Here is a 227720-nt window from a genome sequence, read left to right on the forward strand (position 1 = left end):
TTGATGGTGATCGGCTGTCCTTGGACCAGGGTCGCCGTGAATGTCGGGATCATTCCGCGTTCGAGGCCAGGCCCGTACACCGAGGCTAGGCGCAGGCTGGCAGTCTGAAGCTTGCCCGTCCGATCGAAGTGGTCGGCCCAGACCTCTGCGCAGAGTTTGCTCATCATGTAATAAGGAGCATGCACCGACGGGTACGTGGGGGCCTCCTCAGTGACCGCGTCAGTCCCGTGGCGATACACGTTACTCGAGAAGACGATTACCTTCCTGACGGGGTTGCGAACGCAGGCCTCGAGGACGGCTAGCGTCCCCAGGGCATTCACCTCCAGGAGCTTCCGTGTCTCTCCCGGGTCCGCATACGAGGCGGGCAGATACGCGGCAGCGTGGATTACGGCATCGACACCTGCAAGTGCTTCGTCGAGCGGCCCGGTGAAGGAGAGGTCGATCGCCCGCGTTTCGTCGGACTCGGGCGCCGTCGAAAGATCCCGAACGAGCGAACGAACGGCGTGGCCATGCGCACGCAGACTGCAAACGAGATGGCGTCCAATGAACCCGGAGGCACCGGTAACGGCGACTTTCACGAAAGCTCCTCTCCGGTAGGCACGACGGTCTCCGTGAAGTGCCGCAAGATCGTCATCGGGCGAATGGCTGGCTGCGTGATCGGTTCGCCGCAAAGGATGCGCCTGAGAACCATTTCGACCTCATTGAAGCCGGCACGCATGCGAAACGGAGTCGTACCGCTGAACCGCCCGTTGATCTCGAAGACCTTCGCTCGCCCCTGCGCATCGAGGCGGAATTGGAAGTTCGTCGGACCGTGCGAGCCGAGCGCCTCGGCCATGTGGCGCACCTCGAGGTTGAGCCCGGGAAACGCTTCGACATAGGCGCGATACGTATTTCCATCGCGCAGATCGCGCCGCATCACGATGCTCGCTTCACACCGGCCTTCGAACGTGAGCGTGCCTGCCGTGTATTCTGCACGTTCCGTCGCGACGCACTCCTGAATCATGAGTCCGTCTCCGGTGGCGAGAGCGCGTGCGAGCTCAATGCGGGTCTGTACCTTCACGACACCGACGGAGCGTGCACCCACGCGAGGTTTGACGACGAGCGGGAAGCCGACGCGCTCGATGAGGGCGGACTCGTCGCCTGGGAGGCACGAGTCGGGTGTCGCGAACCCGTGATCACGGAAGAAGCAATAGGTCAGGTACTTGTCATTGGCGATCCGCACGACATTCGGATCGCTGACGACGACGCGGGTTCCGAATCTCCGCTCCCAGCGCGCACGGTTGTCGGCGAAAAGGAGCAGCTCGAAATCCGTGCCGGGAATGATCGCGTCGGGGCGCTCGTCGTCGAGGATGTTCTCGAGCGCCTGCACGTACGCCGGATCGCTCGCCATAGGGACGAGGTGGCGGTGACGTGTCCAGTAGAGGCCCGCCGAGAGAGGGCTCGGATCGGCGGCCACGATGACGGGCGACAGCGACGACTCCATCAAGGATCGGATGATTCCCTGACCAACCAAGGCTCCCGCCCCGGTGACGAGTACTTTCACGATGGCGCCTGCGGTGCACGTTTAGCCGCCGCCCATGTCGCCTGGCGCACGGCCATAGGAGGGAGATTGGGCATCGTTGCGTGCCCGGCTTGAGCGATGCCTTCGCGCGCGAGGACGATGCGCACGGTGAGGGCAAGAATCTTGACATCGACGAGCAGACTCCAATGGTCGACGTACCAAACATCGAGCGCCAATCGCTCATCCCAGTCCACTGCGTTCCGGCCATGGACAATCGCCCATCCTGTCATTCCCGGCAGGACGTCGTGCCGCCTGCGCTCTTCCTTCGTGTATCGCTCCAGGTACGTCGGCAGGAGTGGCCGTGGCCCAACCAGGCTCAAGTCGCCCCGAACGACATTCAGGAGTTGCGGCAATTCGTCAATGCTTGTGGTGCGAAGGAATTGGCCGAGACGTGTCAATCGGTGCTCGTCGGGAAGAAACTCGCCGTCTGGCCCACGGTCGTCGTTCATCGTTCTCAGCTTGATGACCTCGAACGTCTTTTCGTGAAGGCCGACCCGTGTCTGACGAAAGAATGCGGGGCGACCCATCAATAAGCGCACGGCTGCGGCGGCGACGCCAAGAACGGGGGCCATCGCCACCAAGAGGCCCGCAGCGACGGTCCGATCGACCACCTTCTTCACGATGAGACGCCAGCCGGCCTGCTTCATCGTTTTGACCTCGGATATCCGAGCCGAGCATGACACCAAGGTGGTATGGCATCAACGTTCGCGCTCCTCTTGCCGGGACTCCGGCCAAAAGCCATGAGGATTCCAGCGCAAGGCAGCCTCGCTGCCGCCGCCAGGCCCACGAACTTCAGGCTGATCGCCGAAATGGGGTGGCAGCCGTCTACGGACGCAGGTAGGGTGGCGCCAATGGATTGACCCGTTCAATGCTCCTGATCGCCTCTAAGTCGTTCCGGAGGGGCCAATGCGACAGTTGCAAGAGAACGCAGTCAGTGCGCCGCGCATCGCAGTCGCCGGCTGCGGCTACTGGGGTATCAATCTGGTCCGCAATTTTGCTGCACTCGGGGCCTTGGCGGCGGTGATCGATCCGCGCCGGGGCGTCGCCGCGGAGTTTTCTGCAAAGTACCAGGTAGCGGCTCCGGAATGGCCCCAGACGCTGGCCGATCCGGCAATCGAGGCCGTAGCGATCGCGGCGCCGGCCGAACAGCACGCCCGGATGGTCACGGAGGCGCTCGAGGCCGGCAAGCACGTCTTCGTGGAGAAGCCGCTCGCCCTGCGCCACGCGGAGGGTGCCCGGCTTGTCGAAGAGGCGGAGAAACGCGGTCTCGTGCTCATGGTCGGGCATCTCCTCCAGTACCATGCCGCCTTCATCAAGATGCGTGCCCTGGTGCGCGAGGGCGTCTTGGGCCGACTGCGGTACGTCTATTCCAATCGCCTGAATTTCGGCAAGGTGCGGCGCGAGGAGAACATCCTCTGGAGCTTTGCCCCGCACGACATCTCCATGATCCTGGCCTTGGCCGGCGAATCACCGGTGAGCGTGCATACTGAGGGTTCATTTTACCTTCATCCGTCGATTGCCGACACGACCACGATGCATTTGCGCTTCGCCAACGGCGTCAATGCCCATGTCTATGTGTCCTGGCTGCATCCGTTCAAGGAACAGAAACTGGTCGTCATCGGCGAGAAGGCGATGGCGGTGTTCGATGACGGCTTGCCGTGGCAGCAGAAGCTGACGCTTTTCCCGCATTCCATCGATTGGATCGATGGCCAACCCGAGCCGCGCAAGGCTGCCGGTCAGCCGGTCGAACTGACGGAGTCCGAACCACTACGCGACGAATGCCGGCACTTCCTCGAGTCGGTTGCGGCTGGCAGGAGCGCCCGTACCGACGGCCGGGAGGGCTTGGCCGTTCTGGCCGTGCTCGAGGCCGGGCAGCGCTCCCTCGAAAGCCGGTCCAGCGTGCATCTCCTGGATGTCGCGGTGCCTCTAAAGGCGCCCGACCGCTTTTTTGTCCATCCCCTGGCCGCGATCGACGACGGCGTCGAGATCGGCAAAGGCACGCGCATCTGGCATTTCAGTCACGTGCTGAAGAACTCCCGTATCGGCAAAAACTGCGTGATCGGCCAGAACGTCTGCATTGGCCCCGATGTGACGATCGGCGATCGCTGCAAGATCCAGAACAACGTCAGCGTCTACCCCGGCGTGACCCTGGAGGATGGCGTTTTCTGCGGGCCGTCCTGTGTCTTTACCAACGTCATGAACCCACGCGCCGAGATCGAGCGCAAGAACGAGTTCCGACCGACCCTGGTGAAGCGCGGTGCCACGATCGGAGCCAACGCCACCATCGTCTGCGGTAGAAGGCTCGGCGAATACTGCTTCATCGCCGCCGGAGCCGTAGTGACGAAGGACGTTCCACCCTTCGCTTTGATGGCTGGCGTGCCGGCCCGACGCATCGGCTGGGTCGGTCATTCCGGCGAGCGACTGGGCAAGGACCTCGTCTGCCCACGCGAAGGGCGACGCTATCGCCTGGCCGGCCCGGACCGGCTCGAAGAGATATCTTCGAGGGAAAAGGAGACCGTGGCGTGACTCCGCCGATCGCCTTCATCGATCTTGCTGCTCAGCGCCGGCGCATCGCGCGCGAGATCGATGCGGCGATCGCGAAGGTGCTCGACCATGGTATTTTCATATCAGGGCCGGAGGTTGCCGCCTTCGAGGCGAAGCTGGCGGCATTCTGTGGCGCGCGCTTTGCGGTTGCTTGCGGCAACGGTACCGACGCCTTGCAACTTGCCCTGATGGCCAACGGCGTCGGCCGGGGCGACGCGGTGATCGTGCCCGACTTCACCTTCACCGCGACCGCGGAGGCGGTTGCGCTGGTCGGCGGGACGCCGGTGTTCGTCGATGTCCAGGCCGCCGACTTCAATATCGACGTCGGCCAGCTCGAGGCCGGGCTGCGCGCTGCAAAGGATGGGGGCCTGACGCCGCGCGCCTTGATTGCCGTCGACCTGTTCGGGCTGGCGGCGGACTACGAGGCCCTCAATGCGTTCTGCGACGCCAACGGCCTGCTGTTGATCGCCGACGCCGCCCAGAGCTTCGGCGCCGCCTCGCGCGGCCGCAAGGTCGGCACCCTGGCGCCGATCACCACCACCAGCTTCTTCCCGGCCAAGCCGCTCGGCTGCTACGGCGATGGCGGCGCCATCCTGACCGACGACGCGGATCTGGTTGCAATCCTGAAGTCGCTGCGCGTGCACGGGCAGGGGACCGACAAGTACGATAACGTGCGCGTCGGCGTGAACAGCCGGCTGGACACGATCCAGGCAGCAATCCTGATGTGCAAACTCGACGTCTTCGCCGACGAGATCGAGGCCCGGCAGGCCGTAGCGGCCGGCTACACCCAGGCGCTGGCCAACCACGTCGTCACTCCGACTGTCCCGGACGATGCGGTATCTGTGTGGGCGCAATACACCGTTCGCATTCCAGGCGGCCGGCGCAACGAGGTCGCGGCGAAGCTCAAGATGGCTGGCGTGCCGACGGCCATCTACTATCCCAAGCCGTTGCACCATCAGACCGCCTACCGTCATTTTCCCGCGGTTGGCTCGTTGGCGATATCGGAGCGCCTCTCGGAAGAAGTCCTAAGCCTGCCCATGCACCCCTATTTGGAAGGCGCAACCCAGGAGAGGATTGTCACAGCCGTCATCGACGCGGCCTGAGAAGGAGATTCAAGGCTTGCTGTGGGTGGCCGCGACTGCGAACAAGTAATCCCTGAAGTCACCATACACCGACTCGGCCCTAAACCGCTCCTGATAGAGGGTGCGAGCGGCTTTTTTCCGCCTCTCCAGGGTCGGCCGGTCAGCCAGAATTTCAAGCAGCAGGTCACGGTACGCGGACGAACTCTGGTCAGCGTAGTGGTAACCACAGTCGTAATCACGAATGAGCTGCCGCACCTTGCCGTCCAGGCCGGTGGTGAGGGCGACGCCTCCGGCCAGATATTCGATCGTCTTGTTCGAAAGGGAATTCTGGAAGTCGAGCGTATTGCGGTATGGAATGACCCCCAGATCCGAGCGCTCCATCAGCGCGATCATTTTCGGCTGATCGACCCATCCGGCGTACACGATCGCAGGATCGTTCGCGTATTTCGCCGGCGCCTGTCGCAAGTCGGCTCCGCAGATGACCAGCTGGACACGGACCTTTGCTTCCGGCGGAAGGAGCCGTATCGCTTCGATCACGTGGTCGTGGCCGGTCCGCTCGCCTATCCTGCCAATCAGGCAAAGGCGAAGCGCGGGCGGAGGCTTGCCGTTCTCGAGCAGCTCGTCCCAGAACCGATCGGCAAGGCCGATCGTCTCCGGTGTCATGGTGGGCAGGCTGTACCCGAAGGGAAAGGCGCGGTCGAATGGGCGAGCCTTCCGTCCTGCGCGCGCCAGACCCCACGCCACGAATTCGTCGGTTATGCCGGTGATGGCCGTGACCGACGCCAGGGAGGAGCGCGATAGCGCGAAGTACGGAGACAGAAGCAGCTTTGCGACAGATCTTGTCGCGGCTGGTGCGGCATCGAGCCAGATATCGGGCCAGAGATCGCGGATATCGGCGATCGTTGGAACCGAATGGCGGCGACCGTAGGCGGCTACTTCGGACACCACTTCGATGGGGGGATACGATGTCAGGATAAGGTCGGGTTTGGGTTCCAGCGCCGCCAGCCGGAAGATTTGCCGTGAAGTCCGAAAATTGAAGATCAGCCGACGCGGCGACACGTTGTGTTTGTAACCCGCTGCGGTGGTGAGAATGATCTCGTAGCGCGGCCCGACGCTGTATCTTACGCCCCTAGGTGTGACGATGCGCTTGCGGGTGTGGTCGAACGCGGTACTCCACCAGGTTACCTCACCGCCTGCGCGTACAATCTCATCTGCCAGAAGGCTCATGCGAAGGGCCCGCCCGGGCGGATCCATGCTTGAATTCGGCCGCTCTCCGACGCTGGCTAGCCAGATGCGCACAGTTCGCTCCGGCGGTGACGCGAGGACATCGTGAAAGCGCTATAATTCATATGATCCAAGGAGATTCCAAAATCAGAAGCCAATGGCTTCGGGCAGATTCTGACTGACACTGGACCGGGATCCAGTCCACCTCCAGCGAACCCAATATGGAGAAAAGCCCAAGACCGCTTTGAATTGACGCAAGCCGGCACTGGCGCCAAGCCAAGTGTCGTACATCAGCCACTTCGGGTTGCCCGCTGTTCTGGCGAGCTCGAATTTTTCTTCGACGACCCGGGTCATCAGCAAATACATGACTCCCGATTTCAAATGGTCGCCGTGACCGAGAACGTAATCGAACGTCCATAGATCTCCGAGATTCGGCACAAGGGCATAAGCTACGATTCTTCCCGCTGGACATTTCACAACGTGCGCCGTGCCGATCTCTCCAAGTATCGTCTCAAATTTCGATCGACTGAAGTACAGCGGGTCCATAGGCCGCCCGCTGCGTTCAGGACGGGATCCGTTGATGTCCATGATTTGATCGATGGCCGGGACCGCATCGATCTGTGCGTACGAATATTTGAGCCGCTTCGCCGAGTTCAGCTTTCTCTTTGCGAGGCGCCCCAATTTGCTCAGCCGATAGTCGGCGTAGTTTCCCTGAAGATTTATCATGGCAGCACCGAGCGATTTCCTTGGGATGAGAGGAAATCGTGGATGACGGGAGGAGAAATATCCAAATCTCTCCCGTGCATATTCGTTGCCGTAGAGGCCGACGGTCACGATGTCGGCCCGGATTGTCTCGTTTAAGGCCGTCCACGACAGGTAGTTCCGGTTAAAGGCCACGGCGTGCCTCCTCATTCCATCCGGGGTGGTCGTGCTCCGCCCTGAAGCGGACCATTTCGAGGGCGGAATCCAGCCGCTTTGGCCGGCCTGCGGGCTGACCGGAGCGAAGCGTAGGCAGGCGACGGGCCGGCGGCAAGATGGCCTCCGGCACGGCTGATCGATTTCGGCGGCCCTAGTTGGCTCGAACTCCAACCCAACCCGATGCTCCGGGGCAGGCCACCCACCTCGGCTGGTGGACGTGGTTCGGCCGAGGTAAAATTGGAGCATGGACTGGGAGAAATACTGGTCGGACAAGTCCGACGACAGGCGCCCGGACATGACGCCCGAAGGGGTCGCCAGAGAAGGGCGCGAGAAGCTTCTTCATCTCGGAAGCGGTGACAGGCTTCTCGACGTCGGTTGCGGGACCGGCAAGCTGCTCTCCCACTACGCCCCGAACTTCCGCGAGTGCGTCGGCGTCGAACGTTCGCCCTCGATGCTTGCCGAGGCTCGAATGAACCTTAGGGACAGGAATATCGTCCTCCTTCACGGATCCGCCGAGGACGTGTGGGAAATAGTGGACGGCGATTTCGATGTCATCACCATGGGCGGCGTCGCTCAATATCTGACCCCTAACGAGATCGCTGCATTCGTCATGCGGGCCACCAAGCGGCTCAAGCCCGCGGGCCGAATTGCGATCCTCGACATCATCCATAGCCGCAAGGGCGTGCTGCGGATGATGGGCCTCGGGCGCCATAAGGAAGTGCCTTCTGGCCTCGAGATCGTGATGCGCTTCGGTGTGGTCTTCGCGCGCTGGGCCGCTTGGCCGGTGATCGCCAAAGGAAGGACATTCCATCCCGACGGGCATATGTACGCGCCCGAGTTCTTCGCTGCCATTGCCAAGGAAAACGGGATGAAGATCGATATGCCGATGTCGATGTATTACGACTATCGGTTTCACGCGATTATGGAAGCCGCCCGTTAGTGCGCAACATGCTCGGGCCGCGCTATCGCGATTTGATCGATGCAATCAAACGATATGTCGGCGCAGCGAGCGGCCAGAAGCCCATTTCTCTATTTTCAGTCATATTCGTCGGCGGCGGTGGCGTGGCAATGCGCGGCCTCGGCATGGTGCTCATGTTTGCCGCGCATCTGGCGATGGCATGGTTCAGCACACCCTCCGATCTGGGAAACTATTTCCTTCTCATTGGAGTGACCAATATCGTCGCCAACACGGCCTCTCTGGGATTGGGGCCGGCCGCCGTACGCTTCATCCCATCATTTGCCACGCAGCAAGGGAGGGAGCTCCAGGCCGGATATATTCATGCGGCGCTCAAGGTGACGGTTGTCGTTACCCTGCTGTTCTCGGGGGTGGCATGCCTTGTGGCCGCCGTCTTCCGCGACGACCTGACGCGTGAGCTGCACGTTGGACTTTTCCTGTTCGCGATCCTGTTGCCCTTGACGACACTGCAGTTCGTATCGCTCGACCTGTTGAGGGCCTTCGGGCTTCCTCTGCAGGGACAGACAGTAACTTCCTTCATGCCGCCCTTTCTCATCGTTGGCGGGGCAATAGTCGCGTCACAGTTTGGGCGCCTGTCATTCCTGGAGATCGGCTCGATCGCATGTGTTTCAGCGGCGCTGACCACTGTCGTTCAATTGGACTCGCTTCGGCGATTGATCTTCCGGCAGCTGGTTGGCGTTGCACCTCGTGGCGAATTGTTCGAATGGCTGCGGGCATCGTTGCCGATAATGGTGTCGAACCTGGTGTACGTCAGTTCTCTGTCCATAGACTGGCTTATCGTGGCTTCGCTGACCAGCGTGGCGCAATCCGCCGTCTACCGTGTCGACCTGTATCTGCTTTCGATCCAAGGAGTATTGGACGCCACCTTTTACGCTGTCGTCGGGACCTATGTCTCGCGCAACTATCACCAGCAGAGTAAAGAGGACTATCAGGCATTTGTCCGCAAATTGAATGCCGTGCAGACGTCGGCGACTTTCGTTGTCTTCCTGGTGCTGTTTTGTGGGGCAGGGCCAATACTCCGCATTTACGGCCCTGACTTCGTCTCTGGTGCCCTCAGCCTGCAGATCCTGTCTGTGACATGGCTGCTACGGAGTTCGCTTGGCCCGCAGGAGATGTTGCTCAATATAGCTGGCCGTGAACGTGTCGTGACGATGGCCCATGTGCTGGCGGTCGCCCTGTCCATGGTCTTCTCGCTGGCATTGGTTCCCGTGTACGGAATGACCGGAGCGGCAATAGCGCACGCAATTGCCTGGGGCAGCACGGGCGTGCTGCTATATCAGATAGTTGTCCGCAAACTCGGTTTGCGCGTCGCCTTTCACCATCTCTTAAGTGCGTGGCTGCGCAAGAGGATAGGCTATGGGAATATCGCGATACGGCCGTCCGTTGCGAAGTCGATGAATCGACGCCCGGACCGTCCGATGACTCGGGAATCGGCGGAATATGCTCTCCAGGAGATCCTGTTTGCCGCCCGGTTCATCGCCACGAAAAAGGGGCTTCGCTTGCTGCACGATAGCCGGATCAGGGTGGTGCCGGGCGAAAGCGTGCGTGATGCGCGCGGACCAGAAATCGTACTGCCGGCAGATATTTCGCCGCCGTTGATTCCGCACGAACCAAGGCAGATTCCGTTCAATGGCACATCCCTGACCCTGTTCAATCCACTGCCTCGACCTGGCAGCGAGTGGCACGCCTTGCCGGATGAGGTGACTCCGGCTTGGTGGCGTCATCCGACGGGCGCGCTGACGCCTGCCTGGAATATGCTTGGCAACGTATACGATCTGTTGACCTTTCGAGAGGACGCAGAGATTGCCGTGCGAGATCGACATGGTCGATTGCCGATTGCTGCAAGCGCCCGAACCTCTGTCGGCATCGGCAAGGTACCGGTTGTCAATGAGGCGCTTGCTCTCTTGCTCGATGCAGCTGGTGCCATGGAACAGGGCGTGGCGCCCACCTTCCGGCTGGATGGCCTCATCGAGGCACCAGCGCTCGTGCTGTCGCACGACTGCGACTTGCTGCGCGGCAACGACATACTCACCCAGGCCATCAGGGTCTTTCGGATCTTTCAACCCTGCTTTCATGGAAGACCACCGCGACTGGGGCTCTTAGGAAAAATCTTCGCCAACTATCGTCATCCTTACCGGTATTTTCTCGATGATCTGATCGAGATGTTGGCAGTGGAACGCCGCTTAGGGTACCGCTCGATCATGTATGTGCTGAATGGCACGGGCGGCCGCTTTGGTGCGCGAAGTGGCTTGGAGACTGTTCGCAAGCTCTTGGAACGGGCGCCAACCGGCTGGGAAATCGGCATCCATTACAATTACGATACATTCCACCAGCGCGCGCGGTTTGCATCACAAAAGGCCGAGATCGAGGCTCTTGCCGGGAAAGCGGTGACAGCGGGTCGCGCCCATTATCTGCGCTACGATCCAAGGAAGAGCCCGGCATTCGTGGCGGAGCAGGGGATCCGCTTCGACGAAAGCATCGGTTGGTCCTCTCAAAACGGCTACAAAGCGGGAATCGCGGCGCCATTCCGTCCGTTGGACGAGGCCGGTGGCGCGCGACTGGACGTGATTGAGTTGCCGCTCGTGTTCATGGACGCAAGTCTTGCCGAGGGAGAGGATGGCTTTGTGAGTTTCAAGACTCTCTTCGGGCATTTGGAGAAGATCGGCGGCGTCATGAGTCTGCTGTTCCATCCCGGGACATTCGCGAATCCCGAAAAGCCCAATCTGGAAGGCCTGTACATGCGGATCCTCGAGTTCGCCCACGAAGCTCGTGCGCGGAATTTGATGCCTTCCGACATCATCCGGATTGCTGCGGAAGTCCCTCGGATGCAAAAGACCTAAGCATGGTCCGAGAGGCTGCGTACGATCTCAATGACACGGTCCTGGTCGAGCTGGCTCATATTCGAACCGGACGGCAGGCAGAGACCCCGGGCGTAGAAGCTGTCCGCGACGGCGCCTCCGATTGTCCTTGCACCCTTGAACACCGGTTGGCGGTGCATCGGCTTCCAGACCGGCCGGCTCTCGATATTGTGCCCCTCGAGTGTCCGCCGAATAGTTTCGAAATCGGCGCCGAACCGAGCAGCGTCTATTATGGTTACACTGAGCCAGCGGCTGTGACGGCCGTACGAGGCTTCCGGCATGAAACTGATACCCGGCAGGTCGCCAAGTCCATCGACATAGCGCTGAAAGATCTGCCGCCGGCGGGCGACCCTGTCGGCGAGAACGCTCAGTTGGGCCCTGCCAATAGCGGCAAGAATATTCGACAGGCGATAGTTGTAGCCGACCTCCAGGTGTTCATAGTGGACCACGGGTTCTCTGGCGTGCGTTGAAAGATAGCGCGCGCGTTCGATCAGCTTTTCATCGCCACTCGCCAGGGCGCCACCACTCGATGTCGTAATGATCTTGTTGCCGTTGAAGGAATATGCGGCCATCAACGCTCCGCAACCGGCCTTTCGACCGCGGTAGAGCGTCCCCATTGCTTCCGCAGAGTCGCAGATTACGGGAATTCCGTATCTTCCTGAGGTCTCGACGATAGCATCGAGGTCGCAGGACTGACCGTAAAGGTCGGTCGGCAATATGACCTTGGGCAATTCGTTTCTTCTGGCCGCCGCACCCAGCGCCTCCGACAAGAGAGCGGGATCGAGCGTCCACGTCTCGGGGTCGGCATCAATGAATACCGGTCGCGCTCGTTCGTACACGATAGGGGCAACGGAACCGATGAACGTCAAGGTTGATGCCCAGATCTCATCTCCTGGCTGAATGCCGAGGCATCGCAGCGCGAGGTGAATGGCGGCAGTCCCGGAGGCGGTCGACAGTACACGGGACACTTTCAGTTCGTCGGCCAATTCGCGTTCAAACGCTTCGACCATCGGGCCCACTGCCGCGATATAGTTCGACTCAAAGGCTTGCCGTATGAATTCCAGCTCCTTGCCACTCATGTGCGGCGGAGAAAGGAACAGTCGGGCTGTTCGTTCGTGCCGGCTGTCTGCCAGTGGCTCAGTGACGGGTTGCATTGATCTGTCTTTCGTCTGCCGCCGAGCTGCATGATGTCATACCGACCGAACCGAGATCCCGTCTTCTATGGCCGATAACCGATGCCTGAAGACTCCGATTCCCAGCAGACGATATCGTGAGAACACCAAGGATGAACATCAAGCAAGAATCGTAGAGGTCGCCGCTGAACAAGGCACGTCCAAATGGCCGTGGTTGCGTTATCCGACGGTGTGGGCGGCCGTCGCCCTCGAAACCGCGGCGCGCTCCTTCTGTTCGGCCTTTGTCGCCGCCAATCCGTCGACCACTTGACGGCTCGATCGACAGCGCCAAACTGAACGCCGGGTCGTTTCTCTGTATCGGATATGGAGAATTTAAGTGCGTGTTTGGATCGTGAGCGTCGGTGAGCGGCCGATATCAAGCACGAACTTGCCGGGCCGGTCGGGGCGAATGGATTTGCTGGTAGAGCAGCTTTGCGCACGCGGCGCTCGGGCCACGTGGTGGAGCTCGGTATTCGATCACAGGTCCAAGACCGATTCGACGCCGCACGGTATGCGATACAGCGCCCGTCCAGGCTACGAGATCGTGCTGATGAAGGGACATTCCTATCAACGAAATGTTTCGTTCCCGCGGCTTCTTTTCAATTATTCGATGGAGCGCGAATTCAGGCGTCTGACGAAGACGGAGCGGCCGCCCGACGTGATCCTTGCCGCCTATCCGCCGATCGAGCTCGCGGGCGCCGCAGGCCGCTACGGGCACGAGCATGGCGTTCCCACGATCGGCGATGTTCGCGATCTGTGGCCCGACATTTGGGCCGAGGCGGTGCCGAGGTTCCTGCGGAGGCCCGCCCATGTCGGCCTCGCACCCTACTTCCTGTCGTCGCGCCGTGCACTGGCGTCCATGACGTCGATCACCGGGATCACCGAGGAGTTCGTCGACTGGGGCGCACGCCGGGCCGGACGGCGGCGCCAGCCAACCGACCGGGCGTTTCCATTCGGGTACAAGCTGCCGGAACTGTCGCCGTCCGAGCGCGCCGAGGCGAATGATTTCTGGCAGGGGCTGCTGCACCGCCCGGCCGGCGATCGTTCACCAGCATTGCGCATGTGCTTCATGGGCAACATCGGAGCGAGGACTGGAATTCATCACGTGATCGAGGCGGTAGCTGGCCTGCCCTCCGATCTCGGCAAGCGCGTTCAGCTCGTCATATGCGGCGATGGCGACTTGGCGCAGATCAAGCAGCGCATTGGCAGTCATCCATCGGTGGTGTTTGCGGGCTGGGTCGATCACGCCAAGCTGCTCGTGCTGATGAGCATGTCCGATCTGGGCGTGGCGCCCTATCACAACACCCCCGATTTTCAGAATTCACTTTCCAACAAGATGATCGAATATCTGGCGGGGGGGCTTGCGATAATCACCGGCCTCGAAGGTAAGCTGAGAAGGCTGATTCACGATGCCGGATGCGGCTACACGTACGCCAGCCAGGATGTCGAGGATCTGAAGAGAGTGATCGGCAACATCGTGTCCCAGCCTGCCGAGCTCGAGCGCCGCAAGGCGGCGGCGCGCTCGATCTATGAACGGGAATTCCGGGCGGAGACGGTCTACGGCGCGTTCGCCGACCACGTCGCCCATGTTGCGACCCTGGGATCCCGCAAGCCCTCGCGAACCGCCGCCTGAGGCTCGGCGACCGAGCCACCCGGCCCGGTGAGAGCCGGATTCGGCTACTCGTAGGATGTCATCGTGAATGCCACCCCCCTTAGGAGGGCAACGGTGAAGTCGCATCCGCCGGGTTGATGAACTGCATGCCGCCAGCCCGTTCGCGTCGGCGGTGCAGCGTCAGCGCGTCGAGCTCGTCCATCGACGAGCGCGAGAGCGACCAGCCAAGAGCGCCGATCGCGTCGACGACGTTCTTCGAACTTTTCATGCCCACCAGCGCCACCGAGCCGGGCAAGCGATCAAGAATCCAGCGCAGGGCGATCGAGGCGCACGGCCGCTCCAGGACACTGGAGAGAGCGGCGATGCGGCCAAGGATGTGCCGGTTTTCCTCGAACCGTTGGCCGACGAAATTCCGGTACCGATGCCGTCGATCGTCGGCGCGCAGGTCCAGTCCAGGTGCGAACTTGCCGGTCAGCAAACCTTCCGCGAGACTTCCCCACGACAGGAACGTCAGGCCATCGCGCTGGATCACACTCTCGATGATGCCCTCGAAGTGCCGGTCGAGGAGATTGTACTGCAGCGTGAACGCCGCCATATGCGGCTTCAGTTCGGCCGGGATATATTCGAGCATGGCATTGGGATTGGCATTGGAAAAGCCATAGGCGCGGATTTTTCCGGCTTGGCGCGCTTCCTCGAGCGTGCTGAAGACCAGATCGAGCGGCGTCCGCTCATCCCAATAGTGCATCAGATAGACATCGATGAAGTCCGTCCTCAGGCGGCGGAGGCTCGCTTCCAGGGCATTCCTGATCCATGCTACGGAAGTGTCATAAAACGTGCCGCGGCCTTCCTCCACCCGGACACCGAATTTCGATACGATGACGGCGCGCGACCGCTCCCCGACAAGCGCCTCGCCCAAAGTCGTTTCGGCCCGGCCGAGGCCGTAAACATCCGAAATGTCGAAAAGGTTGACGCCCGAATCTAGCGCCACGTGGATGGCAGACACCATCGCCGATCGGTCCGATGCGCCCCATCCGTGTTCGCCGAGAGGACTGCAGCCGAAGCCGATCCGCCCGACCTTCGTGGCGAGCGAGTTGACCTCTACTTCCTCCATCGATCGAGTTGCCCGACTTTGATTGAGAATGGCGAGCAGATTATTATAGTTACGACAGAACGATACACAGGCTGGGATATGGGGTAAAGGTAGTGCTTGATCGCACTGCCGCGGCATTGGCCATCGTCGTCCTTATGCCCGTCATTGCGCTCGCGCTCGCGGTCACATGGGCGGTGGACCGCCGCAACCCCGTGTACGTCAGCCTGCGGGCGGGACGGAACGGCATCCCTTTCCGTATGTTGAAGATCCGGACGATGATCGTAACCGATGGTCGGTCAGGTCAGATGACGACGGCCGCTGACGACCCGCGGCTGACGTGGCTCGGTCGATTACTGCGCGGATGCAAGATCGACGAGCTGTTGCAGCTCGTGAATATCATGCGGGGAGAGATGAGCGTGGTTGGTCCGAGGCCGCAGGTCCTCCCCGAAGTCGCCACGTATACCGAGGAGGAGCGCGGCTTGTTGGACGTGACGCCCGGTCTCACCGATTTCTCCTCCATCATATTCTGGGATCTGGCCGAAATCGTGCGGGCGAAACCGGATGCGCACCTGGCTTATCAACAGCTGGTAAGGCCATGGAAGAGCAGGCTGGGGCTGTTCTATGTCCGGCACAGCTCCGTGCCGCTGGACATGCTCATTGTGGTGGCGACGCTTTGCACTATGGTGCACCGGCCAGCCGGCCTCGCACTCGTCGTCTGGACCTTGCGCGCCTGGGGGGCACAGCAGGACCTGATTGCCGTGGCGCGTCGGAGCGAACCACTGAAGCCGACACCGCCGCCCGGCGCAACGCGGGTGGTGGGGACCTGAGCCGGGCGTCGGGCAGCGTTGGCCTGTGTGGCGCCGGGGGAGGGCACGACAATTGCTCACTCAACCAAATACCCTTGACACCGTCGGGCTGGCGAAGCGGATCCGGTTGCATGCGTTGCGCATGACAAGCCTCGGAGGCACCTCGCACATCGGGTCGGTGTTTTCCATGGCGGATTTGCTGGCTGTGCTCTATGGCCGGATTCTCCAAGTCGAGGCCGCGAATCCTCAATGGCCGAATCGGGACCGCTTCATTCTGTCGAAGGGGCACGCCGGAGCCGGCGTATACGCGGCCGTGGCGGAATGTGGCTTCTTCGAGGTGTCCGTGCTGGACAGCCATGGCCAGAACGGCTCGAAGCTGTCCGGGCACGTGTCACACAAGGGGGTGCCCGGCGTCGAACTGTCGACGGGTTCGCTCGGTCATGGCCTGCCCGTCTCGACGGGGATGGCGCTCGCGGCAAAGCGCGCAGGGCGGCTGCACCGGGTGTTTTGTCTCATGAGCGATGGCGAATGCGACGAAGGGTCCAATTGGGAAGCCATCCTGTTCGCGGCGCACCATCGGCTGGATAACCTGATCGCGATCGTCGACTACAACAAGCTGCAGAGCCTCGAACGGGTCGAAGACACGCTGCGATTGGAGCCGTTCGTCGAAAAATGGCGCAGCTTCGGATGGGCAGTGTGCGAGGTCGACGGCCACGACCACGAAGAGATCGCTCGTTGCCTCGAGGCGGTGCCGTTCACGCCCGGACGGCCGAGTTGCCTGATCGCGCATACGATCAAGGGGAAAGGGGTGTCCTTTATGGAAAATTCCGTTCTGTGGCACTACCGGACGGCGCGCGGCGAGGAGTACGAGGCCGCTAAACGCGAGCTCGAGGGTAGCCCGTGAGAGACGCTTTCATCCGGCAGCTCGCCGGCCTAGCCAAGGACGACGCACGTATCGTGCTCCTGACCGGCGACCTGGGCTTCGGAGTGTTCGACGAGTATCGCAGGATACTGCCGGAGCAATTCATTAACGTCGGCGTGGCCGAGCAGAATCTTGCCGCGGTCGCCACCGGCATGGCCCTGGAAGGCCACATCGCCTTCACCTACTCGATCGCGAACTTCCCGACGCTGCGCTGTCTCGAGCAGCTGCGCAACGATGCCTGCTATCACGGCGCCAACGTCAAGACGGTGGCGATTGGTGGCGGGTTTTCCTACGGCAATCTGGGCTTCAGTCATCACGCCACCGAGGATCTCGCGATCCTGCGGTCGTTGCCCGGCATGACCGTGGTTGCGCCCGCCGATCTCTGGGAGGTCGAGCAGGCGACCATCGCGCTGACCTTGGCCAGCGGGTCCGCGTACCTGCGCCTCGACAAGTCGAATGCCGGCCGAACCGATCGCCCGGGCGAGCGGTTCGAGCTCGGCAAGGCGAGATGCCTGCGCGAGGGCGACGCGATGACGCTCGTCGGATGCGGCGGCATCGTGGCCGAACTCCTCGCAGCCTCGACTGCGCTGAGCCGCGAAGGCATCGAATGCAAGGTCATCAGTCATCACACGATCAGCCAGGTCGATCATGAAGCGATCGCGAGCGCGGCCGCTGGAACTGGCGGGATCGTGACGGTGGAGGAGCACACCGTGACCGGGGGCCTGGGCGGCGCAATCGCCGAGTGGTGCCTCGAAAGCGGCGTACTGCCGCGACGATTTCGCCGGATTGGCTTGCGCGACGAATTTGCGACGGTCGTTGGCAGCCAGGATTACCTGCGGAAGCGCTATGCGATGGGAGCGGACGCCATCGCGAACACGGTCCGCGCCATGCTCGGGGCCACAATATTGAGTCAAAGGCTTACCGTATGAATTCCTGCTCCTTGCCACTGATGTACGGTGGAGAAGGAAGAGCCGGGTCGTTCGTTCATCTCGGCGGACTGCTCGTGGCTCGCTGCGGCAGTCGGTTGCATGTTCATCTATCTTTCGTCTGCCGCCGGGCTGCCTGCTGTCATACCGATCAGGCCCAGCTCGCGATCCTCATGTTCCCTGGAGGCTCCGATGTCAGCGGATGATATCGTGAGAACACCAAAAATGAACATCAAGCGGGAATCGTAGAAGTCGCCGCTGAAAGAGGCACACCCGAAGATTAACGCCGTCATCGACAGGCCGATTTCGGTGTACTGGTTTCGCCCGTGCCACGATTTTAGGATAACGTGCACGATCCAGGCGAGCAGCAGCAACACAGCTATTATTCCACCCTCCTGGGCCATTTCCATGAGCAGATTGTGCGGATAGCGGTCCAGTCCGAACGTGTAGTAGTCGAAGGAATCCAGGCCGCCGCCAAAGACGGGACGCTCCAGCCACAACTTGTAGGCCCATGCAAGCAGCACATTCCGCTCGGAGAGGTAGCCCTCCTGGAGAGTCGTTACCAACCAGCGTTCTTCGACGTACTGGAGCCTGTTCGGATTCAAGATCACCTTGAACAGGTACCCGAACGAGAGGACGACGGTCGCGCCGATGCCGATCAGTTTCACGTTCATTCTGCGGACGACAAGCAAGGTAAGCAGACCGACCATCAAACCGACAAAGGCGCCTCTCGAGCCCGTTTCCAGTAGCAATATGAGCGCTACCGCCGCCACGACGACACGCCAGGCTGCACTCCAGTGCAGGCCCGCACCTTGCCTCAAGCTCTGCGCGACCATCATCAAGCACAACATCCCGAGGAACCGGCCCATGATATTGGGCCCTCCACCCAGGACCGAAAGCCGACCCGGCAGACCCGAGGAGGTGGCCGCCGTGAACAGCGCCAACGCACCAATGGCGAAGAGCAGCAGTTCCAACCAAAGCCAGAACGTTTCGACAAAACCTTCATGTCTCGCGGCGCGTTCAACCACGAGTAAAGTAACCAGCACCAGGCATATATCGACGACCGCGGGAAACGGATCGTCGTTGGGGGTCCAGGCGATAGTCACCACCAGGTAGAGGGCAAGAACGAAGAAGATGCGGACACTGGTGCGCGCTTTCAGGTGGGCGGAGTGGATCTGCGAATGGCTGGAAGGGTCCAGCTCCATAAGACCCAGCAAAATCACGCCGGCAATGACCAGCCACAGTCTCGGTTCGATCAGGACGGTGGCGACGCTTCGCTCGACGAAATCAAAATTGATCGCATCGAGATTGATTACAAGGCGCTGCAGATTCCAACGACCTACGAGAAACAATACCGTGAGGACAATTGCCAGAAGGGTGCGCAGGGACATCTTGCGTCCTCACCGTTCGACCGTTCTGCGGTCCTATTTTGGCAACGGCGCTTTGGCGACAAGCGTGCCCCAAGGACCGAGCACAAAGTGCGCCTTGTTCAGCGAGTCCGGCTGTATTGGAGAGATGATCATGGACCAGGTCGGCTCGTTGACCGGCAGGCCCTTTAGAGACCCTGAAATCTCCTTGCCGGTGGAATTGGCCAGCAGCACGTAGACGGCACCGCGATGACGTATCGCTCGCACTCCGACGGCCGGTACCAAGGTGGTTTTTCCGAACGCCTCGATCGACAAATCCTTGATCCCAGAGGAAAGATCTGTAACCGCAGCAGGTATATGCTCACCGAGAAGCAAGGCCTGCCCCAGTTCTCGGGCGCCGCAGAGGACTGGAGTTATCATCTGGTAAGCAAAGAAATATGCTTCGTAGTCTTCGAAGTTGGCTCGACGCGCGAAGGAGAAAATGAGCAGGCCCTTGGCTCCTTCGATAAGCCCACGAACGACATCGTGCCTTACCCAGCGTCCTATCTGGTCGCTCCGTCCCCCTGGCGCATTCTGAAACATCTCGGGTATCAGCAGGGGGGTAAGCTTGCGGGGCGCCTTCCTTGCCGCCTCGACTTCCTGCTGTATCGAAGCTGCGAGCCAGGCGCGCCGATCGACATGGCCCGAATAGTTCACGTAGGATCCCTTGGCGGCGAAGTCCAAGTATAGGCCGGTCAGTGCCATTTCCGCACTCGAGCGATGTCCTGCGTCGTACATCAATATCGGTCGACGCAAAGGATCTGCCTTGCGGATAGCCTCCGTTGTCCTTTCCAGATAAAGCATTTCATCGCGGCGCCAGGTACGAAGTTCTTCCTGGGCGAGGTACCACCATGCAATCGTGCGATCCGAGGAGACCTTGCTGACCTGGGCCATAACGTCGGCGGCAAGTTCGTCGATGCTCTTTGGGAGGCCCTTCTCCTTCAGGAAATCGACGTCGGCCCCAACGGTGTAGATTGCACGCAAGCCGTAGGCCTTGGCGTCCTGCAAGACTGTCGCGTTGAGCCCGTATTGCGGCCCAAGCAGATTGAAACCACTTGCGCGAAATCTCAGGAGATCGGCACGGGCCTGGGAGACATTGCCGCCGCTTCCCACGGAATAGGCCGCGCAAGGAAAGAGAGAACCTCGAGGAAAGAGTTCATCTGCCCCGCTGCTTTGCGCACGACATACATCGCCTGCGAACTGCAGTGCAGCCAACATCAAGCCTAGCTGGAGTGCTTGCCGTTTCACCGATGCCGGGACCGTCCAGATATACTTCGAGACGAAGCTAGCGGCGTGACCGTTCGCGGAAAAGGAATTTGGACCACCATCGGCCATTCGAACGGAGTGATCAACTGTTATGAGGCGGCATCGCCAGCATGGCGGTAGCCAGCATGCCCGTAGAACGCCAGCGCGCATCTTCCGTCGACAGTCGATAGGAGCATGAACGCGGGCGCCTGAGTCCGGCATCCCCAAGGATGCCATCGAAACTCATCGAACGAAGTCATCTCGGCGACTGCTTCGCTCACTGCGTCTCGCCCATCCGAAGAACAGAAGATCGAGGATGTCAGTCTCCGCAGCTCGGACTTTCCTATACGGCGCTACTACGGCGCTACCGGGATTGCCACGAGCTACCTTCGGTGCTGCATCCTGGGGTTTGCCCGGCGGTGCATTTTGGGGATCGCGCCCCTCGCCGACCACCACACTTTGGGTGCGGCCGTCGCCTGCCAGCAGTCTCCTCGTCGGCAAGTGCCTCGTACGAAGTCTCATTCTCAAAGAAGCCATCGCTGCGATCGTCGGTTGCCCGAGTTAAACCATCAGCTTATGCTGCCGATCGGTGGGTTGTTTCCCGCGCCAAGCATGCGTGTGCTGCGGCGCGGGTGTGTCGCGTGGGTTTCATCCAGTCACTGCAAGCACGGCGCCATAGAAGGGGAATCTATGGTTATGGCTGGCATCGCCAACGTGAAGCACATGCGGCTGACGGCTCTTGCCTATGACATGGTCATGGCTGGGCTGGCGATGTATGGGGCGCTGATCCTCCGCCTTGGCACTTTTCAGGGACCTGACAACTACAGGCTCGTTGGCGCTTTCAAGGGGCTAGACGACTACAATCTCGTTTTTGGCGCGATCATTCCCTTCGTCGCGGCGGCCGGGGTCAGCCTGCTGATCCTGGGGACCTATCGGACGAGCTGGCGTCACGCGTCGACCGCGGACCTGAACAACATCGTCAAGGCGGTGACCCTGGCGGTCCTGATCTACATGCCAATCTGCTTCATCGCGAACCGTCTGTATCTCATTCCGAGGACCTCGATCGTCCTCGTCTGGATGGTGTTGCTGCTATTGATGGCGGGCTCGCGGATCGGTTACCGGCTGTTCCGCGAGGGCCATCTGATCTTTGTGCGTCGACCCATGGCGCCGGGACAGGTTCCGATCCTGATCGTTGGCGGCGGCGTCGATGCCAAGATCCTGCTCCTGAGCCTAGATCGAACTTCCGAGTACTATCCTGTCGGCGTGCTCGATGACGGCGTGGACGGCGGCCTTCTGGGCGGCGTGCGAGTCCTCGGCGGGATCGCCGACGTGGAGCAGGTGGTCGAGAAATTCAAGGACGCAGGCGACCGGCCTCGCAAGCTTGTCGTGGTCGACCGAACGCTCCCCTCCGCTCAGCTCAGTGCGCTCGTCGCGAGCGCAAACCGGCTGGGCCTGACGGTGGCGCGGGCGCCGGATCCGACCCGATTCCGACCAGGCACCGCTGACACGCCCGAACTGCAGCCGATCTCGGTCGAGGACCTGCTCGGGCGGCCGCAGATCGTGCTCGATTCAAGGCCCGTGCATCGGCTTATCGCCGGCCATCGCGTGCTGGTGACTGGCGCCGGCGGATCGATCGGCTCGGAGATCGTGCGGCAGGTATGCTCCATCGGTCCGGCAGCCATCTGCCTTGTCGACGCTTCCGAATTCAATCTCTACGCGATCGATACCGAAATTGCAGAGCAGTGGCCGGCAATCGAACGGGCGGCCCGCGTTATCGACGTACGGCATCGCCTCCTGGTCGAGGGTTGCTTCGCATCCTTCAGGCCCGACATCGTGTTCCATGCCGCGGCGCTGAAGCATGTCCCGCTGGCCGAGAGCAATCCGGTTGTGGCCATCTGGACCAACGCGATCGGCACGCGCCGCGTCTGCGACGCAGCTGTCGCGGTCGGTTGTCGGGCGATGGTGCTGATCTCGACCGACAAGGCGGTCAACCCCACGAACGTAATGGGCGCCAGCAAGCGGTGCGCTGAAGGCTATTGCCAGGCAATGGCGCTCGCGCATGCCGGGCGGTCCGCGGCAACGCGCCTCGTAGTGGTGCGGTTTGGCAACGTCCTGGGTTCGAGTGGCTCGGTCGTTCCCTTGTTCGAGCGGCAGTTGAACGCGGGCGGTCCGCTTACGGTGACACATCCCGACATCGAACGCTACTTCATGACTATCCGGGAAGCAGTCCAACTCGTGCTGCAGGCTTCGGCACTGGGGGTCGTGGACACCGCCCCGGTGGGGCAGGTGTTCGTCCTCGACATGGGCAGCCCTGTGAAGATCGCTGACCTCGCACGCCAGATGATCCGACTGGCCGGCCTTGAGCCGGGCAAGGATGTGGCGATCAAGTTCACGGGTTTGCGGCCGGGTGAAAAGCTATTCGAGGAACTGTTCCATGCCGGGGAACGGATCGAGCCCACCGCCGTACCGCGCGTCAATGTTGCCAGTCCACGGGCGCCTCTTGATTTGCCGGCATTTTTCTTGGTCTTCGATGCGCTGGAACAGGCATGCTTCTGCGGACAGGAAGGCGACGCCCTCAGGATTCTGCGGAGAGTTGTGCCAGAATATGTGGCGCCTTCACGGCCGTCGCCCCCAACGCTTCCATCGGCAGCACCAGCGGCGGCAATGGCTTCTTTGGCCGCTCAACAGGCGTTGGCGGCTCTGTCGGGTCGTTTCAGCGGTACCTTCGGCGGGGCCGAGCGATCGAATCGCCGTGCCGTTCAGGAGGAGCTGCCGTTTTGGACGGGATTGGCCGGAACCCTCGGTCGTCCTCACGTTTCGGAAGCGCGTGCCCATGGAGACGCGGCTCCTTCGGAGCAGCATTAGGACTTGCAAGTCCTTGGGCCGAGGATGTTGAATTGGTCACTCTTTCTGTCGGCCGTTGAACAAGCGGGGACTCTTGCCGCGTGACCTGTCATCCAGCAGGGTCGGGACCTCCGGTAGTGACAGGCCGGGCGTGCCGCCGCGGACGCCCAGCTACGATGATGTGCGCGCGCTCCTGCACCTGCTCAATCGGCGGAAGTGGCATCTTGCGGGCGTGACGGCGCTGGTCTGTCTGTTGGCTGGCCTGGTTCTGGCGCAGCTAACGCCGCAGTATCGCGCGACGGCCCTCGTCATGCTCGATATCCGTAAGGAAAAGGTCACGAACACGCCTGACGTGGTCAGTGCTCTCACGTTGGATATCCCAATAGTGGAGACCGAGATCGAGGTCCTGCGCTCGACCAGTCTGCTCGGTCGCGTCGTCGACAAGCTGAGACTGGACCAGGACCCCGAGTACGGTGCCCAACCGGTGAGCGTTCTCGGTCTCGTTTTAGGGAAGGCGCGCGCGATCTATGAACGCTGGCTCGGTTTCAATGCCGACACAGGGCATGTCGCGCAGACGATCGACCACAGCCCGAGAGCGCGCGCCATCGAGTCGTTGGAGTCAAAGATCCGGGTCGGGGTACGCGGCCGTTCTTATGTCATCACCGTGTCGCTCGATTCCGCGGTCCCGGCCAAGGCACAACAGATCGTCAAAACGATCACGGATTTTTACGTCGTCGATCAGCTCCAGGCCAAGCTGGATGCGAACACACGGGCGACGGAATTCTTCAACGACCGTCTGGAGGATCTGAAGCGGAAGGTGGAAGCGGCGGAGCGGGCGGTGGCGGCGTATCGCGAGAAATCTGGATTGACGATCGGCAAGGACTCGACCGTCGTTTCGCAATCGCTTTCAGAGCTGAACACGCAGCTGATCCAGGCGCGCGCCTATCGAGCCGACCGAGAGTCGCGACTCGTAGCCCTTCAGCAGGCGGCTCACAATCCGGCCACCCTGGGTGCCGTTACGGAGGTGATGGTCAGTCCCACAATTTCGTCGCTGCGTGCGCAGGAGGCCGAGGTTGGCCGACGGATCGCCGAACTCGTCAAGAGATACGGCGACAGCTATCCGAGCGTCGTACAGGCCCGTTCCGAGCAAAAGCAGATCGAGGCGTTCATTGCCACTGAAGTTGCGAAGATCATAGCGAGCGTAAAGGGAGATGCCGAGGCGGCGCGGGCCAAGGAGGCCAAGCTTCAGGAGCAGGTTTCGCGACTAGAGGAGCAGGCGGGAGGGGCAGGACGGAAGGAAGTCGAACTCCGTGAGCTTCAGCGAGAAGCACAAGCGACGCGGGACATCTACGAGGACTTCCTGAAGCGTTTCAAGGAACTGCGCGAGCAGCGGCACATTCAGGAGCCGGACGCTCGCATCCTGTCACCATCCTCGGTGTCGACGGGCCCGGTGTCTCCGCGCTATGGGCTGACCATGATTCTGGCGGCGCTTGTCGGCCTCGGCATTGGAGTTGTTGCAATTGGGGTGTTGGAACGATTGGATGACGGCTTCCGGAGCGGCGATCAGATAGAGCGCCTGACCGGGCGACCCCTCGTCGGGATGATCCCGCGCCTGGCCCGAAGGAAGCTGGGGCAGTTGATGCCAGCGCGCTTTGCCATCGAGAACCCGACGTCGGCCTACGCCGAAGCTCTGAGATCGGCCTTTACTGCGATTACACTCGGTTCGCTGGACAATCCACCGAGAGTCATTTTGGTTACGTCATCCCTGCCAGGCGAAGGAAAGTCGACCTTCGCCTGCTCGCTCGCCGGTCTGATGGCGCGATCGAATCCGGCCAAGCGGATCGTTATCATCGATTGCGACCTCAGAAGAGCGTCCGTCGTCTCGTCGCTTGGTGTGTCTGAGACGAACGGCACGATCGACGAATATCTCGCAGGCAGCAAGACGCTGGATCAGACCTTGGGACGGGAGGAAAGCAGCAGACTCTATTATGTCCCGGCCAAACGCAACACGCCGAACTCGGCAGAGATCCTCAACTCCAACATCATGCGAACCTTCGTAGAGGGCCTTGCCACGCAGTTCGATCTCGTCATCCTCGACACGCCGCCGCTCATAACGGTTTCCGATGCCCTCGTCACGGCCCAGCTCGCCGACTACGTCGTCTTTGTTGTCCGTTGGGAGCAGACGAGCCGCGAACTCGCCGTCAACGCGCTGAAGCAGATGCGCGATCTGCGCAAGCATGTCGGTATCGTGCTGACGCAGGTCGATGTGCGGCGGCATTTGCAGTACGGCTACGGCGACCATGGATCCTGCAATTCGAAGTATCGCGACTACTACACCAACTGATTGCCGTTGGACCGCGGATGATGACCTCGATGCCTGGGTCGGCGCTGGCTATCGTCCTCGGAGCAGCAGCACGAGGAGGCGAGCGATGGCCGCTGTCTGGTTTGTCAGAGACGCCAGAGGGTGATGCCGGACGGTGTGGAGGAACGGTCGAGCAGGGCAGGCACGTCCGCCACGAAGCCGCCGGCTGGCTTGAGCAGGGGCTTCACGAGTGCCCAGCCGCCCTCCCGGTAGCGCCGGTGGGCCACCGCCAGAACGACCGAATCGGCGGGTTTGAGGGCATCGCTGGGCGTCAGCCTGAGGTTGAATTCCTCCTCCAGCAGATCGCCGTCGGCCATCGGATCGTGCAGTTGGACGGTGATGCCGAAATCCTCCAGCTCGCGGACGATGTCGACCACGCGCGTATTGCGAATGTCGGGCACGTTCTCCTTGAAGGTCACACCTAGCACCGTGACGATCGGGTCACCGTTGCCGCCGCGACGTATAATGCTGCGTGCCACCCGGTTGGCGATGTATTTGCCCATGCCATCATTCACCCGACGGCCGGAATGGATGACGTGTGGATGGTAGCCGACCTCCTCGGCCTTATGGGCAATGTAGAACGGGTCGACACCAATACAGTGGCCGCCCACCAGGCCTGGCCGGAAGGGCAGGAAATTCCACTTTGTGCCGGCCGCCGCCAGCACGTCCTGGGTATCCATGTTGAGGCGGTCGCATATCAGTGCGACCTCGTTGATCAGGGCGATATTGATATCGCGTTGGGTGTTCTCCAGGACCTTGGCGAACTCGGCGACCCGGATCGACGGCGCGCGATGAGTGCCGGCGCTCACCACGCTTCGGTATACGGCGTCGACGATTTCCAGCGTTTCAGGCGTGTCTGCTGAGACGATCTTCAGGATATTGTCAAAGCGCCGGTCCTTGTCCCCAGGATTGATGCGCTCCGGCGAGTAGCCGACGTTGAACCCAGCCTTCCACCTGAGGTCTGAGATTTCCTCCAAGATGGGAATGCATACTTCTTCTGTGACACCAGGATATACGGTCGACTCGTACACAACGATATCGTCCTTCTTCAGTATGGAGCCGATCATTGCGGAAGCTCTCTGCAATGGGCCCAAGTTTGGTTGTTTACTAGCGTTAATTGGAGTGGGCACGGTCACGATATGGAAGTCGGCACTCCGCAAATCTTCAATCTTTTCGGTGAAGTGCAGGTTCTTGGTGACGAGTCTATCCGGTTCGACTTCTCCTGTTCGGTCATGGCCTTTCGAGAGTTCGGCAATGCGGCGCGCATCGATGTCAAAGCTCACAACGGGCATGCCAGCCTGGGCGAACGTCGTTGCGACCGGCAGGCCAACATATCCTAATCCGACTACAGAGATGCGTCTGATCATGGAATTACAATAGCAAAGCCGAATGGGAGCTTTCCGCTATTTTAGTTCGTTGGTCTGACCTATTTACGTGCTGCCGGCGAGGTCAGTCGGTCATGCCTGACATTGTCTCGAAGTGACGAGTACCGCTTGCATAGGGTGACCTGCCCTGATTCTTCGGACCACGGTTAACTTGAGAGCGCTGGCGTCTCCGGCTCCTTGTGTTGTCCCTTCAAGGACGGTGCTGCAACGGGCCGGAGCCGGGCGAACCTCGTTGTAGTGGCGGCGCCGACCTCGATCGCCAGCCCCTCCTTGGTCCATTCGTCGGTGACGGTCAGGCACCTGAGGCTGCTGGCCGTTGGCGCACCAGCCGAACCCGAAGTCGTACGACCAGACCTGGTTGGCGCCGGTCGGCGCCTGGGGCCATGGCAGGAGACGCCTGGCACAAAACGCCGCCAGGACTGGTGGCGCCGAATATGACTGCCACGCGGTGAGCTTACCCGGCCAGAAGGGCCGATTTGGAAGCTGCACTATAGTTGCAGTCCTTGAACAAATAGTATGGTTCGCGGCTATGGGTTATCTTTGAAGCATGGCGCACCGGTTTTTCTTCTTTGACCACTCCGGCACGCCATCCGCCTCACTTCCTCATCTCGATGTGATTGCATCGGCGGATGATGTGCGATTTTCGCGCGCAATTTTTGTTGCAGCATTTTGACATCGCTTGATATGCAGTCGCCCTGCAATGGACATGGGCGAGCCGGGAGCGATGGACCAGGACACTCCGACAGACGGGACGGCGCCACGCCTGATGGCGAGCCATCCCGGTCCTGTCGAGATGTTTCTTTTCGATCTCGACGGGACGGTGACGCGCGAGGAGCTGCTGCCGCGCATCGCCGCGCATTTCGGCGTCGACGAGGAGATCGCGGCGCTGACCCGGCGCACGATCGCAGGCGACATCCCGTTCGAATCGAGCCTGCGGCAGCGGGTGGAAATCCTCGGCCGGTTCCCGGTCGAGGAGGTCCAGCGCGTGGTCGCGGGCGTCGAGATCGATCCCACGATCCTCGACTTCCTCCACGCCCGGCGCGACCGCGCCACGATCGTGACGGGCAACCTCGATGCCTGGCTCGTCCGGTTGCGCGAGCGGATCCCCGTGCCAATGGTCACCTCGCGGGTGACCGTGGCCGACGGCCGGGTCGACCGCTTCGTCGAGATCCTGGACAAGCGGGTCGCCGCCGCGCGCTTCGCCGGCCGGCGGCTCTGCGCGGTCGGCGAGGGGCACAACGATCTCGGCATGTTCGAGGCGGCCGAGGTGAGCGTGGCCTATGGCGGCGTCCACATGCCGGCCGACAGCCTGTTCGATGCCGCCACCCACGTCGCCTTCGATCCCGGAACGCTATGCGCCTTCCTCTCTCAGTTGTGATCTCCTGCGCCGGACGCGGCAGCCGGCTGGGCCTCGGCACCACCAAGGCGCTGGCGATGATCGGCGGCCGGCCGCTGATCGCCTGGCATCTCGACCTGCTGGCCCATCACCCGGACGTGCGGATCGTCGTCGGCTACGACGCGCGCCGGCTGATCGACGCCGTCCGCGCGATCCGGCGCGACGTGCTGTTCGTCTTCAATCACGACTACCGGGAAACCGGCACGGCGGCCTCGATCTCGCTGGCGGCGCGCGGCCTGCCGCCCGGCGCGCAGGTGCTCTCGATCGACGGCGACCTGCTGGTCCATCCGCGCTCGCTCGCCGAGCTCATGGCGGCGTCCGGCAACCGGCTGGGCGTCCTGTCGCCGCTGGCGACCCTCTCCAGCGAGCCCGTGTGCGCCCTGATCGACGGACGGAACGGCCTGGTCCATGGTTTCACGCGCGAGGCGACGAAGGCTACGACGCTCGAATGGTCGGGCCTGTTCCGCGGCGAGGTCGATCTCATCCACAAGGCGAACGCCCTTGGTCTCGGCCGCAATCACGTCTATCAGATGCTCGAGCCCTTCTTGCCGATGCCCTATCTGGAGATCGACGCCACGGAAATCGACACGCCCGAGGATTTCCGCCGCGCGGAGGCCTGGATGGCGAAGGCGAGGCGGGACTGGAAACCCATATCGTGACCGACCCCGACCGATCCAGGATCATTTCCTTCTGGCACGAGCGCGCCTCGAAGACGGGTGCGACGGCGACGCGCTTCCATGCCGAGCATCTCGACTACGACCTGGCGGCGCTGGCGCCGTTCTGCCGCGCCGGCGCGCGCGTGCTCGAGATCGGCTGCGGCCAGTGCGTCATGCTGAACACGCTGGTGCAGAAATTCGGCGTCACCGCGCACGGCGTCGAGCTGGTCGCCTCCTATCTGGACCAGGCGATAAAGGACGAGAGGCTGACGACCGAGGTGGCCGACGCCGTCGACTACACGCCCCGGCCGGGCTTCGACGTCGTGATCCTCGCCGGTCTCATCAACTCCATCCCCGCGGTCGAGGAGCGCCGGCAGATCTATCGCCGGATCGCGCAGGCTCTGGCGCCGGGCCGGTTGCTGTTCGTCAAGTCGCAGTTCGGCCGAACCGTGGACGTCGATGTCGATGCCTGGTCCGAGGCACTGGGCGCCCACTATCGCGCCCATTATCCCCAGGTCGATCGCGAGGCGGCGCGTCTCGGCGAATGGTTCGATGTCGAGGTGACGTCGCCTTATCCGGCGGCGCTGAACCCGCACGCCAACACCCGGTTCCATCATCTTCTCTGCCGGGCGCGCTGAGGGATGAGCCTGAAACCAGGCATTCTGGGCGAGATGGAGGTCGCGCGCTCGGTGCCGGTGCGGCTGCTGCGACGGATCGCGGCCGACGTTCCGATCGGGATCGACGGCCCGTTCGCGGCCGAGCTGCGGGCGACGCTCGGCCAGAACGAGCCGAGCGGCGAGACAGGGGGCGGCTACCTGACGACCGACCTCGCCAAAGCCTGGGCGCTGCTGAGCGACCCGGAGGCGCTGATGCGGCTGGCCTATGCCGGCCATCGCCTGGCCATTCTGCCCTGGCACTGCGACGCCGACCGGCTGATCACCGTGGCGCCGGGCGAGAACCTCACCGAGCTTGCGACCGACCGCAAGCATACCTGGGCATGGTGCGTCTCCGAGGACGGCACCTGCAGCGTGGATGTCCACTCGTTCTTTCCCGAGCCGGTCGAGGCCGAAATCTCCTTCCGCCTCGTCCACCCGGACAGCGCGCCGCGGCAGATCACGCTCGACGGCCGGCCGCTGACGGAGCGCGACAGCGATATTCGCTTCAAGAGGCGGTTGGAGCCCGGCCGGACGCCGCTGCGTTTCGTTCTCGTCAGCGGGACGACCTCGGTACGGCACGGCGGCAAGCCGTTCCATTATGCGCTTTACAATTTCGAGGCCTCGGCCTTCGGCCGCGCGTCGCAGGGCTTCCGGCTCGACGCGCGGCCCTACGGCGACGCCTCGCCCGGCTTCGGACTGGATCCGCGCAAGGCGGACGAGGTCGCGATCAGGTACGCCCTGCATACGGCCGGCTTCCAATATGTGACATGGGCGGCACTCACCCGCACTTCGGCCGCGGTGGAGATGGCGGCCTGGAGTCGGGGCATCCCCTTCGAGCCGTCGCCCTTCGATCTCGACGACCGCGCTCGCTACGGCGGTTCGGTGACGAAGCAGGGGCAGATCTACTGGTTCCTGGCGCTGCATTCCGCCAATGATCGCCAGCGCTGGACGGTCTGACATGAAAAATCGTCCGCAGGTCGTGGCTGTCGGCTACAGCAGCGAGTTCTCGCTGGACCCGTTGTGCGACGTGCTTGTCGCGCGCGACATTCCCTGCACGCGCATCGACATGTACGACGCCGGCTGGCGAGAGCATTACCGCCCTCCCACCGATGGCCGCGAGGTCGTCCTCCTGAGCTCGCAGCATCCCAGCACCGGTCGCGGATTCTTCTCGCGCCACTACAATCTCTCGTCCGACGTCCTCAACCTGACGGACGCGATCAACTTTTTCGACCCTGCGCGCAGCTTTCTTTTTCCCCACGATCTCACGCATCCTTTTTATGACGAAGAGGTCGTGTCTCTGCGCGAGTTGACGGCGGTTCTCGCTCCGGATGAACGTTTCTGGTATCTTCGCCGCTGGACGCCGGTGCACGTCGTCGGATGGCCCAAGCTGATCGGCGCTGCCAAAGCGACTGACACCGCATCCGGCGCCGTTTTCATGCCAACGGACGTGGCGACGTTCAGTCAGCGCGAACCGGAAGTCTTCCGAAGCGTGTTTGGGGGGCTTCTACGGCCCGGCATCCGCTTCAAGCTGCCGGCCTTTTCTGGAACGGACGGGCTAAGGTCTATCCTTCTCGATGCGGGATGCGAGGAGATTCCAGCGACCGCCAACTCGGCCGAAGTGATCGCCCGCCATGCCACCGTCATCTCGAACGGCTTGTCGTCGATCGTCTCGGAGGCCGCTCTGGTCGGCAAGGATGTTATTTGCGTCAAATGCGGTGTTCAATCCGTCGAAGCCCAGTGGCACGCCTTTTCGAGCCACCCGAACGTCGAGCTGGTCGATCCACCCAACCTCGCCGAGGCACTTTCAGCGCCGCGGCGCGGTAGAAACTATACCAGCGAACTGATTCCACTCGATATCGATCTGGTCGTTTCGTTGATCTCGGGAACCATGGCTATTCGCCACGATGGCGCTCGGGTCGAGGTAGCGGAGATGGAACAATGACCAAGGAAACTGAAGCAGAGGAGAAGTTGCGCGCACTCCTCGCGGGAAATTCGGCCGCGCTCGCTGCCCTGGACGAGCTGGTGAAGGATCGGGAGGCGGAGCGGTACGAAGGCCAGCTCTGGCCGCATGTCCGGGAGTACAACCGCGATATCGCCGCGATCTTGGGCCATGCCTGCGCGGTACCAACTCATTTTCTTCATACCTCGTGGTCATTGGGCACGCCGACAGGCGACTTGCACAATCGATACCTCGACAAGGTCTTTGTCAGCGTCGAGGAAGGCCTGATCGAGGACCTGCTTGCACGTGGCATCGACGGCAGCATCGTCGAGTTCGGCGTATTCAAGGGATTCATGCTGGGCAAGCTCCTCGACAAGGTGGAAAGTCTCGGCGCAAGGCGCCGCTTCTACGGGTTCGACAGCTTCGAGGGGCTGTCCAGACCGTCGACGGAGCACGACTACGAGGGCTGGCAGGAAGGGCAGTTCAAGACGACTTTCGAGATCGCCGCCGCAAATCTGCGCCTCTCGGAACGCCCGCATCTGTCCCTCATCAAAGGCTGGCTCAATGACAGCCTCAAGGGGCCGGAGGCACAGGCGATCCGCCCTGTCGCCTATGCACGGATCGATGTCGATATCTACGAGCCGGCCCGCGATTGCCTGGCCTTTTTGTCCGATCGCCTGGCAGATGGGGCGATACTGGTATTCGATGATTGGCCCTATGCTTCGCAAAAGGGCGAGAGCAAGGCTTTCATCGACTGGGTGAAGACCGTCCCGCATCTCAGATTCGAATGGATCGGCCAGTGCAGTGCACGCATTTATTTTCGTGTTCATCATCGATGAGTGCGCGGGCTTGATTGGCAGATTGCATGAGCAGGAGGAGAGAATTCTGTCGTGCTGACTCAGGCGATGATTCTCTGTGGCGGCCTGGGCACTCGTCTCGGCCCCCTGACGGCGGCAACGCCCAAGCCACTGCTCGAGGTCGGCTCACGGCCTTTTCTGGACGTGTTGCTGTTCGAGCTGGGGCGCCACCACTTCCGTGATGTCGTGCTGCTGGCGTCGCACCAGGCGCCGCAGATCGTCGATTATGCACGCCACAATCCGATTGCCGGGCGCTTCGGATTCACCCTGTCCACGATCATCGAACCGGAGCCGGCCGGAACAGGGGGCGGACTCTACAATGCGCGAGATATTGCGGCCGAGAGCTTCCTGCTGTTGAACGGCGATTCGTGGATCGACATGAACCTGCTGGCGGCGGCACCGATCGTGGCCGGAGCGCCGGAAGTCGTTGCCTCGCTCGCATTGCGTCGCCTCGAGAATCCCGACCGCTACGGGACAGTGCGGGTGGAGGAGGGACGCATCGTCTCCTTCGCCGAGCGCTCGGCCGGCGCAAAAGAGGCGCTCATCAGTGCCGGCGTCTACTTTTTCCGTCGCGAGATCTTTTCGCACCTCGCGCCGAAGTGCTCGCTGGAGGCCGACATCATGCCGGCGCTTTGCCGGACACGTGCCGTGGCGGCGACGATTCATTCGGGCTTCTTCATCGATATCGGCGTCCCGAGCTCCTATGAGGAGGCGCAGCGGGAGATCCCGAGGCGGATGCGCCGGCCGGCGGTGTTCCTGGACCGGGATGGCGTTCTCAATTTCGACGATGGCTATGTCGGACAGATCGAGCGCTTCCGCTGGATCGACGGGGCGATCGAGGCCGTGCGCGCGCTGAACGAAGCGGGTTACCTCGTGTTCCTGGTGACCAATCAGGCGGGCGTCGCCCATGGCCACTATCCGGAGACCGCCATCGCCACGCTCCACGACTGGATGCAGCTCGAACTGCGCCGGCATGGAGCGCATATCGACGACATCCGGTACTGCCCGTTCCACCCGGAGGGCAGAGTCGCCGCCTACCGGCGGCGGTCCGACTGGCGCAAGCCGGCCTGCGGCATGATCACCGACCTTTGCGACTCGTGGGACGTCGACATGTCGAGAAGCCATCTGATCGGCGACAAGCCGTCGGATATCGAGGCCGCGCAGGCAGCCGGCCTGACGCCTCACCTTTTCGAGGGGGGCAACCTGCTCGACTTCATCCGAACACGGAAAGTTGTTGGAGCCTAACCCGCCAGAGCCAGATACACTGAGTACTTCAATGCAGGCGTAGCAACCTTCTGAGGGGGTGCCTTTTTTTGGGCACGACAAGAAGATGATGAAAGCCAGCATTGACCAGGTGCTGAAGCGGTTCGGATATGTCGTCTCGACGGACGACGATCGGAGAGAGATCGAGAGGCTGAAGAGAGCAGCAGCCCTTCGACGCTCCTTTGTTGACGTGGCTTTCAGGTACTTTCTCTACGGCGAGCGTGGCCCGACCGTGGAGGTCTCGTTCGACGACCTCAAGCCGGATAGCGACCCGGACTGGATCCCCCGGATGCTTGCGGCGAATGAGATGCACGAAGTTGAGTTTCGTATTTTCAGGTTCTTCCAGAATCCAAGTGAAACCATACTCGATATCGGGGCCAATAATGGCAACAGTGTCGGTTCCATCCTCGCAAGTGGATCAAAGGCCCAGATCCTGTCATTCGAGCCAAATCCGATGCACCACAAGTGCCTGGAGCGGCTCCGCGAGTTGCGAAAGGACGCGTTCGATTTTGTGCCAGTCGGACTTGCGGCAAAGGCCGCGGACCTGAAATTCCTGGTTCCCGTCGTAAATGATGCCGTGATAAGCGGCCTGACATCTGCGAACTTCGCGAAGACTATCGCCTGGGTTGCCCAGGAGAACCTCGTCGACTATGCGCTCCAATATTGCCAAGGCGTGCCGGATCCGCAACTACGCTTTGCCGAGTGCAACTGGTCGGTGATGCGTCTGGACGATGCCCTTCGACAAAACTACGGCGTCGCCGTCGACAAGATCGTTGCGATCAAGATGGATGTAGAAGGACATGAAGCTGCGGTTCTAGATGGGGGAAGGGCGACCTTGAAAGCGCACACACCGCTCATTTTACTGGAGGGCGCAAATCGCGATCCCGCTGTTTTCGATATCCTTGAGCCATTGGGCTATGTGTTCGCCGACTTCGATGGCGAGGCGTGTATCCTCAAGAATCAGATGTCCATGAAAGTTAACGGCTTTTATCTCCACTCGTCTAGATTGGGCCACTACCGCCAAATTGGCTTGTTGTCGTCGGGAGTTAAGTAGATTGAACCATTGCGGAGCGCGAGATCGATCTCCATAATTTCTCAACACCGTACGGAAGCGCGCCGAAGTCCGACAGGCTACAAGACGAAATGAAGAAACTAGTTCAGTGGACTTTTAACAAAGCCGGATATTCGCTGGTCAAATCACCCTCTCTCGAGGCGGAGCGACGACACGCCCCATCCGTGACTTCACTACCAGACATCGATGCCCAATCGAACGAAGAATATCGGCAGATGTCCGAGCGATTCTTCGGCAAGGGGATGCCGCGAGATTTGCGGAATGTTAAGCTCGCGTCGATCTATCCAGAGAATGACGAATTCTTTCAGCGTTGCTTTAATGCTTTGCTGCAAACAGAGGCCGAATTTGTTCAACGCCTGATCGACGATCAGGCGGCAAAAGGAGTGGCTGGCTCCTTCGTGGAGTTCGGAATCTATCAGGGAGCCTGGATCGATCGTCTGTTCAGGATGACCGAGAGCGCCGGCCTGACCGATCGAGCCATTTACGGGTTCGACAGCTTCAAAGGCTTGTCCAAGCCTCATGATCGGTTCGATGTGTCTTTCTGGAAGGAAGGCATGTATGCCGCATCGCGAGCCGAGGTCGAGAGAAATTTGAATATTGCCGAGCGGCCGCGAATTAAGCTGATCGAAGGGTATTTCAAAGATTCGCTGGTTCGCAAAGAGGCGAAGGCTGTTGGCGATGTGGCATTTGCCCGTATCGATTGCGATATTTACGAACCTGCCAAGGAATGCCTGGAGTTCCTGTCCAAGCGTTTAACGCATGGATCGATCCTCGTGTTCGACGACTGGACCCATGACTATGGAGTCGGCGAGGGCAGAGCCTTCGCAGAGTGGATCGGCACGGTTCCACATCTAAACTTCAAGTTTCTTTTTCTCGGACCCTGGGATCACCTGCACTTGCGCGTCTTGCATCGAGACAAGACGGACATTTTCTAGTCACAGTGGGAGCCGCTGAAGCTTCTCGTGCAGGAAGATCGACCGCATGTTCGCTTCAGCTTCGTCGTGGAACCTGGAATAGGTGGCGCGGCTGACCTCGGCCAGGCGGCTTAGCTCGGACGGCGTCTCGACGATCTCGAACAGGCTCGCCACGAGGTCGGCCATGCCCTCGTGCGCATGCCGGGGATCGCCCGACTCGATCCCCTTCGAGCCGCATTTGGTCGTCAGCAGCGGCATGCCGAAGGCCATCGCCTGCACGGTCTTGACGTTGATGCCGGTGCCCACCGTCACGGGCGACAGGACGAGGTCCATGCCGGCGTAGAACGCGCCGATATCCTCGACGAAGCCCGCCATCTCGACCCAGGGGCGGCCGAACAGCGGCTGCTGCTCTTCCGGCAGCCGGTCGACGATCGCCTTCACCTCGCCCGCGACGTGCAGGACGAAGGGGCAGCGCCTGCCGCCCAGCCTCGCCTCGATGGCGGCTATGCAATCGTGGGCCATCTTGAGGTTGATGTTGTTGGCGCTGGCGACGAGGCCCACGTGCCGCACGCTTTCCCGGTTCCTGTCGACGAACCTGGCCGGCTCGAAGTGGGGAATGACCAAGGCGCTGCGGCGGCCCGAGACCCGGTCGAAGTAGCGCGCCTCCTCGGCCCGTCGCGCGAGCACGATGTCGGCACGCGCGAGATAGGCGCCTTCCTCCTCGGGCGTGCAGGAGAAGAACTCGAGCGGCAGGCCGTTGGCGCGCAGCATGTCGTAGCGATCGCCCATCTTGTCGTGGGTGTCGATCACCTTGACGATATAGGAGGGGACGAACTCGAGCAGCCTCGACTGGAAGATGTAGGAGCAGATCACGACGTCGATATCGTGCTTGAAGCACAGCGCCCTGATGCGCTCGCCCAGCCCTTCCTCGTAGGCGCCGTCGAACGGCACGTCGGCGCCGCTCGGCATCGGCGGCTTGCCGAAGGGGATGATGTCGAGCGTGTCCCAGTTGGCCGCCATCTCGCGGGCGTCGGCGACCGAGTAGTCGCTGCTGCCGAGCAGCGCGAAATGGACGCGATGCCCGGCCTGCTGCATCCAGCGCGCGAAGCGGTAGATCGACGCCCGGTTGCCGTGGCTCACGGGATGGGACGGGACGGGGCTGAAATAGAGGACGTTGCAGGCGCCGGGCTTCGCCTTGCGTCCGGTCCCCGCCGCGCGGGCACGCTCCGCGCCGCTCATGGCCGAGGGCCACTCGACCGGCGGCGAATGTCCCTCCGCCAATGCCTTGCGCCACTTGTCGACGAGAAGGGACGTGTGGCCGGACGAGCGGCCGAACGAGACGATCTCCGAGGCCGGCTGGTAGAGCACGCGGAACCCCAGCAGGCGCGCCGTCATGCCGAGATCGGCTTCCATGCAGCCGATGTCGCCGTAGCGTGCGTCGAACCCGCCGGCCTTTTCCCAGAAGGACCGCCGGATCAGGAGCGACACGCTGGAAACCGAGTCCACCTCCCGCTCGACGTTCATGAGAGCGACATGACGGCTGGCGCCCCGGCCGATGTCGAGGATCGTGCCGTCGCGGAAGATCGTCGAGCCGCCGTCCCGGACGCTGCCGTCGGGCGCCAGCACCTTGGAGCCGACGATCGCGGCCCTGTCGTCCCGGTCCGCCGTCCTGACGAGATTGTCCAGCCAGCCCGCGAGCGCGATCGAGTTGGGATCGACGAACAGGAGATAGCGGCCGCGCGCCTGCCTCGCCGCGTTGTTGCAGGCTTCGACCAGGCCCCGGCTCCTGTCCGACCGCAGGACCTTCAGGCCGGGGAAGTGCTTCTCGGCGTCGAGCGTCTCGTCGCTGGAGCTGTCGTCGGCCAGCACGATCTCGAAGGCGATGTCGTGATCGTCCGCCGTCTGCAGGATCGAGTTCAGGCAGGCCTTCGTGGCCTGCCAGCGGTTGAAGACGGGGATGATGATCGAGACATCGACCGTCGCCGTCGGAGCGAGCGCCGGCAGGGGCCGCGGCGCCGCCGTCGCGCAATAGTCGCGCCACGCCTCCAGCGGAAGCAGGTTGGCATCGTTCAGGACCGACAGGAGCGACGGCAGGTCGGCCGCCGCGTCGGCGACATCCTCCGTGGTTGGCGGCGCGAAGATGCTCACGGGGCTGTCGGGCAGGCGGGTTCGCAGATTGGCGGCAGCGGCCTCGCTGTCGGCAACGATCAGGTCCGCGCCCGCTGCGCCCGAAAGATCGGCAGGCTCCGTCGAGGGATGGAGGATGATGGTGGCACCCGGCGACGCCGCCCGGATGGCCTCGATCAGCGCGCCCGGGGCATCGACATCGCGAAGGTAGAAGATGCCATGGTCACAGCCGTGGCAGAGCAGGTAGTCCCGCGCGCTGGCGCAGCCCGGCGTCGCTTCGGCAACGCGGGCGCCCAGACCCGTCAGCTCCTGCTTGCGGGATGGATCGATCTGCATCGTGGCCGGCAGGAAGGTCCCCTCGAAGCCGAGGAGATGCAGGTCGCGGACGATTATCGTCGTCAGCCGCGCGTCGGCCGCGGACTGCGGCCGCGAGGCGCAACCGTCGATCAGCAGGACGCGCTTTTGCCGTCGCGCGAGAGCCGAGGCCGGTTCCGGCCGGGGCCGACTCCTGGCTGCTTCCAGGGTCGCATGCGTGCCGCCGTCGGGGCAGGGAAGCCGCCCCTCGCTGATGCCGACCGTCAGGTAGTGGACCAGCGGATTGATGCCGCCCGCCGCCACATCGTGATTGTGGTCGTGATAGAAGCGGTTGCTGAAGCAGGGATGGGGATCGCCGGCGCTGTAGACGCCGCAGCTCAGATAGTGCCAGAGCGGGTTGATGGCGGGCGAGGCCGCGTCGGGGGTGCGGCTGCGGTAGTAGGCGCCATCGAACCAGGGATGAGGATCCCGGCCTTGCGCGGCGCCGTGGGCGAGATAGTGGACCAGCGGGTTGAGGCCGGCCTGGGCCACGTCCGGATTCCGGCCGAGATAGAAGCGGGCGCTGAACAGGGGATGCGGATCGCGCCCCTCGAACGCGCCGCGGGTCAAGTAGTGGACGAGCGGGTTGACGCCCGATGCGGCGACGTCCGGATTCCGCTCGAGATAGAAGCGGGTGCTGAACAGCGGATGCGGATCCCTGTTCTCGGCGGCGCCATGGCGGAGATAGTGGGCGATGGAAACTTCCGCTGGTCCTCCTCTCGCATACCACTCGGCGTTGAACATGCCCCATTGCCGGATCAGGGTCTCATGCTCGCGGCTGAAATGAGGAGCGCGGCCGCCGTTCGCCGACCGCCATATCACTGTAAATCTCTCACGCCATCTATACAGCGGGTACGGGGCCCCCAGGCGTTCCGGTCTATTTGTCATCTTCTGGTCGCAAATCGGTGTGCCAGCCGCGTTACGAGTCGACCGACCGACGTTATCAATCGGGGACTCGATTGTCGATCCGCGTCTCGGTGGTTGATTCGGACCCGCGCTTTTGCAGCATCGTGTCGAACGCCGCGCCGAGGGTCGATGTCAGTCTCTCCTGACCGAGCGCGGCGCGGACGGCTTCGCTGCAGCCGGGCAGGCCTTCCCGCAGGGCGCGGCGGATCAGGGAACGGAACTCGTGCGGTGCGTCCGCCACGTAGACGCCGTGGCCCAGTGCCGAAGCGACCAGCGGGCCGTAGCCCTCGATGCCGTGCGACGTGCTGACGACGGCGCGGCCGCTCGCCAGCGCGTCGGCCGTCTTGAGCTTGGCGCCGGCGCCCAGGCGCACCGGCACGAACACGCAGTGGGCGCCGGACAGGAAGTTCGCCTTGTCCTCGCCGGGAACGACGCCGACGCGGCGTAGGCGCGAGTCGTTGATCGACTGGAAGTCCCGGTAGCGCCGGTCGGCGGCGAGGGCATCGCCGAGCTGTCCGCCGACCCAGAGGCGCTCGTTCCAGCGCAGGAAGCCCAGGCCGTCGGGAAAGACCTCGAAGAAGCCTTCGACATTGGGCCAGTAGGCGGTGCCCATCATGGCGGCATAGCGAATACCGGCCGCCGCCGCCTCGGCCGGGAAGCGGCCGTCGGTGGCGATCGGCTTGCCGGCCAGGTCGGAGACGGGCGGCAGGTAGATCACCTCCCTGGCGCCCTCGCGCGCGATCTCGTCGGCCTCGACGTCCGAGATCGAAAGAACGAGATCGGCGCGATGGTACAGTTCCGTCTCCAGCGCCCGGGTCAGCGCGACCAGCGCCTCGGAGCTGGGGCGGCGCAGGCCGAGCCGGTAGAGCTCCGGACGGAATCGCCATTCAATGTTGTGGCTCGAATAGACGATGGCGGCTCCGCCCGCGTCGTCCAGCACCTGCCGCAGGACCAGCCAGAGCCAGGGCTGCTCGAGCAGCACGACGTCCGGCTCGACGCGCCGCAGGCAGGCGCGCAGGCGGCTCACGACGTCGCCGTTGCGCGCGGCGTGGCGCGCCGACAGCAGATCGAAGAAGAGATTGTGATCGAGCATCGCCTTCTGGACGTCGGGGTCGGTCAGGGCGATGTCGTCCGGACCCTGCTGGTCCGGCGGAAAGAAACCGCCATGATAGATCCCGACGGGGGCCACCTGCCATCCGCTGGCCGCCAATCCCTCGACGATGCTCGCCGAACGGAACTGGCCGCCCCAGCCCGGTTGCCTGAGCGGGTAGGGCGTGAGGACGAGGCAGCGCTTCACGTCGCGGACCGGCGAGCTGCCGGGGTCGCGATGACCTCGCGAATACGGGCAACAAACGCCTCGCGGGCCGGTCCGCGATAGCGCGGCGCCGCCTGGCGCAGGGCCGCGAGTTGGCTGTCGTCGACGATCAGCCGCTCCAGCTCGCGCAGCCAGCCCGGGAAATCGTGCGGATGAAAAGAAGGCATCAGCCCTTCCGTCGCCTCGAGCAGGCTGGGGCAGGTCGAGACGACGACCGGCGTGCCGAAGGCGAGGCTTTCGGCCGCCAGATGGCCGGAATCCTCGACCAGCGAGGGGAAGATGCAGAACCGGGCATTGCGCTGCAGCCAGATCGCCTCGGCGTCGGAAAGCCCGGGCAGGACCCTCACATGGGGCCGCAGCCGCCGATTGCTCTCGATCAGCCGTTGCACGCTCTCGACACCCCAGCCCCAGTCGCCGGCCAGGACCAGAAGGGGAAGCGCCTCCGGCGACAGGCGCTCCCGCAACTCGTCCCACAGATTCAACGCGAGCATGTGGTTCTTGCGTGCCTCGATCGGCGCGCGATAGAGAACGAAGGGGCATCCCTCGAGCTCCGGGACGGGACTGTCCGCGACCTCGTCCGCCCGCTCGCGCAGCACGTTCGGCAGCGGCGCGACATGCACCGGAACGTCGATGTCGTTCGGCTTCGCGACGAGGCGATCATAGCTCTCGGCGCTGAACTGCGACGGCACGATCAGGCATTCGGATGCATGGCCGATCTCGACGCAATGCCGATGGAGCCTGTCGGCCGGTTCTGGAACGAGATGCGGCAAGGCGAGGCGCGCCACGTCGTGCACGACGCCGATGACGCGCACACCCGTTTCCGCGCCGAGGCGGCCGAGACCGCCGTAGTCCATGTCGTCCTGAAAGTCGGCCGTGCAGAGGAAAACGTCGCCGGATCGGAACGGGTTGGCATGGATGGGTGCTGTCTCCTGGTCTGCGGCCGGCGTCGGGATGCTCCTGCGCCGCAGCCTCGCCATCAGGACGCCCAGGATATTGCCGGTGCGTTTTGGCGGCTCCGCCGCGGTCGCTGCCGCTGCCTGGTCGTCGTCTTCCTTGCGCGGGACGAGGCGATAGGCGCCGCGCTCGTGGACGACAAAATCGACAGCAAACGCCGGATCCCGGGCAAGATGCTCGACCATATGGCGCTGGATACGAGAAGCCTCAGTGCCGGCCGCATCAGGTCGAAGGGAGCGGGTGACATCGATGAATACCCTCTGCGTGCCGGCGCTTTCGGCGGTGCTCCCCATCGGCATCCCGGCAAACGGACGAACGGGCAAGGCCGCGACGCGAGCCTGTTCGACCGTCTCCGAATACAGAAGTCGACGCTCGGTCTCCTGTGCCAGCTTGTCCGACTCCCCGAGTGACGCTACTGATGCGTGCGGCCCTTCCTTCCAGGATCCTTTCATGCGCTTACATTGTACCTTTTGTCGGGAAGCTTACAGTATGCGATCGGTTTTGCCGACAGGAAGAGGTTGATGGGATCAGCCGACCCGGGAGCTGCACGCACGACGATTCGGGCAAGGGCGCCCTTGCGACTGGGACTCGCCGGCGGCGGCACCGATCTCTCGCCCTATTGCGAGGATTTCGGCGGCGCCGTGCTGAACTGCACGATCGACAAATATGCCTATGCTTTCGTGTCCGCGCGAAACGACGACAACGTGGTCTTCCGTGCCGTCGATCTGGGCATCGAGGAGACTTTTCCGCTGTCGGCGCCGTCGAACGGCAAGCTCGCCCTTCACGCCGGCGTCTACCGGCACTTCGTGACCAAGTTCGCCGACGGCATTCCCTTTGCCGCGACCATCACGACGAATGTCGATGCCCCCGCAGGCTCGGGCCTGGGCTCGTCGTCCGCCCTTGTCGTCGCCCTCGTCGATGCGCTGAGGGCCTACCTCGACGTGCCGCTCGGGCCCTACGACGTGGCGCACCTCGCCTTCTTCATCGAGCGTATCGATCTCGGCCTCGCCGGCGGAAAGCAGGATCAGTACGCCTCGGCATTCGGGGGCGTGAACTTCATCGAGTTCCTGTCCGGGGACAGGGTCATCGTCAATCCGTTGCGCATGCCGGACGCCGTTCTCAACGAGGTCGAGACCTCGATCGTCGTCAGCTTCTCCGGTCAATCGCGGCAATCGGCGGCCATCATCGACAACCAGACCGCGGGCATGAAGTCGGGGACCGTGAGGACGCTCGATGCGCTGCATCAGCTCAAGGCCGACGCCATCGACATGAAGCGGGCCCTCCTGCAGGGCAAGGTGGACGAGATGGCCACCATCCTTAACCGCTCCTGGATCTCGAAGAAGGCGACCGCGGATGCGGTGACGAACCCGCAGCTCGATGCGCTCTACGAGATCGGCCGCCGGGCCGGCGCGCTGGGCGGAAAGGTGTCCGGCGCCGGCGGCGGCGGATACATGATGTTCATCGTGCCGCCGGAAGAGCGCTTCCGGCTCGTCACTGCCCTCAACGAGGCCGGTGCATTGGCAACGCCGGTCAAGTTCACCGCCCTCGGCTGTGAGACCTGGCAGGTGAGGTGAGGGCGGCCGCTGGTCGAAGGGACAGCCGATGAAATTCCGGAACCTGCCCGGCGCCCTTGCGCCTCTCATGCTCGCCGCCTGCGCCAGCAAGGGCACGCTCGACAATTCGAGCGTCGAGGTCGTGAAGGTCGAAGGCCGGCGCTTCGAGGTGCGGATCGCGCCCACGGCGACGCCCGACGAATACCGGATGATGATCGTGCGGGCCACGCTCGTCATCGAGCCCGATGCCGAGCTCGAGCGCGAGCGGGTGTGGAATGTCGCCCGGCCCTTCATGGCGCGGACCTGCAAGGGCCGGCCCTACAAGGTGCTGGAGGACCGGCTGGTCGATCGCGTGAACTTCTACACGCGCTTTCGCTGCGGCGGCTGAGCCGCCACGGCGCGAAGTCGGATCAGTCGGCCGCCTTGAAGACCTCGATGTCGGCCGTGAACTGCTTGCCCCGGGTCTCGGGGCTCAGCAGGATCGAGATCACGACCACCACCAGCGACGCGATCGTCGCGACCATCATCGGCAGGGCGAAGCCCATGCCGCGCTCGACCGCGAAGTAGCTGATGACCGGCGCCACCAGGCCGCCCCAGATCGCGCCCTGGTGATAGACGAAGCCCGCCGCCGTCGCCCGCACCTCGGTCGGGAAGCGCTCGGTGAGATAGCTCGGGTTCTGGCCGTAGATCGAGCCGCCGAACAATCCCTGGAGGATGAAGCCCAGGATCACGATCGTCGGATTCTGGGTGTAGAGGTAGAGCGGCGTGACGAAGATGGCGATGATCGCCGGCGCGGCGATCGCGGCCCGTCGGCCGTATTTGTCGGAGACCGCACCCCACAGCATGCTGCCGAACAGGACCACGATGTTGGCCCAGAACAGCGGCGTCGCCACCATGAGCGGCGTCCACTGCATCTCCTTCTGGAGGTAGGTCGAGAACAGCGCCCAGATCGAGTAGTAGACGCAGAACGCGGCGGCCATCCACACCACGCCGGTCAGCGTGTTGAAGAGATACTTCGGCTTGAAGATGGTGAACAGCGGCAGCTTCACTTCCTGCTTTTCCGTCGTCTGCTTGTGCTTGTTCTCGGCCCAGACTGGCGGCTCCTTGACGTAGAAGCGGATCCACACGACGGCCAGCGCCGGCACGATGCCGATCCACAGCAGCCCTCGCCAGCCGATGCTGTCGTAGAGGAAGCCGTAGGCGACCGACGACAGGGCGAAGCCGATGCCCCACGAACCTTGCAGGAAGCCGCTCATGAAGCCGCGCGAGCGCGCCGGCCAGGATTCCATCGCGAGCGCGGCGCCGGCCGGCCATTCCGCTCCCATGCCGATACCGAGCAGGGCACGGAAGAAGAAGAGGAAGGCGAAGGTCGGCGAGAAGCCGGCGATGAAGTTGCAGACCGAATACCACAGGATGGAGATCATCAGGGGCTTCTTGCGCCCCATGCGGTCGGCCAGCCAGCCCGAGGCGGTGGCGCCGGCGAGGCGCAGCCACAGGGTGATGGTGAAGACGAACGTGACCTCGGTGATGGGCACGCCGAATTCCTTGCTGATCGGCAGCATGATCAGCAGAAAGATGGTGAAGTCGAATGCATCCAACGTCCAGCCGAGCCAGGCGGCGACGTAGGCATACCACTGATCCCTGGTGGGCTCCTTCCACCAGGGCACGGACGCGGGTGATGAAGCGGCGGGCGCGGACATCGGCTAAACCTCCCTGATACGAGCGGTTTACGCTGAACGACTCCGGACGCTGGGCTGATATGGCCGGCGATTGTCCGGGCCGAAGGCCGCGCTGGCAACAGATTGTTGGCTCGTGTGAACGGAATTGGGGATGAAAAGTCATCGTGCCGGCGGACGCGAGCCGCTGCGCGAAAGGCTTGCCCCTCTGTATCGCCTCCGATGCGGCGTGTAAGCTTCACACCATGGGAACCGGCAGAGTTCCCGACTAGGGAGTGAACTCATGAGCATCAACCGACGTACATTTGTCGGCGGCGCGTCGGCGGCCGCCCTGCTTGCGACGACGACCGCCTCGCGCGCCGGCAAGAAATACGATGACGGGGCCTCGGACACCGAGATCAAGATCGGCCATACCTGTCCCTACAGCGGGCCGGCCTCGGCTTACGGCGTCAACGGCAAGGCGATCTCGGCCTACTGGGACATGGTCAACGACAAGGGCGGCATCAACGGCCGCAAGATCAATTTCATCACGCTCGACGACGGCTACTCGCCGCCCAAGACGGTCGAGTGCATTCGCCAGCTCGTGGAGCAGGACAAGGTGCTCTGCACCTTCAACACGCTCGGCACGCCGACCAACACGGCGATCCACAAGTACATGAACAAGAAGAAGGTGCCGCAGCTCTACGTCGCGACGGGGGCGTCGAAGTGGGGCGATCCCAAGCATTTTCCATGGACTATGGGCTTCCAGCCCGACTACCACACCGAAGCGGCCATCTACGCCAAGCATATCCTGGCGACGGTGAAGGACGCCCGCATCGGCGTGCTGATGCAGAACGACGATTACGGCAAGGACTACTGGGAGGGCTTCAAGGCCGGGCTCGGCAAGGATATCGGCCGCGTGGTCAAGCACGTCACCTACGAGATCAACGAGCCGACGGTCGACTCGCAGGTCATCCAGATCAAGGGCGCGGATGCCAACGTCTTCTTCAACATCGCGACGCCGAAGTTCGCCGCCCAGGCGATGCGCAAGATCGCCGATCTCGGCTGGAAGCCGATCCAGTACGTGAACAACGTCTCGGCGAGCGTCGGCTCGGTGATGAGGCCTGCCGGCTTCGACAACGTGCAGGGAATAACCACGGCCATGTACTACATGGACCCGACCGATCCGCGGTGGGCGGACAATGCCGACCTCAAGGCCTACAAGGCATGGATGGCCAAGTACCATCCCACCGCGCATCTCGCCGATCTCGGCAATGTCAGCGGCTATACCGTCTCGTTCCTGATGGCCGAGACGTTGCGGCGCTGCGGCGACGAGCTCACGCGGGCGAACGTCATGAAGCAGGCGACGAGCTTCGACAAGTTCCGCGTGCCGATGCTGCTTCCCGGCATCACCGTATCGACCAGCCCGACCGACTACTATCCGATCCAGGCCGTCCAGCTCGCCCGCTTCAAGGGCCAGACCTGGGAGCTGTTCGGCGACATCCTCGAGGCCGAGAGCACGTAGTCTCGCCGGGGCCGCGGGCTTTCCCGTCCGCGGCCCCGGACAAGCCCGCGCTACCCGCAGGCTACCGAGTAGATGTGCTGCACCTCGCCCGGCAGCGGCATTGCCTGCCAGCTCCGGCCGCCATCCTGGGTGCCGAACACCTCACCGTCGTAGCGGGCGCCGATATAGACCTGATCCGGGTCGCTCTGGTGCAGGCCGATCGACATGATCGTGCCGTGCACTCGCACCTTGTCGAACCGCTGCCAGCTCCTCCCACCATCCCGGCTGCGGTACACGGCGCCGTCGTGGCTCGCGGCGGCAACGGAGAGCGCGGCATAGAGCGTGTTCGGCTCGGCCGGCGCGGCCTTCACGTCACGCCCGTAGGTGATGGGCGAGAAACGCTTCATCTCCATATCCTGCCACGTCTTGCCGCGATCGGTGGTGCGGAAGAGGCCCATGCGCAGCGCCACGATGGCCGCATCCGGCTCGGCCGGATTGATGGTGACGGCATGGCCGTCGAGCATGCCTTCGGCGGTCGTGTCGCTCACGATCTTGCTCTTGAGGTGGGGACGCTCCGCCAGCTCGATCAGGCCGGCGCTGCAGTCCATCCAGGTTTCGCCGCCGTCCTCGCTCAGCATCACTCCGTTGATCTCGAGCGCCGCATAGATCTGGTCCGGCTTCCTCGGGTTCTGCGCCAGGCGCATCACCCGCGAGGCGAAGGGCCCCGTGCAGTGGGTCGCGATCTGCGGCGTCGCGAGCTTGCGCCAGCTCGCGCCGCCGTCGTCGCTGCGATAGACGTCGATGGGCGAGGCGCCGGCCAGCATCCGGCGCGGATCGCGGCTGTCGACCAGGAAGCTCCAGACCTGCTTCCCGGCGTCGGGAAAGTCGGTGCGGACGAAGGTGGCGCCGCGATCGGTGCTGCGCCACACGCCGTCGCTGGTGCCGGCGAACACCGTCTCGGGGTTGCCGGGATGCACGAGGAGAGTGAACACCTCGACATTGCCGAGGACGTGCTTCCAGTCGCCGCCCTTGGCGGCGCGCTGGAACACACCCACCTTGCCGGTGTGGTCGGGTTTGCCGAAATAGCCGGCAACGCCGACATAGATGTTCGATGCTTCGGCCATGGCAAGCCCTCCCTTGCTCAGTTCTTCTTGACCAGCGGGCAGTCGCCCTGATCCAGCGGCCGGAACGCTTCCTCGGCCGGAATCTTGGCAAGAAGCTTGTAGTAGTCCCACGGTCCCTTCGACTCGGACGGCGCCTTCACCTCGAACAGATACATGTCGTGCATGTTGCGGCCATCGGCGCGGATATAGCTCGGCCCGAAGACGGGATCGTCCCACTTCTCGGACTTGAGCTTGGCCATGACCGTTTCCGCCTTGTCCGTGCCGGTCTCCTTCACGACCTGGAGATAGCGCAGTGTCGCCGAGTAGAAGCCGGCCTGGACCATGGTCGGCATCCGCCCCTTGTACTTGTCGGCAAATCGCTTGGCGAAGGCACGCGTCTTGTCGTTGAGGTTCCAGTAGTACGCGGCGGTGAGGCGCAGGCCCTGCGCCCGCTCCAGCCCCAGCGAATGCACGTCGGAGATGAACACCAGCAGGCCGGCGAGCTTCTGCCCGCCCTTGACGATGCCGAACTCGGCCGCCTGCTTGATCGAGTTGATGGTGTCGCCGCCGGCATTGGCGAGGCCGATAATCTGCGCCTTCGATCCCTGCGCCTGCAAGAGATACGACGAGAAGTCGCTGGTGTTGATCGGCGCCTTGACGCTGCCGAGCACGGTGCCGCCGGCCTTCTTGACGACATTGCTCACGTCGCGCTCGAGTGCATGGCCGAAGGCGTAGTCCGCGGTGATGAAGAACCAGGTCTTGCCGCCGGTCTTGACGATGGCCGAGCCGGTGCCGTTGGCGAGGGCGGCGGTGTCGTACACCCAGTGGACCGTGTAGGCGTTGCAGAGCTTGCCGGTGATGTCCGACGAGGCCGGGTCGGGCGCCAGATAGACCCTCTTCTTCTCCTTCGCCACGTTCATGGTGGCAATGGACGACGACGAGGCGCCGGAGCCCAGGATCACGTCGACCTTTTCGTCGTCGTACCAGCGTCCGGCCATGGTGGCGGCGACGTCGGCCTTGTTCTGGATGTCGCCCGAGATGAGCTCGATCTTCTTGCCGAGCACCTTGCCGCCAAAATCATCGATCGCCATCTGGGCGGCAACCACGGCCCCCTGACCGTTGATGTCGGAGTAGAGGCTCGCCATGTCGGTGCCCACGCCGATCTTGACCATATCGTCGCTGAGCTGCGCCATGGCCGGCGCCGTCCAGCCGGCAAGCACGCCAGCCGCCATCCCAAGCAAAACACGTCTCATCATTTCACTCCCTAAGCCTCTGTTGTAATTTTGGCCCCGCGGGATGCTGCCATAGCCATCGAGTGAGAGGAACCAGGAAGATGATCGAGAGCACCGAGGATATCGCCACCAGGGACGGGGCGATGGAGACGTTCGTCTGCCATCCCGAGCGCGGCGGCGCGTATCCGACCGTGCTGTTCCTCATGGATGCGCCCGGCATTCGCGACGAGCTTTACGACATGGCGCGGCGGCTGGCGACGGTCGGTTACTTCGTGCTGCTGCCCAATCTCTACTATCGCGCGGGCAGGGACACGAAGTACGGACCGGACGTCCTGCAGAACGGCAGCGCCGAGCATCAGCGCATGCGCGCGGTGCGGACCAAGATGACGATCCCTCCGGTCATGGACGACATCGCGGCCCTGATCGCCTTCGCCGACGGCCAGGCCGCGGCGAAGAAGGGGCCGGTCGGAGTCCATGGCTACTGCATGAGCGGTCCCTATGCGCTGGCTGCCGCGGCGCGCTATCCCGAGCGGATCGCGGCGGCGGCGTCATTCTACGGCACCTGGATCGTGAGCGACGCGGTCGAGAGCCCGCACCTCAATCTCGGCAAGGCGAAGGGCGAGCTCTATATCTCCTGCGCCGAGCACGACGACCTCGCGCCGCCCGACATGGTCAAGGAGCTCAAGGTGCTGTTCGACAAGTCGGGCAATCCGGGCGAGCTCGAGGTCCATCCAGGAGTCCATCACGGCTTCGCCTTTCCGCAACGCTGGTGCTACGACAAGCCCGCAGCGGAGCGGCACTGGGAGCGCCTGATCTCGCTTTATCGTCGGCGATTGGGTTGACTACGGACCGCATGCATCCGCGCACCCATGGGCGCTGGAAGCGTGCGGTCCCATGAGCGCATAACGTCTGATCGGCGATCTCACGCCGCTTGTGCCGGCCGCGGCTTCTTGGATTGCCACTCGTCCAACAGATCGCGCGCCCGGCTTTTCTTCGGATCCATGGCGCTCTCGCGGCCGGGCACCTTGGCGGCGAGCTCGATCACGTAGCCGTTGGGATCGCGGAAGTAGATCGAGCGGATGAAACCATGGTCGGACACGCCGCGCACCTCTCGGCCTTCCGCCTTGCCCTTGGCAAACATCCTGTCGAGCGCATCGGGCTCGACCTCGAGCGCGATGTGCAGGTCGAAGTCGTGCTGGTCCTTGAACTCGAACGGCATTCCGGGCGCTTCGAAGAAGGCGAGGCACGAGCCGTCGTCGAGCTGGAAGAAGGTATGCAGCACGCCGGCGCCGGTCGAGCGGCCGGTCTTGGTTTCCTCGATCTTGAGCGTGTGGACGAGCGGGAGGCCGAGGAAGTCCTCGTAGAATTTCCGCGTCTCCTCCGAATCGCGGCAGCGGTAGGCGTTGTGGTGCAGGCCCTTGATCATGGGAGCGCTCCTTTTCAAACCGCCTGCCAGGGCTGTCCCTTGGTCGAGGCGCAAAAGCCGATGAAGGTCTCGTAGACCTTCGGATAGTTCGGCTCGGCCTTGAAGGTGTCGAGCCATCGCTTGATATTGGGATAGGCGGAGAAATCGCAATGGATCAACTCGCCCGCCGTGGTGATGGCGGCGCCGAAATAGTCGGCGATCGTGAGCTGGTCACCACATAGATACTTCTTCCCGCCACCGAGCCAGTGGTCGTTCAGGACCTGCAGCCAGGCCTTGGACTTCTCCTTGCCCCAGGCGACCACCGCCTCCTGCACCTTGGCATCCTCGCGCTTGAGATGCGGGAAGAGCTGCGGATAGATGAGACCGTAACCCCAGTCGCGATAGAAGTTGGAGTTGAACCAGTCCATCGCCTCGTTGACCTTGGCGCGTTGACGGAGGTCCTTCGGATAGGCCGGCGAGCCGATCTTGTCGGCGAGATAGCGCAGGATCGCCGCGCTTTCGGTCAGCCGAAAGCCATCATCGTCGAGCAGCGGGATCAGGTGATTGGGGTTCAGCGTACTGTAGGCCGGCTCGTAGTGCTGTCCCTTCAGGATATCGACGACTTCCATGTCGACCTTGATGTCGTTGTCGGCGATGAACTGCATCACCGGACGGCAGGTCGTGGAAATCGGATGCATGTAGAGCTTCATGATGGGCCTCCCTGGCGCGATTGCCGGCGTTCGCGCGCCGGCGAATTTCTTGGGACGCAGGGTGATCCTTCCGGCTCCGGTGCGCCAGAGATCGAATCACAAAAGATCGTGTAGCGTTCCGTCAGGCCGGAACAGCGCCGCGCCGGGCCGCGGCGATCTGCCAGACCGCGGCGATCAGGACGCAGGCGGAGACGGCAAAGAAGGCGGCGCGGTAGCTCACCTGGGAGGCGATCAGGGCGAAGAGGGGCGGACCGAAGATCGCGCCCGAGAAGGCGAGGGCGGTCTGGACGGCGGCGACGGCCGCCGCCTCGCCGGGCGGCGACAGGTGCGCGAATTCGGCCTGGGACGTGCCGTTCCAGCTGATGACGACGGCGCCGTAGCCGACGACGGCCAGGGTCATGAGCCAGAAAAGCGTCTGCGCCGTCAGCAGCCCGACAGCGATGCTGCCAAACGTCATGCCGATCCCGGTCCAGCCCAGGAGACGCATGCGCGGGATGCGATCGCCCATGCCGCCGCTCAGCAGCCGCACCGCTGTGCCGACGAATTGCGAGAGCGAAAGGAGGGCGCCCGCCTGTGCGATCGACAGGCCGCAATTCTCGTAAAGATAGGTCACCAGATAGAAGGTGAAGGTGTGCTGGGCGATGACGTAGACGAAGGCCGAGACGCCGAGCACCCGCAACTGCCCATGGCCCATGACGAAACGGATCGACCGCCAGATGCCGGCGGACGGCGCATTGCCGGCGACGGCCACGTCCAGGCGTGGCCGCAGCGGCTCGACCAGCAGCGCCGCCGCGACCGCGGCGCCGGCCGCGGCCAGGCTCGCGCCGCGCCAGCCGATCCAGGCGAGGAGCGAGGGGAAGATAATACCGGCCAGGGCGAAGCCGATCGGCACGCCCGTCTGCTTCAGCGAGAAGACTGTGCCGAAATATTGCCGCGGCACCCGCTGTGTGAGGATATGCGCCGAGGCGGGATTGAGCGGACCCTGGGCGGCGCCGATGAAGACGACCGCCGCGACCGTGGCGACGACCAGCGCAACGGCGTTGAGGGCGAGCCCGATCGCGGCCATCAGAAGGGCCATCTGGCAGACGCGGACCGCCCCCAGCCGCAGGATGGGGCCGGCCGCCGCCAGCGCCATCACAGTCGCCACCCCATAGATGATCGCGGTGAAGAGACCGACCAGCTTGGGATCGATGGCGAGATCCTTCGCCACGGCCGGCATCATCACGCTGAGTGACAGCACGCTGATCGACACCATCACCTGGATCGCCAGCATCGAGGCGACCGGGACCAGCGCGCGTTTCATGGAGAGGCCTTCGCAGGGCTACATGCCGTAGAGATCGGCCTTGTTCAGGATGGTGTTGCGCAGGATGCGGATCGAGGCCACGTCGACCATCACGCCGTCGACATTGATCGCGCCCAGGCCCTTGGCCTCGGCCTCGGCATAGGCCTTCTCGAGCTTGCGCGCCCGCGCCACGTCGTCGGCCTTGGGCGAATAGACGTCGAGGGCGATGTCGATCTGCGACGGATGGATGGCCCACTTGCCGACGCAGCCCAGGATCATGGAGCGCGTGCACTCCTCGCGATAGGCGTCGGGATTGCGGAAGTCGGCGAACGGCCCGTCGACGGGATCGATGCCGGCGGCCCGGCAGGCCATGACCAGCCGGAAGCGGGCATAGTGCCAGATGTCACCAGGATAGCCGCCGGTCTCGCCGACATTCTTGTTGGTGACGCCCATCGAGGCGGAGAAGTCGCCCATGCCGAAGACCAGGCATTCGAGCCGCGGCGTCGACCTGGCGATCTCGTCGACGTTCTGCATGCCCTCGACCTCCTCGATCAGGGCCTCGAGGCCGATGCGGCGCTTGAGCTTCAGCTTCTTCTCGAGCTGATGCAGCAGCTTGTCGGCGAACAGGACGTCGGCCGGCGTCATGACCTTGGTCATCATGATCGTGTCGAGGTGCTCGCCGGCGCCCTCGACCACCTCGATGATGTCCTCGAAGGCGTATTCGGTTGTGAGATCGTTGATGCGCACGCAGCGTGTCTTTCTGCCCCAGTTCAGCGACTTCAGCCCCTCGACGATCTTCTTGCGCGCCTCCCGCTTCTGGCTGGGCGCGACCGCGTCCTCGAGATCGAGGAACACATGGTCGGCCTTCGATTCGGCCGCCTTCTGGATCATCTTCTCGCTGGAACCGGGCGTCGAGAGCTGGACGCGGCGGGCGCGGCGCGGGCGGTCGGTCATTGTTCTCTCCTCAGGCTACGATCTTGTCGGCGCGCAGGCGAACGATGTCCGCCGCGCTACAGCCGATGGATCTCAGATACTCGTCGGTGTGCTCGCCGAGCAAGGGCGCCCGGTGGCGCACGCGGCCCGGCGTCTCGGTCATCTTGATGGCCACGCCCGCCACCGCCATTTCCGTCTCGAGGCCCGGATGGGGCACGCGCACGACCATGTCGCGAACGGCGAAATGAGGATCGGCGAAGACGTCGCGCACGTCGTTGACGGGGGCAAACGGAACCTGTCCGCCGAAATGCTTCAGCAGTTCGTGCTTGGTGTGCCGGCGGGTGAAGGCCGAAACGGCGGCGATGATCTCGTCCTGGTTGGCGCGCCGGTCCTGGACCGTGGCCAGCCGTGGATCGGTGCCCAGTTCCGGCCGGCCGATCAGCCGGCACAGGATCGGCCAGTGGGTGTCGGCGTGGGCGGCGATGGTGACGAAGCCATCCCTGGCCGGAAACATGCCGAACGGGCAGAGCAGGGGGTGATGGTTGCCCTCCGGCGCAGGCACGTCACCGGTATAGGCATGCTGGTGCACGATGCGTTCGCACATCGACAGGATGGCGTCGACCATGCCGACATCGACGAACTGGCCCTTGCCGGTTCTGTGGGCGCGAAAAATGGCGCTCAGGATCCCGACGGCGCACATCGTGGCCGGCATCAGATCGCCGATGCCGGGGCCAACCTTTAGAGGCGTGTTCTTGTCAGGGCCGGTGATCGCCATCACGCCGCCGAAGGCCTGCGCCACGACATCGTAGGCCGGCCAGTCGGTGTAGGGGCTGGCGCCGGTGCGACGGTCGCCGAAGCCGCGGATGGTGGCGTATACCAGCTTCGGGTTGAGTTCGCGCAGCGTCTCGTAGCCGAGGCCAAGCCGCTCCATCACGCCGCCACGGAAATTCTCGACCACGGCGTCGGCATCCTTGCAGAGACGCTTTACGAGATCGCGCCCCTCGGAGCGCTTGAGGTCGACCGCAATCGACTTCTTGTTGCGGTTCACGGAAGCGAAATAGCCGCCGAATGCCCTCAGCCGGTCGTCGGGATGGTAGGGGCCGACGATGCGCGTGTGGTCGCCGTCGAGCGGTTCGACCTTGACGATCTCCGCACCCTGGTCGGCCAGCAGCATGGTGCAGTAGGGACCGGCCAGCATCTGGGTAAGATCGACGATTTTCACACCGTCGAGGGCGCCGAGGATTTCTGTCATACGGACCGCGGGCTTCCAGCCCGCTCATGGGCGCGCAAGATGCGCGCGGCCCGGAAGGTCACTTCTCTCCCCAGTGGCTGCGCCGCTTCATCAGCACCGTGCGTTCGCCCTCGAAGACATGCTTGTCGTCCTGGTTCACGCCGTAGTGCCTGAAGCGCACGATGCCGGCGTCGGGCTGGTCGGCGTCCTTCTTCTCCAGGACCTCGGTATAGCAATAGAGCGTATCGCCATGATGAACCGGGCCCTTCAGCCGGATCCTGTCCATGCCGATTTCCATCAGCGCATTCTCGGCGGTGTCCTCGGCGGCCAGGCCGATGCACATCGAGATCGTGACGCCGCCGAAGCCCAGCCGCTGCCCCCAGCTGCCGGACTTCATCAGGTGTTCGTTGAAATGGCCTTCGGCGGTGTTCATGGTGACGTTGGTGATCCAGACCTGCTCCAGCGGCTCGACTGTCTTGCCGCGGGCGTGCTTCATCACGTCGCCGACCTTGAAATCCTCGAAGAAATTGTGGCGGCCGGTGAGGGCGGAGACCTTCATCAGTTTTTCCCCCGGCCCAGCAGTCGGTCGGAGATAATGCGCTTTTGGATCTCCGACGTGCCCTCGAAGATCTTGGTGAGGCGCGCATCGCGCCAATGGCGCTCGACGGCGTGCAGCGTCGTGTAGCCCGCACCGCCATGGATCTGCAGGCCCTCGCTGCAAACGCGCTCGGCCATCTCGGAGGCGAAGAGCTTGGCCATCGACGCTTCCTTGTCGCAGCGCTGGCCGGTATCGATCTGCTCGCAGACGAAGTAATTGAGCTGGCGCGCCGCCTCGATCTGGGTGGCCATGTCGGCGATCTTGAAACGAATTGCCTGGAACTCCGCGATCGAACGGCCGAACTGCCGGCGATCGTTGGCATATTGGATCGAATCGTCGAGCGCCCCCTGGGCGAGGCCGATGGCACGCGCCGCCGTGTGCGCTCGCGCCGTCTCCAGCCCCGATGTGGCGTAGTAGAACGCCTTGCCTTCCTCGCCGATCATGCTCGACGCATCGACCCGAAAATTGTCGAAGGCGAGCTCCCAAGTCTTCCAGCCGAAATAGCCGATTTTGGGGATAGGCGCGCCGCTGCAGCCCGGCGGCAGCTCGCCGCGCTTCTTCTCGACGAAGAACATCGAGAGGCCGAGATGGCGTTTGCCGGCCGGCGCGTCGGATGTGCGGGCGATGATGATCAGGAAGTCCGCGCCGTCGGCGAAGGTGCACCAGTATTTGTTGCCGCTGATCAGATAGCCGCCGCCGTCCTTCCTGGCACGGCACGTGATGTTGGCAATGTCCGAGCCGGCATTCGGCTCCGACATCGAGAAGGCTCCCAGGAACTCGCCCTTGGCCATGCGCGGCAGATAGCGGCCGCGCTGTTCCTCGCTCATCATGTGCGAGCCGATCAGGAGATTGCCGCGCGCGATCAGCGAGGCGACGCTCATCCAGCCGCGCGACAGCTCTTCGGTCACGAGGCAATACTCGAAGCAGCCGAGGCCGAGGCCGCCATACTGCTCGGGGATCAGGATGCCGAAATAGCCCAGCTCCGCCATCTTGTCGCGCAGGCTCATCGGAATGTCGCCCTTCTCGGGATCGAGCTTGTTGGCGACCGGCAACACTTCGTTCAGCGTGAACTCGCGCGCCTGCTCCTGGATCATGCGGCGCTCTTCGGTGATGTACGGCATTACGGTGAATTCCTCTGGCGAACGAGGTTGGTGCGCTTGAAATCGATCGCGAGCTCTTCGCGCTGGTTGAAGCCCTTGGTATGCCAGGTGACGATGCCGAAGCCCTTGTGCGAGTCCGAAAGACGGCGGTCGAGGACTTCCGATTCGGCCCTCAGCGAATCACCGGGATAGACCGGCTGGTGATAGGTGAGCTCGTTCACTCCCAGGAACGGACCGCCGCCCTCGCTCAGATCCTCGACGGTCATGCCGAAAACCGTCGTGAACACCAGCAGCGGATTGGCCACCAGGCCCGGATGACCATGGGCCCGCGCGTAAGCCGCGTTGAAATAGTGCGGGTTGAAATGCAGCGTCAGGGTGGAGAAGAGGGTGCTTTCCGTCTCGGTGATGGTGCGCCCCCAATGGTGCCTGAACACCCGGCCGACCTCGAAATCCTCGTAGCGGTTGCCCTTCGGCACCAGCCGGGCGCGCGTCCTGAAATCCTCCGACATTCTCTCTCCATCAAGTCCTGGCCGAGGCGCGCGCAAGCTCGCCCACATCGCCGAGGCTGTCGATGCGGTCGATCGTATCGCGCAGGCGCTTGGCACCCGCTGTCCCGAGCACCGGCGTCACCAGGCTGTCGAACTTGGCTTCGAGCGCCTGGCGTTGCTTGCCGATATCGGCCCAGGGAAGGCCCGAATCGTGCGAAGCCTCGAGGGTGGTCCCGTCGTCGAGCTGGATCGCCATCTCGGCCAGCGAATGTACCCAGTCGGGCTTGAATTCGATCGCCATCTTCTCGCGCAGCGTTCTGATGCGGGGCTCCCGGGTGACGGCTTCCGTATAGGAGGCAAGATTGGCAGTGTCGACGCCCGTCAACGCCATCGCCACCGTCTGGCGGAGCGAGAATTTCGCCTCCAGGCCGGTGGTCGGGTGAGGGATGTTGCAGACCCTGTCCGCGCCCGCATCGATCCGGAGCAGGATCTTGCGTACCCGCTCGGGCGGAAAATTGTTCTTCAGCCGGATCTCCCTGGCGCACTCGATCGGCGCGTGCGTGAGATAGCAGGCGGCATGGTACTTGAAGAGATTGTTGCGCAGATGCCAGCCCGACGGCGGTTCGCCGAGCGCGGAGTCGGCATGGAAATCATCGCTCTGCGAGGACGCGAAGCCCTGGTCGCATTCCAGCGAGTCGCCGCGGGCGGTGAAGCCCTTGGCGGCGAGGCGGGCGGCGCGCAGGCCGTGCTCCGACGCCGTGCCGGCATGCAGCGGCTTGCACATCGTGCCGAAGTTCGACTTCAGGCCGGCCGCTTGCGTGGCGGCGATGCCGAAGGCGACGGCGAGCTGCTTCTCGGTCAGGCCCAGCATGCGGCCGGCAGCAGCGGTGGCAGAGAAAGAGCCGACGGTGCCGGTGACATGGAAGCCCTTCTGGTAGTGGCTGGGTGCGACCAGCCGTCCGACGCGGCCCGAGGTCTCGTAGCCCGCGACGAAGCTTTCGATGAAGAGCCGGCCGGATGCCTTGATCTGCTCGCCGAGCGCCAGCAGGGCAGGCACCACGGTCACCGTCGGATGGCCGCCCATGGCGAAGTTCACGTCGTCATAGTCGAGGGCGTGGCTTGCGGCGCCATTGATGAGCGCGGCCGTGGCAGGCGAGGTCGTCTCGCGCCGGCCGACGAGGCTCGCCTTGCCCGAGACGCCGTCCTCGCGCGCCTCGGCGACCAGGATGTCGGTCAGCTCCTCCTGCGCGCCCGGGACGGTCACGGCGAACTAGTCGAGCAGGCACTGCTTGGTGCGCTCGATCAGGTCGTCCGGCAGATCGCGCCAGCTCAGACAAGCGGCCCGTTTGGCGATTTCGGCCGTGACGGGAACGTCGCGCGACGCGACAGAAGATTGCGCGGCGGCCATGTTGCCTCCATTGGATGTCGACAGCCGGAGTGTCGGAAAACCCGACCGCCTTGTCCACTAGCCGGGCTTGCACGCCACCACATGGAAGATATGCCAATGCTTGGCATTGCCGCGCGGCGTGACGCCGTCGGCTTCCTCTTCCTCGAACATCTCGACCTCGAGCCCTTCGAGCATGGCCTCCGCGTCGCGGCGCTGCAGGAAGGTGATGCCCGGCCGGCCGACCCACGAGTCGCGCACGCCGTACCATTGGCCGCTGAAACGACCACCGGCGGGGAGAGCGTCGCGGATTCGCGACCACAGATCGCGAAACCGATCGGGTTCGCAAAGCGGCATGGCGAAGCTCGAGTTCACGAGCCGCACGCCGATCGGCAGCGGCACGTCCTCGAGGCGCGCCAGCACGGTCGTCATCCGCTCGGCGCCGGGCAGGTCGCGGGCGGAGAGCTGACGCAAGGCTTCAGGCTCCGCGTCGACCGCGACAACGTTCCAGCCGCGCCGCAGAATTTCGACCGTGTCCCGCCCGTCGCCGCAGCCGAGATCGACCGCGACCGCGTCCGCGTCCGGCACGCCGAAGCGGTCGAGGGCGGCGAGCAGGGTGCGCCGGGGCGGCCGGGCGCGCAGTTGTCGATAATAAGCGGCCCAACCCGCGCTGCGGTCCTGTGCTTTTGACATTGCGGTCGATATGATTCTATCGAGGTCGACAATAACAACGCCGCGTTCCGGGAGGAATCTTTCGCATGAAAGCGTTTGCCGCTCTTGTTGTCGCCACCGTCGCCTTGGCGCTGGGGCCGTTGTCCGCCCGTGCGGACATGAAACAGCTCGAGGAAGCCGCCAAGAAGGAAGGCGAGATCACCTGGTACGTCTCGCACTATACGTCGGAAGGGGCGGAGGAGCTCGGCGCCACCTTCACCAAGCTGCATGGCATCAAGGTCAACGTGGTGCGCACCACCGCGCAGGTGGCGTATCAGCGCCTGACGCAGGACATCAAGAACGGGCAGACCATCTGCGATGTCTTCTCGTCGACCGACATCGGCCATCTGGTGCGCCTGAAGGCGCAGGGACATCTCGAGAAATACACGCCGGAGGATGCATCCAAGATCACGGAAGTGTTCCGCAATCTCGACCCCGACGGCTACTTCCACACGACATCGGCCGGCTTCGTGCTCATCACCTACAACTCATCGAAGGTGAAGCCGGAGGAGGCGCCCAAGAAGTGGACGGATCTCCTCGATCCCAAGTGGAAGGACAAGATCTCCACCGGACATCCCGGGTTCTCCGGCTACGTCGGGACGTGGGTGCTGCAGATGAAGCTGCTGTACGGCTGGGATTTCTTCAAGAAGCTGGAGAAGAACAAGCCGCAGATCGGCCGCTCCATCAATGACACGGTGACGGCGTTGAATGCCGGCGAGCGCGAGGTCGCGGCCGGTGCGGACGGCTCGACGATGTTCAGCGCCGCGCGCGGCAACCCGCTGTCGATCGTCTATCCCTCGGACGGCGCGGTCCTCATCATCGCACCCTCGGCGATCATAAAGGGCACAAAGCACCCCAATGCCGCGCGCCTCTTTATGGAGTATCTCTATTCGATCGACGCGGCCAAGATCAACGTCAAGCACTTCGGCGTGCCGATGCGGCCGGAAGTTCCGGTAGCGAAGGGCGAGAAGCCCGTCAGCGAGGTCAAGGCCATCCATCCCACGGTGCAGCAGATCTACAAGGGCATTCCCGAGGCCATCGAGGACTGGCGCGATACGTTCGGCAACTGACGTGGCTGTCTCCGCGCCTGCCCTTCCGTCCAAGCCGGCCGCGACCACGCGTCTGGGCCGATGGGATTCGTCCTGGCTGCTGTGGACCGGCATCATCGCCGTTCTGCTGTTCCTGGTGGTGAGTCCCTTCGTCCACCTGGTCGCCACCAGCTTCCGGTCGGAGGATACCGGCGGCTTCACCTGGGGCAACTACGCGGCCGCCTATGGCCGCGAGCGCTACGTGCAGGCGCTGGTGAATTCGCTCGAGCTGGGCGCTGGCGCGGCACTGCTTGCCGGCATCTTCGCCGTGCCGCTCGCCTGGGCGGTGTCGCGCACGAACATGCCGGGGCGGGGGCTGGTGCGCGCCCTCGTGCTGGCGACCTTCATCACGCCGCCCTATACCGGCGCGGTGGCCTGGATTCTGCTCGCCGGACCCAACGCCGGCTGGCTCAACCGATTCTACGTCCTTCTGACCGGCGCCGATGAAGGCCCGTTCAACATCTACAGCTTTCCCGGGCTCGTCGCCGTCGTCGCGCTCTATTCCTATCCTTATGTCTTCATCTTCACGAGCGCGGCGCTGGAGCTCGTCTCGTCGGAAATGGAGGACGCCGCCAATGTTCTGGGGGCGGGCACGTGGCTCACGATGCGCCGGGTCACCCTGCCGCTTGCTTTGCCGGCGATCCTGGGCGGCCTGATTATCTGCTTCCTGGAGGCGATCGCGCTCTTCGCCTCGCCCGCCATGATCGCCATTCCGGCGAGGTTCAACGTCGTCACCACGCAGCTTTTCCAGTTCTTCGGCAATCCCGTCCGGGTCGAGGTCGCGGCGGCCTATGCGATGCCTCTGCTGGGCGTCACCGTTCTCCTGGTGCTGGTGCAGCGCCTCCTGACGCGCCGCCGCGGATTCGTCGCGCTGACCGGCAAGGGCGGCGAGCGGCGCCCGCTGGCGCTCGGCCCCTGGCGATGGGTGCTGTTCGCCTATGCCATGCTGGTCGCCGCCCTGTCGGTCTTCCTGCCCTACGTCTTCCTGCTGCAGGCGGCCTTTGCCAAGGCATGGGGACGGGGATTTTCCCTCGACAATCTTTCGCTCAGGAATTTCAGGTTCGTCCTGTTCGAGCACGCGACGGCGGCGCACTCCGTGCTCAACAGCTTCCTTTTCGGCGGTGCCGCGGCGACCCTCGGCGTCGTGGTCGCCCTCGGCGTGGCCTATATCGTGGCGCGGCGGATCGTGCCGTTCGCCGGCATTCTCGGCTTTCTGTGCGTCGCTCCCTTCGTCATCCCGGGCGTCGTGCTGGCCATCGGCTTCTACTCCGCCTATGCGCCGCCGCCGCTTGCGCTGTACGGCACTGCCTGGATCCTGATCCTGGCCTTCACCGCCCGCTTCCTGCCGATCGGCTATGTGAACGCCAGCGCCGCCATCCGCAGCCTCAATCCCGAGATGGAGGAGGCCGTCCGCGTCCTGGGCGGCGGCCGGCTGACGGCCATGCGCCGCGTCGTGGCGCCGCTGTTGAAACGCAGCCTGCTGGGCGCCTGGCTGCTGATGTTCATCCCGGCAACGCGCGAGCTGTCATCGGCGATTTTCCTCTACGGCCCGAATACAAAAGTGGTGTCGGTCATGATCTTCGACATGAGCGAGGAGGGGAATTTCGAGTATCTTGCCGCCCTCGCGCTCATCCTGCAGCTCCTCACCCTGCCTCTGCTTTGGATCGGCCAGCGCGCGATCGGGCGGGACTTCATGCTGAGGCGTAGCGCGACATGAGCAAGCTGGTACTGCGGAACCTCGCGCGGCGTTACGGCACCGTCGACGCCGTTGCCGACTTCTCGCTGGAGCTCGCCAAGGGCGAGTTCGTCTCTCTGCTCGGGCCTTCGGGCTGCGGGAAGACCACGACGCTGCGCATGATCGCGGGGTTCGTGCCGCCGAGCGACGGCGTGATCGAGATGGACGGCCAGCCGATCTCCACAGCGACGAGTGTCGTGCCGCCGGAAAAGCGGCGCATGTCGATGATCTTCCAGAGCTACGCGATCTGGCCCAACATGACCGTCGGCGAGAATGTCGGCTTCGGCCTGCAGGTCCGCAAGCTGCCGAAAGCGGAGATCGCGCGCCGGGTCGACAGGATCCTGGAGGTTGTCCAGCTCGGCGCCCTCAAGGAGCGATACCCGGCGGAACTGTCGGGTGGGCAGCAGCAGCGCGTGGCGCTCGCGCGCGCGATCGTCGTCGAGCCCGAGATCCTGCTGCTCGACGAGCCGCTTTCCAACCTCGATGCCAACCTGCGTGAGGAGATGCGGTTCGAGATCCGTCGCCTGCACGACGAGTTCAGGATCACCACTGTCTATGTCACGCATGATCAGGCCGAGGCCATGGTGACGTCGGACCGCATCGTCGTCATGAACAAGGGTCGCGTCGAGCAGATCGACCCGCCGCAGGAGCTTTACGCCCGTCCCAGGAGCCGCTTCGTGGCGGGCTTCATCGGTCGCACCAACTTTCTCGAGGGGCAGCGCCGCGGCGCCGATATCGTGTTCGACGGCTTCACGGCTCCCGCCGCCGCGCTCGACGGCGCCAACGGCCATGGTGCACTCCTGTATTCCTTGCGGCCGCAATCCATCCAGCTCGCGCGCGAGAAGACGGCCGGCCCGAGCCTGACGGTCGAGGCCGAGATCGTGGGGCGGTCGTACCTCGGCGAGTATTGGGACTATCAGGTGAGGCCTTTGTCGGGCGGCAAGGCGCTGCGGGTGTCGACGCCGCCCGCGACCGTGTTCGCGCCCGCCAGCCGGGTCTGGCTGGTGATCGATCCGGCCGGCATGGTACGTCTTGAGTAGCAACTTGTTGAGAGTGAGCCAATGACCGCAGGACCGCTTGCCCGCTTTACCGTGCTCGACCTGACGCGGGTGCGCGCCGGTCCGACGGCGGTGCGCTATTTCGCCGACTGGGGCGCCAACGTCATCAAGATCGAGATGCCGCCGGGCGCCGGCGACATGGACATGGGCGGTCCCCGGCACGGACCGGACTTCCAGAATCTCCACCGCAACAAGCGGTCGATCACGCTCAACCTCAAGGAGCCCGATGGCCGCGCCGTCTTCATGAAGCTCGTCGAGAAGGCGGACGTGGTGGTCGAGAACTATCGGGCCGACGTGAAGTTCCGTCTCGGCATCGACTACGAGAGCCTGAAGAAGGTCAACCCGCGGATCGTGCTGGGCTCGATCTCGGGCTTCGGCCAGGACGGCCCCTATGCCGAACGGGCCGGCTTCGACCAGATTGCCCAGGGCATGGGCGGGCTGATGTGGGTGACTGGCATGCCGGGACAGGGACCGGTGCGGGCCGGCATCGCGGTGGCCGATGTCGGCGCGGGCCTTCACTGTGCCATCGGCATCCTGATCGCGCTGCTCGAGCGCGAAAGCTCGGGCCAGGGACAATGGATCTCGACCTCGCTGCTGCAGGCCATGATCTCGATGTGCGACTTCCAGGCAGCGCGCTGGACCGTCGCTCGCGACATCCCGGGCCAGGCCGGGAACAACCATCCCACCTCGATCCCGACCGGCGTGTTCAAGACCAGGGACGGCTACATCAACATCGCGGCGTCCGGCGGCCACATCTACAGGCGCTTCTGCAAGGCGATCGAGGCTCCCGAGCTGGAGACCGACGAACGCTTCGCCACCGACAAGGCGCGGGCGACGAACCGCGATCTCCTGAACGAGGAGATCAACAAGCGCACCGGCCGGTTCGGCAGTGCCGATCTGGTCAAGCTCCTGAACGACGCCGGCGTGCCGGCCGGTCCGATCTACAAGATGGACGAGATGTTCGCCGACCCGCAGGTCAAGCATCTCAAGATGGCCCATCCGGTGAAATCGCCCAAGCTCGGCGACATCGAGCTGATCGGGCAGGCGATCAACATGAACCGCACGCCGTTCGAGATGCGCTCGGCGACGCCGGAGCAGGGCGTGCACACGGAAGAGGTGCTGAAGGAGGCGGGCTACGATGCAGCGGCGATCGCCGACTTCCGCAAGCGCGGCGTGATCTGAGGAGCGAGCATGATCAGTCCCACATCCCGGATGATCGCGGAGAAGGACGGCCCGATCGGCCGCCTGATCTTCAACAAGCCGGAACGTCACAACGCCACGTCCTCGGACATGTGGGAAGCCATCCCCGTGATCCTCGAGGAATTCGAGAAGGATCCGGCCATCCGGGTGATGATCGTCACCGGCGCCGGCGACAAGGCGTTCGTCTCGGGCGCCGACATCTCGGAGTTCGAGCAGGCGCGTGCCACGCCCGAGCAGGTCGCCCACTACGACAAGATCGGCGAGGTGGCGAACTCCCGTCTGGTGAGGTTCCCCAAGCCGACGATCGCCCGCATCCGCGGCTACTGCGTGGGCGGCGGCGTGGCCATCGCGCTCACCTGCGACATCCGGATCGCCTCGGAGAACGCCAGGTTCGGCGTGCCGGCCGCCAAGCTCGGGCTCGGCTACCGGGCGGCGGGCATCAATGCGCTGATGAATGTCGTGGGCCCGTCCTACGCCAAGGAGATCTTCTACACTGGTCGGCTGTTCAGCGCACAGGAGGCCTTGGCCATGGGGCTGGTCAACCGCGTCGTGCCGGACGCCGAGCTCGACGCCTATGTCGACGACTACTGCAGGCGCATCGGCGAGAACGCACCGCTTACCATGCATGCCGTGAAGCGCACGGTCGAGGAGCTGACGCGGCTCGACGGCAAGCCCGACTTCCACAGCGTGGCGCAACTCGTCGGCGAATGCTTCGCCTCCGAAGACTACGTCGAGGGCCGCCGCGCCTTCATGGAAAAGCGCAAGCCGGTCTTCAAGGGTCGCTGACCGCGTGACCGACCCCTTTCCGGCCATCGCCGAGGCTTCGGCGGGGGGCGAAACGGCGGCGACCTTCGAAGACATCCGCGCGACGATGGGCGTGCGGCGGCGCCGCCGCTCCGAGACCTCGGACGACCATCTGGCGGGCGATCCGCGTCGCCAGGGGAAGCGTTTCCGGGCACAATGGCGCCGTGCCTTCGCCCTGATCGGATGGCAGGAGGGAACATGGACGGTATCCAGCAGCTGCACGATCTGATCGCCTCGGCCAATCGCATCGTCGCCTTCACCGGGGCGGGCATCTCGACGGAGTCGGGCATCCCGGATTTCCGTTCGCCGGGCGGCATCTGGACCAAGTACCAGCCGATCTACTTCGACGACTTCGTCTCGTCGGAGGAGATGCGGCGGGAAGCCTGGCGCCGCAAGTTCGCGACCGACGAGACGGTGCTGAAGGCGGAGCCCAATGCCGGCCATCGCGCCCTCGCCAAGCTGGTCGAGCAGGGGCGCATGAGTGCCGTCATCACGCAGAATGTCGACGGCCTGCACCAGCGGTCCGGCGTGCCGGACTCCAAGGTCATCGAGCTTCACGGCAATACGACCTATGCAAGCTGCCTGGATTGCGGCCAGCGCCACGAGCTGGAACCGATCAAGCAGGCCTTTCTCGAGAAGGGTGAGCTGCCGGTCTGCAGCAAGTGCGAGGGGTTGGTGAAGACCGCGACCATCTCGTTCGGCCAGGCAATGCCGGAGATCGCCATGGCGCGCGCCCAGCATGAGGCGACCTCGTGCGACCTCTTCATCGTGCTCGGCAGCTCGCTCGTGGTCTATCCCGCGGCCGGCTTCCCGCAGATCGCCCGGCGCAACGGAGCGAAGCTGGCGATCGTCAATCGCGATCCCACGGACCAGGACGATGATGCCGACCTGGTCATCCACGCCGAGATCGGCCCCACGATGAGCCGCGTCGTCGGCGTCAACTAGGTGCGCGGCAACGGCCGTCATGATCACGCGCAGATCGGTCCTCGCCGGTGCGATCGGTCTCGCCGGCACGGCCGCGGCACAGGCCGATGACGTCACCTACTTCCGCATCCTGACCGGCGGCACGGCCGGCGCCTATTTCCCGATCGGCGGCCTCGTCGCCAGCGCGATTTCGAACCCTCCGGCCATGGTTGCGGCGACCATCGCCTCGAGCGGTTCGGTGGCCAATGTTGCCGCTGTCGAGGCCGGTACGGCGCAATCGGCGTTTGTTCAGTCGGACATCGCGCATTGGGCCTATAGCGGTACGGGCCTCTACGAAGGTCGGCCGCGGATCGAGACCTTGCGGGCCATCGCGAATCTCTATCCCGAAAGCATCCAGCTCGTGGCGCGCAAGGGCTCGGACATAAAGTCGGTCGCCGACCTGCGCGGCAAGCGCGTGTCGCTCGACGAGCCGGGCTCGGGCACCCTGGCGGACGCGCGCATCATTCTTGCCGCCTATGGCTTGAGCGAACGGGAACTGGAGGCAGTGTACCTGCCGGTCCAACAGGCGGCGGACGGGCTGAGGGCCGGCGCCCTGGATGCCTTCTTCAATGTCAGCGGCTGGCCGCAGAGCACGATCGCCGACCTCGCGGCGAGCCTGGGCTTCGACCTCGTGCCGATCGCCGGCCCGCAGGCGGCGGCGCTGACCGCCCGGCACAAGTTCTTCGTCGCAGGCGTCATCCCCGACAACGCCTACAAGGGCGTCACCGGCGCGCAGACGATCGATGTCCATGCCCTTTGGATCACATCGAGCAAGCAACCTGCCGACCTGATCTACGAGATCACGGCCGCACTCTGGGCGCCGGCAACGCGCAAGCTTCTGGATTCGGGGCCGGCGATCGGCCGCGACATCCGGCTCGAGACCGCCCTCGTTGGCGTCTCCATTCCGCTGCATGCCGGCGCCGAAAGGTTCTACAAGGAAAAAGGCCTGATCAACTAGGAGAGCGAGGCAGGGATGCGGCTGAACGGCAAGGTCTGCGTGGTGACGGCGGCAGGTCAGGGGATCGGGCTCGCGGCCGCGCGCGCCTTCGCCCGCGAAGGGGCCTCGGTCTGGGCGACCGATGTCGACGCGGCAAAGCTGGAGGTCCTGTCCGGTGCGGGCAACATCCAGACGCGCAAGCTCGACGTCCTCGACAAGCGGGCCATCGAGGCGCTTGCGAAGGAGGTCGGCACCGCTGATGTCCTCTTCAACTGTGCAGGCTTCGTCCATCACGGCACGGTGCTGGAGGCGACCGACGAGGAGTGGCGCCTCGCCTTCGACCTTAATGTCCGCAGCATGTTCTGGACGATCCAGGCATTCCTGCCGCCGATGCTCGCCATGGGGCGCGGCTCGATCATCAACATGTCGTCGGCAGCCTCTTCCGTGAAGGGCGCCGCCTTGCGCTTCGTCTACGGGACGACGAAGGCCGCCGTGATCGGGCTCACGAAGTCGGTCGCCGTCGACTATGTGAGCAAGGGCATCCGCTGCAACGCGATCTGCCCGGGCACGGTACAGACCCCGTCACTCGACGAGCGGATCGCCGGTCTGGGCGGTGGCGCCGACGCCCGCCGGTTCTTCCTGCAACGTCAGCCGACTGGCCGTTTCGGCTCGGCGGAGGAGGTGGCGGCGCTGGCGGTCTATCTCGCGAGCGACGAGTCGGCCTTCACGACCGGCACGGTGAACGTCATCGACGGCGGCTGGAGCATCTGACGATGGATATCGCGGCGATCATGGCATGTGCGCCGGTGATTCCGGTGCTCACGATCGACCGGGTCGTGGATGCGGTTCCGTTGGCGCGGGCCCTCGTCAAGGGCGGGCTGCCCGTGCTGGAGATCACCTTGCGCACGGCAGCCGCATTCGAGGCGTTGAAGGTGATTGCCGCCGATGTGCCCGACGCGATCGTCGGGGCCGGCACGGTCCTGGAGGAGGGTCAGCTCGATCGGGTCCGGGCGGCAGGCGCGCGCTTCGGTGTCAGCCCAGGCTGCACGCCAGCCCTGGCGGCCGCAGCGGGGAAGAGCGGGTTGCCCTTCCTGCCGGGCGCGCAGACGGTGTCGGAGGCGCTGACCCTTGCCGAGCAGGGCTTTCGCATCCTGAAGTTCTTTCCGGCCGGTTCGGCCGGCGGCGCCGGCTGGCTGAAAGCGGTGGCAGCGCCGCTGCCCGATATCCGGTTCTGCCCGACCGGCGGCATCGATCAGGAAAACGCAGCGGCTTATCTCGCCCTGCCGAACGTGGCTTGTGTCGGCGGCTCGTGGGTGGCGCCTCGTGCCGCGATGGCCGCCGGGCAATGGGACGCAATCGAACGGTTGGCCGCGGCGGCGGCCAGGCTCAAGCGGGGGCCGGCGCACCCTTGAGTGCCGCCAGAACCTCGGCCCGGCGCGGAATGGGCGTGACCGCGCCATAGCCTTGCGTCGAAAGTGCGGCCGCGACATTGGCATATCTTGCGGCGCTCTCCAGATCATCGCCCGCCAGGAGGCGTGCCAGGAATGCGCCGTCGAACGTGTCGCCGGCACCGGTGGCATCGACCGGGATCACGGGATGGGGCGCGAGGCGGAGCCGCTCGTGCGCCGTGGCGATCAGGCAGCCTTCGCCCGCCATCTTCAGAGCCACCAGCCGTGCACCGAGCCCGAGATAGAAATCGACGATGGCGTCGGGCGCCTCGAGGCCGGTGAGCTGCCGCGAATCGTCGAGGCTCGGCAGAACGATGTCGCAGCGGGCGGCGGTGGCGTCGATTGTGCGGCGCGCCGTGTCGAGATCCCAAAGCCGCAGGCGCAGGTTCGTGTCGTAGGAGATCTTGACGCCGGCGGCTTGCGCGGCGGCGATGGCCGCATCGCTGGTCGCGCGCGCACTCTCGCTGATCGCCTGGCCGATGGCGGACAGATGGAGAAAGCGCGCGCCGGCAATGTAGTCGGCCGGCAAGGTCTCGGGCTGCATCAGCGATGCCGCCGAGTTCTTGCGCAGGTAGTCGAACTTGTGCCCCGCCGCGGTGTGGGTGACGAAGCTCACGCCGGTCGGCGCGTCAGGGTGGCGGCTCACCCTCGAAGCATCGACGCCTTCGCCTTTCCAGAGTTCCAGGAAGGCGTCGCCCATCCAGTCCTGGCCGAGGCTGGTGATATAGCCCGCGGAGGCGCCCTGGCGTGCGGCGGCAATCGCCACGTTCTGGGAGTCGCCGCCGAAGCCCTGAATCCAGGTGCGGCCATCACCCTCGCGCGGCCGGTTGAATTCGATCAAAGGCTCGCCGAGGCAGACGATGGAAGGGGAGGTGGACATGCCGCCCGAGGTTACCCATGTCGTTGGATGGCACTCAAGGATGTTGCGCTATCGACAGGGAGGTCTCCATGGCAGAAGACCAGGCCAAGCCCGCCGGGCCCAACCTGACGCAGGGAATTCCTCTCGCCGATCTCGCCGACGGCGCCATGCTGGTCGGCCATGTCGGCGACGAGGAGGTCTTGCTCGCCCGGCAAGGCCGGGAAGTGTTCGCCGTCGGGGCCCATTGCACGCACTACCATGGGCCGCTGGCCGAGGGGCTTGTCGTCGACGGCACGGTACGCTGTCCCTGGCATCATGCCTGCTTCAGCCTGCGCACCGGCGAGGCGGTGCGTGCCCCGGCCTTGAACCCGCTCGACTGCTGGTCCGTGCAGCAACGCGACGGCAAGATCTTCGTGACGGAGAAGAAGCCTGCCTCCAGGCCTGCCCCGCGAGCGGGGACGGCGGAACCACCGGGGCGGATCGTCATCGTGGGCGGCGGGGCAGCCGGCTTTGCCGCCGCCGAGATGCTGAGGCGGCGGCAGTACCAGGGCAGCATCGTCATGCTGAGCGACGACGATGCGGCCCCCGTCGACAGGCCGAACCTTTCCAAGGATTATCTGGCCGGAAACGCTCCCGAGGAGTGGGTGCCCCTGCGGTCGGATGATTACTACGCCGAGAACGCGATCGACCTCCGGCTGCGGATCAATGTCACCGGCATCGATCCGCGCAGGCGAGAGGTTCAGCTCTCCGACGGCGGCAGCGTACCGTACGACCGGCTGCTTCTGGCGAGCGGCGCCGAGCCGATCCGCCTGAACATTCCCGGCGCCGGCGAACCGCATGTCCATACCTTGCGCTCGCTCGCGGACAGTCGGGCCATCATCGAGCGGGCCAAGGTCGCGCATCGCGCGGTCGTGATCGGCGCGAGTTTCATCGGCCTCGAGGTCGCGGCGGCGCTGCGGGCACGGAAGATCGAGGTCCATGTCGTGGCCCCGGAGAAGCGGCCGATGGAGCGGATTCTGGGACCCGATATGGGTGATCTCGTGCGCCGCCTGCACGAGGAGAATGGCGTCGTCTTCCATCTCGAGGACGCCCCGGTGGCGATCGACGGCAAGCGCGTCCGACTGAAAGGCGGCGCGGCACTCGAGGCGGATCTCGTGGTGATGGGCGTGGGCGTCCGCCCGCGCATCGAGCTTGCCGAGAAAGCGGGTCTGGCGATCGACCGTGGCGTCGTCGTGAATGCCTTCCTCGAGACGAGCGCGCCCGGCGTCTTTGCCGCCGGCGACATCGTCCGCTGGCCGGACGCCCACGGCGGCGAGGCGATCCGTGTCGAGCACTGGGTGGTGGCCGAGCGGCAAGGGCAGACCGCCGTGCTGAACATGCTGGGGCAGCGCGAGGAATTCGACGCCGTCCCCTTCTTCTGGAGCCAGCACTACGACATGCCCATCAACTATCTCGGCCATGCCGAGCGCTGGGACGAGCTCGCGGTCGATGGCGATATCGCCGGCAAGGACTGTCTCGTGCGCTACAAGTCGAAGGGGCGCACGCTCGCCGTCGCCTCGATCTTTCGCGACATCGCGAGCCTGCGGGAGGAAGTGGCGCTGGAACGCACCCGGGCGGCGCCATCGGCTTGATCTTCGACCTCCGATCTCGCACGCTCGTTGCCCGGGATCGGAGGAAACGAATGACCGCCAGCAAGAAGAGCAACGGACAACGACGCCTGCGCAGTCGCGAATGGTTCGACGCGCCCGGCGATCCGACAATGGCCGCGCTCTATCTCGAGCGGTACATGAATTTCGGCCTGACGCTTTCCGAGCTGCACAGCGGCCGGCCTATCATCGGCATCGCCCAGACCGGCAGCGACCTCTCGCCCTGCAACCGGCATCACATCGAACTGGCGCACCGGGTGCGGGACGGCATCCGCGACGCGGGTGGCATCCCGATCGAGTTCCCGGTCCATCCCATCCAGGAGACGGGCAAGCGGCCGACCGCGGCGCTCGACCGCAACCTCGCCTATCTCAGCCTCGTCGAATGCCTTTACGGCTACTTCTTCGACGGCGTCGTGCTGACGACCGGCTGCGACAAGACCACGCCGGCCATGATCATGGGCGCGGCGACCGTCAACATTCCGGCCATCGTGCTCTCCGGCGGGCCGATGCTGGACGGCCATTTCGCCGGCGGCCTCGCGGGCTCCGGCACCATCGTCTGGTATGCCCGCCAGGAGCTCGCCGCCGGCCGCATCGACCTGCAGAAGTTTCTCGAGTGGGTGGCGGGCAGCGCACCCAGCGTCGGGCACTGCAACACCATGGGCACGGCGCTGTCGATGAACAGCATGGCGGAGGCGCTCGGCATGTCGCTGCCGGGCTGCGCCGCCATCCCCGGTCCCTATCGCGAGCGCGGACAGATTGCCTACGAGACCGGCAAGCGCATCGTCGACATGGTCTGGGAAGATCTGAAACCGTCGGACATCCTGACGCGCAAAGCCTTCGAGAACGCCATCGTCGCCGCGAGCGCGCTCGGCGCCTCGACCAACTGTCCGCCGCATGTGAACGCGATCGCGCGCCATGTCGGCGTGAAGCTCGCCAACGACGACTGGGATCGCATCGGCTACGACATCCCGCTGCTGGTGAACTGCATGCCGGCCGGCAAGTATCTCGGCGAGGCGTTCCATCGCGCGGGCGGCGTGCCGTCGGTGATGGCCGAGCTGCTGCGCAAGAACAAGATCCACGGCGATGCCGTAACCGTCACCGGCAAGACCATGGCGGAGAACGTGAAGAAGGCGCCGGCACCGGATGGCGAGGTCATCAAGTCGTACGACAAGCCGATGCTCGACCAGGCGGGCTTTGCCGTCCTGTCGGGCAACTTGTTCGATTCGGCGATCATGAAGACGTCGGTGATCTCGGCGGAATTCCGCAAGAAATATCTGGAGCGTCCGGGCGACAAGGACGCCTTCGAAGGCACCGCCATCGTGTTCGAAGGGCCGGAGGATTATCACCATCGGATCAACAATCCCGAGTTGCCGATCGACGAGAACAGCATCCTGTTCATCCGCAACGTGGGCCCGGTGGGTTATCCGGGCGCCGCGGAGGTCGTGAACATGCTGCCGCCGGATCGGTTGGTGAAGGGCGGCATCCTTCTGCTGCCATGCGTGGGCGACGGTCGGCAGAGCGGCACGTCGGCGAGCCCGTCGATCCTGAATGCCTCGCCGGAAGCGGCTGTCGGCGGCGGTCTCGCGCTGCTCAGGACGGGCGACAAGGTCCGTGTCGATATCGGCAAGCGCACCGCCAACATCCTGGTCAGCGACGCCGAGCTGGCGAAACGCAAGGCGGCGTGGAGGCCCAATATCAAGGAGAGCCAGACGCCCTGGCAGGAGCTGCAGCGCAAGTTCGTCGGGCAGCTTGCCAGCGGAGCCTGTCTCGACTTCGCCGTCGACTTCCAGCGCATCGCCCAGACCAAAGGTGTACCGCGGCACTCGCACTAGCGGTCAGCGGAACAGGCGTTGCTCGACGGTTATCGGAAGGTCGACGCGATCGAGGAGGACGATGGCCCAGGGAGAGGTGGGAGGTCCGACCGGCCGCGCCGGCGCCGATGGAAGGCTGGCAACCCCTTGCGGCACGAAGGCGGCGGCGCCTCCGGGGGCGAAAGACGGGCCGGCGGCGACCGGATGCGGAGCGGGTGGCGTACGCTCGGCCATCATCACGTCGTCCGGCGCGCGCTCCTCGAAGATCAGCATGAACCGGTCGCGGCGGCGGCCGGCCGACAGGATGTTCACCGAGTAGCCAGGCCCGGCGCGTTGTCCCAGAAAAATGCCGACGGCGCTCATGCGGCCCGGCTCGAACACGTCGGGCGCCGCCCTGCCGACGCGGCTCCAGAGGCTCCGCCATTCGGCCATGGTGCTGGCGAAGACCTGCGCCGGCTGGCGCGTCAGTGCCGCAGTTCCGGTCCACTGGCGGACGGTTTGCGCTGCAGCTATCCCGCACAAACCGATCAGCGCCGCCGCAACCAGCGTTCCGACACGCAGCGAACGGGCCGCAAGGAAGCGCCGCAGCAATGGTCGGACCGACTTGTCGCTGAACTGCACGAGTGACGCCTCGTCCCAAACCTACTCGATTTACCCGAGCCCCAAACCACCACGACAGTTTGGCTCAAATGAGGCGTCACCGGCGGCGCCGATTGGAGCTGGCGGACGATTTTGGATCGGTGATGCGGAAAAGACACACCGCCAGTCTGTATCAATCGTAGGCGGTTAGCTGCGCTTGGCCTTGTCGGCCGTATTGGTGGCCTGGATTTGCTCGCGAATACGGCGCCAGTCGTCCTCGCTGTAGGACAGCATGTGCGAGAAGGTGCCGTTGCCCATGATGCCCATGCCGCCGTCGATGGCGATCACCTCGCCGTTGATATAGGCGACCTCGTCGCTCATGAGGAAGGCGGCCATGTTCGCCAGTTCGCTTGGCCGGCCGACGCGACCCATCGGGTTGCGCGCCTTGTAGCGAGCATCGTCATCCTCCTTCATCGGGTTGAGCCGCGCCCACGCGCCTTCGGTGGGGAAGGGACCGGGCGCGATGGCGTTGAGGCGAATGCCGTAATGGCCCCACTCGACTGCAAGGCTTTGCGTCATCACGGCGACGCCTGCCTTCGACATGGCCGACGGCACGACGAACGGGCTGCCCGTCCAGACCCAGGTTGTGAGGATACTGACCACGCTCGCCTTGCGCTTCTCGGCAATCCAGCGCTTGCCGCAGGCATTGGTCACATAGAACGTGCCGTGCAGCACGATGTTGGCGACCGCGTCGAAGGCGCGCGGACTGAGGTCCTTGGTCTGCGCGATGAAGTTTCCGGCAGCATTGTTGACCAGTCCATCGAGAGGTCCGCCGGTCCAGATCCGGTCGATCATCTCCTCGACGGCCGCGGCGACCCGGATGTCGACGACATGCGTCTCGACCCGCCGGCCCGGATGTTTGGCCATGACCTCCCGGGCCGTCTCTTCCAGCACCGCTCCGCGCCGGCCGCAAATCACGCAGTCCGCGCCGAGCTCGAGGAAGCGTTCCATCATGATGCGACCCAGCCCGGTCCCGCCGCCGGTCACCAGAAAGCGCCTTCCCTGGAAGAGGTCTGATCTGAACACCGTACCGTCCTTTCACTTCAGTCGGTCTGTCGTAACGTGGCCACCCCGAGAGGCACAAGGGCTGTTGCACCCCTTTGCGGGACTGCTAGGATTTCCGCCATAACAACAAGGGATCGTTGAATGACGACCCAACAGGGAGAAGTAGGCGGGGACGTCGGTTCGGTTGAGCTGCGTGGTCGAGTGAAGTGGTTCAACGCCGTCAAGGGGTACGGCTTCCTGGCCCTCGACGGTGACAACAGCGACGCGTTCCTGCATGTGACCACACTGCGACAGTCCGGGCACGAGGATCTCAAACCCGGAGCGACGGTCGTGTGCGCCGGCGTGCGCGGCCCGAAGGGCTGGCAGGTCATGAAGGTCCTCGACGTCGACCAATCGACGGCGGTCGCCGTCGCGCCGAAGCCGCCCGCGGTGCCGGACGGCATTGCCATGGGCGACTACATCACCGCTCTGGTCAAATGGTACAACAACGAGCGCGGCTACGGCTTCGTGACGCGCGAAGCGGAGGAGGGCGACATCTTCATCCATGCGGCCGTCCTGCGCCGCCATGGCATGGAATCGCTCACGCCCGGCCAGAAGGTGATGGTGCGCATCGTGGAGGGACAGAAGGGCCTGCAGGTCGCCGAGATCAGGGCGGCTTGACCACGACCCTGGCTGACGCGCAGTAAGATGTCATGGCGTTTCGATTCGGCTCGCGTCGGCTTGGGCGGCGCTTCTTTTTCGCTGTCCCCGTCATGCTGGCGGCGAGCGTTGCCTGCAGCCAGGACGGCGAGATCAAGTACGAGCGCTCGTCGCTGGTCATCGTCACCCGATCGCGCGAGATAAAGTTCGACGTCGAGATGGCGCTCACCGAACCGCAGCGCGAGCACGGGCTGATGTTCCGCAAGCAGATGGGCCCCTACGAGGGGATGCTGTTCGACTTCTACCACGAGCAGAAGGTCAGCTTCTGGATGAAGAACACGCTGATCCCGCTCGACATGCTGTTCATCGCCGGAGACGGTACCATCCGGCACATCTACGCCAACGCCAAGCCACTCTCGACCGACACCATTCCCAGCGAGTATCCCGTCCGTGCCGTTCTCGAGATCAATGGCGGCACGGCGGCCCTGCTCGGCATCAAGCCGGGCGACAAGGTCAGGCATCCGATCTTCGGCAACGCGTAACGGGCGACCTCACCGTTTCAGCGCGCAAGTCATGCCGTCACCGACCGCAAGCAGAGCGAGGTCGATCCGCTCGTCGGTCCTCAGCTTGGCGTTGAGCGCGCGGATGGCTTTCGTGTCGTCGTCGTTGTCGGCGAGGTTGGCGACGGAGCCGCCCCACAGGACATTGTCGATCAGGACGAGACCGCCGCGCCGCATCAGCCTGAGGCAGCGTTCGTAGTAGGCGTCGTACTGTTCCTTGTCGGCATCGATGAAGGCGAGATCGAGCTGGCCGGCGAGACCTTGCGCTAGAAGCCAGTCGAGCGTCTTCAGCGCCGGGCCGATCGTGAGCTCGATGCGCTTGTCGAGCCCGGCCTCCTTCCAGTAGCGGCGGGCGATCGACGTCCATTCCGTGCTGACATCGCAGCACCAGAGCTTGCCATCCTCGGGCAGCGTCTCGGCAATGCAGAGCGACGAATAGCCGGTGAAGGTACCGACCTCGATTGCCCGCCGCGCGCCGATCGCGCGGGCGAGGATGCCGATCTGCTGCCCCTGGTGGGCGGAAATCTGCATGCCCGCGCGCGGCATTTTTGCCGTCTCCTCGCGCAGGCGGCGCTTCAGCGGACTCTCGCGCAGCCAGTTGTCATCGACGTAGTCGGCGAGCGCACCGCCGACATTTGCCCAGCTTTTCATCGTCTCTCCTGTTGGCGGGGCGAGCCGCTCTCGCTACGGTCGCGCCCCCCGAAGGTGAGGAGCGTAATGTCGGATATCGAGATCGCGCGGCGCGCAATCAAGAAGCCCATTTCGGAAGTCGCCAGGCGGCTGGATATCCCGGAGGAGGCCCTCGAACCATACGGCCGCCACAAGGCCAAGCTCGACGCAGCTTTCCTGAAGTCGCTGGCGGATCGCAAGCCCGGCAAGCTCGTCCTGGTGACGGCTATCAATCCGACCAAGGCGGGCGAGGGCAAGACGACAACGACGATCGGGCTCGGCGACGCGCTGAACCTGCTGGGCAAGAAGACCGCCGTCGTCCTGCGCGAGCCGAGCCTCGGCCCCTGTTTCGGCCAGAAAGGCGGCGCGACCGGCGGCGGCCGCGCTCAGATCGTGCCGATGGACGACATCAACCTGCATTTCACGGGCGACTTCCATGCCGTCACCACGGCGCACAATCTGCTCGCGGCGATGCTCGACAACCATCTTCACTGGGGCAACGCGCTCGGCATCGACAGCCGCCGCGTGTTCTGGCCGCGCGTGCTCGACATGAACGACCGCGCCCTGCGCAGCATGGTCGTGAGCCTGGGCGGCGTGGCCAACGGTTTCCCCCGCGAGGCGCGGTTCGACATCACGACCGCTTCAGAGGTGATGGCGATCCTCTGCCTCGCGCGCGACCTCGACGATCTCGAGAAGCGGCTGGCTCGAATCGTGGTCGCCGAGACTCGCGACGGCAAGCCTGTCACGGCCGGCGACCTGAAGGCGTCGTCCGCCATGGCCGCGCTGCTCAAGGATGCGGTGAAGCCCAATCTCGTGCAGACGCTCGAGAACAACCCGGTCCTGGTTCATGGCGGACCGTTCGCCAATATTGCGCACGGCTGCAACTCGGTGGTCGCCACGCGCGCCGGCCTTGCCTTGGCCGACTATGTCGTCACCGAGGCGGGCTTCGGCGCCGATCTCGGGGCGGAGAAGTTCCTCGACATCAAATGCCGGCAGGCCGGCCTCGTGCCCGAGCTGGCCGTCGTCGTGGCGACGGTACGGGCCCTGAAGCTCCATGGCGGTGCGGAGGAAAAGACGCTCGACGACGAGGATGTCGATGCGGTCGCGCGCGGACTTCCGAACCTGCTGCGCCATGTGGAGAATCTCGGCAAATACGGCTTGCCGGTGCTGATCGCCATCAACCGATTCCCCAGCGACACGCCGGCCGAGATCAAGGCGGTCGAGGCCAAGTGCCGCGCTGCTGGCACCGAGGCCCATCTTTGCGAGCATTGGAGCCGGGGTGGCGAGGGGACCGTCGCCTTGGCCAAGGCAGTCGTCAAGACGCTCGATGCGGGCGAGAGCCGCTACCGGCCGCTCTATGCCGACGATCTCTCCCTTGGCGCCAAGATCGAGACGATCGCACGCGAGATCTATCGGGCGGACAAGGTTGCCATCGCCCCGGCAGCGAAACGGCGACTTGCTGCGCTCGAAGCGGCCGGCTATGGCATGCTGCCGGTCTGCATCGCCAAGACGCAATACAGCTTCTCGGCTGATCCCGCGCTGCGCGGCGCGCCGACCGGGCACGCGCTTCCCATTCGCGAAGTGCGCCTCTCTGCGGGAGCGGGTTTCGTCGTCGCGATGGCCGGCGAGATCCTCAGCATGCCGGGCCTGCCGCGCAAGCCCGCCGCCGAGCATATCGGCCTCACCGTCGACGGCGATGTCGACGGCCTGTCCTAGCGGGACACGCCGGTGCAATTGTCGGCACTGGCTGTCAGTTCATTGGAGCCTGACGGCGTACTTCTTCAGATCCTCCAGCGAGACGATGTGCAGTGTGAGCGCGTGGGTGGCTTCGAGCACCACCTGCGGGGCGCTGCCGGCGTCGAGCGCCTCCTTCCAGCGCGCCGCGCAAAGGCACCAGCGGTCGCCGGGCTTGAGCCCGGCGAAGCCATACTCGGGCATCGGCGTGCCGAGGTCGTTGCCGTGCGCCTTCGAGAAAGCCAGGAACTCCGCCGTCATGACCGCGCAAACCGTATGCAGGCCGGCATCCTCGCGGCCGGTGTTGCAGCAGCCGTCACGGTAGAAGCCTGTCAGAGGGGCGGCCGAGCAGGGCAGTAGCGGGCCGCCCAGGACGTTGAGGGAAGGGGCGCGGCCGCGGCCGCCGTCTTCGGGCGTTTGGTCGAACATGGCCGCAGTCTACCACCCGGAAATTGCGCTTTCGACCCGGCGCGGCCGCTGATAAAAGCGCTGCGCCGTCAAGTGCTTGTGGCGCGGGGCGTAGCGCAGTCTGGTAGCGCGTCTGCCTTGGGCGCAGAAGGTCGTCGGTTCAAATCCGGCCGCCCCGACCACGTGTCCGCGCGACGGAACGGCAAGGAGATGAGGGTTCATGAAGGTACGCATCCTGAAGCCAGCCAAGAGCGCCATGCAGTCCGGGCAGGCGAACACCAAGGAATGGGTGCTGGAGAGCGAGCCTTCGCCGAAGGAGATCGACCCCCTGATGGGGTGGACCAGCTCGCGCGACACCATGCAGCAGATCCAGATCTGGTTTCCGACCCTCGAGGAGGCGAAGGCGCATGCCGAGCGCAACGGCTGGCAGTATTCGGTCGAATTGCCGCGCAGCCATACCGTCCGTCCCAAGGCCTATGCCGACAACTTCGCCTTCACCAGGGTGGGGCGCTGGACGCATTGAGGCCGATTGCCCCTCGCTCTCGGGCCATTGCCAAGAGCAAGTCGGTCTCGTGCTATTCTTCGGTCACGACCCCGTAGCTCAACAGGATAGAGCACCTGCCTTCTAAGCAGGATGTTGCGTGTTCGAGTCACGCCGGGGTCGCCACCTGCCTGCGGGACGAGGAACGAAATCGATGTCGCTGCGCGCCGTGAGGGTCCGCAATCTCCTTTTGCTGCTGGCGATCTTCGCGACCATCGTGGTGGCCGGCTGCTGGGACAATCGCCGCACCATGCAGCGCGTCATGGAGGAAGGCTACCCGGTCCTCCTCGAGATTACGGGCGCGCAGCATCAGCGCCTCGCGCCGTTCGCCCTCGACGGCTGGCGGCCGCGTTTCGTCGAGCAGAGCCTGTCGGTCGATGTCAAATGGCAGGGCCGGGACGGCAAGCAGCATGTCTTCCGCAAGGTGCCCGTCACCGATACTTTTGCCGGCACCATTGTCCAGGGCGAGCAGGTCAGGTTGGCGGTCGTGCCGGGCAAGGCGCTGGACGACCCGCACGCAGTGCCGGTGATCAATGCCGATGCCGTTGGGCGCCTGGCCTCTCTCCAGGAATGGACCGGGGCGTCGGCGCTTGCCGCCGTCGCCGCCTGGCTGGGCTTCGGCATCTCCAGCCTTTGGCTCGCCAGGGGCAGGCTCGCTCGTTCCACAGCCGCCGGTGCGGCCGCTGCCTTTCCGCTGCGGCGGACCTCGTTCGGCTTCGTCGCGCTTCTCCTCGGCGTCGCCCTGACCTTCCGCGCCTGGTCCGTGCAGGAAGCAACGTCCGCAGTGGCGGGTGCGGTGGAGACGACAGCCGAGATCACGTCCGCCACGACCGTGCCAGCAGCGGCCAGCGGGCAGACCCATGTCCTCCAGCTTTCCTGGACAGACGCCCAAGGCCGCGTCCGCCATGCAGGTCCGGTCCCGGTGAGCGATCGCTTCTGGAGCAAGATCACCCAAAACGGCCAACTTGTGGTGCACCGGACGCCCATCCGATACTCGGACGAGGGGCTGGGGGCCCGGCCGGTGCTGGTCGACGATCCACCGGCGCGATCCTGGCGGATCGAGGCCGCCCTAGGGATCGGCATCGTCCTGATGGTCGTCGGGTCGGGCTGCCTGTTTTCGGCTGCAAGAGCGGTCAAGCGAGCCACTACCGGCCAAGCTCACTGAAAATGCAAGGCTGGCTCCCAAAAAGTGAATGCGAAGCATTCGCATCTTCTGTATTTAGGTGCTAATGATTTGCAGTCGCCGGCGTGAATTGACCGGGCGACCACCACTTGGGGGACCTTCGTGAAGCGTCATCTTCCGGTCAAAACGGCCTTGATGGGCCTGCTCGTAACGCCTGTTGCCTTCTCCCACGAGGCGGCGGCGCAACAGCCGTCAACGCCGGCCGAGCCGCCGCCAGCCCCGCCGGCCGAGACCAAGCCGGCTGCTCCGGCCGGCGCCCCGGTCACGATGCAGACCACCACGGTGACGGGGGCTCGCCCCAGCGACGACTTTGCTCCGCCGGCATCGTCGCTCGAACGGGTTGGCGGCGACATTCACGACATTCCGCAGTCGATCACCGTGATCAACAAGGCCCTGATGCAGTCGACCGGCGCCACATCCTTCGCGGCCGCCGTGAGCAAGGTGCCGGGTGTCACGATCGGCGCGGCGGAAGGCGGCCAGATCGGCAACAACATCACCTTGAACGGCTTCACCGCGCGGACCGATCTTTACATCGACGGCATGCGCGATCCCGCCCAGTACTACCGTGACGTCTTCGCGCTCGACGAGATCGAGGTCCTGATGGGGCCGTCCTCGATGCTGTTCGGCCGCGGCTCGACCGGCGGCGTCATCAACCAGGTGCTGAAGAAGCCCTCGCTCCGCAAGAGCACCGAGGTGAGCGGCTCGGTCACGACCAACGGTCTGGTGCGCGGCACGGCGGACGTCAACCTGCCGACCGGCGAAAGCTCGGCGCTTCGCGTGCCGATGATGTTCCAGGTCGGCAAGGTCTCGACGCGCGACCAGACCGAAGTGCTCGATTTCGGCTTCGCGCCTTCCTACAAGTTCGGCATCGGCACACCGACCGAGGTGACGCTGTATGCGCTGCTGCAGCGCAATCACGACCATGCGGACTATGGCCTGCCGCCGCTCAACGGCCTCCCGGCCGACGTCAACCTCAACAACGCCTACGGCTTCTCGAGCGACTATACCGACCAGAGCATCGCCATGGTCGGCGCCACGATCGAGCACAAGTTCAACAAGGACGTGAAGCTCCGCCACCAGACGCAGTTCAACTACGTCGACACCAACGTCGTCGAGACGGCGCCGCAGTCGATCGGCACGGTGAATGCCGCCGGCGTCTATACGCCCGTCGCATCCTACCCCGGGGCCGCCCAGAACCTGCTGGTTCGCCAGCAGAGCCATGATCGCAACATCACCGACATCACCTTCAACAGCCAGACCGAGCTTCACGCCAAGGTCGACACCGGGCCGCTCAAGCACGATCTGCTCGCCGGCTTCGATCTCGGCTACGAAAGCTACAAGAACCAGGCCTATTCCCGCAGCGGCACGTGCAACGGGCAGGCGATGGGGACGGGTTTCGTCGGCTGCACGTCGCTGCTCTATCCGTCGGGTGGAGACAGTCCGCCCGTGCCGGAAGTGGCCGGCAATCTCGCCACCTCGCAGGCAAAGGCGTTCGGCGTCTATTTCAACGACACGCTGCAGATCATTCCGCAGCTCAAGCTGGTCGGCGGCGTGCGCTACGACGTCTATTGGGCCCAGATCGGCAATTCGATCGCGAGCAGCAGGGCGGTGCCATACAGCGAGCAGACGGATACCTTCACCAGCGTCCGCACCGGCATCATCTTCCAGCCGACGCGCGAGCAGACCTACTATTTCTCTTACAGTACGTCGTTCAATCCGTCGCTCGAGCAACTGACGAGCACCACGGGCGACCAGACGCTGCCGCCGGAGAGCAACGAGTCGCTCGAGGCCGGCATGAAGTTCGACCTGTTCAACGACAGCCTGTCGCTGACCGGCGCCATCTTCCAGGTCACCAAGCAGAACGCCCGCGTCGCCAACGGCGACGGGACATTCACGGCCAACGGGACGACGAGGGTGAAGGGCGTGCGCGCCGGCGTCGCCGGCCGGATCACCGACGAATGGCAGGTGTTCGGCGGTTACACCTATCTGGATGCCCGGGTCATCGATGGTGGCGCGCTGACCGGCACGGTGCCGCCCAATACGCCGCGCGATGCCGCCACTCTGTGGACGACCTACACCTTCAACCACAAGTACGAGATCGGAGGGGGGCCGACCTATCTCGGCGCCCGCTATGTCAACACGCAGAACACGACCTATGTGCCGGAGTTCGTGCGCTTCGACGCGACGGCCGCGTACAAGGCCGAGACCTACGATATTCGCCTGAATGTCTTCAACCTCTTCAACGTCAAGTACTACGATCAGCTCATCCCGTCCGACGGCGGCCGCGCCGTGCCGGGTTCGGGCATCACGGCCATGCTGACGCTGAACTATCGACTGTAGCGGCGCCACCGCCCATGTTGGTCTGCATACCCAACGTCCTCGACGCCGGGCAGCTCGTGAGTCTGCGCGAACGCCTCGACCGTGCGGCCGAGGCGTGGGTCGACGGCCGCGTGACGGCCGGCTATCAGGGCGCTCCGGTAAAGTTCAACCAGCAAATCGAGGAGCGCTCGGAAGTGGCGCTGGCCTGCCAGCGCATCGTGGTCTCGGCGATCGAGCGCAATCCCGTCTTCATCAGTGCGGTGCTGCCGAACATGGTCTATCCGCCGATGTTCAATCGCTATGGCGAGGGCATGAAGTTCGGGCCACATGTCGATGGCAGCGTGCGCATCAATCCCTACGACGGCCGCAAGATCAGGACCGACGTCTCGGCGACCCTCTTCCTCACCGATCCGGCGGACTACGAGGGCGGCGAGCTGCAGATCGAGGACACCCACGGCCGCCACAGTGTCAAGCTGGCCGCAGGCGACATGGTCGTCTATCCCGCCACCACGCTCCATCAGGTGGCGCCGATCACGCGCGGCGTGCGAACCTCCTGCTTCTTCTGGGTGCAGAGCCTGATCCGCGACGGCGCCCAGCGGGCGATGCTCTACGAGATGGACGGAGCGATCCAGCGCCTGAACCAGACGAATGCGGACGAAACCGCACGTCGATCGCTGATCGGCTGCTACCACAACCTCGTGCGCGAATGGAGCGAGACCTGACGACCGACGCCGCTGTCACGAAAGCGGCCCGGCCGCGTATCAATCGCCGGCTGGCATTCGTGCGCTGGGTGCGTCGCACGCACGGCTGGTTCGGCCTGTGGGGCGCCCTGCTTGGCCTGATCTTTGGCGCAAGCGGCATCTGGCTCAATCACCGCGCCGTGCTGAAGCTGCAGCTTCCGGCACAGAAGACGATGAATGGCGAGCTTGCATTGCCCGATCCGCGCCCACGAACGCCGGATGCGATGGCGGCGTGGCTGCAGGAGGCGTTGCGGCTCGGCCGACCCGCCAACAATTCGCGCATCGAGCGGGCCCGCCCCGTGCCATGGGCCGAGCGGACCGCGACAGGTGAGGGCGGCCGGCGGCCGCTCATGCAACCCGAACGCTGGAACTTCAACTTCGGCGGCCCGAACCACGTCGTCCAGGTCGAATATTGGGTGGGTAACGGATCGGTGCGTGTGCGGACGGTGGAGAACGGCTTCTTCGCGACCCTCACCAACCTCCACAAGGGGGTCGGGATGCCGGTCCCCTGGATCCTGCTGGTCGACACGCTGGCGGGAAGTCTGCTCTTCCTGTCGCTGAGCGGGCTCGTCCTGTGGTGGGAGACGAATCGTCGCCGCCGTCTTGGCATTGCCATTTTCGGCGTGTCAGTGGTCGCCACCCTCGGCCTGGCGCTCTGGCCGTTGCAATCCTGACGCTATGCAATGACCCCGGCACCTTCCGCTTCGCGCGCGCCAACGAGCCCAGGTCGGGACGGCGCGCCCAGTCGGCCCGAGCTGCTGTCGCCGGCCGCGCGGGCGGGATTGCTGGCGCTTGTCGTCTTTTTCCATGTGGGCGGCGGCTGGGCGCTGACCTTGATCGATCCGCCGCCGATCGTGGTGGGCGACGCACCGCCCATGGAGGTCCGCATGGTTTCGGCGGAAGCGCCGCCGCAGCCGCAGATCGATGTTCCCCTGCCCGAGGACACTCCGCCGCCGGAACTGGAGCCGGAGCTCGAGTCGATGGTCCAACCGCCGCCGCCCGATCTTCCGCCGCCGGCCTTTCCGATTCACAAGCCGCCGCCGAAGCCCAAGCCACAGCCAAAGCCTCAAGTGGCCAAGCCCCATCCGCCCCAGCCGCATCCGCCGAAGGAGGCGGAAACCGCGCCAAGCCCGCAGCAAGCGACGCCCGGTCCGACACGGCCGGCCACGCCGAAGACGGTCGGCGCCTCGCAGGTGAGCTTTCTCGTGAAGCCCAATCCGGTCTACCCGGCGCGCTCGCGCCGCAACAACGAGCAGGGTGTGGCGACGATCCGCGTGCTGATCGACACCACCGGCCGGCCGAGCCGCGTCTCGCTCGAAAGATCATCGGGCCATCCGGCGCTCGACCAGTCCGCGCTGAGCGCGGTTCGCGCCGCGCAGTTCCGGCCGTACAGCGAAGGCGGCGTGCCGCAGCCGGTCTGGGTTCTCGTGCCGATCAAATTCGTGTTGCAGTAGAAAAAGGTGAAGTATGGGTGACACACAGGCCTTGGGCTTTGCCCACTTCCTCACACAGTCCGACCTGGTCATCCGGGTCTTGCTCGTGATCCTGGTCGTGATGTCGGCGATCTCCTGGTACCTCATCGTCATGAAGGGCATCAGCCAGATCGTGCGCACGAACCGCAGCCGGAAGTTCCTGAACTTCTTCTGGAGCGCCACCTCGCTCGAGGCGGTTCAGAACGAGCTCAGCGTGCACGGCGTGCAAGAGCCGTTCGGCCATCTCACGGCGCATTCGCTGCATGCCCAGGCGCATCACGAGAAGTTCGGCGCGGCCAAGCTCGAGGAGGCGGGCAGCCAGCAGGAATTCCTCACCCGCACCATCAAGAAGGTGCTCGACGAGGAGACGACGGCGCTCGATAACGGCCTCACCGTCCTCGCCACGATCGGGGCGACGGCGCCTTTCGTCGGGCTGTTCGGCACGGTTTGGGGCGTCTACCACGCCCTGGTCGCGATCGGCATGAGCGGGTCGGGCATGCTCGACAAGGTGGCGGGGCCGGTCGGCGAGGCGCTGATCATGACCGGCATCGGCCTTGCCGTCGCGCTGCCGGCGGTCATGGGCTACAACTGGCTCACCCGTTCCAATCGTGTTCTGACCGCGAAGCTCGATGCCTTTGCCTTCGAGCTGCTGACCTTCCTGTCGATGGGTCGCGCCCTGCAGACCTCGGCCCAGGGCCGCGCCACACCGAAGCCGGGCAGCGTGTCGCTGTCGGCCGTCAACTAAGGCAGGAGGGACATCATGGCGTTCGGCAGTCTCGACCGCAAATCAGCCTCGCAGCCCATGGCCGAGATCAACATGGTGCCGTTGATCGACGTCGTGCTGGTTCTGCTTGTGATCTTCATCGTTACGGCGCCGCTTCTCACCAACGCGGTGAAGCTCGACCTGCCCAAGGCGACATCCAATGCGGACGTGCACAAGCCCGACAAGGTCGAGTTCGCGATCGACGCGGCAGGAGGCCTGTTCTGGAACGGTGAACGGCTGACGCGCGAGGAGGCGGCTGGGCGCTTCGTCGAGGAGGGCAAGAAACGGCCGCAGCCCGAGATCTACCTGCGCGCGGACCAGAGCGTGCCCTATCGCTACGTGGCCGAGATGCTCGCCGACGCATCGAAGGCAGGCCTCAGCAAGGTGGCGTTCGTCAGCGAACCGGTGAAGTAGCCAGCGGAGGCCAATGGTGAGGATCTTGATGTTGCCCGGACTGACAGGCTGGTTAATCTAGGCGGCGGCAAGTTAACCTCGCATTCTTGACAGGCCCCCGAACGCATGGGCCGATGAGCCAATGGCACGAGCGCAATCATCCAGGCCCTATCATCACGGAGATCTGCGCGAGGCGCTGGTGGCCGCCGGCGGCAAGCTGCTGGAGGAACGCGGCATCCGCGGCTTCACCCTGCGCGAATGTGCGCGGCGCGCCTCGGTATCCCACGCCGCGCCCGCTCATCATTTCGCCTCGATCGACGACCTGCTGGCCGAGATCGCCACCCGAGGCTACCGGGAACTCATCGTTGCCATGGAGACCGAGGCGAGGCGGGCGGCCGCGTCGCCGGCCGCCCGGCTGGTTGCCCAGGGCGTCGGCTATATGGCTTTCGCGGCAGCCCATCCGGTGCTGTTCCAGCTCATGTTCAGCCGCGAGGCCAACCGTTTCGAGACGCCGGCCCTGAAGGCGGCCGCGAAAGCCGCCTACCATCTGCACCTCGCGGCAGTGGAGGGCGTCATCCCCAGGGCTTCCGCCGAGGTGCAGCAGCGCATGGCCGATTTTGCCTGGGCCTCGGTTCACGGCTTCATCACCCTGGTGCTGGAAGGCCAGATCGGCGACGAGGATTCGCCGCGCGCACTGAAAGCCCGCGGCCTCGCCATGCTGGCGGCCATGGTCGAAGCCGTGGTCCGCGCCGGCGGCGATCCCTAGACGAGCGAAATCCGGAAGCGCAGCTCTTCCTTGCCGCAGGTGGGCGAGCGGAAGCGTTCGACGAGGATGCCGCCGTTGCTCAGGATCACCTTCTGTGACGGCTGGTTGTCGGGATCGGTCGTGAGCTCGACATAGGGCAGGCCTTCGCGCCGCGCCTCTTCGAGCATCAGGGCGAGGGCTCGCGTGGCATATCCCCGGCGGCGCTTCCACGGCACGACCGCGTAGCCGATATGGCCCAGCACGTAGGAAGGCAAAGCTCCGGTGCCCGGCTGCCAACGCAATCCGATCGAGCCGCAGAACGCGCCATCCCACATCCAGCGTCGGAAGCCGGGCAGGCGGGCGACCTTCGATCCGTCCGGGAGCGTGATGGGGCCTCCCTTGGCCTCCCGATCGTCGAGCGAGGCGACAAAGGCCTGCGGATCGGCGGCGATCCTTTCCAGTTCCTCGCGCGCGGCCGCCTCGAGCCGGATGTTGTCCGCCGACCAGCCCCGCCGCAGGGCGTCGGCGTAGGCATCGAGATGAGCGAGCGCGGGGACGACCAAGTCCATGCGATTTGCTGTAGCATGGCGTCGCATGAGCAACAGCCCCGTCCTCGTTCTCGATATCGATGGCGTCGTCTCGCTCGGCCAGCCCGGCTCGCCGACACCGTGGTACGCCACGCTGAAGGCGGACTGGGGGATCAGCCATGACGAGGAGCTGGCGCCCGAATTCTTCCGCACGCCCGACTTTCTCGAAGTGCTGCGCGGACGGCTCGATCTCTATGCCGCCCTGCATGGCTACTTCGAGGGCAAGGGGCTCGCCGACCGGCTCGAGGAGTTCATCGCCTACTGGTTCGAGAAGGATGCCCTCATCGACCACGAGGTGCTGGCGCTCGCGGATGCCTGGCGGCGGCGTACCGGCGGGCGCTGCTTCGCCGCGACCAACCAGGAACACCACCGGGTTGCCTACCTACGCGACACGGTCGGGCTCGGCCGGCATTTCGATGAGATCGTCTACTCGGCGGCGCTCGGCGTCTGCAAGCCGGACCGCGTGTTCTTCACGACGGCGCAGGCGCGCATGGGCGTGGCCGCCGCGCAGTCGATCCTGTTCGTCGACGACGCGGCGGCCAATGTCGACGGCGCCCGCATCTGCGGCTGGCGGGCGATGCTTTATCGTGGATCGGAAAGCCTCGCCAAGACCCTGGCCCAGTGGGGCTGAAATCCGTGCTAGTGGATGCTGAAGAGGGACCATCGATGTTGATGTTCGACATACCGTTCGGCACGACCGACTGGGACGGCGTGGAGCGCACCGAGCATGCCGGCGAGACCGGCAAGGCCTATTGGCGCACCCGCAGCTTCAACAACATCCGCGTGCGCATGGTCGAGTACACGCCGGGCTATCTGGCCGACCATTGGTGCCAGAAGGGCCATGTGCTGCTGGTGCTGGAAGGCGAGTTGCACACCGAGTTGGCCGATGGGCGCACCGTCGTGCTGAAGCCCGGCCAAAGCTACCAAGTCGCCGACGGCGATCTCGCCCATCGCTCGCGCACCGACGTCGGCGCCAAGCTTTTCATCGTGGACTGACATGAACGACCGTATCGGCTTCATCGGCGTCGGCACCATGGGCGAGCCGATGTGCCGCAATCTCGCCCGCAGGAGCGGCTTGCCTGTCCTGGCGGCCGACCTCGACAAGGCGCCGCTCGAGCGGCTGGCGGCCGACGGCGTGAAGGCGGCGGCCATCGACGAGATCGTCGCCGAGTGCCGCACGATCTTCCTCTCGCTGCCCGGCGGCAAGGAGGTCGAGGAGGTTTGCCTCGGCCCAGCCGGGCTGGTCGCGAAGGTTCCGCTGGGATGCACGGTGGTCGATCTCAGCACGGCTCCGATCTCGCTCGCCCGCCGGCTCTATGCCGAGTTCGAGGGCCGGTCCTGCGCCTTCGCCGACGCCCCGGTCGCACGCACGCGCCAGGCGGCGATCGATGGCACCCTGTCGATCATGGTGGGCGGCACGGTCGAGACGTTCGCGCGCATCCAGCCGCTGCTCGGCCACATGGCGAGCGAGATCACCCATTGCGGCGGGGCCGGGGCGGGGCAGGCGGTCAAGATCCTGAACAACATGATCCTGTTCCAGACCGGTGTCGCACTTGCCGAGGCGCTGACCATCGCGCGCGCCCATGGGGTCGATGGCAGGATCCTGTTCGACACGCTGACGAAGGGCTCGGCCGACTCCTTCGCGCTGCGTAACCACGGCATGAAGGCCATGCTGCCGGGCATCTTTCCCGAGCGCGCTTTCTCGACGGTCTACGCCCTGAAGGATCTCGGCTATGCGATCGCAATGGCCGAGGAACGCGGCGTACCGGCGCTGGGCGCCGACGTCGCGCGCGAGCTGATGGAGCGCGCCCGGGAGCTCGGCCACGACAAGGAGTACTGGCCGGTTCTGGTCAAGGCGATCGAGGACGCGACAGGGCGGAAGGAAAGCTGAGGCTCACTTGCCGGTCGTCGCCGGCGGTGCGGCAGGCGGCGCCGCGGGCGACGTGGTTCGCGGCGGCTCGATCGTCACGAGCTGATAGCCCTTGTTGCGCATGCAGAAGTCGGTGAGGCGATTCTCGGTGTAGAAGCGGTTGCTCTCGTAGAAGGTCCAGGGGCGATAGCGCCAGTAGGGAGGGCCGAATCCATATCCGAAACCATAGAGCGGGGCGGCCTGGAACGTCTCCTGCTGCGCGGCACGTCGGCAGTTCGAGAGGTCGTCGGCCGCCACCTTCTCGTCGGCGCCGGGCTTCTCCCAGCGCGTCTCGGGAATGGAGCAGCCCGAAACAGCCAACACGAGCAGGGCAGGCAGGATTCTGCGCATGACGGTGATATGGTCGCCACAGAGCATATAGGAAGGGGAGCGTAATGGCGCGTATCGCTGTCGGCGGCTTTCAACACGAGACCAACACGTTTGCACCGCAACAAGCCACTTGGGCCGACTTCGAGCGTGCCGATGCCTGGCCGCCCTTGCTGCGCGGAAAAGAGCTCATCGGCGGTGTCGCCGGCTTCAACATTCCCGTTGCCGGCGCGGTCGAGCGGCTGGCGGAACTCGGCCATGAGATCGTGCCGCTCGCCTGGGCGTCGGCCCCACCGGCTTCCTACGTCACCAAGGACGCCTACGAGCGCATGTGGGCGCTGTTCGATTCCGATCTTCGGCAGCTCGGCCCGCTCGATGCGATCTATCTCGACCTGCACGGCGCCATGGTGGCCGAGCACACCGAGGACGGCGAAGGCGAGTGGTTGCGGCGCATCAGGGGCATCGTCGGCACGGAATTGCCGATCGTGGCCAGCCTCGATTATCATGCGAATTTGACGCCCGACATGGCGCGGCTCGCGACCGCCCTGGTCGGCTATCGCACCTACCCGCACATCGACATGGCCGCCACCGGCCGGCGCGCGGCAGGGCTTCTCGACCGGTTGCTGAAGGACAGGCGGCCGGTCTATCGCGCCTATCGCCAGCTCGACTTCCTGATCCCGCTGGTTTGGCAGTGCACCTTCATCGAGCCGGCCAAGAGCATCTTCGACCTCGTGGGCGAGCTCGAGACGGGCGGCAAGAGCCACAACCAGGGCATCGTCAGTGTCACCCATACACCCGGCTTCCCACCGGCCGATATCGCCCAATGCGGTCCGGCGCTGGTGGTCTACGGCCACGACAGGGAGACCGTCGACGCCGCGGCCGACCGTCTCGTCCAGGCAGTGAAGGCGCAGGAGAAGGCCTTTGCCGGCGAGCTGCTCGATCCGGACGCCGCGGCCTTGCGCGCCATCGAACTGTCGAAGAAGGCGACGAAGCCGATCGTGCTCGCCGATGTGCAGGACAATCCCGGTGCCGGCGGCACGTCCGACACGGTCGGCCTCCTGGCGGCGCTGATGCGCCACAAGGCGAACGGCGCGGTGATCGGCATGATCGTCGACGAGGATGCCGCCCGGGCCGCGCTCGAGACCGGCGAAGGCAAGGTCATGCGGCGGGGTATCGGCGCGGTCGTGGGCTATGCCGGCGAGACGCCGGTCGAGGCCGACTGGCGCGTCGTCCGGCTGGGCGACGGCAAGTTCACCGGGACTGGTCCGTTCTATGGCGGTGCCAAATTCCAGATCGGGCCGATGGCGCTGGTGACCGACGAGGCGAGCGGCGTGTCGGCGGTACTGGCCTGCCGGCGCGTCCAGGCGGCCGACCAGGAGATGTTCCGCCACGTCGGCGTCGAGCCCTCGAAAGTGCCGATCCTGGCGCTGAAATCGACCGTCCATTTCCGCGCCGACTTCCAGCCGATCGCCGAGACGATCCTGGTGGTGCAATCGCCCGGCGCGCACATCACCGATCCGACCGAGATGCCCTACAAGCACCTGCGCAAGGGCATCAGGCTCCGGCCGATGGGGCCGACCTGGAACGGCGCATCGTAGGGCGCTTCCTTATGAGACGAGCCCGACGCCCGCAGTTTCTTCAGCCGGATCGGAAGGCCGGGCGCAGCGCCACCACGAGCGGAACCGTGATCAGCGCCAGGCCGCCGACGCAGGCAATGGCCGGGCCAAGGCCGATCGCGTCGCCCAGCAGGCCGAACAGGAAGGGGCTGCTGGCGCCGGCGATCGAGCCGCCGGTGTAGAATACGGCGAAGGCATGGGTGCGGCGCTCGGCGGCGACGAATTCGGGCACGGTGCCGTAGAGCACCGATGACGTGCCGTTCAGCATCAGCCCGAGCAGCGGGAGCAACGCAAGGGAGGTCGCAAGCGACAGGGGCAGAATGGCCACGATGAGCGCGGTCGTCGCCGCCTCCGTCAGCACGACCGACGGCACGACGCCGAGCCGCGCGCCGACCCAACCCATCACGAGCTTGCCCGCGGCGCCACCGGCGAACAGCAGCGACAGGCCGAGACCGATGGTCGGCAGATCGGCGCCTTTGCCGCGCAACAGGAAGGGCAGGAAGATCAGAAAGCCACTGCGTACCGAACTGTCGACGATATGGATGAAAAACAGCAGCCAGAACGCCCACGGACGGTCCCGCCCGGCCGCCTGGCGCGTTGTGTCGCCTGCCGCGGCGCCACTGCGCGCCGGCAGCGTCGCCAGGATGACCCCTGCGCCGGCCACTGCGATCGCCGCCGTCAGCAGCAGGGCATCGCGCCAGCCGAACGAGGCCGCGACCAGCGCGAACAGCGCCGGCAGCGCGACCTTGCCCACGTCGCCGGTGAAGTTGTAGGTGCCGAGCGCGCCGCGCGAGCGAAGACCGGGAAAGGCGGCGGAGACCAGCGTCGAAGCGATGGGATGCTGGGTGGCTCCTCCGAGGCCCGCCAGCAGGAGGCCGGCGACAATGCCGTAGAGCGACCCGGTGAGGCCGGCGAGCCCATAGCCCAGCGCCACCAGTGCCGTGCCGAAGGCGAGCACGGTCACGTTGCCGAGACGGCCGGCCAACCAGCCCGACGGGATCTGGCCGGTCGCCATGGCGCCCGAATAGACCGCCTTCAATCCGCCGACCGCCGCATAGCTCAAGCCGAACTGCGCCTGCAGCAGCGGATAGAGCACGTTCAGAAGGTCGGTGAAGCCGTCGTGCAGGGCGTGCGCGCCGCCGCACACGGTCAGCGTCTTGCGAGGAGAGAGGGGAGTCTCGGCGGCGACCGTCATCTCGCCGCCACAATACTACCGGCCCGGCATCTCGGCGAACCAAAAGGCCGCCTGCTGGTGGAAGTCGTTCTCGGCGAAGGCGGTGTCCAGGATGAGCGTCGGCTTGCCGTTGCGCGGGTAGCGTACCGAGCTTTCGCGCCGGAAGGCGGTGTCGCAATGATGGAAAATGAGCACGTCGCCCTGCCGCCGGTGCATCACGAACTCGTGGATCTTGCGGATATTGACCAGGCTGATGACGTAGCGCCCGTCGCTCCCGTTCTTGGCCATCTGCTTCACCGGAATGTCGCGGCCGCCGTTGTACAGGCCCATCACCGCGAGCGCCTCCGGCGCCATCATCACCTCGTGGCCGTAGAAGTACAGCCAGCGCACCATGCGGTCGCCGCGTTCCGAGAGCGTGAAGGGCTTGTGGCCGAAGGGACCGCTGTTCGAGCAGGCGCCGAGCGGAAGGACCAGCGCAGCGCCAAGCAATGTGCGCCGCGAGACACGATACTCTCTCAAGCTCACTCCTTTTCGGCGGTGGTCATATCCACTTCCACCGGCGCAATGACTTCCAACTCGCCATTGCGGATCGCGCGGAAGAAGCAGTTGTGGCGTCCGGTATGGCAAGCGACGCCGGTCTGCTCGACCTCGACCAGCAACGTGTCGCCGTCGCAATCCACCCGCAGGTCGACCAATCGCTGGATGTGCCCGGATGTCTCGCCCTTGCGCCACGGTGCCCGGCGCGAGCGCGACCAGTAGCAGACGCGGCCGGTGCGCATCGTCTCCTCGACCGCATGACGGTCCATCCAGGCCATCATCAGCACCTCGCCCGTGCCGTGCTGCTGGGCGATGGCGGCGACGAGGCCCCGATCGTCGAACTGGATCGCGGCCATCATCTTGTCGATGGCGGCCGTCGGGTAGGTTACAGGGGCGGCGGTGGACATGAGCGTACCTTGGCCTCGAAGCGGAACGGGGCGTATAATCGCGCCTTTCTCGCTTGGCAAATCGGGATCGCGTTGAAGAAGCCGGCCAAAGCCCCCTCGCACAGCCACGACCACAGCCACTGCATCGAGGATGCCGTCGCCGCGGCGGAGAAGGTGTGCGACGCCAAAGGGCTGCGGTTCACGCCGCTGCGTCGGCGCGTCCTCGAGCTCGTCTGGTCGAGCCACAAGCCGGTCGGCGCCTATGCGTTGCTCGACGAACTGCGCAACGAGGAGCTGGGTTCGGCGCCACCGACAGTCTATCGCGCCCTCGACTTCCTGATCGAGCATGGGCTGATCCATCGCATCGAGCGCATGAACGCCTTCATCGGCTGCAGCCATCCCGGCGAGGCCCATCGCGGCTTCTTCCTGATCTGCGGCGAGTGCGGCAATGCGGAGGAACTGCAGAGCGACGGCGTTGCCGACACGATCGCGGCCAGCGCCGGCCGGCGCGGCTTCCTCGCCCGCGACATGACGCTCGAGGTGACCGGCACCTGCGCCGAATGCCGTCGATCGGCCTGAGCTTCACAAACCGCGGAAAAGGCGGTCGAGTGCCCCGATGCCCTCGAAACCGACGCCAGGCAAGTCGGACGGCGTGGCGTTGCCTTCTGACAGGACCGCTCCGTCGATGAGGCCGCCGAACGGCGGGAAGCTCGACGGATTGACCTCGGTCCCGCCGAGGCCGAGCGCGCTCGCGACGTGCAGGCCGAAGAGATGGCCGCCGTGCGGCCAGAAGGCCGACCGCCGCCAGCCACGCCCCTCCATCGTCTCGACGATCTGGAGATATCCCGGCAAGCCGTAGCAATGGACAGGATCGAACAGCAGGATGTCGCGGTCGCGGCGCAGGCCGCCGTGACGATCCAGCAGCTTCGCCTCGGCCGCTGAGAAAAGCGCCTCGCCGGCGGCGACCGGACCGTCATAGACTGCCGTTACCGCCGACTGGGCGTCGAAGTCGAGCGGGTCGCAGACATCCTCGAGCCACATGAGCCCGCAAGGCCGGAGCGCTTCCGCTGCGGCAATCGCGGCGTTCGACTGATAGCTGTTCATCGCATCGACGGCGAGCGACTGCGGCGCGGGAAAGATTTCCGCCGCCGCGGCGACGCGGGCGAGATCGCGTGCAAGCGGTGCCGCACCGATCTTGATCTTGGCCCGTCGGTAGCCGCTGTCGCGGAAGCGCCGCAGTTCGTCCTTCAGGCGGCTGAGGTCGTCCTCGGGATAGCGATAGCCTCCGCTCGCATAGACGGGAACGGCCGAAGGACTGCCGCGGTCGCCCAGGCGTCGACGCAGGAAGGCGTGCAGGGGGAGGTCGGCAATCTTCGCCGCCGCGTCCCACAACGCCATGTCGATCGTGCCGACGGCGACGCAGCGCTCGCCATGGCCGCCCGGCTTCTCGCCTTTCATCATCGCCGCCCATGCTTCGAGCGGATCGACGGCACCGGCGGCAATCAGGCGGGGCGCGAAGCGTTCGCGGATCAGCCCGCCCTGGCCGAACCGGCCGACCGACGAAAAGCCGAAGCCCACCACCGACCGTCCGTTGCGCACGACATCGGTGGTGAGCGCCACGATGCTGGTGGTGAGCCCGCCCGGCGGAATGGACGGATCGGCGTAGCGCGATATGTCGACCGTGCGCTCTCGGATATCGACGACGCGCATGGCGCCCGTCCGAAGCTCAGGCGTTGTGCGCCCGGTTCAGGCGGTCGAAGCCCTCGGCAAGATCGGCCTTCAGATCCTCGACATCCTCCAGCCCGATATGCACCCGCAGCAGATGCTTGCCCGTGGGCCACGGCACGGCGGTGCGATAGTGATCGGGGTGCGCCGGGATCATCAGGCTCTCGTAGCCGCCCCAGCTCGCGCCCATCCCGAAGATGTCCATGCCGTCGAGCATCGCGGCGAGTGCCGCGCGGCTGTAGCCGTCGCGCAAGGTAAAGGAGAACAGGCCCGATGCTCCCTTGAACATCTTCTTCCAGTTGTCGTGGCCGGGACAGTCGGGCAGTGCGGGATGCAGCACCTTGTCGACCTCGGGCCGGTCCTTCAGCCACCGGGCGATGTGGATGCCGCTCTTCTCGTGATGACGCAGGCGCACCGCCATGGTGCGCAGCCCGCGCAGCGCCAGGTAGCAATCGTCTGGCGCGGCATGGAAGCCGAAATTCTGGCACGCCGTCTTCGCGGTCTCGAACGTCTGGCGCGTGGCGCATGAAATGATGCCCATCATCGCATCCGAATGGCCGACGATGTACTTGGTCCCGGCATGGATGGAGATGTCGCAGCCGTGATCGAACGGCTTGAAGTAGAGCGGCGTCGCCCAGGTGTTGTCGATCAGGACGGCCGCACCGTGCTTCTTGGCGACCGCGGCGATGGCGTCCACGTCCTGCACCTCGAAGGTCTGCGAGCCCGGCGCCTCGAGGTAGACGACCTTGGTGTTGGGCCTGATCAGCTTCTCGATGCCCGCCCCGATCATCGGGTCGAAGAAGGTCGTCTCGACGCCGAAGCCCTGGAGCGTGGTATTGGCAAAGCGCCGCGCCGGTCCATAGGCATTGTCGGTGAGCAGCAAATGGTCGCCGGCCTTCAGGAAGCCCACCATTGCGCCGGTGACGGCGGCGAGGCCCGACTGCACGGCGATCGACCGGTGTGCGCCCTCGATGGCCGCCACGGCATCCTCCAGCGCCTTCTGCGTCGGCGTGCCGTTGCGGCCGTAGCCGAAGCCTTCGAACGGGATGCGGTTCTCGAACTTCTCCATGGTCGGCTGGAGGATGGTCGAGGCGTGGTACACGGGCGGATTGACGATGCCGAAGTTGCTCTCGGGATCGCGGCCGGCGACGGCCAAGACGGTATCGGGCCTGGTATAAGTTTTCTTAGCGGTCATGAAAGTCACTATGGCACAGGGCTCAAGCCGGCGGCCAGCGATAGAGCTCTGGCCAGAGCACGCGCGGATCCTGCAATTCCTTCGTTTCGCGCCGCGTGATGCGAAACCCTGCCTTCAAGTAGGTGGTCAGCGCCCGCGGATGGTCGACCGTATTCGTATTGAGGATCAGGCGCTGCGAACCGCGGGCAAAACCGCGCTCGATGGCGCGATCGAGCAACCAGGGCCCGATGCGGCGGCCAATATGGCAGGGGGCGAGGCCGAAGAACACGATCTCGTCGCCGTCCAGCTCGAAATAGCCGACCAGGTCGCCACCGTCGTCCCGCGCGATGTGAAGCTCATGGCCGGGCTCGGCAAGCAGCGTGCCAAGCGCCTCGTCTGAAAGGAGCCGCCGCTCGTACCACAGCCACGGCCGGCCCACGCGATCGTAAAGCGCGCGATAGAGCGCAACGCCCGGCGCCGTCTCGCGCGTGATCACAATCGCCACGCCCGGAGACTCGGCACGCTCCGTCCAGTCTCCGAGCGCGAGCTCGAGATGGGTGATCGTGACCGGAAGCCGGCCGTCGGCGCGCGGCGGCGGCTGGTGGGTGAAGATCTCAGGCGCCAGTGACGATCGGCGTGTCGTCACGTCCGCCCCATTCGGTCCAGGAGCCGTCGTAGACTGCTGCATGCGGCGCACCGATCAGATAGAGGCCGAGCGCCACGACGCAGGCCGTGACGCCGGAACCGCAGCTCGCCGTCACCTTTCTGGCCGGATCGACGCCCGATGCGGCGATGCGGGCGGCGATCTGCTCGCCCGGAAGCATCGTGCCGGCCTTGGGGTCGATCAAATCGCTGTAGGGGAGATTGAGCGCGCCGGGCATGTGGCCGCCACGCAGGCCTGCGCGCGGCTCGGGTGCCTCGCCGCGGAAGCGTGCGGCCGCGCGGGCATCGACGATCTGCTCGCGCTTGGTCTCGATCAGCTCTTTCACATCCTCGAGCGAGCGCACCAGCGTGTTGTCGAGCCGCGCCGTGAAGTGGCGATTGCGCGGCAGCGGCGGATCGTCCGTGACGGGGCGTCCCTCCGCCATCCACTTGGGCAGGCCGCCGTCGAGGATGGCCACGTCCTTGTGCCCCATGGCGCGGAACATCCACCAGACCCGCGCGGCACCGGTCATGGGCGTGGTGTCGTAGACGACGATCTTGTTGCCGTCGCCCAAGCCGAGCTTGCGCACTCGCGCCGAGAACTTTTCCGGCGACGGCAGCATGTGCGGCAGGGAGCTCGATGTGTCGGCGATCTCGTCGATGTCGAAGAATACCGCGCCCGGAATGTGCTGGCTCTCGTACTCGGCCCTTGGGTTGCGCTTTTGCGCCGGCAGGTAGAATGAGCCATCGACGATGCGGATATCGGGTGCTTCGAGATGGTCCGCCAGCCACGCCGTGCTGACGAGGGCATCGGGTCTTGCGTAGGTCATCCGGCGTTTCCTCAGGGAAGGGAGATGATGAACCGGCGGTTCATCTTGCCCTTGTTCTCGATCTTGACGCACTCCACCCGGCCGATCTCGGCCGTGCGCGCGACATGTGTGCCGCCACAGGCCTGCAGATCGACCCCGTCGATCGCCATCAGGCGCACACGGCCCGCGCCCGTCGGCGGGCGCACGCTCATCGTTTTCACGAGCTCCGGCCGCGCCGCGAGCTCCTCGTCGGTGATCCACTGCGCGACCACCGGCCGGTCGACGGCGAGAAGCTTGTTGATCTCCTCGGTCACCCACTCCTTGGCCGGCACGTCGCCCTCGAGATTGAAATCGAGGCGGCTCTTGTCGGCGCCCACCTGTCCGCCGGTGACGTTGCCCTTGATCACGGCGGACATGACATGGAGGGCGGTATGCATGCGCATGTGGCGATAGCGCCGATCCCAGTCGAGCACCGCATGCACGGCTGTGCCGACCGCCGGGCGCGGTGTGCCCGACGCAAGGACGTGCAGCACATCGTCGCCGTCGGCCTTGACGGCATCGACGATCCTCGCCTCGCCGCCGTCCCAGTGCAGGATGCCGGTATCGCCGGGCTGCCCGCCGCCGGTGGGGTAGAAGATCGAGCGATCGAGCCGCACGCCGCGCTCCTCGACCGCGGTCACGAGGGCGTCGGCTTCCTTGAGGTAGGCGTTCTCGCGAAAAAGCTCTTCGACCATGTGCAGGATTTAGGCCCTTGCCAGACGCGCTGCAACTTCCTCGGCGGTCGGCATGGAGGGCGCGGCACCCAGTCGCTCGACGGAACAGGCCGCCGCGACATTGGCGTAGCGCGCCGCTTCGATCGGCGTGGTGCCGGCGGCCAGTCGGGCCGCGAAGGCCCCGACGAAGCAATCGCCGGCGCCCGTGGTGTCGACCACCTCGGCCCTGGCGCCGGGAATTTCGGTCGCATGTTCGGCCGTCACCACGACCGAGCCACGCGGCCCCAGTGTCGCCACCACGGCCCGCACACCCTTGGCGCGCAGCCTGTGGCAGGCGTCAGCGACGGCCGATATCGGACTCGATGCCGCGATCGCCGTGTCGGTCGCCTGCGAGAGCTCGATCTCGTTCAGCACCGCGACATCGATCGATTTCAGCAGGGCGGCCGGGTAGGGCTGGATGGGCGCCATGTTGAGCACCGTGCGCGCGCCGGCCTCGTGCGCCTTGCGCATGACGATGCTGGTCGCCTCGATCGGCGTCTCGAACTGCGCCACCCACACTTCGCTCGCGTGCGGCTCGGTGCTCACCATGGTCTCGCTGAAATGGCGGTTGGCGCCCGACGCGACGGTGATGGCGTTGTCGCTCTCGGCCACCTGGATCAGGGCCAGTCCCGAGGCCTGCCCAGGCACGACATGGAGGCCGAGCGTATCGACGTCGTTGTCGGCCAGAAAGCTGCGCAGCCGCTTGCCGAACGGATCGTCCCCGACCGCGCCGAACAGCGACGTCGGCAGGCCGAGCCGCGCCGCCGCGATCGCCTGGTTGAGCCCCTTGCCGCCGGGCAGGAAGCTCACCTCCGCGCCCAGCACCGTCTCGCCGGGCCGTGGCCGGCGCGGGCTCTGCAGGACGACATCCATGTTGAGGCTGCCGCAGACGATCACCCGGCTCATGGCCGGCTCATTTCATCCAGGGCGGCACAGGCAGCTTTTTCTCGCGCAGGAAGGCTGGATTGAAGAGCTTGGACTGATAGCGCTGGCCGCCGTCGGCGAGGATGGTGACGATGGTCTTACCGGGTCCGAGATCGCGGGCGAGCCGCATCGCGCCCACGATGTTGATGGCGGTCGAGCCGCCCAGCACCAGTCCCTCGTGCGCGATCAGATCGAACAGGACGGGCAGGGCCTCCTCGTCGGTGATCTGGTAGGCCAGGTCGACCGGCGCGCCTTCGAGATTCTTCGTCACGCGCCCCTGGCCGATGCCTTCGGTGATCGAGTTGCCTTCCGATTTCAGCTCGCCCTTGGCGAACCAGCTGTAGATCGCGGAGCCCATCGGGTCGCTGACGGCGATTTTCACCTCGCGATTGCGTTCCTTCAAGGCGAGCGCGACGCCGCCCAGCGTGCCGCCGCTGCCGACGGAGCAGGTGAAGCCGTCGACCTTGCCGTCGGTCTGCGTCCAGATCTCGGGCCCGGTCGTGCGATAGTGGCCGTCGCGATTGGCGACGTTGTCGAACTGGTTGGCCCAGATCGCGCCGGCAGGCTCCCTGGCGGCCATCTCCTCGGCGAGGCGGCCGGAATAACGGACGTAGTTGTCGGGATTGGAGTAGGGCACGGCCGGCACCAGGCGCAGGTCGGCGCCGCACAGCCGCAGCATGTCCTTCTTCTCCTGGCTCTGCGTCTCGGGCATCACGATCACCGACCGATAGCCGCGCGCATTGGCAACCAAGGCAATGCCGATGCCGGTGTTGCCGGCGGTGCCTTCGACGATGACGCCACCGGGTCTGAGCAGTCCGCGCTTCTCCGCGTCCTCGATGATGGCGAGCGCCGCGCGGTCCTTGATCGAGCCGCCGGGATTGAGGAACTCGGCCTTGCCGTAGATCGCGCTGCCGGTGGCTTCCGACGCCGCGCGCAGCTTGATCAGCGGCGTATTGCCGATGCTCTCGATGAAACCCGACCGGACGTCCATGGTGATACTCGCTCTTCTGGCCCTGACGCTCCCTGCCGGACCGTAGACAGGGAGAGGGGGCGAAGGCAACCGTCAGCGCCAGCGCCGTCGCATCTCCTCGCGATGCAAGGCGAGCCACTGCAGAGCGATCACGCTCACGGCGTTGTCCACCTCGCCGCGCTCGACCAGGTCATGCGCCTCGGCAAAGGACATCGCCTTGACCAGGATATTTTCGCCTTCGGACTCGAGGCCGAAGATGCCGCCCGCCTTCGCGGTCTCGGCCCGGCCAAGAAAAATATGACAGCACTCCGAGCAGGCGCCCGGCGTCAGCATCACGTTCTGGATGGGCACGAGATCGACGATCGCAAGGCCGGCCTCCTCCATGGCCTCGCGCCGGACCAGACCTTCGGCCGTCTCGCCTTGCTCGATGATGCCGGCGACGACCTCCCAGGTGAACGGGTGGTGGCCGGCTACATAGGCGCCGGCGCGGAACTGGCGGATCAGCACGACCTCGTCGCGGACAGGATCGTAGGGCAGCACAGCGGCTGCCTGGCCGCGCTCGAACACCTCCCGGCTGATGACCTTGCTCTGTCCGCCCTGATGCAGACCGTGGCGGAAGAAATACCGCACGACCCTGAAATAGCCCTGGAAGGCCACCTCCTGTCGGACCAGCTCGGCAGTCTCGTTCGGCAGGTGGGGCTGGTTCATCGCGCGACTCCCGGAGATGCGAAGGGGAGACGCTCGATAGCCCAAGTGCTCCGCGATGGCGAGACCGCTCACCCGCCATCGTAGGCTTTTGCAGGGCCGCGATATCGAGCTTCTTCATCTACAGCATCACCGTCGCCGTCGGTCCTCTCCCTACGCAGCAGCGTCGAGGGCGGGAAACATTCGATTCCCAGATTGCTTCGTTCTCGGCCTCCAGCACGAGGACTTTTCCGTTGGGATCGGGCGCCAGGAACTGCGGCCCGCGATGCTCGCCCTTCGCGAGGTCGACATGGACGTATTCGACCGGCGAGTGGAGATGACAAGCAAGCGCGCAAACCTTGCGCGGATTGAGCGTCGCGGCGTAGTAGAGCTTCATTGGAAGCTCTGAGGCTCGTCGGTCTGACCAGCGCCAATCTCAAGCCGCTTCAGCGGCGCGGGCTGGCGGCCGTCACGGTCGATCCGGGGGACAAGGCGCAGCCGTCGCCTGACACTTACCTCTGCTGGCAGGTTGCGTCTGGCCGGTGCGCCGACCGGATCGTGTCCGTGCAGACCTCCGGGCACTGTCGTGAGGCGGCCGATACGACTACGGCGCGCCGTGCCGCCGGCGCGCCGTAGCGTAGGTGGCTCCCCGGGGTCGACGAAGACGCGAACTACGAGTTCTCGATTTCCCTACTCCCGACTACGCCAAAACCGCCCAAGATGCGCAAGCGTGACCGGGATCGCGCGGAAAGGCTACGCCTCGCCGGTGGCCCCAAGCCATCTTTGAGGGACCGAGCCGTCGCCCTCGCAATTGAGCGCGGAACAGTGCGGACGCGCGATCTAACCGACATCGGGGTGCCTCGCTGCTATCTTGCCAGCATGTGTGAAGAAGGCCTGCTCACAAGGGTGGGCTACGGCCTGTATGGTCCGGGCCGCCAAGCAGCTTAGCGGCACCAGGCGGCAAGTTCCTTCAGGAGCCGCGTGGCACTCCGGTTGATATACGTCCATTTCGGACGAAATAGATGCAAACGCGTCGCAATAGCATTTTAACATGGGCTGACTACAGTCCTGTCAGCAGTTCTGCCGATCCGAGTCGGCTGCCCGCGGGAACCATGAAAATCCCAGCGCGCAGTTCCCATATTGGTTGAGGCGGTTGCCGCTTGGCCGGGGCATTCATTCCGGGAGTGCCACGGCTGCAGTTCACCGGAATCACAAAGGAGTTCCGGCCGCTGGAGGCGCAAATTGAGTTGAGGCACCTGCGCTATGCCGTCGCCGCCGCGCACTATGGGAGCTTCCGGCGGGCGGCGGAGGCGCTCGGGGTCAAGCAATCCACCCTGAGCCGCTGCATATCGCAATTGGAAATTCGTCTGGGCGTCGTGTTGTTCGAGCGAACCAGCGGGGGAGTTCGACTGACCACGGCGGGGGCTGAAATATTGCGAACGTCCCGGCACCTGGTCGAAACCGTCGACCACATGGCCGCGACGGCCAAAGAAATGGGTAGGGGCGAGGCCGGCCGTTTCACCGTCGGATTCTACACCTCGCTTTCGGCGGGAAACCTCCGGGCCAGCCTGATCGAGTATGCATCGCGGTTCCCCAAGGTCGAGATCCGGACATATGAGGGCGCACGCGCTTGCCTCTTCGCCGGCGTCGACGCCGGCCGGCTCGACGTTGCCATCGTTACCGGTGATCCAGTTCCTGGCGAGGGGAAGGTGATGGGGCTCTGGAGCGAACGCATCATGGTCGCGCTGCCAGAGGGCCACCGGCTCACCGCCAACAACATCGTCTATTGGACGGACCTCAAGGACGAGACGTTCCTGTTCAGCCAGCACGATCCCGGTCCTGAGATCCAGGACATCCTTCTGGCGAAGCTTGCGGCGCCGGGCGAGCGGCCCAAGGTCATCAGCCACGATGTCAGCCGCGAGAACATCAAGAGCCTGGTCGGGGCGGGCTTTGGCGTCAGTCTGATGTGCGAAGCCTGCGTTGGCGCTGCCTACACAGGCGTGGTCTATCGCGAGGCGCGCGACGGCAACGGGCCGAGCAGGATCAGCTATGCCGCCTATTGGCAGCCCAACAACGACAATCCAGCGCTGGCGGGTTTCATCAGCCTGCTTCAAGAGCGCTATCCCGCGCTGCCTGCAGGTGATTGACGCTGTCGTCGCGCCTTCGCAAAGCCCCGATCGGTCGCCATGAAACGCTCGACCATGGGCACGATCAGCTTGGCCGGATCGGCTGCCTGATGTCCCGTTTCACGAGCCAGGATCTCGGCATAATCGACCAAATCCCGATGCACGGCGGCAGGAAGCTCGATCGTGAGCTTGACCGGCTTGTCGTCTGCGATGGCTCCCAGCTTCAGCTTCGCCATATCAGCCTCCGTAGGGCTCGAGGACGAGGTCGCGGGTGACGATGACGCGAACCGGAAAGCCGGGCCGGATGGTCAGCGTCGGTGCGACGTTCAACTGGCGGCGGACGATCTGTTGGCCGGCGTCGTTGATCGTGTCCTGACCACCATTGCGGATAGCCTGGATCAGCCGATCGTCGTCGTTGGTGGCAAGCTCGGCACCGATGCTCAGCAGCGTGGAAAGACCCGCCGCCTTGGCGAGATCCCACCAGTGATAGTCGACACCGTCCTGGAGACCGGCATAGCCCTCGGCGTCAGCGCCGGGCTGGCGCTCGAGGACGATCGAGCGGCCATTGGGGAAGATCAGGCGGTTCCAGACCAGCAGCACGCGGCTCTGGCCGAACTGAACATTGTTGTCGTACTGGCCGATGATGCGCGTGCCTTGGGGTACGAGCAGGATGCGCCCCGTAGGGCTGTCATAGATATTCTCCGTCACCTGCGCGGTGATCTGGCCCGGAAGGTCGGATCGGATGCCGGTGATCAGCGCGGCAGAGATGATGGCGCCGGCCTGCAGAATGTTGGGCGATGCAGGCGCGGCGACGCGATCGGGCGCGACGGTGCGCCGATCGGCAGCGGCGTTGAGGAAGGCGAGCTGCCGATCCTGGGCCGATGGCGTGGCGGGCTGCGGAGCCAGGCCCAGACTCGCCAGGTCAGGTGTGGGCTCCTTCGACCAGGAGCCGGAGATCGTCTCCCAGACCTGCTCCTGTCGGGCATGATCGGAGCTGACGGTGAAGGCCATCAGCTGCTCAAGAGAAATGCCATCCTCGGCATAGATATCGAGCAGCTTCGGCGAGACGCTGGCGAGCCGCAGGCGCTGCCTCACCACATTGGCCGAGGTGAAGAAGGCTGCTGCAATGTCCTCCTCGGAGCGCCCTTTCTCGCGCATCGCCTGGAACGCGCGGAACTGGTCGAGGGGATGAAGCGGCGCCCGCTGGACGTTCTCGGCAAGCGAATCGTCTTCAGCGAGGATGTCGGTCGCCGCATCGCGCACGACACAGGGCACGGGCGCGTTCTTGGCCAGGCGCTTCTGCTTGACCAGCAATTCGAGCGCCCGGTAACGGCGGCCCCCGGCGGGAATCTCGAACATGCCGGTCTGGGCACCTTCGGCGTCGAGGACCGGCCGGACGTTGAGGCTCTGGAGGAGCGTGCGCCGGGCGATGTCCTCGGCCAACTCCTCGATTGAGATACCGGACTTCACGCGCCGCACGTTGGACTGGGAAAGCACCAGCTTGTTGAAGGGGATGTCGCGCGAGGACGACAGGGTGATTTTCTGAACAGCAGTAGCCATCGGGATTTCTCCGCGACGGGCGGCCGAAAGCCTCTCTCCCGGCCTCCAACCCGTCACGGAAATCCCCTCGGCCCTCTTCCTCTCGCAGCGGCGAAAGCGAAGGCCGAGGGGAAGGAAGGCACGGCGGCCGGCGCGCTACAGTACCGGCATCCGGTCAGCCCCCGGAACGGAGATGGGCCGCCACGGTGGCCAAAACATCGTCCAGCAGTCCGTCGGCCGCCCGCAGCGCCCGTTCGGACGACAATGGCGTCGGCTCGAGCCTCGCCAGCTCACGGGTGCGATGGCAGCGATAATAGGGCGACAAGATCCGCGTCAGCTTCCGCGCGTCCGGATGGCGGGGATGAAATCCGAGCCGTTCCGCGGCGGCGAGTGCCTTGACCAGATCGTGCCGGACCTCAGCGCGGCACCGATCGTCATCCCATCCCGCGAAATGCAGATAGGATTTCAACGCCAGCTCGACAGCGCATCCGATGAGTTGGAGGAAGATCTCGCGAGAATGGGGATCACTCGCCGAGACGAGATGGCGTGCTCCGGCAAGGAAACCAACGGCGTTGTCGAAGAGGTACTTGCCCCGCCAGCGTTTGGGGGAGCTGCACGCCGGCGCGGACGCATGACCGGCCGCCAGGGACGACGCAGCTTGCTGCCGGTGACGTCGCCGGCGCGATGAAGATGGCGCGCGCATCAGGCCGCCTCCCGCTCGCCGGTGTCGACGGACACCGCGAGCTGGTCATGTTCGGGCATGAAGCTGAGCAGGTAATCGGCAGCCTTGCTCGCCTGCGACGCTGCGCGGACGATGGCACGATTGTCTTCGCGTAGGACGTCAGCCCATGAGGCGATGTAATCGGCGTGCCGCACGGTCGGCACGATGCCGAGTGCAGCACAGCAAAATGCCGCTGAAATCTCCGCGACCAGCTCCTCGAAGGCGTACTTCCGGGAACCGAAGGAGCCCGAGAGGTCGCGGTTCAGGCGGTGCGGCGCCCCACTGGCGTGGGAACATTCATGCAGCGCCGTTCGATGCCAGTTGATCGGCTCGAAGAATGCCTGGGGCGGCGGGACCATGACATAGTCGAGCGCTGGCACATAGAAGGCGCGGTCGCCGCCGATGCGGAAGTCGATTCCGCTTGCCTTGATGAGCGCCTCGACCCTTGGCTCGACCAGGCCAGGCGCGGGCGGCGGAGCGGCAATGGCGAGGTCTTCGGGCAGGCCCTCGCATTGCGCCAGGTTGAAGACCGTGAATCGCTTGAGAAAGGGGATGGCCTGGGCGTCCTCGCCGGTCTCGCGGGCGCGCCGCTTTTCGTCATCGGGAACGAAACGGTCGGCGTAGACGACGGTGATGCCATGCTCGCCCCGGCGGACATGGCCGCCGAGCGAGAGGGCCTGGCGGAAGGTCAGCCAGGTTTGGCAGGGGAAGCCGTGCTGGATGACGGCGCCCCAGAGGATCAGCACGTTGATGCCGGAATATTGCCTGCCGGTCGCGGCGTTCTTCGGCATGGCGAGCGGCGCCTTGGCCGCTGCTGTTCCCCAGGGCTGGACCCAGGGAAGCCGGCCGGCCTCCAGCTCGGCGAGGATCCTGCCGGTGACTTCATCATAGAGGCTCGTCCGGTCGGGGCCGGAACGGGCGCGTGAATCGTGTCTGGACATCGCGGGTCTCCGCGACGGGCGCCGGAGGCCTCTCCTCCAGCCCTCGACCCGTCACGGAAAACCCGGCCGGCACTCTCACTTTTGGGGGCGTTGCGGGGTCTCCCCGCAGAAGGGGTCGGCCGAGACGACAGGCTCGGCCGCAGGGGAAGGCTTTCCCCACCATCCATTTCCAGATCACGGCTTTGGTGATTCCAATCTACAGGCCGCTCACTTCCAATTATCATGCATCATAGTTCCAATCGTCATGCGCTGCCGATGATCCGCAGCTTCATCGCGCGGGTCTCCAACAGATACGTCTCGACCCCGGCCAACAGGTGCAAGCCCTCTTCGGCGATTGCTGCGCGGGAGAGACCCGGCTGCACAATCCTGACGTCGAACTCGTAGCGATAGTCCTGCCAGCTCGCTTTCAGCTTTTTGAGGAACGCAGCGGTGCCTTGCTCGAAGCGTGAGCTTTGCCCCTTGTCCAGGCGCAGCTTCTCGCGCTTCAGCATGTGGGTGAACATGCGATTGGGACGGTCTCGCCAGCGCGCCGACTTCTGCGCCTGTCCGCAGACCTCATAGAGATCCTTGACGCGGGCGCCGGGCGTCGCAGCGCTCGAATATTTGCAGTGATGCAGCGTGACCTGCACAAGGCCCTCGGTGACGCGGAGCGTAACCACATCGGCGATTTCCCCGGCGCCGTCGTCGTCGAAGATCAGGTCATAGGCGTCGCCTTCGGCGAGCAGCGTATCGATCACGCGCCGCTGGACGGAGTCGGCGCGTTTCTCAGGGCCTTGGGATTCGGCTCGGATGTTGGTCTTTGACCAGTCCCACACCTCGATCCGGTCGGCGGGATAGGGCTCGACCGCTTCACCCTCCGGCAGCGCGTAGAGATGGCTGTAGATGAGGAGAGAGCCATCGCCGAAGTCGATCTGGGGGGAATCGTCACCAAAGGACTCGGACAAGGACTTCACCTTGCCGCCGATCCTGATGGTGGCCTTGGCACCGGCGCGCTGCGGATAGCGGGCGCCGCCATCGCTGAACACGATCTCGAACTCGGCGACATGGGCGTCGCTGCGTACCGCGAAACGCAGCGGACCGGTTCGTTCGTGATCGAGAAGCTCGATGTCGCATTCGGTGAACAACACCGGCTGATCACCGAAGCTGATCTCGACGCGATCCTCTAGCTGCACCAGCAGCGACTCAGGCCAGTGAATCGCGACGGGTGGAACAGCGGGTCGCTCGCTGATCTGTCGAGGCCGCATGGCGCTCTTGAAAACACCATCCGTCGTGATGCCGGGGTCGTTGACTGACCGGCCGATGTCCTCGCACCATTCGATCCAGTCGGTGAGATCGCGAACGGGCGAAATCGACCAGAACTTGCCCTTTGCCGAGCAGCCACGGGTGGCCGGCACGCCGTCGAGAAAGCCGGTCGCGAAGACATTGTTCTTGATTCTGGACTGGGACTTGGCGGTGTCGAGGCCGTCGGCGACGTCGACGCCCATATACATGGAGTAGCGCACGCCGCGTCCTTGATGATGGGTGAGGCCGAGGTTGCGCAGGATCAGGCGCTTGAAGCCATGGAGGCTGCGAAACACCTCTTCGCCTTCGACACGGCGGGTGGATTCGCCGCACACGGTTTTGGCCAGCTTGTCATAAGGCCCCTTCGCCGAGCTGCTGATGTAAAGGAGGCCCTTTGTCTGGTCCCAATGCATCATGTGCAGGTCCCAGATGACGTTGGTCGCATGCTGCGCGGTCGTCCATCCGGCCTGCTCCTCCGAACGGGTTACGAAGATGGCCACGCGCTGGTGCGGATTGATCTTCATGCCGAGATAGACGCCGGGATTGTAGAGGTCTTCGGCGCGCAGCGGTTCCCAGGCGTCGCACGAGGTTCGATAGACCACGGCATTCATCTTCGGTTCGAGCGTTTGTAGCGGAATGTCGCTGAGATCGCCGACAAAACCCTTGAACATCTCGGCACGCCGAGCCTGCCGCTCGATGCGTGCGCTGCTGAGCGCCTCGACCAGCGCGTTCCAGTCTGCATCTTCGGCGTAGAGTTTCGCCAGGGAGCGGTCGATGTCGTCAACGCCGGTGTTGGCGATCACTGTCGCGTCCCCTAGCGTAGGATCCTGGCGGGTGAAGCGACCAACGAACTGGATGGTGACGGCAATGCTCTTGTGCGGGTCGTGGAGCCCCGCGATCTTGAGCTCGGGCAGATCGAAGCCTTCGCCCAGCATGTCGACGCAGACGATGAGCCGGCTTTCGAACCGCCGAAGCGCGTCCAAATTCGCGCGCCGCTCGCGCGTCGCCTGCTGGCTATGAACGATGACAGGCCGAAACTCCGGAAACAGGGCGGTGTAGAGCTGATGCAACGCCCTGGCGCGGTCGATCGTGGAGCAGCGCGCCATAGCGAGATGATTGAGGCCGGCATCGAGATCGGCTTGTAGAACCTCTCCGAGTTTTTCGGCGATCGCCTGATCGGCATCGGCCTGATCGAGGCCGAAGACAGCCTCGAAGCGGATCGGTTTGAAATAGCCTTCGGCCTGCGCCTTCTTCAGGGGGTAGGTGTAGATGAACTCGCCATCGACCCGCCGGCCATCTTCGCGAAATGGCGTTGCGGTGAACTGAACGATGGGCAACGGCGGGTCACGATCGACGAAAAGGCCGCGAAAGCGCGCCCAGGTCGGCGCGCCGATATGATGAGCCTCGTCAATGAAAAGGGCCGACGCGCGGGCCGCCATCCGCTCCTGAACCGGCGCTTCGGCGCGGCCGGCGATCTGCATCGTCGTGACCACGACATTCGCACTGTCGAATATCTGGTCCACGTCCGCGGCGCTTGTCGGGATATGGGAGAGGCGCATGACCACCGGGAAGGCGGCGGGAGCGTCGAGGCAGTCCTGGTGCTTGAGGACGCCGAAGGTCTCGAATTTTCCGGCGATCTGCTCGCGCAGCGCATCGGTAGGGACGACGACCAGCAAGCGCTCGAACCGCTGATGGGCGTTGAGCGCGAGCATCGTTTCCGTCTTTCCGGTGCCCGTTGGCATGACGATGGTGGCGGGCTCGGTCGAGCGTGTGGCGTGGGCAAGCGCGGCATGGAGCGCGCCGATCTGGGGGCGGCGCAGCCCGGGCACCGCCGGTCGGCCGTTCTCGGCGGGGCGGCTTTCCCGCAGGTGGAAAGCGTCGTGCCATGAGGCCGCGACAAGGGCGAGGCGTTCGCCGCGCGCGGCCGCATCGAGCGCGGCGATGTCGGTCGGCGTGATGTTGATCCATCGGCCTTCGCCGAGCTCCAACGCCTCGGCGATCTTGGAAGGCTCCGACGCGCCGGGCACCAGGAGGATGAGGTCCGCTTCCAGTTGGGTGGCCGTCCTGGCGCTGATGATCTTCAGCGTTTCGCCGGATTTCAGGCTTGCCTCATATCCGTTGACACGTCGGATCGAAAACGGCCGGAGCCGGCAGGTTTCGCGCAACGCGGGGACCGCCAGTTGCCGCACCGGGCTCCCAAGCACCCTGCCGTCGATCGCAAGGCGCGGGGGGAGCAGCAGCGAGACCTCCTCGTGGAAGAGGTCGTCCTGGACGGAGCTGGCAGGGCGGTTGCGGGGTGCCATCGATCGCCCTCGTTCAGGCCGCCATGGCCTGGGCCGAGGGCGAGACGGTGATGATGGTGCCGGTCGTCATCAGCACGATCAGTCCGCGCTCGGCGCCGGTCATGTCGAGATAGGCGCGGACTTGCGAGCGATAGTGATCGAGCGTCTTGGGATCGGGGTTCACGTCGCTCTTCCAGTCGATGATGACGACTGGGCGGCCCTCGGCAGTCAAGGTCAGCGCGTCCGCGATGCCAGCGGTCGCCGTCTCCTCGCTCTCATCCGCGCGGGCGGCGTAAACGGGGAACTCGGCCAGAAGCGCCGGGCGCAATGCCGCGATTTCGGGCAGAGCCAGGGTCCGCATGACACAGCCCGCCAGCTCCTCGGCTGAAAGACCCGTCGCCGGATCGGCAACGGGCGAACGGCCGAGCGCCCGGATGAGCACGTTGGCGCGTTCGTTGAGGGCCGGCGCGACCGCCTCGGTTTCTCCGGTCAGGACTTCCTCCATGAGCTTATGGAGGGTCAGCCCGCGCTCGCGGCCGCCCTGGACCGCGACTGCCGCCTCGAGTTCACGCGGCTGGTCATCGCCCGAGCCCATCCAGATTCCGGCCTCTTCCTCCTGGAGCAGGGCGCCGGACGCGCTCTCGTCGCGGCTCGGCGCCAACCAGACGAGGCGCGTCTGCCCGGCGGCGATGGCCGCAGCCTGGGCCACGAAAATGTCGCGCGTCTGGGTGTTGCCCGCGCCAGGGCCGGCGGCCGCCTCGCCGGGCGGCAGATGCGAGACATCGAGGCCGGGCAGATCGGCGAGCGACAAATCGAGTAGGCCGATCCAGGCCGATCTTGAGGGCGTCGTATCGAGCCGGGGCAGAACGAGGAGCTCGCGGGCGCGCGTCGTCGCGACATACCAGAGCCGGATGCGTTCGCGATCGAGCTCGTCCTTTTCCGCCTGGCGCGCGGCCTCGTAGCCCTCGGGCGCGACGCCGAGAACCGGGCAATAGAATGTGTCAGTCTGGCGGTCGATCACCACGCTGTCGGGCGCCATGACGCCCGTCATGGTGTTGACGGGGATGACGATTGGCCATTCGAGGCCCTTGGCCGCGTGCATGGTAAAGAGCGCGACGGCTTCTTCCTGCGCGTCGGGCCGGCCTTCCACGGCGCGTGCCTCGTCGGTCCAGGCTGCGGTCATCGCTTCGGCGAAGGCGCGAAGCCCACGCACCGCGTAGCCCGTCGACAGGCTCAGATAGAGATCGACGTTGGCGAGCGCGCGTTCGGCCTGGCCGCGATGGCGCTCGAGAAGGAGGGGACGAACCCGCATCACGTCTACGGCCTGCGAGAGAAGCTCGTGCGGCGTCGTGCTGTTGCTGCGGCGGTAGAGCGCCTGCAGCTTTTCGATGATCTCGCGGGCGAGCGGATGAGCGATGGCGGCAGGATCGACACCGAGATCAAGACGGGGAATCCGGTCGGGCTGTTCCTCGGAACGCGGCAGCGTCCAGACGATATCCAGGAGTTCCTCTTCTGTGAGGCCGATCAGAGGGCCGCGCAGCAGCGCGCCGAGCGCCAGCGTATCGCGCCGGTCGGCGAGAACGCGGGTCAGCGCGATCAGGTCCTGGACCTCCTGGCGGCGGAAAAGACCCTTGCCGGCCTGTGTCGCCACCGGAATGCCGCGACGTTCCAGCGCCTCCTCATAACGCCACAGTTCGGCGCCGGTCGGCGCCAGCAAGGCGATGTCGCCCGGCTGGCAAGGACGTTCCGCGCCGCTGCGCCGGTTGATGATGGGCTGGCTGCCGATCAAGCGCGCGCACAGCTCGGCCACGGCGTCGGCTTCGGCGTCCCGCTGCTGCTCGGCGCTGGCCTTGCCGTTTTCGTCGGCGACAGCGATGTCGAGCGCGGCGACGCACAGGCCGTCGCCGGGATCGTCGTGAAACGGGTCGAGGGCCGTGAAACCGGGTTGGCCATCCGCCGATAGCACCGCCTCGAAGCGCTCGTTGACGAAAGTGAGGATCGACGCGCAAGAGCGGAAATTGGTGGAGATCGACAGGAGGCTGTCGGGATTCTGAGCATGAAACGCGTCGCGCGCTTGCACATAGGCGCCGACATCGGCGCCGCGGAAGCGATAGATCGCCTGCTTGGGGTCGCCGACGAGGAAAAGCGCACCCGGCCGGATCCGGAACCGAGTCCAGTCAGGATTGCCATCGACGGGCTCGCCGCACAGCCGCCAGAAGATTTCGGTTTGCAGGGGATCGGTGTCCTGGAACTCATCGACGAGGACGCGCGCGAAGCGCTGTCCGAGTGCGCGCCGGACATCGTCATGGTCGCGCAGCAGATCGCGCGCGGCAAAGATTAGATCATCGAAGTCGAGCTGGGCGCTCGCGCGCTTGTGGTCGCGATAGCGCTGCAGGATCGGACGCGCCTCCTCGATCAGCGCCGCCAGAACCTGGCTGGCCGCCGCCTGAAGAAGCGAAGTCCAGGCATCGCAGCAGGCGGTGTAGTGGTCTTCGGCGGCGATGTTCAGCCGCTCACCATCTGCTTTGGAGAGGCCCGCGCGCTTCGCCGCCTCGGTCCATTTGCCCTTCTTGCGATAGCAGGCGAATGTGCCTGACTTGGTGCAAAGGTCCGGGTGGGGACGCGAGGTCAGAAGCCCAACCAAGCCCGAGGGTGTCGTGGGATCGGGACCGGCCGCGAGTGCGGTCGCCATCTCGGCAAGCCGCTCGACGATCACGACGGTTTCCTGCTCGGTCGCCGCCGCTCCGCTCATGAAGGCCACGAAATCCGCCGTCGCCTGCCGGAACGACGCCAGATGACGGTCGAGCGGGGAGAGGGGCGGCGCCGCGAGGGTGCGGCGGCGCCGCATATTTTCGGCGATCTTGTGGACGAGCGCCACGGTTTCGCCGGGGCTGTGGAGCACCATTTCGGCAAGGATGCCGCCCTGGTCGCCCGACAGACGCTCCCGCAGCCAGCCGTCGACGATCTCAAGGAAGGTGAGATCGGCCTGATTGCGGTCCATGACGCCGGCGCCGGGATCGATGTCGGCTTCGGCCGGGTAGGGCTTGATCAGGCGCTGGCAGAAGCCGTGAATGGTCGAGCAGGTGATTTCGTCGATCGCGGCGCTCGCGGTCGCAAGATTGTCGCGCTGCGCCTGCGACAGGCCTTCGGGCAGCGCCACGCGCAGCTCGGTCGCGACGTCGCCGGCCGAGAGGTCGGCAACAATTTCGCGGACGCGCGAGAGAAGCTCGCTGGCCGCCAGCTCGGTGAAGGTGACGGCGGCGATGGCCCGCGGAGCGACGCCCTCGGCGAGCATGACGGCGATGCGTCCGGCCATGACGGCGGTCTTGCCAGAGCCCGCGCCGGCTTCGACCAGGATCGACCGATCATGGAGGCTGATCGCGTCGCGGCGCGCGCCGTCATCCTTGAGGGCCTTTGACACGCTGCTCATCATTCCGCCTCCCAGATTTGAGCGACTTGACCGAGCCGTTCGGTCGCAGCCGGCAGCTTGCGTTTGCAGTAAGTGGCGCTGGCGTTCGCCGGCAGGGCGAAGGCGAGGTCGTCATAGTCGCCGCCCGTGTCGGGGCCTGGTAGCGCGGCGCCGCCGGCGAAACTGATCCTGGCCGCACCCAGATAGCCGGTGATCTCAGCGAGCACCGCCTCCGGATCGTCGAGCTGGAGGTCGACCTGTTCGCGCGGGAACAACAGTGAGGCGCTGATCGCGATGTCATCGCCCAGCAGCGCCTTCACCGCGAAGGCGTAGAGGCAGCGCTGAAGCTCCCGTCCGCCGTTCAGCCGGATCGCGGCCCGGGGAGGCCGGCCCGTCTTATAGTCGCGGACGAGCGCGCGCTTGCCGTCGCCCGCGATGTCGAGCCGGTCGATATAGCCGGCGATATTGAACCCGGTATCGGGGATCGTGACCGGCACGCCGGGATCCCACGGGGTCTCCGCGTCCGACTTGGGCTCGGCCCCGCCGAAGGGCACCTCGCCATAGGAGCGGGCACCCGGCAGATGCGCATCGCCATATGCAAGCGCCCGGCCTGCCAACAGCCGGGCATCATCCAGGGTGCGCCCCCAGATGACGGCCGGCGGGACCGCGCGTTCGCTCTCCCAATCGGCGGCGACAACCCCTGCGGCCCGGTCCACAGCCGCCGTGATCTTTGCAGTGTCGGCGGATGCCATTCCACCGGCGCCTTCCAGATCGCGCAAAGCGCGGTCGAGTACCATGTGAACCAGATCGCCGACGCCTAGCGCATCGAGCACGAGCGGCTCGGCGCTGCTTTCGGGCACGCGCCAGCCAAAGGCATAGACCCAGGTGAAGCTCAGCGGATTGCGCAGCAGACGCCGGAGCGAGCTGGCCGACTGGGTGCGGGCCAGGATTGCCAGAATGAGCGGATGATCGGGCCGGATGAGCCCGTCATGCGCCGTGATCTCGGTGCGCCGCCAGTCGCGCCAGCAGCCTTGCGCGCTGACCGCCTGCGGATCGGCGCTGAACTCCTGCGGCCGGGCCATGAGGCGGTCGGTTTCGCTGAAGGCGTGGGCCGGCACGGCGTTGCGGCGGAGATAGACCTCCTCGCCATGCCCGGCGAGCAGCGGGCTGCGTCCCAGCAGGCGCCCGTCGCTGTCACGCCGGGCGCGCGAGAGGACGACTTCGCCGTCCGTGGTCGCCAGGATCGTCTCGAAATCGCGGCGATCGGCGAGGCTCACCGGCAGCGGGTCGAGCTCGGCCGTCGGGATGATATGGTCCGGGATCAGCCGGTCTTCGGCGATTCCGCGCGGCCAGCGCGAGGAGTTGAGGCCGATCAGCCGCACGAAGCGGCGCGGCGAGGCCGCGAGCGCACTGGCCGGCATCCAGGCGACGGACACGCACGCCTCCAGCCCGTCGTCCTGCTTCAGGGTTTCGAGGGTGGCGTCGATCGAGGCTGCCGGCCCGGCGAGAAGGGCCTTGCGCCAGATGGCGAGCGCGCGGCCGGTGAGGAAGGCCTCACCGATCTCGGGCGCTGCGTCCGGCCCCTTGTCGAGCAGGTCGATGGCTGCGCGCAAGGCCGGGGTGTGATCAGCGCCGTCCGGCCAGTCCTCGGACTTCAATCGCCCCAGCAAGCGGTTCCAGGCGTTCGGCGTCGACATCGGCGCATCGGCCGGCAGGACGCGCAGCCAGCCTTCGGGAAGCGACTCAAACGGCGCGGAGTCCCGACACAGGGCGGCGAGGCGGCGGAGCCGGGACTGCGACAGGCCGCGAACCGCGATATCGGCCAGCGCGGCGGCCGCCTGGCCTTCACGGGTGGTGACGGCCCTGACGCCATGGACGAAGTGCAGGTCGATATTGGCGTCCGCACGCAGGGAGAGAAAGTGATCGTCATAGTCGGCGGGCGAGGCGGTGGCGATCGCGATGTCGGACGGCGCCGCCCGCCCGGAGGCGAGGAGCGACCGCGCCCAGCGCATGGCCTCGATGGCTTCATGATAGGCCGTCGCTGCGCTGACGGCGCTGACCTCCGGGGTTTCCGAGGGTGCGCGCAACACCGCGACACCGGTGCCTTCCAGCCAGGCTGGCGCCGGCCGCGGCCCGGCCGTCCATTGCACGGGAATATGCGCGGTGAGCGCCCCAAGGAGCGGCCGCCAGATGGGCGAGAGCTCGGTGAGGCCGGCGATCTCCATGGGGCCGAGAACGGCGGGCGCATGGGCGATACGGCTGGTCGCGGCGGAGGCGATGTCGATGGGCCGGTTCATGCCGGCGGGAAGCTGCACCAGGACTGCCGCCTCCAACCGCGCGACGGCCTCGAGTCGCGGATGCTCGGCCGCGCGCGCCGCAAGATCGATACCGGCGCGCCAGGCCTTGTGCAGGGTGTCCGCCGCCGCGTCGATCATGCCGGGCAGCGACTTGATGCTCTCGAGCTCGCCCATCGGCGTTGACAGCAGGGCGGCCTGGATCGCCGCGCGCAGGCTTTCGTCATCGATCGGCCGGACGAAACCTCCGGCGAGCCGCACCGCCGCCTGCTCGAAGGACATGACCTGCAGGCCATGACGGCCGGCGCGCGCCGCCGCCAGGCGGCGTTCCCGCATGGCGAGGCGGCCGTGAACGACGAGGGTGGATCGACTCGGGACGGCCATGGCCGCTCTCCTGCCGGGGATTACTTCTTGTTCGGACGCTGGGTGAGCGCCGATGCGGCTGCTGTCTTTGCGGCCTTACTGCTCTTGGGATTCCGCAGCACCTTGGCGGCAGCGCTCGCCGCCCGCTTGCTGGTGACTTCGCCCTTGGAACCACGTTTCGGCATGGTCTTGCCCCCTGAAATTTGCGCCGATCACCATTGACTGGCGCCGTAGATGGGAATAATAATTACACGGATCGCGTCGATATGTCCATATACTTTTTATCCCCATCGGCGCACGGAGGCGAAACGCGATGTTGGATGGCGCTATGGCGTTGACATGGGGTGTGGAGCGCCGGCTCGAGTTCATCGAGTTCCGGCTGCTCTGGGAGGGCGGGGTCAACCGCTCCGACATCATCGAGATGTTCGACGTGTCCGTACCCCAGGCGTCGAAGGATCTGACGCTCTATCAGGAGCGCGCGCCCGACAACGCCATCTACGACAAAAGCGCGAAACGCTACGTCGCGAGCGCGCAGTTCTCGCCGATCTTCCTGAAGCCCGATCCCGACGGCTATCTGTCTCGCCTGCGCTCGCTGGCGGAGGGACTGACCGAGCCCAGCGAATCCTGGATCGCGCATCCGCCCCAGACGGACATCGCCTTGACGCCGCGTCGCGAGGTCGACTCAGGCGTCTTGCAGGCGATCCTCGGCGCGGTTCGCGAGGGCCGCTCCCTTGAGATTTACTATCAGTCGATGAGCCGGGAACGGGCCGACCCAATGTGGCGCCGGATGACGCCGCACGCCTTCGGCTATGATGGTTTTCGCTGGCATGTTCGCGCTTACTGTCACATCGACAAGAAATTCAAAGACTTCCTGCTGCCGCGAATACTCCGGGTCAGAGGAGTTGGTGAGCCGGGCGCTTCGGCCGACCAGGACCGGCAATGGAATGACACATTTGGTGTGGAGATCGGGCCTCATCCGGACCTGACACCCAGCCAGAAGGCCGTTGTCGCGAAAGACTACGGAATGAAAAATGGTCGCGCGATACTGACCGTGCGCTATGCCATGTTGTTCTATGTATTGAAGCGTCTGGGGTTATTGGGAGACGCGGCTAAGCAGAGCGCTCGAACGCAGCATATCGTCGCGCTCAACCGTGAAGCGACAGAGGCCGCGTTGCAGGTCGCTGAGCTTCAGCTTTGAGCAGCGGTGAAGGGGGCAAGGGGGGCAGTTGATGGCGCGACTGGAGGACATCAAGAACGGCGCATCCGTGCGCGGGATCGCCTCGGCGCAGTCGGCGCAGGTCTTGTCCGTGGATTGGATCGGCGACCAGGCGATCAATGTCGTCTACCGCGATCATAACGGCGCGGTCGCCGAGGCGGTTCTCTACCGGGATGACGAGCATCGGCTCGAGGTGGAGCAGAGCGGCCGGCCGTGGTCGTTCGATGCCGATGGCGCGCTGCTGCGTCTGGTGACGGAAGCCAATCGCATCAAGCTCGCGCACTACTTCGACCCGTATCTCGCGATCCATACGAGCCTGGTCGATCCGCTGCCGCATCAGATTTCGGCGGTCTATGGCGAGATGCTCCCGCGGCAGCCGCTGCGCTTTCTTCTCGCGGACGATCCCGGCGCCGGTAAGACGATCATGGCCGGTCTGTTGATGAAGGAGTTGATTGCGCGGAGCGATCTGGAGCGTTGTCTCGTCGTCGCGCCGGGCAGTCTGGTCGAACAGTGGCAGGATGAACTCGGCCAGAAGTTCAACCTGGAATTCGACATCCTCACACGCGACATGATCGAGACGTCACGGTCGGGCAATCCGTTCAGCGACCGTGATCGGCTGATCGTCCGCCTCGACGTGCTGGCGCGCAACGAAGATCTGCAAGACAAGCTGATGAGTGCGCGCGAATGGGACCTCATCATTTGCGATGAGGCGCATCGCATGTCGGCGACCTATTTCGGCGGCGAGGTCAAATATACGCGGCGCTACCAGGTCGGCCAGAAGCTCGGTCAGGTCTGCCGGCATCTCCTGCTCATGTCGGCGACGCCGCATAACGGCAAGGAAGAGGACTTCCAGCTTTTCATGGCGCTTCTCGACGGCGACCGGTTCGAGGGGCGTTTCCGCGACGGCGTCCATTACGCCGACACGGAAGACATGATGCGGCGGCTTACCAAGGAGGAACTGCTGCGCTTTGACGGGCGGCCGCTCTTTCCCGAGCGGCGCGCATATACCGTCAAGTATCAGCTCTCCGAGCAGGAGGCGGCGCTCTACACGGCCGTCACCGAATATGTGCGCACCGAGATGAATCGCGTGCAGCGTTTCGCAGAAGGCGACAACAAGAAGCGCAACAATGTCGGCTTCGCCCTGCAAATCCTCCAGCGGCGCCTCGCATCGTCGCCTGCCGCCATCTACCAGTCGCTGAAGCGCCGCCGCGAGAGGCTGGAGAACGAACTGGGCGAGGCGCGCCTTGCCGCGAAAGGACGCCGGGCCGGGATCAGCGAGCCAGCAGTCAACCCGGACATGCTGCGCAATATCGAGGAGTATGGGCAGGAGGAGATCGACGAGCTTGAGGATCTGATCTCGACGGGCGCGACGACGGCTGAGACCGTCGAGCAGCTCGCTATGGAGGTCGAGACGCTGACGGGCCTCGAGTCGATGGCCTTGGGTGTGCTGCGCTCCGGCGTCGACACTAAATGGAGCCAGCTCAATCGCATCCTCGACGACGACCTGATGGTCGATCCCGCCGGCAACCGTCGCAAGCTGATCATCTTCACGGAGCCCAAGGACACGCTTCACTACTTGCTCGACAAGGTTCGCGCGCGTCTCGGCAACCCCGACGCGGTAGATGTGATCCACGGCGGCGTTTCGCGCGAGGAGCGGCGCAAGGTGATCGAGCGGTTCATGCAGGACAAAGACCTGCTCGTGCTGATCGCCAACGACGCCGCTGGTGAAGGCGTCAACCTTCAGCGCGGACACTTGATGGTCAATTACGATCTGCCGTGGAATCCCAACAAGATCGAGCAACGCTTCGGCCGTATCCATCGGATCGGGCAGACCGAGGTTTGCCATCTATGGAATCTCGTGGCGGCCGACACGCGCGAGGGCGAGGTATATGCCCGCCTTCTTGAGAAGCTGGAAGCGGCGCGCGAGGCGCTGGGTGGCCGTGTCTACGATGTGCTCGGAGAGCTGTTCGAAGGCACGGCGCTAAAGGATCTCCTGTTCCAGGCCATTCAGTATGGCGAGCAAGAGGAGGTCAAGGCACGCCTGTTCCGCCAGGTCGACGGCGCGGTCGATCAGGCGCATCTGCTGGAGCTGCTCCGCCGCCGGGCTCTGACCAACGACACCATGCCCGAGGCCAAGGTCGAGGAACTGCGGCTGGAGATGGAGCGTGCCGAAGCGCTGCGCCTCCAGCCGCATCATATCCAGAGCTTCTTCGTCGAGGCGTTCCAGCATCTCGGCGGCCGCCTCAAGCGCCGCGAGGAGGGTCGCTGGGAGATTACCCATGTGCCGGTGCGCATTCGCGAGCGTGACCGTCAAATCGGAACCGGCGCGCCGATCCAGAAACAGTATGAGCGGATCTGCTTCGAGAAGGATCTGATCAACCAGCAGCCCGTCGCCGCGTTCGTCTGCCCGGGCCATCCGCTGCTGGAGGCGGTGATCAGCCTGATCCGGGAGCAATACGAGCAGATCATGCGTCAAGGCGCGATCCTGGTGGATGACACGGATTCCGGAGATGCGCTTTCGGCGATTTTCCTGCTGGAGCACACTGTCCAGGACGGCCGCGTGACCAGCGCGGGCAAGCCGCATGTGATTTCGCAGCGGCTTCAGTTCGCTTCGATCGACAAAGCAGGTCGCACCGTCAATGCCGGGATCGCGCCGCATCTCAATCTTCGGCCCGCGACGGCGGATGAGATCGAGGCCGTGCGCGACCTTCTCGACGAGAGCTGGTTGACGACCGAGTTGGAGAAGGCGGCCATCCGGTTTGCCACGGTCGAACTGGCCCAGGGCCATGTCACCGAAGTCAAGGCGCGACGGCTGCCCGAAATCGAGAAGGTCGAGCAGGAGGTTCGCGCCCGGCTCAAGAAGGAAATCAACTACTGGGACTCGCGGGCGTTCGAGTTGAAGGAGGAGGAGAAGGCCGGCAAGCGCACGCGGCTCAACTGGCAGAACGCTCAGCGTCGAGCGGAAGAGCTGGCGGAGCGTCAGAAGCGTCGGATGGATCAGCTCGAGCGGGAGCGGTTCATCTCCTCGCAGCCGCCGCGGGTGCGCGGCGGCATGGTGGTGATCCCGCGGGGACTGCTGGCGGCGCGGCAAGCCGCCAACGCGACCGTACCGGCACAATTCGCCGAGGATCCAGCGGCAAGGCGGGAAATCGAACTGGCCGCGATGGCGGCGGTCATGGCAGCGGAACGCGCGCTAGGGCATGAGCCGGTCGATGTCTCAGCCCAGAAGATCGGCTACGACATCGCCTCCCACAATACGAAGTCGGGGCATCTGCGCTTCATCGAGGTGAAGGGCCGCATCGACGGCGCGGACTCCGTGATGATTACGCGGCAGGAAGTCATCACCTCTCTGCACGAACCGGAAAAATTCATCCTGGCGATCGTGTCTGTCGCCAGCGGTTTCGCGCAGGAGCCGCGCTATGTGCGCGGTGCGCTGGTCGAACGCGAGCCGTCCTTCCTCGAAACTGCGATCCAGTTCGACCTGCCGCGCCTGCTTGAGCGGGCGGAGGCGCCCTCATGAGCGCAAAGCATCAGCTTGCGCCCGTCGCCGCCGACCCCCCGGATTATTTCCACGGGGTCAGGGAGCGCGCGTCAAAGCGCTGGGATCAGCTTGAGGCGGACCCCGAGCTTGCCGGGCCTTGGCACCAACTGTTCAAGCAGGTGCAAAGCCCTCGTCATATCCTCTCCGAGCTGCTGCAGAACGCCGACGACGCCGGCGCCAGCGAAGCGCGCGTGTCGATCGAAGATGATCGCTTCGTGTTCGAGCACAACGGCGAGGACTTCATCGAAGCGCATTTCGCGTCGATCTGCCGGTTCGGCTACTCGCATCTCCACGATTGGGTGAAGCGCAAGACCGCAGATTTTCGACAGCTCTCGGCCGACACGGTGCGCAACCCGCCATTCTCGTCGCTTCAGGCGCTGTCTGATCTCGTCGAGGAGCGCTTCAATCAGCCGCCACTGTGCCCGGGGCTCGAAGATCGGCGCGCCTGGCTCACGGCCTTTGGAACGCAGCTCGCGCGGATCGAACTGGCCGATCCCGTCGAGACCGAGCGCGTGCGCGCGGTCGCAACTGCGATCGCGGCGACAAGCTGGGTCGCGGCGCCGAAGCTGGAAGTCATCCCTTACCTCGACGGCGTTCCCGCCGGCACGGCGCGGCTTACGGATATCCTGTGGCTCGACCGCAAGCTCTTCGTCAGCCCGCTTTCAAAGGCCAAGCTCGCGAAGCGGGTGCCCGAGGAGATCGGCAAGAGCCTGAGCGCGGATATTCGTGCGGCGCTGGCCTATGCATTTGAGCGACCGCCCGAGGACATCAAGGACTATCTCGAAGAGAACTTCACGCTCGGCCCTGAGCGACAGGCGGTTGCGCCGGTTGTCGAGACGCAGCCCGTCGCCACGGGGGTCGATGGTGATGCAGCCGACGCGCCCTCCGAGGACACCCGCGATGACGCTGCGCCCGTTGGCGATGCGGCCGCGGGGGATGAAGCAGACCTCGCTGAGGATGATGATGAACCCGCGGTCTCGTCGGAGCAGGACGAGCGGCAGGAAGAGCTCGAAGGCGGTTTGCCAGAACCGGAGGTGGTCAGCCGGCCGCGCCCTCCAGTGAAGCCGCCACGGCCGAGCGTGATGGCGCGCTTCGCGGTTGCCCAGGGCTACAAAGCCGACGGCGAGGATCGTTTCTTCCATGCGGACGGAAGCTGGATCGGACGTGCCAATGGAGCGAGGTTCCCGTGGGAGCGACGCTCGGCCGGCGGTGAGGTTCTGCGCCACTACTATCCGAAGGACCACTGCCTGGAGCGCGAGCCGCTCCAGATCGAAGCCGATATCTGGGGGCTGCTCGACCAGAAGCCAGATGTCTACTCGTTCATTCTCGTCAACACCGAGGGTGAGCCCGTCGAGATGACGGGAGCCCGCCTGCGCGCGCTGCGCGAAGGCGGCGAGATCACCATTCACCCCGCAACATATAGGCTGGTTTATGACCTCGACGAATAACATCAAAAAGAAGCTCATCGAGGTCGCGATCCCCCTCGAAGCGATTAACAAGGCCTCTGCCCGTGAAAAGTCGATCCGGCATGGGCATCCGTCTACGCTGCATCTGTGGTGGGCGCGGCGCCCATTGGCGGCATGCCGCGCCGTGCTGTTTGCTCAGCTCGTGGACGATCCGTCGAGTCATCCGGAGCGGTTTCCGACTGACGAGGCGATTGAGGCTGAACGTCAGCGTCTCTTCGAGATCATTGAGGATTTGGTGGAGTGGGAAAGCTCCACAAACGAGGAGATTCTTGGGCGCGCGCGCGCCGAGATTCGCAAGAATTTTCCGGACGGCTTGCCACCGATCTACGACCCATTCTCCGGCGGAGGTTCGATACCGCTCGAAGCCCTTCGCCTCGGCCTTTCCCCGAAGGGGTCAGATCTCAATCCGGTGGCAGTGATGATCGGCAAGGCGATGGTCGAGCTACCGTCGTCATTTCATGATCGAAAGCCCATCCATCCAGGAAAACCCGAGCGTCTGCACTATCGAGGCGCCGAGGGTCTTGCGGAAGACATTCTCTGGTACGCGAAAGAGCTGAGCGACAAGGCCTGGAAGAAGATCGGTCATCTTTATCCGTCTGTCAGACTTCCGAAGAGGGATGGTGGAAGGGACGCCACTGTCCTTGCATGGCTGTGGGCTAGGACTGTGGCTAGTCCGAACCCAGCGTTACGCGGTGTCCACGTTCCCCTCATTTCGAACTACTGGCTATGCAACAAGCCCAAGAAATCAGTGTGGGTTAAGCCGGTTGTCAACGGCACCGATATTTCCTTCGAGGTGCATAGTGGGAAGCCCGACGACGAAGATGCGGTAGCAGCAGGCACTAAGGCGGGGCGAGGCGCGAATTTCAGGTGCCTCCTAACCGGCGACGCCATTACCGGCGACTATGTGAAGGCGGAAGGCATGGCGGGCAGGATGGGTTGGCGCCTTCTTGCCATTGTCGTGGAAGGCCGAGGCGGGCGTGGATACGTTGCCCCAACGAAAGAGCACGAGGCTCTGGCCTTCAGTGAGAAGCCTGATTGGCGACCGGAATACCCGCTGTCGCAACACCCTCAGTATATGAGTGTGACGAACTACGGGCCCACGAATATCTCCGATCTTTTTATGGATCGGCAGACCATTGCGCTGAATACATTTATGGATCTGGTCCCGGATGTTGTCCGCGATATCCAAGATCCCGCCTACAGAAAAGCGATACTTTCGTATTTGGTATTGTGTGTGAGCCGTTTGGCCAACAGGCAATCCACGAGCACGTTCTGGCATACATCCCGTGAAAACGTGGAGCAGGTGTTTGCGATGCAAGCCCTGCCCATGCGGTGGGATACGGCTGAAGGGAACCCGTTCTCGTCCTCCTCGGGCAATTTCATGGGGCAAGTCGAGTATTTGGCCAAAGCCGTCGCTGCGCTCCCATGCTCGGCGCAAGCGGGGGTCGTTCAGCAGTTGGACGCTCAGAACGTGAACTTCTCGGGCTTCGTCGTATCGACCGATCCACCTTATTACGACAACGTCCCTTACTCCGCCCGTCCACACGACAGACTGCGATTACTCGATCGTGCGAGATGACGCGTCCGCTGCGCCCGAGACGAGCCTCGCATCGCGCCCGACGGCCGAACGCGACCTGCTCAAGTAGCGCCTTTGCTCTGCGACCTTCAGGTGCGTGAAGTTCAGGCGCATTAAAGTCGGCGAGGCGGACTTCAATCCAAGTGCCGGGATCTGCCGCCTGCCCAACGCAGAGGCTGTCACCGTCCCCTACGTAGCGTACCAAGCCCTCGAATTTCTGCCCTGCGACTGAAGGAAGTCGCCCTTCGCATGGGTCGGCCAGCGCTGGCGTGGCCCACGAGAAGATCATGAGCGCGAGGGTAGCGGCCAGCAGGTGATGAACTGGGCGGGGCGAGTTGATGAAAAACTCTGGGCCGGTCGGGATCAGCGGCAGCATCAGGTTCTTGCTCGTTGAAGGTTCCACCGCCGATATTCCCCCATCTATCCCAGACCAACCTTGTAGCGTGCAAGAAGTCCAGCCAATCGGTCGCGGTCTATTGTCATCGGGTGAGGGGTGCCCGCCGGCGCAAGGCGATCGCCGACGTGCTCAAAGAGCGCGACGCAGATCTCGCCATTGTCGTGGTTGGAGCGGTAGGCAATGCCGTCCGGCACCGTAGGATGGTCGTGGATGGCTCGCGACCACTGTTGCGCGACGGCATGAGGCCCACTCGTGACGGTACCAGTCGCGCCGATCTGCGCTAAGCCGGGGCCGTGAAGGGAAACCAAGCGGAGGGTCGCGGTGACCTCCACTTCGGAGAAGGATCGCGCCTCGAGGAAACTCATGGCGACAAAGCGTGCGCCAACGCTGCGCAGGCAGGTTTCCGCGAAGGCACCTTCGAGCGTCGTCGCGAGGTAGCAGACCCCATAGGTCTTTGTCGGATCGTCGAAGCGATTGCCGCCAGTCGAGCCGAAAAAGAGCGGACCGAGGTCGCTGCGATGGATGCGCACAAGGCGAGCGCCGCTGGCAATCTCTTCAAGAGGAAGCTCGCGGCTGGCGAAGTCGGGCGGCGGAAGTGGGCCAGGACTAGGCGGCGCCATGTTCGCCGTAAGCCGCCGCTGCCGTCACCACATCGTCGATCTTGCCCTTGCGAAGCAGATCGATCGGCCGCTTGCCGCCAAGTCGCTGGTCGCCCGTGAGCATGAAGTTGACGCGCATCCAAGGGTCATCGACCGTGAAGGCGTCGAGCACCTCCCGGACGCCGGGAAGCAGGCCGTTCTTGCCGATCTGGAAGGCCGGGTAGACATAGCCGTCCCCGACGTCGAGCCAGAAGACCTGGTTACGCTCCCGCTTGCGGCCGAGGCCCTGCGGCGTGATGCCCAGGTGCTCAGCGAGCTGCTGCGCGGAGAGCGCGCCGCCTTCTGCCTTCAGCATGTCGCGCTTCATCTCCGATCCGCGCAGGAATGCCTCGGTCAGAGGATCGGGCTTGTCGGGCTCGATTTCTGCTCCAATCGCGGCGGCCTCACGCAGGGACCTGAATAGCACGTCCGTGTCGGTCGATGCTCCAACGGCCTCCAGCAAGCGGTCGCGCGGCATCCGTTCTGCAATTCGCGCGAGGGCGCGGCCGGTCCGAAGGACGAAGGCCTCGACGAGATCCTCGCTTGGTGCGGGCTCCGAACGGCGGCTGCGCGTAGATGCCGTGGAAGTGGCGTTACCTCCGAAGTGGCTGGCGCGACTGCGGCGGCGAGTTCCGGCTGAAGCTGTGGGCGCCATGGCGATGTCCCTTGGAATGGTTCATTTGTCGTGATATATATATGCCATGAAAGTCGAAACATCAATTGCGATTGTCATGCAGGGACAGAATCCCGCCAATTGTACGATTTTGCACTCCTCCATGCTTCGAGGCGCTGCGCCAAGAGCACCGAGAAGCGCCGGGCACCGCCGATCTTGCGCCGGCAGAACATCGCGCAACCCATTGATGTCAGTGCGCTTTTCTCGATTTTGTGCAATCTTGGGCGCATGGATGTCAAGGCTGCAGCACCCACCTCGGCGGAAGTCATCGACTTCTTCGACTACGTGTCCTCGGAGCCCCGCACAAGCCGTCAGAGGGGTGACGTTGAACGCCGAACCGCGGTCTCTCGACTGGGCATGCGGATCACGGACGATTGGCCGGCATGCGTGCCGGTCACGGAGGCTGAACTGGATCTGTTCGAGGCCCATTTCGGCCAGCTCATCGATGAGCTGCTGCGCTCGACAGACTGACTTGTTGAATGGAGGTCCTGCATGAACGCCAAAGCGACCCCCGCCTTGGCGTCGCCAGGGCGTGCCGCCCTCTATCTCCGCGTCTCGACCGGGCGCCAAGCCGAACATGATCTCTCCATCCCCGATCAGCGGCGTCAGTTACGCGCTTATTGCGAGGGGAAGGGGATTGCCGTAGTCGCCGAGTTCGTCGAACCCGGAGCGTCCGCGACGGACGACCGTCGTCCCGAGTTTCAGAGGATGATGGACGCCGCAGCGGAGAAGCCCGCGCCGTTCGACTGCATTATCGTCCACTCGTTCTCCCGGTTCTTCCGCGATCAGTTCCAGCTTGAGTTCTACGTGCGTCGGCTGGCGAAGAGTGGGATCCGCCTGATTTCCATCACGCAGGACCTCGGCGATGATCCCATGAGCGTGATGATGCGTCAGATCATGGCGCTATTCGATGAATATCAGTCGAAGGAAAATGCCAAGCATACGCTTCGCGCGATGCGTGAGAACGCGCGCCAGGGATACTGGAACGGTTCGCGCCCGCCGTTTGGGTACAGGATTGTGGTCGCCGAGCAGCGAGGCACGCGCGCGAAGAAGAAGATCGAGCCAGACCCCATGCAGACCGAAACTGTTCGTCTCATGTTCCGCCTTGCTCGGATCGGCAATGAAGACGGTCCCATGGGGTCACGTCAGATCGCCGATTATCTCAACGCGCATGGCATTCGGACCCAGACGGGCGGCCGGTGGGGCGTTGGTGCAGTCCACCAGGTTCTTACGCGCGAGACATATATCGGCCGGCATCGCTTCAACGTCTCGGGCAAGCGCAAGGGTGAGCGGAAATCCGAGGATGAGATCGTCGAGATGGCGGTTGAGCCGATCATTGGCGAGGAGGAATTCGCCGAGGTGCAGGCGGTCATGCGTTCGCGAAGCCCACAACTCCGAGCGCCCCGGTTCGTGTCCGCTGGTACACTGCTTGGCGGAGTGTGCTTCTGTGCCGACTGCGGCGGAGCGATGACGCTTCGCACCTCCGGCAAGGGTGAGCAATACCGCTACTACACCTGCTGCACTGCTGCCCGACAGGGGAAGAGCGGATGCCGAGGACGCACCATTCCGATGAATGAGCTAGTGGATGGAATCTAACACTTGGTGCCCTCGTTTGACGGCGGCGATGATTTTGTTGGGGTCCTTTGTCCAGATGAAGGGCCTTGGGTCTGCATTGTGGAGGCGAAGGAAGCAGTGGATGGCGTCTTTGAGTTCGCGAAGAGATCGGAAGACGCCGCGCTTGAGGCGTTTGTTCGCGAGCTTTGCAAAGAAGCCCTCGACGGCATTGAGCCAGGACGCCGACGTTGGGGTGAAGTGGAAGGCGAACCGCGGATGCTTGTCGAGCCATTGCATCACTTTGGGATGGCTGTGGGTGGCATAGTTATCGATGATGACGTGGATCGTCTTTCTCCTGGGTGTCCTTGCATCGATGGCGTTGAGGAAGCGGATGAACTCTTGATGACGATGGCGCTTCATGCACTGGCCGATAACCTTGCCCTCCAGGACGTCGAGGGCGGCGAACAGAGTGGTGACGCCATGGCGCTTGTAGTCGTGGGTCATGGTGCCGGCGCGCCCCTTCTTCATCGGCAGTCCCGGCTGGGTGCGGTCCAGCGCCTGGATTTGGCTCTTTTCATCGACCGAGAGCACGATGGCGTGGTCGGGCGGATTGACGTACAGCCCGACGATGTCCCTGAGCTTGGCGGCAAACTGCGGATCATTGGACAGCTTGAATTGGCGGACCAGATGCGGCCTCAGGCCATGGGCGCGCCAGATCCGTTGCACCGAGCTGACGCTGATCCCGGCCGCCTCGGCCATCGCCGGGCCGGTCCAATGGCTCGCCCCCGACGGCGGCCCTGCCAGCGTCATGGCGACAACGTGCTCGGCCACCTCGGGATGGAGCGGCGGGATGCGCGACGGGCGTGTCTTGTCGCGCCACAGCCCCGCTGCACCTTCCGCCCCGAACCGTTCCTGCCAGCGCCAGATCACCGTCTTGGCCTTGCCGGTGGCACGCATGATCTCGGCAGTGCCATGCCCGTCGGCGGTCAAAAGAACGATCCTTGCCCGCCAGACGTGCTTTTGCGGGCTGTTGCGGTTGGCCACCACCGCCTCCAGCTCGCCACGGTCCGTGGCATTCAACTGAAAGTTCGTTCGCTCGTGCATTCCTCTGACTCGCATACGCGAGCCCGATCGGGAATCCCCTCGCGAATCGAAATGTTAGATTTGGTCCACTAGACGAGATGATCGTGTCGCATCTCGAAGAGCGACTGCTGGCACCCGATCGACTGGAGGAGCTGCTCTCAGGTCTGCTCAAGCGCCGGGAAGAGCATACGGAGCGTCTGCGAGGGCGGATCGCCGAATTGAGGAAGCAGGCGGCGGACGCCGAAGCCAAGCTCACACGGCTGTACGAGGTAATCGAGAACGGGCTCGCTGACCTAGACGACCCCAACTTGAAGGGACGAATTGTGGAGCTGAAGCGGATCCGGGATGCCGCCCGGGCCGACGCGGATCGGGCGGAAGGCCGTGCCGACGACAGAGGCAACCGGCTGACCCCTGAGTTCTTGCGTCGATTCGGGATCGAAGCGCGCAAGAAGATCAGGGCGCGCGACGGAGGCTTCCGGCGAAGCCACGTCCAGGCGCTGGTCCAGCGCGTCGAGGTGGGAACAGACGAGATTAGGATTAAGGGTTCGAAGCCAAGGCTCCTCCAGACGCTCGTGGCGTCCGGAGGAGGCTATGGAGTGGAAACGGCGACGCACGGCGTTCGCAGTTTCGTTCCGAAATGGCTCCGGAGGCAGGGTTCGAACCTGCGACCCGGCGATTAACAGTCGCCTGCTCTACCGCTGAGCTACTCCGGAAAACTTGTCGCGGCCGGCGGTATGCGGCCCGCGAAGGCGCGGACTTTTGGCAGAGTGTCTCCCCGCAGGCAAGGGGGGAGGTTGTCCGCACGCTGCGTGGAGGCCTGGGCCGGAATCGAACCGGCATAGACGGATTTGCAGTCCGCTACATAGCCACTCTGCCACCAGGCCCGCCGCAGGAACGGCGCTGCTATAGGCATGGGCCGTGACGGCGGTCAAGCGGGCCGCGACATGCCACCCTTTGACGCTCTCACCGCTGCGCGCCTATAAACAATACAACATTTGGGGTTACAGCCGATGACGGATTTCGCGCTCGCGCGGCGCAACATGATCGATGGTCAGCTCCGGCCCAACCGCGTGACAAATTCCGTTTTGCTCACCGCCATGGCCGACCTGCCGCGCGAGCGGTTCCTGCCGGACGGCCTGAAGTCGGTTGCCTACGCGGACGACGATGTTCCGCTGGGGGGCGGGCGGTTCCTCATGGAACCCATGGTGCTTGCCCGACTGGTCCAGACCCTTCAGCCGGCCGCGGACGACAAGGCGCTCGTGGTCGCGTCCGGGCGCGGCTATGGCGCGGCGTTGCTGTCCCGGCTGGTCAAGAACGTCGTGGCCCTCGAGAGCGACCGCGCCATGGCGGATTCCGCCGAGCAGACCCTGAAGGCATTGAACATCGACAATGTCAGGCAGGTAATCGGCCCGATGGAGGCGGGCGTGCCGGACTCCGCGCCCTATGATGTCGTCCTGATCGAAGGCGCCGTGCAGGAAGTCCCGCCGTCGATCCTCGACCAGCTTGCCGAGGGCGGCCGCCTGGCCACTGTGGTTTCCAAGCCTTCCAGCCCGCTGGGCGTGGCCCAGCTCATGGTGAGGGAGGGCGGGGTGGCTTCCGGGCGACCGCTGTTCGATGCAGGTACGCGCGCCTTGCCGGGGTTCGTGCGCCCGCCACGCTTCAGCTTCTGAAGGCCGCGGCACGAGTGGCGGAAGGACGATCAATGGACTGGCCGCGGGCGGTAGCTGCCGGAAGAATTGGGGGTTATTTCAATGGGTAACCGGCCGACTCTAAAGCGCGTCGGCGGCATGGCCGCATGCGCGCTCGTGATGGCGCTGGCCACCGCTTCCGGCGCCTCGGCTCAGAGCCTGATCGAATCCCTGTCCAGCGCCTACAACAGCAACCCGGACCTGCTGGCAGCGCGTGCGGTCCTGCGGCAGACCGACGAAACACTGGCCCAAGCCGTCGCCAACTGGCGCCCGAAAGTCACCCTCTCGGTTGAGTACAACAAGATCCAGGCGGATGCGATTCCGATCAGGATAACCAACTCCGCCTACCTGCTGAACGGACGCACCGCGCTCCTGCAGGCGACGCAGCCGCTGTTCCGCGGCGGCAAGACGGTCGCCGACACCAAGGCCGCCCAAGCCAACATCCAGGCCCAGCGCGCAGCGCTGGCCAATACGGAACAGACCGTCTTGCTGAACTCGGTGCAGGCCTATGCGGACCTCCTGCAGGATGTCGGCATCGTCGACGCGCGGCGCAACAATGTGCGCGTCTTGGTGGAGCAGCTCGATGCCACCCGGGAACGTTTCAGGGTCGGCGAGCTCACCATCACCGACGTGTCACAAGCCGAAGCCCGGCTCGAGCAGGCAAAGGCCGATCTCGTGCAGGCCCAGGCCCAGGTCCGTATCGACGAGGCGGCGTTCCAGCATCAGATCGGCATGAAGCCCGGCAAGCTCGCCGACCTGCCTCTGATCGGCGCCCTGCCGGCCACGGAGGAGGAGTGCGTGGCGCTGGCCATGGACAACAGCCCGGCCGCGGTCAGTGCGCAGTACCGGATCAAGGCGGCCAGTTACGGCGTCAACAGTGCCGTGGCCAATCTGTTGCCACAGGTGAACCTCGTCGGCTTTGTGCAGCAGCAGTACGATGTCCAGGTCCCCGGCGACCAATACTATCAGTACGGCGTGCGCCTGCAGGCGACGGTGCCGATCTACCAGAACGGCAGCGAATGGTCGGCGATAAGGCAGGCCAAGCAGCTTGTCGGCCAGCGGCGCAACGAGCTCGACAGCGCCCGCCGGCAGGCGGCCGAAACCGTCATCCGGGCCTGGCGCAACCTCGATTCGGCGCGCTCGCGCGTGCTCTCCTTCGAGGCCCAGGTCAGGGCCAACGAGGTGGCGCTGAACGGCGTCCGTCAGGAGGCTCTGGTGGGCTCCCGGACCACCTTGGACGTCCTGAACGCCGAGCAGGAATTGTTGAACTCCCAGGTCAACCTTCTGCAGGCGCGGCACGACACGCAGGTGAGCTACTACGGTGTTCTTTCTGGGATCGGCCGCCTGACGGCCCGTTCCCTCGGATTGCCTGTCGAATATTATGACGAGGAGAAGTACTATAAGGAGGTAGGCTCTCGTTGGATCGGCGACGGGAGCAGTGATTCCGGGAAGTAATTGTAATGAGCGATGGCCGCAGCTCGAACAACGATCCGTCGATGGATGACATTCTGGCGTCCATCCGAAAGATCATTTCCGACGACGAAGCCCGGGCCCAGGTGGGCGATCCGCCGCTCCGTCGCGATTCCCCCGGGGCCCCGCCGGCATCGCCGACAGCCTCGAAGGATCCAGGGAAGGGCGACGACGTCCTGCTCCTGACCGACCTGATCGAAGAGCCGGCCACGCCCGAATCACAGCCAACCTCTATTCCTCTTCCCCGCATCGACCCTGTGAGTGCCCCAACCATGTCCCAGCACAACAACGATACCTCCGAGCCGCTGATCGGTTCCTCCGTCGCCGGCGCCACGACCTCGGCTTTCGAGCGGCTGAACCAGGCGGTTCAGGACAGCGTCCCGCCGCCCCGCGCCTCCGATTCGGGCCCCTCGATCGGGCACGGCGGCAAGACCATCGAGGATATGGTCAAGGAGATGCTGCGTCCGATGCTGAAGGACTGGCTCGACCGCAACCTGCCGCCGATCGTCGAGCGGTATGTCGAGCGCGAGATCGTCCGACTGACCCGCCGCTGACCCCGGGGCACCCCCATCGATAGAACGCCACGGGGCCCTCCGTGGCGTTTTTCGTTATAAGGCAAGCGATGCTCGACAAGACCTACGATCCCAAGGAGATCGAAGCCCGCCGCTATCCCGAGTGGGAGCAGTCCGGCGCCTTCAGGGCGCACCCCGAGTCGGCCAAGCCGCCGTACTGCATCGTCATCCCGCCGCCCAATGTCACCGGCAGCCTGCATATGGGCCACGCCCTGGACAATACGCTGCAGGACATCCTGATCCGTTGGCGCCGCATGAAGGGCGACGACGTGCTGTGGCAGCCCGGCACCGACCATGCGGGCATCGCCACCCAGATGGTCGTCGTGCGCAATCTGGAGCAGGAGGGGATCGGCCTCGCGGTCGAGGGCGCCGACAGGGGCGACGGCAACAAGAAGCTGCTGAGCCGCGAGGAGTTCCTCGCCAAGGTCTGGGAATGGAAGGCCTATTCCGGCGGCACCATCACCAGCCAGCTTCGTCGCCTGGGTGCCTCGTGCGACTGGAGCCGCGAGCGCTTCACCATGGACGAGGGACTTTCGCGCGCCGTGCTGAAAGTGTTCGTCGACCTCTACAATCAGGGCCTGATCTACAAGGACAATCGCCTGGTCAACTGGGACCCCAAGATGCTGACCGCGATCTCCGACCTCGAGGTCGAGTCGCGCGAGGTGAAGGGGCACCTCTGGTATCTGAAATATCCCATCGAAGGCAGCGAGGAGCACATCGTCGTCGCCACCACCCGCCCGGAGACGATGCTGGGCGACACCGGCGTGGCGGTGCATCCCGACGATCCCAAGTGGAAGCACCTGATCGGCGAGCATGCGATCCTGCCGCTGGTGGGTCGCCGCATCCCCGTCGTCGCCGACGCGTATTCCGATCCGGAGAAGGGATCGGGCGCGGTGAAGATCACGCCGGCGCACGATTTCAACGATTTCGAGGTCGGCCGGCGGCACAGGCTCGAGGCAATCTCGATCTTCGACAAGTTTGCCCGCGTGAACGAGAACGCGCCGGAAAAGTATCGTGGTCTCGATCGCTTCGAGGCGCGCAAGCGCATCGTCGCCGATCTCGAGGCGCTGAGCCTCGTCGAGAAGATCGAGCCGCACACGCATGCCGTGCCCTACGGCGACCGCGGCGGCGTGCCGGTCGAGCCGTTCCTGACCGAGCAGTGGTACGCCGACGCCAAAAAGCTCGCCGAGGCGCCGATCGCCGCTGCGCGCGACGGGCGCGTTACCTTCGTGCCCGAGCGCGGCCGCGACGACTTCTTCCGCTGGATGGAGAACATCGAGCCCTGGTGCATCTCGCGTCAGCTCTGGTGGGGCCATCAGATTCCGGCCTGGTACGGCCCGGACCGGAAGATTTTCGTCGCCCTGTCCGAGGGCGAGGCGCGCGCCGAGGCGCGCAGGCACTATGGCAAGGACGTGCCGCTGGAGCGCGACCCGGACGTGCTCGACACCTGGTTCAGCTCGGCACTCTGGCCGTTCTCGACCCTTGGCTGGCCCGACGAGACCGAGGCGCTCGGGAAATACTATCCGACATCGGTGCTGGTGACCGGCTGGGACATCCTGTTCTTCTGGGTCGCCCGCATGATGATGATGGGCATGCATTTCATGACCGATGTGCCGTTCCGGACCGTCTACCTGCACGGGCTGGTGACGGACGAGCGCGGTCAGAAGATGTCGAAGTCCAAGGGCAACGTGATCGATCCCCTGGAGCTGATCGACAAGTATGGCGCCGATGCGCTGCGCTTCACCATGGCCTCGCTGGCGGCGGCGTCCGCCGGCCGGCTGCGGCTCACGCCGGCCCGCGTCGAGGGTTCGCGCAACTTCGCCACCAAGCTCTGGAACGCCACGCGCTTCGCCGAGATGAACGGGGTCGCGCTGCCGCAGGACTTCGATTCGGCATCGGTCCGGCACACTGTCAACAAATGGATGCTGGGCGAGCTCGGACGGGCCAATCTCGCGGTCGACAAGGCGCTGGCCGACTTCCGCCTGAACGAGGCCGCCGGAACGCTCTACGAGTTCATCTGGGGCGTCGTCTGCGATTGGTACGTCGAGCTCACCAAGCCGATCCTGCAAGGTGCCGATGGGCCGGACAAGGAGGAGACCCGCGCCGTCACCGCGCTGGTGCTGCGAGAGACCCTGAAGCTCCTGCATCCCGTGATGCCCTTCATCACCGAGGAGCTGTGGGACAAGCTCGGCCATCGCCCCCGGCACGGCATGCTGATCGGCCAGGCGTGGCCCGAGCCGACTGCGGCGGATCCGGTGGCGGACGCCGAGATCGGATGGCTGGTGAAGGTGATCTCCGACATCCGGTCGGCGCGTGCCGAGCTGAACGTGCCGGCGGGCGCCAAGCTCAGGCTGCTGGTCATCGGTGCCAACGAAACGACCCGCCGCCGCCTCGACACACACCGCGCCGCCATCGAGCGGCTGGCGCGCATCGAAAGCATCGATGCGATGGCGACCGCTGTCCCGAAGGCTGCGCTTCAGGTCGTGGTCGACGAGGCCACCTACGCCTTGCCGGTCGGCGAGGTGATCGACCTCAAGGCCGAGGGGGCTCGTCTCCAGAAGGAGATCAGGAAGCTTGCCGACGAGGTCGGCAAGATCGACGCCAAGCTCGGCAACGCCGCCTTCGTCGCGCGGGCGCCGGAGGAGGTGGTCGAAGAGCAGCGCGAACGCCGTGCCCAGGCCGAGCAGACGCGGACCCGCCTCAGCCGGGCGCTGCAGCGCCTGGGCGCCTGACGTCGGTCATTTCAAGGGCTTCGTCCACCAGTTCGAGGCGATCGTCAGGTCCGAGCGGCGCAGCATCTCCGCCTTGGCGAGATCCCGGTCGGGGCAGATCACCACGATCTGGACCGCACCATGCTCGTGGACCAACGTGGACACATGGGACAGCAGAGCCTCGCCGACCGTCAGCCAGTGGCGTGGCTCGAGCACGCAGAAGTCGTCGATCAAATAGGTATCGCCGCCCGGGTCGTAGACAGGCGGCGAGGGAAATTTCCGCGCGACCAGGAAGCCGAGCATCTGGCTGCCCTCGACGGCGACCAGAAAGAATGTGCCGGGCTCGGCCAGCAGCTTGCCGAAGAATTCTCGCGTTGCGGCCGCCGACTTCGCGGCCTTGCGCCAGAACAGCGGCTGATGCTTCTGGCGTTGCCGGCGATCGAGCTCGACCAGGCCCGTGGCGGCTTCGATATCGGAAGCAATGGCCCGGCGGATGTCCAACGGACGGCCGCCCGGCGGCTATGACGCCTTGCGCAGGTCGGGTACGTAGGGTCGCGAGGTGAAGTGCTCCTGGTTGTCGCCGCCGGCGAACTTCAGGCCGGCCCGCCGGATCGCACCGTCATCGACCTTGTCGAGCGGCACGAAATAGCGGTCATCGGTCCTGACGATGGTGTCGTTGTCGACGCGATTGTAGCAGATCAGCAGGGTCCAGCGGCGCCGGGCCGAGCGGTTGGCGTCGGAGCGATGGATGGCGTTGCAATGGAAGATCAGCGCATCGCCGGGCTCGAGCTCGCAATATTCGATCGGGCAGCGCTCGAGGATGTAGGGCATGCGCTTGGGATCAACCTCGTTCTGCGTCGGCGACAGCGGCGTGTGATCGATGCGGCCGAGCCTATGCGAGCCGCTTGCGATCTGCAGGCAGCCGTTCTCGCGGGTGGTCTTGTCGAGGGCGATCATCACCGACAGGAGATCGGGCCGCAGGCAGCCGTTGTAGTACCAATAGCCGTAGTCCTGATGCCACTCCCAGGCGCCGCCGACCTCCGGCTCCTTGGCCGTGAGCTTCGACTGGAAGTGATAGACCGGGCCGCCCAGCAGCGCGGCGGCGGTGTCGACCATGCGCTCGCAGCGCGCCGCCAGCCCGTAGACCGAATCGCCCGCGCGGTTCCAGAGCGCGATGCGGGTCGAACGGCCTTCCCCGTCGCGACGATCGAGGATCGAGCCGCGCACCGCGGGATCCTTCTCCATCGCCTCGGTGAGCAGCTTCACCTCGTCGGCCGCGAACAAGCCGCGCGCGTAGGTGAAGCCTTTCTCCTGGAACTCGGCCGCCTGCGCGGCGCTCAGCATATTGGGCATAATTCCTCCGCGAGGCCGAGCTTGGGCTCACGATCGCGCGCCGTAAAGCCCGGATCGATGGGAGGAGGAGATGAATCGTGGCAGGGGGGCCGAATGGCCGCCCTCGGCCCCCTGCCTCGGGGTCAGCCCTGGATGACCCGTGCTCCCGGCCGCGTATGGGGCGGCGGGATCACACACCCGCGGGCGTTCAACCGATCACCCATACTGTCGTACTTGAAGCCATACTCGTCGGTGATCGCGACCTGGCGGCCGCAGGACGCTGCCATGCTGCCCGTCCGGTACTTCATGTGATGAACCGGAGCAGAGGGCGCAGTCGCCACCGACTGCGCGCAGGCGATGCCGGCAAAGCCCGACATGCCAACCAGCGCCGCAGTGAAAAGAGCCAAGCGCTTCATATTCCTAATCCTCCTGAAATCCGCTCCCCGTCCGCCTGCCCAACGCGGGCCTGAGGATGCGGTTGCAACAGCCGCAAAAACACCTCCGGCGTTGCACGTTGCCGCCCGGTTCCTGTCGCCAGGCTGACAGCGCCTACAAGGGGCGAAAGATATTCCGGCCGTTTTCCTGGCCGACCTTCACCGGTCTGCCCAGTTGCTCTCGCTCCAGCATGTCGGCAAGCAGCGCGGGATCGCCGTCGGTCATCGCCACGAACCGGTCGCCGGAGCTGTCGAGGCGGCCGAAGATATAGCCTTTCTCAGGCGCTGCCTTGCCGTACGCGACGCAATAGGTCTCGATCCTCCCGGCTCCGTGCGGCGCGCCATTCACGCTCTGCTTGGGTCGGGCATCGAGCTCGGCCTGAAGAATCTTCGGGTCCTGGCGGCGCCACGGTCCGTCGGTCGGCTCGGTCGAGTAGAGACCTGCCGAATGCTTGGTGAGATAGTTGCCGTTCGCCGTCACCATGCCGAAAGTGCCGGGCTGCCTGCGCACCACCTTCATCATCTCGGCGATCGAGTGGGTGACGTAGTTGTTGCCGGGACCGCCGAAGAAGGGGAGACCGCCGGTGACGCTGACCAACCGCGGATCGTCCTCGGCAAGACCGATCTCCTTCATCGCCACCTCCACGGCCGAGGGGAAGCAGCTATAGAGATCGAAGGCGGTCACGTCCGACAGCCGCCTACCCGCCATGTCGAGCGCAAGCCGGGCGCAGCCATGGATGGCGGGGGAGGCGTCCAGCCGGTCGCGCTCGGACACGAACCAGGTGTCGGTGCCGTCGGCGCAGCCATGCAGGAAGACCCAGCGGTCTTGCGGAATGCCCCACTCACGCGCCTTCTCGACCGACGTCATCAGAACGGCCGCCGCCTGATCGATCATCGCGTTGGCGTTCATCAGCCGTGGATAGGGGAAGCAGATCCAGCGATTGTCGTCGGAAATTGTGGCGAGCTGATCGGCGCTGTAACCTTCGCGGCGCGTCGCAAGGGGATTGTCCTTGGCGACGGCCGCCAGCCGTTCGAACAGCCGCCCCATGGCGTTCATGTGAGCGGGCACGTCGCGCCCGAGGCCGCCACGGATGGCGTTCTCCAGCAGGGGATAGAAGTGGATCGCCGCGCGCAGTTCGTGGCGCGCCTCCTCCTCGCTGAAGCCGAACCGCCTGTCGCCGACGCGCTCGGGCTCGCCGCCCGGATCCTCGTTCCAGTCGATCGCCAGGCCGGCCTTGCGGGCGTTCTGGGTGCTGCGCAGGAGTTCGGCCCCGCAGACCAGCGCCAGCTCCGTCTCGCCTTCGGCGATCTCCTCGGCGAAGCGATTGACCAGATACTGGGGCATGTTGCCGCCGGAATGGCTGTAGAGAAGCTGGCGCGGCCGGGCGCCGAGCCGGTTGGCGACGCTTCTGGGCGGATTGCTCGACCGGCCGAAGGGCGAGGCGAAGCGCGGGCTGATATCGCTGAAGAACTCCATCACGGCCAGCGCATCGATCTTGCGCCCGAGCGCCTCGGCGCCGACCGAGGGCCTGGCATCGGCGAGGGCGACCCGGACGGCTTCGGCGCAGAAGGCCACGCGCGAGCGCTCGCTCGACGGCTCGCCGGTCGTGTCGGTGATCTGGCCGCCGCCGATGAGGATGGGGGTGCGAGGATCGATCACTTGACCAGCGCCTCGATCTCGGCCGGCTCGAGGCCAGCTTCGGCGAGCACGGCCTTGGTATGCTCGCCGAGCCCCGCCACCTTGGGGCCGCTTTGCAGGGGCGAGCCGGAGAAGCGGAACGGCGGCGCGGGCGACTTGTAGGCACCGGCGCGGTCCTCGATGGTGCAGAGCGAGCCGCGATGCTCGACCTGCGGATCCTTCAGCGCCTCCGTCACCGTGAGGTAGGGCGAGCAGGGCACGCCATGCTTCTCGAATGCCGCCACGACCTCCTTCACAGTGAGGGTCCTCGACCATTCCTCGAGCTCGACCACGAACAGGCCCCAGTTCATGCGCCGGTCGGCGTATTTCTCGAACCGCGGATCGGTGAGCCAGTCGCGCCGGCCGGCGGCGGTGGCCATGTCCTGGAAGGTGCGCTCGCTGGCCGTCGCCAGCATCACGTAACCGTCCTTGGCCTCGATCGGGCCGTACATCGGCCGCGACGGCACCTCGAAGTCGAACTGGGCGCGGTTGACCTCGCCCAGCAGCATGCCGACCAGACTCTCGAACATCGAGACGTCGACCATTTGCCCCTTGCCGTTGACGTGACGCTGGTGCAGCGCGGCCAGAATGGCGCCCAGCGCATAGGCACCGCTGGCATAGTCGGCGACGAAGATGCCGCAATTGTCAGGCCGCTCACGCCCGCCCTGGTAGCCGAGGTGCGCCATGTCGTAGCCCGTCGCCGCATGGATCACCGGCGCATAGGCCGGACGCCCGGCGGCAGGCCCGGTCTGACCATAACCCGAGATCGCCCCATAGATGATCCTGGGGTTGACCTTCGCGAGTTCCGGATAGTCGAGCCCGAGCCGTTTCATGACGCCCGGCCGGTAGTTCTCGAGCACGATGTCGACGGTCTTGACCAGAGCCTTTACCGCCGCCACCGCCTCCGGGCGCTTGAGGTCGAGCACGATCGAGCGCTTGCCGGCATTGAGCTGGCCGAACATCGTGCCCGCGCCGTCGCGCTGCACGGGCCGGCTGCGCATCAGGTCGCCCTCCGGCGACTCGACCTTGATGACATCGGCCCCCATGTCGGCCATCAGCCGCCCGCAATGCGGACCGGCGATGGTGGTCGAGAAGTCGAGGACGCGGACACCGGCAAGCGGGCGAGGCATCGTTTGCTCTGTCATGGGATCACCGGACAATGAGGATGAAGACGACGCCGCCCACCACCAGAAGGCTGCCGATCCATTCGCCGACGGACGGTCGCTCCTTCAGGACGAGGTGCGAGGCGATGAAGGTGAAGACGAGCTCGATCTGCCCCACTGCGCGCACCAGGGCCGCATTCTCGAGGGTCATGGCGAGGGCCCAGCCGGCCGATCCCAGCACGCTGAAGATGCCGACCCAGATCGACGAGCGCCAGTTGACCCGGACCTTGGCGAGCTGCGGCCGGTCGCGGACGGCGAGATAGGCGCCCATGATCACGATCTGGATGGTGTTCATGCAGGCGAGCACCGTGATGCCGCGCACCATGAAGTCGCCGCTGTGCTCGTGCTTGGCGGCCTCGCGGATCGTGCCGGCGGCGATGGCGAAGAACAGCCCGGACAGGATGCCGTAGAGCGCCCCCTTGTGCGTGAGGTCGGCCAGCACCGAGCGGATGTTCGCGAACGAGCCGCGCACGCTCAGGATGGCGACGCCGGCAAGGCAGACCAGGATGCCGATCCAGGCGCCGAGCTTCAGTGGCTCCGACGCGAGAAAGGTCGCGTAGAGCGCCACGAACACCGTCTCGGTCTTGGAATAGACGGTGCCGACCGCGTAGTTGCGCAACGAGAAGGAGTGGATCATCAGCGATGTCGCCACGATCTGCGCGACGCCCGCCACCGTCACCAGAGCAAAGAAGGTGAGCGACAGCGCCGGAACCTCGCGGCCTGTGACGAAGACCAGGAAGGCCAGCATGCCGAGGGCCAGCGGCGCACCGTAGAGATACCGGACGAAGTTCGCGCCATCGACGCTCAGCACATGGCGGATCTTCTGCTGCATCGTCGTGCGGATGTTCTGGAACAGCGCGGCGGCGATGGTGATCGGTATCCAGAGCGGCACGTCTCCCCTCTAACGTTCTTTCATGTCGTAGCTATAGAAGGCGGTGTCTTCCCGAGCGAAGCGAGGGATCTTTGCCCGCGCCGACTAAGGATCCCTCGCTACGCTCGGGATGACACGGATGGACACTCGTGATGAAGAGACGTTCTTCTGCCATATGCACTTTCCTGCCTCCAGAGGCGGCAGTGTATGGGCTGTTTTGCTGTCCGTCTGCCCTTCAGATTTTCGCGCCTCGGACCTCTTTCCCGGCTGAGGAGGCGCGAGTAATGTCCGGCCGACTTTTACTCAAAGGGCGGAGACCCAAGCGCGATGGCCAGGCAGAAGCAATCCAAGCTGCATCCCAACCCGACCTTCGACAAGGCGAAGATGCCGAGCCGCCACACGACGGTCGGGCCGGAGCGAGCGCCGCACCGCTCTTATCTCTACGCCATGGGGCTGAACGAGAAGCAGATCGACCAGCCGATCGTCGGCGTGGCGACCTGCTGGAACGAGGCCGCACCCTGCAATATCGCGCTCAACCGCCAGGCGCAGGCGGTGAAGATCGGCGTCGACCGCGGCGGCGGCACGCCGCGCGAGTTCACCACCATCACCGTGACCGACGGCATCGCGATGGGCCACCAGGGCATGAAGTCGTCGCTGGCGTCGCGCGACCTCATCGCCGATTCGGTCGAGCTCACCATGCGGGGGCATTGCTACGACGCCATGGTGACGCTGGCTGGCTGCGACAAGTCGTTGCCGGGCATGATGATGGCGATGCTGCGCCTCAACGTGCCGTCCGTTTTCATGTACGGCGGCTCCATCCTGCCCGGCAAGTTCCGGGGGCGGGACGTGACGGTGGTCGACGTGTTCGAGGGTGTGGGCATGCACGCCGCCGGGAAATTCTCCGACGCCGACCTGCACGAGCTCGAATGCGCCGCCTGCCCGTCGGCCGGCTCGTGCGGCGGCCAGTTCACCGCCAACACCATGGCCTGCGTGTCCGAGGCGATCGGCCTGGCGCTGCCCGGCTCGGCGGGCGCGCCCGCACCCTACGAGACGCGCGATCAATATGCCGAAGCGTCGGGCGAGGCCGCGATGAACCTCCTGAAGCTCGGCATCCGCCCGCGCGACATCGCCACGCGCGAGGCGTTCGAGAATGCCGCAACGGTGGTTGCCGCCACCGGCGGCTCGACCAATGCCGCGCTCCATCTGCCGGCGATGGCGCACGAGGCCGGCATCAAGTTCGACCTGCACGATGTGGCACGCATCTTCAAGAAGACGCCGTACATTGCCGACCTCAAGCCGGGCGGCAAGTATGTCGCGTTCGATCTCTACCGGGTGGGCGGTATTCCGGTCGTCATCAAGGAGCTGCTCGATGCCGGGCTGCTGCACGGTGACGTGCTGACGGCGACCGGCAAGACGCTGGCCGACAACCACAGGGACGTGAAGTTCCCCGAGAACCAGGATGTCGTCTATCGGGTGAGGAACTGCATCACGCCGACCGGCGGCGTGGTCGGTCTCAAGGGCAACCTTGCACCCGAGGGCGCGATCGTGAAGGTGGCGGGCATGAAGCGTCTCGCCTTCACCGGTCCGGCACGCTGCTTCGATTCCGAGGAGGCGGCGTTCGACGCTGTGGTGAAGGGCAAGTTCAAGGAAGGCGACGTTATCGTCATTCGCTACGAAGGCCCCAAGGGCGGCCCGGGCATGCGCGAGATGCTGTCGACGACGGCCGCTCTCTACGGCCTCGGCGTCGGTGAGAAGGTGGCGTTGATCACCGACGGCCGATTCTCCGGCGGCACGCGCGGCTTCTGCGTGGGCCATGTCGGGCCCGAGGCGCAGGTCGGCGGGCCCATCGGCCTGCTGAAGAACGGCGATATGATCACCATCGATGCGGTGAAGGGCCGCTTGTCGGTCGATCTCTCGGACAAGGAGCTTGCCAGCCGCCGCAAGACATGGAAGCCGAAGAAGAACGGCTATACCGCAGGCGCGCTCTGGAAATATGCCGAGCTGGTGGGTCCTGCCGTCGACGGCGCCGTCACCCATCCCGGCGCCAAAAAGGAAAGCCACGTCTTCGCCGATATTTGAGATGGACGAGGACCGGTCTCCGGCTAGAGATCGGCGCCCACCGCCTGCGAGACCGACGAGAAGCCGTCGCGCGCAAGCAAGGCGGCGAGTTCGTCCTTGATGCGCCGCACCAGCGTCGGCCCCTCGAACACCAGCGCCGAATAGAGCTGCACGAGGCTCGCCCCGGCCCGGATCTTGGCGTATGCGGCGCTCCCGGAATCGACGCCGCCGCAGCCGATCAAGGGAAACTGGCCTTCGACCCGCTGCGCCGTGCGGCGCAGAACATCGGTCGACAAGGCCGCGAGGGGCAGGCCCGACAGGCCGCCGGCCTCGCCGCGATTGGTCGAGACGAGCGACGGCGGCCGCGACAGGGTCGTATTGCCGACGATTAGTCCGTCGAGTCGGAGCTCGCGGCAGACGGCGACAATGTCGTCGAGATCGTCATCGGTCGCATCGGGAGCGATCTTCACCACCAGCGGCACCGTTGCGTCCGCGATCGCCTCCTTAACCCGTTTCAGCAGGTCCGCGAGCTGGCTGCGGCCCTGCAGATTGCGCAATCCCGGTGTGTTGGGCGACGAGACGTTGCAAACCAGGTAATCGGCATAAGGCGCCAGCGCCTTGCTGCAGGTCACATAGTCGGCCGTCCGATCGGCACTGTCCTTGTTTGCGCCGACATTTGCGCCGACAAAGCCCGAGCGCGATCGCCGACTCAGCCTCGAGAACGCCGCCTCCAGGCCCTCGCCCGGAAAGCCCATGCGGTTGATCACGCCGCGGTCCTCGCGAAGGCGAAAGAGGCGCGGCCGTGGATTGCCGGGCTGGGGCCTCGGCGTCACGCTGCCGACCTCCACCAGCCCGAAGCCCATTGCCAAGGCGGCGTCAGGGACCTCGGCATTCTTGTCGAAGCCGGCGGCGAGCCCGATCGGATTGGGCAAATGGCGGCCCCAGATCTCGACGGCGAGCGACGGTGGATCGGGCCGGCGATCCCGCGGCACCCAGCCGCTCTTCAATGCGCGGATCGCCAGACCGTGCGCCGTCTCCGGATCGAGTCGGGACAGGAAGAGGTCGGCGAGCGCGTACCAGTCGGGCATGCCCTCCGGTTAGCAGAGATCCCCTGTGGAGCGCTCCGCCTTCCGCCTAGTTCGGGAGGGTCCTGTCATGCTGCGGCAGCAGTCCCGGCGACCGATCGAAGAGGACGCTGAACAGCTCCTTCATGAGATCGCCCATCGCGGGGGCGTCAGGCGTGGTGGCATCGGTCCAGCCGGTGACCTGCGACAGGGCGATGTCGTTGCGACAATAGACGCCGAAGACGTAGACGTGGCCCGACGTTCCGGGCTTGAAGCGCCTTTCGCCGTTGCATACCGCGTCACCGCTCAGGTCGTTGGCGGGATTGAAGACCAGCATCAGCCGGTAGTCCGGGTGCGGCTCCTCGGACGGCGTTTCGTAGGTGAAGGTGAGGCGCGGCGGCGGCTTGTTGGCTTGCATGACGGGCAGCAGGCGCCGCGCGACCTCGGCCTGCGGCATGCCGGGGAAGGCGTCGCCCAGAAGGACGACCCGGAAGGTCTTGTTGTCGGTGGCGGTGTAGAACTCGCGGAAGTCGTACTGGGTCGCGTAATCGGAGCCGCCGAGCGTCGCTGCATGAGCGAGGACGGGCAGGGTGGCAACCGCGGCCGCAGTCGCAGCGATCCTCCGGACGAAGCGCATCGAGACCTCCAGCAACGTACTCGGTGGCAAAATAGAGCAATCCGCACCACCGGGCACGTCACATTGTCGCGCGCGAAACGTCGGCCCGACGCGAGAGCCTACACATCGAGATCGCGCGCGAACTTGGCGTTCTCCTGGATAAAGGCGTAGCGCTTCTCGGGCTTGCGGCCCATCAGGTCCTCGACCAGCGAGGCGGTGCGCATCGCCTCGCGCCGCTGCTCGGCGTCCGCCGCCGTGGGAATGTCGATCTTGAGCAGGGTGCGCTTGCCGGCATCCATGGTGGTCTCGCGCAGATGGACGGACTGCATCTCGCCCAGGCCCTTGAAGCGCGTGATGTCGATCTTGCCGCCACCGAACACGTCGCGAACCAGCTCCTCCTTGTGGGCCTCGTCGCGTGCATACTCGGTGCGGCCGCCCTTGCTCAGCCGGTAGAGCGGCGGCTGGGCGAGGAAGAGATGGCCGTTCTCGATCAGCTTCGGCATCTCGCGATAGAAGAACGTCATCAGAAGCGAGGCGATGTGCGCACCGTCGACGTCGGCATCGGTCATGATGATGACGCGTTCGTAGCGCAGCCGGTCCTCGTTGTAGTGGTTGCCCGTGCCGCAGCCCAGCGCCTGGATGAGGTCCTGCACTTCCTGGTTGTCGCGCAGCTTGTCGGCGCTGGCGCTGGCCACGTTCAGGATCTTGCCGCGCAGCGGCAGGATTGCCTGCGTCTCGCGGTTGCGGGCCGCCTTGGCCGAGCCGCCCGCCGAATCGCCCTCGACGAGGAAAATCTCCGTGCCCTCGGCGGCGGTGTTGCTGCAGTCGGCGAGCTTGCCGGGCAGCCTGAGCTTGCGCGTCGCGGTCTTGCGTTGCTGCTCGCGGTCCTGCTTGCGGCGCAGCCGCTCCTCGGCCTTGGCGATCACGTGCTCGAGCAGGACGTTGCCGACTTCCTTGTCGCCGGTCAGCCAATGCTCGAAATTGTCGCCGACGACCGTCTCCACGAGCTTGGTCGCCTCGACGCTGACCAGCTTCTCCTTGGTCTGGCCCTGGAATTGCGGCTGCTCGATGAAGACCGAGACGAGGCCGGCGGCACCGTCCATTACATCGTCGGCCGTGATGACCGATCCCTTGCGGCTGCCGGTGAGCTCGGCGTAGCGCTTGAGGCCGCGCACGAGCGCGCTGCGGAAGCCCGACTCGTGCGTGCCGCCATCGGAGGTCGGCACGGTGTTGCAGTAGGAGCGGACGAAGCCCTCTTCGTCGGTCGGCCACCAGACGGCCCATTCGACCTTGCCGCCGGCCGTGCCGTTGGTCTCGCTGCGCGCTTCGCCGGCGAAAGGCTGCGGCACGACCGTCGCACGCTCGCCGATCTCGGAGATCAGGTAGTCCTTGAGACCGCCGGCGAAATGGAACGACTCCTCCTCGGGGATCGTGTCGCCTTTCAACAGGCTCTTGTCGCACTTCCAGCGGATCTCGACGCCGCGGAAGAGGTAGGACTTGGAGCGCGCCATGCGGTAGAGCCGCTCGGGCACGAAGGCGAGCTTGCCGAAGATCTCGGGATCGGGATGGAAGACGACCGTCGTGCCGCGCCGGTTGGGCGCCGCACCATTGGCCTTGAGCTTCGAGGTGGGCTTGCCGCGCGAAAAGCTCTGCGTCCAGGACTGGCGGTCGCGCGCGACCTCGACGGCCAGCTCGTCTGAGAGCGCATTGACGACCGACACGCCGACGCCGTGCAAGCCGCCCGAGGTCGCATAGACCTTACCGTTGAACTTGCCGCCCGAATGCAGGGTGGTGAGGATGATCTCCAGCGCCGACCTGTTCTTGAACTTGGGATGCGGATCGACCGGAATGCCGCGGCCGTTGTCGCGGATCAGGACCTTGTTGCCGGCCAGCAGCTCGAGATGGATCGTATCGGCGTGGCCGGCGACGGCCTCGTCCATCGCATTGTCGAGCACCTCGGCGACGAGATGGTGCATCGCCCGTTCGTCTGTGCCGCCGATATACATGCCGGGGCGCTTGCGGACAGGTTCGAGCCCTTCCAGCACCTCGATGTCGTGTGCGGTGTAGGAGGAGTCCTTGCCCGCCGCGGCGCGCTTGCCGCCCGGGCGCTCGAACAAATCGCCGTTCTTCGCCATGCCTGCTTCTTGTCGTTGCGCGGCCGCGCGAGGGGATCGCCGGGTGACCGCTTCGATAGGGATATGGTAGGAAAACCGCGCAAAAGCAACAACATCCGGCAGGACAAGATGCCCGAAAACCCGCGCGATCCCATCGTCCGGACCATGCCGCAGCCGGCCGACATGAACGGCAACGGCGATATTTTCGGCGGCTGGGTGCTGTCGCAGATGGACGTCGCCGGCGGCGCCCTGGCGGCACGGGTCGCCAGGGGACGGGTAGCCACGGTGGCCATCACCGCCATGGCCTTCGTCCAGCCGATCAAGGTGGGCGACATGGTCTCGATCTACGGCAAGGTGGCCCGGATCGGCCGCACCTCGGTCACCATCGATCTCGAGACGGTGGTCCAGCGCCGCCACGACGCCGCCGAGATCAAGGTGACCCACGGCACCTTCGTCTTCGTCGCCATCGACGGCGAAGGCAAGCCGCGCGAGGTGCCCAAGTGAGGGCGGCAGCGCTCCTGTCGACGCTGGCGATGGTGCTGGCGCCTGCCATGGCGGCAGCCCATCCGCACATCTGGATGCTCCAGCGCGTGAAGCCGATCGCCAGCGGCGGGACCTACATGGCGCTGGAGCTCGAATGGCGGTTCGATCCGGTATCGAGCGAGAACGAGATCGCGGTCATCGACAAGGACAAGGACGGCAAGCTCTCGCCGGCGGAAGTGCAGCAACTCGCTGCGGACACGCTGCGAGCCCTCGAGCAGGCGAGCTTCATGACCTGGCTCAACATCGGTGGGAAGGATTTCAGGCCGACCAAAGCCGAGGTCTTCAATGCGCAGATCGAGGATCCGGCAAGTTTCACCCCGCCGGAATGGGACAGGACAGCCGGTGACAAGGACGCAGCGCTTTCCAAGCCGGAAACGCCCAGGGCCGCGCCCGGCAAGCTGCGCAACCTCGTCTATACGATTCGCGTGGCGCTGCCGCAGCCCACGAAGGCACTCGCAATCACCACCTACGATCCGGAAGACTTCATTCGCGTCGAGGTCGACAAGGCAAACCTGCCGCCAGGCTGCGCGGTCGGCAAACATCCGAGCTACAAGTCGGAGTTCGTGCCGGGCCGCCCGGTCGCGGCCGACACAGTCTCCTGCACGCTGCCTTGAGGAGGGGAGAATGCCCTATCTGGTTTCGGCCGATCTGCCGGACGCTTCCGCCGGGGCGCGCTTCCGGATCCTTTTGGAGCGACCCGGCATCCTGCAGATGCCCGGCACACACAACGGTCTCGCCGCGCTGCAGGCCAGAGCGGCGGGCTTCGAGGCGCTGTATCTGTCGGGCGGCGCGATGTCGGCCTCGATGGGGCTGCCCGATCTCGGCGTCATCACGGTCGACGAGGTCTGCTTTTTCATCCGGCAGGTGACGCGGGCGAGCGGCCTGCCGGTGCTGGTCGACGGCGATACGGGCTACGGCGAGGCGCTGAACGTCATGCACATGGTCCGTGCCTTCGAGGAGGCCGGCGCCGCGGCGGTTCATATCGAGGACCAGCTCCTGCCGAAGAAGTGCGGGCATCTCAACGACAAGAAGCTCGCCGACCCGCAGGACATGGCGGCCAAGGTTGCTGCGGCAAGGAAGGCGCGGCGCGACCTCGTCGTGATCGCCCGAACCGACGCGGCCGCCAGCGAGGGCATCGACGGCGCCGTGGCACGCGCCAGACGCTATCTGGAGGCCGGCGCCGATGCCATCTTTCCCGAGGCGCTGACCAGCGCCGAGATGTTTCGCGCCTTCGCCAAGGCGATGCCCGGCGTGAAGCTGCTGGCCAACATGACCGAATTCGGTCGCACGCCGTTCTTCACCGCCAGCGAATTCGAGGCGATGGGCTACAGGATGGTGATCTGGCCGGTCTCCGCGTTCCGTGTCGCCAACAAGGCGCAGGCCGCCCTGTATGCCGCGATCCGGCGGGACGGTGGAACCCACAAGATGCTCGACCGGATGCAGACGCGCACCGAGCTCTACGAGACGATCGGCTACCACCAGTACGAGGCACTCGACGCCTCGATCGTGGCGACCGTCGTGCCCGACGGCATGCCACAGCGCTAGAGGCCGAGCGGCGAAAGATCGGGCGCACGGCGGTGGAAGTCGGTGGCGTCCTGGAAAGCCTTGCCGAGGCGCAGCACGTCGCGCTCGGCATAGGGCTTGCCGACGAGCTGGATGCCGAGCGGCAGGCCGTTGGACTGACCCGACGGCAGGGCGAGACTGCAGAGGCCGAGGTAGTTCGCCGGCCGCGTGAGATAGCCGGGAATGGGCGAGGCCTCGTCGACCTCGGCAAGGGGGATCGCCGGCACGGCGACCGTGGGCAGCAGCACCGCATCGAAGCGCCGGAACCAGTCGGCGAAGGCGCGCCGCCGATCGGCCATCAGGCGGATCTCCTCCGCATAGGCGCCCGGCGCCAGCTCCTTGGCGGCGAGGGTCCGTGAGCGCACGGCGGGGCCGATCGGCTTGGTCGCATCTTCGATGTAGGCGCGGTGAAGAGCGAAGGCTTCGGAGGCGATGATGGTGCCGGCCGGCCGCGACAGGTCGAAATACCAGTCCGGCAACCGGACCGCCTCCACCGCCGCACCCAGCTTCTCGAACGTGCGCGCGCTTGCCTGCCAGGCTCTGGTCACGTCCGGATGCATGAAGTCCGGAAGCTGATTGGCGTCGGGCAGGGCGATGCGCATGCCTTTCACTGAACCGGAGCTGGTCGCCAACGTAAAATCTTCCAGCGGCTGACCGAGCGTCGTCGGATCGCGCGGATCGGGCGCGGCGAGCGCGTTGAGGAGTAGGGCGCAATCTTCGACCGAGCGCGCGAGAGGGCCGATCGTGTCGAGCGTCCAGCTCAGGAGCAACGTGCCCGAGAGCGCGATGCGGCCGAAGGTGACCTTGAGACCCACGAGGCCGTTGAAGGCCGAGGGAATACGCACCGATCCGCCGGTATCGCTGCCGATGCCGGCCGGCACGAGGCGCGCGGCGACGGCAACGCCAGTGCCGCTCGAGGAGCCGCCGGGGACGCGGTGTGTCGCCAGATCCCACGGATTCCAGGGCGCACCCATCAGCGGATTGGTGCCCCAGCCACCGAAGGCGAACTCGACCATGTGCAGCTTGCCGAGTGGAATCATGCCGGCCGCCGTGAGTCGCTCGACGGTATTCGACGTCTCGGTCGCCTGCCGCGTGGCGTACATCTTCGAGCCGCCGGTCCCGATACGACCGGCGATGTCGCACAGGTCCTTGTAGGCCATCGGCAATCCGTGCAGGGGCCCAAGCGGGAAGCCGGAGCGGCGTGCGGTGTCGGCGGCATCGGCGAGCGCTTTCGCTTCCTTGCCGTAGATCTCGGTGAAGGCATGGAGCTTTCCGTCGGCCTTGTCGATCCGAGCAAACAGGGCATCGACGATGTCGCGCGAGGAAAAACGGCGGGCGGAAAGGCCTCCCGCCAGTTCAGTGAGCGTGAGGTTGTGCAGGTCGGACATGATACGCGACTCCCACTCAATAGGTGGCCCGGCCACCGGACAGGTCGAAGACCGATGCCGTGCTGAAGGTGCAGAGCGGCGAAGCGAGCCAGGCCACAAGCTCGGCCACTTCGCCGACCTCGCCGAAGCGGTTCATCGGGATCTTGGACAGCATGTACTGGATGTGCTGCTCGGTCATCTGGCTGAACAGCTCCGTCTTGACGACAGCGGGCGCCACGCAGTTCACCAGCACGCCCGATGTCGCGAGCTCCTTGCCGAGCGACTTCGTGAGCCCGATCACGCCTGCCTTCGAGGCCGAGTAGGCGGAGGCGTTGGGATTGCCTTCCTTGCCCGCGACCGAGGCGATGTTGACGATGCGCCCCCAGCCGCGCTTCGCCATGGCCGGCGCCAGCGCGCGGTTGCAAAGGAAGACGCCTGTCAGATTGATGTCGATCACCTGACGCCAGGCATCGACCGGGTATTGTACGAGAGTCGTGTTCGGGCCCGTGATGCCCGCACTGGCGATCAGAATGTCGGGCACGGCCAGTTGCTGCTCGGTCGCGCCCAGGGCTTTGTCGATCGACTCTGCGCGGGTGACATCGACCTCGACGGCGATCGCGCCCTTCAATTCCTTTGCGGATTGCCGCGCGCGGTCGAGATCGCGGTCCCAGAGCGCCGCGCGGCCGCCATCGGCCACGATCCTGGCTGCGCAGGCAAGCCCGATGCCGCGCGCGCCCCCTGTGACAACGGCAACCCGCCCCTTGAACAAGCCGCCCGCCATGGTTACCTCCCAACCGCTTGAATTGTCTGGCGATTCCCACCATACCGGGCCATCGCCTCATCCGCTACACTTGCACTTTCGCATCACCCCGAGCGTTTCTGGGAGTTCCATGCCTTCGCCCGTGCCGGCCTCGATCGATGCCACTGTCGAGCTCTTGAAAGCCGGCGACTATATCGCCGACCGCAGCCTCGCCACCGTCCTTTACCTTGCCCTCAAGCTCGGCCGCCCGCTGTTTTGCGAAGGCGAAGCAGGCGTGGGCAAGACCGAGATCGCCAAGGTGCTGGCGAAGACGCTGAAGCGGCCGCTGATCCGCCTGCAGTGCTACGAAGGGCTCGACGTCTCGTCCGCCGTCTACGAGTGGAACTACTCGCGCCAGATGATCGAGATCCGGCTGGCCGAGGCGCAAGGCGTGCAGGATCGCTCCGAGCTCGAGTCCGACATCTTCAACGAGCGCTTCCTGATTCGTCGCCCGCTGTTGGAGGCATTGCAGCCGCATACCGAGGGCGCGCCCATTCTGCTGATCGACGAGCTGGACCGTACCGACGAGCCGTTCGAAGCCTATCTCCTGGAGGTGCTGTCCGACTTCCAGGTCACGATCCCCGAGCTCGGCACGATCAAGGCGGCGCAGACGCCCATCGTCGTCATCACCTCGAACCGCACCCGCGAGATCCACGACGCGTTGAAGCGGCGCTGCTTCTATCACTGGGTCGACTATCCCGACCTCAAGCGCGAGCTCGAGATCCTGAGAGTGAAGGCGCCGGGCGCCAGCGAGCGGCTGTCGCGCCAGGTCGTGGGCTTCGTCCAGGAGCTGCGCAAGCTCGATCTCTTCAAGTCGCCCGGCGTGGCCGAATCGATCGACTGGGCGACTGCGCTGTCGGAACTGAATGCCCTCGATCTAGACCCCAAGACGATCAACGACACGCTGGGCGTGCTGCTCAAGTACCAGGACGATATCCAGCGCCTGCAGGGCTCGGAAGCGGCGGATATCCTGCGCAAGGTGAAGGCCGACATCGCGGCGCAGCCGCTGGGGTAGGGCTGCCCGCAGATGTTCATCCTCGTCATCTCAACGGCCCGGTCCGCGTCATCCCGAGCGCAGCGAGGGATCCCCGGTCGGCGTTGCGAAAGATGCCTCACTTCGTTCGGGATGATACGACGCAGCCACTACGGAAGGCCGTAATGGACGCGCTGCCGCCCTCTGCGGCGGAACCGGCGCGCGGCGACCGCTCGGGTGGCGACAAGCTCGCCACCAACATCGTCCATTTTGCGCGGACGCTTCGTACGGCCGGGCTGCGTGTCGGTCCGGGGCAGGTGCTGCGGGCGATCGAGGCGGTCGAGGCGGCAGGACTCAAGAGCCGCGACGATTTCTACTGGACGCTCCATTCGGTGTTCGTGAACCGCCGCGACCAGCGCGAGATCTTCGACCAGGCCTTCCACGTCTACTGGCGCAATCCGCGTCTCCTGGAGAAGATGATGGAGATGCTGCTGCCACAGGTCGGCGTGCCGGCCGAGGAGGACAAGCGCAAGCAGCTCAGTCGTCGCCTGCAGGAGGCCTTGCAGCCCGGGCATGGCGAATCGCCCGACGACAAGGAGAGCGAGCCGCCGGAGGTCGAGGTCGAAGCGACCTTCACCGTCTCCGACCGCGAGGTGCTGCAGCACCGCGATTTCGAGCAGATGAGCCAGGCCGAGATCGACGAGGCTTTGCGCGCGATCTCGCGATTGCGCCTGCCGGTTCCCGAGCGGCGCACGCGCCGCTATCGCTCCGCCGTGCGCGGACCGCGGGTCGATTTCCGCGGATCGCTGCGCCGCGCACTGCGGCCGGAGGGGCTGATCGAGCTGCGTCGACGCGAGCCACGGCGGCGGCCGCCGCCGCTGGTGATCCTGTGCGACATTTCCGGCTCGATGGCGCGCTACACGCGGATGTTCCTGCATTTCATGCACGCCATTACCAACGATCGTGACAGGGTCTTCTGCTTCACCTTCGGGACGCGGCTGTCGAATGTGACACGCGCGCTGCGCAATCGCGACGTGGACATCGCATTGCAAAAGGCCTCCGCGCAGGTCGAGGACTGGTCGGGCGGCACGCGCATCGGCCAGGCGCTGCACGAGTTCAACAATCGCTGGTCGCGACGCGTGCTGGGGCAGGGCGCCATGGTATTGTTGATCACCGACGGGCTCGACCGCGAAGGCGCGGCCGGGCTCGCCGAGGAAATGGAGCGGCTCCACAAGTCGTGCAGCCGCCTTATCTGGCTCAACCCGCTCTTGAGATACGGCGGTTACGAACCCAAGTCTCAAGGAAACAAGGCGATGCTGCCGCATGTCGACGAATTCCGGCCGGTGCATAATCTCGAAAGCCTGGGCGGGCTGATCGCGGCGCTGGACGTGAAAAGCCACGCTGCCGACAAGCGGCTCTCGAACTGGCAAGCGGAACTGCGCAAGGAGTAAAGACCATGAGCGACGCGCTGGAAGTCCTGGATCAGGTCGGCAAGTGGAAGGCCTCCGGCAAAGGCGTGGCCGTCGCGACGGTGATCACGACCTGGGGCTCCTCGCCGCGGCCCGTCGGCAGCCAGCTCGCGGTCGACGACAGCGGCGCCATGGTGGGCTCCGTCTCGGGCGGCTGCATCGAGGGCGCCGTCGTCAAGGAGGCGCTCGCCTCGATCGCCGACGGCAAGCCGCGACTCCTCGATTTCGGCGTCACCGACGAGCAGGCCTGGGATGTCGGCCTCGCCTGCGGCGGCAAGGTGCAGGTGTTCGTCGAGAAGGTGAGCTGACCGATGAAGAGCGAAACCTTGAAGGCGCTGCAGGATGCCCGCACCGACCGGCGCGCGGTGGTGCTCGCGACGCGGCTGAGCGACGCGGCCGAGGCGTTGGTCTACCCCGATCGCGCCGACGGCGAGCTGGCGGGCGATGCGACGCTCGTCGCGGCCGCGCGTCGCGCGATGAAGATCGGCCGCAGCGAGACGGTCGATCTCGCGGGCCAGAAGGTTTTCCTCAACGTCTACGTTCCGCCCGCTCGGCTCATCATCGTGGGTGCCGTGCACATCGCGCAGTCGCTGGCGCCGATGGCGTCGCTGATGGATTTCGATGTGACGGTCGTCGATCCACGCCGCGCCTTCGCGACCGACGCGCGCTTTCCCGGTGTGAAAGTGATGCAGGAATGGGCGGACGAGGCCTTCGAAAAGATGGGCCTTGACGGCTCGACCGCGGTCGTGACGCTGACGCACGATCCCAAGCTCGACGATCCGGCGCTGGAGGCGGCGCTCAGGTCCGATGTCTTTTATGTCGGCGCGCTCGGCAGCAAGCGGACGCATGCCAAGCGCAAGGAACGGCTGATCGACGCCGGCATCACCGAGGAGCAATTCGCGCGCATCCACGGTCCGGTCGGCCTCAACATCGGCGCGAGGTCGCCGGCGGAGATTGCGGTCTCGATCCTGGGGCAGATCATAGAAGTGCGCGCGCGCCGGCTGGAAGCCTTGGCCGCGCCTAAGGCCGCGGCAGCATGAGGTTCGGAGACACCCCGATCGAGGAAGCCAGAGGCGCCATCCTGGCTCATAGCTGGCGCGCGAACGGCATCAATTTTGCCAAGGGGCGCTTGCTCACCGACGACGATATTTCCAAGCTCAAGGCCTTGGGTGTCGAGGCGGTTGTCGCCGCGCGCCTGGATCCCGACGACGTCCACGAAGACGAAGCCGCCGCCACGGTGGCGAAGGTGCTGGCCGGGGAGGGGATCGAAGTCACGGCACCCTTCACAGGGCGCTGCAATCATTTCGCGCGCGAGGCCGGCCTCGCGGTGATCGATCCCCGGCGCATCGACGAGCTGAACGAGCTCGACGAAGCAGTGACCGTCGCCACCCTTCCGCCGTTTGCGCGCGTGACGCCGCGACAGATGGTGGCCACCGTCAAGATCATTCCCTATGCCGCGCCGCGCGCGGCCGTCTCGCGCGCGGTCGAGGTGGCGAAGGCCGCGAACCGGCCGCTGGTCTCGGTGGCGCCGTTCCGGCCGATGCGGGCCGGCCTGGTGCAGACGAGGCTCGCCGGCACCCGCGACAAGGTGCTCGACAAGGCCGTCGGGACGACCGGCAAGCGGCTCGCCTCGCTTGGCAGTATGCTGGTCGGCGAGCGCCGTTGCGGCCACGACGCGGCGGCCATCGCCGCCGCGCTGACGGAGCTGAAGGAGGAGGGGTGCGATCTCTTCCTGATTGCCGGTGCCTCGGCGATCGTCGATCGTCACGATGTGGTGCCGTCGGGCATCGTCCAGGCGGGCGGCACGGTCACCCATTTCGGCCTGCCGGTGGATCCCGGCAATCTGCTGCTGACCGGCGAGCTCGACGGCAAGCCGGTGTTGGGCTTGCCCGGCTGCGCGAAGTCGCCGAAATACAACGGCTTCGACATGGTGCTGGAGCGCCTGGCCGCGCGCCTGCCGGTCGGTCGCGCCGAATTGGTGCGCATGGGAGCAGGCGGCCTGCTGGCCGAGATCTCGACCCGTCCTCAGCCCCGCGACGAGGGCGATGGCGAGGAGGCCGGCCCGCAGCAGGCGCCGCGCGTCGCCATCGTGATCCTGGCCGCCGGTCGCTCCACCCGCATGGGCGGCCCCAACAAGCTGCTCGCGGACGCGAATGGCGCGCCGCTGGTCGTGCATGCCGTCAAAGCGGCATCGAGTTCGCAGGCGGTCGAGGTCGTGGTCGTGCTGGGCCACATGGCCGACGAGGTGAGAAAGGTCATCGAAGGCGCTGTTCCAGCCGAGTCGAAGCTGCGCTTCGTCATCAATCCCGACTTCGCCGGCGGCCTCAGCACGTCGGTGCGAACCGGCATCGGCGCACTGGGCAAGAATATCGACGCGGCCGTCGTTCAGCTCGGTGACATGCCCGCGGTCAACACCGCGCTGCTGGACCGGCTGCTGGCCGCCTTCAATCCGGTCGAAGGCCGCTCGATCTGCGTTCCGACGGTCCGCGGCAAGCGCGGCAATCCGGTGCTGTGGGACCGACGCTTCTTCGCGGAGATGGCCAATCTCTCCGGCGACAGCGGCGCCAAGCACCTGATCGGCGAGCATGCCGATCTCGTCTGCGAGGTCGAGATGGCAGGCGAGGCGGCCCTCACCGACATCGACACGCCGGAGGCGCTGGCGGCGTTCAGGGCCGGAGGAACAGTGCAGAGTCCGCCATGAGTTTCGACGTCGCCTTTGTTCGCCGCCAGTTTCCGATCCTGTCGGAGATCATCGATGGCCGGCCCATTCACTATCTCGACAACGGAGCTTCGGCGCAGAGCCCTTTGGCCGTCCTCGATGCCGTGCGCGCCTACGAGACGACCGGCCGCGCCAACGTCCTGCGCGGCGTCCATCGCCTGGCCGAGCGCGCCACCGAGGCCTACGAGAATGCCCGCGCCGAGGTCGCGAAGTTCCTGGGCGTGCAGCCCCTGGAGATCGTCTTCACCGGCGGCTGCACGGCAGCGATCAACCTCGTGGCCTATTCCTACGGCCAGTTGCTGAAGCCCGGTGACCGCATCCTGCTCTCGGAGCTGGAGCACCATTCCAATATCGTGCCCTGGCAGCTTCTGCGCCAGAGAAGCGGCGTCGAGCTCGACATGGTGCCGGTAACGGCCGACGGCCGCATCGACCTCGCTGCGCTGCCAGGCTTGCTGACCGACAAGACGAAGCTCGTTTCTCTTGCGCATGTCTCGAACGTGACCGGCGCGCTGCTGGACGTGCGGGCAGTCGTCGAGGCGGCGAAGGCCGTCGGCGCCAAAGTGATGCTGGACGGCGCCCAGCGCGCCCCGCACGGTCCGCTCGATCTCGCCGGACTCGGGATCGATTTCTATGCCTTCGCCGGCCACAAGGCCTATGGCCCGAACGGCATCGGCGTGCTGTGGGCGAGGCCCGAGCTTCTGGAGGCGATGCCGCCGTTCCATGGCGGCGGCTCGATGATCGGCCGCGTGACGCTCGCGGAGACGACCTGGGCCCCGCCGCCGCGCCGGTTCGAGGCCGGCACGCCGCCGATCGGCCCGGCCATCGGCCTCGGGGCGGCCTGCAAATGGATGGCGGCGCTCGACTGGAGCGCAGCCCACGACCACGAGATGGCGCTGGTGCAGCGGCTGATGGACGGCCTGCAAGAGATCGACGGAACACGCCTTCTCGGGCCGGCCAGCCTGCAGAACCGCTATCCCGTCGTGTCCTTCATGCTCGACGGCGTGCATCCGCACGATGTGGCGCAGACCCTCGATGCTTTCGGCGTGGCGGTTCGGGCCGGCCATCACTGCGCGCAACCGCTGATGGATCGTTTCGATCTCGACGGCACGACTCGCGCCTCGATGGCGCCTTACAACGACAACGACGATATCGATGCCCTGCTGGCCGGCGTCCGGCACGCAGCGAAGACCCTGCGATGAGCGACCGGCTTTACCAGGAGCGCATCGTGGCGCTTGCCAAGGCGAAGACGGGAGCGGGCAAGCTCGCGTCGCCGACGAAGTCGGCACGCCGCGACAACCCGCTGTGCGGCGATCGCGTGAGCATCGACGTCACGCTGGACGGCGAGGGGAAGATCGCGGAGATCGCCCATCAGGTGCGCGGCTGCCTGCTCTGCCAGGCCTCGGCATCGGCGCTGGCATCGGTCGTCGTCGGGCGCGATGCGGCCGGCGTCGCCGATCTCCGGCATGACGCCGAGCGGGCAATCGGTCGGAAAGTCGGCGAGCCACACGAGCCCTTCGTGGCCTTCGTCCCGGTGCGCGAACACAAGTCGCGCCATGAATGCGTGCTGCTGCCGTTCGAGGCCCTCGAGGACGCGCTTTCCTAAACTTTCCCCGCGCCTGCCGCGGTTGTGTCATAGTCCCGGATCACCGTTGCGGCGATTAGAGTTTCCGGGGGGAGACCTCATGCGACGCTTGCTGACCGCCATTGCCCTTCTGGGTTTTCTGGCGTTGCCCGCATTTGCCTCGGCTCAGGATCTCACGCTCAAGCGGGTGATGTTGTCGTCGGGCGGTCTCGGCTACTTCGAGTACGAGGCGGCGGTCGAAGGCGAGGCACAGCTGAGGCTCACCGTGCCGCTCGACCAGGTCGACGATGTGCTGAAGAGTCTCGTCGTCTACGACGACAAGGGCAATGTCGGCGGTCTCAGCCTGCCGGGCCGCGAGCCGCTCAGGCAGCTCTTCAAGGATCTGCCGTTCGACCAGATGGCGCTCGAGACGCCGGCGACGCTGCTCGATGCGCTGAAGGGGGCCGAGGTTTCCGTTGGCGGCAGCCGGGCGATGACGGGGCGGATCGTGTCGGTCGAGGAAACCGCCGCGCCCGGCGGCAGCGACGGCAAGACCGCCGCAAAGCGCACTCGTGTGACGCTCCTTACCGACCACGGGCTGCAGCAGTTCGTGCTGGAGGAGGCGGAGAGCCTGCAGTTCGCCGATCCGACTCTGCGCGACAAGATCGGCCAGGCTTTGCTTGCTCTGCAGTCCAACCGGGCGAGGGACGCCCGCACGCTCGAGCTTTCGATCCGCGGCGACGGCAAGCGCAACGTGCGCGTCGCCTATATCGTCGCGGTCCCTGTCTGGAAGGCGTCCTATCGGCTCACTCTGCCGCCCGATGCGGGAACGCCGCGGTCGATCCTGCAGGGTTGGGCCACGATCGAGAATTTGAGCGGCCGGGACTGGAAGGATGTCGAGCTGACGCTTGTTTCCGGCCGGCCGGTGGCCTTCCACCAGGCGCTCTACGACGCCTACTACGCCCACCGCCCCGAGCTGCCGATCGAAGTCGCCGGGCGGTTGATGCCGACCGTGGATCGCGGTGCAGTGGCGATGGCCGCGCCGCCCCCGCCGCCCGCGCCGTCTCCGGCTGCTCCCGCGCAACGCTACGGCGAGCAGGCGCCGAAGGCGGCGATCGCCCTGCCGAAGCTTGCCGCCGCCGCCGAGCAGCTCGAAGCGCAGGAGGCGGTGACGCAGGTGACGTTCAAGTTCCCCCGGCCCGTCAGTGTCGAGAACGGCCGCACGCTCTCCGTTCCGTTCCTCGATCGCGAAGTGGCCGGCCAGCGCATCGCGCTCTACCAGCCTGAAACCGCGGCGCGCAATCCGCTCGCGGCCGTGCGCCTCACCAACGACGGCGAGACCGGCCTGCCGCCCGGCATCGTCACCATCTACCAGCGCGGCAAGGGCAGCGACCTCACGTACGCCGGCGATGCCGAGCTTGCCGGCCTGCCGGTCGGAGAGACCCGCCTGCTGCCCTTTGCGCTCGACGACAAGATCACGATCGAGCAGGACGCGGCGCGAACCGAGCAGATCGCAAACGGTACCATCGCCGACGGTGTCCTGCGCTATGGCCGGCGGCAGCGCCAGACGGTCACCTACCGCATTCGCGGACCGTCGCGCGCCACCCGCGACCTGATCGTGACCCAGACGCGCCTGCCGGGCTGGACGCTGGTCAAGCCCGATCCCAAGGGCGTCGAGATCAGTGAGGGCAAGTACCGCCTGCTGTTCAAGCTGGCAGGCGGTGAGCAGACGCAGGTGTTCGACGTGGTCCAGGAGCAGACCCAGCAGCAGGTGCTGCGCCTGATCGACGGACCGGTCGACCAGATCAAGGTCCTCGCCTCGGCACAGGAATTCGACGGCAAGACGCGCGAGGCGCTGGCCAAGGTCGTGCAGCTTCAGCAGGCCGTCGCCGACGCCCGGCGCCAGCTCAAGGAGGTCGAGAGCCAGCACCAGAAGATCGTGCAGGAGCAGGCCCGCGTGCGCGAGAACCTCGCGAGCGTGCCGGCCAACAGCGACCTGCAGCGCCGCTACCTCGGCATGCTCGACCAGCAGGAGGACGATCTTCAGGGCATCGCCAAGAAGCACGAGGACGCGCAAAAGGCGTTCGATGCCGCCCACGACGCTCTTCGCAGCTACGTCTCCAAGCTCGGACAGGGCTAACCGGCACGTAGCGTGCGCACGGCGTCGTCGCGGCGGAAGAGATAGAGCAGGGCGCGCAGCGCCTCGCCGCGCGGCGACCGAAGATCGGGATCGCGCTCGATCGTCAGTCGGGCATCGTCGCGGGCGGCCTCGAGCAGGTCGGCGTGAGCGGAAAGGTCGGCAAGCCGCATATCCGGCAGGCCGCTCTGTCGCGTGCCCAACAGCTCGCCCGCGCCGCGCAGCCGCAAATCCTCCTCGGCGATGCGGAACCCGTCCTCCGTTTCGCGCATGATGCCAAGGCGGGCTCTTGCGGTCTCGCCGAGTGGCTGCGCATAGAGCAGAAGGCAGGTCGACCTGGCGGCGCCGCGGCCGACTCTTCCACGCAACTGATGGAGCTGAGCAAGGCCGAAGCGCTCGGCATGTTCGATCACCATCACTGTCGCCGCCGGCACGTCGACGCCGACCTCGATCACCGTGGTCGCCACCAAGATGGAAAGCCGGCCGTCGGCGAAGGCCGCCATCGCAGCTTCGCGCTCGGCCCCCTTCATCCGCCCATGGACCAGCCCGACCTTGCCGGGAAAGCGCTCACCGAGCAGGCGGTGGCGTTCCTGGGCGTTGGCAAGGTCGACTTCCTCCGACTCCTCGACCAGGGGGCAGACCCAGTATATGCGCGCTCCCGTAGCGATCGTGCGGCCGACGGCATCGACCACCTCGCCGATGCGCTCCAACGGAATGGTGCGGGTATCGATGGGCTGACGACCGGCCGGCTTCTCGGTGAGCTTGGAGACGTCGAGATCGCCATAGGCGGCCAGCATCAGCGTGCGCGGGATCGGTGTTGCCGTCATCACCAGCAGATCGACAGCATGGCTCTTGGACGAGAGCGCCATGCGCTGATGGACGCCAAAGCGATGCTGCTCGTCCACGACGGCAAGGGCCAGGTCCGCGAACTCGACATCCTCCTGCACCAGCGCGTGCGTGCCAACGACGAGCCGGATCGAACCCGACGCCAACCCCTCGAGCGTCGCCTTCTTCTGGCGCTGGCCGTCCCTGCCGGTGAGCAGCGCGAGCGTCACGCCGGCCGCTTCCGCGAGCGGTGCGATGGTGACGTAGTGCTGGCGGGCGAGCAGCTCGGTCGGGGCCATCAATGCGGCCTGCGCGCCTGCTTCCGCCGCAATCAGCATGGCGAGGAAGGCAACCAGGGTCTTGCCGCTGCCGACATCGCCCTGCAGCAGCCGGACCATGCGCTCGGGCCGGGCGAGATCGACGGCGATCTCGTCGATCGCCGCCCTCTGGCTCGCGGTGAGCTCGAAGGGCAGGGAGGCCAGCGCCCGATCGCGCAGATGGCCATCGCCCTTCGTCGAACGCCCTGCCACGGTGCGGTTGTGATGGCGTATGAGAGCGATCGCGAGCTGGCTCGCCAGCAGTTCGTCGAAAGCCAGTCGCGCCCGGGCCGGATGCTGGGGCAGCAGATCGGCTTCCGCGGCCGGCGAGTGCACCTGTTCGAGAGCCGACTTCCAGCCCGGCCAATGCTGACGGGCGAGGTAAGCCGGATCCGTCCATTCGGGCAGGCCCGGCGCACGCTCCACGGCTCCGGCGATCGCCTTCTGCAAAGGCTTCTGGGTAAGGCCGGCCGTCAGGCCGTACACCGGCTCGACGCGCAAGATGGAGTCGCGCTGATCCAGAGGAACGACATGGTCGGGGTGCGTCATCTGCAGCTCGCCCTGGTAGATCTCCACCTTGCCGCTCACCACGCGCACCTCGCCCGGCGGCAACAGCCGCTTCAGGTAATCCTCGCGGCCATTGAAGAAGGCGAGGCAAAGATCACCGCTGTCATCCGAGCACCAGACCCGGTAGGGCTGGCGCGAATTGCGGGGCACGAGATGCTGGCCGACCTTGACCGTGATCGTGGCGACCTCGCCGGCCCTGGCCTCGGCGATCCGGGGGGCCTTGCGCCGGTCGACGACGGCGAAGGGCAGGTGCCACAGCAGGTCCACCACCAGCGGCCCGGCGAGTCTTTCCACGAGCTTGCCCAGGCGCGGCCCGATGCCAGGCAGGGACGTCACTTGGGCGAAGAGGGGGGTGAGGCTCTGCGGACGCATGAGAGGTCTGGTTTCGGGCCGCGTGACTTCGCCATCCCCGCCGCCTATATGCTACGCCCTTTTTCGGCCGAACCCTGGGGAAAAGATGGGCGAAGCTCTCGAACTGGAGACGCGGCGCAAGCGTTTGCTCTATCGCAGTGTCTATCGCGGCAACAAGGAGAACGACATTCTCCTTGGCCAGTTCGCACGCGCCCACATCGCCGAATTCGGCGCCGTCGAGCTCGACCAGTACGAGCGGCTGCTCGAGGTCGGCGACAACGAGATCTTCGACTGGGTCGCCGGCAGGGTGCCCGTGCCGCCGGAGGCCGACACGCCGGTGCTGCGCCGGTTCCTGGCGTTCCGTGTGAGGTTCTGAGTGTCGTCGCTTGCCGAACGTTTGGCCGTGCTGCATCGCAAGGCCGGCCGCTGGACCATCGCCGGCCTGCCCGAGGGCGCCGACGCGCTGGTGCTGAGCGAGATCGTGCGCACCACCGGCGGCCAGGACATTCTGCACGTGGCGCGCGACGGCCAGCGGCTCGAACGCCTGCAGGACGGGCTGCGCTTCTTCGCACCCGGGCGCGAGGTGCTGGTTTTCCCGGCCTGGGACTGCCTGCCCTATGACAGACTGTCGCCTCATCCGGATATCGTCGCCGAGCGGCTGGAGACACTGGCGCGGCTTGCGGCGCCGCGCAAACCGGGAGCGCCGGCCCGGGTGATCCTGGCCTCTGCCGGCGCGGTCCTGCAGCGGGTGCCGCCGCATAACCTCTATGCCGAGGCGGCGACGGTGCTGCGCAAGGGACAGACCGTCGAGGTGGCCTCGCTCACGAAGTTCCTGGGCGAAAACGGCTACGGCCGGGCCGATACGGTCATGGAGCCTGGCGAGTTCGCAGTCCGCGGCGGGCTGGTCGATCTTTTCCCGCCTGGCACGCCCGAGCCGCTGCGCCTCGACCTGTTCGGCGACACGCTCGAAGCGATCCGTTCCTTCGATCCGATGAGCCAGCGCTCGACGGGCGAGCGCGATCTGGTCGTGCTTCTGCCCGTGAGCGAAGTGCTGCTCACGCGCGACAGCATCGCGCGGTTCCGCAGCGGCTATCGCGAGCTGTTCGGCAATGTCGCCGGCGAGGATGTGCTCTACGAGGCCGTGTCCGCCGGCCAGCGCCATGTCGGCATGGAGCACTGGCTGCCTCTGTTTCACGAACGGATGGAGACGATCCTCGATTACTGCCCCGGAGCGATCATCACGAACGATCATCAGCTCAGGGAGGCGCTCGAGGCGCGGCACGAGCTGATCGTCGACTACTACGAGGCGCGCCAGAAGACCGGCGCCAAGGGCGGCATGAGCGGCGGCGCGGACTACAAGCCGATGCCGCCGGAGCGACTCTATCTCAAGCCATCGCAGTGGGAAGCCCTGCTGGAGAACCACAGCGTCGTCCAGTTCACGAGCTTCGATGCGCCGCCCGAGGCCGCCGATGCCATCGATCTGGGCGGGCGGCGCCACGACGGCTTCGCCAAGGCCCGCACCACCCAAGGCGTCAACCTGTTCGACGAGGTTGCCGAGCACATCAAGGCGGCCAACGAGTCGGGGCGGCGTGTTCTGATCGCCAGCTACACTGAAGGGTCGGCGGCGCGCCTGCAGCATCTCCTGCAGGAACATGGCGCGACGACGCCCGTTCCGGTGAACGACTATGCGACAGTGCTGGGCCTGCCGCCTGGTGCAGTCGGCGTCGCGGTCTGGCCTCTGGAGCACGGTTTCATCCTCGACGGGCTGGAAGTCGTCGGCGAGGAGGACATCCTGGGCGACCGGCTCTCCCGGCCGGCCAGGAAGCGCCGCCCCTCGGAGCGGTTCATCGCCGAGGCCTCCGCGCTCAGCGACGGTGATCTCGTCGTGCATCGCGAGCACGGCGTCGGGCGCTACGAAGGGCTGGTCACGCTCGAGATCCAGAATGCGCGCCACGACTGCCTGCGGCTCACCTACGAGGGTGGCGACAAGCTCTTCGTGCCGGTCGAGAACATCGACGTGCTGAGCCGCTACGGAAATGCGGAGGAGGGCGCCCAGCTCGATCGGCTGGGCGGCGTCGCCTGGCAGTCACGCAAGGCCAGGCTCAAGCAGCGCATCGCCGACATGGCCGACCGGCTGATCCGGATCGCCGCCGAGCGCGCCGTCCAGCGCGGCGAGACGATGAGCCCGCCGGAAGGACTCTACGACGAGTTCTGCGCCCGCTTCCCCTACGCCGAGACCGACGACCAGCTGCAGGCGATCGCCGACGTGATCGACGATCTCGGGTCCGGCAAGCCGATGGATCGCCTGGTTTGCGGTGACGTCGGCTTCGGCAAGACCGAAGTGGCGTTGCGCGCCGCTTTCGTGGCGGCGATGTCGGGCAAGCAGGTGGCCGTCATCGGGCCGACGACGCTCTTGGCGCGACAGCATCACCGGACCTTCGTCGAGCGCTTCGAGGGCATGCCGCTCAGGATCGGGCGGCTGTCGCGTCTGGTGAGCGCCAAGGAAGCGAAGGAGACCAAGGCGGGGCTGAAGGAGGGCACGGTCGATATCGTGGTCGGCACGCATGCGCTCCTCGCCAAAAGCATCGAGTTCAAGGATCTCGGCCTGCTCATCGTGGACGAGGAGCAGCATTTCGGCGTCGCCCACAAGGAGCGGCTGAAGGAGCTGCGGGCCGATGTCCATGTGCTGACCCTCACCGCCACGCCCATCCCGCGCACCCTGCAACTGGCTTTGACCGGCGTGCGCGACATGAGCCTGATCGCCACGCCACCGGTGGATCGCCTGGCCGTGCGCACTTTCGTGACGCCGTTCGACCCGGTCACGGTCCGCGAGGCGCTGTTACGCGAGCAGTATCGCGGCGGGCAGAGCTTCTATGTCTGCCCGCGCATCGAGGATCTCGCGGGTGTCGCCGAGCAGTTGCGCGAGCTGGTGCCCGAGATCCGCATGGGCATGGCCCACGGTCGCCTGTCAGCCACCGCGATCGAGAACACGATGCAGGATTTCGTCGACGGCAAGTTCGATGTCCTGTTGTCGACCAACATCGTGGAAAGCGGGCTAGACATCCGCAACGCCAACACGATGATCATCCACCGCGCCGACATGTTCGGCCTGGCGCAGCTCTACCAGCTCCGGGGCCGCATCGGTCGCGGCAAGACCCGGGCCTATGCCTATCTCACCGTGCCGCCGGGCCGGGCGTTGAACGAGGCGGCGTCGAAGCGGCTCGAGGTGATGCAGACGCTCGACACGCTGGGCGCCGGCTTCCAGCTCGCGAGCCACGACCTCGACATCCGGGGCGCCGGCAATCTCCTGGGCGAGGAGCAGTCCGGCCATATCCGCGAGGTCGGCATCGAGCTCTACCAGCAGCTCCTCGAGGAGGCCGTGGCGTCCGCGCGCGGTCGCGCGCAGGAGGCGGCACGGGCCGAATGGTCGCCGCAGCTCAATCTCGGCATTCCCGTCCTGATTCCCGAAGAGTACGTCGCCGACCTTTCCGTCCGCATGGGGCTCTACCGGCGGCTCGGCAGCCTGACCAGCCAGGACGACATCGATGCCTTTGCCGCCGAGCTGGTGGACCGCTTCGGCAAGATGCCGCCCGAGGCCGAGTTCCTGCTGAAGACCGTGTCGCTGAAGCTCCTGTGTCGCGCCGCCTCGGTCGAGAAGATCGATGCGGGCGAGAAGGCCGTCGTCTTCAGCTTCCACGACAACAGGTTCCCCAAGCCCGACCGCCTGATCGGCTGGATCCAGAAGAACGCGCCTCTGGTCAAGGCGAGGCCCGACCAGCGCGTGATCGTGCAGCGCGTCTGGCCGGACGAGCGCCAGCGGCTTTCCGGCGTGACCGGGATCGTTTCCGCGATGGCGAAGCTCGCGGCTTGAGAAGCGGGAGCGCCGCCCGCCTGGCGCAGCGCAGCAACCAATCCCTGAGCCGCGTGTCGCCGCAGGCGCGGGCCAGGGCGAGCGCTCCGACGGCCAGGATGGCCACGGTGGTCGCATCGGCATCGAGCCGGCGTCCTCGCCGGCCGCGGGCCAGCTCTCCGATCAGGGCGTAGAGGATGTTGGCATAGGCCAGACGCGCCGCCATCGGCGCGCGAGCGACGTCGCCCGGGAGCGACGCCAGCGTGCATGCCTGGGCATTGGCCGCAAGCGCCGCCTTGTCGAGGTAGAGGGCGAGGGCCGTCTCCGCATCCGAGGCGCGCACCGCGGCCAGCAGGCCGTGCCCGGCGAGGATCACTTCGGCAAAAAGATCGCCCTTCGACCTGAAGTGGGCATAGAAGGCGCCGCGCGTGAGGCCGGCCGCCAGCATGATGTCGTCGATGTTGGTGCCGGCATAGCCGCGCAACCGGAACAGGCGGGCGGCATGCTCGAAGATCTCGGCCCTGGTGCGGGCCTTGCGTGCGGCGCTGACGGGCACCTTACCTTCAGGATATGCCGATCAACATATCATATTCTCATTAACATAGGACCTGGTGTTCGTCACTCCAGGCAACCGTTCCCGGTGCTCCAAACGTGGCGAACGATCCTTGATCTATCGCAAGGTCCACCGCTTCGTTCAGGACGACATGGCTTCCGAGGCTGGCCTGTCGCCGTATGCACCGTTGTCGAGGGCGGAGACGGTATGTGCGGAAATGCGTATGGACGTGCTTTCGGGTCCATGTAAGCTCCTGGCAGGATTTCATGGTCTCACCTGGGCGATTTACGGGGGAGAACAGCGTGTCTGGCCGGCGTAACATCATCGTGCTGATCGTCACCACCTGGGCGTTCACCATATGCTTCGCGGTGTGGATGATGTTCGGGGTAATCGGCATTCCTCTGCGCCGCGAGCTGCAGCTCGATTCGACGCAGTTCGGGCTACTGACAGCCACGCCGATCCTCACCGGCTCTCTTTTCCGATTGCCGCTCGGCCTCTGGACCGATCGCGTCGGCGGCCGCATCCTCATGACGTTGCTGCTGGTGCTGTGTGCGGTCCCGCTCTGGTTCGCGGCCGACGCGACGGCCTTCTGGCAGTTTCTCCTGCTCGGCCTGGCGCTGGGGCTGGTCGGCGCGTCCTTCTCGGTCGGCACGCCCTATGTGGCGCGCTTCTTTCCGCCGGAGCGGCGCGGCCTCGCCATGGGCGTGTTCGGCGCGGGAACCGTCGGCGCGGCGCTCAACATGTTTGTCGCGCCGTCACTGATGAACGCCTATGGCTGGCAGGCGGTGCCGCGCACCTATGCGACGGCCCTTTTGCTCACTGCAGCGATCTTCTGGCTCCTGTCGGCGCCGGATCCGGGTGCCGGCAAGGCCGGGGGCTCGCTGCGTCAGCAGTTGGCCGTCATGCGCGACCGGCGCGTCTGGAAGTACTGCCAGTACTACTCCATCGTGTTCGGCGGCTTCACCGCCCTGTCGGTCTGGATGCCGCAGTATTTCGTGAGCGAATACGGCTTCTCTGTCACGCAGGCGGCATTGCTGGCGGCCAGCTTTTCGCTGCCGGGGGGGCTGCTGCGAAGCGTCGGCGGCGCGCTGTCGGATCGTTTCGGCGCCCACGAAGTGACCTGGTGGGTGCTGTGGGTTGCCTGGATTGCCCTGTTCCTGCTGTCCTATCCGCACACCGACTTCGCGATCCGCACGGTCGACGGCACCAGGAGCTTCACCATCGCGCTGTCGCCGTGGCTGTTCTGCGGCCTTCTTTTCATCGTCGGCATTGCCTTCGCCTTCGGCATGGCCTCGACCTTCAAGTACATCGGCATGGATTTCCCGCAGGACATCGGTGCCGTCAGCGGCCTCGTCGGAATGGTGGGCGGTCTGGGCGGCTTTCTTCTGCCGATCATGTTCGGCCGTCTGCTGGATTGGCTCGGCTTCAACTCGAGCATCTTCATGCTGCTCTACGGTATCGTTGCCGTGTCCCTGATGCTCAGCTACCTGACGGAAGTCCGGCGCGCCCCGGTGATGGGAGAGACCGTCGAGCCGCTGGCAACGCGGCCCTGATCCGGACGGGCGAGGAGAAGCGACATGAGTCATTTTCTGGAACGTTTCGCCTATCTCACCCGCCGGCACGAGCCCTTTGCCGACGGGCATGGCGAGCTGCGCGACGAGGACCGGATGTGGGAGGAGGGTTATCGTCAGCGCTGGCAACACGACAAGATCGTGCGTTCGACCCACGGCGTGAACTGCACCGGTTCATGCAGCTGGAAAATCTACGTCAAGAGCGGCGTCGTCACCTGGGAAACCCAGCAGACGGACTATCCGCGCACACGCCCCGGTCTTCCCAACCACGAACCTCGCGGCTGCTCGCGCGGCGCCTCTTACAGTTGGTACCTCTACAGCGCGAGCCGCATCAAGTATCCGATGGTGCGTGGGCGGCTGGTCCGGGCATGGCGCGAGGCGCGCAAGACGCAGGGGCCGGTGGAGGCCTGGGCCGCGATCGTCGGCGACGACGAAACCGCGAAGGCGTACAAGGCCGTGCGCGGCCGCGGCGGGTTCGTGCGCTCGAGCTGGGAAGAGGTGAGCGAGATCATTGCCGCCGCCAATGTCTACACGATCAAGCGCTGGGGACCGGACCGCGTGGTCGGTTTCTCGCCCATCCCGGCCATGTCGATGGTCTCCTATGCCTCGGGTGCGCGCTATCTCAGCCTCATTGGCGGCACGCTTCTTTCCTTCTACGACTGGTACTGCGACCTGCCGCCGTCGAGCCCGCAGACCTGGGGCGAGCAGACCGACGTTCCGGAATCGGCCGACTGGTACAATTCCGGCTACATCATCGCCTGGGGCTCCAACGTGCCGCAGACGCGTACGCCCGACGCGCATTTCTTCGTCGAGTCCCGCTACAACGGCACCAAGGTCGTCACCATCACGCCGGACTATGCGGAGGTGGCCAAGTTCGCCGACCTGTGGCTGCATCCCAAGCAGGGCACGGACGCCGCTCTCGCGATGGCCATGGGCCACGTGATCCTGCGCGAGTTCTTCCTTGATCGCGAAGTGCCGTATTTCCAGGACTACTGCCGCCGCTATACCGACATGCCGATGCTGGTGCGGCTGCGCCAGGACGGTGGGCGCTGGGTGCCGGATCGCTATGTCCGCCACAGTGATCTGACGGATGCACCGGTGTCGGGCCGTGCCGCATGGAAGACGGTCGGTGTGGCCGAGGCAACGGGCAACCTCGTCGTTCCACAGGGATCGATCGGCTACCGCTGGCCGATGGCGGGCGAGGCGTCGGGACGGTGGAATCTCGAGGCGAAGGACGGGGAGACCGGCGAGGAGGTCCGCCTCGCGCTGAGCCTGATCGACCGCCGCGATGACGTTGTGCCCGTCGCCTTCCCCTATTTCGGCGGCCGGCCGCACGAGCACTTCTCGGCGAACGCCCAAGATGGCGACGTTTTGCTGCGCCATGTCCCTGTGCGCCGCGTCAGGCTTGCCGACGGGGACGCGGCGGTCGCAACGGTATTCGATCTCCTCTGCGGCAACTATGGCCTGGATCGGGGCCTTGGCGGCCAATGCGCCAAGGGCTTCGACGACGACGTGCCCTATACGCCGGCGTGGCAGGAGCCGATCACCGGCGTGGCGGCGGCGCAGGCGATCACCGTCGCGCGCGGCTTCGCCGAGAATGCCGAGAAGACCAGGGGCCGCTCGATGGTCATCATCGGCGCCGGCATGAACCACTGGTATCATCAGGACATGGGCTATCGCAGCATCATCAACATGCTGATGATGTGCGGCACGATCGGCGTCTCGGGCGGCGGCTGGGCCCACTATGTCGGACAGGAGAAGCTCAGGCCGCAGACCGGCTGGACGATGCTCGCCTTCGCGCTCGACTGGGTCCGCCCGCCGCGACAGATGAACGGCACGTCGTTCTTCTATGCCCACAGCGACCAGTGGCGCTACGAGAGGCTCGACGTCTCGGAACTCCTGTCACCGCTCGCCGATCCGGCGGCATACCGCGGCAGCATCATCGATTTCAATGTCCGCGCCGAGCGCATGGGCTGGCTGCCGTCCGCGCCACAGCTCGCCACCAATCCGTTGACGATCGCGGCCGACGCCGAAAGGGCCGGAGTCGACGTGAAGGATCATGTCGTCGCCGGTCTCAAATCGGGCGCCCTTGCCATGGCCTGCGAGGATCCGGACAATCCGGCGAACTTCCCGCGCAACCTCTTCATCTGGCGTTCGAACCTGTTCGGATCGTCCGGCAAGGGCCACGAATACTTCCTTCGCCACTTCCTCGGAACCCGCAACGGCCTGCAGGGGAAGGATCTGGGCGAGATGGGCGGCGCGAAGCCCCACGACGTCGCGTGGCGCGATGCCGCGCCCGAGGGCAAGCTCGACCTGGTGGTGACGCTCGACTTCCGCATGTCGACGAGCTGTCTTTACTCCGACATCGTGCTGCCGACAGCGACCTGGTACGAGAAGAACGATCTCAACACCTCCGACATGCATCCCTTCATCCATCCGCTGTCGACGGCGGTGGATCCGGTTTGGGAATCGCGCAGCGACTGGGAGACCTACAAGACGATCGCCCGGCGCTTCTCCGAGCTGGCGGCGGGTCATCTCGGCGTGGAGCGCGACGTCGTGCTCACGCCGATCCAGCACGACACGCCCGGCGAGCTCGCGCAGCCGTTCGACGTCAAGGACTGGAAAAAGGGCGAGTGCGATCTCGTCGCGGGCGTCACCGCGCCCCAGATCGCCGTGGTCGAAAGGGACTATCCGAACACCTACAGCCGCTTCACCTCCCTCGGGCCGCTCGCCGAGAGGCTCGGCAATGGCGGCAAGGGCATCTCCTGGAACACGGCCGACGAGGTCCGCGGCCTCGGCGAGCTGAACTATCGCGTCGACGAGGGGAAACCGGCCGCCGGCCGGCCGCGCATCGAGACCGACGTCGATGCCGCCGAAACCATCCTCTACCTCGCGCCCGAGACCAACGGCGAGGTGGCCGTCAAGGCGTGGGAAGCGCTCGGCAAGGTGACCGGCCGCGACCACAGCCATCTCGCGATGAAGCGCGAGGACGAGAAGATCCGTTTCCGCGACATCCAGGCGCAACCGCGCAAGATCATCTCGTCGCCGACCTGGTCGGGTATCGAGAGCGAGCATGTGAGCTACACCTCCAACTACACCAACATCCATGAACTGATCCCGTGGCGTACGCTCACCGGCCGCCAGCAATTTTACCAGGATCACCCGTGGCTTAGGGATTTCGGCGAAGGCTTCGCCGTCTATCGACCACCGATCGACACCCGCTCGGCCGCCAGCATGATCGGCACCCGCTCCAACGGCGAGAAGGAGATCGTGCTCAACTTCATCACACCGCATCAGAAGTGGGGCATTCATTCGACCTACACCGACAATCTCCTGATGCTGACTCTGTCACGCGGCGGGCCGATCGTGTGGATCTCGGAGATCGATGCCGGCAAGGCGGGCATTGTCGACAACGACTGGATCGAGCTGTTCAACGTGAATGGCGCCATCGCCGCCCGCGCCGTCGTCAGCCAGCGCGTCAAGGAGGGCATGTGCATGATGTATCATGCACAGGAGAAGATCGTGAACGTGCCGGGCTCGCAGATCACCGGCTTGCGCGGCGGCATCCACAATTCGGTGACGCGAACCGTGCTCAAGCCGACGCACATGGTGGGCGGCTACGCCCATCTCGCCTACGGCTTCAACTACTACGGCACGGTCGGCTCGAACCGCGACGAGTTCGTCATCGTCCGCAAGCTCGTCAAGATCGACTGGATGGACCACAGCAATCCCGTCGACCGCGCCACCAGGGAGACAGCGTCATGAAGGTCCGTGCCCAGATCGCCATGGTGATGAACCTCGACAAGTGCATCGGCTGCCATACCTGCTCCGTCACCTGCAAGAACGTGTGGACCTCGCGCCAGGGCATGGAATACGCCTGGTTCAACAACGTCGAGACCAAGCCGGGTGTCGGCTATCCCAAGGACTGGGAGAACCAGAAGCGCTGGCGCGGCGGCTGGGAGCGCAAGAAGAACGGCAAGATCGTGCCCAAGCAGGGCGGCCGCCTCGCGATCCTCGCCAGGATCTTCGCCAATCCGAACCTGCCCGAGATCGACGACTACTACGAGCCCTTCACCTTCGACTACGAGCACCTGCACAAGGCGCCGGAGCTGCCGACCACGCCGGTCGCCCGGCCGCTTTCCCTCGTCACCGGACGTCCCATGGAGAAGATCGAGTGGGGCCCGAACTGGGAGGAGATCCTCGGCGGCGAGTTCGACAAGCGTTCGCAGGATTACAACTTCGAGGCCGTCCAGAAGGACATCTACGGCCAGTTCGAGAACACCTTCATGATGTACCTGCCGCGGCTCTGCGAGCACTGCCTCAATCCGAGCTGCGTGGCGTCCTGTCCCTCGGGCTCGATCTACAAGCGCGAGGAGGACGGCATCGTCCTGATCGACCAGGACAAGTGCCGCGGCTGGCGCATGTGCGTGTCGGGATGCCCGTACAAGAAGATCTACTACAACTGGACCTCGGGGAAGGCGGAGAAGTGCATCTTCTGCTATCCGCGCATCGAGGCCGGCCAGCCGACCGTCTGCTCGGAAACCTGCGTGGGTCGCATCCGCTATCTCGGCGTGCTGCTCTACGATGCCGACGGGATCGAGCGGGCGGCTTCGGTCGAGGACGAGAAGGACCTCTACGAGGCGCAGCTCGCGCTCTTCCTCGACCCCAACGATCCGGCGGTCGAGGCACAGGCCCGCGCCGACGGCGTGCCCGATGCCTGGCTGGAAGCGGCTAAGCGCTCGCCGGCCTACAAGATGGCCGTCGACTGGAAGATCGCCTTTCCGCTGCACCCCGAGTATCGCACCCTGCCGATGGTCTGGTACGTGCCGCCATTGTCGCCGATCCAGTCGCATGCCAATGCCGGCGCGATCGACACGATCGGCGAGCTGCCGGACGTCCGGTCGTTGCGCATCCCGGTGCGCTATCTTGCCAATCTCCTGACCGCGGGCGCGGAGGAGCCGATCGTCGTGGCGCTGGAGCGCTTGTTCGCCATGCGCCTCCACTACCGCCAGCGCCAGCTGGGCGAAGGCGACGGCCAGGCGGTGCTGAAGCAGGCCGGGCTCAGCCTCGCCCAGGTCGAGGACATGCACCGCTATCTTTCGATCGCCAACTACGAGGACCGCTTCGTCATTCCGACCAGCCACCGCGAGGATGCCGAAGATGCCTACGGCTTGAAAGGCTCGTGCGGCTTCACCTTCGGCAACGGCTGCGACTTCGGGCCGCCGCATTCGACCCTGTTCGGCGGTAAGATGGGCCGCCGCAAGCTCAACCCCATGCGGCCGCTGGACACTTAGGATCCGGGCCATGACCCAGCTGCTGTTCAAGGCCTTCAGCGCACTGCTTTCCTATCCAACCGCCGAGATGCGGCAGGCGCTGCCGGAGATCGCCGATGTGATCCGCGGCTCGGCCCTGGTCGCGCCGCGCGAGCGGACGGCGCTTCTGGCGCTGGTCGAGGAGATCGGCAGCGACGACCTGCTGTCGGCGCAGGAGCACTATGTCGATCTGTTCGACCGCGGCAGGGCGCTCTCGCTGCATCTGTTCGAGCACCTGCACGGCGAGAGCCGGGACCGCGGCTCGGCCATGGTGGAGCTCAAGCAGCTCTATGCCGCCGCCGGCTTCGAGCTCACGGCGCGCGAGTTGCCGGACTATCTTCCCGTCGTGCTCGAGTATCTGAGCTGCCGCGACATGGCGGAGGCGGGCGAGATGCTGGCCGATTGCGCCGACATCCTGAGGACCATCGCGCGTGCCTTGATCGCCCGCCGCAGCCGATACGCCGCCGTCCTGCAAGCCCTGATCGTCATTGCCGGCGAGAAGCCGGTCGACGCAGCGGCGGTGCCGCCGGTCAGGGAGCGCCACGAGGCGCTCGACCGGGATTGGCTCGAGCAGCCGGCCTTCGCCGACCCGATGGGACGTCGGTAGGCTTCTGTAGGGAGGAAACGCCCGTGTCCAACGTCTATGTCAACGCGCTTCTCTTCGGCATCTATCCCTACATCTGCCTGGTGGTCCTGCTGATCGGCAGCCTGATCCGCTTCGACCGTGAGCCCTACACCTGGAAAAGCGATTCCTCGCAGATGCTGCGGGCGGGCCAGCTGCGCCTCGGATCGAACCTGTTCCACTATGGCGTCATCACCGTGATCCTCGGCCATTTCGTGGGCTTCCTCGCGCCGCACTGGGCGGTCGACTGGGCGCTCGATCCTGTCGCCCACCAGCTTCTGGCCATGGTCGTCGGCGGAATCGCGGGCTTGGTGGCCATCGTCGGCCTCTCGATCCTGATCTACCGCCGCCTCGCCGATCCGCGCATCCGGCTGAACAGCCGCAAATGGGACATTGCCGTCACCTTCATGCTCTGGCTGCAGCTCGCGCTCGGCCTCCTGACGGTGCCGTTGTCGGCGTTCCATATGGACGGCGCCCTGTTCGAGACCCTGACGAGCTACGTGAAGGGGATCGTGACGCTGGACGGCGGCGCCGCCGGCCTCATGGTCGGCGTTCCGCTCACCTACAAGCTCCATATCCTGCTCGGCTTCACGCTTTTCCTGATCTCGCCGTTCACGCGCATGATCCATATCTGGAGCGGGGCCGGGGCGCTCGCCTATCTGTTCCGCCCCTACCAGATCGTCCGCAGCCCCAAGACGCGGGCACGCGAGCCGGTCCGGTCATGACCGTATCGGTGAACGGCATCGCCGTGGCCGCCGACACCGCCGTGTCGGCCGAGATGGCGGCCGTGCGCGAGCTCCTGCGCCAGCGGGCCGTGGCGGTCGGCCTGCTCGCCAGCGAGTCGGCGGGCGAGGAGGAGGTGGGGCGGGCGATCGAAGCGTTGCTCGCACGCGAGGTCGCGACGCCCGAGCCGACCGAAGCCGAATGTCGGCGCCACTACGAGCAGCACCGGGAGACCTACGGAAGCGGCGACCTGGTCCATGCGCGCCATATCCTGTTCCAGGTGACACCGCGCGTGAATGTCGCCGAAATCCGCGCCCGCGCCGAAAGCGCGCTGAACGAGCTCCTGCGCGAGCCCGACCGTTTTGCCGCCATGGCCGCGGAGCTGTCGAACTGCCCGTCCGGCCAGCATGGCGGCAATCTCGGGCAGATCGGCCGCGGCGACACGGTGCCGGAATTCGAGAACGTCCTGTTCCGCCTGGATGCGGTCGGGCTCCTGCCGCAGCTCGTGAAGACGCGCTTCGGCTTCCATATCGTGGCGGTCGACAGGGCCATCCCCGGCGACGTCCCGCCCTTCGAGGCGGTGCGCGAGCGGGTGGCCGAGACGCTTCGAAGCACCGTCGAGGAGCGGGCGCTTCGACAGTATGTCTCGATCCTGGCCAGCCAGGCCGAGATCGTCGGCGCTCACATAGAGGCCGCCACGTCGCCGCTGGTGCAGTGAGGTTGCCGTAGAGCGGGTACCCATCGGAGCGCGCCACGACAGTGGCGCAATCATGAGCGCCGCTGGAATTCGTCACCAGCCAGGTGCGGACCCTCGGGAGTGAAACTGCGCTGCCTGCCGCAAAGCGGGTGTCATCCCGAGCGCAAGGGAGGGATCCTTGATCGGCGCCAACCAAAGATCCCTCGCTGCGCTCGGGATGATACGGAGATGGCTGGAGCGCCCGCTCTTGTTTCTTGTTAGTGGCGCGCTCCCTTGAGCGGGTGTCAGACCGTCGATTGCGCGGCGCTGGTGGCGGCGTCGCGTTCGGCGAGGTTGAAGACCTCGACGAAGGCCGAAGGCGGCTGAGCGCCCGACACGGCGTACTTGCGGTTGACGATGAAGCAGGGCACGCCGTTGATGCCCAGACGACGGGCGTAGACGTCCGACGCCACGACCTCCTGGCGGCCCTCGTCGCTCTGCAGGAAGCGGCGGGAAAGGTCCATGTCGAGGCCGGCGCGGGCGGCGCATTCGACCAGGACCTCGAGGTCGCCGATATCCAGCCCCTCCTCGAAATAGGCCTTGAACAGCTCGCCCACCATCTCGTCCTGCCGTTCGTTCTTGGCGCTCCAGTGGACCAGCCGGTGCGACAGAACCGTGTTGGGCGTGCGCCGGATGCGCGCGAACTGGAACTCGATGCCGGCCTCGCGACCGCTTTCCGCGATCGCCTGGTAGATCTGGCGCGGCCGATCGCCGCCGCCGAACTTGGCGCGCACATAGTCGTCGCGCGTCATGCCCTCGGCCGGCATGTCGGGATTGAGCTGGAACGGCCGCCAGGACACCGCGATGTCGTTGCGGCCGCTCATCGCGAGAGCCCGCTCGAAGCGCCGCTTGCCGATGTAGCACCATGGACAGATGGTGTCGGAGACGATGTCGACGAAGATCATGCAGTGACCCTACGCCTTTCCCGCCGGTGCAGGAAGACGGCGCTTGCCGCCACGATGGCGAGCGCCCCGCTGGAGAGCCAGGCCGCCGCCGGCCAACCGCCCGATGAGACGAGGGCAGCCGTCACCGGCGGCCCCAGCAGCGCGCCGATGTTCGAGCCCTGCATCAGAAGCCCGGTCGCGGCGCCCACGAGCTGCGGGCGAGGGGCATGGATCGGGATGGCGGTGAAGAGCGCGCCGGGAACGACGCCGATGGCGGCGGAGTAGATGCCGGCCAGGATCAGCCGAACGAGATCCGGCACGCCATCGACGAAGATGCCGCCGGCGCAGAACACCATCGGCACGGCGGCTCCCACGATCAGCGCCACGCGAGCGACGCCGCGGCCGAGCAGCATGCCGGCGGCGAGGTTCCCGCCGACATTCACGAACGTCACCAGGGCCGTCACGATCGCCGCCGTCGAGGCATCGAACTTCAGGCGCTCAATCTGCAGCGTCGGCAGGAAGCCCACGATGGCGTACCAGCAGCTCGAATAGGCGGCGAAGCACAGCGCGGTGGCGAGTGGGCCGCCGCTGGTCGCCACTTCGAGCATGTCGCGCCAGACCGACCGGGTCGCGGTCGCCGTCGGCTCGGCCGCCTGCGACAGCGGCGGGCGCAGCAGCAGGGCCAGCAGCATGACCGCCGAGGCGGCCGCGGCCACCAGCCACACGACCCGCCACGAGGCGAGCGGAAGGATCAGGGCGGCCGCGAACATCATCGTGCCGGCGCCGGCGGGCATATAGGCGGTCCAGAGCGACATGGCCCGGCGGGCGTCGGCGGGGGCGGCAATGCGCAGCAGCAGCGGTGGCGCCGACACGGTGATCGCAATGAACCCCAAACCTTCGACGAAGCGGCTGGCGAGGAGCTGCCCGACGTCGCCCGCAAGAGCGCCGAACAGGCTCGCCAGCAGGCATATCGCCGTGCCGGCCAGCACCAGCCGGCGATGGCCGAAGCGGTCGGCCGTGAGCGCGATCGCCATGCCGCCGACCGCCGTCATGAGATTGATGACCGACAGCAGCCAGCCGCCCTGACGCAGCGTCGCGTCGAGATCGGCCCGGACCGCGGGCAGGGCGGGCGGCATCTTGCCGACATGGAAGGCGGCGACGATGCCGCTTGCCACCAGCAGCCCGACCAGGGTCCAGTCGGTCCGCCGCTCCATGCTCAGTACTGCACTCGTGTCGTGATGGCGCCGTCGACGATGAAATTGACGCCGGTGACGAACGAGGCCTGTCGGCCGGCCAAGAAGACGACCGGGGCGGCCACTTCCTGCGGCGTTCCCATGCGCCCCATCGGATTGCGCTCCAGCGTGCGCTTGTAGCGCTCGCTGCCGGCATCGCGCTGGCGGCCCCAGGTGTTGCCGTCCTCGAGGATCGAGCCCGGCGAGACCATGTTCACGCGCACGCCCTTGGGTGCCATCTCGATCGCCAGCGACTTCACGAACGGCACCAGGGCCGCCTTCACCGAGCGGTAGGGCTGGACCGGTCCCGGACCCGCCTCGTTCAGCGACACCGTGCCGATCACGGTGCAAGTGGCGCCCGACCCGCTCTTCAGGAGATGCGGCATCGCGTGGCGCACCGATTCGACGGTCGAGACGATGTCGATCTCGATGCTCTTGCGCCAGCCTTCGGGCGTGTCGTCGGTGCCGAGGGCGCTGACATTGGCGACGAAATGGTCGATGCCGCCCTCGGCCGCGAAGCCGTCGATCCACTTCCTGAGCGCGGGATCGTCGGTGACGTCGAGCGCCGTGCCCTGCACACGCCCTTTCCTCGCGCGCCACTCCTCCTCGCGCTGCTTCACGAGCCTGGCATCGCGCGCGCAGAAGCCGACGATCGCGCCTTCGGCGACGAAGGCGTCGACGATGGCGCGGCCGATGCTCTTGGTGCCGCCGGTGATCAGCACGCGCTTGTCCTCGAGACCCAGGTCCATGGTTCCTCCGCAAGAAAGGCTCGCTTATAAGGCGGGCAATCAAACGCGGGAGCGGCGAGGATGTCCAAGCTATTCGATCTCGGTGGCAAGGTGGCCCTGGTCACCGGCGCCTCGTCCGGCCTCGGCGCGCATTTCGCGAAATGTCTGGGCGAGGCGGGCGCTTCGGTCGTGCTGGCCGCGCGCCGGGCAGACCGGCTTCAATCTCTACAGGCGGAACTCGCGCAGAAGAACATTGCGGCGAAGGCCGTCGATCTCGATGTGCAGTCGTCCGAATCGATCACCGCGGCGCTCGAAGCGGCGGGATCGCTCGATATCGTCGTCAACAATGCCGGCATCTCGATCGTGAAACCCGCCCTCGACATGCCGGAGAAGGACTGGGACGCCGTCGTCGACACCAACCTGCGCGGGGCATGGCTTGTCGCCCAGGGCGCCGCCAGGCGCTGGGTGACGCAGAAGCGGCCAGGCTCGATCGTCAACATCGCCTCGATCCTGGGCCTGCGCACCATCGGGCAGGTGGCGCCCTACAACGCCTCCAAGGCCGGCCTGATCCATCTCACGCGCGCGCTGGCGATGGAATGGGCGCGTTACCGCATTCGCGTCAACGCGATCTGCCCGGGCTATATCGAGACCGAGATGAACAGCGCCTTCTGGAAGACGCCGGGCGGCCAGAAGCTGATCGAGCGCATTCCCCAGCGCCGCATCGGCCAGCCCGAGCATCTCGACGGCGCGCTGCTGCTGCTCGCGTCGGAGGCCGGCACCTTCATGACCGGCAGCGTGCTCACCGTCGATGGCGGCCACACCGTGAGCTCGCTCTGAGACGTTGCTCGGTGCGTCATCCCGAGCGCCAGCGAGGGATGACACGGCATCTTTCACCAGCCGTTGATGCGGTCGTAGGTGTCGACGACCGCCTTGCCGCCGTCGAGGTCGCTGTCGACGACGTAGTAGCGGTCGTACGCCGCCGCCGTGATGCAGGCGTGGTTGGGCCAGACGCGCAGGCGGCTGCCGACCGGCAGATTGCCATAGGGAATGGGATCCGCGGCGCCGACGAAGCCGTGCTCCTGCGAGCAGGCCACGACCGCCATGTCCTTCGCCGGCGCATCGGCGATGGTGCCGTAGCCGACCTTGGGCTGGAACTCCTGGGCGCTGATGTCCTTGGAAAGCGCCAGCGCGCCGGCATCGATCAGGAGCTGGTTGCGGTGCGGGTAGTGGCCGATCACCGAGGCCAGCACGGACAAGGCAAGGTCGTTCGGACCGCAGGAGCCGATGAACTCCTGATCGAGGTCGTTGAAGACGTAGACTCCCGGCCGCATCTCGGTGAGGCCGCCGAAGTCGCGCGAATGCACCGCGGTGGGCGTCGAGCCGGCGCTCACGATCGGGCAGGGAATGCCCGCCGCGCGCAGCGCCGCCGCCGCGCCGACCACCGCCTGCCGCTCCTGCTCGGCGACGGCGGCGATGCCCTCGGGCGTGCTCTCGTGATAGGAGTGGCCGGCATGAGTCATCACCCCGGCAAATTCGACGCCGGGTGCCTGGTGAAGGACGCGGGCGATGTCGATCAGGCCCGGCAGATCGGGCCAGGGAAGGCCGGCGCGCCCGCCGCCACTGTCGATCTCGATCAAGACCGAGAAGGTATCGCCATTCCTTGCCGCGTCGGCGATGGCGCGCGCCACCGGCAGATTGTCGGTGACGATCCGCAGGTCGATGCCTTGCCGCCGGAGCGCCGTCACGGCCGCAAACTTCGACGGCACGATGCCGACACCGTACAGGATATCCTTGAAGCCACCCTGCGCGAAGTAGCGGGCCTCGGCCAGCGTCGAGACGGTGATGCGGCCATCGTGGCCCTCGACCGCCATGCGTCCGATGGCGATCGACTTCGCCGTCTTGAGATGCGGTCGCAGCGCCACGCCCGCCCCGCGCAGCCGGTCGCTCATGCGCCGGAGGTTGCGACGCAGGACGGCGCGGTCGAGAATGAGGACGGGGGTCGGAAGATCGTCGATCGTCTGCGGTGGCATTGAACTCCTTCCTCTGCCTTGTCTTTTACGCCGGTCCCTTCGCGCATGCCCATCGAAAACGAACGCAAATTCGTCCTGCTCGATGACGACGGCCAACTCGAGGCGCAACTGGCGCAGGAGCCGGGCATCACGCGCTCCGTCCTGCGGCAGGCCTACCTCGACACGTCGGGCGTACGCATCCGCGCCATCGGGAGAGGCGAAACGATGCGGCACGTGTTCACCTACAAGCGTCCGGTCGACGGGCAGATGGTCGAGATCGAGACCGACCTGTCGGCAGTGGACTTCGACAGGCTGTGGAAGTTGCGCCGCGAGACGCTGAGCAAGGTACGGTATTCGTGGGACGACGCGCGCTTCCACTGGGACGTCGATTTCTTCAAGGCCGCGGAGGGAAAGACCTATTTCGCCCTGGCCGAGGTCGAGATGCCGGAGGACGAGACGGTTCCGCCGGCCGTGCCGCCGCGCCTGAAGCGACATGTGCTCGGCCTGGTACCGTTCGGCGACCCGCGCTTCACCTCCAAGCGGCTGGCCGACCAGACGCACGCCGAGCGCCTGATGGCGGAGATCCGGCGATCGGGCAAAGTCGAGTAGCGCCGCCGGTCAGGCGCGCCGCGGCTGGGCGATCAGCGCCCACGGGTCGGGCAGGGAGCCGACCGGGCAGTCGATCAGCATGGGTCCGCCCTTCGCCAGGCCGCGCGAGATCGCCGCGCCGAGCTCGGCCGCGGACTTCACGCGCTCGGCGGCGATGCCGAAGCTCTCGCCGAGCTTCACGAAATCGGGATTGTGCAGGTCGCTGGCGATCGTGCGGTTGTTGAAGGCCTGCTGCTGGATGCGCTTCACGTTGCCGTAGGCGCCGTCGCTGAACACGATCGCGACGACGCCGATGTTGTTCTGCGCCGCCGTCGACATCTCCATCGCCGTGAACAGGAAGCCGCCGTCGCCGCTGATCGAGACGACTGGCGTGTCGGGCCGCGCGACCCTGGCGCCGAGCGACGTGGCGTAGCCCCAGCCCAGCGTGCCCTGGTAGCCGGGCGACAGGAAGGTGCGTGGCTTGTAGGTCGGGTAGGCGAGGCGCGCGGCATAGCCCATCTGCGTGAGCTCGTCGACCAGGATGCCGTCCTCGGGCAGGGCCGCGCGGATCGCATCGAGATAGGCGACCTGCGGCGCCAGCACCTCGCGCACTTTCTTCACCGCGTCGCTCTTGACGGCCGCCACCTCGTCGGCGCGCCCGTTGCGCCTGGCATTGTGCTTGCCGAGTCGCTCGGCCAGCGCCTTCAGCGTGACGGCCGCATCGCCGATGATGCCGATCTCGGGCTTGCGCTGCCGATCGAGCTCCTCGCCGTCGATGTCGATGCGGATGATCTTGAGGTCCTCGCGCAGGCCCCAGGTCATCTGCTGCGGCTGCAGGCGCGTGCCGACCGCGAGCACGACATCGGCCTCGCTCCAGAAGCGGTACCCGGCGAGCGCGGTGACGGACAGACGGTGGCGGCCGTCGATCACGCCCTGTCCCATCCGACCGGTCGCGACCGGCGCCTCCAGCAACTCGGCGATCTGCAGCACATAGGGGCCTGCCTCCTGTGCGCCGCCGCCGACCACGATCAAGGGCTTCTTCGCGCCGCCCACGAGCCGGGCAGCGCGCTCGACCGCCTCCTCGTCGACCAGGCACGGATCGGCCTTGGCGGGGGAGGCCGGCAGCGCGACCGGCATCCTGCGCGCCCAGGTGTCCATTGCGCATTCGAGCGCGACGGGGCGGCGCCGGCCCGAAAGGAGTCGCCGGAAGGCCTCGTTGACGAGGCCCGGCGCTTCGCCCGGCGAGGTGATGCGGTCGGCCCATTTGGTGAGGCCGCGCATGATCGAAAGCTGGTCGGGCAGCTCGTGCAGCAGGCCGACATGGCGGCCGATCATCGACTGCTGGATCTGGCCCGTCAGTGCCAGCACCGGCGCGTTGACGGCATAGGCGGTCGAGAGCGCCGCCGTGGTGTTGAGGAAACCCGGGCCCGGCACGACGACATAGGCAGAGGGCTTGCCCGTGGCCATCGCGTACCCCAGCGCCATGTAGGCGCAAGCCTGCTCGTGGCGCGCGTGGATCGGCCGGATCGCGTTGGTCCGGTCATAGAGCGCGTCGAAGAACGGGTCGTTCTGGACGCCGGGAAGACAGAACAGCGTGTCGATGCCGTTGAGCTCGAGCATCGAGACCACGGCCTGGGCGGTCGAAAGAACCTTCATCGCGATACCTGGTCGTTGGAACGCGCCATGATGCTTGCCATCGGATCGGGTTGGCGCAAACGGAAATTGCTAGGGGCAGCCATTAGCGCTTCACGCCGCGTACCACAGGCGGATGGTCACGCGACCCTCGTGCTGCGCCACCCGTTTGCGATCGGCCGCGATGCTGTGCAGGAAGTGGAGCAACCCGAAGTGAACGGCCGCTTCCTCGTCGTCGAGCTGTTCGCGTCGGAGCTCGGCCGTCGGGTGTCCGGCCGGAAGATCGACGGCCGATTTTCCAACGTAGCTCAGATCGAGCCTCAGATCGACGCCGTTGAACATGACGGCGAGCAGACCGTCGCGCGCGCCCCGCTCGCTGGTCCGAAGATGGTCGAAGACCTGCCCGACATGTTTGATGGCCCGCGTGGCGACATCGGCGTCGACCTTCCATGTCCGCACCTGTCGGTCCAGGAAATCGAGCGCCGCGGTCATCGACTCGTCGGCGACCGACCAGCGCGTCGACCCGGTCTGGCGTGTGCCGATCAGGAAGACGAGATGAAGCAGGATCGCCGCGCCCAGGCCGACCGCCAGCGAGTTGCGAGTGAGGCTCTCCATGAAGGGCGACAGCTCGGCGAAATAGTGCGGGAAGATGTTCCGGCCGAGCGCCAGCAGGGTAGCGATGCCGATTACGTAGGTGGCGCGCGTCTGCACGGGCCGCGACAGCATGGTCCCCATGCCCGACGCGATCATCAGGGAGGCGCTGAACACCAGGATGCTGCCGGCCACCTCGGACGGGATGGTCAGGAACGACGCGGCGGCTTTGGGTGAAAAGGCGATCGCGACCAGGACAACAGCGGCGGCAAAGCCGATCGCGCGGCTGGTCGCGCCGGTCGCGCTCGACAGGCCGACGAGGCTCGGCGAGATGTTCATGCCGGGCGCCCCGAGCACGCCGCCGATCAGGCAGCCCAGCCCGTCGGCGAAGATGCCTTTGCGGATGTTGCCCATGTCCGGCCGACGCCAGTCGGCGTCGTTGATGCGCTGGCAGGTCGTGACCACGGCGACGGTGCGCACCGCCGCGGCGATGCCGGCGGCGAGGAAGGCGGGGACGAGCGTGGGGTCGAAGCGGTAGGAGATCACGTCCGGCCAGGGCAGCGCGGTCCAGCCCGCGGACCGTACGACAGCGACCGTCTCGGGCGTGATCAGGCCGATGAGCGCGGCAGCGACGAGGCCGACGACGAGCCCGATCAGGGAGCAGAGCAGCTTGGCCGAGCCACGACCCCAGATGCTGAGGGCGATAGCCGCTCCCAGCGTCAGGACGGAAACGCCCACATGGAGGTGGAAGCTCGGCAGGTCCTCGTGCCGGACATCGAGCAGCTCGCCGATGCCGACGACGCCGAGCTGGAGCCCGACGAGGAAGACCGTCAGGCCGCTGATGACATGCGTGAAGACGAGCCGCAGGCGGTGGACGACGAGGCCGATGGCGATCTCGACCAGGCCGGCAAAGACGGTCATGCCGAAGACCAGCGGCAGGCCGCCTCTCTCGGCCGCCAGGATCGAAGGCGCGAGGTAGATCGCCGAATAGACGGGCGGCGCGAGAAAGCCCGAGCCGAGCGGGCCGCGCGGCAGGCCCTGCAGGGCGGTCCCGATCGCCGCCGCGATCAGGGCCATGCCGATCGCCGCGACCCGCGTCTCCTGGGACACATGGGCATGGCGCAGGACGATCACGACCAGAACGAGGTAGATCGCGATCATCACCGCGTATTGCACGCCAAGCATCAGCAGCCGCAGCGGGGGCGGCGTCTCGTCGACGCCGTAGGTGAGGTGTGCCGGCTGCATCAGGGATTGGCGATCCTCGCTCAGGCCGGGCTTTTCCTGAACGAAGCCCGCTCAGCGGTCAACCCGGGGAAGGCCGCCGCGGGTGCAGCAGCCGCACGCACATGCCGATGAAGGTCAGGACCCAGGCGAACAGGGCCGCCCAGAACAGCGCCTGCGAGATCGGCTCGAGGAACGGCAGGTGGGCGACGCGCGCGTATTCGTGCGTGGCGGCGGCATACATGCCGAGCGGGAACACGGCCGACCACAGGCCCGGATCATAGCCGTGCGGCCCACGCTGCATCTCCTTCCAGACGAACAGGATCACCAGCAGCGGGATCCAGAAGGTGCTGGTCACCCACAGGAGCACGGTGAAGGGCGGCACGAAGCGCAGCAGCGGCGCCGAGGCGGCGTCGGTGCCGGTGAGCGCCATCAGTTGCGCGCCGGCCAGCGTGGCGATGGCGACGGCACCCATGTTGATCCACCACGGCGCGCCCATCTCCGCCGGATGCATGGGCCGGAAGATCCAGCGGAAGAAGATCAGGGCCGAGAGCAGCACGTAGAGCATCGAGCCCAGCAGATAGAAGGCGAGGGAGGCGAAGACCAGCGGCGGCGCGACGCCGCTCCGCTCGGCGAGGAGGGAGCTCAGCAGCGACAGCGATTCGGTCGCCACCACCAGCAGGAGCCAGGCGCCGTTCAGGCCGTGCTCCAGGTCGGGCTTGGCGATGCGGACCGTGACCGCGCTCAGGAAGCCGTAGACCAGCGCCGCCCACAGCGCGACGCTCGACCAGAACAGGAGCGGCAGCAGGCCGGCCAGCATATGGAAGGCGCCGAACTGGCTACCCAGCACGCCGTTGGCCGCGACGATGGTGAGGAAGGTCGGCCCGCGCTCGTGGCTGGCGAAGTCCGCCATCACGGCCTGGGGAAAAAGGGCGAGCCGCGCCAGCAAAATGGCCCACAGCACGGGGTAGGCCGCGAGCGCGATGGCGAACAGCGGCCACGACAGCGCCTCGTAGTGCAGCAGGCGCGCGGCCACGGCAACGATCCCGGTCCCCATCACCAGGGCGAAGTAGCCGGGAAAGAAGTCTCTCAGCCATGCAGGGCCGGCTTCGGCCGTCGATCCGAGTGCCATCGTTCGATCCCACGGCAGGCGTCGAACACAGGCGTCGGGCGCGCAACAGAGCCGCCAGGCGTCGTGGACGAAGGGCAGTCTACCGCCGCGTGCCTCGGCCTTCCACGGCGCGTTCAGGCGCAGGCGGCGAAGATCGCCGACGACGGCAAAGACCGCCACCGCTCCGACGCTTGGCGGTCTTTGGCGAGAGGCCGCCAAGAAATGCCCATGCCATCGATACTTTATCGAAGGCCGCCACGAGTCGAAAAGTTGGCGGTCTTTGGAGAGGGTGTCGGCCTTTGGGGGACATGTCAGCCGACGCCCACTTTCCTGCCAGTGGGCTCCGCAAAACACCCTCGATCTCTACAGGGCTGATGCGGTCGCTCCCCATGCCGAAGACCGCCAAATTCCGAAACCTTGGCGGCCTTTGAAAAAGTATCGAGAAAATAAGTACTTTTTGCCAGTCCATCGACAAAGACCGCCAACATCGAACGGTTGGCGGCCTTTGCCGGACTCGATCCGGGTCGACCTAGCGACCGATCGCCGGCGCCGGGCGATCAGCGACTGCCCTTGGCAATGCGACTTCGCTCCAAGGCAAGCGGCGGGTGGACAGTCACAGCTCAGTCACCCGATGGTCCGACAACGGTCACAGGCCAATGAGTCCTGGCGGCTCGCATATTGCGCGCCATGAACCGTGTACTTGGCACGGCCCGGACGATCAGGAGTCGATTCGCCGATCCGGCGGCGTCCCTCGTTTTGCCGCTGGCTGCCGCCGCGATCGTGGGCGTCAGCCTGGTGTATATGCTCGTTCGGCCGCAATGGGGCGACCAGACGTGGCTGCTCTTCCTGGCGCGCCGGTCGCTCGACACCAGTCATATGCAGTTCGGCGATCTCGTCGAGGCCAATCCGCCCTTGATCATCTGGCTGTCCGAGATTCCGGTCAGGCTTTCGCAGATTCTTGCGATCTCCTCGACGGCCGCACTGCAACTCGTGATGGCGCTCACCGTCGCCTGCTCTGTCGCGTGGACGGTTTCGCTGGTGGGCAGAGGCGAGGCGTTCGCGGGAAGAATCTTTTCCGCCTGGTTCGCGCTCGCCCTGCTGGTCGCGACGGTGATCCGCCCCTGGCCCCACTACGCGCAGCGCGAGCATATTCTGCTCCTCCTGCTGCTGCCCTACCTGGTCCTGACGGCGCGCCGGATCGACGGGTTGAAAATAACGGTGGGCGAGGCATTCCTGGCCGGGATGGTCGGTGCGGCCGGCATCCTGCTGAAGCCGCACCACGCCCTCATCATCGGCGCGGTCGAATTGTTCGTCCTGATGAGAGCGCGAAATGTCCGGGCCCTTTTCCGGCCGGAAAGCGTGGCCATGGCCGCAACGGCCATCGCCTACGCCGGTGCGATCTTCCTGTGGGCGCCCGACTACCTGCGGAAGGTTCTGCCGCTGGCGATGCACACCTACTATGCTTATCACCGCGTCGAGCTCTGGACGATGCTGCCGCCGGTGCGCGCGCTGAAGCTCGCGATTCTGCTTCTGGCGTGGGCTCTGGTCTATCGCCGGCTCGCCCATCGAACGCTTTCGGCCGTCTTGGCTCTCGCTGCGCTTGGCGCGACCGCAGGCTATCTCGCGCAGATGAAGGGCCACGACTATCAATACGCACCGGCCATGGCCTTCTTCGATCTGTTGCTTGGGGTGATCGCAATCGACGTCTGGCTGAGATGGTCCCCGGAGCGCGCCTGGCTGCCGAACTGGAGGCTTGCGGCGGCCGTATCGAGTCTGACCTGCATCGTTGCGATTTCCGTTTCCTATCCATTGCAACGCGCTCGCGCCGCGCACCCCTATGTCGATGCCAGGATCGAGGCCCAACGAGCATTGAGCCGCCATATTCCGCGCGGCTCGACGGTGGTCGTCCTGTCGACATCCACGGAATCGTTCTTCGAGGAAGTGCTGGATCGCGGCTGGGAGTGGGGGTCGCGCTTCGACTGTCTCTGGATGATCCCAGCCCTTGTCGATGCCGAGCGCTCCGCAGCTCGCGACGGTGCGACGGAACCAGCGGCCCTGCGGGACGCCGCCGCGACGACCCGCAGCGCCGTGACCGCCGACCTGAAACGATGGCGGCCCAATCCCGTGCTCGTCGATCGCTGTCAGGACAGCACGATCGCGCCTTGCATGGGATCGGGAACGATGCGTCTCGATCTGCTGCAATGGCTGCAGCAGGATCCCGGCTTCGCGTCGGCATGGAAGGACTATGTCCGGCAGGGCGAGGTCGGACCCTACGACCTCTGGTGTCGCGAAGGGGAGACCGCGGTCTGCCGCGAGATCCTGGCTCACTCGCGCTGAGTCGCATCTGGAGCTACGGCCAGATGGTGATCGCCGCGACCGGCGCGGCGCTTTCGAAACCTGCTGTACCGCCGCGGCCCGACGAAGTATCAAGCCGCACCTGGATGGGTGGCCGAGCGGTTTAAGGCACCGGTCTTGAAAACCGGCGTGGGTTCACGCCCACCGTGGGTTCGAATCCCACCCCATCCGCCAGCTTCCCCTCTTCGCCAATCGCCAAATACACATAGGCAGCCGTTGCTTGCTCGCGGCCGAAAGCAAGGGGGGAGGGCGACAGGCGCACTGATCCATCCGGGACGGGACAGCGCCGGGCAACGCGATTTCGGGATGGTTGCCCGGCTGCCGCGGGTCGCGGACGTCGCGTATCACCTCGACTTCGTTGGCCTAGTGAAATGCCTTTCGACTGCCGGCTTCGGCTGGTCTCCGAAGCGATGCCGAGGGTGACTCCCCGAACAGTGCGCGGTACTCGACCGAGAATCGTCCGAGTTCCCAGAATCCATACTCGGTGGCCGCCGACGTCACGCTCGCTGTCGCCGGATCGGCACGCAGCAGGGACCGGCGCGCGAGGTGCATGCGCCGGAGCCAGAGATACCGGATCGGTCCCATGCCAAAATGTTCCTGGCAGCAGGACCGGAGCGTACGCTCGGAGACGCCGATGGCGGCGCACACTTCGATCAGATGCACCGGCGCGTTGCGCCTGGCCATCAGGAAATCCTCGAAACGGGCAATCACCTTCGCATGTTGCCGACTGTGACGCTCCGCTTCTCTTGCCGCATGGCCGGTCAGGCAGGCAATCATCGCGTGCACCAATTCCTGCTCCAGCGCGCAGGCCACGCCTGGATTTGCGAACATGCCGGGCGCCGTCTCGGCGAGATGCGTGGCTGTCTCGTGCAGATCAATCAGGCGCGCCATCGTGCGATCGGGTGGTCTGACGACAGCCGTATCCGGAGGCACCGTGATGTCGCGTCCGGTGATGGCGCAGCCGGCCTCCGCCAGATCCTCGGGCGTGAGCGACATCGAAGCGTTGCGGGACGCTCCGGTGGTGCGCAAGTGACCGGTCGCGTTTCGACCCCAAAAGACGATCTCGTCGGAATGCAGCTCGGTGCTGCCAAGATGAACGGGACCCGGGTTCCTATGGCCGAGGAACATGATCGGCGCCCGTTGGGGCGTGATGGCCGCACGCATGATTCGTGGAAGACTATCCGCGCTCTTCTGCATCAACAGCCGTCCGAGGTCGACCTGCACCATGTCGGCGCAGAAGCGGCCTTTGGCAGTGACAAGCAGCGTGACGTCGACCGCGCGGAACGCCGCTTGGAACGCGTAAGGATCGGCAAACTTCAGAATGCGGCTCTGCGCCATCCCCAGTGCCCCCAAGTACTGGAAACCCGACACATGGGGATGCCCACAACCATGCGTCGTACGAGCAGCGTCATTTTGGGTTGCACATCTGGCCGCCGCAAGCAGAGCCGATCGATCTTCAGCGGTATCACGAACATTTCATCCGCGACTTTGCCGCTTCCCCATGGACACGGCACACAATGCGCCACAGGGACTCGGGATCTGCCGACGTCTGTGCCCGCTATTGCAGCGCGCGGTGCTCGCCAGAAGAACCGACGGCAGCGGGCACAGATAGGCTATGGAGCCGCGTGCGGCGGCGCTCGACAGCGGCGTCGACCTGTCGCCGTCGTGCGAGCACCAGCCGCCCTGAGGCCTGCAATCTCGGTGCCGCCGTCCGCCTACGTGCGCTTGGGCAGCGTGACCTTGTTGTCCTTCAGCGCCTTTTCCAGCACGGGGATCGCACCAGCCGGACTGCTGCCGCACTTCGACATCGCGTCGGGGACGGTGACATCGGGCGTCGCCGTGGAAGGAATGGTTTCCCGATAGAGCTTGCTCAATGCATTGCAATAGTCGGTGTCGCTCATTTGGGCGAAGGCGGTCAGCGGCAGGGCCACCGACGCGCAGATGATGATTGCCGCCAAACTTCTCATGACATCCTCCTCGAGATGGTTGGACTCGATACAACGCAACAGAAGCCGGTCTCCGGAAGCGGAAGCTCACGCCGATGGTCGGCGAGATCGATGAAGCCGTGGAGGGCGACGTTTGAACCGCCACGGCTCGGGGTCTGCCAGCGTCTCGGTGCGTTGCGCCACGACGGCCGGTGCGGGATTGTCGGCCGCCGGCGCAAGCATCTGCATCTCGCAGGGACGATGGACGGACTGCTCGGACTGCACTATGCAGAATCGGCAAAGTTGCACCGAGGCGGCCCACCTGCCTTCGAACGACGGAGGGTGATCGAGGGCGCTTCGCCGAACAGGGTGCGGTACGCCGCGGCAAAACGGCCAGGCTCCGAAAAGCCGTGGCTTCTGGCAATCGCCGCGATGCTCGCCGTCGCAGGATCGCTGCGCATGAGCGCCGACCGCACGAGGTTCAGACGCCTGAGCCGGGCATAGTGAACGGGGCTGCTCCCGACGAATTCAGTGCAGCACATGCGCAATGTACGCTCCGGAGCGCCGACCGCCGAACAAAGCTCGGCCGTCGAGAGCTGTCGCGAGGCTTGCAGCGCGAGCACCCGTTCGAGCCGGACCATGATCGCGGCGTGGCGCTGCCGTGTCGCGGCGGAGTTCCGCGACTCACCGAGCGCGAGAACGCTTACGAGTGCGTGGATCAGATCATGCTCGAGCGAGCGCGCGATCTCGCGACGCGCCATCAGATCGGGTCTCGAGCGAACACGATCACAGGCCTGCGTATGCAGGCGAAGAAGGTCGCCGGCCACGGTCGATGACGGACGCAGGAATTTCGCGGCCCTGGGCGGCGTCAGGTCATCCCCGATCAACGTTTGCCCGCAGGCGCGAAGGTGCTCGGGAGCAAGCGCGATCAGGCCCCAGCGCGTCGTTCCGAAGGTCAGCTGGTGAAAGGGCTCGCCACGGCCGTGCAGCACGATCTCGCCTCGGCTCAGGCGTACGCCGTTCCAAACCGGTTGCGGGTCGCTGTGCAAGGGAAAGGAGACGTATACGGAAGCCGGCGCGGGGGCGACGAAGGCGACGCGCGGCGCATTCTCGACGACACGAACGAGCCAGAGCCGGTCGGTCCTCAGCCACGTCACGTCCGACCTGAAAGTATCGCGTCCCGTCATGACCAGGCGGACATCCAGCCCGGGCAGGTTCAAGCGATAGTCGTCAGGGTCTGCAAAGGTGTTGGTGCCACACCCAATCATCGGAGCTTTGTCGCGCAAGCCGCTCGGCATGTTGGAACGTCTTCGGAAAAAAAACCTGCTCGGGATGGGAGTATGGTGGCCGAGCCGGAACCGGCTATGCAGAATCGGAAGGCAGCGGCCCGGATCTCCAAATTCGCCGATTTTGCATAGAGCAGCGTCGAGTTTGCCGACAGGCTCGACGCCGCGCGACGTTGGACCCTTGCGGCCAACTTCGTTTGCTCACCTCGGGAGCGAACCCATGAGCACGATCAGGAACCTATTGCTCGCGGCGTCGGTCGTTGTGACGGCGGCGAGCACACCGGCGCTGGCCCAGCAGCAGCAACGACGGCCGAACATACTTGTCATCATGGGAGACGATGTCGGCTGGTTCAACATCGGTGCCTACCATCGCGGCATCATGTCGGGCAAGACGCCGAATCTCGACAAGCTGGCATCGCAAGGCATGCTGTTCACGGACTACTATGCCGAAGCAAGCTGCACGGCAGGGCGGGCGAACTTCATCACCGGCGAGATCCCGCTCCGCACGGGGTTGACGACCGTCGGCCAGGCCGGTGCCGACGTCGGCATCCCGGCGGAGGCGGCGACGCTCGCTTCCGCGCTCAAGGCACAGGGCTATGCCACCGGGCAGTTCGGCAAGAACCACCTGGGCGACCTGAACAAGTATCTTCCGACCGTGCACGGCTTCGACGAGTTCTTCGGGTATCTGTATCACCTCGACGCGATGTCCGATCCGTACTGGTTCTCGTTCCCGATCGACCAGGACTATTACAACAAGTACGGTCCGCGCAGCCTGGTCCACAGCTATGCGACCGACACCGACGATGCGACCGAAATGCCGCGCTGGGGCAAGGTCGGCAAGCAGAGGATCGTCGATGAAGGTCCGCTGCCGCCGTTCCCCGACATGTCGAACGTGCCGAACATGCACGACCTGCCGTTCCTGAAGGCCAAGTACGACATGACGACCTTCGACGAGGTGCTGGTCAAGGCGTCGAGCGACTTCATGGACAAGGCCAAGAAGGACGGCAAGCCGTTCTTCGTCTGGCACAACACCACGCGCATGCATGTCTGGACGTTCCTCTCGAAGAAATACGGCTCGATGCAGAACAGCCAGACGAACTACGGCCTCGAGGAAGCCGGCATGGCGCAGCTCGATGACAGCGTCGGCGCTCTGCTCAAGCACCTCGACGATATCGGCGAGACCGACAACACCATCGTCATCTTCACCACGGACAATGGCGCCGAGGTGTTCACCTGGCCGGATGGCGGCATGACCCCGTTCAAGAACACCAAGGGGACGGTCGGCGAGGGCGGGTTCCGCGTGCCGTGCATCGTCCGCTGGCCCGGCCAGATCAAGCCGGGGACCGTCGAAAACGGAATCGTTTCCGGCCTCGACTGGTTCCCCACCTTGGTGGCGGCGGCCGGCAACTCCAGCATCACCGAGCAACTGTTGAAGGGCGTGAAGCTCGGCGACCGGACCTACAAGAACCATCTCGACGGGTACAACCAGATGGACCTGCTCACCGGCAAAGGCCCGTCCAAGCGCCACGAGATATTCTACTTCGGCGGCCCACAGCTCGGCGCGGTTCGCATAGACGACTTCAAGTTCACCTTCTATGCGCAGCCCTACGGCTGGCCGGGTGAAAAGACGACGACGGACATGCCCGTGATGGTCAACATTCGGCAGGATCCCTTCGAGCGCACGCCGAATATTCGCGGCGAGTCGCCCAACACTGGCTCCTTCGGCTACGGCAACGACTTCTATGCGCGTGAGTTCTGGCGCTTTGTCCTGGTCCAGCAGTTTGTCGCGAAGCTGGCGCTGACGGCCGTGGACTATCCGCCGATGCAGGATCCGGCCTCCTTCAACCTCGATGCGGTGAAGAAGAAGATCGAGGAGATGGTCAAGCACCACGAAGGTCAGTGAGCAGCGGCCGACGGACGGCATCCGTCCACAGCAAATCCGGGCGGTCGGCGCGCCTGCCCGGAACGGCCGGCGCACAGAGCATGCTGATGCCTCTGGCGCGACGTGACATCTTGCAGTAATTACAGAGGCATAAATAACCTCCTTCGCTCGAAATCGGAGGATCGTCGACATGTTCCCCCTTCGTGTCGGCCGGCGGTTCGTTTGCACGGGCCTGATGCTCGCTCCCGCGACAGCGCGGGCCCAGCCGAACGACGCCCGCTTCACGGCATGGCTGCAGGGCGTGCGCGCGGAGGCCGTGCGCTCCGGCGTGGACGGCGCGACCGCCGATGCCGCGCTGGGCTCGGTGCAGCAAATCCCGAAGGTGCTCGAGCTCGCGCACAACCAGCCCGAGTTCAAGATGACCTTCGAGCGCTATCTCGAGCTCGTCGTCTCGCCCGAGCGGGTGAGCCGCGGCCGCGTCCTGCTCAAGGAGAACCGCGCGCTGGTCGAACGCATCGCCGGGCCTGCCGGCATCCCGCCGTCGCTGGTCGTCGCGCTGTGGGGCATCGAGAGCAAGTACGGCGAACGGCTGGGCGATTTCGAGGTCGTGCCGGCGCTCGCGACGCTCGCCTTCAACGGCTTTCGCGCCTCGTTCTTCCGCGCCCAGCTCATCGCCGCGCTCAAGATCGTCTCGCAGGGCCATATCGGCCTGCACCAGATGAAGGGGTCGTGGGCCGGCGCCATGGGTCAGTGCCAGTTCATCCCGACAACCTTTCTGCTCTACGCAGCGGACGGCGACGGCGACGGTCGCTACGACATCTGGACGAGCAAGGCCGACGTCTTCGCCTCGACCGTCAACTACCTGCATCGCGCCGGCTGGCGGCCCGGTCTCGCCTGGGGCCAGGAGGTCGAGGGTTCGGCCGTCGCCGCCAAAGGCGAACGGATCGTCCGGCCAGCCGGGCAGGGCGGACCAGCCTATCGCACGACCCACAACTTCCGAGTCATCCTGCGCTGGAACCAGTCCGACTTCTTCGCCCTGGCGGTCGGCCTGCTCTCCGACCGGATCGCGGCAGCCTGACGGACATCGCAAGATGTTGTATGCTTTCCGTCGGATGCCGCTATCGGTTGGAACACCTTTGTTCTGGCGTACCGTCCTGCTGCGAAGCTGCGCCCTGATCGCCATCGCGGCGGTGACCGGCTGCGGCTCGCATCGCGGCGGCAGCTCGGTCGCCAGTCGCGGCATGTACAAGGTGGGCTCGCCCTACACGATCGACGGCGTGACCTACGTGCCGCGGGAAGAGTTCAACCATGTCGAGACTGGCATGGCCTCATGGTACGGACCGGGCTTCCACGGTCGCCACACCGCCAACGGCGAGGTCTATAACCAGTCGGAACGAACCGCGGCGCATCGCACGCTGCAGATGCCGAGCGTGGTCCGGGTCACGAACCTCGACAATGGCCGCTCGACCACGGTGCGCATCAACGACCGGGGACCCTATGCGCGCAATCGCATTCTCGACGTCTCGCGCGCCACCGCCGAGGAGCTGGGCATGATTCGCGCCGGTACGGCGCACATCCGCATCGACCAGCTGCCGGCGGAAAGCATGGCGGTGAAGGAGGTGGCGCTGGCAGGCGGCGGTCCGACGGAGCAGGAAGCGGCGATCGCCCGTGTCGAGTCCCGTGGCGGTGCCCAAGTGCCGGCCACGGCTGTGGCGCAAGCGCCGCCACCGGCGCCTCCGCAGGCGACGCCACCAGCGCCGCCTGCACGGCAGGTCCAGCCGCCGCCGCCGCAACCCGTGCCCCAGCAGGCCCCGCCACCACGCCCCGCCGAGCAGGTCGTGTGGGCGACGCCGCCGCCTGCCGCGCCGGCCCCCGTCGAGCCGGTGCGCGCGACCGTCGCCACCGCACCGACGATCGCCTCGCTCGCGGCACATCCGCCGGGCGGCTACTACGTGCAGGCCGGGGCGTTTTCCACAATGACCAACGCCGAGCGGCAGCGCGGCCGGATCGCAAGTTACGGAACCACCGAGATTTCCCAGGCCGTCTCCGGTGGACGGGAGGTCTTTCGCGTTCGTCTCGGTCCGTATACGACTTCCGATGCCGCCGGCATTGTCGCCGACCGGCTGAAGCGTTCGGGGTATGGTGATGCTCGTGTCGTGGCGGATTGATCGACTGCTTTCGCTCGTTGCGGTTCTCGCGATGGTCGGCGCGGCCGGCCTCGCGCCGGCGGCGCACGCCCAGCGCCAGGAGCCGGCCAAGCGCACGCAGGCGCAGAAGCCCGCGAAGCCGAAGCCGCTCACGCCCAAGCAGGCGGCCGCGGCGCAGGCGGCGAAGCTCGACGCCGCCGGGCCGTCGCAGATCGGCCCGACCACGGTCGCGCGCTACGCCTACATGATCGACATGCAGACCGGCACGGTGCTGCTGTCCAAGGACGCCGACCAGCCGATGGCGCCGTCGTCGATGGCGAAGATGATGACCACGTATCTCCTGTTCGAGGACCTCGCGGCGGGCAAGCTCAAGCCCGACACGCAATTCAAGGTCAGCGAACGCGCCTATGCCATCACCCGCGGCGTCCACTCCTCGACCATGTTCCTGGAACTGGGGGCCGAGGTGAGCGTGCTCGACCTGATCCAGGGCATCATCGTCGATTCGGGCAACGACGCCAGCGTCGCCGCCGCCGAAGGCATGGCCGGCAGCGAGGAGGCGTTCGCCGACCGCATGAACAAGAAGGCGCACGACCTCGGCATGACGGGCTCGGTGTTCAAGAATGCCTCGGGCTGGCCGGCGGAGGGACAGCATGTGACGGCGCACGATCTCGCGGTGCTGGCCGAGCGCACGATCGAGGACTTCCCGAAGCTCTATCAGCACTACGCGCAGCGCGAATTCGCCTATAACGGCATCACCCAGCCCAACCGCAACCTCGAGCTCAAGACCGTGCCCGGCGTCGACGGCCTCAAGACCGGCCACACCGAGGAGGGCGGCTACGGTCAGACGACGTCGGCGATCCGTGACGGACGGCGGCTGGTCCTGGTGCTGAACGGCATGGATTCGATTGCCGAGCGTGCGCGCGAGACGGCGCGGCTGATCGAGTGGGGCTTCCGCGAGACCAGCAACACGACGATCCTGCGCGCGGGCGATGCGCTGGCGGAGGCCCCGGTGTGGCTCGGCGTGCAGGACAAGGTGCCGCTCGTCATTCCCACCGCCGTCCAGATCACCACCACGACCGGCCAGTCGTCGGCGCAGCCGAGGGCCGTCGCCAAGTTCGACGGTCCGATCGCCGCCCCCATTGCCAAAGGGACCAGGCTCGGCACCGCCGTCATCACGATGCCGGACGGCCAAACCCGCGAGTATCCGCTGCAAGCGGGCGCCGACGTGGCGAAGCTCGGCATCGTGCGACGCCTCATGGCCACGGCGCGGCACTACCTGGTCGGCTGGCTCTCGTGACGGCGACCCCCCGAGGGCGCTTCATCACCTTGGAAGGCGGAGAGGGAGCCGGGAAGTCGACGCAGATCGCATGCCTCAGGGACTGGCTGGAGGCGCGCGGGCGTAGCGTTCTGGCGACGCGCGAGCCGGGTGGATCCGTGGGCGGCGAGATGGTGCGCCGGCTGCTGGTCGAGGGACCGGCAGATCGCTGGGACGGTACGACCGAGGCGTTGCTGCATTTTGCCGCCCGCCGCGACCATCTGCGCGCGACCGTATGGCCCGCCCTGAAACGCGGCACATGGGTGGTGAGCGACCGCTTCGCCGACTCGACGCGCGCCTACCAGGGCTATGGCCACGGTCTCGATCTCGCCATGCTCGACCGGCTCTACGAGATCGCCGTCGGCGACTTCAGGCCTGATCTCACGCTGATCCTCGACCTGCCGGTCGAGGTGGGGCTGGCGCGCGCCGGCCGTCGCCGCGGGTCGGAGACCCGCTATGAAAGCCTGCCGCGCGCCTTCCATGATCGCGTGCGCGCGGGCTTCCAGGAGATCGCCAGACGCGAGCCCGCGCGCTGCGCGGTGGTCGACTCCGATCGCGAGACCGAACGCGTGGCACGGGACATCGCCCGCATCGTGGCCGAACGACTGGGAGCCTGAGGCATGGCGCGGGGCAAGACGAGCACCGATCCGGCCGAGCTCGAGAAACTCGAATGGCCGTACGACTGGCCGCCGCCCTGGCGCAACGATCGCCTGGTCGGGCACGACGCGGCCGAGCGCGCGATGCTCGCCGCGCATCGCAGCGGCCACCTGCACCATGCCTGGCTGATCACCGGCCCGCGCGGCATCGGCAAGGCCACGCTCGCCTGGCGTTTCGCGCGCTACCTGCTGGCCGGCGGACAAGGCGGCCTGTTCGGCGCCACGTCCGACAGCCTCGACGTGGCCACGGATGCGCCGGGTCGCGCGCTGATCGATGCACGCACCCACCCCGATCTCTTCCACCTGCGCCGTACGCTCGACCCCAAGGCCGACCGCATTCGTGCCGAAATCGCCGTCGGCGACGTTCGTGCATTGGGTGAGTTCATGCACATGACGCCGGCCATGGGCGAGTGGCGCGTGGCGATCGTCGATCCCGCCGACGAGATGAACAGTGCCGCAGCCAACGCCATCCTCAAGATTCTCGAGGAACCGCCGCCCAATTCGGTCCTGCTGATCGTGGCGCACGCCCCCGGGCGGTTGCTGCCGACGATCCGCTCGCGCTGCCGCCGACTGGCGCTTTCGCCTCTGTCGGACGAGACGGTCGTGCGCCTGCTGGGCGACTACGCGCCGGCCGTCGAGCGGGAGGAGGCGGAGGCACTCGCCGACCTCGCCGACGGCAGCATCGGCCGCGCGCTCGAGCTCGCGAACGCCGGCAGCCTCGCCCTCTACAGCGAGATGGTCGAGGTGCTGACGACCTTGCCCGACCTCGACATGGCGCGCCTGCACGGCTTCGCCGAACGCTTCGCCCGCCGCGGCGAGGAGGCGAATGCCGACTGGCGCTCGCTCAACTATCTGCTCGACGGATGGCTGAAGGACCTTGCCCGGCGGGCGGCGCTGGGCGGCGAGGGGACGGCGGTCGTGCCGGCCGAGCGCGGGCTGCAGGCGCGGTTGCTCGCCGCGGCGAGCCTTGATCGCTGGATTGAGGCATGGGAAAAGATCGCCTACCTGTTGTCCCGTGCCGACGCCGTCAATCTCGATCGCAAGCAGACGGTGCTCGTCAGCTTCCTGGCTCTCCAATCGGCGATGCGCTAAGGCGCCGGATCCGGCGCTCCGGGAGGGGCGACGGTCCGGAGTTCAGTCGTCATGTCGAGTCGCACTTACTACTGCACCACGCCGATCTACTACGTGAACGACGTGCCCCATATCGGCCACGCCTACGCGACGCTGGCGTGCGACGTGATGGCTCGCTTCAAGCGCCTCGACGGTTTCGACGTGCGCTTCCTGACGGGCACCGACGAGCACGGCCAGAAGGTGGAGAAGGCAGCGGCCGCCGCCGGGATGTCGCCGCAGGCCTTCACCGACAAGGTGAGCCAGTCGTTCCGCGACCTGATCGGCGTGATGAACTACAGTCCCGACAATTTCATCCGCACGACCGAACCCCGCCACTACGCCTCGTGCCAGGCGCTGTGGGAGAAGCTCGTTGCCGCCGGCGACATCTATCTCGGCAAGTATGCCGGTTGGTACTCGGTGCGCGACGAGGCGTTCTATGCCGAGGACGAGACCCTGGTCGGTGCGGACGGGAAGCGCCGCGCCGGCCCGGTCGGCAACGAGGTCGAATGGGTCGAGGAGCCATCCTATTTCTTCAGGCTCTCGGCCTGGGGCGACCGGTTGCTGGAGTTCTACGACAGGAACCCCCGCTTCATCGCTCCCGAAAGCCGCCGTAACGAAATTCTGAGCTTCGTGAAGGGTGGTCTGCAGGACCTCTCGGTGTCGCGCACCAGCTTCTCATGGGGCGTGCCAGTGCCGGGCGATCCCAAGCACGTCATGTATGTCTGGCTGGACGCGCTCACCAACTACATCACGGAGTGCGGCTATCCGGACACCAGGAACCCGCTGTGGCGTTTCTGGCCAGCCGACCTGCACGTCGTCGGCAAGGACATCATACGCTTCCATTGCGTCTACTGGCCGGCCTTCCTGATGTCGGCGGGCATCGCACCACCCAAGCGCGTGTTCGCCTCGGGCTGGTGGACGACCGAGGGGCAGAAGATATCGAAGTCGCTCGGCAATGCCATCGATCCGGTCGCCGTGACCGGGGAGTTCGGCGTCGATCCGGTGCGCTATTTTTTGTTGCGGGAAGTGCCGTTCGGCAGTGACGGCGATTTCCAGAGGAAGGCGCTGATCGGCCGGCTGAACTCGGACCTCGCCAACGCCTACGGCAATCTCTGCCAGCGCGTGCTCTCGATCGTGGCCAAGAGCTGCGACGGCAAGGTGCCGGCCAAGGGGCCGCTGCTGTCGGCGGACAGGGCGTTGCTCGACCGCGCGCATGGCTTGCTGGCGATCGTGCGGGCGGAGCTCGACGAGCAGGCCTTCCATCGCGCGCTGGCGGCGATCTGGGAAGTGGTCGCCGACGCCAACCGCTATGTCGACGCCCAGGCGCCGTGGGTGCTGGCCAAGACCGACCCGGCGCGGCGCGACACCGTGCTGTGGGTGCTGGCCGAGACGATCCGCCGTGTGACGCTGCTGGTGCAGCCCTTCATGCCGGAGTCGACCGCGAGGATCCTCGATCAGCTCGCCGTGCCGGCGGACAGCCGCACATTTGCCGCGTTCGAGCATGAACTGCCGCCGGGAATACCCTTGCCGAAGCCGCAGGGTGTTTTCCCGCGCTTCGTCGAGGCGCCCAGGGCCGCGGACTGAGATGCTGATCGACAGCCACTGCCATCTCGATTTCCCGGAGCTGGCCAAGGACGAGCCGGGCGTGCTGGCTCGCGCGCGGACCGCGGGCGTCGCGGGCATGCTCACCATCGGCACGCGGCTCGATCAGTTCGATCGCGTGCGCGCCATCGCCGAACGGCATGGCAATGTCTGGTGCTCGGTGGGCGTCCATCCTCACGAGGCGAAGGAGGAGGGGCAGCGCTCGCCCGATCGATTGATCGAAGCGACGCACCATCCCAAGGTCGTCGGCATCGGCGAGACCGGCCTCGACTTCTACTACGACCACAGCCCGCGCGACGAGCAGGCGGCGAGCTTCCGCGCCCATATCGCGGCGGCGCGCGCGACCGGCCTGCCGCTGATCGTCCATACCCGCGACGCCGACGCGGAGACGGGTGACATCCTCGAGGAGGAATATGCCAAGGGCGCTTTCTGCGGCCTGATCCATTGCTTCAGCTCGGGGTCCGAGGTGGCGCGCCGCGCGCTGGCGCTCGGCATGTATATCTCGATCTCGGGCATCGTGACCTTCAAGGCGGCCGAGAGCCTGCGGGCGGTGGTGCGCGGGCTGCCGATCGACCGCCTGCTGGTCGAGACCGACGCGCCCTACCTCGCGCCGGTTCCCAGGCGCGGCAAGACCAATGAACCGGCCTTCGTCGCCCATACGGCCGCCAAGGTGGCGGAACTCAAGAGCGTCAGTCTCGTCGAATTGGAGGCCGCGACGACGGAGAACTTCTTCCGGCTGTTCGGCAAGGCAGAGCGGCCGGCATGCGCGTGACGATCCTGGGCTGCGGAACATCGGGCGGCGTGCCGCGCGTTGGCGGTGCCGGCGGACTGGGCGACTGGGGCGCGGCCGATCCGCACGATCCGCGCAACCGCCGCACCCGCTGCTCGATCCTGGTGCAGGACGAGGACAGGACCGTGCTCATCGATACCTCGCCGGATCTGCGCGCCCAGCTCCTCGCCGCCAAGATCGAGCGCGTCGACGCGGTGATCTGGACCCACGACCATGCCGACCAGTGCCACGGCATCGACGACCTGCGCCCCTACGTCTTCCGCCAGGGCGCGATCGAGGCCTGGGCGGACAGGCGCACGCTTGGCATCCTGCGCCGGCGATTCGGCTATTGCTTCGACGCGGAAGAGGGCGGGTTTTACAATCCGATCTACCGAGCCAACGAGATCGAAGGACCGTTCACGGCCGCCGGCCTGCCGGTTATCCCGATTCCGCTGGACCACGGCACGATCCCGTCGCTCGGTTTCCGCTTCGGCCCGGTCGTCTACGCCAACGATGTCGTGGCGCTTTCGGACAAGGCCTTCGAACTCATGCGAGGCGTGGAGGTGGTGATCGTCGACGCCATGCGTTATCGGCCGCATCCCACCCATGCCCATCTCGACCTGGCCCTCGACTGGATCGCGCGCATCGGCCCTAGGCGGGCTTTTTTGACCAATCTCCACATCGACATGGACTATGCTGAGCTCGACCGGCGCACGCCGGCCCACGTGTCCCCCTGCCATGATGGTTTGGTAATAAATTCAGTATCTTAATGTCATATCTTGAAGTTATTCGTAGGCGCAAACAAAAGGAGTCCGGCCGCCGGATCCTCTTGGCTGTTGCGCTTGCGCTCTGCTGGGCCGGCTCGGCACATGCCCAAAGCGAGCTGGATGCGGGCGCGCTGACCTTCAAGGACTTCGCTGTGGCCGATCGCGGCGCCAGCTTCTACCGGCCACTCGCCGTCACTCTGGAAGGTACCGCCACGACATCCGCCAACGTACTGCAAATTGACAATGCCAACGGCCTTGCACGCCTCCATTTCAAGGCCGTCAAGATGGACGCTGCGGTGCCCCTGGGCTGGCAGGCGATCGACGACCGGGAGCGCGGCATGGCCTATAGCGAGGACCAGAGCTACCGGCTGATCCTCTGGCGCGTCGACTTTGCGTTCGAGGGCGTGAGCAATGCCGAGCACTACGCGATGGCCAAGGTCGGCACGATCGAAGCGCGGCGGCCGCCGACCAAGGCCCAGGCGCGCAAGCTCGGCGATGGCACGTACCTCATCGTCTACGAGAACGTGCCGCCGAGCCGGGGTGACCACGAGTCCCGCACGGTTTTCGACCTGATCATGCCGAACCCGGCAAACCCCAAGGAGGGCGCGTTGATGACCTTGGGCATGCCGGCGAGCCAAGGGCTACGCGGGCTCAAGCTGCTGGCACTTCTAAAGCAAAATATCCATATTTCCTGGTAATAGACTTAGATAATAAGATAAATAATATTTGTCATAATATATATTATACGATAACTGAAGATCATGGCTTCCGACCGTCCGACGCCCGAGAAGCTCCCCAAGGAACCGCTGGCCCGGCTCCTGGCCGTCATGGCATGGCTGCGCGATCGTCGGCACGGCTGTCCATGGGACATCGAGCAGACCTTCAGGACGATCGCGCCCTACACCATCGAGGAAGCCTACGAGGTGGCCGACGCCATCGAGCGCGGCGATCTGGCAGCGCTCAAGGAGGAGTTGGGCGATCTCCTGCTGCAAGTCGTCTACCACGCCCAGATGGCGGCCGAGGCTGGCGCCTTCGCCTTCGAGGATGTGGCCCAGGCGATCGCCGACAAGATGGTCGACCGCCATCCGCACGTCTTCGACGGCCACGAGATCGCCGACGCGGCCGCCCAGACCGTCTCCTGGGAGGCCCGCAAGGCGGCGGAGCGCGCCGGGAAGAATGGCGACGGCGAGCGGGCGGGCAGCCTGGACGGGGTGGCGCGCGCCCTGCCCGCCCTGCTGCGGGCGGAAAAGCTGCAGAAGCGGGCGGCCCGGGTCGGCTTCGACTGGAAGTCGATCGGACCGGTGATCGACAAGATCGAGGAGGAGCTTGGCGAACTGCGCGTCGAGATCAATGCCCGCGTACTCGACCAGGCCCGCATTGCCGACGAGCTGGGTGACGTCCTGTTCGCCGTCGCCAACCTCGCTCGGCACTGCAAGGTCGATCCCGAGGCCGCGCTTCGCGCCACAAACGACAAGTTCGAGCGCCGTTTCCGCTACATCGAGCGGCGCCTGGCGCAGGAGGACCGCCATCCGTCCGACGCCAGCCTCGAGGAAATGGAAGCGCTCTGGCAGGAGGCCAAGAGCAAGGTCTAGGAGCGCTGTGCGAGGAGCGGCAGCCGGACGGCTTCCAGCACCGTTCTCACCTCCCTCAGCACCTCCGGCGTCGCCGCGGCGATGATTCCCGCCTCGACGCCCCCTGCCGGCCTGTACGGCTCGCCGTCGAAGCGGACGGCTATGCCGCCCGCCTCCGTGATCATCAGCGCGCCCGCCGCGTGGTCCCATGGCTTGGTCCGGCGGTAGAGGCTGAATTCGCGGTTGCCGGCCAGGATCTCGAGATATTCGCGACCGGCGCAATTGAGCGATGTCAGACTGCCGACGGCGCTGCGCTGCCCCGGCGAGAGCTGCCGGTCGAATTCCTTGCGCATCTTGAAGCCGATATAGCCGCGCGGCGGCCGGCTTACCGTCAGCCTGGGAACGGATTCGCCCTGCAGCCTCACTCCCTGTCCTTTGCCGGCAACGGCCATTCGGTCGTTCGGGACGTCCAGGATCCAGCCGCCAATGGCCTCGGCGTCGTGCACCAGACAGACGATGATGGCGAAGCGCTCGCGGCCGGCCGCGAAGTTCGCCGTGCCGTCCAGCGGATCGACGATCCAGCAGCTTTCGCCCGGCCGGCCGATCAGCTCCAGAAGGCTGGCATCGTTCTCGACCGACTCTTCCCCCACGACCGGCACGCCGGGCAGGATCTTCGCCAGCCCCGAGGCAAGGCGCTGCTCGGCAGCGACGTCGGCCACCGTGACCACATCGCCCGGCCGCTTGTGGCGGATATCCTCCTGCGCGAGGTTGCGAAACCGCGGCAGCAGCTCGACCGCGGCCGTCTCGCGCATCAGCCCGGCGACGCGCTCGAGGTCGCCGAAGGCCAGCATCGGCTTCAGCCGAGGATCCCGAACAGGTCCTCTTCCTTGAGGATCACGTGATCGACGCCGTCGAGCTTGACCTCGGTGCCCGACCACTTGCCGTAGATCACCTTGTCGCCGACCTTCACGCCGATCGGCATCAGGCGGCCGTCGTCGAGCCGCTTGCCCTTGCCGACAGCCACGACCTCGCCCTGCATCGGCTTCTCCTGGGCGGTATCGGGAATGATGATGCCGGCCTTGGTCTTGGTCTCGGCGGAGATCGGCTTCAGCAGCACCCGATCATGTAACGGGTTGAATTTCATGGTCTTTCCCTAGCTTGAGGAACGCGCCGCTTATAGAAAGCGGCGGCGGCGGGTGTCAACGCGCCAGCCGTCGCTCGAACCGCGCGGCCGTCGCGGCATCCAGGGCCACCGTCAGGCGCGCCGTCTCCCCGTCGTCGCGGCGGCTGCGCACATCACCGTTGCGGTACAGCCAGGCGATGGTGGCGCCGTCGCTCAGAGGCACCTCGATCTCGCGTGCCGCGCCGCCACGGCCGAGGCGCTCCTCGATGGCGACCAGCAGAGCCTCCACGCCCTCACCGCTCAGCGCCGAGACCGGAAACTGTCGCGCCCGCCCGGACCCCGCTGCCGCTTTCGTCTTCAGGACACTGCACTGCTCCGCAGGCAGGGTATCGATCTTGTTCAGCGCCTCGATCATGGGCGTCCCGCCGCCCTCCTCGATCGCCCCCAGCGCCCGCAGCACCTCCTCGACGTCGACGCGCTGGCGCTCGCTGTCCGGATGGGCGATGTCGCGCACATGCACGATCAGATCGGCCTCGATCACCTCCTCGAGGGTGGCGCGGAAAGCGGCGACGAGGTGCGTCGGCAGGTCGGACACGAAGCCGACCGTGTCGGAGATCACGCATTGGCGGCCATTGGGCAACCTGATCGCGCGCATCGTCGGATCGAGCGTGGCGAAAAGCAGATTCTGCGCCATCACCTCGGCGCCGGACAGTCGGTTGAACAAGGTCGACTTGCCGGCGTTGGTGTAGCCCACCAGCGCCACCGTCGGCAGGCGCGCTCTGCGGCGGCCGGCGCGGTTGACGGCGCGCGTACGCTTCACAGCTTCGAGGTCGCGCTTGATCTTGACGATACGCTCGCCGATCAGGCGGCGGTCGATCTCGATCTGCGATTCGCCGGGACCGCCCAGGAAGCCGAAGCCGCCGCGCTGGCGCTCGAGGTGGGTCCACGACCGGACCAGGCGGCCGCGCTGGTAGTCGAGCGCCGCCAATTCCACCTGCAGCCGTCCCTCGTGCGTGCGGGCGCGCGCACCGAAGATCTCGAGGATCAGCCCGGTGCGGTCGATGACCTTGGTGTTCCAGGCCTTCTCGAGATTGCGCTGCTGCACGGGCGTGAGCTTGTCGTCGACGATGACGAGGCCGGTCCCCTGCTCTTCCACGGCCGCCTTGACGCGCTCGACAGTGCCCTTGCCGATCAGCGTTGCCGGCGTGACGCGACGCATCGGCACGGTCAGGGCGAGCCGCACATCGAGATCGATGGCGCGCGCGAGACCGACCGCCTCTTCCAGCTTCGCCTCGCTGTCGCGGCGATCGCCATTGAGTGCAGGCCAATGGGGGCTCAGTACGGCGGCAATCGTGGCCGGCCGCGCCGTCTCCTGCGGCGAGCGCCTGTGCCGCGCATGTCCGTTGAACTCGATATCGTCCGTCAAATCAGCCTTCGGCCTTGTCTCCGTCGAACAACTGCACCGGCGTCACCGGCATGATGGTCGAGATCGCATGCTTGTAGACGAGCTGCGAATGACCATCCCGGCGCAGCAGCACCGAGAAATTGTCGAACCAGGTGACGATTCCCTGCAGCTTGACGCCGTTGACCAGAAAGATCGTGACCGGCGTCTTGTTCTTGCGCAGGTGGTTCAGGAAGACGTCCTGAACGTTTTGTGCCTTTTCACTCATGTTGTTGGCCTCTTGCTGGGCATCCGGCACACCTGACGGCCACCGGTTGGGGGTACGCGGTCCTTTCCCGCTACCAGGTTGCAGCAAATATAGGCGACGCTGCCCTCAAAGCAATGCCGCCAGCTCATGACAATTGCGTGCGTGCAGACGTGGCGGAAATGCCTTCAGGCGCTCCGCGAACTGGTCCATGCCGCCGAAATAGACCGGCAGGCAGCCGGCGGCATGGGCGCATTCGAGATCGGCCGGGGTGTCTCCCACCATCCACACGCTCTCGTCCGGAGCAATTCCGGTGCCATCGAGCGCGAGGTAGATCGGATCGGGCGCCGGCTTGTCGCGCTTGGCGTCCTTGGCGCCGACTGCCTTCGATATCCAGCGTTCCCAACCGAGATGCCTGAGCTCCGCGCGGAGATTCTCGCCCACCTTGTTGCTGACGACCGCGACATAGCAGCCCGCGGCGCAGGCGCGCGCCAACAGCGCTTCCGCGCCCGGCAGCGGCTCGAGTCGGTCGAGATGGATGCGGTGGAACGTCTGGTAGAATATTCGCTCGGCTTCGACCGCACGCTCGCCGAACAGCTTCGGGAAGGCGTCGCGCAGCGAGCCGTGCGCCCGTTCCTGCACCTCGCGGGCCGTCCAGGGTGGCAGCCCAAAGGCAGCGAAGGTGTCGCGATAGCACTCGACGATCGTCGGCCAGGTATTGACCAGCGTATTGTCCCAGTCGAACAGGATGGCGCGCGGCAGCTCCGAACCGGCAGGTCTCGTCAAGTGACCGTCTCCCCTGCCTCGGCGAAGCGCACGTATTCCTCGCGCAACCGGCGTGCCGTCGGTCCGGGCTTGCCGTCGCCGACAGGCGCGTCGTCGATCCTGATCACGGGCGTCACAAACGACGTGGCGCTGGTGATGAAGGCCTCGTTGGCCTGCTTGGCCTCAGCCAGGCTGAACGGCCGCTCGACCAGCTTGAGCTGGAGCTTGTCGGCGATCGACTTCAGCGTGCCGCGGGTGATGCCGGCCAGGATCCCGCTGTCGGTCTGCCGCGTGATCAGCTCGCCGTCCCCGGTCACGATCCAGGCGTTGGTCGAGGCGCCTTCGGTGACGCAGCCCTTGGCATCGACCAGCCAGGCTTCGTAGGCGCCGCTCTCGCGCGCGGCCTGCTTGGCCAGCACGTTCGGCAGCAGCGCGACCGTCTTGATGTCGCAGCGCTCCCAGCGGATGTCGGGCTGGCTCCTGACTGCGATCCCCGGGCCGACATCGGGACCGAGGTGCCTGGTATTCTTGGTCGTGAGCACGAGGGAGGGCCTGACAGGCGTCGTCGGAAAGGCGTGATCGCGCCGCGCCACACCGCGCGTCACCTGCATGTAGACGAGACCGTCGCGCAGCCGGTTGCGCCGCATCAGCTCACGGATGACGAAGCAGAGTGTCTTGCGTGACACCGGCGGCGCGATGCGCAGCTCCTTCAGCGAGCGATCGAGCCGGTCGAGGTGCGGCTTCTCGTCGATCAGCTTGCCGTCGCGCACGCCCACCACCTCGTAGACGCCATCGGCGAGCTGGTAGCCGCGATCCTCGATGTGGACGCTGGCCTCGCGATGGTCGACGTAGCGGCCGTTGACATAGGCGTAACGCGCCATGAACGCTTCTCCTCTTTCCCGATCAGGCCGCGGGCTCGGCGCCGGCCCGCTCCTCGCCGCCCGTTCCGTGCAGGCCGAGCGATTTCAGCTTGCGGTGCAGCGCCGACCGTTCCATGCCGACGAAGGTGGCTGTGCGCGAGATGTTGCCGCCGAAACGCGTCACTTGCGCCAGCAGATACTCGCGCTCGAAGACCTCGCGCGCATCGCGCAGCGGCAACTGCATGATCTCGCCGCCCTTCTCCCAGCGCAGCACCGAGGGCGCGTCCTCGCTCACGTCGTTGGGCAGCACATCGGCGCGGATCGCGCCGCCGCCGGCCGGCGCCAGGATGAGCAGGCGCTCGATGACGTTGCGCAACTGACGCACATTGCCCGGCCAGTCATGGCCCTGCAGCGCCGCCGAGGTGTCCTCGCCGAGCGGCCGCGCCGCAAGGCCGGTGGCGTCCGCCACCCGCCGCAGGAGATCGGTCGCGAGCTCCGGAATGTCCTCACGACGTTCGCTGAGCGGCGGCACCCTCAGCGACACGACGTTCAGCCGATGGAACAGCTCCTCGCGGAACTGGCCGGCCGCAATCTTGTCCTGCAGGGCGTTCGCGGTCGAGGCGAGCACGCGCACGTCCACCTCCACCCGGGTCCGGCCCGCGTCGCGCAGGTAGGACTGCTCCTGCAGAACGCGCGCGAGCCGGCTCTGCAGGCTGAGCGGCAGGTCGGCGACCTCCTTCAGGAGAAGGGTTCCGCCGTGGGCGAGCTCGAACGCCCCGGAAACGCGCAGCGCATCGTGGTCGGTCTCGCCGTCGGTGCCGAACAGCTCGATCTCCAGCCGCTCCGCCGGCAGCGTCGAGCAGTTCACCACCACGAACGGCCCCTCGGCGCGCTTGGATCCCTGATGGATCAGCCGGGCCACCGTCTCCTTGCCCACACCGGAAGGCCCTGCGATCAGCACGCGACTGCCCGTGGTCGCCACGCGCTCGATCTGTGCGCGCACGTTGGCGGCGGCGGTGGAGGAGCCGACGAAGGATACCTCGCCGCCGGCCCGCCGCCGCAGGGTCGCATTCTCGCGCTTCAGCCGATCGGCCTCGATCGCGCGGTCGACGACGAGGAGAAGACGGTCGGCCTTGAACGGCTTCTCGATGAAATCGTAGGCGCCGCTCTTGATCGCGGAGACGGCGGTATCGATCGTGCCGTGGCCGCTGATCATCACCACCGGAATCGGCGGCTCCTCGCGGCGGATCACGTCGAGGAGCTGCAGCCCGTCGAGCTCGCTGCCCTGCAGCCAGACGTCGAGGATGACAAGCGCCGGCCGCCGCTGGCGTATCGCATCGATCGCCTCGGTGCTGTTGTGCGCGCGCCGGGCAGTGTGCCCTTCGTCCTCCAGGATGCCCGCAATCAGCGTGCAGATATCGCGCTCGTCGTCGACGATGAGAATATCGTGTCCCATGACTCTTCAAACAGTCCGCGACAGTTCAACGGATCATTGTGCGGCTGTCGCCTGCGACTTGACCGACGCGATCTCTTTCGCGTCCCGCCGGAATACCAGACTGATGCGGGCGCCGCCAGCCTCGCGGTCCTCGAGCAGAAGCTGCCCGCCATGGTCCTCCATGATCTTCTTGACGATGGCGAGCCCGAGGCCCGTGCCCTTGCTGCGGGTCGTCATATAGGGCTCGGTCAGGCGATCGCGGCCCTCCTTGGGCAATCCCTTGCCGTTGTCCTCGACGACAATGCGCACACTCGTACCTTCGTCCTTCAGCGCAAGCGAAATCTCGCCCGCCGGCAGCGGCTCGCCGTTGCGCGGCGCCCGGCCCTCGATCGCCTCGGCCGCATTCTTCAGGATGTTGGTGAGCACCTGGCCCACCTGCCGCCTGTCGCAGATCAGCGGCACCGGCCGGCCGGGCAAGTCCGCATGGTAGCGGATATCGGCGTTGCCGCTGCGCTGGAGGAATAGCGCCTGCTGGCAGAGCTCGCGTGCATCCTCGGGCTGCACTGTGGGCCGCGGCATGCGGGCGAAGGAAGAGAACTCGTCCACCATGCGGCCGATGTCGCCGACCTGGCGGATGATCGTGTCGGTGCAGGTCGAGAAGGTTTCGGGATCTTCCTTGATCTGCTTCAGGTAACGCCGCCGCAGCCGTTCGGCGGAGAGCTGGATCGGCGTCAGCGGATTCTTGATCTCGTGCGCGATGCGCCGCGCCACATCGCCCCAGGCCGCCATCCGCTGCGCCGACATGAGCTCGGTGACGTCGTCGAACGTGACGACCGATCCCGAGTCCGAAGCGGCGCTGATGCGGACCAGCAGAATACGGCGAACGCCGCCGTGCATGATCTCGGCCTGCCCCTGGGTCAAACGGTCGGGGCGCTCGGCCGCCTGCGCCACGAGCGGCGCGATCTCGGGCATGACATCGATGAGCTGGCGGCCGAGCACGCCGTCCTCGGGCAGGGCCAGGAGGCCGAGCGCCGAGCTGTTGCTGCGGGTGATGACACCCGCCCCGTCGACGCTCAGCACGCCGGCCGAAACGCCGGCCAGCACCGCGTCGGTCAGGCGGCGGCGACGGTCGAGCTCCTTGTTCGCGGCGATCAGCTCGCCGCGCTGCTGCTCGATCTGGCTGGTCATGCGGTTGAACGAACGCGCGAGCTGGCCGAGCTCGTCGTTCGGCGGCCCCTCCTCCACGCGCGCGCCGAGATCGCCTCCGCGAACCTTCTCCGCTGCCGCCATCAGGCCGCCGATGGGGGCCGTCAGGCGGGTCGCGACCTGAATTGCAAGCCAGACGGCCGCCAGCAGCATCAGCAGCGCGATGGCCCCGCAGACGACGAAGATGATGAGCTGGCTGCGGCGCAGCGCCTGCTCGATCTGGGCGTAGAACTTGCCGGCGAAGTCGATGCTCTTGATGTAGTCGACGACGCGCAGGTCGACGGCGTGGCCGGTCACCAGGAAGAGCGGCTCATCGACGAAAAGCTGCATGACGAAGTAGGCGCCGTGCTCGGACTCGAACTGCACCGGACGCGCCTGGTTGACGGCCTGCCAGAGATACTTCGCCGGCGGAACGGGATTTGCGATCGGCTTTTCGTTGGGCGCGACCGCACGCGCGATCAGGCCCTTGTCGGCATCGACCACGTCGGCCTCGATCAACGGCCGCCCCTCGATCAGCCGCGCCAGGGCCTTTTCGGTCGCCTCCTTGTTGCGCAACGCCTGCACGCCGAGGCTTTGCAGAGGCGCGGAGATCGCGGCGATGTCGCGCAGGATCTCCTCCTCGCGCGCACGCCGTACCGGCTCGCCGATCGCTCGTGCCGTCTCGTAGGCGGCCTGCGAGGGCTTCACGACGAAGTCGGTCAGGTTGATGACCAGCAGCGACAGGATGATGGTGACGATCAGCGTCGGCGTCACCGTGAAAAGACTGCAGATCAGCACCAGCCGCATATGCAGGCGCGATCCCGCGGCGCCTCGCCGCCGATCGAGCCAGAGTTGTGTCAACCGCACCGCCAGCAGCGCAACGAGTGCGGTCGCCACGACGAGGTCCGCGACCAGGAGGCCGGTCATCCAGCCCGTCGTGCTGAAACTGGCCGGCGCGAAGCCGGTCAGCCAGGCGTAGGTCGCCGCGCCGGCAAGAACGGCGAGTGTCGCCAGCGAGATGGCGGCGACCCGGCCCGTCAATGCGCGGCCAATCGCATTCATCCGCTCGCTGAAGCGTGAGACGCCCGGCGATACTGTCACCAAGTCACCCGCCCCGGCGGCCCTGCGGCGCGCGCACCACGGGAACGTCGAGGTCCTTGATCTTCTTGCGCAACGTGTTGCGATTGAGCCCCAGAAGTCGGGCGGCGCGCAACTGGTTACCGCGCGTCGCCCACAGCGCCAGCGAGATCAGCGGCCGCTCGACCTCCGAAATGATCCTGTCATACATGCCGTCCGGCGGCAGGCGGTCGCCGTGCGCCGTGAACAGCGCCTGCAGGTGGCGATCGACGGCGTCCGTGAGCGTATCCTCGCCGTCCGCGCCGCTGTTGTTCTGTTCGGGCTCGGGCGGCATGAGCGCGTCCGCGAGTTCGCCCTCGATCGTCTCCGGCCCGATCACCTCCTCCGAGTAGAGCGCCGACAGACGGCGCACGAGGTTCTCGAGCTCGCGCACATTGCCCGGCCAGCGATACTGGCGCAGGCGCGCCATCGCGTCCGGCGAGAGCACCTTGGTCGGCAATCCGTCGATGGCGACCGCCTGCAGGAAATGATTGACGAGCTCGGGAATATCATCAAGGCGCTCGCGCAAGGGCGGCAGGCGGATCGGCACGACGTTGAGGCGATAGAACAGGTCCTCGCGGAAAAGTCCCTGCTGGATGAGGCGGCGCAGGTCGCGATGGGTCGCGGCAACGATGCGCACATTGGCCTTGATCGGGGTGCGGCCGCCGACCGTCGTATATTCGCCTTCCTGCAGGACACGCAGCAGGCGCGTCTGGGCCTCGGGCGGCATGTCGCCGATCTCGTCGAGGAAGAGCGTGCCGCCCGCCGCCTGCTCGAACTTGCCTGCCGAGCGCTGGACGGCACCGGTGAAGGCCCCGCGCTCGTGGCCGAACAGCTCGCTTTCGATCAGCTCGCGCGGGATCGCGGCCATATTGAGCGCCACGAACGGCCCCTTGCGCCGCTTGCCGTAGTCGTGCAGGGCGCGCGCCACCAGCTCCTTGCCGGTGCCGGACTCGCCCGTGACCATGACGGTGAGATCGGTCGCCATCAAGCGGGCCAGCGTCCGGTAGATCTCCTGCATCGCCGGCGATCGGCCGACCAGCGGCAGGCGCTCGCCCTCCTCCGGCAGCGCGTGGCGAGCGGCGGGGATCGCCGGCGCCGACAGCGCGCGGTTGACCACCGAGACGAGCTCGTTGAGGTCGAAAGGCTTGGGCAGATAGTCGAAGGCGCCGCGCTCGGCGGCGCGCACGGCCGTGAGCAGCGTCGACTGCGCGCTCATCACGATGATGCGCAGGTCCGGCCGGAGCTTGCGGATGCGCGGCACGAGATCGAGGCCGTTCTCGTCGGGCATCACCACGTCGGTGATCACGAGCTGGCCCTCGCCTTCCTGGACCCATTGCCAGAGGGTGGCGGCGGCGCCGGTGCTGCGGACCGTGTGGCCCTGGCGGCCGAGCGCCTGGTGCAGGACAGTGCGGATGGCCCGATCGTCATCGGCGACCAGAATGGTGGCCGCCGTGCTCATCGAGCGGCCTGCGACGGCTGCAGCGGCAGCATGACGCGAAAGACCGTCCGGCCCGGCTCGCTGTCATATTCGATGGCGCCGCCATGATCGTTGATGATTTTGGCGACCAGCGCCAGCCCCAGGCCCGTACCCGTCGGCTTGTTGGTGACGAAGGCGTCGAACAGATGGCCGCGGATCTCGTCGGACACGCCGCGGCCGTTGTCACGGATCGAGACGACCAGCGGCAGGTTGACCCGAGCCTGCTGGCCCGGCACAGCGAGTCGCAACCCATGGCGATAGGCGGTCGACATCTCGATCTCGCGCTCGCCCTCGCCGGGCGCCTCGCAGGCGTTCTTCACCAGATTGAGGAAGACCTGGATGAGCTGGTCGCGGTCGCCGAACACGTCGGGCAACGAAGGATCATAGGTCTCGACGAAGCGCACGCCCTTGCCGAAGCCGGTTTCCGAGAGCCGCCGGACGTGGTTGAGAACCTGATGGATATTGACCGGCCCGCGATCGATCGGCCGACCGTCGGCGAAGGCCTCCATGCGATCCACCAGCGCCACGATACGGTCGGTCTCCTCGCAGATGAGGCCGGTGAGCTCGCGCTCGCTGTCGGGCAGCGACTGCTCGAGGAGCTGCGCCGCGCCGCGGATTCCCGACAGCGGGTTCTTGACCTCGTGCGCGAGCATGGCGGCCAGCGCGCTCACCGACCGGGCGGCGTTGCGATGCGACATCTGCCGATCGATGTTGCGCGCGATCGATTGCTCGACCAGCGAGATCGACACCAGCCCGTCGCGCTCCACGATCGGCGCGAGGCGCAGCGCACAGAAATGATTGCCGATGCGCGGCGATGCCAAGGTGACACCGCTCTCGGCGACGGCGCCGCCGCTCGCCAGTACCTGTTCGAGCAGGGAGAAGAGCGGCGAATCCCGGGGGATGAACTCGGCCAGCGGATGACCCATGAGGCGTGTTCGGCCGGCGCCGAAGAACTGCTCGGCCGCGAGGTTGGCGTAATGCACCAGCCCCTCGCCGTCGACCACGATGACGGCTTCCGAGAGCGAATCGAGAATCGCGCTCGGGAACGGATCGTTCGCAAGCTCGGTGCGCCTCAGGGGCTGCACGACCATCGTCACGCGGCCTGTCGCTCGACCGCCGGCAAAAAGAAGTCGGCGAGCATCGCACGCACCTTGTCGGGCTCGGTCTCGCGGTTCACGGCAGCGCGGAACTCGGCCGATGCCGGCAGGCCCTTGGAGTACCAGCCAAGATGCTTGCGCGCCATGCGCACGCCGGTCTCGGCGCCGTAGTGCTCGAGCATTGCCTCGAAATGCGACCGCACGGCCGCGTACTGGTCGGCCAACGACGGCTCGGCCAGCTTCTCGCCGGTGCGCAGGTAATGGATCGTCTGGTTGAGGAACCACGGACGGCCGTAGGCGCCGCGCCCGATCATGATGCCGTCGGCGCCCGACTGCTCCAGCGCCTGGTCGACATCGTCGAGCGAATTGATATCGCCGTTGGCGATCACCGGCAGGCTGGTCGCCGCCTTGACCTCGCGGATGAATGCCCAGTCGGCCTTCCCATCGTAGAACTGGCAGCGCGTACGGCCATGCACCGTCAGCATCCTGATGCCGCATTGCTCGGCGATGCGCGCGAGCGCAGGTGCATTGCGATTGGCCGAGTCCCACCCTGTCCGCATCTTGAGCGTCACCGGAAGCTTCACCGCCTTCACCGTCGCCTCGAGGATCCTGGCGGCATGGACCTCGTCACGCATCAGTGACGAGCCGGCATGGCCGTTCACGACCTTCTTCACCGGGCAGCCGAAGTTGATGTCGATGATCGCGGCGCCCCGATCCTCGTTCAGCTTCGCCGCGTCGGCCATCACCTCGGGCTCGCAGCCGGCGAGCTGGACGGCCATCGGGAATTCCTCGGGCGAATTCTTTGCCATCAGGAGGGTCTTGCGGTTCTCGCGCACCATCGCCGCCGAGGCGATCATCTCGGAAACGACAAGCCCGGCCCCGCCGCGCTTCACCATCTGGCGGAACGGCATGTCGGTGACGCCCGACATCGGCGCCAGGATGACGGGGTCCTCGAGGCGGACCGGGCCGATATCGACAGGGCGAAGGCGGGGTTGGCTGGCCATGCTGCTGATCACTTAATAGGCAACTTGTGCGGTGCACAATTATTGAGCCGAGGATTAGCGGGTCACCGCGGGCGGCGCAAGAGGCGGAAGTGCGTCTCCGGCGTGCCGATGTTATCTAGCGGCCGTGACAAGCTGCACCGCCCTCATCGTCGCCGCCGGACGCGGCAGTCGCTTCGGCGGCCCCCTGCCCAAGCAATATGCCCTCCTCAATGGCCGGCCGGTGCTGCGCCAGACGATCCTTGCCTACCGGGCGACTCCGGAAATCACTGCCATTCGCGTCGTCATCGCCCCTGAAGACGAGGTGCACTACGTCACCGTCGCCGGGGATCTTGGCCTGGCCCGACCCGTCCCGGGCGGTGCAAGCCGGCAGCAATCCGTGCTCAACGGCCTCGAGGCCCTGGCCGGTGACGCCCCGGACTTCGTCGCGATCCACGATGCAGCGCGGCCTTTCGTGCGTCCGCCCGATATCACCGCCTGTCTGACGGCGGCAGCGGCGAAGGGCGTCGACGGGGCCGTGCTGGGTGTGCCGCTGGCCGATACGGTAAAGCGGACCGATCTGCAGAACGCCGTCCTCGAGACCGTGCCGCGGGCGAACCTCTGGCGGGCGCAGACGCCGCAGATCTTCCGATTCGCCCGCCTGCTGGAGGCGCATCGTGCCGCGGCAGCGTTGGCCGCAGCCGAGGCCACTGCGCTGACCGACGACGCGGCGGTCGCGGAGCGGGTGGGATTGAAGGTGGTGATGGTGGCAGGCAGCGACGACAATCGGAAGATCACGACGACGGACGATCTTGCGCGGGCGACGGTGATGGAGACGCGCACCGCTTTCGGCTACGACGTCCATGGCTTCGCCGCCGGCAATGCGGTCATGCTGTGCGGCGTTGCCGTTCCGCACAGCCAGGCGCTGGCTGGACACTCCGATGCCGATGTGGCCCTGCACGCGCTGACCGATGCCGTATTGGGCACGATCGGCGCCGGCGATATCGGCAGGCACTTTCCGCCGTCGGATCCGCAATGGCGCGGCGTGTCGTCCGACCGCTTTCTCCGGCACGCTGTCGAGCTGCTCGCCGCGCGCGGCGGCCGTATCGTCCATCTCGATCTCACCCTCGTCTGCGAGGCGCCGCGCATTGGCCCGCACCGTGAGGCGATGGTCGCAAGCGTCGCGCGGATCGCCGCCGTTTCGCCGGAGCGCGTCAGCGTGAAGGCGACGACCACCGAGGGTCTGGGCTTCACCGGCCGGCGCGAAGGCATTGCCGCGCAGGCCGTCGCCACCGTGGAGATTCCGAGGAACTGATGTTCGATCACGAGATGAGAGAAGCGGCCGAGCGCGTGCTGAATGCCTGCCGCCATCACGGGCTCAAGGTCGCAACCGCCGAGTCCTGCACCGGTGGCCTGATCGCGGCCACGCTGACGGCGATCGCGGGCTCGTCCGACGTCGTCGACCGCGCCTTCGTCACCTACTCCAACGAAGCCAAGCGCGACATGATCGGGGTGCGCTGGGACACGATCATGAAGCATGGCGCGGTGAGCGAACCGGTTGCCCGGGCCATGGCGTCGGGTGCGCTGCGCCATTCCGACGCCGATCTCGCCGTCTCCGTCACCGGTGTCGCCGGTCCCGGCGGCGGCACCGCCGAAAAGCCGGTAGGTCTTGTGCACTTCGGCGCGCTTCGGAAGGGGCGCGAGCCGATCACTGAACGCCATATCTTCCACGGCGACCGCGACGGCATCCGCCGCATCGCGGTGATCACCGCGCTTGCGTTGCTCGCGTCGCTGGCTGAGCGGTAGGCTCGCCGTAGAGTTGGCGGGCACGGGCCTCGAACGCCGCCACCATGCGCTTGACGGCCTCCGCGAACAGCACGCGCACCGTGTGCTGCAATATCCGCGAACGGAACTCGAACTCCAGCGAGAAATCGATGACCGTCCCGTCGGGGTGAGGTTGGAACGTCCAGTGGCTCGACAAGATGCGGAATGGGCCCTCGATGCCGACGGTCTCGATGCGCAGCCGGTCGGGATCGTCGGGAACGAGGGTCACGCGCGAGACGAACTTCTCGTGGAACGGCCCGAAACCGATCGCGACCTCGTCGACCTCGACATTGGGCGCCTCACGTCGGCGGATACGCGCCGCCGTGCACCATGGCAGGAATTCCGGATAGCGCGGGACGTCGGCGACCAGGTCAAAAAGCTGTCGGGGAGCGAAGGCAACGACCTTTCGCTCGGTATGTCGTGTCGTGGCCACGGCGGTTCAGGACTTTGTATGGGCCGCGCGCGCGGCACGGAGGCGTGCGAAGTCGGCGCCGGCATGATAGCTCGAGCGCGTGAGCGGCGAGGCCGAGACCATCAGGAAGCCCTTGGCCCGCGCGTGCGCCGCCAGCTCCTCGAACTCGGCGGGCGTCCAGAAGCGTGCGAGCGGCGCGTGCTTGGGTGTGGGCTGCAGATATTGCCCGACAGTCAGGAAATCGACATCGGCGGCGCGCAGGTCGTCCATCACCTGCAGGATCTCCTCGCGCGTCTCGCCGAGCCCTACCATCAGGCCCGACTTGGTGAACATCGCCGGATCGATCTCCTTCACGCGCGCCAGCAGGTGAAGCGAGGTGAAGTATCGCGCGCCCGGTCGGATCGCCGGATAGAGGCGCGGCACCGTCTCGAGGTTGTGGTTGAACACGTCGGGGCGTGCAGCCACGACGGTCTCGATGGCGCCGCGCTTGCGCATGAAGTCCGGCGTCAGAACCTCGACGGTGGTCGAGGGCGCCGACTCGTGCAGGGCTTCAATCACCCGGGCGAAGTGCCCCGCCCCGCCATCGTCCAGATCGTCGCGATCGACCGAGGTCACCACCACGTGGCCGAGGCCCAGCTTGCCGACCGCCTGGGCGATATTTGCAGGCTCGTGCGGATTGAGCGCCCCGGGCTTGCCGGTCGCGACATTGCAGAAGGCGCAGGCCCGCGTGCAGGTCTCGCCCATGATCATGAAGGTGGCGTGCTTGTGCTTCCAGCACTCGCCGATATTGGGACAGGCCGCCTCCTCGCACACCGTAGCGAGACCGTACTGGCGCATCAGGCGTTTCGTCTCGGCATATTCGGGCGAGTTGGGCGCACGCACGCGAATCCATTCCGGCTTGCGCGGAATGGGGTTGTCCGGCCGATTCGCCTTCTCGGGATGGCGTTCGGCGCGGCTGAGCGGGGCCTTGTCGAGCGAGCCGTCCATGTCGTCTAGATATGGAGCGTCCGACCGTACGCCGCCAGTACCGACTCGTGCATCATTTCCGAGAGAGTCGGATGCGGGAACACCGTGGCCATCAGCTCCGCCTCGGTCGTCTCCAGGGTCTTGGCCACGCCGTAGCCCTGGATCAGCTCGGTCACCTCGGCGCCGATCATGTGCGCCCCTAGGAGCTCGCCGGTCTTGGCATCGAACACGGTCTTGATGAAGCCTTCGGGCTCTCCCAGCGCGATCGCCTTGCCGTTGCCGATGAAGGGGAATTTGCCGACCTTGACCTGCCGGCCGTTGGCCTTGGCCGCCGCCTCTGTAAGTCCGATGCTCGCCACCTGGGGCTGGCAGTAGGTGCAACCCGGAATGTTCGTCGTGACCAGCGGGTGCACACCCTTCACGCCGGCGATCTTCTCCACCACGACCACGCCCTCGTGCATCGCCTTGTGCGCAAGCCAGGGCGGCCCCGCGACATCGCCGATCGCATAGACATTGGGCTCACCGGTGAAGCCCCATGGGTCGATCACGATATGGGTCTTCTCGACCTTCACCCTGGTCCCTTCGAGGCCGATATTCTCCACGTTGCCGACAATCCCCACGGCGCTGATCACGCGGTCGACAGTGATCTCCTGGGTCTTGCCGGCCGAAGTGATCGCGGCCGTGACGCTGTTGGCCCCCTTCTTGACGATTGAAGCGGTGGCGCTCGTCAGGATCTTCATGCCCTGCTTCTCGAAGGCACGCTTGGCGAAGGCCGACACTTCCTCGTCCTCGACCGGCAGGATGCGATCAAGGACCTCGCACACGGTCACTTCCGCTCCCATGGTACGGAAGAAGCTCGCGAACTCGATGCCGATGGCGCCCGAGCCGACCACCAGCAGCGACTTCGGGAACTCCGGCGGCACCATCGCTTCCCTGTAGCTCCAGACGAGCTTGCCGTCGGTCTCGAGGCCGGGAAGCTGGCGGGCACGGGCGCCCGTGGCCAGGATCACGTTCTTGGCCGTGAGCGACAGGCTGCTCTTGTCGTTCATCGCCACGGCGAGCTTGCGCTGCCCGCCCTCGGTGCCGGCGAGCTTCGCGGTGCCGTCGAACACCGTGATCTTGTTCTTGCGCATCAGGCCTTTGACGCCGTTGCTGAGCTGGTTCGCGACCTTGCGCGAGCGCTCGACGATCTTCTTGGCGTCGTAGGAGACGTCCTTGACCGAAAGGCCGAAGGAGTCGGCATGCTTGATCAGGCCATAAACTTCCGAGGTGCGCAGCAGCGCCTTGGTCGGAATGCAGCCCCAGTTGAGGCAGATGCCGCCCATATGCTCGCGTTCGACCACGGCGGTCTTCATGCCGAGCTGGGCGGCGCGGATCGCGGCGACATAGCCGCCCGGTCCGCCGCCCACGACAATGATGTCGAAGTTCGTGTCGGCCATGCCTCGACTCCTAGACCAGCATCGCCGCGGGCTGCTCGACATAAGCCCGCAGGGTCTGCAGAAAGCGCGCGCCCATGGCGCCATCGACGACACGGTGATCGACCGCCAGCGTGCAGCTCATCATGTGGCGCACCGCCATTTCGCCTTTGCGCACCACGACCCGCTCCTCGCCCGCGCCGACGGCAAGGATCATCGCCTGCGGCGGGTTGATGATGGCGGCGAACTCCCTGACGCCGAACATGCCGAGGTTGGAGATGGTGAAGCCGCCGCCCTGGAACTCCTCGAGCTTCAGCTTGCCGGTCTTGGCGCGCGCCGCGAGATCCTTCATCTCGATCGAGATCTGCGCCATGCCTTTCATGTCGGCATTGCGCACGATGGGCGTGATCAGGCCGCGATCGGTCGCGACGGCGACGGAGATGTCGACCGCCCCGTACTGGATCATCTCCTCCTCGGTCCAGGAGGCGTTGCATTCCGGATGATCGCGCAGCGCCTTGGCGCAGGCCTTGATCAGCATGTCGTTGACCGAGACCTTCGCCTCCTGCTTGCGGGCGACATCGTTGATCGCCTGCCGCGCCGCGAGCAGCGCATCGATCTCGAATTCGACCGTGAGATAGAAATGCGGTACGGTCTGCTTGGACTCGAGCATGCGCCGCGCGATGACCTTGCGCACCGCCGTGTGCGGCACGCGCTGGTCGCCCGGCGCGGTGATGATCGGCTGCGCGGGCGCGCTCGGCGTCGGGCGCGCGGCGGGAACAGCGGCCGGCGCCGCGCCCGGCCTGGCGCTCTCGACATCGACCTTCACGATCCGTCCGTGAGGGCCCGAGCCCTTGATCGTCCCGAGATTGATGCCCTTCTCGGCCGCGATGCGCTTCGCCAAGGGTGATGCGAAAATGCGCTGGCCGCCAGGCGCCGCGGCCGGTGCCGGCTGCGGTGCGGGGGCCGACGCCGGTTTCGCTACGGCTGGCGCCGGCACGGGTTCTGCCTTTGCCGGTCGAGCCGCCGCTGGCGCAGGTGGCGCCGCTGCGGCCGCTGCGCCGGCCGGCACCGATGTCTCGCCTTCCTCGAGAAGGATCGCAATGACGGCGTTCACCTTCACGCCCTCGGCGCCTTCGGGGACCACGATCTGGCCGACCTTGCCTTCGTCGACCGCCTCGACTTCCATCGTCGCCTTGTCGGTCTCGATCTCGCAGACCACCTGGCCGGCCGTCACCGTGTCGCCGACCTTCACATGCCACTTGGCGAGCTTGCCCTCGGTCATGGTGGGCGAGAGCGCAGGCATCAGAATATTGATCGACATGCTCCCCCCTGCCCTCAGCGATTGCAGACCGCGCGGGCGGCCTCGACGATGTTCTCCGGCTGCGGCAGTGCCAGCTTCTCGAGGTTGGCCGCGTAGGGCAGCGGGATGTCGAGGCCAGCCACTCGCTTCACCGGCGCGTCGAGCCAGTCGAAGGCATGGTCCATCATCTGGGCGGCAAGCTCCGAGCCGATGCCGGCGAACGGCCAGCCTTCCTCGACCGAGACCAGTCGGTTGGTCTTCTTGACCGACTCGACGATGGTCTCGGTGTCGAGCGGACGCAGGCTGCGCAGGTTGATCACCTCGGCGTCGATCCCCTGCTTGGCCAGCTCCTCCGCCGCCTGCAGTGCCTTGCCGACCATGATCGAGAAGGCGGCGATGGTGACGTCCTTGCCCGGCCGCTCGATCCTGGCCCTGCCGATCGGCAGGACGAAGTCGGAGTCGTCCGGCACCTCGAACTGCTGGCCGTAGAGGATCTCGTTCTCGAGGAAGATCACCGGGTTGGGATCGCGGATCGCGGCCTTCAGGAGGCCCTTGGCGTCGGTGGCGCTCCAGGGCGCGATGACGCGCAGGCCCGGGCAATGCGCATACCAGCTCGCGTAGCATTGCGAGTGCTGGGCGGCGACGCGGGCCGCCGCACCGTTGGGACCGCGAAAGACGATCGGGCAGCCCATCTGGCCGCCCGACATGTAGAGGGTCTTGGACGCCGAGTTGATGATCTGGTCGATCGCCTGCATGGCGAAGTTGAAGGTCATGAACTCGACGATCGGCCGCAGCCCGGCGAAGGCTGCACCGACGCCGAGGCCGGCGAAGCCGTGCTCGGTGATCGGCGTGTCGACCACGCGCCTGGCGCCGAACTCGTCGAGCAGGCCCTGGCTCACCTTGTAGGCGCCCTGGTACTGCGCCACTTCCTCGCCCATCAGGAAGACCTTCTCGTCGCGGCGCATCTCCTCGGCCATGGCGTCGCGCAGCGCCTCGCGCACGGTGAGCCGGACGGTCTTGCCCTTCCACTCCGGCTCGGCCGCCGGTGCCGACACGATCGGCGGTGCGGCAGGCTTCGGCGGCAGCTCGGCCTTCGGTGCACCGGCCGTGTCGGGAACATCGGCCTTCGCTGCGGAAGCGGCGGGTGGCGCGGCCTTCGCCGCATCTGCGACGCTTTCTCCTTCGGCGGCGAGAATGCAGATCGGCGTATTCACGGCGACTCCCTCGGTGCCCTCCTGCACGAGGATCTGCGCCACCGTCCCCTCGTCGACGGCCTCGACCTCCATGGTCGCCTTGTCGGTCTCGATCTCGCAGATCACCTGCCCCGACTTCACGCCGTCGCCGACCTTCACATGCCACTTCGCGAGCTTGCCCTCGGTCATGGTGGGCGAGAGGGCGGGCATCAGAACCGGGATGGACATGGGTCAGGCTCCGACCAGGACGTCGGTCCACAACTCCGACGGATCGGGCTCGGGACTGTGCTGAGCATACTCGGCGGCGTCGCCGATGATCTTGCGGATCTCGGCATCGACCGCCTTCAATGCGGCCTCGTCCGCCATCTTGCCGTCGATCAGGAGCTTGCGCACATGATCGATCGGATCGCGCTCGCTGCGATACTTGTCCACTTCTTCCTTGCTCCGGTACTTGGCGGGGTCGCTCATGGAATGACCGCGATAGCGGTAGGTCTGCATCTCGAGGAGATAGGGGCCGGCGCCGCTGCGGGCATGCTCGACCGCCTTCTCGCCCGCCGCCCGCACCGCCAGCACATCCATGCCGTCGACCTCCTCGCCCGGGATGCCGAACGCTTCGCCATGCCGGTAGAGTTCGGTGATGGCCGAGGCGCGCTCGACCGACGTGCCCATGCCGTAGCGATTGTTCTCTATGATGTAGACCACCGGCAGCTTCCAGAGCGCCGCCATGTTCATCGCTTCGTAGACCTGTCCCTGGTTGGCGGCGCCGTCGCCGAGATAGGTGAGCGAGACATCCTTGGTGCCGTTGTATTTGTGCGCGAAGGCCAGCCCCGTGCCAATCGGCACCTGGGCGCCGACGATGCCATGGCCGCCGAAGAAGTTCTTCTCGCGGCTGAACATGTGCATGGAGCCGCCCTTGCCCTTGGAGTATCCGCCGCTGCGGCCGGTGAGCTCGGCCATCACGCCCTTGGGATCCATGCCCGCGGCCAGCATGTGCCCGTGGTCGCGATAGGAGGTCACGATCGAATCCTTGCCGCGGACCGTGGACTGCATGCCCACCACGACGGCCTCCTGGCCGATGTAGAGATGGCAGAAGCCGCCGATCAGGCCCATGCCATAGAGCTGGCCGGCGCGCTCCTCGAAGCGGCGAATCAGCAACATGTCGCGGTAGAAGGTCTTGAGCTGGTCGGGACCGACACTGTTGTCACCCGGTCCGGGCGACTTCGACGCCGATTTCTTCTTGGCTGGAAGCGTTTCCCCCTTCGCCTTCCCGACCGGCTTCGCCATGGCAGTCCCCTCCAACAGGCCGTGTTGCGGCTTATAGCATTGCTGCCGCCGATGTCATTGATCTAACAGGAAAAAACCAGAAGCAGCCAGCGTGCGCCGCAACATTTGAGCGATTGTTTGCGCACGCCTGCGCGGCTCGGACAGTTTGTTTCAGCAGGCCGCGAAGCGAACCGGATTATCGCGTCGGCGTGAAGACGATGATGTCGTCCTTGTCGGCGTAGTTCAGCAGGACGCGGGCGCGCTCGTCGAGCATGTCGGGATCGAGGCTCTGGTTGCGCAGCTCCGACACCCGCAACTCCCAGATCTTCCGCGTCGCCTCGGCCTCGGCGAGGTTTTGATCGGCGATCTGGTTCTCACGCTGCAGGTGGACCATCGCCAAGAGGCCGCGATCGCCGTTCACGAGGTGGTAGCCGAAATAGCCGAACACCGTGGCGAAGATCACAGGGGCCAAAATCTGTCGTGGTCTCAACAACATATGCTGCTTACCTGAAAGATAAGGCAACATATGTTGTGGTAAAGTCAAGATCATTCAGTCAGCGCGATCCGTACGCGCCTGTTGTGGCGGCCCTTGTTGTCGACCTTGAGGATGCGGATGGACGGCGAACCGCCGGTCGACGCAAGGTGCGTTCCGCCACAGGCCTGGCGATCGAGGCCCACGATCTCGACGACCCGGATCCTGCCGTCCGGTGTCGGTGGCGGTGCGACCGAGCGGCTGCGGATCAAGCCGTGCTCGGCCTGAGCCTCGTGCATCGGTACGTAGACGAAGCGCAGCGGTATGTCCTGACGGATCAAGTCGTTGATCGGCCCTTCGAGCGCGCGCAATCGGTCGTTGTCGGCAGCGGGCACGTCGAAATCCATGCGCGCCGTGCCGTCGTCGGCCATCTGAACGCCCGTGACGAGGGCGCCATCGAAGGCCTGGAAGACGAGCGCATTCAGGATGTGCGTGTCGGTATGGAGCTGGCGCATCCGACGCCGGAAGTGCGGATCGACGACGGCTTCGACGGCGCCGGCGACTTCGTCCGGTGCATCGAGCAAATGCCAAAGCTTGCCCGCCGACAGCTCGAAGCCTGTGACCTTCGCCTCACCGCCCTTCCATCGAAGAAGGCCGCGATCGGCGAGCTGCCCTCCTCCGCCGGGATAGAACGGCGATTGCGCCAGCGCCACTCGGCCGGGCCGCGCGTCGACAACCTCCGTCCCGAGCGACAGGGTCTCCGGATGATCATGGCAATAGAGATGCATACGCGCTCGATACTGCCGGCAATCCCGGACGTATTGGCAAAAATTGCCTACGCGGCTGCGGCCCGGGCGAACTGGAGCGGGGTGATGCCGTAGCAGCGCTTGAAGTGCCGGTTGAGCGCGCTCTGGTCGTAGAATCCGACCGCCGCCGCGACCTCGGCGGGCGCCGACGACTGTCGCAGCTGTCGGCAGGCCATGCCGAGCCGGATCTGGGTCAGATAGGCGTGCGGCGCGAGGCCCACCGTCCGCTTGAAGAGGCCGATGAGCTGGAAAATCGTGAGGCCGACATGCTGGGCGAGATCCTCCAGTCGAAGCTCGGTGGCATATTCGGCCCGCATGCGTTCAGCGACCCGCGCGAACAAAGCGCGGTCGCGCGGTGCCGGTTCGATGCGGCTTCTGCCGCTTCCGTGCCTCTGGAAGAGCTTGCCGAACGATCCGATCAGGAGCTCGTGCTCGCGGAAGACATCGCGCCCCTGCTCGATCGCGCGATGCATCGCAAGGAACCCTTCGATCAGATCGCGATCGCCGAAAAGATTGCGCGTGAAGTACGGCACCGAGTCTACGCCGAGGCCCGCAGCCACCTGGTCGAGGGCGGCCTGGGTCAGGTACATGCCGCGATATCGCCACCGCTTGCTCCAGCCCATCCAACCCGCATGCGGCTCGGCCGGATTGAAGACGAACAGCGTCGAGGGATGCGCCTCCTCGACCTCGCCGCGGCTCCGAATGATGGAACCACCCTGCTCCGTGACCGCGACCACGAGTGCGTCATGCACATGGGGCGGATAGTCGTGGGTCGTGAAGTCGGCGCAGAGAAGACTGAGGCCGGAGAGATGTCGGTCCCACCAGTACTGGGTCGAGTTGCGGAGATCGCGGCGCGCCATGCCGTCACTCAAATGCCGGTGCCTCGGCCTGTCAACGCGCACCCGAGCAATTTCTGCCAATACCGTCGAAATCCTTCTCGCTAAAGGGGATGGAGAACTCCCTGGAGCACACTCGCATGATCGCTCGTCTTTGGCGCGGCTGGGCGCCGGCCTCCACCGCCGACACCTATGAGCGACATGCTACCGGAGCCGTGTTCCCTTCGCTTGGCCGGCTCACGGGCCATCGCGGCGCCTGGTTGCTGCGGCGCGAGACCGGGGACCGGACCGAGTTCATCGCGATGACACTCTGGGACTCGCTCGGCTCGATCAAGGCTTTCGCCGGCGACGATATCTCGACGGCCATCGTCGAACCCGAAGGCCGGGCCGCTCTCTCGAGCTTCGACGACTTCGCGACCCACTACGAGATCGTTCTTCGCACCGGCGTCATTCCAGGCGCGGCGAGGAATCTTTGATCGACAGCTACAGCCCGCGCAGGATCAACTTGCCGGCGTAGCGGGCCTGGGTGCCGAGCTGCTCCTCGATGCGCAGGAGCTGGTTGTACTTGGCGAGCCGGTCCGAGCGCGACAGCGACCCGGTCTTGATCTGGCCGCAGTTGGTCGCCACCGCGAGGTCGGCGATGGTCGAATCCTCGGTCTCGCCCGAACGGTGCGACATCACGGCGCCGTAGCTCGCACGCTGCGCCATCGACACGGCTTCCATGGTCTCGGTGAGCGTGCCGATCTGGTTCACTTTCACCAGGATCGCGTTGGCGAGCCCATTCCGAATGCCATCGGCGAGCCGCTTGGGGTTGGTGACGAAGAGGTCGTCGCCCACGAGCTGAATCTTCCCGCCGAGCTTGTCGGTGATCGCCTTCCATCCCTTCATGTCGTCCTCGGCCATGCCGTCCTCGATCGAGACGATCGGATAGCGGCTGACGAGGCCGGCGTAGTAGTCGACCATGCCGCCGGCATCGAGCGACTTGCCCTCGCCTTCGAGCTCGTACTTGCCGCCCTTGAAGAACTCGGTCGAGGCCGGATCGAGCGCCAGCACGACGTCCTCGCCCGGCCTGTAGCCGGCCTTCTCGATCGCCTTCATGATGAAGGCGAGCGCCGCGTCCGCCGTCGCGAGGTCGGGCGCGAAGCCGCCCTCGTCGCCGACATTGGTGTTGTGACCGGCGTCCTTGAGCTGGCCGCGCAGCGCATGGAAGACCTCCGAGCCCATGCGCAGCGCGTCGGCGAAGCGGTCGGCCTTCACCGGCATGATCATGAATTCCTGGATGTCGATCGGATTGTCGGCATGGGCGCCGCCGTTGATGATGTTCATCATCGGCACCGGCAGGACCGAGGCCTGGCTGCCGCCGACATAGCGGAAGAGCGGCAGGCCGCTGTCCATCGCGGCCGCCTTGGCGACGGCGAGCGAGACGCCCAGGATCGCGTTGGCGCCGAGCCGCCCCTTGTTGGGCGTGCCGTCGAGCTCGATCAGCGCCCGGTCGATCTTGATCTGGTCGAGCGCGTCGAGCCCGGACAGCAGATCCATGATCTCGCCGTTCACCGCGCCCACGGCCTTCCGCACGCCCTTGCCGCCGTAGCGCTTCTTGTCGCCGTCGCGCAGCTCGACCGCCTCGTGCGCACCGGTCGATGCGCCCGACGGAACCGCCGCCCGGCCCATGGCGCCGGTTTCCAGCTCGACCTCGACCTCGACGGTGGGGTTGCCTCGGCTGTCGAGGATTTCCCGGGCCCGGATATCGACAATGGCGCTCATGCGGACATAACTCCTTCTGGGGCGCGGCCTGTCTAGCCGCGCCTCCTCGCTGCGGCAAGTGACGGGGCAGCGCAGTTTTTCTATAGTCCTGCCATGCGTGGCGTTCATGACATGGGCGGCCTCCAGGCCGGGCCGGTGGAGCGGGTGGAACACGACTACCAGCTCTGGGAAAAGCGCGTCGATGCGTTGATGGTGCTGCTGTCGCGCAAGCGCCGCTTCACTGTCGACGAGTTGCGCAAGGGGATCGAATCGCTGCCGGGCGACGCCTACGACCGGCTGACCTACTACGAGCGCTGGATCAGCTCGATCACCTCGGCCCTGATCCATCGCGGAACGATCACCATCGACGAGCTGCGCGCCAAGCTCGCCGACATCGAGCGGCGCCCCGACGGACCGAAGGCCGGCACGCCATGACGCCGCGCTTCACCGTCGGCGCCCAGGTGAACGTGCGGCCAGGCAACCCGCCCGGCCATATCCGCACGCCCTTCTACATCCGTGGCAAGTGCGGGACGGTGGAGCGCATCTGCGGCGAGTTCCGCAATCCCGAGGAGCTGGCCTATGGCCGCAGCGGCGAGCCCAAGCAGGTGCTCTACCGCGTGCGCTTCAACCAGAAGGACGTCTGGCCCGACTACCGCGGGCCGGCGAAGGACACGATCGACGTCGAGCTCTACGAGCACTGGCTCGAGCCCGCACCGTGAGGACGAAGCCATGATGGACAACATCAGCCACAGCCACGAAGGCCCCGACCCCCATGCGCCGCGGCCGGACCACGACGACACCCTCACCCATCACAAGAGGCTGGAGATCGCCGTCCGCGAGCTGCTGATCGAGAAAGGCATCCTCACCGCCGACGAGATCCGCGAGGCGGTCGAGCGGATGGATGCGCGCGGGCCTCATCTCGGCGCGAAGCTCGTCGCGAAAGCCTGGGTCGATCCGGCCTTCAAGGCCCGGCTGCTCGAGAACGGCAGCGCGGCCGCCGAGGAGGCCGGCGTGCAGATGGATCAGCCGACTCGGCTGATCGTGGTCGAGAACACACCGCAGGTGCACAACCTTGTCGTCTGCACACTCTGCTCCTGCTATCCGCGCATGGTGCTGGGCATTCCGCCCGACTGGTACAAGAGCCGCGCCTATCGCAGCCGCGCCGTCCACGAGCCGCGGGCCGTGCTCGCCGAGTTCGGCACGCAGCTCGCCGACGAGGCGACGGTGCGCGTGCACGATTCCACGGCCGACATGCGCTATCTCGTCCTGCCGATGCGCCCGAAAGGCACCGAAGGTTTGGATGAAGCCGGGCTGGCGGCCCTTGTCACGCGCGATTCGATGATCGGCGTCACGACACTTTAGCTGCCGAAAGATCCCTCGCCTTCAGCTCGGGATGACACTGCCTTTCTTTGCCATCCCGAGCGCCGCGAGGGATCTTTGATCCTCACCGCCACGCGCTCTTGAGTGACTGATCGGTCTTCCACTTCTCGACGCCCGCCACGTCGTCGCAGGAGAAGGCGTGTGTATCCTTGCGTGGATTGGCCTCGATCCAGGCGAACATCATGCATTGGGGCTGGACGGCATCGCCCTGCAGCGTCTGGAGCGTGACCTCGGCGGTGACGGCCTCCCCTGCCTTGGCGTCGCCGTAGTCCTCGACGGCCGGCTTGACATCGCCGAAGCCGCGACCGGCCGCCTTGTTGTCGGCATACCACTTGGCGAAGAGGGCGAACTGCTCGCCGGCCACGCCCTTGCCGCCCGCGGCCATGTAGGCGGTGAGATCGCGCACCAGCGCCTGCACCGCGGCCTGCGCCTTGGGCTCCGCCGCACGACGGCGTTCGGCCAGCTTGGCCTGCAGCGCCTTCAACGCCTCGGCATTCGATGGCATCGACGCCGGCGGCGGGGTGGGCGGCGACGCGGCGCCGGCCGCCGGCGTCGGATTGATGCGCTTGATCGGCACGCGCGCTGCCTCGTTGTTCAGAGCCACGGCCTCGGACGGCGTGAGCTTGCCGACCGCGGCATAGCCGTGCCCCTTCTGCCAGCTCGCGATCGCCTTCTCCGAGGCGTCGGACTGCAGGTTGCCGTCGATCGGGCCGTTGTACTTGTCGAGGATGTGCAGGGATTCCTGGAGCTTGCGCCGCTCGGCCTCGGGGCTCTTGAGGACGGTCGCGTAATCGGGCGCCGGAGGCGGCGTCGCACGCGCGGCCGGCGGCGGCGCGGCGGGCGGCGGCGAGCCCGTGGTGCAACCGGCCGGATTCTGGAAGCAACGCTCGACCTCGCCCGCACTCTGCGCAAAGGCCATGGCCGGGATCGACAGCACGAGCAGCGCGGCGAGCGGCCCGCACCGCATGTCAGATACCGCCGTACATGTTGGCCGCGAGCTGCGCCGGCAGGCCGATCACCATCACGATCGGCTGTCCGCTCGCGGTCTGGCCGCGGGCAAGAATGTGATCGTTGGGCGCCCCGAGCCGGCTGTCGTAGTTGCCCCGGCCCCCGAACTTGCCGTTGAAGCAGGAGAGCGAGAACCGGCCGATGCCCGTCGACTCGTTGGTGAAGGTACCCTCGCACACCTTCTGGCCGCTGATGTTGTCGACGGTGAAGGTCACCGACCGGTCGTGTCCGATCAGCGCGCCGTAACGCGCGGTGCCGTTCAGCCGGGCGACGTTGCCCTGATTGTCGCGGTAGAAGATCGAGGCGGGGCCGTAGGCCTGATCCGGCATCGCATCACGCGGCACGACATAGGCGTCGTCGCTGATGACGACATGACATCGGCAGTCGACGTTGTAGTTCTCGCCGAGCGGCCCCAGCTCGGCAAGCTTGCGGCTGCAGGCCGAGACCGCCGTATCCTGCACCTCGCGCTCGCTCATCTGGCCGCGCGCATAGGTGTCGGCATAGACGAAGGCGCACTGGCGCGGCAACGGGATCGCGATCGCCTTGTGCCTCGCCGCCATGGTCTCGGTGTTCACCCAGTAACGCTGCGCCATCTCGGGAAAGCGCAGGAAGATCGGGTCGCGCCGTTCCGGCCGTCCGTAGCGGGAGTCCCCGGCATACTGCGCCGACGCGCTGGCCGCCGTCACCGCGAGCGTCAGAAGGACGAGGAAGATAGGCCGGATCATAATTCTCCAACTTCAGGCGCAAAGGTGACCGAAATGCGACCCGGAGGCTAGACCAGCCGGCTCTGGTTCTTGGC

At 65.7% G+C, this 227720-nt stretch carries 208 protein-coding genes, 5 tRNA genes and 1 pseudogene (2 of these 214 cut by a window edge); 108 read left to right on the forward strand and 106 right to left on the reverse strand.

The window, feature by feature from the left end:
• The 3 genes in view from OJF58_RS23130 to OJF58_RS23140 are tightly spaced (each overlapping or abutting the next) and all read right to left on the reverse strand, a layout consistent with a single transcriptional unit that may run on beyond the window.
• On the reverse strand, positions 1 to 578 hold the 5' portion of the coding sequence (locus OJF58_RS23130) for an NAD(P)-dependent oxidoreductase (protein ID WP_300780210.1). It extends 325 nt beyond the left edge of the window; 578 of the gene's 903 nt are visible here — the first part of the coding sequence; its start codon is at positions 576 to 578; its stop codon lies beyond the left edge, outside the window.
• On the reverse strand, positions 575 to 1543 hold the full coding sequence (locus OJF58_RS23135) for an ATP-grasp domain-containing protein (RefSeq protein WP_300780212.1): 969 nt from the start codon (positions 1541 to 1543) through the stop codon (positions 575 to 577). The genes OJF58_RS23130 and OJF58_RS23135 overlap by 4 nt, the downstream gene beginning before the upstream one ends.
• The gene (locus tag OJF58_RS23140) at positions 1540 to 2208 is read right to left on the reverse strand and encodes a sugar transferase (protein ID WP_300780213.1); all 669 of its coding nucleotides are present in this window, start codon (positions 2206 to 2208) and stop codon (positions 1540 to 1542) included. Before OJF58_RS23140 ends, OJF58_RS23135 begins: the two co-directional genes overlap by 4 nt.
• Before the next feature lie 259 nt (positions 2209 to 2467).
• On the opposite strand from OJF58_RS23140, the gene OJF58_RS23145 reads away from it, so the two are divergent.
• Positions 2468 to 4087: a Gfo/Idh/MocA family oxidoreductase gene (locus OJF58_RS23145; protein WP_300780215.1), complete on the forward strand. Its 1620-nt coding sequence runs from the start codon at positions 2468 to 2470 to the stop codon at positions 4085 to 4087.
• A complete protein-coding gene (locus OJF58_RS23150) occupies positions 4084 to 5208 on the forward strand; it encodes a DegT/DnrJ/EryC1/StrS aminotransferase family protein (protein WP_300780217.1) in 1125 nt (374 codons plus the stop codon). Before OJF58_RS23145 ends, OJF58_RS23150 begins: the two co-directional genes overlap by 4 nt.
• A gap of 9 nt (positions 5209 to 5217) precedes the next feature.
• Here OJF58_RS23150 and OJF58_RS23155 read toward each other — a convergent pair whose 3' ends face one another.
• Positions 5218 to 6414, reverse strand: a complete 1197-nt coding sequence (locus OJF58_RS23155; protein WP_300780218.1) for a glycosyltransferase — start codon at positions 6412 to 6414, stop codon at positions 5218 to 5220.
• A gap of 144 nt (positions 6415 to 6558) precedes the next feature.
• On the reverse strand, positions 6559 to 7308 hold the full coding sequence (locus OJF58_RS23160) for a hypothetical protein (RefSeq protein ID WP_300780219.1): 750 nt from the start codon (positions 7306 to 7308) through the stop codon (positions 6559 to 6561).
• A 265-nt stretch (positions 7309 to 7573) separates the two neighbouring features.
• Between OJF58_RS23160 and OJF58_RS23165 the strand changes: the two genes are divergently transcribed.
• Both OJF58_RS23165 and OJF58_RS23170 read left to right on the forward strand, forming a co-directional pair.
• The gene (locus OJF58_RS23165; protein WP_300780220.1) at positions 7574 to 8269 is read left to right on the forward strand and encodes a class I SAM-dependent methyltransferase; all 696 of its coding nucleotides are present in this window, start codon (positions 7574 to 7576) and stop codon (positions 8267 to 8269) included.
• Between the two features lie 8 nt (positions 8270 to 8277).
• Entirely contained in the window at positions 8278 to 11145 is a 2868-nt protein-coding gene (locus OJF58_RS23170; RefSeq protein ID WP_300785383.1) for a polysaccharide biosynthesis C-terminal domain-containing protein, read from the forward strand.
• On the opposite strand, the gene OJF58_RS23175 is transcribed toward OJF58_RS23170, so the two are convergent.
• A complete protein-coding gene (locus tag OJF58_RS23175) occupies positions 11142 to 12317 on the reverse strand; it encodes an aminotransferase class I/II-fold pyridoxal phosphate-dependent enzyme (RefSeq protein WP_300780221.1) in 1176 nt (391 codons plus the stop codon). The genes OJF58_RS23170 and OJF58_RS23175 overlap by 4 nt on opposite strands.
• A gap of 427 nt (positions 12318 to 12744) precedes the next feature.
• Here OJF58_RS23175 and OJF58_RS23180 point away from each other — a divergent pair, with 427 nt between their 5' ends.
• Positions 12745 to 13968, forward strand: a complete 1224-nt coding sequence (locus OJF58_RS23180; protein WP_300780222.1) for a glycosyltransferase — start codon at positions 12745 to 12747, stop codon at positions 13966 to 13968.
• A gap of 79 nt (positions 13969 to 14047) precedes the next feature.
• Here the strand turns inward: OJF58_RS23180 and OJF58_RS23185 are convergent, their stop codons facing one another.
• Positions 14048 to 15058: an aldo/keto reductase gene (locus OJF58_RS23185; protein WP_300780223.1), complete on the reverse strand. Its 1011-nt coding sequence runs from the start codon at positions 15056 to 15058 to the stop codon at positions 14048 to 14050.
• A 92-nt stretch (positions 15059 to 15150) separates the two neighbouring features.
• On the opposite strand from OJF58_RS23185, the gene OJF58_RS23190 reads away from it, so the two are divergent.
• Genes OJF58_RS23190 through OJF58_RS23200 form a run of 3 tightly spaced genes read left to right on the forward strand, consistent with a single transcriptional unit; the run spans position 15151 to position 17694 of the window.
• Positions 15151 to 15864 carry a sugar transferase gene (locus OJF58_RS23190; RefSeq protein ID WP_300780224.1) on the forward strand — a complete coding sequence of 238 codons (714 nt, stop codon included), beginning with the start codon at positions 15151 to 15153 and terminating at the stop codon, positions 15862 to 15864.
• A gap of 52 nt (positions 15865 to 15916) precedes the next feature.
• Positions 15917 to 16747 carry a transketolase gene (locus OJF58_RS23195; protein ID WP_300780226.1) on the forward strand — a complete coding sequence of 277 codons (831 nt, stop codon included), beginning with the start codon at positions 15917 to 15919 and terminating at the stop codon, positions 16745 to 16747.
• The gene (locus tag OJF58_RS23200) at positions 16744 to 17694 is read left to right on the forward strand and encodes a transketolase C-terminal domain-containing protein (RefSeq protein ID WP_300780227.1); all 951 of its coding nucleotides are present in this window, start codon (positions 16744 to 16746) and stop codon (positions 17692 to 17694) included. Before OJF58_RS23195 ends, OJF58_RS23200 begins: the two co-directional genes overlap by 4 nt.
• Positions 17695 to 17801: 107 nt before the next feature.
• Here the strand turns inward: OJF58_RS23200 and OJF58_RS23205 are convergent, their stop codons facing one another.
• Together OJF58_RS23205 and OJF58_RS23210 are read right to left on the reverse strand one after the other, a co-directional pair.
• The gene (locus OJF58_RS23205) at positions 17802 to 19082 is read right to left on the reverse strand and encodes an O-antigen ligase family protein (protein ID WP_300780228.1); all 1281 of its coding nucleotides are present in this window, start codon (positions 19080 to 19082) and stop codon (positions 17802 to 17804) included.
• A 33-nt stretch (positions 19083 to 19115) separates the two neighbouring features.
• Positions 19116 to 20432 (reverse strand): hypothetical protein, encoded by a 1317-nt coding sequence (locus OJF58_RS23210; protein ID WP_300780229.1) that lies wholly within the window; start codon positions 20430 to 20432, stop codon positions 19116 to 19118.
• A 606-nt stretch (positions 20433 to 21038) separates the two neighbouring features.
• On the opposite strand from OJF58_RS23210, the gene OJF58_RS23215 reads away from it, so the two are divergent.
• Together OJF58_RS23215 and OJF58_RS23220 are read left to right on the forward strand one after the other, a co-directional pair.
• Positions 21039 to 23207, forward strand: a complete 2169-nt coding sequence (locus tag OJF58_RS23215) for a nucleoside-diphosphate sugar epimerase/dehydratase (RefSeq protein WP_300780230.1) — start codon at positions 21039 to 21041, stop codon at positions 23205 to 23207.
• 130 nt (positions 23208 to 23337) lie between these two features.
• Positions 23338 to 25530, forward strand: a complete 2193-nt coding sequence (locus OJF58_RS23220; protein ID WP_300780231.1) for a Wzz/FepE/Etk N-terminal domain-containing protein — start codon at positions 23338 to 23340, stop codon at positions 25528 to 25530.
• A gap of 104 nt (positions 25531 to 25634) precedes the next feature.
• Here OJF58_RS23220 and OJF58_RS23225 read toward each other — a convergent pair whose 3' ends face one another.
• Entirely contained in the window at positions 25635 to 26915 is a 1281-nt protein-coding gene (locus OJF58_RS23225; protein WP_300780232.1) for a nucleotide sugar dehydrogenase, read from the reverse strand.
• A gap of 266 nt (positions 26916 to 27181) precedes the next feature.
• Positions 27182 to 27320 (reverse strand): annotated as a pseudogene (locus OJF58_RS23230) (IS3 family transposase); the annotation flags it as partial.
• A gap of 337 nt (positions 27321 to 27657) precedes the next feature.
• On the opposite strand from OJF58_RS23230, the gene OJF58_RS23235 reads away from it, so the two are divergent.
• The 9 genes from OJF58_RS23235 (at position 27658) to OJF58_RS23275 (ending at position 35707) form a co-directional block, all read left to right on the forward strand.
• Entirely contained in the window at positions 27658 to 28311 is a 654-nt protein-coding gene (locus tag OJF58_RS23235; protein WP_300780233.1) for an HAD-IB family phosphatase, read from the forward strand.
• Positions 28287 to 28988 (forward strand): NTP transferase domain-containing protein, encoded by a 702-nt coding sequence (locus OJF58_RS23240; protein ID WP_300780234.1) that lies wholly within the window; start codon positions 28287 to 28289, stop codon positions 28986 to 28988. Before OJF58_RS23235 ends, OJF58_RS23240 begins: the two co-directional genes overlap by 25 nt.
• Positions 28985 to 29623 (forward strand): methyltransferase domain-containing protein, encoded by a 639-nt coding sequence (locus tag OJF58_RS23245; protein ID WP_300780235.1) that lies wholly within the window; start codon positions 28985 to 28987, stop codon positions 29621 to 29623. Before OJF58_RS23240 ends, OJF58_RS23245 begins: the two co-directional genes overlap by 4 nt.
• Before the next feature lie 3 nt (positions 29624 to 29626).
• Positions 29627 to 30598 (forward strand): hypothetical protein, encoded by a 972-nt coding sequence (locus tag OJF58_RS23250; protein ID WP_300780236.1) that lies wholly within the window; start codon positions 29627 to 29629, stop codon positions 30596 to 30598.
• A 1-nt stretch (position 30599) separates the two neighbouring features.
• A complete protein-coding gene (locus OJF58_RS23255) occupies positions 30600 to 31583 on the forward strand; it encodes a hypothetical protein (RefSeq protein WP_300780237.1) in 984 nt (327 codons plus the stop codon).
• On the forward strand, positions 31580 to 32419 hold the full coding sequence (locus OJF58_RS23260; protein WP_300780238.1) for a TylF/MycF/NovP-related O-methyltransferase: 840 nt from the start codon (positions 31580 to 31582) through the stop codon (positions 32417 to 32419). The genes OJF58_RS23255 and OJF58_RS23260 overlap by 4 nt, the downstream gene beginning before the upstream one ends.
• 51 nt (positions 32420 to 32470) lie before the next feature.
• Complete coding sequence (locus OJF58_RS23265) at positions 32471 to 33682, forward strand: HAD-IIIA family hydrolase (RefSeq protein ID WP_300780239.1); 1212 nt, start codon at positions 32471 to 32473, stop codon at positions 33680 to 33682.
• An 85-nt stretch (positions 33683 to 33767) separates the two neighbouring features.
• Entirely contained in the window at positions 33768 to 34754 is a 987-nt protein-coding gene (locus tag OJF58_RS23270; protein WP_300780240.1) for an FkbM family methyltransferase, read from the forward strand.
• A gap of 89 nt (positions 34755 to 34843) precedes the next feature.
• Positions 34844 to 35707 carry a TylF/MycF/NovP-related O-methyltransferase gene (locus OJF58_RS23275; RefSeq protein WP_300780241.1) on the forward strand — a complete coding sequence of 288 codons (864 nt, stop codon included), beginning with the start codon at positions 34844 to 34846 and terminating at the stop codon, positions 35705 to 35707.
• Here the strand turns inward: OJF58_RS23275 and OJF58_RS23280 are convergent, their stop codons facing one another.
• From OJF58_RS23280 to OJF58_RS23290, 3 genes are all read right to left on the reverse strand, one after another.
• Positions 35708 to 38989 carry a glycosyltransferase gene (locus tag OJF58_RS23280; RefSeq protein ID WP_300780242.1) on the reverse strand — a complete coding sequence of 1094 codons (3282 nt, stop codon included), beginning with the start codon at positions 38987 to 38989 and terminating at the stop codon, positions 35708 to 35710. It lies immediately after the preceding gene.
• Positions 38990 to 39110: 121 nt separating this feature from the next.
• Positions 39111 to 40370, reverse strand: a complete 1260-nt coding sequence (locus tag OJF58_RS23285; RefSeq protein ID WP_300780243.1) for a glycosyltransferase — start codon at positions 40368 to 40370, stop codon at positions 39111 to 39113.
• Entirely contained in the window at positions 40367 to 41527 is a 1161-nt protein-coding gene (locus tag OJF58_RS23290) for a glycosyltransferase (RefSeq protein ID WP_300780244.1), read from the reverse strand. Before OJF58_RS23290 ends, OJF58_RS23285 begins: the two co-directional genes overlap by 4 nt.
• Before the next feature lie 336 nt (positions 41528 to 41863).
• On the opposite strand from OJF58_RS23290, the gene OJF58_RS23295 reads away from it, so the two are divergent.
• Together OJF58_RS23295 and OJF58_RS23300 are read left to right on the forward strand one after the other, a co-directional pair.
• Entirely contained in the window at positions 41864 to 42916 is a 1053-nt protein-coding gene (locus OJF58_RS23295) for a GHMP kinase (protein WP_300780245.1), read from the forward strand.
• A gap of 28 nt (positions 42917 to 42944) precedes the next feature.
• Positions 42945 to 43283 carry a hypothetical protein gene (locus tag OJF58_RS23300; RefSeq protein ID WP_300780246.1) on the forward strand — a complete coding sequence of 113 codons (339 nt, stop codon included), beginning with the start codon at positions 42945 to 42947 and terminating at the stop codon, positions 43281 to 43283.
• A 22-nt stretch (positions 43284 to 43305) separates the two neighbouring features.
• On the opposite strand, the gene OJF58_RS23305 is transcribed toward OJF58_RS23300, so the two are convergent.
• On the reverse strand, positions 43306 to 44595 hold the full coding sequence (locus OJF58_RS23305) for an MFS transporter (RefSeq protein WP_300780247.1): 1290 nt from the start codon (positions 44593 to 44595) through the stop codon (positions 43306 to 43308).
• 259 nt (positions 44596 to 44854) lie between these two features.
• Here OJF58_RS23305 and OJF58_RS23310 point away from each other — a divergent pair, with 259 nt between their 5' ends.
• Positions 44855 to 46075, forward strand: coding sequence for an ABC transporter substrate-binding protein (locus OJF58_RS23310; protein WP_300780248.1), 1221 nt, complete (start codon positions 44855 to 44857; stop codon positions 46073 to 46075).
• Positions 46076 to 46125: 50 nt separating this feature from the next.
• Here OJF58_RS23310 and OJF58_RS23315 read toward each other — a convergent pair whose 3' ends face one another.
• Together OJF58_RS23315 and OJF58_RS23320 are read right to left on the reverse strand one after the other, a co-directional pair.
• Entirely contained in the window at positions 46126 to 47178 is a 1053-nt protein-coding gene (locus OJF58_RS23315; protein WP_300780249.1) for a hypothetical protein, read from the reverse strand.
• Positions 47179 to 47195: 17 nt separating this feature from the next.
• Positions 47196 to 48410, reverse strand: a complete 1215-nt coding sequence (locus OJF58_RS23320) for an ABC transporter substrate-binding protein (protein WP_300780250.1) — start codon at positions 48408 to 48410, stop codon at positions 47196 to 47198.
• 80 nt (positions 48411 to 48490) lie between these two features.
• Between OJF58_RS23320 and OJF58_RS23325 the strand changes: the two genes are divergently transcribed.
• Positions 48491 to 49231, forward strand: a complete 741-nt coding sequence (locus tag OJF58_RS23325) for a dienelactone hydrolase family protein (protein WP_300780251.1) — start codon at positions 48491 to 48493, stop codon at positions 49229 to 49231.
• A gap of 80 nt (positions 49232 to 49311) precedes the next feature.
• Here OJF58_RS23325 and OJF58_RS23330 read toward each other — a convergent pair whose 3' ends face one another.
• From OJF58_RS23330 to OJF58_RS23380, 11 genes are all read right to left on the reverse strand, one after another.
• On the reverse strand, positions 49312 to 49815 hold the full coding sequence (locus OJF58_RS23330) for a VOC family protein (RefSeq protein WP_300780252.1): 504 nt from the start codon (positions 49813 to 49815) through the stop codon (positions 49312 to 49314).
• Positions 49816 to 49829: 14 nt separating this feature from the next.
• Positions 49830 to 50504 carry a glutathione S-transferase family protein gene (locus OJF58_RS23335; protein ID WP_300780253.1) on the reverse strand — a complete coding sequence of 225 codons (675 nt, stop codon included), beginning with the start codon at positions 50502 to 50504 and terminating at the stop codon, positions 49830 to 49832.
• A 121-nt stretch (positions 50505 to 50625) separates the two neighbouring features.
• Positions 50626 to 51807: an MFS transporter gene (locus tag OJF58_RS23340; protein ID WP_300780254.1), complete on the reverse strand. Its 1182-nt coding sequence runs from the start codon at positions 51805 to 51807 to the stop codon at positions 50626 to 50628.
• 18 nt (positions 51808 to 51825) lie between these two features.
• On the reverse strand, positions 51826 to 52740 hold the full coding sequence (locus tag OJF58_RS23345; protein ID WP_300780255.1) for a CoA ester lyase: 915 nt from the start codon (positions 52738 to 52740) through the stop codon (positions 51826 to 51828).
• Between the two features lie 10 nt (positions 52741 to 52750).
• Complete coding sequence (locus OJF58_RS23350; RefSeq protein WP_300780256.1) at positions 52751 to 53971, reverse strand: CoA transferase; 1221 nt, start codon at positions 53969 to 53971, stop codon at positions 52751 to 52753.
• Between the two features lie 58 nt (positions 53972 to 54029).
• Entirely contained in the window at positions 54030 to 54509 is a 480-nt protein-coding gene (locus tag OJF58_RS23355; RefSeq protein ID WP_300780257.1) for a MaoC family dehydratase, read from the reverse strand.
• Positions 54509 to 55669 (reverse strand): acyl-CoA dehydrogenase family protein, encoded by a 1161-nt coding sequence (locus OJF58_RS23360; RefSeq protein WP_300780258.1) that lies wholly within the window; start codon positions 55667 to 55669, stop codon positions 54509 to 54511. The genes OJF58_RS23355 and OJF58_RS23360 overlap by 1 nt, the downstream gene beginning before the upstream one ends.
• On the reverse strand, positions 55669 to 56157 hold the full coding sequence (locus OJF58_RS23365; protein ID WP_300780259.1) for a MaoC family dehydratase: 489 nt from the start codon (positions 56155 to 56157) through the stop codon (positions 55669 to 55671). The genes OJF58_RS23360 and OJF58_RS23365 overlap by 1 nt, the downstream gene beginning before the upstream one ends.
• Before the next feature lie 10 nt (positions 56158 to 56167).
• Positions 56168 to 57400, reverse strand: coding sequence for an MmgE/PrpD family protein (locus tag OJF58_RS23370; protein ID WP_300780260.1), 1233 nt, complete (start codon positions 57398 to 57400; stop codon positions 56168 to 56170).
• 6 nt (positions 57401 to 57406) lie between these two features.
• Positions 57407 to 57544, reverse strand: coding sequence for a hypothetical protein (locus OJF58_RS23375; RefSeq protein ID WP_300780261.1), 138 nt, complete (start codon positions 57542 to 57544; stop codon positions 57407 to 57409).
• Positions 57545 to 57601: 57 nt separating this feature from the next.
• Positions 57602 to 58213, reverse strand: coding sequence for a class I SAM-dependent methyltransferase (locus OJF58_RS23380; RefSeq protein ID WP_300780262.1), 612 nt, complete (start codon positions 58211 to 58213; stop codon positions 57602 to 57604).
• 65 nt (positions 58214 to 58278) lie between these two features.
• On the opposite strand from OJF58_RS23380, the gene OJF58_RS23385 reads away from it, so the two are divergent.
• The 10 genes from OJF58_RS23385 to eda are packed head-to-tail and all read left to right on the forward strand — an operon-like array spanning position 58279 to position 67428.
• A complete protein-coding gene (locus tag OJF58_RS23385; protein WP_300780263.1) occupies positions 58279 to 59301 on the forward strand; it encodes an extracellular solute-binding protein in 1023 nt (340 codons plus the stop codon).
• A 1-nt stretch (position 59302) separates the two neighbouring features.
• Positions 59303 to 61036 carry an iron ABC transporter permease gene (locus OJF58_RS23390; protein ID WP_300780264.1) on the forward strand — a complete coding sequence of 578 codons (1734 nt, stop codon included), beginning with the start codon at positions 59303 to 59305 and terminating at the stop codon, positions 61034 to 61036.
• Positions 61033 to 62094 carry an ABC transporter ATP-binding protein gene (locus OJF58_RS23395; RefSeq protein ID WP_300780265.1) on the forward strand — a complete coding sequence of 354 codons (1062 nt, stop codon included), beginning with the start codon at positions 61033 to 61035 and terminating at the stop codon, positions 62092 to 62094. The genes OJF58_RS23390 and OJF58_RS23395 overlap by 4 nt, the downstream gene beginning before the upstream one ends.
• Positions 62095 to 62115: 21 nt before the next feature.
• On the forward strand, positions 62116 to 63294 hold the full coding sequence (locus OJF58_RS23400) for a CoA transferase (protein ID WP_300780266.1): 1179 nt from the start codon (positions 62116 to 62118) through the stop codon (positions 63292 to 63294).
• A gap of 9 nt (positions 63295 to 63303) precedes the next feature.
• Positions 63304 to 64098, forward strand: a complete 795-nt coding sequence (locus OJF58_RS23405) for an enoyl-CoA hydratase (RefSeq protein ID WP_300780267.1) — start codon at positions 63304 to 63306, stop codon at positions 64096 to 64098.
• A 4-nt stretch (positions 64099 to 64102) separates the two neighbouring features.
• On the forward strand, positions 64103 to 64345 hold the full coding sequence (locus OJF58_RS23410; RefSeq protein ID WP_300780268.1) for a hypothetical protein: 243 nt from the start codon (positions 64103 to 64105) through the stop codon (positions 64343 to 64345).
• Entirely contained in the window at positions 64315 to 65061 is a 747-nt protein-coding gene (locus OJF58_RS23415; RefSeq protein ID WP_300780270.1) for a Sir2 family NAD-dependent protein deacetylase, read from the forward strand. The genes OJF58_RS23410 and OJF58_RS23415 overlap by 31 nt, the downstream gene beginning before the upstream one ends.
• A gap of 19 nt (positions 65062 to 65080) precedes the next feature.
• Positions 65081 to 66037: a TAXI family TRAP transporter solute-binding subunit gene (locus OJF58_RS23420; protein WP_300780271.1), complete on the forward strand. Its 957-nt coding sequence runs from the start codon at positions 65081 to 65083 to the stop codon at positions 66035 to 66037.
• Between the two features lie 15 nt (positions 66038 to 66052).
• Entirely contained in the window at positions 66053 to 66787 is a 735-nt protein-coding gene (locus OJF58_RS23425; RefSeq protein WP_300780272.1) for an SDR family oxidoreductase, read from the forward strand.
• Between the two features lie 2 nt (positions 66788 to 66789).
• The gene (eda, locus tag OJF58_RS23430) at positions 66790 to 67428 is read left to right on the forward strand and encodes a bifunctional 4-hydroxy-2-oxoglutarate aldolase/2-dehydro-3-deoxy-phosphogluconate aldolase (protein ID WP_300780273.1); all 639 of its coding nucleotides are present in this window, start codon (positions 66790 to 66792) and stop codon (positions 67426 to 67428) included.
• Here the strand turns inward: eda and OJF58_RS23435 are convergent.
• Complete coding sequence (locus OJF58_RS23435; RefSeq protein ID WP_300780274.1) at positions 67403 to 68344, reverse strand: sugar kinase; 942 nt, start codon at positions 68342 to 68344, stop codon at positions 67403 to 67405. The two genes, eda and OJF58_RS23435, sit on opposite strands and share 26 nt — an antisense overlap.
• A gap of 68 nt (positions 68345 to 68412) precedes the next feature.
• Here OJF58_RS23435 and OJF58_RS23440 point away from each other — a divergent pair, with 68 nt between their 5' ends.
• Together OJF58_RS23440 and OJF58_RS23445 are read left to right on the forward strand one after the other, a co-directional pair.
• Positions 68413 to 69954: an FAD-dependent oxidoreductase gene (locus OJF58_RS23440; protein ID WP_300780275.1), complete on the forward strand. Its 1542-nt coding sequence runs from the start codon at positions 68413 to 68415 to the stop codon at positions 69952 to 69954.
• Between the two features lie 50 nt (positions 69955 to 70004).
• Positions 70005 to 71801: an IlvD/Edd family dehydratase gene (locus OJF58_RS23445; protein ID WP_300780276.1), complete on the forward strand. Its 1797-nt coding sequence runs from the start codon at positions 70005 to 70007 to the stop codon at positions 71799 to 71801.
• Between the two features lie 3 nt (positions 71802 to 71804).
• On the opposite strand, the gene OJF58_RS23450 is transcribed toward OJF58_RS23445, so the two are convergent.
• Together OJF58_RS23450 and OJF58_RS23455 are read right to left on the reverse strand one after the other, a co-directional pair.
• Positions 71805 to 72401, reverse strand: a complete 597-nt coding sequence (locus OJF58_RS23450) for a hypothetical protein (RefSeq protein ID WP_300780277.1) — start codon at positions 72399 to 72401, stop codon at positions 71805 to 71807.
• Between the two features lie 165 nt (positions 72402 to 72566).
• On the reverse strand, positions 72567 to 73445 hold the full coding sequence (locus tag OJF58_RS23455; protein ID WP_300780278.1) for an SDR family oxidoreductase: 879 nt from the start codon (positions 73443 to 73445) through the stop codon (positions 72567 to 72569).
• 180 nt (positions 73446 to 73625) lie between these two features.
• Between OJF58_RS23455 and OJF58_RS23460 the strand changes: the two genes are divergently transcribed.
• Together OJF58_RS23460 and OJF58_RS23465 are read left to right on the forward strand one after the other, a co-directional pair.
• Positions 73626 to 74084: a cold-shock protein gene (locus OJF58_RS23460; RefSeq protein WP_300780279.1), complete on the forward strand. Its 459-nt coding sequence runs from the start codon at positions 73626 to 73628 to the stop codon at positions 74082 to 74084.
• Positions 74085 to 74116: 32 nt separating this feature from the next.
• A complete protein-coding gene (locus tag OJF58_RS23465; RefSeq protein ID WP_300780280.1) occupies positions 74117 to 74605 on the forward strand; it encodes a DUF192 domain-containing protein in 489 nt (162 codons plus the stop codon).
• 9 nt (positions 74606 to 74614) lie between these two features.
• Here the strand turns inward: OJF58_RS23465 and OJF58_RS23470 are convergent, their stop codons facing one another.
• On the reverse strand, positions 74615 to 75274 hold the full coding sequence (locus OJF58_RS23470) for a class I SAM-dependent methyltransferase (protein WP_300780282.1): 660 nt from the start codon (positions 75272 to 75274) through the stop codon (positions 74615 to 74617).
• A gap of 66 nt (positions 75275 to 75340) precedes the next feature.
• On the opposite strand from OJF58_RS23470, the gene OJF58_RS23475 reads away from it, so the two are divergent.
• Positions 75341 to 77008: a formate--tetrahydrofolate ligase gene (locus OJF58_RS23475; protein WP_300780284.1), complete on the forward strand. Its 1668-nt coding sequence runs from the start codon at positions 75341 to 75343 to the stop codon at positions 77006 to 77008.
• A gap of 39 nt (positions 77009 to 77047) precedes the next feature.
• On the opposite strand, the gene OJF58_RS23480 is transcribed toward OJF58_RS23475, so the two are convergent.
• On the reverse strand, positions 77048 to 77455 hold the full coding sequence (locus tag OJF58_RS23480; protein WP_300780285.1) for a DUF2237 domain-containing protein: 408 nt from the start codon (positions 77453 to 77455) through the stop codon (positions 77048 to 77050).
• A gap of 84 nt (positions 77456 to 77539) precedes the next feature.
• On the opposite strand from OJF58_RS23480, the gene OJF58_RS23485 reads away from it, so the two are divergent.
• From OJF58_RS23485 to OJF58_RS23535, 11 genes are all read left to right on the forward strand, one after another.
• Positions 77540 to 77616 (forward strand) — tRNA-Pro (locus OJF58_RS23485).
• 38 nt (positions 77617 to 77654) lie between these two features.
• Entirely contained in the window at positions 77655 to 77957 is a 303-nt protein-coding gene (locus OJF58_RS23490) for an ETC complex I subunit (protein ID WP_300780286.1), read from the forward strand.
• 67 nt (positions 77958 to 78024) lie between these two features.
• A tRNA-Arg gene (locus tag OJF58_RS23495) sits at positions 78025 to 78101 on the forward strand.
• A 28-nt stretch (positions 78102 to 78129) separates the two neighbouring features.
• Positions 78130 to 79140, forward strand: coding sequence for a hypothetical protein (locus OJF58_RS23500; protein ID WP_300780287.1), 1011 nt, complete (start codon positions 78130 to 78132; stop codon positions 79138 to 79140).
• 120 nt (positions 79141 to 79260) lie between these two features.
• Positions 79261 to 81498, forward strand: a complete 2238-nt coding sequence (locus OJF58_RS23505) for a TonB-dependent siderophore receptor (protein WP_300780288.1) — start codon at positions 79261 to 79263, stop codon at positions 81496 to 81498.
• 14 nt (positions 81499 to 81512) lie between these two features.
• Positions 81513 to 82199, forward strand: a complete 687-nt coding sequence (locus OJF58_RS23510) for a Fe2+-dependent dioxygenase (protein ID WP_300780289.1) — start codon at positions 81513 to 81515, stop codon at positions 82197 to 82199.
• Positions 82184 to 82891 (forward strand): PepSY-associated TM helix domain-containing protein, encoded by a 708-nt coding sequence (locus tag OJF58_RS23515; protein ID WP_300780290.1) that lies wholly within the window; start codon positions 82184 to 82186, stop codon positions 82889 to 82891. The genes OJF58_RS23510 and OJF58_RS23515 overlap by 16 nt, the downstream gene beginning before the upstream one ends.
• A 9-nt stretch (positions 82892 to 82900) precedes the next feature.
• Positions 82901 to 83671: an energy transducer TonB gene (locus OJF58_RS23520; protein ID WP_300780291.1), complete on the forward strand. Its 771-nt coding sequence runs from the start codon at positions 82901 to 82903 to the stop codon at positions 83669 to 83671.
• A gap of 13 nt (positions 83672 to 83684) precedes the next feature.
• A complete protein-coding gene (locus tag OJF58_RS23525; protein ID WP_300780293.1) occupies positions 83685 to 84434 on the forward strand; it encodes a MotA/TolQ/ExbB proton channel family protein in 750 nt (249 codons plus the stop codon).
• A gap of 15 nt (positions 84435 to 84449) precedes the next feature.
• Positions 84450 to 84866, forward strand: coding sequence for a biopolymer transporter ExbD (locus OJF58_RS23530; RefSeq protein ID WP_300780294.1), 417 nt, complete (start codon positions 84450 to 84452; stop codon positions 84864 to 84866).
• Positions 84867 to 84987: 121 nt separating this feature from the next.
• Complete coding sequence (locus OJF58_RS23535) at positions 84988 to 85611, forward strand: TetR/AcrR family transcriptional regulator (protein ID WP_300780295.1); 624 nt, start codon at positions 84988 to 84990, stop codon at positions 85609 to 85611.
• Here the strand turns inward: OJF58_RS23535 and OJF58_RS23540 are convergent.
• Entirely contained in the window at positions 85608 to 86159 is a 552-nt protein-coding gene (locus OJF58_RS23540; RefSeq protein WP_300780297.1) for a GNAT family N-acetyltransferase, read from the reverse strand. The genes OJF58_RS23535 and OJF58_RS23540 overlap by 4 nt on opposite strands.
• A 25-nt stretch (positions 86160 to 86184) precedes the next feature.
• Here OJF58_RS23540 and OJF58_RS23545 point away from each other — a divergent pair, with 25 nt between their 5' ends.
• The 3 genes from OJF58_RS23545 to OJF58_RS23555 are packed head-to-tail and all read left to right on the forward strand — an operon-like array spanning position 86185 to position 88068.
• Complete coding sequence (locus OJF58_RS23545) at positions 86185 to 86808, forward strand: HAD-IA family hydrolase (RefSeq protein WP_300780298.1); 624 nt, start codon at positions 86185 to 86187, stop codon at positions 86806 to 86808.
• Between the two features lie 35 nt (positions 86809 to 86843).
• Positions 86844 to 87173, forward strand: coding sequence for a DHCW motif cupin fold protein (locus tag OJF58_RS23550; protein ID WP_300780299.1), 330 nt, complete (start codon positions 86844 to 86846; stop codon positions 87171 to 87173).
• Between the two features lies 1 nt (position 87174).
• Positions 87175 to 88068, forward strand: a complete 894-nt coding sequence (locus OJF58_RS23555; RefSeq protein WP_300780300.1) for an NAD(P)-dependent oxidoreductase — start codon at positions 87175 to 87177, stop codon at positions 88066 to 88068.
• A 3-nt stretch (positions 88069 to 88071) separates the two neighbouring features.
• Here OJF58_RS23555 and OJF58_RS23560 read toward each other — a convergent pair whose 3' ends face one another.
• Positions 88072 to 88437, reverse strand: coding sequence for a hypothetical protein (locus tag OJF58_RS23560; protein WP_300780301.1), 366 nt, complete (start codon positions 88435 to 88437; stop codon positions 88072 to 88074).
• Between the two features lie 44 nt (positions 88438 to 88481).
• Here OJF58_RS23560 and OJF58_RS23565 point away from each other — a divergent pair, with 44 nt between their 5' ends.
• Positions 88482 to 90011: a M81 family metallopeptidase gene (locus OJF58_RS23565; RefSeq protein WP_300780302.1), complete on the forward strand. Its 1530-nt coding sequence runs from the start codon at positions 88482 to 88484 to the stop codon at positions 90009 to 90011.
• A gap of 40 nt (positions 90012 to 90051) precedes the next feature.
• Here OJF58_RS23565 and OJF58_RS23570 read toward each other — a convergent pair whose 3' ends face one another.
• From OJF58_RS23570 to hisI, 3 genes are read right to left on the reverse strand one after another with little or no spacing between them, the layout of a single operon-like run.
• Positions 90052 to 91224, reverse strand: coding sequence for an MFS transporter (locus OJF58_RS23570; protein WP_300780303.1), 1173 nt, complete (start codon positions 91222 to 91224; stop codon positions 90052 to 90054).
• A gap of 15 nt (positions 91225 to 91239) precedes the next feature.
• On the reverse strand, positions 91240 to 91722 hold the full coding sequence (locus OJF58_RS23575; protein WP_300780305.1) for a hypothetical protein: 483 nt from the start codon (positions 91720 to 91722) through the stop codon (positions 91240 to 91242).
• Positions 91723 to 91724: 2 nt separating this feature from the next.
• The gene (gene hisI / locus OJF58_RS23580) at positions 91725 to 92147 is read right to left on the reverse strand and encodes a phosphoribosyl-AMP cyclohydrolase (protein WP_300780306.1); all 423 of its coding nucleotides are present in this window, start codon (positions 92145 to 92147) and stop codon (positions 91725 to 91727) included.
• 72 nt (positions 92148 to 92219) lie between these two features.
• Here hisI and OJF58_RS23585 point away from each other — a divergent pair, with 72 nt between their 5' ends.
• Positions 92220 to 92705 carry a Fur family transcriptional regulator gene (locus tag OJF58_RS23585; protein WP_300780307.1) on the forward strand — a complete coding sequence of 162 codons (486 nt, stop codon included), beginning with the start codon at positions 92220 to 92222 and terminating at the stop codon, positions 92703 to 92705.
• A 3-nt stretch (positions 92706 to 92708) separates the two neighbouring features.
• On the opposite strand, the gene OJF58_RS23590 is transcribed toward OJF58_RS23585, so the two are convergent.
• From OJF58_RS23590 to OJF58_RS23630, 9 genes are all read right to left on the reverse strand, one after another.
• A complete protein-coding gene (locus OJF58_RS23590; RefSeq protein ID WP_300780308.1) occupies positions 92709 to 93836 on the reverse strand; it encodes an enolase C-terminal domain-like protein in 1128 nt (375 codons plus the stop codon).
• Positions 93837 to 93852: 16 nt separating this feature from the next.
• A complete protein-coding gene (metC, locus tag OJF58_RS23595; RefSeq protein ID WP_300780310.1) occupies positions 93853 to 95046 on the reverse strand; it encodes a cystathionine beta-lyase in 1194 nt (397 codons plus the stop codon).
• Between the two features lie 22 nt (positions 95047 to 95068).
• Positions 95069 to 95671 (reverse strand): GNAT family N-acetyltransferase, encoded by a 603-nt coding sequence (locus tag OJF58_RS23600; RefSeq protein ID WP_300780311.1) that lies wholly within the window; start codon positions 95669 to 95671, stop codon positions 95069 to 95071.
• Entirely contained in the window at positions 95640 to 96497 is an 858-nt protein-coding gene (gene sseA / locus OJF58_RS23605; RefSeq protein WP_300780313.1) for a 3-mercaptopyruvate sulfurtransferase, read from the reverse strand. Before sseA ends, OJF58_RS23600 begins: the two co-directional genes overlap by 32 nt.
• 11 nt (positions 96498 to 96508) lie before the next feature.
• On the reverse strand, positions 96509 to 97210 hold the full coding sequence (locus OJF58_RS23610) for an alanyl-tRNA editing protein (RefSeq protein WP_300780314.1): 702 nt from the start codon (positions 97208 to 97210) through the stop codon (positions 96509 to 96511).
• A 9-nt stretch (positions 97211 to 97219) separates the two neighbouring features.
• Positions 97220 to 98134, reverse strand: a complete 915-nt coding sequence (locus tag OJF58_RS23615; RefSeq protein ID WP_300780315.1) for a ribokinase — start codon at positions 98132 to 98134, stop codon at positions 97220 to 97222.
• 7 nt (positions 98135 to 98141) lie between these two features.
• Positions 98142 to 99143, reverse strand: a complete 1002-nt coding sequence (locus tag OJF58_RS23620; RefSeq protein ID WP_300780317.1) for a cysteine synthase A — start codon at positions 99141 to 99143, stop codon at positions 98142 to 98144.
• Between the two features lie 72 nt (positions 99144 to 99215).
• A complete protein-coding gene (locus OJF58_RS23625) occupies positions 99216 to 99830 on the reverse strand; it encodes an NUDIX domain-containing protein (protein WP_300780318.1) in 615 nt (204 codons plus the stop codon).
• A gap of 118 nt (positions 99831 to 99948) precedes the next feature.
• The gene (locus tag OJF58_RS23630) at positions 99949 to 100203 is read right to left on the reverse strand and encodes a hypothetical protein (protein ID WP_300780319.1); all 255 of its coding nucleotides are present in this window, start codon (positions 100201 to 100203) and stop codon (positions 99949 to 99951) included.
• Positions 100204 to 100526: 323 nt separating this feature from the next.
• Here OJF58_RS23630 and OJF58_RS23635 point away from each other — a divergent pair, with 323 nt between their 5' ends.
• On the forward strand, positions 100527 to 100754 hold the full coding sequence (locus OJF58_RS23635; protein ID WP_300780321.1) for a type IV toxin-antitoxin system AbiEi family antitoxin domain-containing protein: 228 nt from the start codon (positions 100527 to 100529) through the stop codon (positions 100752 to 100754).
• 212 nt (positions 100755 to 100966) lie between these two features.
• The gene (locus OJF58_RS23640) at positions 100967 to 101953 is read left to right on the forward strand and encodes a LysR family transcriptional regulator (RefSeq protein WP_366526795.1); all 987 of its coding nucleotides are present in this window, start codon (positions 100967 to 100969) and stop codon (positions 101951 to 101953) included.
• On the opposite strand, the gene OJF58_RS23645 is transcribed toward OJF58_RS23640, so the two are convergent.
• From OJF58_RS23645 to OJF58_RS23675, 7 genes are all read right to left on the reverse strand, one after another.
• On the reverse strand, positions 101926 to 102168 hold the full coding sequence (locus tag OJF58_RS23645; protein ID WP_300780323.1) for a DUF2274 domain-containing protein: 243 nt from the start codon (positions 102166 to 102168) through the stop codon (positions 101926 to 101928). The two genes, OJF58_RS23640 and OJF58_RS23645, sit on opposite strands and share 28 nt — an antisense overlap.
• Position 102169: 1 nt before the next feature.
• Complete coding sequence (locus tag OJF58_RS23650) at positions 102170 to 103492, reverse strand: TrbI/VirB10 family protein (protein WP_300780324.1); 1323 nt, start codon at positions 103490 to 103492, stop codon at positions 102170 to 102172.
• 154 nt (positions 103493 to 103646) lie between these two features.
• On the reverse strand, positions 103647 to 104174 hold the full coding sequence (locus tag OJF58_RS23655; RefSeq protein WP_300780325.1) for a hypothetical protein: 528 nt from the start codon (positions 104172 to 104174) through the stop codon (positions 103647 to 103649).
• Positions 104174 to 105133 (reverse strand): zincin-like metallopeptidase domain-containing protein, encoded by a 960-nt coding sequence (locus tag OJF58_RS23660; protein ID WP_300780326.1) that lies wholly within the window; start codon positions 105131 to 105133, stop codon positions 104174 to 104176. Before OJF58_RS23660 ends, OJF58_RS23655 begins: the two co-directional genes overlap by 1 nt.
• Before the next feature lie 242 nt (positions 105134 to 105375).
• On the reverse strand, positions 105376 to 108717 hold the full coding sequence (locus tag OJF58_RS23665) for a DEAD/DEAH box helicase family protein (RefSeq protein ID WP_300780327.1): 3342 nt from the start codon (positions 108715 to 108717) through the stop codon (positions 105376 to 105378).
• 13 nt (positions 108718 to 108730) lie between these two features.
• On the reverse strand, positions 108731 to 112126 hold the full coding sequence (locus tag OJF58_RS23670) for a UvrD-helicase domain-containing protein (RefSeq protein ID WP_300780328.1): 3396 nt from the start codon (positions 112124 to 112126) through the stop codon (positions 108731 to 108733).
• A complete protein-coding gene (locus OJF58_RS23675; protein WP_300780329.1) occupies positions 112126 to 114783 on the reverse strand; it encodes a PD-(D/E)XK nuclease family protein in 2658 nt (885 codons plus the stop codon). Before OJF58_RS23675 ends, OJF58_RS23670 begins: the two co-directional genes overlap by 1 nt.
• On the opposite strand from OJF58_RS23675, the gene OJF58_RS23680 reads away from it, so the two are divergent.
• The 5 genes from OJF58_RS23680 (at position 114694) to OJF58_RS23700 (ending at position 122564) form a co-directional block, all read left to right on the forward strand.
• Positions 114694 to 114984, forward strand: a complete 291-nt coding sequence (locus OJF58_RS23680; RefSeq protein ID WP_300785418.1) for a hypothetical protein — start codon at positions 114694 to 114696, stop codon at positions 114982 to 114984. The two genes, OJF58_RS23675 and OJF58_RS23680, sit on opposite strands and share 90 nt — an antisense overlap.
• A gap of 106 nt (positions 114985 to 115090) precedes the next feature.
• A complete protein-coding gene (locus OJF58_RS23685; RefSeq protein WP_300780330.1) occupies positions 115091 to 115960 on the forward strand; it encodes a WYL domain-containing protein in 870 nt (289 codons plus the stop codon).
• Between the two features lie 31 nt (positions 115961 to 115991).
• Complete coding sequence (locus OJF58_RS23690; protein ID WP_300780331.1) at positions 115992 to 119498, forward strand: DUF3883 domain-containing protein; 3507 nt, start codon at positions 115992 to 115994, stop codon at positions 119496 to 119498.
• The gene (locus OJF58_RS23695; protein ID WP_300780332.1) at positions 119495 to 120967 is read left to right on the forward strand and encodes a hypothetical protein; all 1473 of its coding nucleotides are present in this window, start codon (positions 119495 to 119497) and stop codon (positions 120965 to 120967) included. The genes OJF58_RS23690 and OJF58_RS23695 overlap by 4 nt, the downstream gene beginning before the upstream one ends.
• On the forward strand, positions 120951 to 122564 hold the full coding sequence (locus OJF58_RS23700; RefSeq protein ID WP_300780333.1) for a DUF1156 domain-containing protein: 1614 nt from the start codon (positions 120951 to 120953) through the stop codon (positions 122562 to 122564). The genes OJF58_RS23695 and OJF58_RS23700 overlap by 17 nt, the downstream gene beginning before the upstream one ends.
• Before the next feature lie 417 nt (positions 122565 to 122981).
• Here the strand turns inward: OJF58_RS23700 and OJF58_RS23705 are convergent, their stop codons facing one another.
• Together OJF58_RS23705 and OJF58_RS23710 are read right to left on the reverse strand one after the other, a co-directional pair.
• A complete protein-coding gene (locus OJF58_RS23705; protein ID WP_300780334.1) occupies positions 122982 to 123578 on the reverse strand; it encodes an RES family NAD+ phosphorylase in 597 nt (198 codons plus the stop codon).
• The gene (locus tag OJF58_RS23710; protein ID WP_300780335.1) at positions 123565 to 124023 is read right to left on the reverse strand and encodes a hypothetical protein; all 459 of its coding nucleotides are present in this window, start codon (positions 124021 to 124023) and stop codon (positions 123565 to 123567) included. The genes OJF58_RS23705 and OJF58_RS23710 overlap by 14 nt, the downstream gene beginning before the upstream one ends.
• A 327-nt stretch (positions 124024 to 124350) precedes the next feature.
• On the opposite strand from OJF58_RS23710, the gene OJF58_RS23715 reads away from it, so the two are divergent.
• A complete protein-coding gene (locus OJF58_RS23715; RefSeq protein ID WP_300780336.1) occupies positions 124351 to 124740 on the forward strand; it encodes a hypothetical protein in 390 nt (129 codons plus the stop codon).
• Positions 124741 to 124761: 21 nt separating this feature from the next.
• Positions 124762 to 125865 carry a recombinase family protein gene (locus OJF58_RS23720; RefSeq protein WP_300780337.1) on the forward strand — a complete coding sequence of 368 codons (1104 nt, stop codon included), beginning with the start codon at positions 124762 to 124764 and terminating at the stop codon, positions 125863 to 125865.
• On the opposite strand, the gene OJF58_RS23725 is transcribed toward OJF58_RS23720, so the two are convergent.
• The 3 genes from OJF58_RS23725 to OJF58_RS23735 all read right to left on the reverse strand — a co-directional run bounded on the left by OJF58_RS23725 (position 125848) and on the right by OJF58_RS23735 (position 127790).
• On the reverse strand, positions 125848 to 126927 hold the full coding sequence (locus OJF58_RS23725) for an IS630 family transposase (RefSeq protein ID WP_300779365.1): 1080 nt from the start codon (positions 126925 to 126927) through the stop codon (positions 125848 to 125850). The genes OJF58_RS23720 and OJF58_RS23725 overlap by 18 nt on opposite strands.
• Positions 126928 to 127544: 617 nt before the next feature.
• Positions 127545 to 127619: transfer RNA gene (locus OJF58_RS23730), tRNA-Asn, on the reverse strand.
• A gap of 97 nt (positions 127620 to 127716) precedes the next feature.
• Positions 127717 to 127790: transfer RNA gene (locus OJF58_RS23735), tRNA-Cys, on the reverse strand.
• Positions 127791 to 127916: 126 nt separating this feature from the next.
• Between OJF58_RS23735 and OJF58_RS23740 the strand changes: the two genes are divergently transcribed.
• The 4 genes from OJF58_RS23740 (at position 127917) to OJF58_RS23755 (ending at position 133368) form a co-directional block, all read left to right on the forward strand.
• Positions 127917 to 128576, forward strand: coding sequence for a protein-L-isoaspartate O-methyltransferase (locus OJF58_RS23740; RefSeq protein ID WP_300780339.1), 660 nt, complete (start codon positions 127917 to 127919; stop codon positions 128574 to 128576).
• A 138-nt stretch (positions 128577 to 128714) separates the two neighbouring features.
• A complete protein-coding gene (locus OJF58_RS23745; RefSeq protein ID WP_300780340.1) occupies positions 128715 to 130049 on the forward strand; it encodes a TolC family outer membrane protein in 1335 nt (444 codons plus the stop codon).
• 5 nt (positions 130050 to 130054) lie between these two features.
• Positions 130055 to 130618, forward strand: a complete 564-nt coding sequence (locus OJF58_RS23750; protein WP_300780341.1) for a DUF2497 domain-containing protein — start codon at positions 130055 to 130057, stop codon at positions 130616 to 130618.
• 68 nt (positions 130619 to 130686) lie between these two features.
• A complete protein-coding gene (locus OJF58_RS23755; protein WP_300780343.1) occupies positions 130687 to 133368 on the forward strand; it encodes a valine--tRNA ligase in 2682 nt (893 codons plus the stop codon).
• 6 nt (positions 133369 to 133374) lie between these two features.
• Here the strand turns inward: OJF58_RS23755 and OJF58_RS23760 are convergent, their stop codons facing one another.
• The 6 genes from OJF58_RS23760 to OJF58_RS23785 all read right to left on the reverse strand — a co-directional run bounded on the left by OJF58_RS23760 (position 133375) and on the right by OJF58_RS23785 (position 138846).
• Positions 133375 to 133848, reverse strand: a complete 474-nt coding sequence (locus OJF58_RS23760; protein ID WP_300780344.1) for an N-acetyltransferase — start codon at positions 133846 to 133848, stop codon at positions 133375 to 133377.
• An 18-nt stretch (positions 133849 to 133866) separates the two neighbouring features.
• A complete protein-coding gene (locus OJF58_RS23765) occupies positions 133867 to 134700 on the reverse strand; it encodes a phytanoyl-CoA dioxygenase family protein (protein WP_300780346.1) in 834 nt (277 codons plus the stop codon).
• Between the two features lie 122 nt (positions 134701 to 134822).
• Positions 134823 to 135095, reverse strand: a complete 273-nt coding sequence (locus tag OJF58_RS23770) for a hypothetical protein (protein WP_300780347.1) — start codon at positions 135093 to 135095, stop codon at positions 134823 to 134825.
• Positions 135096 to 135228: 133 nt separating this feature from the next.
• Positions 135229 to 136773, reverse strand: a complete 1545-nt coding sequence (locus OJF58_RS23775; RefSeq protein ID WP_300780348.1) for an acetyl-CoA acetyltransferase — start codon at positions 136771 to 136773, stop codon at positions 135229 to 135231.
• The gene (locus OJF58_RS23780; protein ID WP_300780349.1) at positions 136770 to 137921 is read right to left on the reverse strand and encodes a CaiB/BaiF CoA-transferase family protein; all 1152 of its coding nucleotides are present in this window, start codon (positions 137919 to 137921) and stop codon (positions 136770 to 136772) included. Before OJF58_RS23780 ends, OJF58_RS23775 begins: the two co-directional genes overlap by 4 nt.
• 19 nt (positions 137922 to 137940) lie before the next feature.
• The gene (locus tag OJF58_RS23785) at positions 137941 to 138846 is read right to left on the reverse strand and encodes a DMT family transporter (protein ID WP_300780350.1); all 906 of its coding nucleotides are present in this window, start codon (positions 138844 to 138846) and stop codon (positions 137941 to 137943) included.
• A 306-nt stretch (positions 138847 to 139152) separates the two neighbouring features.
• Here OJF58_RS23785 and ilvD point away from each other — a divergent pair, with 306 nt between their 5' ends.
• Positions 139153 to 140904: a dihydroxy-acid dehydratase gene (gene ilvD, locus OJF58_RS23790; RefSeq protein WP_300780352.1), complete on the forward strand. Its 1752-nt coding sequence runs from the start codon at positions 139153 to 139155 to the stop codon at positions 140902 to 140904.
• Positions 140905 to 140927: 23 nt separating this feature from the next.
• Here the strand turns inward: ilvD and OJF58_RS23795 are convergent, their stop codons facing one another.
• From OJF58_RS23795 to parE, 3 genes are all read right to left on the reverse strand, one after another.
• Positions 140928 to 141971, reverse strand: a complete 1044-nt coding sequence (locus OJF58_RS23795; protein ID WP_300780353.1) for a quinone-dependent dihydroorotate dehydrogenase — start codon at positions 141969 to 141971, stop codon at positions 140928 to 140930.
• A 46-nt stretch (positions 141972 to 142017) separates the two neighbouring features.
• On the reverse strand, positions 142018 to 142584 hold the full coding sequence (locus tag OJF58_RS23800; RefSeq protein ID WP_300780354.1) for a hypothetical protein: 567 nt from the start codon (positions 142582 to 142584) through the stop codon (positions 142018 to 142020).
• A 98-nt stretch (positions 142585 to 142682) separates the two neighbouring features.
• Complete coding sequence (gene parE, locus OJF58_RS23805; protein WP_300780355.1) at positions 142683 to 144698, reverse strand: DNA topoisomerase IV subunit B; 2016 nt, start codon at positions 144696 to 144698, stop codon at positions 142683 to 142685.
• A 108-nt stretch (positions 144699 to 144806) separates the two neighbouring features.
• Between parE and OJF58_RS23810 the strand changes: the two genes are divergently transcribed.
• The 3 genes from OJF58_RS23810 to prpB are packed head-to-tail and all read left to right on the forward strand — an operon-like array spanning position 144807 to position 146765.
• Positions 144807 to 145181, forward strand: coding sequence for an acyl-CoA thioesterase (locus OJF58_RS23810; RefSeq protein WP_300780356.1), 375 nt, complete (start codon positions 144807 to 144809; stop codon positions 145179 to 145181).
• Positions 145178 to 145834: a DUF1007 family protein gene (locus OJF58_RS23815; RefSeq protein WP_300780358.1), complete on the forward strand. Its 657-nt coding sequence runs from the start codon at positions 145178 to 145180 to the stop codon at positions 145832 to 145834. Before OJF58_RS23810 ends, OJF58_RS23815 begins: the two co-directional genes overlap by 4 nt.
• A 10-nt stretch (positions 145835 to 145844) precedes the next feature.
• Entirely contained in the window at positions 145845 to 146765 is a 921-nt protein-coding gene (gene prpB / locus OJF58_RS23820) for a methylisocitrate lyase (RefSeq protein WP_300780359.1), read from the forward strand.
• On the opposite strand, the gene OJF58_RS23825 is transcribed toward prpB, so the two are convergent.
• A complete protein-coding gene (locus tag OJF58_RS23825; RefSeq protein WP_300780360.1) occupies positions 146762 to 148171 on the reverse strand; it encodes an amidase in 1410 nt (469 codons plus the stop codon). The two genes, prpB and OJF58_RS23825, sit on opposite strands and share 4 nt — an antisense overlap.
• A 16-nt stretch (positions 148172 to 148187) precedes the next feature.
• A complete protein-coding gene (locus OJF58_RS23830; protein ID WP_300780361.1) occupies positions 148188 to 148931 on the reverse strand; it encodes an SDR family NAD(P)-dependent oxidoreductase in 744 nt (247 codons plus the stop codon).
• A 109-nt stretch (positions 148932 to 149040) separates the two neighbouring features.
• On the opposite strand from OJF58_RS23830, the gene OJF58_RS23835 reads away from it, so the two are divergent.
• The 8 genes from OJF58_RS23835 to OJF58_RS23870 all read left to right on the forward strand — a co-directional run bounded on the left by OJF58_RS23835 (position 149041) and on the right by OJF58_RS23870 (position 157811).
• On the forward strand, positions 149041 to 149964 hold the full coding sequence (locus tag OJF58_RS23835) for a MoxR family ATPase (protein ID WP_300780362.1): 924 nt from the start codon (positions 149041 to 149043) through the stop codon (positions 149962 to 149964).
• A gap of 143 nt (positions 149965 to 150107) precedes the next feature.
• Positions 150108 to 151373, forward strand: a complete 1266-nt coding sequence (locus OJF58_RS23840) for a VWA domain-containing protein (RefSeq protein WP_300780363.1) — start codon at positions 150108 to 150110, stop codon at positions 151371 to 151373.
• 5 nt (positions 151374 to 151378) lie between these two features.
• Positions 151379 to 151699, forward strand: coding sequence for an XdhC family protein (locus OJF58_RS23845; RefSeq protein ID WP_300780364.1), 321 nt, complete (start codon positions 151379 to 151381; stop codon positions 151697 to 151699).
• 3 nt (positions 151700 to 151702) lie between these two features.
• Positions 151703 to 152431 carry an XdhC family protein gene (locus OJF58_RS23850; protein ID WP_300780365.1) on the forward strand — a complete coding sequence of 243 codons (729 nt, stop codon included), beginning with the start codon at positions 151703 to 151705 and terminating at the stop codon, positions 152429 to 152431.
• A complete protein-coding gene (locus OJF58_RS23855; protein ID WP_300780366.1) occupies positions 152428 to 154092 on the forward strand; it encodes a molybdopterin-binding/glycosyltransferase family 2 protein in 1665 nt (554 codons plus the stop codon). Before OJF58_RS23850 ends, OJF58_RS23855 begins: the two co-directional genes overlap by 4 nt.
• Positions 154089 to 155309 carry a SufS family cysteine desulfurase gene (locus OJF58_RS23860; protein ID WP_300780367.1) on the forward strand — a complete coding sequence of 407 codons (1221 nt, stop codon included), beginning with the start codon at positions 154089 to 154091 and terminating at the stop codon, positions 155307 to 155309. Before OJF58_RS23855 ends, OJF58_RS23860 begins: the two co-directional genes overlap by 4 nt.
• A complete protein-coding gene (locus OJF58_RS23865) occupies positions 155306 to 155713 on the forward strand; it encodes an iron-sulfur cluster assembly scaffold protein (protein ID WP_300780368.1) in 408 nt (135 codons plus the stop codon). The genes OJF58_RS23860 and OJF58_RS23865 overlap by 4 nt, the downstream gene beginning before the upstream one ends.
• Before the next feature lie 79 nt (positions 155714 to 155792).
• Entirely contained in the window at positions 155793 to 157811 is a 2019-nt protein-coding gene (locus OJF58_RS23870; protein WP_300780369.1) for a DUF4139 domain-containing protein, read from the forward strand.
• Here the strand turns inward: OJF58_RS23870 and recG are convergent.
• Positions 157808 to 159889, reverse strand: coding sequence for an ATP-dependent DNA helicase RecG (gene recG / locus OJF58_RS23875; RefSeq protein ID WP_300780370.1), 2082 nt, complete (start codon positions 159887 to 159889; stop codon positions 157808 to 157810). The two genes, OJF58_RS23870 and recG, sit on opposite strands and share 4 nt — an antisense overlap.
• 85 nt (positions 159890 to 159974) lie before the next feature.
• Here recG and OJF58_RS23880 point away from each other — a divergent pair, with 85 nt between their 5' ends.
• Positions 159975 to 160244, forward strand: coding sequence for a succinate dehydrogenase assembly factor 2 (locus OJF58_RS23880; RefSeq protein WP_300780371.1), 270 nt, complete (start codon positions 159975 to 159977; stop codon positions 160242 to 160244).
• Positions 160245 to 163739 (forward strand): transcription-repair coupling factor, encoded by a 3495-nt coding sequence (gene mfd / locus OJF58_RS23885; RefSeq protein ID WP_300780372.1) that lies wholly within the window; start codon positions 160245 to 160247, stop codon positions 163737 to 163739.
• Here the strand turns inward: mfd and OJF58_RS23890 are convergent.
• Entirely contained in the window at positions 163627 to 164274 is a 648-nt protein-coding gene (locus tag OJF58_RS23890; RefSeq protein ID WP_300780373.1) for a TetR family transcriptional regulator, read from the reverse strand. The genes mfd and OJF58_RS23890 overlap by 113 nt on opposite strands.
• Before the next feature lie 299 nt (positions 164275 to 164573).
• Here OJF58_RS23890 and OJF58_RS23895 point away from each other — a divergent pair, with 299 nt between their 5' ends.
• From OJF58_RS23895 to OJF58_RS23920, 6 genes are read left to right on the forward strand one after another with little or no spacing between them, the layout of a single operon-like run.
• Positions 164574 to 165824: an MFS transporter gene (locus OJF58_RS23895; RefSeq protein ID WP_300780374.1), complete on the forward strand. Its 1251-nt coding sequence runs from the start codon at positions 164574 to 164576 to the stop codon at positions 165822 to 165824.
• Positions 165825 to 165848: 24 nt separating this feature from the next.
• Positions 165849 to 169607: a nitrate reductase subunit alpha gene (locus OJF58_RS23900; protein WP_300780375.1), complete on the forward strand. Its 3759-nt coding sequence runs from the start codon at positions 165849 to 165851 to the stop codon at positions 169605 to 169607.
• Complete coding sequence (gene narH, locus OJF58_RS23905; RefSeq protein WP_300780376.1) at positions 169604 to 171136, forward strand: nitrate reductase subunit beta; 1533 nt, start codon at positions 169604 to 169606, stop codon at positions 171134 to 171136. The genes OJF58_RS23900 and narH overlap by 4 nt, the downstream gene beginning before the upstream one ends.
• 10 nt (positions 171137 to 171146) lie before the next feature.
• Positions 171147 to 171761 carry a nitrate reductase molybdenum cofactor assembly chaperone gene (gene narJ / locus OJF58_RS23910; protein ID WP_300780377.1) on the forward strand — a complete coding sequence of 205 codons (615 nt, stop codon included), beginning with the start codon at positions 171147 to 171149 and terminating at the stop codon, positions 171759 to 171761.
• 23 nt (positions 171762 to 171784) lie between these two features.
• Positions 171785 to 172501, forward strand: coding sequence for a respiratory nitrate reductase subunit gamma (gene narI, locus OJF58_RS23915; protein ID WP_300780378.1), 717 nt, complete (start codon positions 171785 to 171787; stop codon positions 172499 to 172501).
• The gene (locus OJF58_RS23920) at positions 172498 to 173217 is read left to right on the forward strand and encodes a peptidylprolyl isomerase (RefSeq protein ID WP_300780379.1); all 720 of its coding nucleotides are present in this window, start codon (positions 172498 to 172500) and stop codon (positions 173215 to 173217) included. The genes narI and OJF58_RS23920 overlap by 4 nt, the downstream gene beginning before the upstream one ends.
• A gap of 263 nt (positions 173218 to 173480) precedes the next feature.
• On the opposite strand, the gene OJF58_RS23925 is transcribed toward OJF58_RS23920, so the two are convergent.
• From OJF58_RS23925 to OJF58_RS23935, 3 genes are read right to left on the reverse strand one after another with little or no spacing between them, the layout of a single operon-like run.
• Complete coding sequence (locus tag OJF58_RS23925; RefSeq protein WP_300780380.1) at positions 173481 to 174140, reverse strand: DsbA family oxidoreductase; 660 nt, start codon at positions 174138 to 174140, stop codon at positions 173481 to 173483.
• Positions 174137 to 175333: an MFS transporter gene (locus OJF58_RS23930; protein ID WP_300780381.1), complete on the reverse strand. Its 1197-nt coding sequence runs from the start codon at positions 175331 to 175333 to the stop codon at positions 174137 to 174139. The genes OJF58_RS23925 and OJF58_RS23930 overlap by 4 nt, the downstream gene beginning before the upstream one ends.
• 2 nt (positions 175334 to 175335) lie before the next feature.
• The gene (locus tag OJF58_RS23935; protein ID WP_300780382.1) at positions 175336 to 176100 is read right to left on the reverse strand and encodes an SDR family oxidoreductase; all 765 of its coding nucleotides are present in this window, start codon (positions 176098 to 176100) and stop codon (positions 175336 to 175338) included.
• A gap of 60 nt (positions 176101 to 176160) precedes the next feature.
• Here OJF58_RS23935 and OJF58_RS23940 point away from each other — a divergent pair, with 60 nt between their 5' ends.
• Complete coding sequence (locus OJF58_RS23940; protein WP_300780383.1) at positions 176161 to 176916, forward strand: glucose 1-dehydrogenase; 756 nt, start codon at positions 176161 to 176163, stop codon at positions 176914 to 176916.
• Between the two features lie 53 nt (positions 176917 to 176969).
• On the opposite strand, the gene OJF58_RS23945 is transcribed toward OJF58_RS23940, so the two are convergent.
• The gene (locus tag OJF58_RS23945) at positions 176970 to 178109 is read right to left on the reverse strand and encodes an alanine racemase (RefSeq protein WP_300780384.1); all 1140 of its coding nucleotides are present in this window, start codon (positions 178107 to 178109) and stop codon (positions 176970 to 176972) included.
• Positions 178110 to 178154: 45 nt separating this feature from the next.
• On the opposite strand from OJF58_RS23945, the gene OJF58_RS23950 reads away from it, so the two are divergent.
• Complete coding sequence (locus tag OJF58_RS23950) at positions 178155 to 178697, forward strand: CYTH domain-containing protein (protein ID WP_300780385.1); 543 nt, start codon at positions 178155 to 178157, stop codon at positions 178695 to 178697.
• 9 nt (positions 178698 to 178706) lie between these two features.
• On the opposite strand, the gene OJF58_RS23955 is transcribed toward OJF58_RS23950, so the two are convergent.
• The 3 genes from OJF58_RS23955 to OJF58_RS23965 all read right to left on the reverse strand — a co-directional run bounded on the left by OJF58_RS23955 (position 178707) and on the right by OJF58_RS23965 (position 183411).
• A complete protein-coding gene (locus OJF58_RS23955) occupies positions 178707 to 180332 on the reverse strand; it encodes a thiamine pyrophosphate-dependent enzyme (RefSeq protein WP_300780386.1) in 1626 nt (541 codons plus the stop codon).
• A 90-nt stretch (positions 180333 to 180422) separates the two neighbouring features.
• Positions 180423 to 182144 (reverse strand): solute carrier family 23 protein, encoded by a 1722-nt coding sequence (locus OJF58_RS23960; RefSeq protein ID WP_300780387.1) that lies wholly within the window; start codon positions 182142 to 182144, stop codon positions 180423 to 180425.
• Positions 182145 to 182202: 58 nt separating this feature from the next.
• Positions 182203 to 183411 carry a tellurite resistance/C4-dicarboxylate transporter family protein gene (locus OJF58_RS23965; protein ID WP_300780388.1) on the reverse strand — a complete coding sequence of 403 codons (1209 nt, stop codon included), beginning with the start codon at positions 183409 to 183411 and terminating at the stop codon, positions 182203 to 182205.
• 507 nt (positions 183412 to 183918) lie between these two features.
• On the opposite strand from OJF58_RS23965, the gene OJF58_RS23970 reads away from it, so the two are divergent.
• Together OJF58_RS23970 and OJF58_RS23975 are read left to right on the forward strand one after the other, a co-directional pair.
• Positions 183919 to 185568, forward strand: coding sequence for a hypothetical protein (locus OJF58_RS23970; RefSeq protein WP_300780389.1), 1650 nt, complete (start codon positions 183919 to 183921; stop codon positions 185566 to 185568).
• A 102-nt stretch (positions 185569 to 185670) separates the two neighbouring features.
• Positions 185671 to 185760, forward strand: a tRNA-Ser gene (locus tag OJF58_RS23975).
• 189 nt (positions 185761 to 185949) lie between these two features.
• Here the strand turns inward: OJF58_RS23975 and OJF58_RS23980 are convergent.
• The 3 genes from OJF58_RS23980 to OJF58_RS23990 all read right to left on the reverse strand — a co-directional run bounded on the left by OJF58_RS23980 (position 185950) and on the right by OJF58_RS23990 (position 188809).
• A complete protein-coding gene (locus OJF58_RS23980; protein ID WP_300780390.1) occupies positions 185950 to 186924 on the reverse strand; it encodes a helix-turn-helix domain-containing protein in 975 nt (324 codons plus the stop codon).
• A 377-nt stretch (positions 186925 to 187301) separates the two neighbouring features.
• Complete coding sequence (locus OJF58_RS23985) at positions 187302 to 187544, reverse strand: hypothetical protein (protein WP_300780391.1); 243 nt, start codon at positions 187542 to 187544, stop codon at positions 187302 to 187304.
• 251 nt (positions 187545 to 187795) lie between these two features.
• Positions 187796 to 188809: an AraC family transcriptional regulator gene (locus tag OJF58_RS23990; protein ID WP_300780392.1), complete on the reverse strand. Its 1014-nt coding sequence runs from the start codon at positions 188807 to 188809 to the stop codon at positions 187796 to 187798.
• 208 nt (positions 188810 to 189017) lie between these two features.
• Between OJF58_RS23990 and OJF58_RS23995 the strand changes: the two genes are divergently transcribed.
• The 11 genes from OJF58_RS23995 (at position 189018) to mazG (ending at position 200637) form a co-directional block, all read left to right on the forward strand.
• Positions 189018 to 190700: an arylsulfatase gene (locus OJF58_RS23995; RefSeq protein WP_300780393.1), complete on the forward strand. Its 1683-nt coding sequence runs from the start codon at positions 189018 to 189020 to the stop codon at positions 190698 to 190700.
• A gap of 169 nt (positions 190701 to 190869) precedes the next feature.
• Entirely contained in the window at positions 190870 to 191757 is an 888-nt protein-coding gene (locus tag OJF58_RS24000) for a lytic transglycosylase domain-containing protein (protein ID WP_300780394.1), read from the forward strand.
• A gap of 58 nt (positions 191758 to 191815) precedes the next feature.
• Positions 191816 to 192847: a septal ring lytic transglycosylase RlpA family protein gene (locus tag OJF58_RS24005; RefSeq protein ID WP_300780395.1), complete on the forward strand. Its 1032-nt coding sequence runs from the start codon at positions 191816 to 191818 to the stop codon at positions 192845 to 192847.
• Entirely contained in the window at positions 192831 to 194123 is a 1293-nt protein-coding gene (locus tag OJF58_RS24010) for a D-alanyl-D-alanine carboxypeptidase family protein (RefSeq protein WP_300780396.1), read from the forward strand. Before OJF58_RS24005 ends, OJF58_RS24010 begins: the two co-directional genes overlap by 17 nt.
• On the forward strand, positions 194120 to 194758 hold the full coding sequence (gene tmk / locus OJF58_RS24015; protein ID WP_300780397.1) for a dTMP kinase: 639 nt from the start codon (positions 194120 to 194122) through the stop codon (positions 194756 to 194758). Before OJF58_RS24010 ends, tmk begins: the two co-directional genes overlap by 4 nt.
• 3 nt (positions 194759 to 194761) lie before the next feature.
• On the forward strand, positions 194762 to 195889 hold the full coding sequence (locus OJF58_RS24020; RefSeq protein WP_300780398.1) for a DNA polymerase III subunit delta': 1128 nt from the start codon (positions 194762 to 194764) through the stop codon (positions 195887 to 195889).
• A 51-nt stretch (positions 195890 to 195940) separates the two neighbouring features.
• Positions 195941 to 197491 (forward strand): methionine--tRNA ligase, encoded by a 1551-nt coding sequence (gene metG / locus OJF58_RS24025; protein WP_300780399.1) that lies wholly within the window; start codon positions 195941 to 195943, stop codon positions 197489 to 197491.
• Between the two features lies 1 nt (position 197492).
• Positions 197493 to 198281: a TatD family hydrolase gene (locus OJF58_RS24030; protein WP_300780400.1), complete on the forward strand. Its 789-nt coding sequence runs from the start codon at positions 197493 to 197495 to the stop codon at positions 198279 to 198281.
• Complete coding sequence (locus OJF58_RS24035; RefSeq protein WP_300780401.1) at positions 198272 to 199048, forward strand: MBL fold metallo-hydrolase; 777 nt, start codon at positions 198272 to 198274, stop codon at positions 199046 to 199048. Before OJF58_RS24030 ends, OJF58_RS24035 begins: the two co-directional genes overlap by 10 nt.
• Positions 199049 to 199107: 59 nt before the next feature.
• Complete coding sequence (locus OJF58_RS24040; RefSeq protein WP_300780402.1) at positions 199108 to 199743, forward strand: hypothetical protein; 636 nt, start codon at positions 199108 to 199110, stop codon at positions 199741 to 199743.
• Positions 199744 to 199806: 63 nt separating this feature from the next.
• Entirely contained in the window at positions 199807 to 200637 is an 831-nt protein-coding gene (mazG, locus tag OJF58_RS24045) for a nucleoside triphosphate pyrophosphohydrolase (RefSeq protein WP_300780403.1), read from the forward strand.
• Here the strand turns inward: mazG and OJF58_RS24050 are convergent.
• The 11 genes from OJF58_RS24050 to dusB form a co-directional block, all read right to left on the reverse strand.
• Entirely contained in the window at positions 200634 to 201467 is an 834-nt protein-coding gene (locus OJF58_RS24050) for an inositol monophosphatase family protein (RefSeq protein WP_300780404.1), read from the reverse strand. The genes mazG and OJF58_RS24050 overlap by 4 nt on opposite strands.
• 5 nt (positions 201468 to 201472) lie before the next feature.
• Positions 201473 to 201760 (reverse strand): co-chaperone GroES, encoded by a 288-nt coding sequence (locus OJF58_RS24055; RefSeq protein WP_300780405.1) that lies wholly within the window; start codon positions 201758 to 201760, stop codon positions 201473 to 201475.
• Positions 201761 to 201815: 55 nt separating this feature from the next.
• Complete coding sequence (gene hflX, locus OJF58_RS24060) at positions 201816 to 203165, reverse strand: GTPase HflX (RefSeq protein WP_300780406.1); 1350 nt, start codon at positions 203163 to 203165, stop codon at positions 201816 to 201818.
• A 1-nt stretch (position 203166) separates the two neighbouring features.
• Entirely contained in the window at positions 203167 to 203409 is a 243-nt protein-coding gene (gene hfq / locus OJF58_RS24065) for an RNA chaperone Hfq (RefSeq protein WP_085932944.1), read from the reverse strand.
• 105 nt (positions 203410 to 203514) lie between these two features.
• A complete protein-coding gene (locus tag OJF58_RS24070; RefSeq protein ID WP_300780407.1) occupies positions 203515 to 204171 on the reverse strand; it encodes an HAD family hydrolase in 657 nt (218 codons plus the stop codon).
• Positions 204168 to 205031, reverse strand: coding sequence for a D-amino-acid transaminase (locus OJF58_RS24075; protein ID WP_300780408.1), 864 nt, complete (start codon positions 205029 to 205031; stop codon positions 204168 to 204170). The genes OJF58_RS24070 and OJF58_RS24075 overlap by 4 nt, the downstream gene beginning before the upstream one ends.
• A 22-nt stretch (positions 205032 to 205053) precedes the next feature.
• The gene (locus OJF58_RS24080) at positions 205054 to 206466 is read right to left on the reverse strand and encodes a sigma-54 dependent transcriptional regulator (protein ID WP_300780409.1); all 1413 of its coding nucleotides are present in this window, start codon (positions 206464 to 206466) and stop codon (positions 205054 to 205056) included.
• Positions 206467 to 206499: 33 nt separating this feature from the next.
• Positions 206500 to 208731 (reverse strand): ATP-binding protein, encoded by a 2232-nt coding sequence (locus OJF58_RS24085; protein ID WP_300780410.1) that lies wholly within the window; start codon positions 208729 to 208731, stop codon positions 206500 to 206502.
• Positions 208732 to 208735: 4 nt separating this feature from the next.
• The gene (gene ntrC, locus OJF58_RS24090) at positions 208736 to 210208 is read right to left on the reverse strand and encodes a nitrogen regulation protein NR(I) (protein ID WP_300780411.1); all 1473 of its coding nucleotides are present in this window, start codon (positions 210206 to 210208) and stop codon (positions 208736 to 208738) included.
• On the reverse strand, positions 210205 to 211317 hold the full coding sequence (locus tag OJF58_RS24095) for an ATP-binding protein (protein WP_300780412.1): 1113 nt from the start codon (positions 211315 to 211317) through the stop codon (positions 210205 to 210207). Before OJF58_RS24095 ends, ntrC begins: the two co-directional genes overlap by 4 nt.
• A gap of 2 nt (positions 211318 to 211319) precedes the next feature.
• On the reverse strand, positions 211320 to 212327 hold the full coding sequence (gene dusB / locus OJF58_RS24100; RefSeq protein WP_300780413.1) for a tRNA dihydrouridine synthase DusB: 1008 nt from the start codon (positions 212325 to 212327) through the stop codon (positions 211320 to 211322).
• 124 nt (positions 212328 to 212451) lie between these two features.
• Between dusB and OJF58_RS24105 the strand changes: the two genes are divergently transcribed.
• Both OJF58_RS24105 and OJF58_RS24110 read left to right on the forward strand, forming a co-directional pair.
• Complete coding sequence (locus OJF58_RS24105; protein WP_300780414.1) at positions 212452 to 213618, forward strand: bifunctional 2-C-methyl-D-erythritol 4-phosphate cytidylyltransferase/2-C-methyl-D-erythritol 2,4-cyclodiphosphate synthase; 1167 nt, start codon at positions 212452 to 212454, stop codon at positions 213616 to 213618.
• Positions 213618 to 214109 carry a CinA family protein gene (locus OJF58_RS24110; RefSeq protein ID WP_300780415.1) on the forward strand — a complete coding sequence of 164 codons (492 nt, stop codon included), beginning with the start codon at positions 213618 to 213620 and terminating at the stop codon, positions 214107 to 214109. Before OJF58_RS24105 ends, OJF58_RS24110 begins: the two co-directional genes overlap by 1 nt.
• On the opposite strand, the gene OJF58_RS24115 is transcribed toward OJF58_RS24110, so the two are convergent.
• The 9 genes from OJF58_RS24115 to OJF58_RS24155 all read right to left on the reverse strand — a co-directional run bounded on the left by OJF58_RS24115 (position 214069) and on the right by OJF58_RS24155 (position 222814).
• Entirely contained in the window at positions 214069 to 214560 is a 492-nt protein-coding gene (locus OJF58_RS24115; RefSeq protein WP_300780416.1) for a type II toxin-antitoxin system RatA family toxin, read from the reverse strand. The two genes, OJF58_RS24110 and OJF58_RS24115, sit on opposite strands and share 41 nt — an antisense overlap.
• A gap of 6 nt (positions 214561 to 214566) precedes the next feature.
• A complete protein-coding gene (lipA, locus tag OJF58_RS24120; protein WP_300780417.1) occupies positions 214567 to 215526 on the reverse strand; it encodes a lipoyl synthase in 960 nt (319 codons plus the stop codon).
• A 5-nt stretch (positions 215527 to 215531) separates the two neighbouring features.
• Positions 215532 to 216944 (reverse strand): dihydrolipoyl dehydrogenase, encoded by a 1413-nt coding sequence (gene lpdA, locus OJF58_RS24125; protein WP_300780418.1) that lies wholly within the window; start codon positions 216942 to 216944, stop codon positions 215532 to 215534.
• Between the two features lie 10 nt (positions 216945 to 216954).
• The gene (locus OJF58_RS24130) at positions 216955 to 218241 is read right to left on the reverse strand and encodes a pyruvate dehydrogenase complex dihydrolipoamide acetyltransferase (protein WP_300780419.1); all 1287 of its coding nucleotides are present in this window, start codon (positions 218239 to 218241) and stop codon (positions 216955 to 216957) included.
• 14 nt (positions 218242 to 218255) lie between these two features.
• Positions 218256 to 219641 (reverse strand): pyruvate dehydrogenase complex E1 component subunit beta, encoded by a 1386-nt coding sequence (locus OJF58_RS24135; protein ID WP_300780420.1) that lies wholly within the window; start codon positions 219639 to 219641, stop codon positions 218256 to 218258.
• Between the two features lie 3 nt (positions 219642 to 219644).
• Positions 219645 to 220697 (reverse strand): pyruvate dehydrogenase (acetyl-transferring) E1 component subunit alpha, encoded by a 1053-nt coding sequence (gene pdhA / locus OJF58_RS24140; protein ID WP_300780421.1) that lies wholly within the window; start codon positions 220695 to 220697, stop codon positions 219645 to 219647.
• Positions 220698 to 220872: 175 nt separating this feature from the next.
• A complete protein-coding gene (locus tag OJF58_RS24145; RefSeq protein ID WP_300785387.1) occupies positions 220873 to 221139 on the reverse strand; it encodes a septum formation initiator family protein in 267 nt (88 codons plus the stop codon).
• An 83-nt stretch (positions 221140 to 221222) separates the two neighbouring features.
• Positions 221223 to 221936, reverse strand: coding sequence for an alanyl-tRNA editing protein (locus OJF58_RS24150; protein ID WP_300780422.1), 714 nt, complete (start codon positions 221934 to 221936; stop codon positions 221223 to 221225).
• 47 nt (positions 221937 to 221983) lie between these two features.
• Positions 221984 to 222814, reverse strand: a complete 831-nt coding sequence (locus OJF58_RS24155; protein ID WP_300780423.1) for an AraC family transcriptional regulator — start codon at positions 222812 to 222814, stop codon at positions 221984 to 221986.
• Positions 222815 to 222930: 116 nt separating this feature from the next.
• On the opposite strand from OJF58_RS24155, the gene OJF58_RS24160 reads away from it, so the two are divergent.
• Positions 222931 to 223266 (forward strand): antibiotic biosynthesis monooxygenase, encoded by a 336-nt coding sequence (locus OJF58_RS24160; RefSeq protein ID WP_300780424.1) that lies wholly within the window; start codon positions 222931 to 222933, stop codon positions 223264 to 223266.
• Between the two features lie 7 nt (positions 223267 to 223273).
• Here the strand turns inward: OJF58_RS24160 and eno are convergent, their stop codons facing one another.
• The gene (gene eno / locus OJF58_RS24165; protein WP_300780425.1) at positions 223274 to 224554 is read right to left on the reverse strand and encodes a phosphopyruvate hydratase; all 1281 of its coding nucleotides are present in this window, start codon (positions 224552 to 224554) and stop codon (positions 223274 to 223276) included.
• A gap of 93 nt (positions 224555 to 224647) precedes the next feature.
• Here eno and OJF58_RS27205 point away from each other — a divergent pair, with 93 nt between their 5' ends.
• Genes OJF58_RS27205 through nthA form a run of 3 tightly spaced genes read left to right on the forward strand, consistent with a single transcriptional unit; the run spans position 224648 to position 225895 of the window.
• Positions 224648 to 224968 carry a nitrile hydratase gene (locus tag OJF58_RS27205; protein WP_366526796.1) on the forward strand — a complete coding sequence of 107 codons (321 nt, stop codon included), beginning with the start codon at positions 224648 to 224650 and terminating at the stop codon, positions 224966 to 224968.
• Positions 224965 to 225252 carry an SH3-like domain-containing protein gene (locus OJF58_RS27210; protein WP_366526797.1) on the forward strand — a complete coding sequence of 96 codons (288 nt, stop codon included), beginning with the start codon at positions 224965 to 224967 and terminating at the stop codon, positions 225250 to 225252. The genes OJF58_RS27205 and OJF58_RS27210 overlap by 4 nt, the downstream gene beginning before the upstream one ends.
• Before the next feature lie 10 nt (positions 225253 to 225262).
• Positions 225263 to 225895, forward strand: a complete 633-nt coding sequence (gene nthA, locus OJF58_RS24175; RefSeq protein ID WP_300780426.1) for a nitrile hydratase subunit alpha — start codon at positions 225263 to 225265, stop codon at positions 225893 to 225895.
• 82 nt (positions 225896 to 225977) lie between these two features.
• On the opposite strand, the gene OJF58_RS24180 is transcribed toward nthA, so the two are convergent.
• The 3 genes in view from OJF58_RS24180 to OJF58_RS24190 are tightly spaced (at most 47 nt apart) and all read right to left on the reverse strand, a layout consistent with a single transcriptional unit that may run on beyond the window.
• Positions 225978 to 226880, reverse strand: coding sequence for a hypothetical protein (locus OJF58_RS24180; protein WP_300780427.1), 903 nt, complete (start codon positions 226878 to 226880; stop codon positions 225978 to 225980).
• A gap of 1 nt (position 226881) precedes the next feature.
• The gene (locus OJF58_RS24185) at positions 226882 to 227646 is read right to left on the reverse strand and encodes a hypothetical protein (protein WP_300780428.1); all 765 of its coding nucleotides are present in this window, start codon (positions 227644 to 227646) and stop codon (positions 226882 to 226884) included.
• 47 nt (positions 227647 to 227693) lie between these two features.
• Positions 227694 to 227720, reverse strand: the 3' portion of a protein-coding gene (locus OJF58_RS24190; protein ID WP_300780429.1) for a CTP synthase. 1605 nt of this gene lie beyond the right edge of the window; the window shows 27 of its 1632 coding nt (coding positions 1606–1632); its start codon lies beyond the right edge, outside the window; it ends in the stop codon at positions 227694 to 227696.

Source organism: Enhydrobacter sp., from assembly GCF_030246845.1.
In the GTDB taxonomy this organism is placed as follows: domain Bacteria; phylum Pseudomonadota; class Alphaproteobacteria; order Reyranellales; family Reyranellaceae; genus Reyranella.

What these genes read in the sequence shown, in the direction of transcription:
- OJF58_RS23145 (WP_300780215.1), top strand. Translation starts at nt 2,468, where the DNA reads ATGCGACAGTTGCAAGAGAACGCAGTCAGTGCGCCGCGCATCGCAGTC.
- OJF58_RS23540 (WP_300780297.1), bottom strand. Translation starts at nt 86,159, where the DNA reads ATGGACTTGGTCGTCCCCGCGCTCGCTCATCTCGATGCCTACGCCGAC.
- OJF58_RS23375 (WP_300780261.1), bottom strand. Translation starts at nt 57,544, where the DNA reads ATGGCCGCCGCGCAATCTTCTGTCGCGTCGCGCGACGTTCCCGTCACG.
- prpB (WP_300780359.1), top strand. Translation starts at nt 145,845, where the DNA reads ATGCCCTATCTGGTTTCGGCCGATCTGCCGGACGCTTCCGCCGGGGCG.
- ntrC (WP_300780411.1), bottom strand. Translation starts at nt 210,208, where the DNA reads ATGAGCACGGCGGCCACCATTCTGGTCGCCGATGACGATCGGGCCATC.
- OJF58_RS23670 (WP_300780328.1), bottom strand. Translation starts at nt 112,126, where the DNA reads ATGAGCAGCGTGTCAAAGGCCCTCAAGGATGACGGCGCGCGCCGCGAC.
- OJF58_RS23940 (WP_300780383.1), top strand. Translation starts at nt 176,161, where the DNA reads ATGTCCAAGCTATTCGATCTCGGTGGCAAGGTGGCCCTGGTCACCGGC.
- OJF58_RS23560 (WP_300780301.1), bottom strand. Translation starts at nt 88,437, where the DNA reads ATGCGCAGAATCCTGCCTGCCCTGCTCGTGTTGGCTGTTTCGGGCTGC.
- OJF58_RS23165 (WP_300780220.1), top strand. Translation starts at nt 7,574, where the DNA reads ATGGACTGGGAGAAATACTGGTCGGACAAGTCCGACGACAGGCGCCCG.
- OJF58_RS23720 (WP_300780337.1), top strand. Translation starts at nt 124,762, where the DNA reads ATGAACGCCAAAGCGACCCCCGCCTTGGCGTCGCCAGGGCGTGCCGCC.
- OJF58_RS23335 (WP_300780253.1), bottom strand. Translation starts at nt 50,504, where the DNA reads ATGAAGCTCTACATGCATCCGATTTCCACGACCTGCCGTCCGGTGATG.
- OJF58_RS23445 (WP_300780276.1), top strand. Translation starts at nt 70,005, where the DNA reads ATGACCGCCAGCAAGAAGAGCAACGGACAACGACGCCTGCGCAGTCGC.
- hfq (WP_085932944.1), bottom strand. Translation starts at nt 203,409, where the DNA reads ATGAGTGAAAAGGCACAAAACGTTCAGGACGTCTTCCTGAACCACCTG.
- OJF58_RS23420 (WP_300780271.1), top strand. Translation starts at nt 65,081, where the DNA reads ATGATCACGCGCAGATCGGTCCTCGCCGGTGCGATCGGTCTCGCCGGC.
- OJF58_RS24000 (WP_300780394.1), top strand. Translation starts at nt 190,870, where the DNA reads ATGTTCCCCCTTCGTGTCGGCCGGCGGTTCGTTTGCACGGGCCTGATG.
- OJF58_RS23645 (WP_300780323.1), bottom strand. Translation starts at nt 102,168, where the DNA reads ATGGCGAAGCTGAAGCTGGGAGCCATCGCAGACGACAAGCCGGTCAAG.
- OJF58_RS23695 (WP_300780332.1), top strand. Translation starts at nt 119,495, where the DNA reads ATGAGCGCAAAGCATCAGCTTGCGCCCGTCGCCGCCGACCCCCCGGAT.
- OJF58_RS23625 (WP_300780318.1), bottom strand. Translation starts at nt 99,830, where the DNA reads ATGAACCAGCCCCACCTGCCGAACGAGACTGCCGAGCTGGTCCGACAG.
- OJF58_RS23180 (WP_300780222.1), top strand. Translation starts at nt 12,745, where the DNA reads ATGGATTTGCTGGTAGAGCAGCTTTGCGCACGCGGCGCTCGGGCCACG.
- OJF58_RS23290 (WP_300780244.1), bottom strand. Translation starts at nt 41,527, where the DNA reads ATGGTCGAGCATCTTGCCCGGGATCCGGCGTTTGCTGTCGATTTTGTC.
- OJF58_RS23155 (WP_300780218.1), bottom strand. Translation starts at nt 6,414, where the DNA reads ATGAGCCTTCTGGCAGATGAGATTGTACGCGCAGGCGGTGAGGTAACC.
- OJF58_RS27205 (WP_366526796.1), top strand. Translation starts at nt 224,648, where the DNA reads ATGCGTGGCGTTCATGACATGGGCGGCCTCCAGGCCGGGCCGGTGGAG.
- OJF58_RS23275 (WP_300780241.1), top strand. Translation starts at nt 34,844, where the DNA reads ATGAAGAAACTAGTTCAGTGGACTTTTAACAAAGCCGGATATTCGCTG.
- OJF58_RS23990 (WP_300780392.1), bottom strand. Translation starts at nt 188,809, where the DNA reads ATGCCGAGCGGCTTGCGCGACAAAGCTCCGATGATTGGGTGTGGCACC.
- OJF58_RS23490 (WP_300780286.1), top strand. Translation starts at nt 77,655, where the DNA reads ATGAAGGTACGCATCCTGAAGCCAGCCAAGAGCGCCATGCAGTCCGGG.
- OJF58_RS23380 (WP_300780262.1), bottom strand. Translation starts at nt 58,213, where the DNA reads ATGTCAAAAGCACAGGACCGCAGCGCGGGTTGGGCCGCTTATTATCGA.
- OJF58_RS23260 (WP_300780238.1), top strand. Translation starts at nt 31,580, where the DNA reads ATGACCAAGGAAACTGAAGCAGAGGAGAAGTTGCGCGCACTCCTCGCG.
- recG (WP_300780370.1), bottom strand. Translation starts at nt 159,889, where the DNA reads ATGCGTCCGCAGAGCCTCACCCCCCTCTTCGCCCAAGTGACGTCCCTG.
- OJF58_RS23660 (WP_300780326.1), bottom strand. Translation starts at nt 105,133, where the DNA reads ATGTCCAGACACGATTCACGCGCCCGTTCCGGCCCCGACCGGACGAGC.
- OJF58_RS24110 (WP_300780415.1), top strand. Translation starts at nt 213,618, where the DNA reads ATGTTCGATCACGAGATGAGAGAAGCGGCCGAGCGCGTGCTGAATGCC.
- OJF58_RS23225 (WP_300780232.1), bottom strand. Translation starts at nt 26,915, where the DNA reads ATGATCAGACGCATCTCTGTAGTCGGATTAGGATATGTTGGCCTGCCG.
- OJF58_RS24130 (WP_300780419.1), bottom strand. Translation starts at nt 218,241, where the DNA reads ATGTCGATCAATATTCTGATGCCTGCGCTCTCGCCCACCATGACCGAG.
- OJF58_RS24160 (WP_300780424.1), top strand. Translation starts at nt 222,931, where the DNA reads ATGATCGCTCGTCTTTGGCGCGGCTGGGCGCCGGCCTCCACCGCCGAC.
- OJF58_RS23300 (WP_300780246.1), top strand. Translation starts at nt 42,945, where the DNA reads ATGAAATTCCGGAACCTGCCCGGCGCCCTTGCGCCTCTCATGCTCGCC.
- OJF58_RS23365 (WP_300780259.1), bottom strand. Translation starts at nt 56,157, where the DNA reads ATGTCGGAGGATTTCAGGACGCGCGCCCGGCTGGTGCCGAAGGGCAAC.
- OJF58_RS23770 (WP_300780347.1), bottom strand. Translation starts at nt 135,095, where the DNA reads ATGAAGCGCTTGGCTCTTTTCACTGCGGCGCTGGTTGGCATGTCGGGC.
- pdhA (WP_300780421.1), bottom strand. Translation starts at nt 220,697, where the DNA reads ATGGCGAAGCCGGTCGGGAAGGCGAAGGGGGAAACGCTTCCAGCCAAG.
- OJF58_RS23520 (WP_300780291.1), top strand. Translation starts at nt 82,901, where the DNA reads ATGACCCCGGCACCTTCCGCTTCGCGCGCGCCAACGAGCCCAGGTCGG.
- OJF58_RS23970 (WP_300780389.1), top strand. Translation starts at nt 183,919, where the DNA reads ATGAACCGTGTACTTGGCACGGCCCGGACGATCAGGAGTCGATTCGCC.
- OJF58_RS23340 (WP_300780254.1), bottom strand. Translation starts at nt 51,807, where the DNA reads ATGAAACGCGCGCTGGTCCCGGTCGCCTCGATGCTGGCGATCCAGGTG.
- OJF58_RS23415 (WP_300780270.1), top strand. Translation starts at nt 64,315, where the DNA reads ATGGACGGTATCCAGCAGCTGCACGATCTGATCGCCTCGGCCAATCGC.
- OJF58_RS23930 (WP_300780381.1), bottom strand. Translation starts at nt 175,333, where the DNA reads ATGGAGCGGCGGACCGACTGGACCCTGGTCGGGCTGCTGGTGGCAAGC.
- narH (WP_300780376.1), top strand. Translation starts at nt 169,604, where the DNA reads ATGAAGGTCCGTGCCCAGATCGCCATGGTGATGAACCTCGACAAGTGC.
- OJF58_RS23610 (WP_300780314.1), bottom strand. Translation starts at nt 97,210, where the DNA reads ATGGTCGAAGAGCTTTTTCGCGAGAACGCCTACCTCAAGGAAGCCGAC.
- OJF58_RS23270 (WP_300780240.1), top strand. Translation starts at nt 33,768, where the DNA reads ATGATGAAAGCCAGCATTGACCAGGTGCTGAAGCGGTTCGGATATGTC.
- OJF58_RS23305 (WP_300780247.1), bottom strand. Translation starts at nt 44,595, where the DNA reads ATGTCCGCGCCCGCCGCTTCATCACCCGCGTCCGTGCCCTGGTGGAAG.
- OJF58_RS24050 (WP_300780404.1), bottom strand. Translation starts at nt 201,467, where the DNA reads ATGCTGGCCTTCGGCGACCTCGAGCGCGTCGCCGGGCTGATGCGCGAG.
- OJF58_RS23860 (WP_300780367.1), top strand. Translation starts at nt 154,089, where the DNA reads ATGAGTTTCGACGTCGCCTTTGTTCGCCGCCAGTTTCCGATCCTGTCG.
- OJF58_RS23980 (WP_300780390.1), bottom strand. Translation starts at nt 186,924, where the DNA reads ATGGCGCAGAGCCGCATTCTGAAGTTTGCCGATCCTTACGCGTTCCAA.
- OJF58_RS24035 (WP_300780401.1), top strand. Translation starts at nt 198,272, where the DNA reads ATGCGCGTGACGATCCTGGGCTGCGGAACATCGGGCGGCGTGCCGCGC.
- OJF58_RS23515 (WP_300780290.1), top strand. Translation starts at nt 82,184, where the DNA reads ATGGAGCGAGACCTGACGACCGACGCCGCTGTCACGAAAGCGGCCCGG.
- OJF58_RS24095 (WP_300780412.1), bottom strand. Translation starts at nt 211,317, where the DNA reads ATGGTCGTGCAGCCCCTGAGGCGCACCGAGCTTGCGAACGATCCGTTC.
- OJF58_RS24080 (WP_300780409.1), bottom strand. Translation starts at nt 206,466, where the DNA reads ATGGGACACGATATTCTCATCGTCGACGACGAGCGCGATATCTGCACG.
- OJF58_RS23630 (WP_300780319.1), bottom strand. Translation starts at nt 100,203, where the DNA reads ATGAAGCTCTACTACGCCGCGACGCTCAATCCGCGCAAGGTTTGCGCG.
- hisI (WP_300780306.1), bottom strand. Translation starts at nt 92,147, where the DNA reads ATGTCCACCGCCGCCCCTGTAACCTACCCGACGGCCGCCATCGACAAG.
- OJF58_RS23650 (WP_300780324.1), bottom strand. Translation starts at nt 103,492, where the DNA reads ATGGCTACTGCTGTTCAGAAAATCACCCTGTCGTCCTCGCGCGACATC.
- OJF58_RS23315 (WP_300780249.1), bottom strand. Translation starts at nt 47,178, where the DNA reads ATGGCCGAAGCATCGAACATCTATGTCGGCGTTGCCGGCTATTTCGGC.
- OJF58_RS24075 (WP_300780408.1), bottom strand. Translation starts at nt 205,031, where the DNA reads ATGGCGCGTTACGCCTATGTCAACGGCCGCTACGTCGACCATCGCGAG.
- OJF58_RS23745 (WP_300780340.1), top strand. Translation starts at nt 128,715, where the DNA reads ATGGCGCTGGCCACCGCTTCCGGCGCCTCGGCTCAGAGCCTGATCGAA.
- OJF58_RS23250 (WP_300780236.1), top strand. Translation starts at nt 29,627, where the DNA reads ATGAGCCTGAAACCAGGCATTCTGGGCGAGATGGAGGTCGCGCGCTCG.
- OJF58_RS23705 (WP_300780334.1), bottom strand. Translation starts at nt 123,578, where the DNA reads ATGGCGCCGCCTAGTCCTGGCCCACTTCCGCCGCCCGACTTCGCCAGC.
- OJF58_RS23255 (WP_300780237.1), top strand. Translation starts at nt 30,600, where the DNA reads ATGAAAAATCGTCCGCAGGTCGTGGCTGTCGGCTACAGCAGCGAGTTC.
- OJF58_RS23800 (WP_300780354.1), bottom strand. Translation starts at nt 142,584, where the DNA reads ATGCGCTTCGTCCGGAGGATCGCTGCGACTGCGGCCGCGGTTGCCACC.
- OJF58_RS23880 (WP_300780371.1), top strand. Translation starts at nt 159,975, where the DNA reads ATGGGCGAAGCTCTCGAACTGGAGACGCGGCGCAAGCGTTTGCTCTAT.
- OJF58_RS23655 (WP_300780325.1), bottom strand. Translation starts at nt 104,174, where the DNA reads ATGCGCGCGCCATCTTCATCGCGCCGGCGACGTCACCGGCAGCAAGCT.
- OJF58_RS23480 (WP_300780285.1), bottom strand. Translation starts at nt 77,455, where the DNA reads ATGTTCGACCAAACGCCCGAAGACGGCGGCCGCGGCCGCGCCCCTTCC.
- OJF58_RS23330 (WP_300780252.1), bottom strand. Translation starts at nt 49,815, where the DNA reads ATGATCAAGGGCCTGCACCACAACGCCTACCGCTGCCGCGATTCGGAG.
- OJF58_RS23935 (WP_300780382.1), bottom strand. Translation starts at nt 176,100, where the DNA reads ATGGACCTGGGTCTCGAGGACAAGCGCGTGCTGATCACCGGCGGCACC.
- OJF58_RS23350 (WP_300780256.1), bottom strand. Translation starts at nt 53,971, where the DNA reads ATGACAGAAATCCTCGGCGCCCTCGACGGTGTGAAAATCGTCGATCTT.
- OJF58_RS23795 (WP_300780353.1), bottom strand. Translation starts at nt 141,971, where the DNA reads ATGCCCGACTGGTACGCGCTCGCCGACCTCTTCCTGTCCCGACTCGAT.
- eno (WP_300780425.1), bottom strand. Translation starts at nt 224,554, where the DNA reads ATGAGCGCCATTGTCGATATCCGGGCCCGGGAAATCCTCGACAGCCGA.
- OJF58_RS23310 (WP_300780248.1), top strand. Translation starts at nt 44,855, where the DNA reads ATGAGCATCAACCGACGTACATTTGTCGGCGGCGCGTCGGCGGCCGCC.
- OJF58_RS23210 (WP_300780229.1), bottom strand. Translation starts at nt 20,432, where the DNA reads ATGGCCGATGGTGGTCCAAATTCCTTTTCCGCGAACGGTCACGCCGCT.
- OJF58_RS23345 (WP_300780255.1), bottom strand. Translation starts at nt 52,740, where the DNA reads ATGACCGACCGCCCGCGCCGCGCCCGCCGCGTCCAGCTCTCGACGCCC.
- OJF58_RS23535 (WP_300780295.1), top strand. Translation starts at nt 84,988, where the DNA reads ATGGCACGAGCGCAATCATCCAGGCCCTATCATCACGGAGATCTGCGC.
- OJF58_RS23355 (WP_300780257.1), bottom strand. Translation starts at nt 54,509, where the DNA reads ATGAAGGTCTCCGCCCTCACCGGCCGCCACAATTTCTTCGAGGATTTC.
- OJF58_RS23175 (WP_300780221.1), bottom strand. Translation starts at nt 12,317, where the DNA reads ATGCAACCCGTCACTGAGCCACTGGCAGACAGCCGGCACGAACGAACA.
- OJF58_RS23510 (WP_300780289.1), top strand. Translation starts at nt 81,513, where the DNA reads ATGTTGGTCTGCATACCCAACGTCCTCGACGCCGGGCAGCTCGTGAGT.
- OJF58_RS23850 (WP_300780365.1), top strand. Translation starts at nt 151,703, where the DNA reads ATGAAGAGCGAAACCTTGAAGGCGCTGCAGGATGCCCGCACCGACCGG.
- OJF58_RS23215 (WP_300780230.1), top strand. Translation starts at nt 21,039, where the DNA reads ATGGCTGGCATCGCCAACGTGAAGCACATGCGGCTGACGGCTCTTGCC.
- OJF58_RS23530 (WP_300780294.1), top strand. Translation starts at nt 84,450, where the DNA reads ATGGCGTTCGGCAGTCTCGACCGCAAATCAGCCTCGCAGCCCATGGCC.
- OJF58_RS23185 (WP_300780223.1), bottom strand. Translation starts at nt 15,058, where the DNA reads ATGGAGGAAGTAGAGGTCAACTCGCTCGCCACGAAGGTCGGGCGGATC.
- OJF58_RS23780 (WP_300780349.1), bottom strand. Translation starts at nt 137,921, where the DNA reads ATGCCTCGCCCGCTTGCCGGTGTCCGCGTCCTCGACTTCTCGACCACC.
- OJF58_RS23235 (WP_300780233.1), top strand. Translation starts at nt 27,658, where the DNA reads ATGGACCAGGACACTCCGACAGACGGGACGGCGCCACGCCTGATGGCG.
- dusB (WP_300780413.1), bottom strand. Translation starts at nt 212,327, where the DNA reads ATGGCCAGCCAACCCCGCCTTCGCCCTGTCGATATCGGCCCGGTCCGC.
- OJF58_RS23955 (WP_300780386.1), bottom strand. Translation starts at nt 180,332, where the DNA reads ATGAAGGTTCTTTCGACCGCCCAGGCCGTGGTCTCGATGCTCGAGCTC.
- OJF58_RS23170 (WP_300785383.1), top strand. Translation starts at nt 8,278, where the DNA reads ATGCTCGGGCCGCGCTATCGCGATTTGATCGATGCAATCAAACGATAT.
- OJF58_RS23465 (WP_300780280.1), top strand. Translation starts at nt 74,117, where the DNA reads ATGGCGTTTCGATTCGGCTCGCGTCGGCTTGGGCGGCGCTTCTTTTTC.
- OJF58_RS23685 (WP_300780330.1), top strand. Translation starts at nt 115,091, where the DNA reads ATGGCGTTGACATGGGGTGTGGAGCGCCGGCTCGAGTTCATCGAGTTC.
- OJF58_RS23320 (WP_300780250.1), bottom strand. Translation starts at nt 48,410, where the DNA reads ATGAGACGTGTTTTGCTTGGGATGGCGGCTGGCGTGCTTGCCGGCTGG.
- OJF58_RS23680 (WP_300785418.1), top strand. Translation starts at nt 114,694, where the DNA reads ATGACGGCCGGCGCGCGCCGCCGCCAGGCGGCGTTCCCGCATGGCGAG.
- OJF58_RS23755 (WP_300780343.1), top strand. Translation starts at nt 130,687, where the DNA reads ATGCTCGACAAGACCTACGATCCCAAGGAGATCGAAGCCCGCCGCTAT.
- metC (WP_300780310.1), bottom strand. Translation starts at nt 95,046, where the DNA reads ATGACCGCTAAGAAAACTTATACCAGGCCCGATACCGTCTTGGCCGTC.
- OJF58_RS23545 (WP_300780298.1), top strand. Translation starts at nt 86,185, where the DNA reads ATGAGCAACAGCCCCGTCCTCGTTCTCGATATCGATGGCGTCGTCTCG.
- OJF58_RS23615 (WP_300780315.1), bottom strand. Translation starts at nt 98,134, where the DNA reads ATGAGCCGGGTGATCGTCTGCGGCAGCCTCAACATGGATGTCGTCCTG.
- nthA (WP_300780426.1), top strand. Translation starts at nt 225,263, where the DNA reads ATGATGGACAACATCAGCCACAGCCACGAAGGCCCCGACCCCCATGCG.
- OJF58_RS23205 (WP_300780228.1), bottom strand. Translation starts at nt 19,082, where the DNA reads ATGTCCCTGCGCACCCTTCTGGCAATTGTCCTCACGGTATTGTTTCTC.
- OJF58_RS23400 (WP_300780266.1), top strand. Translation starts at nt 62,116, where the DNA reads ATGACCGCAGGACCGCTTGCCCGCTTTACCGTGCTCGACCTGACGCGG.
- OJF58_RS23590 (WP_300780308.1), bottom strand. Translation starts at nt 93,836, where the DNA reads ATGCGCGTCGTCGATATCCGAGAGCGCACGGTCGACATATCGCGCTAC.
- ilvD (WP_300780352.1), top strand. Translation starts at nt 139,153, where the DNA reads ATGGCCAGGCAGAAGCAATCCAAGCTGCATCCCAACCCGACCTTCGAC.
- OJF58_RS24055 (WP_300780405.1), bottom strand. Translation starts at nt 201,760, where the DNA reads ATGAAATTCAACCCGTTACATGATCGGGTGCTGCTGAAGCCGATCTCC.
- OJF58_RS24150 (WP_300780422.1), bottom strand. Translation starts at nt 221,936, where the DNA reads ATGCATCTCTATTGCCATGATCATCCGGAGACCCTGTCGCTCGGGACG.
- OJF58_RS23835 (WP_300780362.1), top strand. Translation starts at nt 149,041, where the DNA reads ATGCCTTCGCCCGTGCCGGCCTCGATCGATGCCACTGTCGAGCTCTTG.
- OJF58_RS23960 (WP_300780387.1), bottom strand. Translation starts at nt 182,144, where the DNA reads ATGCAGCCGGCACACCTCACCTACGGCGTCGACGAGACGCCGCCCCCG.
- OJF58_RS27210 (WP_366526797.1), top strand. Translation starts at nt 224,965, where the DNA reads ATGACGCCGCGCTTCACCGTCGGCGCCCAGGTGAACGTGCGGCCAGGC.
- OJF58_RS24020 (WP_300780398.1), top strand. Translation starts at nt 194,762, where the DNA reads ATGGCGCGGGGCAAGACGAGCACCGATCCGGCCGAGCTCGAGAAACTC.
- OJF58_RS23825 (WP_300780360.1), bottom strand. Translation starts at nt 148,171, where the DNA reads ATGTCCGACCTGCACAACCTCACGCTCACTGAACTGGCGGGAGGCCTT.
- OJF58_RS23295 (WP_300780245.1), top strand. Translation starts at nt 41,864, where the DNA reads ATGGGATCAGCCGACCCGGGAGCTGCACGCACGACGATTCGGGCAAGG.
- lpdA (WP_300780418.1), bottom strand. Translation starts at nt 216,944, where the DNA reads ATGGCCGACACGAACTTCGACATCATTGTCGTGGGCGGCGGACCGGGC.
- OJF58_RS23435 (WP_300780274.1), bottom strand. Translation starts at nt 68,344, where the DNA reads ATGTCCACCTCCCCTTCCATCGTCTGCCTCGGCGAGCCTTTGATCGAA.
- lipA (WP_300780417.1), bottom strand. Translation starts at nt 215,526, where the DNA reads ATGGACGGCTCGCTCGACAAGGCCCCGCTCAGCCGCGCCGAACGCCAT.
- OJF58_RS23385 (WP_300780263.1), top strand. Translation starts at nt 58,279, where the DNA reads ATGAAAGCGTTTGCCGCTCTTGTTGTCGCCACCGTCGCCTTGGCGCTG.
- OJF58_RS23475 (WP_300780284.1), top strand. Translation starts at nt 75,341, where the DNA reads ATGTCGGATATCGAGATCGCGCGGCGCGCAATCAAGAAGCCCATTTCG.
- OJF58_RS23830 (WP_300780361.1), bottom strand. Translation starts at nt 148,931, where the DNA reads ATGGCGGGCGGCTTGTTCAAGGGGCGGGTTGCCGTTGTCACAGGGGGC.
- OJF58_RS23690 (WP_300780331.1), top strand. Translation starts at nt 115,992, where the DNA reads ATGGCGCGACTGGAGGACATCAAGAACGGCGCATCCGTGCGCGGGATC.
- OJF58_RS23810 (WP_300780356.1), top strand. Translation starts at nt 144,807, where the DNA reads ATGCCCGAAAACCCGCGCGATCCCATCGTCCGGACCATGCCGCAGCCG.
- OJF58_RS23500 (WP_300780287.1), top strand. Translation starts at nt 78,130, where the DNA reads ATGTCGCTGCGCGCCGTGAGGGTCCGCAATCTCCTTTTGCTGCTGGCG.
- OJF58_RS23635 (WP_300780321.1), top strand. Translation starts at nt 100,527, where the DNA reads ATGCGCAAGCGTGACCGGGATCGCGCGGAAAGGCTACGCCTCGCCGGT.
- OJF58_RS23740 (WP_300780339.1), top strand. Translation starts at nt 127,917, where the DNA reads ATGACGGATTTCGCGCTCGCGCGGCGCAACATGATCGATGGTCAGCTC.
- parE (WP_300780355.1), bottom strand. Translation starts at nt 144,698, where the DNA reads ATGGCGAAGAACGGCGATTTGTTCGAGCGCCCGGGCGGCAAGCGCGCC.
- OJF58_RS23950 (WP_300780385.1), top strand. Translation starts at nt 178,155, where the DNA reads ATGCCCATCGAAAACGAACGCAAATTCGTCCTGCTCGATGACGACGGC.
- OJF58_RS23405 (WP_300780267.1), top strand. Translation starts at nt 63,304, where the DNA reads ATGATCAGTCCCACATCCCGGATGATCGCGGAGAAGGACGGCCCGATC.
- OJF58_RS23325 (WP_300780251.1), top strand. Translation starts at nt 48,491, where the DNA reads ATGATCGAGAGCACCGAGGATATCGCCACCAGGGACGGGGCGATGGAG.
- OJF58_RS23425 (WP_300780272.1), top strand. Translation starts at nt 66,053, where the DNA reads ATGCGGCTGAACGGCAAGGTCTGCGTGGTGACGGCGGCAGGTCAGGGG.
- OJF58_RS23995 (WP_300780393.1), top strand. Translation starts at nt 189,018, where the DNA reads ATGAGCACGATCAGGAACCTATTGCTCGCGGCGTCGGTCGTTGTGACG.
- mazG (WP_300780403.1), top strand. Translation starts at nt 199,807, where the DNA reads ATGGCTTCCGACCGTCCGACGCCCGAGAAGCTCCCCAAGGAACCGCTG.
- OJF58_RS23925 (WP_300780380.1), bottom strand. Translation starts at nt 174,140, where the DNA reads ATGATCTTCGTCGACATCGTCTCCGACACCATCTGTCCATGGTGCTAC.
- OJF58_RS23870 (WP_300780369.1), top strand. Translation starts at nt 155,793, where the DNA reads ATGCGACGCTTGCTGACCGCCATTGCCCTTCTGGGTTTTCTGGCGTTG.
- narJ (WP_300780377.1), top strand. Translation starts at nt 171,147, where the DNA reads ATGACCCAGCTGCTGTTCAAGGCCTTCAGCGCACTGCTTTCCTATCCA.
- OJF58_RS23845 (WP_300780364.1), top strand. Translation starts at nt 151,379, where the DNA reads ATGAGCGACGCGCTGGAAGTCCTGGATCAGGTCGGCAAGTGGAAGGCC.
- OJF58_RS23945 (WP_300780384.1), bottom strand. Translation starts at nt 178,109, where the DNA reads ATGCCACCGCAGACGATCGACGATCTTCCGACCCCCGTCCTCATTCTC.
- metG (WP_300780399.1), top strand. Translation starts at nt 195,941, where the DNA reads ATGTCGAGTCGCACTTACTACTGCACCACGCCGATCTACTACGTGAAC.
- OJF58_RS23920 (WP_300780379.1), top strand. Translation starts at nt 172,498, where the DNA reads ATGACCGTATCGGTGAACGGCATCGCCGTGGCCGCCGACACCGCCGTG.
- OJF58_RS23440 (WP_300780275.1), top strand. Translation starts at nt 68,413, where the DNA reads ATGGCAGAAGACCAGGCCAAGCCCGCCGGGCCCAACCTGACGCAGGGA.
- OJF58_RS23620 (WP_300780317.1), bottom strand. Translation starts at nt 99,143, where the DNA reads ATGGACGTCCGGTCGGGTTTCATCGAGAGCATCGGCAATACGCCGCTG.
- OJF58_RS24135 (WP_300780420.1), bottom strand. Translation starts at nt 219,641, where the DNA reads ATGTCCATCCCGGTTCTGATGCCCGCCCTCTCGCCCACCATGACCGAG.
- OJF58_RS23555 (WP_300780300.1), top strand. Translation starts at nt 87,175, where the DNA reads ATGAACGACCGTATCGGCTTCATCGGCGTCGGCACCATGGGCGAGCCG.
- OJF58_RS23395 (WP_300780265.1), top strand. Translation starts at nt 61,033, where the DNA reads ATGAGCAAGCTGGTACTGCGGAACCTCGCGCGGCGTTACGGCACCGTC.
- OJF58_RS23240 (WP_300780234.1), top strand. Translation starts at nt 28,287, where the DNA reads ATGCGCCTTCCTCTCTCAGTTGTGATCTCCTGCGCCGGACGCGGCAGC.
- OJF58_RS23725 (WP_300779365.1), bottom strand. Translation starts at nt 126,927, where the DNA reads ATGCACGAGCGAACGAACTTTCAGTTGAATGCCACGGACCGTGGCGAG.
- OJF58_RS24155 (WP_300780423.1), bottom strand. Translation starts at nt 222,814, where the DNA reads ATGGCGCGCCGCGATCTCCGCAACTCGACCCAGTACTGGTGGGACCGA.
- OJF58_RS23665 (WP_300780327.1), bottom strand. Translation starts at nt 108,717, where the DNA reads ATGGCACCCCGCAACCGCCCTGCCAGCTCCGTCCAGGACGACCTCTTC.
- OJF58_RS23550 (WP_300780299.1), top strand. Translation starts at nt 86,844, where the DNA reads ATGTTGATGTTCGACATACCGTTCGGCACGACCGACTGGGACGGCGTG.
- OJF58_RS24185 (WP_300780428.1), bottom strand. Translation starts at nt 227,646, where the DNA reads ATGATCCGGCCTATCTTCCTCGTCCTTCTGACGCTCGCGGTGACGGCG.
- OJF58_RS23675 (WP_300780329.1), bottom strand. Translation starts at nt 114,783, where the DNA reads ATGGCCGTCCCGAGTCGATCCACCCTCGTCGTTCACGGCCGCCTCGCC.
- OJF58_RS23360 (WP_300780258.1), bottom strand. Translation starts at nt 55,669, where the DNA reads ATGCCGTACATCACCGAAGAGCGCCGCATGATCCAGGAGCAGGCGCGC.
- OJF58_RS23840 (WP_300780363.1), top strand. Translation starts at nt 150,108, where the DNA reads ATGGACGCGCTGCCGCCCTCTGCGGCGGAACCGGCGCGCGGCGACCGC.
- OJF58_RS23750 (WP_300780341.1), top strand. Translation starts at nt 130,055, where the DNA reads ATGAGCGATGGCCGCAGCTCGAACAACGATCCGTCGATGGATGACATT.
- OJF58_RS23570 (WP_300780303.1), bottom strand. Translation starts at nt 91,224, where the DNA reads ATGACGGTCGCCGCCGAGACTCCCCTCTCTCCTCGCAAGACGCTGACC.
- sseA (WP_300780313.1), bottom strand. Translation starts at nt 96,497, where the DNA reads ATGACCTACGCAAGACCCGATGCCCTCGTCAGCACGGCGTGGCTGGCG.
- OJF58_RS23855 (WP_300780366.1), top strand. Translation starts at nt 152,428, where the DNA reads ATGAGGTTCGGAGACACCCCGATCGAGGAAGCCAGAGGCGCCATCCTG.
- OJF58_RS23525 (WP_300780293.1), top strand. Translation starts at nt 83,685, where the DNA reads ATGGGTGACACACAGGCCTTGGGCTTTGCCCACTTCCTCACACAGTCC.
- eda (WP_300780273.1), top strand. Translation starts at nt 66,790, where the DNA reads ATGGATATCGCGGCGATCATGGCATGTGCGCCGGTGATTCCGGTGCTC.
- OJF58_RS23865 (WP_300780368.1), top strand. Translation starts at nt 155,306, where the DNA reads ATGAGCGACCGGCTTTACCAGGAGCGCATCGTGGCGCTTGCCAAGGCG.
- OJF58_RS23140 (WP_300780213.1), bottom strand. Translation starts at nt 2,208, where the DNA reads ATGAAGCAGGCCGGCTGGCGTCTCATCGTGAAGAAGGTGGTCGATCGG.
- OJF58_RS23565 (WP_300780302.1), top strand. Translation starts at nt 88,482, where the DNA reads ATGGCGCGTATCGCTGTCGGCGGCTTTCAACACGAGACCAACACGTTT.
- OJF58_RS24030 (WP_300780400.1), top strand. Translation starts at nt 197,493, where the DNA reads ATGCTGATCGACAGCCACTGCCATCTCGATTTCCCGGAGCTGGCCAAG.
- OJF58_RS23900 (WP_300780375.1), top strand. Translation starts at nt 165,849, where the DNA reads ATGAGTCATTTTCTGGAACGTTTCGCCTATCTCACCCGCCGGCACGAG.
- OJF58_RS23470 (WP_300780282.1), bottom strand. Translation starts at nt 75,274, where the DNA reads ATGAAAAGCTGGGCAAATGTCGGCGGTGCGCTCGCCGACTACGTCGAT.
- OJF58_RS23765 (WP_300780346.1), bottom strand. Translation starts at nt 134,700, where the DNA reads ATGCCCAATATGCTGAGCGCCGCGCAGGCGGCCGAGTTCCAGGAGAAA.
- OJF58_RS23700 (WP_300780333.1), top strand. Translation starts at nt 120,951, where the DNA reads ATGACCTCGACGAATAACATCAAAAAGAAGCTCATCGAGGTCGCGATC.
- OJF58_RS24180 (WP_300780427.1), bottom strand. Translation starts at nt 226,880, where the DNA reads ATGCGGTGCGGGCCGCTCGCCGCGCTGCTCGTGCTGTCGATCCCGGCC.